This is a genomic window from Sulfurimonas limnophila, from assembly GCF_059705345.1.
Window position 1 is genome coordinate 344,032 of the sequence record NZ_AP046127.1, and the last position, 230,686, is coordinate 574,717.

226 protein-coding genes, 5 tRNA genes and 6 rRNA genes (1 of these 237 cut by a window edge) are annotated in these 230,686 nt (G+C 35.1%); 158 read left to right on the top strand and 79 right to left on the bottom strand.

What is annotated here, in order from left to right; all coding sequences use genetic code 11:
• The 3 genes from AC6H33_RS01910 to fliW form a co-directional block, all read right to left on the bottom strand.
• On the bottom strand, positions 1–116 hold the 5' end (the start) of the coding sequence (locus AC6H33_RS01910; RefSeq protein ID WP_497605289.1) for a hypothetical protein. The gene continues 3,787 nt to the left of window position 1, outside the view; 116 of the gene's 3,903 nt are visible here — the first part of the coding sequence; the start codon lies at positions 114–116; its stop codon lies beyond the left edge, outside the window.
• A 569-nt stretch (positions 117–685) separates the two neighbouring features.
• Positions 686–946: a hypothetical protein gene (locus AC6H33_RS01915; protein WP_497605290.1), complete on the bottom strand. Its 261-nt coding sequence runs from the start codon at positions 944–946 to the stop codon at positions 686–688.
• A gap of 171 nt (positions 947–1,117) precedes the next feature.
• Entirely contained in the window at positions 1,118–1,498 is a 381-nt protein-coding gene (gene fliW / locus AC6H33_RS01920) for a flagellar assembly protein FliW (protein WP_497605291.1), read from the bottom strand.
• A 122-nt stretch (positions 1,499–1,620) separates the two neighbouring features.
• Between fliW and bamD the strand changes: the two genes are divergently transcribed.
• Both bamD and lon read left to right on the top strand, forming a co-directional pair.
• Positions 1,621–2,583: an outer membrane protein assembly factor BamD gene (bamD, locus tag AC6H33_RS01925; RefSeq protein ID WP_497605292.1), complete on the top strand. Its 963-nt coding sequence runs from the start codon at positions 1,621–1,623 to the stop codon at positions 2,581–2,583.
• Entirely contained in the window at positions 2,573–4,984 is a 2,412-nt protein-coding gene (gene lon / locus AC6H33_RS01930) for an endopeptidase La (protein ID WP_497605293.1), read from the top strand. Before bamD ends, lon begins: the two co-directional genes overlap by 11 nt.
• On the opposite strand, the gene AC6H33_RS01935 is transcribed toward lon, so the two are convergent.
• From AC6H33_RS01935 to AC6H33_RS01960, 6 genes are all read right to left on the bottom strand, one after another.
• The gene (locus AC6H33_RS01935; RefSeq protein ID WP_497605294.1) at positions 4,981–5,355 is read right to left on the bottom strand and encodes a response regulator; all 375 of its coding nucleotides are present in this window, start codon (positions 5,353–5,355) and stop codon (positions 4,981–4,983) included. The genes lon and AC6H33_RS01935 overlap by 4 nt on opposite strands.
• 12 nt (positions 5,356–5,367) lie before the next feature.
• Positions 5,368–8,580, bottom strand: a complete 3,213-nt coding sequence (locus AC6H33_RS01940) for an ATP-binding protein (protein WP_497605295.1) — start codon at positions 8,578–8,580, stop codon at positions 5,368–5,370.
• On the bottom strand, positions 8,580–10,091 hold the full coding sequence (locus AC6H33_RS01945; RefSeq protein ID WP_497605296.1) for an Hpt domain-containing protein: 1,512 nt from the start codon (positions 10,089–10,091) through the stop codon (positions 8,580–8,582). Before AC6H33_RS01945 ends, AC6H33_RS01940 begins: the two co-directional genes overlap by 1 nt.
• 15 nt (positions 10,092–10,106) lie before the next feature.
• The gene (locus AC6H33_RS01950) at positions 10,107–10,505 is read right to left on the bottom strand and encodes a PAS domain-containing protein (RefSeq protein ID WP_497605297.1); all 399 of its coding nucleotides are present in this window, start codon (positions 10,503–10,505) and stop codon (positions 10,107–10,109) included.
• A gap of 72 nt (positions 10,506–10,577) precedes the next feature.
• Complete coding sequence (gene uvrC, locus AC6H33_RS01955) at positions 10,578–12,380, bottom strand: excinuclease ABC subunit UvrC (RefSeq protein ID WP_497605298.1); 1,803 nt, start codon at positions 12,378–12,380, stop codon at positions 10,578–10,580.
• On the bottom strand, positions 12,370–12,735 hold the full coding sequence (locus tag AC6H33_RS01960; RefSeq protein ID WP_497605299.1) for a hypothetical protein: 366 nt from the start codon (positions 12,733–12,735) through the stop codon (positions 12,370–12,372). Before AC6H33_RS01960 ends, uvrC begins: the two co-directional genes overlap by 11 nt.
• 248 nt (positions 12,736–12,983) lie before the next feature.
• Here AC6H33_RS01960 and nadB point away from each other — a divergent pair, with 248 nt between their 5' ends.
• The 11 genes from nadB to AC6H33_RS02015 all read left to right on the top strand — a co-directional run bounded on the left by nadB (position 12,984) and on the right by AC6H33_RS02015 (position 25,798).
• The gene (gene nadB, locus AC6H33_RS01965) at positions 12,984–14,435 is read left to right on the top strand and encodes an L-aspartate oxidase (protein ID WP_497605300.1); all 1,452 of its coding nucleotides are present in this window, start codon (positions 12,984–12,986) and stop codon (positions 14,433–14,435) included.
• On the top strand, positions 14,428–15,801 hold the full coding sequence (nhaD, locus tag AC6H33_RS01970; protein WP_497605301.1) for a sodium:proton antiporter NhaD: 1,374 nt from the start codon (positions 14,428–14,430) through the stop codon (positions 15,799–15,801). Before nadB ends, nhaD begins: the two co-directional genes overlap by 8 nt.
• 98 nt (positions 15,802–15,899) lie before the next feature.
• Entirely contained in the window at positions 15,900–17,450 is a 1,551-nt protein-coding gene (gene guaA / locus AC6H33_RS01975; RefSeq protein WP_497605302.1) for a glutamine-hydrolyzing GMP synthase, read from the top strand.
• 10 nt (positions 17,451–17,460) lie between these two features.
• Positions 17,461–18,099, top strand: coding sequence for a uroporphyrinogen-III synthase (locus AC6H33_RS01980; RefSeq protein WP_497605303.1), 639 nt, complete (start codon positions 17,461–17,463; stop codon positions 18,097–18,099).
• A 315-nt stretch (positions 18,100–18,414) separates the two neighbouring features.
• Positions 18,415–19,695, top strand: coding sequence for a phosphoribosylamine--glycine ligase (gene purD / locus AC6H33_RS01985; protein ID WP_497605304.1), 1,281 nt, complete (start codon positions 18,415–18,417; stop codon positions 19,693–19,695).
• Positions 19,692–20,141 carry an RDD family protein gene (locus AC6H33_RS01990; RefSeq protein WP_497605305.1) on the top strand — a complete coding sequence of 150 codons (450 nt, stop codon included), beginning with the start codon at positions 19,692–19,694 and terminating at the stop codon, positions 20,139–20,141. The genes purD and AC6H33_RS01990 overlap by 4 nt, the downstream gene beginning before the upstream one ends.
• Positions 20,134–22,353: an LPS-assembly protein LptD gene (locus AC6H33_RS01995; RefSeq protein ID WP_497605306.1), complete on the top strand. Its 2,220-nt coding sequence runs from the start codon at positions 20,134–20,136 to the stop codon at positions 22,351–22,353. Before AC6H33_RS01990 ends, AC6H33_RS01995 begins: the two co-directional genes overlap by 8 nt.
• Before the next feature lie 3 nt (positions 22,354–22,356).
• Complete coding sequence (locus AC6H33_RS02000; protein WP_497605307.1) at positions 22,357–23,019, top strand: phosphoribosyltransferase; 663 nt, start codon at positions 22,357–22,359, stop codon at positions 23,017–23,019.
• A complete protein-coding gene (locus AC6H33_RS02005) occupies positions 23,009–25,174 on the top strand; it encodes a polyribonucleotide nucleotidyltransferase (protein ID WP_497605308.1) in 2,166 nt (721 codons plus the stop codon). Before AC6H33_RS02000 ends, AC6H33_RS02005 begins: the two co-directional genes overlap by 11 nt.
• 175 nt (positions 25,175–25,349) lie before the next feature.
• On the top strand, positions 25,350–25,664 hold the full coding sequence (locus tag AC6H33_RS02010) for a F0F1 ATP synthase subunit C (protein WP_497605309.1): 315 nt from the start codon (positions 25,350–25,352) through the stop codon (positions 25,662–25,664).
• A gap of 49 nt (positions 25,665–25,713) precedes the next feature.
• Positions 25,714–25,798 (top strand) — tRNA-Leu (locus AC6H33_RS02015).
• 4 nt (positions 25,799–25,802) lie between these two features.
• On the opposite strand, the gene AC6H33_RS02020 is transcribed toward AC6H33_RS02015, so the two are convergent.
• Both AC6H33_RS02020 and AC6H33_RS02025 read right to left on the bottom strand, forming a co-directional pair.
• Positions 25,803–27,287 carry a SulP family inorganic anion transporter gene (locus AC6H33_RS02020; protein WP_497605310.1) on the bottom strand — a complete coding sequence of 495 codons (1,485 nt, stop codon included), beginning with the start codon at positions 27,285–27,287 and terminating at the stop codon, positions 25,803–25,805.
• 10 nt (positions 27,288–27,297) lie between these two features.
• On the bottom strand, positions 27,298–27,651 hold the full coding sequence (locus AC6H33_RS02025) for a cupin domain-containing protein (protein WP_497605311.1): 354 nt from the start codon (positions 27,649–27,651) through the stop codon (positions 27,298–27,300).
• A 59-nt stretch (positions 27,652–27,710) separates the two neighbouring features.
• Between AC6H33_RS02025 and cysK the strand changes: the two genes are divergently transcribed.
• From cysK to AC6H33_RS02040, 3 genes are read left to right on the top strand one after another with little or no spacing between them, the layout of a single operon-like run.
• Positions 27,711–28,634, top strand: coding sequence for a cysteine synthase A (cysK, locus tag AC6H33_RS02030; RefSeq protein WP_497605312.1), 924 nt, complete (start codon positions 27,711–27,713; stop codon positions 28,632–28,634).
• Positions 28,627–29,226: an aminotransferase class IV family protein gene (locus tag AC6H33_RS02035; protein WP_497605313.1), complete on the top strand. Its 600-nt coding sequence runs from the start codon at positions 28,627–28,629 to the stop codon at positions 29,224–29,226. The genes cysK and AC6H33_RS02035 overlap by 8 nt, the downstream gene beginning before the upstream one ends.
• Positions 29,220–29,678 carry a hypothetical protein gene (locus AC6H33_RS02040; RefSeq protein ID WP_497605314.1) on the top strand — a complete coding sequence of 153 codons (459 nt, stop codon included), beginning with the start codon at positions 29,220–29,222 and terminating at the stop codon, positions 29,676–29,678. The genes AC6H33_RS02035 and AC6H33_RS02040 overlap by 7 nt, the downstream gene beginning before the upstream one ends.
• Before the next feature lie 3 nt (positions 29,679–29,681).
• On the opposite strand, the gene AC6H33_RS02045 is transcribed toward AC6H33_RS02040, so the two are convergent.
• Positions 29,682–30,584: a LysR family transcriptional regulator gene (locus tag AC6H33_RS02045; protein ID WP_497605315.1), complete on the bottom strand. Its 903-nt coding sequence runs from the start codon at positions 30,582–30,584 to the stop codon at positions 29,682–29,684.
• A 129-nt stretch (positions 30,585–30,713) separates the two neighbouring features.
• On the opposite strand from AC6H33_RS02045, the gene AC6H33_RS02050 reads away from it, so the two are divergent.
• The 19 genes from AC6H33_RS02050 (at position 30,714) to rplS (ending at position 44,193) form a co-directional block, all read left to right on the top strand.
• On the top strand, positions 30,714–32,762 hold the full coding sequence (locus AC6H33_RS02050) for an ATP-dependent helicase (RefSeq protein ID WP_497605316.1): 2,049 nt from the start codon (positions 30,714–30,716) through the stop codon (positions 32,760–32,762).
• Positions 32,759–33,580, top strand: coding sequence for a tRNA pseudouridine(55) synthase TruB (truB, locus tag AC6H33_RS02055; RefSeq protein WP_497605317.1), 822 nt, complete (start codon positions 32,759–32,761; stop codon positions 33,578–33,580). Before AC6H33_RS02050 ends, truB begins: the two co-directional genes overlap by 4 nt.
• Positions 33,574–33,804, top strand: a complete 231-nt coding sequence (gene csrA / locus AC6H33_RS02060; RefSeq protein ID WP_497605318.1) for a carbon storage regulator CsrA — start codon at positions 33,574–33,576, stop codon at positions 33,802–33,804. The genes truB and csrA overlap by 7 nt, the downstream gene beginning before the upstream one ends.
• 13 nt (positions 33,805–33,817) lie before the next feature.
• Positions 33,818–34,612 (top strand): 4-(cytidine 5'-diphospho)-2-C-methyl-D-erythritol kinase, encoded by a 795-nt coding sequence (locus tag AC6H33_RS02065; RefSeq protein WP_497605319.1) that lies wholly within the window; start codon positions 33,818–33,820, stop codon positions 34,610–34,612.
• Positions 34,612–35,064 carry an SsrA-binding protein SmpB gene (gene smpB / locus AC6H33_RS02070; protein WP_497605320.1) on the top strand — a complete coding sequence of 151 codons (453 nt, stop codon included), beginning with the start codon at positions 34,612–34,614 and terminating at the stop codon, positions 35,062–35,064. The genes AC6H33_RS02065 and smpB overlap by 1 nt, the downstream gene beginning before the upstream one ends.
• Complete coding sequence (gene pgp3, locus AC6H33_RS02075) at positions 35,064–35,921, top strand: peptidoglycan metallopeptidase Pgp3 (RefSeq protein WP_497605321.1); 858 nt, start codon at positions 35,064–35,066, stop codon at positions 35,919–35,921. Before smpB ends, pgp3 begins: the two co-directional genes overlap by 1 nt.
• Before the next feature lie 10 nt (positions 35,922–35,931).
• Positions 35,932–36,510 carry a tetratricopeptide repeat protein gene (locus AC6H33_RS02080; RefSeq protein ID WP_497605322.1) on the top strand — a complete coding sequence of 193 codons (579 nt, stop codon included), beginning with the start codon at positions 35,932–35,934 and terminating at the stop codon, positions 36,508–36,510.
• Complete coding sequence (locus AC6H33_RS02085; RefSeq protein WP_497605323.1) at positions 36,507–37,229, top strand: Nif3-like dinuclear metal center hexameric protein; 723 nt, start codon at positions 36,507–36,509, stop codon at positions 37,227–37,229. Before AC6H33_RS02080 ends, AC6H33_RS02085 begins: the two co-directional genes overlap by 4 nt.
• A 37-nt stretch (positions 37,230–37,266) precedes the next feature.
• Positions 37,267–37,980, top strand: coding sequence for a zinc ribbon domain-containing protein (locus tag AC6H33_RS02090; protein ID WP_497605324.1), 714 nt, complete (start codon positions 37,267–37,269; stop codon positions 37,978–37,980).
• Positions 37,981–37,982: 2 nt separating this feature from the next.
• Positions 37,983–39,149 carry a lipid IV(A) 3-deoxy-D-manno-octulosonic acid transferase gene (gene waaA, locus AC6H33_RS02095; RefSeq protein ID WP_497605325.1) on the top strand — a complete coding sequence of 389 codons (1,167 nt, stop codon included), beginning with the start codon at positions 37,983–37,985 and terminating at the stop codon, positions 39,147–39,149.
• Positions 39,150–39,161: 12 nt separating this feature from the next.
• The gene (locus AC6H33_RS02100; protein ID WP_497605326.1) at positions 39,162–39,896 is read left to right on the top strand and encodes a pseudouridine synthase family protein; all 735 of its coding nucleotides are present in this window, start codon (positions 39,162–39,164) and stop codon (positions 39,894–39,896) included.
• Positions 39,889–40,146 (top strand): GIY-YIG nuclease family protein, encoded by a 258-nt coding sequence (locus tag AC6H33_RS02105; RefSeq protein WP_497605327.1) that lies wholly within the window; start codon positions 39,889–39,891, stop codon positions 40,144–40,146. Before AC6H33_RS02100 ends, AC6H33_RS02105 begins: the two co-directional genes overlap by 8 nt.
• A complete protein-coding gene (locus tag AC6H33_RS02110) occupies positions 40,146–40,601 on the top strand; it encodes a YaiI/YqxD family protein (RefSeq protein WP_497605328.1) in 456 nt (151 codons plus the stop codon). Before AC6H33_RS02105 ends, AC6H33_RS02110 begins: the two co-directional genes overlap by 1 nt.
• An 80-nt stretch (positions 40,602–40,681) precedes the next feature.
• Entirely contained in the window at positions 40,682–42,028 is a 1,347-nt protein-coding gene (ffh, locus tag AC6H33_RS02115; RefSeq protein ID WP_497605329.1) for a signal recognition particle protein, read from the top strand.
• Between the two features lie 119 nt (positions 42,029–42,147).
• The gene (gene rpsP / locus AC6H33_RS02120; RefSeq protein WP_497605330.1) at positions 42,148–42,378 is read left to right on the top strand and encodes a 30S ribosomal protein S16; all 231 of its coding nucleotides are present in this window, start codon (positions 42,148–42,150) and stop codon (positions 42,376–42,378) included.
• A 2-nt stretch (positions 42,379–42,380) separates the two neighbouring features.
• Positions 42,381–42,620 (top strand): KH domain-containing protein, encoded by a 240-nt coding sequence (locus AC6H33_RS02125; protein WP_497605331.1) that lies wholly within the window; start codon positions 42,381–42,383, stop codon positions 42,618–42,620.
• Complete coding sequence (rimM, locus tag AC6H33_RS02130) at positions 42,601–43,140, top strand: ribosome maturation factor RimM (RefSeq protein WP_497605332.1); 540 nt, start codon at positions 42,601–42,603, stop codon at positions 43,138–43,140. The genes AC6H33_RS02125 and rimM overlap by 20 nt, the downstream gene beginning before the upstream one ends.
• Complete coding sequence (gene trmD, locus AC6H33_RS02135) at positions 43,140–43,844, top strand: tRNA (guanosine(37)-N1)-methyltransferase TrmD (protein WP_497605333.1); 705 nt, start codon at positions 43,140–43,142, stop codon at positions 43,842–43,844. Before rimM ends, trmD begins: the two co-directional genes overlap by 1 nt.
• Positions 43,834–44,193 (top strand): 50S ribosomal protein L19, encoded by a 360-nt coding sequence (gene rplS, locus AC6H33_RS02140; RefSeq protein WP_497605334.1) that lies wholly within the window; start codon positions 43,834–43,836, stop codon positions 44,191–44,193. Before trmD ends, rplS begins: the two co-directional genes overlap by 11 nt.
• A gap of 204 nt (positions 44,194–44,397) precedes the next feature.
• On the opposite strand, the gene AC6H33_RS02145 is transcribed toward rplS, so the two are convergent.
• A complete protein-coding gene (locus AC6H33_RS02145) occupies positions 44,398–45,372 on the bottom strand; it encodes an IS30 family transposase (protein WP_497605335.1) in 975 nt (324 codons plus the stop codon).
• A gap of 515 nt (positions 45,373–45,887) precedes the next feature.
• On the opposite strand from AC6H33_RS02145, the gene AC6H33_RS02150 reads away from it, so the two are divergent.
• The 4 genes from AC6H33_RS02150 (at position 45,888) to rrf (AC6H33_RS02165) (ending at position 51,026) form a co-directional block, all read left to right on the top strand.
• Positions 45,888–47,409, top strand: a 16S ribosomal RNA gene (locus AC6H33_RS02150).
• Positions 47,410–47,530: 121 nt separating this feature from the next.
• Positions 47,531–47,606: transfer RNA gene (locus tag AC6H33_RS02155), tRNA-Ala, on the top strand.
• A gap of 236 nt (positions 47,607–47,842) precedes the next feature.
• Positions 47,843–50,730: ribosomal RNA gene (locus AC6H33_RS02160) — 23S ribosomal RNA — on the top strand.
• Between the two features lie 180 nt (positions 50,731–50,910).
• A 5S ribosomal RNA gene (gene rrf / locus AC6H33_RS02165) occupies positions 50,911–51,026 on the top strand.
• The 16S, 23S and 5S rRNA genes sit together here with 1 tRNA gene alongside, the layout of an rRNA operon.
• Positions 51,027–51,143: 117 nt before the next feature.
• On the opposite strand, the gene aat is transcribed toward rrf (AC6H33_RS02165), so the two are convergent.
• Genes aat through clpS form a run of 3 tightly spaced genes read right to left on the bottom strand, consistent with a single transcriptional unit; the run spans position 51,144 to position 54,327 of the window.
• The gene (gene aat / locus AC6H33_RS02170) at positions 51,144–51,854 is read right to left on the bottom strand and encodes a leucyl/phenylalanyl-tRNA--protein transferase (protein ID WP_497605336.1); all 711 of its coding nucleotides are present in this window, start codon (positions 51,852–51,854) and stop codon (positions 51,144–51,146) included.
• Positions 51,851–54,028 (bottom strand): ATP-dependent Clp protease ATP-binding subunit ClpA, encoded by a 2,178-nt coding sequence (gene clpA / locus AC6H33_RS02175; RefSeq protein WP_497605337.1) that lies wholly within the window; start codon positions 54,026–54,028, stop codon positions 51,851–51,853. The genes aat and clpA overlap by 4 nt, the downstream gene beginning before the upstream one ends.
• On the bottom strand, positions 54,028–54,327 hold the full coding sequence (gene clpS, locus AC6H33_RS02180; RefSeq protein ID WP_497605338.1) for an ATP-dependent Clp protease adapter ClpS: 300 nt from the start codon (positions 54,325–54,327) through the stop codon (positions 54,028–54,030). Before clpS ends, clpA begins: the two co-directional genes overlap by 1 nt.
• Positions 54,328–54,387: 60 nt before the next feature.
• Between clpS and bioD the strand changes: the two genes are divergently transcribed.
• The 18 genes from bioD to AC6H33_RS02270 all read left to right on the top strand — a co-directional run bounded on the left by bioD (position 54,388) and on the right by AC6H33_RS02270 (position 73,090).
• Positions 54,388–55,035 (top strand): dethiobiotin synthase, encoded by a 648-nt coding sequence (bioD, locus tag AC6H33_RS02185; RefSeq protein ID WP_497605339.1) that lies wholly within the window; start codon positions 54,388–54,390, stop codon positions 55,033–55,035.
• Between the two features lie 22 nt (positions 55,036–55,057).
• Entirely contained in the window at positions 55,058–55,933 is an 876-nt protein-coding gene (locus AC6H33_RS02190; RefSeq protein WP_497605340.1) for an aspartate carbamoyltransferase catalytic subunit, read from the top strand.
• A complete protein-coding gene (locus AC6H33_RS02195; RefSeq protein WP_497605341.1) occupies positions 55,923–56,861 on the top strand; it encodes an aminodeoxychorismate synthase component I in 939 nt (312 codons plus the stop codon). Before AC6H33_RS02190 ends, AC6H33_RS02195 begins: the two co-directional genes overlap by 11 nt.
• Before the next feature lie 14 nt (positions 56,862–56,875).
• Entirely contained in the window at positions 56,876–58,279 is a 1,404-nt protein-coding gene (locus AC6H33_RS02200; RefSeq protein ID WP_497605342.1) for a sensor histidine kinase, read from the top strand.
• 55 nt (positions 58,280–58,334) lie between these two features.
• On the top strand, positions 58,335–59,315 hold the full coding sequence (locus AC6H33_RS02205; RefSeq protein WP_497605343.1) for a transaldolase: 981 nt from the start codon (positions 58,335–58,337) through the stop codon (positions 59,313–59,315).
• Positions 59,312–60,508 (top strand): type IV pilus twitching motility protein PilT, encoded by a 1,197-nt coding sequence (locus tag AC6H33_RS02210; protein ID WP_497605344.1) that lies wholly within the window; start codon positions 59,312–59,314, stop codon positions 60,506–60,508. Before AC6H33_RS02205 ends, AC6H33_RS02210 begins: the two co-directional genes overlap by 4 nt.
• Before the next feature lie 66 nt (positions 60,509–60,574).
• On the top strand, positions 60,575–61,111 hold the full coding sequence (locus tag AC6H33_RS02215) for a 50S ribosomal protein L25/general stress protein Ctc (RefSeq protein WP_497605345.1): 537 nt from the start codon (positions 60,575–60,577) through the stop codon (positions 61,109–61,111).
• Positions 61,111–61,668: an aminoacyl-tRNA hydrolase gene (gene pth, locus AC6H33_RS02220; protein WP_497605972.1), complete on the top strand. Its 558-nt coding sequence runs from the start codon at positions 61,111–61,113 to the stop codon at positions 61,666–61,668. Before AC6H33_RS02215 ends, pth begins: the two co-directional genes overlap by 1 nt.
• 25 nt (positions 61,669–61,693) lie before the next feature.
• Positions 61,694–62,773 carry an LptF/LptG family permease gene (locus AC6H33_RS02225; RefSeq protein WP_497605346.1) on the top strand — a complete coding sequence of 360 codons (1,080 nt, stop codon included), beginning with the start codon at positions 61,694–61,696 and terminating at the stop codon, positions 62,771–62,773.
• A gap of 91 nt (positions 62,774–62,864) precedes the next feature.
• The gene (gene lysA / locus AC6H33_RS02230; protein ID WP_497605347.1) at positions 62,865–64,076 is read left to right on the top strand and encodes a diaminopimelate decarboxylase; all 1,212 of its coding nucleotides are present in this window, start codon (positions 62,865–62,867) and stop codon (positions 64,074–64,076) included.
• A gap of 1 nt (position 64,077) precedes the next feature.
• Complete coding sequence (locus AC6H33_RS02235) at positions 64,078–64,854, top strand: HAD-IIA family hydrolase (protein ID WP_497605348.1); 777 nt, start codon at positions 64,078–64,080, stop codon at positions 64,852–64,854.
• Positions 64,851–65,942: a prephenate dehydratase gene (gene pheA, locus AC6H33_RS02240; protein WP_497605349.1), complete on the top strand. Its 1,092-nt coding sequence runs from the start codon at positions 64,851–64,853 to the stop codon at positions 65,940–65,942. The genes AC6H33_RS02235 and pheA overlap by 4 nt, the downstream gene beginning before the upstream one ends.
• Positions 65,932–67,026 carry a histidinol-phosphate transaminase gene (hisC, locus tag AC6H33_RS02245; RefSeq protein ID WP_497605350.1) on the top strand — a complete coding sequence of 365 codons (1,095 nt, stop codon included), beginning with the start codon at positions 65,932–65,934 and terminating at the stop codon, positions 67,024–67,026. Before pheA ends, hisC begins: the two co-directional genes overlap by 11 nt.
• Positions 67,027–67,044: 18 nt before the next feature.
• Positions 67,045–68,745 carry a flagellar basal-body MS-ring/collar protein FliF gene (gene fliF / locus AC6H33_RS02250; RefSeq protein ID WP_497605351.1) on the top strand — a complete coding sequence of 567 codons (1,701 nt, stop codon included), beginning with the start codon at positions 67,045–67,047 and terminating at the stop codon, positions 68,743–68,745.
• 18 nt (positions 68,746–68,763) lie between these two features.
• Entirely contained in the window at positions 68,764–69,792 is a 1,029-nt protein-coding gene (gene fliG, locus AC6H33_RS02255; RefSeq protein WP_497605352.1) for a flagellar motor switch protein FliG, read from the top strand.
• A gap of 1 nt (position 69,793) precedes the next feature.
• A complete protein-coding gene (gene fliH / locus AC6H33_RS02260) occupies positions 69,794–70,588 on the top strand; it encodes a flagellar assembly protein FliH (RefSeq protein ID WP_497605353.1) in 795 nt (264 codons plus the stop codon).
• Positions 70,589–70,597: 9 nt separating this feature from the next.
• Positions 70,598–72,424, top strand: coding sequence for a 1-deoxy-D-xylulose-5-phosphate synthase (gene dxs / locus AC6H33_RS02265; protein ID WP_497605354.1), 1,827 nt, complete (start codon positions 70,598–70,600; stop codon positions 72,422–72,424).
• Between the two features lie 36 nt (positions 72,425–72,460).
• Positions 72,461–73,090: a hypothetical protein gene (locus AC6H33_RS02270; RefSeq protein WP_497605355.1), complete on the top strand. Its 630-nt coding sequence runs from the start codon at positions 72,461–72,463 to the stop codon at positions 73,088–73,090.
• A 14-nt stretch (positions 73,091–73,104) separates the two neighbouring features.
• Here the strand turns inward: AC6H33_RS02270 and pgeF are convergent, their stop codons facing one another.
• Positions 73,105–73,830 carry a peptidoglycan editing factor PgeF gene (gene pgeF / locus AC6H33_RS02275; RefSeq protein WP_497605356.1) on the bottom strand — a complete coding sequence of 242 codons (726 nt, stop codon included), beginning with the start codon at positions 73,828–73,830 and terminating at the stop codon, positions 73,105–73,107.
• Between the two features lie 28 nt (positions 73,831–73,858).
• Between pgeF and ovoA the strand changes: the two genes are divergently transcribed.
• From ovoA to AC6H33_RS02295, 4 genes are read left to right on the top strand one after another with little or no spacing between them, the layout of a single operon-like run.
• Positions 73,859–75,958, top strand: a complete 2,100-nt coding sequence (gene ovoA / locus AC6H33_RS02280; RefSeq protein ID WP_497605357.1) for a 5-histidylcysteine sulfoxide synthase — start codon at positions 73,859–73,861, stop codon at positions 75,956–75,958.
• Entirely contained in the window at positions 75,943–77,142 is a 1,200-nt protein-coding gene (locus AC6H33_RS02285) for a PatB family C-S lyase (protein ID WP_497605358.1), read from the top strand. Before ovoA ends, AC6H33_RS02285 begins: the two co-directional genes overlap by 16 nt.
• Positions 77,142–77,375 (top strand): hypothetical protein, encoded by a 234-nt coding sequence (locus AC6H33_RS02290; protein WP_497605973.1) that lies wholly within the window; start codon positions 77,142–77,144, stop codon positions 77,373–77,375. The genes AC6H33_RS02285 and AC6H33_RS02290 overlap by 1 nt, the downstream gene beginning before the upstream one ends.
• Entirely contained in the window at positions 77,365–77,793 is a 429-nt protein-coding gene (locus tag AC6H33_RS02295) for a hypothetical protein (protein WP_497605359.1), read from the top strand. The genes AC6H33_RS02290 and AC6H33_RS02295 overlap by 11 nt, the downstream gene beginning before the upstream one ends.
• Here AC6H33_RS02295 and AC6H33_RS02300 read toward each other — a convergent pair.
• Positions 77,765–77,953 carry a uracil-DNA glycosylase gene (locus AC6H33_RS02300; RefSeq protein ID WP_497605360.1) on the bottom strand — a complete coding sequence of 63 codons (189 nt, stop codon included), beginning with the start codon at positions 77,951–77,953 and terminating at the stop codon, positions 77,765–77,767. The genes AC6H33_RS02295 and AC6H33_RS02300 overlap by 29 nt on opposite strands.
• 116 nt (positions 77,954–78,069) lie before the next feature.
• On the opposite strand from AC6H33_RS02300, the gene AC6H33_RS02305 reads away from it, so the two are divergent.
• Complete coding sequence (locus AC6H33_RS02305) at positions 78,070–78,762, top strand: dUTP diphosphatase (RefSeq protein ID WP_497605361.1); 693 nt, start codon at positions 78,070–78,072, stop codon at positions 78,760–78,762.
• A 1-nt stretch (position 78,763) separates the two neighbouring features.
• Positions 78,764–79,333, top strand: a complete 570-nt coding sequence (locus tag AC6H33_RS02310) for an ATP-binding cassette domain-containing protein (protein ID WP_497605362.1) — start codon at positions 78,764–78,766, stop codon at positions 79,331–79,333.
• Here the strand turns inward: AC6H33_RS02310 and crcB are convergent.
• The 7 genes from crcB to AC6H33_RS02345 are packed head-to-tail and all read right to left on the bottom strand — an operon-like array spanning position 79,323 to position 84,466.
• Positions 79,323–79,712 carry a fluoride efflux transporter CrcB gene (crcB, locus tag AC6H33_RS02315; RefSeq protein WP_497605974.1) on the bottom strand — a complete coding sequence of 130 codons (390 nt, stop codon included), beginning with the start codon at positions 79,710–79,712 and terminating at the stop codon, positions 79,323–79,325. The genes AC6H33_RS02310 and crcB overlap by 11 nt on opposite strands.
• Entirely contained in the window at positions 79,681–80,379 is a 699-nt protein-coding gene (locus AC6H33_RS02320) for a lysophospholipid acyltransferase family protein (RefSeq protein ID WP_497605363.1), read from the bottom strand. Before AC6H33_RS02320 ends, crcB begins: the two co-directional genes overlap by 32 nt.
• Positions 80,357–81,490, bottom strand: a complete 1,134-nt coding sequence (locus AC6H33_RS02325; RefSeq protein WP_497605364.1) for a hypothetical protein — start codon at positions 81,488–81,490, stop codon at positions 80,357–80,359. The genes AC6H33_RS02320 and AC6H33_RS02325 overlap by 23 nt, the downstream gene beginning before the upstream one ends.
• Positions 81,490–82,164: a phosphoribosylformylglycinamidine synthase subunit PurQ gene (gene purQ / locus AC6H33_RS02330; protein WP_497605365.1), complete on the bottom strand. Its 675-nt coding sequence runs from the start codon at positions 82,162–82,164 to the stop codon at positions 81,490–81,492. The genes AC6H33_RS02325 and purQ overlap by 1 nt, the downstream gene beginning before the upstream one ends.
• Positions 82,161–82,403: a phosphoribosylformylglycinamidine synthase subunit PurS gene (gene purS / locus AC6H33_RS02335; RefSeq protein ID WP_497605366.1), complete on the bottom strand. Its 243-nt coding sequence runs from the start codon at positions 82,401–82,403 to the stop codon at positions 82,161–82,163. Before purS ends, purQ begins: the two co-directional genes overlap by 4 nt.
• Before the next feature lie 28 nt (positions 82,404–82,431).
• Positions 82,432–83,145, bottom strand: a complete 714-nt coding sequence (gene purC / locus AC6H33_RS02340) for a phosphoribosylaminoimidazolesuccinocarboxamide synthase (RefSeq protein WP_497605367.1) — start codon at positions 83,143–83,145, stop codon at positions 82,432–82,434.
• Between the two features lies 1 nt (position 83,146).
• A complete protein-coding gene (locus AC6H33_RS02345; RefSeq protein WP_497605368.1) occupies positions 83,147–84,466 on the bottom strand; it encodes a S41 family peptidase in 1,320 nt (439 codons plus the stop codon).
• Positions 84,467–84,608: 142 nt separating this feature from the next.
• On the opposite strand from AC6H33_RS02345, the gene AC6H33_RS02350 reads away from it, so the two are divergent.
• From AC6H33_RS02350 to AC6H33_RS02385, 8 genes are all read left to right on the top strand, one after another.
• Positions 84,609–85,049: a hemerythrin domain-containing protein gene (locus AC6H33_RS02350; RefSeq protein ID WP_497605369.1), complete on the top strand. Its 441-nt coding sequence runs from the start codon at positions 84,609–84,611 to the stop codon at positions 85,047–85,049.
• A gap of 12 nt (positions 85,050–85,061) precedes the next feature.
• Positions 85,062–86,360, top strand: a complete 1,299-nt coding sequence (locus tag AC6H33_RS02355) for a hypothetical protein (RefSeq protein WP_497605370.1) — start codon at positions 85,062–85,064, stop codon at positions 86,358–86,360.
• 2 nt (positions 86,361–86,362) lie between these two features.
• Positions 86,363–86,878: a shikimate kinase gene (locus AC6H33_RS02360; RefSeq protein WP_497605371.1), complete on the top strand. Its 516-nt coding sequence runs from the start codon at positions 86,363–86,365 to the stop codon at positions 86,876–86,878.
• On the top strand, positions 86,871–87,287 hold the full coding sequence (locus tag AC6H33_RS02365) for a thioredoxin family protein (protein ID WP_497605372.1): 417 nt from the start codon (positions 86,871–86,873) through the stop codon (positions 87,285–87,287). The genes AC6H33_RS02360 and AC6H33_RS02365 overlap by 8 nt, the downstream gene beginning before the upstream one ends.
• A 3-nt stretch (positions 87,288–87,290) precedes the next feature.
• The gene (gene hisD / locus AC6H33_RS02370; RefSeq protein ID WP_497605373.1) at positions 87,291–88,583 is read left to right on the top strand and encodes a histidinol dehydrogenase; all 1,293 of its coding nucleotides are present in this window, start codon (positions 87,291–87,293) and stop codon (positions 88,581–88,583) included.
• Between the two features lie 191 nt (positions 88,584–88,774).
• Positions 88,775–89,413, top strand: a complete 639-nt coding sequence (locus tag AC6H33_RS02375) for a 4Fe-4S dicluster domain-containing protein (RefSeq protein WP_497605374.1) — start codon at positions 88,775–88,777, stop codon at positions 89,411–89,413.
• Positions 89,413–90,315, top strand: a complete 903-nt coding sequence (gene nrfD, locus AC6H33_RS02380; protein ID WP_497605375.1) for an NrfD/PsrC family molybdoenzyme membrane anchor subunit — start codon at positions 89,413–89,415, stop codon at positions 90,313–90,315. Before AC6H33_RS02375 ends, nrfD begins: the two co-directional genes overlap by 1 nt.
• 12 nt (positions 90,316–90,327) lie before the next feature.
• Complete coding sequence (locus AC6H33_RS02385) at positions 90,328–93,720, top strand: molybdopterin-dependent oxidoreductase (RefSeq protein ID WP_497605376.1); 3,393 nt, start codon at positions 90,328–90,330, stop codon at positions 93,718–93,720.
• Between the two features lie 47 nt (positions 93,721–93,767).
• On the opposite strand, the gene AC6H33_RS02390 is transcribed toward AC6H33_RS02385, so the two are convergent.
• Positions 93,768–94,262, bottom strand: a complete 495-nt coding sequence (locus tag AC6H33_RS02390; RefSeq protein ID WP_497605377.1) for a redoxin family protein — start codon at positions 94,260–94,262, stop codon at positions 93,768–93,770.
• A 77-nt stretch (positions 94,263–94,339) separates the two neighbouring features.
• Here AC6H33_RS02390 and AC6H33_RS02395 point away from each other — a divergent pair, with 77 nt between their 5' ends.
• Complete coding sequence (locus tag AC6H33_RS02395) at positions 94,340–94,840, top strand: nitrous oxide reductase accessory protein NosL (RefSeq protein ID WP_497605378.1); 501 nt, start codon at positions 94,340–94,342, stop codon at positions 94,838–94,840.
• A gap of 23 nt (positions 94,841–94,863) precedes the next feature.
• Here the strand turns inward: AC6H33_RS02395 and AC6H33_RS02400 are convergent, their stop codons facing one another.
• The 7 genes from AC6H33_RS02400 to AC6H33_RS02430 form a co-directional block, all read right to left on the bottom strand.
• Complete coding sequence (locus tag AC6H33_RS02400) at positions 94,864–96,513, bottom strand: inorganic phosphate transporter (protein ID WP_497605379.1); 1,650 nt, start codon at positions 96,511–96,513, stop codon at positions 94,864–94,866.
• Positions 96,514–96,585: 72 nt separating this feature from the next.
• A complete protein-coding gene (locus tag AC6H33_RS02405) occupies positions 96,586–97,131 on the bottom strand; it encodes a peptidylprolyl isomerase (protein ID WP_497605380.1) in 546 nt (181 codons plus the stop codon).
• A 131-nt stretch (positions 97,132–97,262) separates the two neighbouring features.
• Positions 97,263–97,547: an HU family DNA-binding protein gene (locus AC6H33_RS02410; RefSeq protein WP_497605381.1), complete on the bottom strand. Its 285-nt coding sequence runs from the start codon at positions 97,545–97,547 to the stop codon at positions 97,263–97,265.
• Between the two features lie 95 nt (positions 97,548–97,642).
• Complete coding sequence (locus AC6H33_RS02415) at positions 97,643–97,876, bottom strand: hypothetical protein (protein ID WP_497605382.1); 234 nt, start codon at positions 97,874–97,876, stop codon at positions 97,643–97,645.
• Positions 97,877–97,879: 3 nt separating this feature from the next.
• Entirely contained in the window at positions 97,880–98,119 is a 240-nt protein-coding gene (locus AC6H33_RS02420; protein WP_497605383.1) for an XRE family transcriptional regulator, read from the bottom strand.
• 210 nt (positions 98,120–98,329) lie between these two features.
• Positions 98,330–100,000, bottom strand: a complete 1,671-nt coding sequence (locus AC6H33_RS02425) for a flagellar assembly protein A (RefSeq protein WP_497605384.1) — start codon at positions 99,998–100,000, stop codon at positions 98,330–98,332.
• Positions 99,981–100,655, bottom strand: a complete 675-nt coding sequence (locus AC6H33_RS02430) for a hypothetical protein (RefSeq protein WP_497605385.1) — start codon at positions 100,653–100,655, stop codon at positions 99,981–99,983. Before AC6H33_RS02430 ends, AC6H33_RS02425 begins: the two co-directional genes overlap by 20 nt.
• A gap of 114 nt (positions 100,656–100,769) precedes the next feature.
• On the opposite strand from AC6H33_RS02430, the gene fbaA reads away from it, so the two are divergent.
• A complete protein-coding gene (fbaA, locus tag AC6H33_RS02435; protein ID WP_497605386.1) occupies positions 100,770–101,843 on the top strand; it encodes a class II fructose-bisphosphate aldolase in 1,074 nt (357 codons plus the stop codon).
• 7 nt (positions 101,844–101,850) lie between these two features.
• Here the strand turns inward: fbaA and AC6H33_RS02440 are convergent, their stop codons facing one another.
• Positions 101,851–102,153 (bottom strand): hypothetical protein, encoded by a 303-nt coding sequence (locus tag AC6H33_RS02440; protein WP_497605387.1) that lies wholly within the window; start codon positions 102,151–102,153, stop codon positions 101,851–101,853.
• 84 nt (positions 102,154–102,237) lie between these two features.
• On the opposite strand from AC6H33_RS02440, the gene cmoA reads away from it, so the two are divergent.
• Positions 102,238–102,945, top strand: coding sequence for a carboxy-S-adenosyl-L-methionine synthase CmoA (gene cmoA / locus AC6H33_RS02445; protein ID WP_497605388.1), 708 nt, complete (start codon positions 102,238–102,240; stop codon positions 102,943–102,945).
• 69 nt (positions 102,946–103,014) lie between these two features.
• Here cmoA and AC6H33_RS02450 read toward each other — a convergent pair whose 3' ends face one another.
• Positions 103,015–103,185 (bottom strand): hypothetical protein, encoded by a 171-nt coding sequence (locus AC6H33_RS02450; RefSeq protein WP_497605389.1) that lies wholly within the window; start codon positions 103,183–103,185, stop codon positions 103,015–103,017.
• 106 nt (positions 103,186–103,291) lie between these two features.
• Positions 103,292–103,933: an endonuclease III gene (gene nth / locus AC6H33_RS02455; protein ID WP_497605390.1), complete on the bottom strand. Its 642-nt coding sequence runs from the start codon at positions 103,931–103,933 to the stop codon at positions 103,292–103,294.
• Positions 103,934–104,017: 84 nt separating this feature from the next.
• Here nth and AC6H33_RS02460 point away from each other — a divergent pair, with 84 nt between their 5' ends.
• Both AC6H33_RS02460 and AC6H33_RS02465 read left to right on the top strand, forming a co-directional pair.
• A complete protein-coding gene (locus AC6H33_RS02460; protein WP_497605391.1) occupies positions 104,018–104,851 on the top strand; it encodes a peptidylprolyl isomerase in 834 nt (277 codons plus the stop codon).
• A gap of 3 nt (positions 104,852–104,854) precedes the next feature.
• Entirely contained in the window at positions 104,855–105,706 is an 852-nt protein-coding gene (locus AC6H33_RS02465) for a 1-aminocyclopropane-1-carboxylate deaminase (RefSeq protein ID WP_497605392.1), read from the top strand.
• On the opposite strand, the gene AC6H33_RS02470 is transcribed toward AC6H33_RS02465, so the two are convergent.
• A complete protein-coding gene (locus AC6H33_RS02470; RefSeq protein WP_497605393.1) occupies positions 105,699–106,376 on the bottom strand; it encodes a nitroreductase in 678 nt (225 codons plus the stop codon). The two genes, AC6H33_RS02465 and AC6H33_RS02470, sit on opposite strands and share 8 nt — an antisense overlap.
• 143 nt (positions 106,377–106,519) lie before the next feature.
• Between AC6H33_RS02470 and AC6H33_RS02475 the strand changes: the two genes are divergently transcribed.
• The 8 genes from AC6H33_RS02475 (at position 106,520) to ruvX (ending at position 114,370) form a co-directional block, all read left to right on the top strand.
• Complete coding sequence (locus AC6H33_RS02475; protein ID WP_497605394.1) at positions 106,520–109,096, top strand: ATP-dependent Clp protease ATP-binding subunit; 2,577 nt, start codon at positions 106,520–106,522, stop codon at positions 109,094–109,096.
• A gap of 116 nt (positions 109,097–109,212) precedes the next feature.
• Entirely contained in the window at positions 109,213–109,347 is a 135-nt protein-coding gene (rpmH, locus tag AC6H33_RS02480) for a 50S ribosomal protein L34 (RefSeq protein WP_299853241.1), read from the top strand.
• Positions 109,335–109,703 (top strand): ribonuclease P protein component, encoded by a 369-nt coding sequence (gene rnpA, locus AC6H33_RS02485; protein WP_497605975.1) that lies wholly within the window; start codon positions 109,335–109,337, stop codon positions 109,701–109,703. The genes rpmH and rnpA overlap by 13 nt, the downstream gene beginning before the upstream one ends.
• Positions 109,681–110,025, top strand: coding sequence for a membrane protein insertion efficiency factor YidD (gene yidD, locus AC6H33_RS02490; RefSeq protein ID WP_497605395.1), 345 nt, complete (start codon positions 109,681–109,683; stop codon positions 110,023–110,025). Before rnpA ends, yidD begins: the two co-directional genes overlap by 23 nt.
• A complete protein-coding gene (gene yidC / locus AC6H33_RS02495; RefSeq protein WP_497605396.1) occupies positions 110,010–111,620 on the top strand; it encodes a membrane protein insertase YidC in 1,611 nt (536 codons plus the stop codon). The genes yidD and yidC overlap by 16 nt, the downstream gene beginning before the upstream one ends.
• Complete coding sequence (locus AC6H33_RS02500) at positions 111,613–112,593, top strand: Jag N-terminal domain-containing protein (protein WP_497605397.1); 981 nt, start codon at positions 111,613–111,615, stop codon at positions 112,591–112,593. The genes yidC and AC6H33_RS02500 overlap by 8 nt, the downstream gene beginning before the upstream one ends.
• Before the next feature lie 44 nt (positions 112,594–112,637).
• A complete protein-coding gene (mnmE, locus tag AC6H33_RS02505) occupies positions 112,638–113,978 on the top strand; it encodes a tRNA uridine-5-carboxymethylaminomethyl(34) synthesis GTPase MnmE (protein WP_497605398.1) in 1,341 nt (446 codons plus the stop codon).
• Positions 113,978–114,370, top strand: coding sequence for a Holliday junction resolvase RuvX (gene ruvX / locus AC6H33_RS02510; RefSeq protein WP_497605399.1), 393 nt, complete (start codon positions 113,978–113,980; stop codon positions 114,368–114,370). Before mnmE ends, ruvX begins: the two co-directional genes overlap by 1 nt.
• On the opposite strand, the gene AC6H33_RS02515 is transcribed toward ruvX, so the two are convergent.
• The 7 genes from AC6H33_RS02515 to AC6H33_RS02545 all read right to left on the bottom strand — a co-directional run bounded on the left by AC6H33_RS02515 (position 114,353) and on the right by AC6H33_RS02545 (position 122,461).
• Positions 114,353–116,479, bottom strand: a complete 2,127-nt coding sequence (locus AC6H33_RS02515; protein WP_497605400.1) for a bifunctional diguanylate cyclase/phosphodiesterase — start codon at positions 116,477–116,479, stop codon at positions 114,353–114,355. The two genes, ruvX and AC6H33_RS02515, sit on opposite strands and share 18 nt — an antisense overlap.
• Before the next feature lie 42 nt (positions 116,480–116,521).
• Positions 116,522–117,886: an IS4 family transposase gene (locus AC6H33_RS02520; RefSeq protein ID WP_497603908.1), complete on the bottom strand. Its 1,365-nt coding sequence runs from the start codon at positions 117,884–117,886 to the stop codon at positions 116,522–116,524.
• Positions 117,887–118,047: 161 nt separating this feature from the next.
• Complete coding sequence (locus AC6H33_RS02525; RefSeq protein ID WP_497605401.1) at positions 118,048–118,701, bottom strand: potassium channel family protein; 654 nt, start codon at positions 118,699–118,701, stop codon at positions 118,048–118,050.
• Positions 118,698–120,026, bottom strand: a complete 1,329-nt coding sequence (locus tag AC6H33_RS02530; RefSeq protein ID WP_497605402.1) for a TrkH family potassium uptake protein — start codon at positions 120,024–120,026, stop codon at positions 118,698–118,700. The genes AC6H33_RS02525 and AC6H33_RS02530 overlap by 4 nt, the downstream gene beginning before the upstream one ends.
• A gap of 11 nt (positions 120,027–120,037) precedes the next feature.
• The gene (locus AC6H33_RS02535) at positions 120,038–120,727 is read right to left on the bottom strand and encodes a response regulator (protein ID WP_497605403.1); all 690 of its coding nucleotides are present in this window, start codon (positions 120,725–120,727) and stop codon (positions 120,038–120,040) included.
• Positions 120,724–121,755 carry a sensor histidine kinase gene (locus tag AC6H33_RS02540; RefSeq protein WP_497605404.1) on the bottom strand — a complete coding sequence of 344 codons (1,032 nt, stop codon included), beginning with the start codon at positions 121,753–121,755 and terminating at the stop codon, positions 120,724–120,726. Before AC6H33_RS02540 ends, AC6H33_RS02535 begins: the two co-directional genes overlap by 4 nt.
• 208 nt (positions 121,756–121,963) lie before the next feature.
• Positions 121,964–122,461, bottom strand: a complete 498-nt coding sequence (locus tag AC6H33_RS02545; RefSeq protein WP_497605405.1) for a MarR family winged helix-turn-helix transcriptional regulator — start codon at positions 122,459–122,461, stop codon at positions 121,964–121,966.
• Positions 122,462–122,554: 93 nt separating this feature from the next.
• Here AC6H33_RS02545 and AC6H33_RS02550 point away from each other — a divergent pair, with 93 nt between their 5' ends.
• From AC6H33_RS02550 to AC6H33_RS02560, 3 genes are read left to right on the top strand one after another with little or no spacing between them, the layout of a single operon-like run.
• Positions 122,555–123,787 carry a TolC family protein gene (locus AC6H33_RS02550; protein ID WP_497605406.1) on the top strand — a complete coding sequence of 411 codons (1,233 nt, stop codon included), beginning with the start codon at positions 122,555–122,557 and terminating at the stop codon, positions 123,785–123,787.
• A complete protein-coding gene (locus AC6H33_RS02555; RefSeq protein ID WP_497605407.1) occupies positions 123,788–124,888 on the top strand; it encodes an efflux RND transporter periplasmic adaptor subunit in 1,101 nt (366 codons plus the stop codon).
• Positions 124,889–127,993, top strand: coding sequence for an efflux RND transporter permease subunit (locus tag AC6H33_RS02560; protein ID WP_497605408.1), 3,105 nt, complete (start codon positions 124,889–124,891; stop codon positions 127,991–127,993).
• Between the two features lie 4 nt (positions 127,994–127,997).
• Here AC6H33_RS02560 and AC6H33_RS02565 read toward each other — a convergent pair whose 3' ends face one another.
• Positions 127,998–128,621 carry a hypothetical protein gene (locus AC6H33_RS02565; protein ID WP_497605409.1) on the bottom strand — a complete coding sequence of 208 codons (624 nt, stop codon included), beginning with the start codon at positions 128,619–128,621 and terminating at the stop codon, positions 127,998–128,000.
• A 107-nt stretch (positions 128,622–128,728) separates the two neighbouring features.
• Between AC6H33_RS02565 and ilvC the strand changes: the two genes are divergently transcribed.
• Positions 128,729–129,751 (top strand): ketol-acid reductoisomerase, encoded by a 1,023-nt coding sequence (gene ilvC / locus AC6H33_RS02570; RefSeq protein WP_497605410.1) that lies wholly within the window; start codon positions 128,729–128,731, stop codon positions 129,749–129,751.
• A 101-nt stretch (positions 129,752–129,852) separates the two neighbouring features.
• Here the strand turns inward: ilvC and holA are convergent, their stop codons facing one another.
• The 3 genes from holA to AC6H33_RS02585 are packed head-to-tail and all read right to left on the bottom strand — an operon-like array spanning position 129,853 to position 133,570.
• On the bottom strand, positions 129,853–130,815 hold the full coding sequence (gene holA / locus AC6H33_RS02575) for a DNA polymerase III subunit delta (RefSeq protein ID WP_497605411.1): 963 nt from the start codon (positions 130,813–130,815) through the stop codon (positions 129,853–129,855).
• Positions 130,816–130,817: 2 nt separating this feature from the next.
• Complete coding sequence (locus tag AC6H33_RS02580; RefSeq protein ID WP_497605412.1) at positions 130,818–132,764, bottom strand: RNB domain-containing ribonuclease; 1,947 nt, start codon at positions 132,762–132,764, stop codon at positions 130,818–130,820.
• Between the two features lie 8 nt (positions 132,765–132,772).
• Positions 132,773–133,570: an HDOD domain-containing protein gene (locus AC6H33_RS02585; RefSeq protein ID WP_497605413.1), complete on the bottom strand. Its 798-nt coding sequence runs from the start codon at positions 133,568–133,570 to the stop codon at positions 132,773–132,775.
• Between the two features lie 126 nt (positions 133,571–133,696).
• Between AC6H33_RS02585 and AC6H33_RS02590 the strand changes: the two genes are divergently transcribed.
• From AC6H33_RS02590 to purL, 4 genes are all read left to right on the top strand, one after another.
• The gene (locus AC6H33_RS02590; protein ID WP_497605414.1) at positions 133,697–134,023 is read left to right on the top strand and encodes a hypothetical protein; all 327 of its coding nucleotides are present in this window, start codon (positions 133,697–133,699) and stop codon (positions 134,021–134,023) included.
• Between the two features lie 11 nt (positions 134,024–134,034).
• Positions 134,035–134,289 carry a hypothetical protein gene (locus tag AC6H33_RS02595; RefSeq protein ID WP_497605415.1) on the top strand — a complete coding sequence of 85 codons (255 nt, stop codon included), beginning with the start codon at positions 134,035–134,037 and terminating at the stop codon, positions 134,287–134,289.
• Complete coding sequence (locus AC6H33_RS02600) at positions 134,234–134,560, top strand: GreA/GreB family elongation factor (protein ID WP_497605416.1); 327 nt, start codon at positions 134,234–134,236, stop codon at positions 134,558–134,560. Before AC6H33_RS02595 ends, AC6H33_RS02600 begins: the two co-directional genes overlap by 56 nt.
• Positions 134,561–134,630: 70 nt before the next feature.
• Positions 134,631–136,844: a phosphoribosylformylglycinamidine synthase subunit PurL gene (gene purL, locus AC6H33_RS02605; protein WP_497605417.1), complete on the top strand. Its 2,214-nt coding sequence runs from the start codon at positions 134,631–134,633 to the stop codon at positions 136,842–136,844.
• Here purL and AC6H33_RS02610 read toward each other — a convergent pair.
• Positions 136,841–137,533: an MOSC domain-containing protein gene (locus AC6H33_RS02610; RefSeq protein WP_497605418.1), complete on the bottom strand. Its 693-nt coding sequence runs from the start codon at positions 137,531–137,533 to the stop codon at positions 136,841–136,843. The genes purL and AC6H33_RS02610 overlap by 4 nt on opposite strands.
• A 76-nt stretch (positions 137,534–137,609) precedes the next feature.
• Positions 137,610–138,569, bottom strand: coding sequence for a 6-phosphofructokinase (locus AC6H33_RS02615; protein WP_497605419.1), 960 nt, complete (start codon positions 138,567–138,569; stop codon positions 137,610–137,612).
• An 87-nt stretch (positions 138,570–138,656) separates the two neighbouring features.
• On the opposite strand from AC6H33_RS02615, the gene purH reads away from it, so the two are divergent.
• Positions 138,657–140,192: a bifunctional phosphoribosylaminoimidazolecarboxamide formyltransferase/IMP cyclohydrolase gene (gene purH, locus AC6H33_RS02620; RefSeq protein ID WP_497605420.1), complete on the top strand. Its 1,536-nt coding sequence runs from the start codon at positions 138,657–138,659 to the stop codon at positions 140,190–140,192.
• 4 nt (positions 140,193–140,196) lie between these two features.
• On the opposite strand, the gene AC6H33_RS02625 is transcribed toward purH, so the two are convergent.
• A complete protein-coding gene (locus tag AC6H33_RS02625; RefSeq protein ID WP_497605421.1) occupies positions 140,197–141,318 on the bottom strand; it encodes a metallophosphoesterase in 1,122 nt (373 codons plus the stop codon).
• Between the two features lie 114 nt (positions 141,319–141,432).
• Here AC6H33_RS02625 and AC6H33_RS02630 point away from each other — a divergent pair, with 114 nt between their 5' ends.
• Both AC6H33_RS02630 and AC6H33_RS02635 read left to right on the top strand, forming a co-directional pair.
• A complete protein-coding gene (locus AC6H33_RS02630) occupies positions 141,433–142,320 on the top strand; it encodes a DnaJ C-terminal domain-containing protein (protein WP_497605422.1) in 888 nt (295 codons plus the stop codon).
• The gene (locus AC6H33_RS02635) at positions 142,310–142,687 is read left to right on the top strand and encodes a heat shock protein transcriptional repressor HspR (RefSeq protein ID WP_497605423.1); all 378 of its coding nucleotides are present in this window, start codon (positions 142,310–142,312) and stop codon (positions 142,685–142,687) included. Before AC6H33_RS02630 ends, AC6H33_RS02635 begins: the two co-directional genes overlap by 11 nt.
• On the opposite strand, the gene murA is transcribed toward AC6H33_RS02635, so the two are convergent.
• The gene (gene murA, locus AC6H33_RS02640; RefSeq protein ID WP_497605424.1) at positions 142,688–143,956 is read right to left on the bottom strand and encodes a UDP-N-acetylglucosamine 1-carboxyvinyltransferase; all 1,269 of its coding nucleotides are present in this window, start codon (positions 143,954–143,956) and stop codon (positions 142,688–142,690) included.
• Between the two features lie 86 nt (positions 143,957–144,042).
• Between murA and AC6H33_RS02645 the strand changes: the two genes are divergently transcribed.
• From AC6H33_RS02645 to ccoS, 25 genes are all read left to right on the top strand, one after another.
• A complete protein-coding gene (locus AC6H33_RS02645) occupies positions 144,043–144,471 on the top strand; it encodes a hypothetical protein (RefSeq protein WP_497605425.1) in 429 nt (142 codons plus the stop codon).
• Entirely contained in the window at positions 144,464–145,003 is a 540-nt protein-coding gene (locus tag AC6H33_RS02650) for a hypothetical protein (RefSeq protein WP_497605426.1), read from the top strand. Before AC6H33_RS02645 ends, AC6H33_RS02650 begins: the two co-directional genes overlap by 8 nt.
• A complete protein-coding gene (locus tag AC6H33_RS02655) occupies positions 144,997–145,701 on the top strand; it encodes an exonuclease domain-containing protein (RefSeq protein ID WP_497605427.1) in 705 nt (234 codons plus the stop codon). Before AC6H33_RS02650 ends, AC6H33_RS02655 begins: the two co-directional genes overlap by 7 nt.
• Before the next feature lie 52 nt (positions 145,702–145,753).
• Positions 145,754–146,146, top strand: coding sequence for a hypothetical protein (locus AC6H33_RS02660; RefSeq protein ID WP_497605428.1), 393 nt, complete (start codon positions 145,754–145,756; stop codon positions 146,144–146,146).
• A complete protein-coding gene (rsmD, locus tag AC6H33_RS02665; protein ID WP_497605429.1) occupies positions 146,136–146,726 on the top strand; it encodes a 16S rRNA (guanine(966)-N(2))-methyltransferase RsmD in 591 nt (196 codons plus the stop codon). The genes AC6H33_RS02660 and rsmD overlap by 11 nt, the downstream gene beginning before the upstream one ends.
• Before the next feature lie 45 nt (positions 146,727–146,771).
• Positions 146,772–147,827, top strand: coding sequence for a flagellar basal body P-ring protein FlgI (locus tag AC6H33_RS02670; protein WP_497605430.1), 1,056 nt, complete (start codon positions 146,772–146,774; stop codon positions 147,825–147,827).
• Positions 147,827–148,126 carry a rod-binding protein gene (locus AC6H33_RS02675; protein ID WP_497605431.1) on the top strand — a complete coding sequence of 100 codons (300 nt, stop codon included), beginning with the start codon at positions 147,827–147,829 and terminating at the stop codon, positions 148,124–148,126. The genes AC6H33_RS02670 and AC6H33_RS02675 overlap by 1 nt, the downstream gene beginning before the upstream one ends.
• 84 nt (positions 148,127–148,210) lie before the next feature.
• Positions 148,211–148,420, top strand: a complete 210-nt coding sequence (locus AC6H33_RS02680; RefSeq protein WP_497605432.1) for a flagellar biosynthesis anti-sigma factor FlgM — start codon at positions 148,211–148,213, stop codon at positions 148,418–148,420.
• A 30-nt stretch (positions 148,421–148,450) separates the two neighbouring features.
• The gene (locus tag AC6H33_RS02685; RefSeq protein ID WP_497605433.1) at positions 148,451–148,879 is read left to right on the top strand and encodes a hypothetical protein; all 429 of its coding nucleotides are present in this window, start codon (positions 148,451–148,453) and stop codon (positions 148,877–148,879) included.
• A gap of 1 nt (position 148,880) precedes the next feature.
• Positions 148,881–150,767, top strand: a complete 1,887-nt coding sequence (gene flgK / locus AC6H33_RS02690) for a flagellar hook-associated protein FlgK (protein WP_497605434.1) — start codon at positions 148,881–148,883, stop codon at positions 150,765–150,767.
• A gap of 7 nt (positions 150,768–150,774) precedes the next feature.
• The gene (locus AC6H33_RS02695; protein ID WP_497605435.1) at positions 150,775–151,569 is read left to right on the top strand and encodes an ABC transporter permease; all 795 of its coding nucleotides are present in this window, start codon (positions 150,775–150,777) and stop codon (positions 151,567–151,569) included.
• Positions 151,570–151,654: 85 nt separating this feature from the next.
• Positions 151,655–152,224: an anthranilate synthase component II gene (locus tag AC6H33_RS02700; RefSeq protein WP_497605436.1), complete on the top strand. Its 570-nt coding sequence runs from the start codon at positions 151,655–151,657 to the stop codon at positions 152,222–152,224.
• Positions 152,221–153,414 (top strand): ArnT family glycosyltransferase, encoded by a 1,194-nt coding sequence (locus AC6H33_RS02705; protein WP_497605437.1) that lies wholly within the window; start codon positions 152,221–152,223, stop codon positions 153,412–153,414. The genes AC6H33_RS02700 and AC6H33_RS02705 overlap by 4 nt, the downstream gene beginning before the upstream one ends.
• An 87-nt stretch (positions 153,415–153,501) precedes the next feature.
• On the top strand, positions 153,502–154,836 hold the full coding sequence (locus AC6H33_RS02710; protein WP_497605438.1) for an ATP citrate lyase citrate-binding domain-containing protein: 1,335 nt from the start codon (positions 153,502–153,504) through the stop codon (positions 154,834–154,836).
• Between the two features lie 9 nt (positions 154,837–154,845).
• Entirely contained in the window at positions 154,846–156,660 is a 1,815-nt protein-coding gene (locus AC6H33_RS02715) for a citrate/2-methylcitrate synthase (RefSeq protein WP_497605439.1), read from the top strand.
• Positions 156,661–156,796: 136 nt separating this feature from the next.
• Positions 156,797–157,438, top strand: a complete 642-nt coding sequence (locus AC6H33_RS02720) for a pilus assembly FimT family protein (RefSeq protein WP_497605440.1) — start codon at positions 156,797–156,799, stop codon at positions 157,436–157,438.
• Between the two features lie 353 nt (positions 157,439–157,791).
• Positions 157,792–159,313, top strand: a 16S ribosomal RNA gene (locus AC6H33_RS02725).
• Positions 159,314–159,434: 121 nt separating this feature from the next.
• Positions 159,435–159,510 (top strand) — tRNA-Ala (locus AC6H33_RS02730).
• A gap of 236 nt (positions 159,511–159,746) precedes the next feature.
• Positions 159,747–162,634, top strand: a 23S ribosomal RNA gene (locus tag AC6H33_RS02735).
• Between the two features lie 180 nt (positions 162,635–162,814).
• Positions 162,815–162,930 (top strand): 5S ribosomal RNA (gene rrf / locus AC6H33_RS02740).
• A 241-nt stretch (positions 162,931–163,171) separates the two neighbouring features.
• A complete protein-coding gene (locus AC6H33_RS02745) occupies positions 163,172–163,759 on the top strand; it encodes a D-sedoheptulose-7-phosphate isomerase (RefSeq protein ID WP_497605441.1) in 588 nt (195 codons plus the stop codon).
• A gap of 6 nt (positions 163,760–163,765) precedes the next feature.
• On the top strand, positions 163,766–164,281 hold the full coding sequence (locus tag AC6H33_RS02750) for a D-glycero-alpha-D-manno-heptose-1,7-bisphosphate 7-phosphatase (RefSeq protein ID WP_497605442.1): 516 nt from the start codon (positions 163,766–163,768) through the stop codon (positions 164,279–164,281).
• Positions 164,275–164,760, top strand: a complete 486-nt coding sequence (locus AC6H33_RS02755; protein WP_497605443.1) for an asparaginase domain-containing protein — start codon at positions 164,275–164,277, stop codon at positions 164,758–164,760. Before AC6H33_RS02750 ends, AC6H33_RS02755 begins: the two co-directional genes overlap by 7 nt.
• A gap of 43 nt (positions 164,761–164,803) precedes the next feature.
• Entirely contained in the window at positions 164,804–167,152 is a 2,349-nt protein-coding gene (locus AC6H33_RS02760) for a heavy metal translocating P-type ATPase (protein ID WP_497605444.1), read from the top strand.
• A gap of 3 nt (positions 167,153–167,155) precedes the next feature.
• Entirely contained in the window at positions 167,156–167,371 is a 216-nt protein-coding gene (gene ccoS / locus AC6H33_RS02765) for a cbb3-type cytochrome oxidase assembly protein CcoS (RefSeq protein ID WP_497605445.1), read from the top strand.
• A gap of 35 nt (positions 167,372–167,406) precedes the next feature.
• Here the strand turns inward: ccoS and AC6H33_RS02770 are convergent, their stop codons facing one another.
• On the bottom strand, positions 167,407–167,691 hold the full coding sequence (locus AC6H33_RS02770) for a c-type cytochrome (RefSeq protein WP_497605446.1): 285 nt from the start codon (positions 167,689–167,691) through the stop codon (positions 167,407–167,409).
• A 113-nt stretch (positions 167,692–167,804) separates the two neighbouring features.
• Between AC6H33_RS02770 and rfaD the strand changes: the two genes are divergently transcribed.
• The 3 genes from rfaD to AC6H33_RS02785 are packed head-to-tail and all read left to right on the top strand — an operon-like array spanning position 167,805 to position 170,810.
• On the top strand, positions 167,805–168,815 hold the full coding sequence (gene rfaD / locus AC6H33_RS02775) for an ADP-glyceromanno-heptose 6-epimerase (protein ID WP_497605447.1): 1,011 nt from the start codon (positions 167,805–167,807) through the stop codon (positions 168,813–168,815).
• Positions 168,812–170,245 (top strand): D-glycero-beta-D-manno-heptose-7-phosphate kinase, encoded by a 1,434-nt coding sequence (gene rfaE1 / locus AC6H33_RS02780; protein ID WP_497605448.1) that lies wholly within the window; start codon positions 168,812–168,814, stop codon positions 170,243–170,245. Before rfaD ends, rfaE1 begins: the two co-directional genes overlap by 4 nt.
• Positions 170,238–170,810, top strand: coding sequence for a YfaZ family outer membrane protein (locus AC6H33_RS02785; protein ID WP_497605449.1), 573 nt, complete (start codon positions 170,238–170,240; stop codon positions 170,808–170,810). Before rfaE1 ends, AC6H33_RS02785 begins: the two co-directional genes overlap by 8 nt.
• Positions 170,811–170,820: 10 nt before the next feature.
• Here AC6H33_RS02785 and waaF read toward each other — a convergent pair whose 3' ends face one another.
• Positions 170,821–171,798 carry a lipopolysaccharide heptosyltransferase II gene (gene waaF, locus AC6H33_RS02790; protein ID WP_497605450.1) on the bottom strand — a complete coding sequence of 326 codons (978 nt, stop codon included), beginning with the start codon at positions 171,796–171,798 and terminating at the stop codon, positions 170,821–170,823.
• Complete coding sequence (locus AC6H33_RS02795) at positions 171,795–173,060, bottom strand: glycosyl hydrolase (protein WP_497605451.1); 1,266 nt, start codon at positions 173,058–173,060, stop codon at positions 171,795–171,797. The genes waaF and AC6H33_RS02795 overlap by 4 nt, the downstream gene beginning before the upstream one ends.
• A 57-nt stretch (positions 173,061–173,117) precedes the next feature.
• Here AC6H33_RS02795 and AC6H33_RS02800 point away from each other — a divergent pair, with 57 nt between their 5' ends.
• Positions 173,118–174,083, top strand: coding sequence for a glycosyltransferase family 9 protein (locus AC6H33_RS02800; protein ID WP_497605452.1), 966 nt, complete (start codon positions 173,118–173,120; stop codon positions 174,081–174,083).
• Here the strand turns inward: AC6H33_RS02800 and AC6H33_RS02805 are convergent.
• The 3 genes from AC6H33_RS02805 to AC6H33_RS02815 are packed head-to-tail and all read right to left on the bottom strand — an operon-like array spanning position 174,080 to position 176,471.
• Positions 174,080–174,634 (bottom strand): acyltransferase, encoded by a 555-nt coding sequence (locus tag AC6H33_RS02805; protein ID WP_497605453.1) that lies wholly within the window; start codon positions 174,632–174,634, stop codon positions 174,080–174,082. The two genes, AC6H33_RS02800 and AC6H33_RS02805, sit on opposite strands and share 4 nt — an antisense overlap.
• Entirely contained in the window at positions 174,634–175,386 is a 753-nt protein-coding gene (locus AC6H33_RS02810; RefSeq protein WP_497605454.1) for a glycosyltransferase family 2 protein, read from the bottom strand. Before AC6H33_RS02810 ends, AC6H33_RS02805 begins: the two co-directional genes overlap by 1 nt.
• The gene (locus AC6H33_RS02815) at positions 175,383–176,471 is read right to left on the bottom strand and encodes a hypothetical protein (RefSeq protein WP_497605455.1); all 1,089 of its coding nucleotides are present in this window, start codon (positions 176,469–176,471) and stop codon (positions 175,383–175,385) included. Before AC6H33_RS02815 ends, AC6H33_RS02810 begins: the two co-directional genes overlap by 4 nt.
• Before the next feature lie 197 nt (positions 176,472–176,668).
• Here AC6H33_RS02815 and AC6H33_RS02820 point away from each other — a divergent pair, with 197 nt between their 5' ends.
• Positions 176,669–178,033, top strand: coding sequence for an IS4 family transposase (locus AC6H33_RS02820; RefSeq protein ID WP_497603908.1), 1,365 nt, complete (start codon positions 176,669–176,671; stop codon positions 178,031–178,033).
• Here AC6H33_RS02820 and AC6H33_RS02825 read toward each other — a convergent pair.
• From AC6H33_RS02825 to waaC, 5 genes are read right to left on the bottom strand one after another with little or no spacing between them, the layout of a single operon-like run.
• A complete protein-coding gene (locus tag AC6H33_RS02825; protein ID WP_497605456.1) occupies positions 178,000–179,385 on the bottom strand; it encodes an MBOAT family O-acyltransferase in 1,386 nt (461 codons plus the stop codon). The two genes, AC6H33_RS02820 and AC6H33_RS02825, sit on opposite strands and share 34 nt — an antisense overlap.
• 2 nt (positions 179,386–179,387) lie before the next feature.
• Positions 179,388–180,122 (bottom strand): protein kinase family protein, encoded by a 735-nt coding sequence (locus tag AC6H33_RS02830; protein WP_497605457.1) that lies wholly within the window; start codon positions 180,120–180,122, stop codon positions 179,388–179,390.
• Positions 180,112–181,332 (bottom strand): O-antigen ligase family protein, encoded by a 1,221-nt coding sequence (locus AC6H33_RS02835; protein WP_497605458.1) that lies wholly within the window; start codon positions 181,330–181,332, stop codon positions 180,112–180,114. The genes AC6H33_RS02830 and AC6H33_RS02835 overlap by 11 nt, the downstream gene beginning before the upstream one ends.
• A complete protein-coding gene (locus AC6H33_RS02840; protein ID WP_497605459.1) occupies positions 181,329–182,411 on the bottom strand; it encodes a glycosyltransferase family 4 protein in 1,083 nt (360 codons plus the stop codon). Before AC6H33_RS02840 ends, AC6H33_RS02835 begins: the two co-directional genes overlap by 4 nt.
• Complete coding sequence (waaC, locus tag AC6H33_RS02845; RefSeq protein ID WP_497605460.1) at positions 182,408–183,388, bottom strand: lipopolysaccharide heptosyltransferase I; 981 nt, start codon at positions 183,386–183,388, stop codon at positions 182,408–182,410. Before waaC ends, AC6H33_RS02840 begins: the two co-directional genes overlap by 4 nt.
• A 131-nt stretch (positions 183,389–183,519) precedes the next feature.
• Between waaC and AC6H33_RS02850 the strand changes: the two genes are divergently transcribed.
• The 4 genes from AC6H33_RS02850 (at position 183,520) to lgt (ending at position 188,853) form a co-directional block, all read left to right on the top strand.
• Entirely contained in the window at positions 183,520–185,220 is a 1,701-nt protein-coding gene (locus AC6H33_RS02850) for an ABC transporter ATP-binding protein (protein WP_497605976.1), read from the top strand.
• Positions 185,221–185,367: 147 nt separating this feature from the next.
• Complete coding sequence (gene hemN, locus AC6H33_RS02855; RefSeq protein ID WP_497605461.1) at positions 185,368–186,735, top strand: oxygen-independent coproporphyrinogen III oxidase; 1,368 nt, start codon at positions 185,368–185,370, stop codon at positions 186,733–186,735.
• A 2-nt stretch (positions 186,736–186,737) separates the two neighbouring features.
• Complete coding sequence (locus AC6H33_RS02860; protein ID WP_497605462.1) at positions 186,738–188,021, top strand: (Fe-S)-binding protein; 1,284 nt, start codon at positions 186,738–186,740, stop codon at positions 188,019–188,021.
• 7 nt (positions 188,022–188,028) lie between these two features.
• The gene (gene lgt, locus AC6H33_RS02865) at positions 188,029–188,853 is read left to right on the top strand and encodes a prolipoprotein diacylglyceryl transferase (RefSeq protein ID WP_497605463.1); all 825 of its coding nucleotides are present in this window, start codon (positions 188,029–188,031) and stop codon (positions 188,851–188,853) included.
• Here the strand turns inward: lgt and AC6H33_RS02870 are convergent.
• Positions 188,850–189,341: a DUF2062 domain-containing protein gene (locus tag AC6H33_RS02870; protein WP_497605464.1), complete on the bottom strand. Its 492-nt coding sequence runs from the start codon at positions 189,339–189,341 to the stop codon at positions 188,850–188,852. The genes lgt and AC6H33_RS02870 overlap by 4 nt on opposite strands.
• Positions 189,342–189,442: 101 nt before the next feature.
• Here AC6H33_RS02870 and AC6H33_RS02875 point away from each other — a divergent pair, with 101 nt between their 5' ends.
• From AC6H33_RS02875 to AC6H33_RS02895, 5 genes are all read left to right on the top strand, one after another.
• Positions 189,443–190,741, top strand: a complete 1,299-nt coding sequence (locus tag AC6H33_RS02875) for a DEAD/DEAH box helicase (protein ID WP_497605465.1) — start codon at positions 189,443–189,445, stop codon at positions 190,739–190,741.
• 6 nt (positions 190,742–190,747) lie between these two features.
• The gene (truC, locus tag AC6H33_RS02880; protein WP_497605466.1) at positions 190,748–191,479 is read left to right on the top strand and encodes a tRNA pseudouridine(65) synthase TruC; all 732 of its coding nucleotides are present in this window, start codon (positions 190,748–190,750) and stop codon (positions 191,477–191,479) included.
• Positions 191,480–191,523: 44 nt separating this feature from the next.
• The gene (locus tag AC6H33_RS02885) at positions 191,524–191,967 is read left to right on the top strand and encodes a hypothetical protein (protein ID WP_497605467.1); all 444 of its coding nucleotides are present in this window, start codon (positions 191,524–191,526) and stop codon (positions 191,965–191,967) included.
• 27 nt (positions 191,968–191,994) lie between these two features.
• Positions 191,995–193,827: a sensor domain-containing diguanylate cyclase gene (locus tag AC6H33_RS02890; RefSeq protein WP_497605468.1), complete on the top strand. Its 1,833-nt coding sequence runs from the start codon at positions 191,995–191,997 to the stop codon at positions 193,825–193,827.
• A 125-nt stretch (positions 193,828–193,952) separates the two neighbouring features.
• Positions 193,953–194,735, top strand: coding sequence for a TrmH family RNA methyltransferase (locus AC6H33_RS02895; protein ID WP_497605469.1), 783 nt, complete (start codon positions 193,953–193,955; stop codon positions 194,733–194,735).
• Positions 194,736–194,908: 173 nt separating this feature from the next.
• Here the strand turns inward: AC6H33_RS02895 and AC6H33_RS02900 are convergent.
• Positions 194,909–194,983 (bottom strand) — tRNA-Asn (locus AC6H33_RS02900).
• A 12-nt stretch (positions 194,984–194,995) separates the two neighbouring features.
• Positions 194,996–195,072, bottom strand: a tRNA-Met gene (locus AC6H33_RS02905).
• A gap of 234 nt (positions 195,073–195,306) precedes the next feature.
• On the opposite strand from AC6H33_RS02905, the gene groES reads away from it, so the two are divergent.
• Complete coding sequence (groES, locus tag AC6H33_RS02910) at positions 195,307–195,567, top strand: co-chaperone GroES (protein ID WP_497605470.1); 261 nt, start codon at positions 195,307–195,309, stop codon at positions 195,565–195,567.
• Positions 195,568–195,601: 34 nt separating this feature from the next.
• Positions 195,602–197,230, top strand: a complete 1,629-nt coding sequence (gene groL / locus AC6H33_RS02915) for a chaperonin GroEL (protein WP_497605471.1) — start codon at positions 195,602–195,604, stop codon at positions 197,228–197,230.
• A gap of 49 nt (positions 197,231–197,279) precedes the next feature.
• Here groL and tpx read toward each other — a convergent pair whose 3' ends face one another.
• Positions 197,280–197,789 (bottom strand): thiol peroxidase, encoded by a 510-nt coding sequence (tpx, locus tag AC6H33_RS02920; protein WP_497605472.1) that lies wholly within the window; start codon positions 197,787–197,789, stop codon positions 197,280–197,282.
• A 110-nt stretch (positions 197,790–197,899) separates the two neighbouring features.
• Between tpx and AC6H33_RS02925 the strand changes: the two genes are divergently transcribed.
• The gene (locus tag AC6H33_RS02925; RefSeq protein WP_497605473.1) at positions 197,900–198,142 is read left to right on the top strand and encodes a hypothetical protein; all 243 of its coding nucleotides are present in this window, start codon (positions 197,900–197,902) and stop codon (positions 198,140–198,142) included.
• 1 nt (position 198,143) lies between these two features.
• Here AC6H33_RS02925 and exbD read toward each other — a convergent pair whose 3' ends face one another.
• From exbD to AC6H33_RS02960, 7 genes are all read right to left on the bottom strand, one after another.
• Positions 198,144–198,536, bottom strand: a complete 393-nt coding sequence (gene exbD, locus AC6H33_RS02930; RefSeq protein ID WP_497605474.1) for a TonB system transport protein ExbD — start codon at positions 198,534–198,536, stop codon at positions 198,144–198,146.
• Between the two features lie 2 nt (positions 198,537–198,538).
• Positions 198,539–198,991: a TonB-system energizer ExbB gene (gene exbB / locus AC6H33_RS02935; protein WP_497605475.1), complete on the bottom strand. Its 453-nt coding sequence runs from the start codon at positions 198,989–198,991 to the stop codon at positions 198,539–198,541.
• Entirely contained in the window at positions 198,991–199,821 is an 831-nt protein-coding gene (locus tag AC6H33_RS02940) for a sensor histidine kinase (RefSeq protein WP_497605476.1), read from the bottom strand. Before AC6H33_RS02940 ends, exbB begins: the two co-directional genes overlap by 1 nt.
• Positions 199,811–200,464, bottom strand: a complete 654-nt coding sequence (locus tag AC6H33_RS02945; RefSeq protein WP_497605477.1) for a response regulator transcription factor — start codon at positions 200,462–200,464, stop codon at positions 199,811–199,813. The genes AC6H33_RS02940 and AC6H33_RS02945 overlap by 11 nt, the downstream gene beginning before the upstream one ends.
• Entirely contained in the window at positions 200,457–201,464 is a 1,008-nt protein-coding gene (gene pyrC, locus AC6H33_RS02950; protein ID WP_497605478.1) for a dihydroorotase, read from the bottom strand. The genes AC6H33_RS02945 and pyrC overlap by 8 nt, the downstream gene beginning before the upstream one ends.
• Before the next feature lie 63 nt (positions 201,465–201,527).
• Complete coding sequence (locus tag AC6H33_RS02955; RefSeq protein ID WP_497605479.1) at positions 201,528–202,886, bottom strand: phosphomannomutase/phosphoglucomutase; 1,359 nt, start codon at positions 202,884–202,886, stop codon at positions 201,528–201,530.
• A 78-nt stretch (positions 202,887–202,964) separates the two neighbouring features.
• Positions 202,965–204,416 carry an acetyl-CoA carboxylase biotin carboxylase subunit gene (locus AC6H33_RS02960; RefSeq protein ID WP_497605480.1) on the bottom strand — a complete coding sequence of 484 codons (1,452 nt, stop codon included), beginning with the start codon at positions 204,414–204,416 and terminating at the stop codon, positions 202,965–202,967.
• 151 nt (positions 204,417–204,567) lie between these two features.
• Between AC6H33_RS02960 and AC6H33_RS02965 the strand changes: the two genes are divergently transcribed.
• A complete protein-coding gene (locus tag AC6H33_RS02965; protein ID WP_497605481.1) occupies positions 204,568–205,443 on the top strand; it encodes an AraC family transcriptional regulator in 876 nt (291 codons plus the stop codon).
• 38 nt (positions 205,444–205,481) lie between these two features.
• Positions 205,482–205,919, top strand: a complete 438-nt coding sequence (locus tag AC6H33_RS02970; RefSeq protein ID WP_497605977.1) for a KilA-N domain-containing protein — start codon at positions 205,482–205,484, stop codon at positions 205,917–205,919.
• 235 nt (positions 205,920–206,154) lie between these two features.
• Here the strand turns inward: AC6H33_RS02970 and AC6H33_RS02975 are convergent, their stop codons facing one another.
• Positions 206,155–206,520, bottom strand: coding sequence for a HepT-like ribonuclease domain-containing protein (locus AC6H33_RS02975; protein ID WP_497605482.1), 366 nt, complete (start codon positions 206,518–206,520; stop codon positions 206,155–206,157).
• The gene (locus AC6H33_RS02980) at positions 206,513–206,803 is read right to left on the bottom strand and encodes a nucleotidyltransferase family protein (protein ID WP_497605483.1); all 291 of its coding nucleotides are present in this window, start codon (positions 206,801–206,803) and stop codon (positions 206,513–206,515) included. Before AC6H33_RS02980 ends, AC6H33_RS02975 begins: the two co-directional genes overlap by 8 nt.
• A gap of 183 nt (positions 206,804–206,986) precedes the next feature.
• On the opposite strand from AC6H33_RS02980, the gene pepN reads away from it, so the two are divergent.
• From pepN to AC6H33_RS03005, 5 genes are all read left to right on the top strand, one after another.
• Positions 206,987–209,545 carry an aminopeptidase N gene (gene pepN, locus AC6H33_RS02985; RefSeq protein ID WP_497605484.1) on the top strand — a complete coding sequence of 853 codons (2,559 nt, stop codon included), beginning with the start codon at positions 206,987–206,989 and terminating at the stop codon, positions 209,543–209,545.
• 117 nt (positions 209,546–209,662) lie between these two features.
• On the top strand, positions 209,663–211,132 hold the full coding sequence (locus AC6H33_RS02990; RefSeq protein WP_497605485.1) for an NAD(P)/FAD-dependent oxidoreductase: 1,470 nt from the start codon (positions 209,663–209,665) through the stop codon (positions 211,130–211,132).
• Between the two features lie 23 nt (positions 211,133–211,155).
• Entirely contained in the window at positions 211,156–211,323 is a 168-nt protein-coding gene (locus AC6H33_RS02995) for a hypothetical protein (RefSeq protein WP_497605486.1), read from the top strand.
• 72 nt (positions 211,324–211,395) lie between these two features.
• A complete protein-coding gene (locus AC6H33_RS03000) occupies positions 211,396–212,196 on the top strand; it encodes a peptide deformylase (protein WP_497605487.1) in 801 nt (266 codons plus the stop codon).
• Between the two features lie 16 nt (positions 212,197–212,212).
• Positions 212,213–214,867 carry a hybrid sensor histidine kinase/response regulator gene (locus tag AC6H33_RS03005; RefSeq protein WP_497605488.1) on the top strand — a complete coding sequence of 885 codons (2,655 nt, stop codon included), beginning with the start codon at positions 212,213–212,215 and terminating at the stop codon, positions 214,865–214,867.
• Between the two features lie 15 nt (positions 214,868–214,882).
• On the opposite strand, the gene AC6H33_RS03010 is transcribed toward AC6H33_RS03005, so the two are convergent.
• Positions 214,883–215,632 carry a response regulator transcription factor gene (locus AC6H33_RS03010; protein ID WP_497605489.1) on the bottom strand — a complete coding sequence of 250 codons (750 nt, stop codon included), beginning with the start codon at positions 215,630–215,632 and terminating at the stop codon, positions 214,883–214,885.
• A gap of 203 nt (positions 215,633–215,835) precedes the next feature.
• On the opposite strand from AC6H33_RS03010, the gene AC6H33_RS03015 reads away from it, so the two are divergent.
• From AC6H33_RS03015 to AC6H33_RS03080, 14 genes are all read left to right on the top strand, one after another.
• Positions 215,836–217,362, top strand: coding sequence for a carbon-nitrogen hydrolase family protein (locus AC6H33_RS03015; RefSeq protein ID WP_497605490.1), 1,527 nt, complete (start codon positions 215,836–215,838; stop codon positions 217,360–217,362).
• A 92-nt stretch (positions 217,363–217,454) separates the two neighbouring features.
• Entirely contained in the window at positions 217,455–218,300 is an 846-nt protein-coding gene (locus tag AC6H33_RS03020) for a tetratricopeptide repeat protein (RefSeq protein WP_497605491.1), read from the top strand.
• Positions 218,301–218,573: 273 nt separating this feature from the next.
• A complete protein-coding gene (locus AC6H33_RS03025) occupies positions 218,574–218,942 on the top strand; it encodes a prepilin peptidase (RefSeq protein ID WP_497605492.1) in 369 nt (122 codons plus the stop codon).
• A complete protein-coding gene (locus AC6H33_RS03030; protein ID WP_497605493.1) occupies positions 218,939–219,211 on the top strand; it encodes a hypothetical protein in 273 nt (90 codons plus the stop codon). Before AC6H33_RS03025 ends, AC6H33_RS03030 begins: the two co-directional genes overlap by 4 nt.
• A gap of 10 nt (positions 219,212–219,221) precedes the next feature.
• Positions 219,222–220,874: a hypothetical protein gene (locus AC6H33_RS03035; protein WP_497605494.1), complete on the top strand. Its 1,653-nt coding sequence runs from the start codon at positions 219,222–219,224 to the stop codon at positions 220,872–220,874.
• A 9-nt stretch (positions 220,875–220,883) separates the two neighbouring features.
• Positions 220,884–222,077 carry a CpaE/TadZ family protein gene (locus tag AC6H33_RS03040; protein ID WP_497605495.1) on the top strand — a complete coding sequence of 398 codons (1,194 nt, stop codon included), beginning with the start codon at positions 220,884–220,886 and terminating at the stop codon, positions 222,075–222,077.
• The gene (locus AC6H33_RS03045; protein ID WP_497605496.1) at positions 222,068–223,630 is read left to right on the top strand and encodes a TadA family conjugal transfer-associated ATPase; all 1,563 of its coding nucleotides are present in this window, start codon (positions 222,068–222,070) and stop codon (positions 223,628–223,630) included. The genes AC6H33_RS03040 and AC6H33_RS03045 overlap by 10 nt, the downstream gene beginning before the upstream one ends.
• Complete coding sequence (locus tag AC6H33_RS03050; protein ID WP_497605497.1) at positions 223,627–224,562, top strand: type II secretion system F family protein; 936 nt, start codon at positions 223,627–223,629, stop codon at positions 224,560–224,562. The genes AC6H33_RS03045 and AC6H33_RS03050 overlap by 4 nt, the downstream gene beginning before the upstream one ends.
• Entirely contained in the window at positions 224,559–225,395 is an 837-nt protein-coding gene (locus AC6H33_RS03055; RefSeq protein WP_497605498.1) for a type II secretion system F family protein, read from the top strand. Before AC6H33_RS03050 ends, AC6H33_RS03055 begins: the two co-directional genes overlap by 4 nt.
• A gap of 13 nt (positions 225,396–225,408) precedes the next feature.
• Positions 225,409–226,302 carry an SAF domain-containing protein gene (locus AC6H33_RS03060; protein ID WP_497605499.1) on the top strand — a complete coding sequence of 298 codons (894 nt, stop codon included), beginning with the start codon at positions 225,409–225,411 and terminating at the stop codon, positions 226,300–226,302.
• Entirely contained in the window at positions 226,292–226,720 is a 429-nt protein-coding gene (locus tag AC6H33_RS03065; protein ID WP_497605500.1) for a hypothetical protein, read from the top strand. The genes AC6H33_RS03060 and AC6H33_RS03065 overlap by 11 nt, the downstream gene beginning before the upstream one ends.
• Positions 226,721–226,729: 9 nt before the next feature.
• Positions 226,730–228,388, top strand: a complete 1,659-nt coding sequence (locus AC6H33_RS03070) for a secretin GspD/PilQ domain-containing protein (RefSeq protein ID WP_497605501.1) — start codon at positions 226,730–226,732, stop codon at positions 228,386–228,388.
• Between the two features lie 94 nt (positions 228,389–228,482).
• Positions 228,483–228,683 (top strand): hypothetical protein, encoded by a 201-nt coding sequence (locus AC6H33_RS03075; RefSeq protein ID WP_497605502.1) that lies wholly within the window; start codon positions 228,483–228,485, stop codon positions 228,681–228,683.
• 275 nt (positions 228,684–228,958) lie between these two features.
• On the top strand, positions 228,959–229,207 hold the full coding sequence (locus AC6H33_RS03080; RefSeq protein ID WP_497605503.1) for an excalibur calcium-binding domain-containing protein: 249 nt from the start codon (positions 228,959–228,961) through the stop codon (positions 229,205–229,207).
• Positions 229,208–229,514: 307 nt separating this feature from the next.
• Here AC6H33_RS03080 and AC6H33_RS03085 read toward each other — a convergent pair whose 3' ends face one another.
• Complete coding sequence (locus AC6H33_RS03085) at positions 229,515–229,718, bottom strand: hypothetical protein (protein WP_497605504.1); 204 nt, start codon at positions 229,716–229,718, stop codon at positions 229,515–229,517.
• Positions 229,715–229,954, bottom strand: a complete 240-nt coding sequence (locus AC6H33_RS03090) for a BrnT family toxin (RefSeq protein WP_497605505.1) — start codon at positions 229,952–229,954, stop codon at positions 229,715–229,717. Before AC6H33_RS03090 ends, AC6H33_RS03085 begins: the two co-directional genes overlap by 4 nt.
• Between the last annotated feature and the right edge of the window lie 732 nt (positions 229,955–230,686).

A 230,686-nucleotide genomic window follows, 5' to 3' on the forward strand; every position in this document is an offset into this window, starting at 1 on the left:
ATAAAACCACTAGTTACTGGCTTTTCATAACACATATTAGCCGCACCAATTAAATAGTTAGTGCTTAAAAACAGTGCAAAGAACAATTTTAATAAAATTTTATGTAAAGATTTCATGATTCTTTCTCCATTATACTATAGCAAATTAAGCTATGTTAGCAAAGATATGATATGCGAATGCTTAAATAGAATGAAAATAATAATTTTTTTTATATTAAAAAGATTACTACAAGAGAAAGAAGTCGCCAATGTTTCACTCTTCATGATATAGTTGGCGTACGATAAATATAAAAAATTTTATAATCTACTTTTTTAAATAAGCAGAAATTTTCTCAGCGCTTATCGTCCCTCCAGTAGATGGAGCTGTTACAATAAAAAATCTTTGTTTACTGTTATTTTTATTGATAGTTCTAAAATCACATACTGCATTACTTACTGAAAGAATAGAGCTTGATCCCGACCGCATCGTCTTTAAACTCCAAACATTCCCACTCATTTTCCCCAAAAATATCAACTCTCTGATATTCTCATCGCTTGACTTTTGAGACTGTCGGCATTTTTAGGGAAAATGGATTAGGTTCATAATATGTTCACTAAGTAAATTGCTAAATTTTTCAGCTCTTATCCATGAATCTTGGGCAATAAAATCAACAATTGCTTCTAGTTCAGTAAAAAACCGATCTGTTTTATACACTTGCATATCTTGCTCTTATGCGTTGCATCATCGCATCCATTCCGTCTTGAAATGGTGTCAAGGGCATTACACCATCATCAATCTCTTTGATTCGCTTTTGAAGCTCCTGAACCATGGGGTCACTATTTACGACTAGTTTATCCTCTTTTTTTTGAACTTCAAATTTTTTAATGACATCGCTCTTTAACAAGCTTATCATCGTCATAAACTGCTCAAAGTTGCTATCTTCTATTTCTAATGTAACTGTTTTCATCTTTGGCTCCTTCTACTTGCTCATAAAATCAAGAAAATTTATACACTTAATCTTTACATTATACAAATAGATGTACTTAAAAATTACTGAATGAGTTTTTTTTGCCAAGTTTGTGGAGAAGTAGTTTGGGTTTAGACTGCACGGAGCAATCTAAAAGATATACGTAGAAGTCTATTTTTTCAAATAAGCAGAAATTTTCTCTGCAACACCATATTTTGTAGATTCAGACAATATTATTTGCGCAGCTTTTTTATTGTCTGTGTTAAATACCATTGGACCGATAAAGTTCACAAAAGAGTCTTCTACTGGAGTTTGAATGATAATAATATTTAAAATAAGTATATTTGACTTTTCATCTACTTCAAGCAGTGCTTGAGTTGCGTCTGGTATCTCAAAATCGTACTCTCTTAAAACAAAAGGATTAATAAGAGTAAAAGATATGTGCTCATCAGTAGAAGATTGCATACGCATAAAAGCGTCATCTATTTTTTCCAGAGTAACTTCTTTTATATTTTCAAAGCCTAAAATAGGTACACAGATATCAAATTTCATAAAAACCCTTATATTTAATTTTGTTGATTGTAACACTTTAAGCATAAAATGTACCTAGTTTAATGAGCGTTGTATATCTTTTGGATAAAATAACACCCTATTTAAAATGAGGATAATATTCAATGATATTAAAAAACTACACACTTATCGCTTTTGCCTCGCTTTTACTACTCTTGAGCGGTTGTTCAAAAAATATAGAAGAGTACAACAAACCTGCAATGTATTGGTATTCCAAGATAATTGAGCAAGTTTCTAGCGGAGATTTGGAGAGTGCTGATAACTATTACAGTTCACTTCAAGGAGAGCATATCGGTTCGCCGCTTCTGCCAGAAGCAACAATGATACTTGCAATCGCACATATGCAGCAAGAAGAGTATCTGCTTAGTGAGCACTTTTTAGATGAGTATACTAAAAGGTATGCAACACCAAACGAGAAAGAAGATGCTGAGTTTTTAAAAATAAAAGCAAAATACAAAGCACTTCCAAATCCAAGACGTGATCAAGTATTGATAGATGAAGCGATAGCACAGGGCGAACTTTTTAAACTTACATATCCAGAGTCTATGTATTTAGAAGTTGTTGACACCATGCTTACACGCCTTTATCTTGCGCAATTTGTTTTAAATGAAGAGATCTCAGACCTATATGAGAGACTAGATAAACCAAAAGCTGCTACTTATTATAGAGGAGTAAATCCTCAGTCGTGGATAGTTTTAGATGATATAGATAGAGCAAATGCACCTTGGTACCGCTCTTGGTTTGAAGGGGATGGAACTTCAAGCTGGTACGCTTTTATGATACCAGATACAAAAAGTGTTGTTTCAAGAAACTCTATATCTGAAGAAGATGTAGCAGAAACAGTTGAGCCAGAGGCAGAAAAAGTAGAAACAAATGTAGAACCAAAAGTTGAATCGATAGAAAAAGATAGTTCTAGTTGGTACGATATGTTTAATCCATTCTCTAGCAATGAAGTAGAACCAAAAATTGAAGTTAAAGAAGAAGATGGTTCTAGTTGGTATGATTTTCTTAATCCATTTTCATACAATAGCGATTTAAAAAAGGAAACAATAAGCCATGAAGCTTAGTGATTATAGTAATTTCCCTGCAGACATACCCGTTATAGCAGAAGATGAAATTTTCTTATACCCATTTATGATAGCACCACTTTTTTTAAGTGATGAGAGCAATATAAAAGCAGCTACAAAAGCCATAGAAGAGGGCTCTTTAGTGATAGTATGCCCAACAAAGCCTTCGCATGAGGGAGAGAGAAATTTTGAATCTCTTTATGATGCTGGTGTTGTTGGCTCTATCATGCGTAAAGTAGCTCTGCCAGATGGAAGAGTTAAAGTGCTTTTTCAAGGTCTTGCTCGTGCAAAAACTTTTGGTAAAATAGATGAAAATCCTCTAACAGCGCATGTTGACGTCATAAAATCTGAGAGTGTAAATGCTCTAAAGATTGATGCGATACTTGAGATTTTACGTGAAAAAGTTAGAAAACTTGCAGCTGTAAGTAACTACTTTCCTCCAGATTTATTAAGAACAATAGAAGAAAATCATGATTATAACCGCATAATTGATTTGATTTGCAGCACTGTAAAGTTAAAAAAAGAGCAAGCATATACGCTTTTTGTAGAGACAAATACAGAAAAAAGATTTTTAGACTTGATAGAGCATATAATTGATGAGATAGAAGCAAACAAACTTCAAAAAGAGATTCGCTCAAAAGTTCATACACATATAGAAAAAGTCAATAAAGAGTACTTTTTAAAAGAGCAGTTAAAGCAGATTCAAAAAGAGCTTGGAAGTGATACTTCAAGAGATGAAGAGCTAGAAGAGTATAGAAAAAAACTTGAAGCAAAAAAAGATAAGATGAGTGCTGAAGCGTATAAAGAGGTACATAAGCAGATAGAGAGATTTTCTCGTATGCATCCAGACTCATCAGATGCTTCTATGACACAGACATATCTCGACTGGGCGCTTGAGGTTCCTTTTGGAGAAGAGAGCAAGAAAAAGCTAAAGATTAGTGAAGTTGAAGCTCAACTTGACAAAGATCACTTCTCGCTTGAGAAACCAAAAGCGAGAATTGCAGAGTTTTTTGCAGTTAAAGAGCTTATGGAGCTAAGAGGGATAAAGAGTGGAGCAGGAGCGATTATCTGCTTTAGCGGACCTCCTGGTGTTGGTAAAACATCACTTGCAAACTCTATTGCAGAGGCGCTAAAGAGACCATTGGTTAGGATAGCTCTTGGTGGGCTAGAAGATGTAAATGAACTTCGTGGACACAGAAGAACGTATGTTGGAGCAATGCCTGGGAGAATTGTTCAAGGACTTATCGATGCCAAAAAGATGAATCCTGTTGTTGTTTTAGATGAGATAGATAAAGTTGCAAAAACTGGAAGAGGAGACCCTACCGCGGCTCTTTTAGAAGTACTTGATCCTGAACAAAACAGTGAATTTAGAGATTATTATCTCAACTTTAACATTGATTTATCTAAAGTTATTTTTATAGCAACAGCAAATGATATAGGAAATATTCCCGCACCACTTCGTGATAGAATGGAATTTATAGCAATCAGCTCGTATACTCCTCAAGAAAAGTTAGAGATAGCTTCACGTTATCTTTTACCACAAGAGCTAAAAAAACATGGACTTAAAAAGTCAGAGGTAACTATATCAAAGGCAGCTATCAAAGAGTTGATTCATAGCTACACGAGAGAAGCTGGTGTTAGAAATCTTCGTCGTCGTATTGCCAATATGACGAGAAAAGTTGCCCGTGAGATATTAGAACATCCAGAGATAACAAAAGTATCTTTGAGTGTAAAAAATCTTAAAGATTATTTTGATAAGACTGTATTTGAGATTGAAAAAACATCAAAAATACCAGTTCTAGGTGTTGTAAACGGTCTTGCATGGACCGCTGTTGGCGGAGATGTTCTAAAGATAGAGAGCATCCGTATAAAGGGTAAAGGTACCATGCAACTAACTGGAAGCCTTGGCGAGGTTATGAAAGAGTCAGCTATCATTGCTTACAGCGTAGTAAAGACTTTGATAGATACTAAAAAACTCAAAATTGATGATATAAACATACCGCTTACCCCTAAAGAGATAGAAGATAAGATAAAAATTGATTCAAGTGAAGTTTACAAGCGGTATGACTTACACATACACGTTCCAGATGGTGCAACTCCAAAAGATGGCCCAAGTGCTGGAATTGCTCTAGTTAGCGCCATTTCGTCTATATTAAGTGGCAGAAAAGTTCGCTCAGAAGTTGCTATGACGGGAGAGGTATCGCTTAGTGGTGATGTGCTTCCTATCGGTGGATTAAGAGAAAAACTTATTGCAGCGCATAAGGCAGAGATGAGTAAGGTTCTAATTCCTATAAAAAATTATGAGAGAGATTTAGAAGATATTCCGAGTGAAGTTAGAGAGTCTTTAGAGATAGTTGGAGTTAGTAGAATTGAAGAGGTTCTTAGTCACATTCTAGTTTAAACTAGAAGTGACTCCATTCTCTCAGCAAGTTCATTGCTTCTAATAGGCTTCATTAAAAAACTATTTGCTCCTAGCTCTAATGCCTCTGTTTTTTTAGTCTCATCAGTTGTAAGTACTATTATTGGGATTTGTTCTATATTTTCATCTGACCTAACTACTCTTAGAACTTCTAGCCCATTCATAATTGGCATAATAATATCTAAAAGCACTAGACTGATGTCGTTTCTTGATTTAATAAAAGCAACAGCATCTGCCCCATTTTTAGCCTCTAAAACCTCTTTAATATCTGGATTTTTCATTAACATCGATTTTAGAAGCTTGAGGTTTATCAAATCATCATCAACGGCTAATATTACTAGTTCTTTTGACATCTATTTTCCTTTTTAAACGTATTTTTTAAACAGAGATTTTAGCAGGTCTCTATTTACAACATTATTGATTATTTCATCAACATATTCTATATGCTCTTGATTATTCTTTACAATAGAATCATCAACTAGTACAACGTGAGATTCAAGTTTATTTGAATCACCTAGTTTTCTAATACTTGCAGCTATTTGTGAAACATCCAAATCACTATATTCTTTATCAAATAGAACAACTTTATAAGAGTAGTTACTAATTAGCTCTTTAAAATCAATCAAAGATGAAGCAACTTCATACGTTAAATCACCCATAGACTCAATAACTTTTGTATAAAGTTTTGTCTCAAAAGTGCTTTTCTTAGCAATAAGAATATCTGCTCTGTATTCTGTACTAAGCGTATGATGCTGTGCAGACTCATCAATCTTTTCTATTAGAGTTTCTTGTAATACAGTGACTTTAGGGCTCTGTATCGGCTCTTTTGTTAACTGATCAGCTTCAACTATAAAATCAGCTAAGAACATATTTAAAACAGAGATTATTTCTGTTCTTACAAGAGGTTTTGTTGTATATTCGTCTAATCCCGCAGATAAGAATTTCTCTCTATCGCCTTTTAGCGCATTTGCTGTAAGCGCAATGATAGGAATATGTGCTTGAGAATAATCCTCTTCCCATTCTAAAATCTCAGTAGTAGCTTCCACACCATCAAGGAATGGCATCTGAATATCCATAAATATTAGGTCAAATTTCCCATCTTTTCTTTTCTGAAAAGCATCAAGACCGTTATTTGCAATCGTTACATTAAGACCTAAATCCTCTAGTGTTCTTTGAATGAGTTTCTGATTTATTATATTGTCTTCTGCAACTAGTACATCGGCTACAAATTTTGATTTATTTAAATCAAATTTTTTGCGAGATGGTTTTTTGATAACCTGTATTGAACTGTTTGAGAGAATATAGTTCTCAAGCATCTGTTTGATTTTTGATGCGTGAATTGGTTCATATAGAATTTTAAAAATATCTAATCCTAGAGAATCTACTCTTTTCATTAGATTTGATTTGGTTAGAACAACTAGCTCTTGCGGCAATTTTGATAATTCTCGCAGTGTATCTTCATCAACATAATCATAGTCTACAAAAAGAAGATTGTAATTATTCTCTTTTGATAGAAGCTCTACTTTGCTTATCTCTTTAAATGTTGTATATCCAACACCATAATAGTCAAGGTACTCTCTTAGATATTTATCTTGCTTTTTAATTTTTATAGAGTCACTCAAGATAAGTGCTTTTAAAGTGTTAAAATTATCTTGAGAAGTTTCGTTTAAGGTCTCTACCTCTTCAAAATCAAGCGTAAAGAAGAATGTTGTGCCTTCTCCTACTTTGCTCTCTAAATCAAGTTGTCCACCCATAAGTTCAACAAAGTTACTTGAGATTGTAAGACCAAGCCCTGTTCCTCCATACTTACGAGTAATAGAAGTGTCTGCTTGAGAGAAAGCTTCAAAAATTTTAGATTTTTGTTCACTTGTTACACCGATACCGCTATCTTGAATCTCAAATTTAACTCTTGTTTTTCCAATCTCATTAGATTTTACTTTTCTGATATTTACATTGATAGAACCAGCATTATTTGTAAATTTTACAGCATTTGAAAGAAGGTTAATAATAACCTCTTTTAATTTAGTAGGGTCACCTTTTAGTGGGAACTCAAGACTAGGGTCTATGAAACATCCAAGGTTGATATGTTTTTCACTTGCACGAACTGCATAAACTTCAACAGCACTTTCAAACTCTACGATAGGATTAAATGCTATATGTTCGATTTCAAGTTTATTGCTCTCGATTTTAGAGAGGTCAAGAATATTATTGATAATTTCAAGAAGATTTTCAGAACTTTTTTCAATAATATCAACAAATTCACTCTGCTCCTCTTGAAGTCCTGAGTCTTTAAGAAGCTCAGTAAATCCAACGATACCATTTAGCGGAGTTCTAATCTCATGTGACATATTTGCCAAGAACATAGATTTTGCTTCACTTGCCTCTTGTGCTGAGATTTTATCTCTTTTTGTCTGCTCAATAATATCTTCTAAGAGCTCATAAGCAAGGTCGGTACCTTGCGCTGTATGAAGATTTATTTTTCTATCTTTAGAATCATAATCTCCAGCAACTTTTTCAAGTACGTTTTCAAGATTTTTGATATTTTTTGCAATTTCATTTGATAAGATATATCCTAAAACAGCAAGTATAATAGCTATAAACCAAACTGTAAAAGTGATAACAAGAATTTGGAGAGATTCCTCTTGTACCTTTTGAGCTCTAGTGTTCATAGCATTTAATAGCAACTCTTCTGCTTGAGAAATAGTATTTATCTTCTCAGAGAGCATTGTAAACCATACACCAGAGGTAATATCATACTCTCCACTATCAGCAACAGAGATAATAGCTGTTCTTTCGCTGTTAATCTCTTCAAAAAGTTCTAAACTGTCATCATTTTTAAGGAGAGCATCTAAGCTGCTAATAAGACCTTTGTTTTGGATACCTTCATAATTTATTGCATCAGCTTTACCAATAAGAGAAATCCACTCATTTAAGTCATCGCTTGTAAGTTCTGTTGAGCGTGATATAATATATGCCATATATCCCCTCTCGATACCAGAAGCTTCTTTAGCATTAACCATTGATATATAGAGTGAATATAGTTCGTTTATCTCTTTATCTATTTGATTTTCTGTAATTTGTTGAAGTTGCTTGATGAAGTTTACTTGAGCTTTTCCATATACATCCATAAACATCTCTTCAAACTCTATGCTATGAGCATCAACAAGAGGTCTGACTGATTTTATTTTTGCTATTGCTGCGATTACGTTATCAACATTACTACACGCAAGACATGTTGATTTGTCACTATCGCTTGTATGCGTATGAAGTCTTTTGTTACTTTGCGCATATTGGAGGTAACCATCAACTTTTTCATCAACAACTTTTCGTTGTTCAATAAGAGATTTAAGAATATTTTCTGTTTTATTTCCAAGGTACATGGCACTCATACCACGTTCACGGGCAATATTACTAATTACCTCGTTGAGATGCTTATTTTGATCCAGCCTCTCTTTAAGTTGCTCTGCAGCATTAAATCCAAGAAATGAGTTATACACATAGTAACTTGTCATTGCAAAGAGGACAACGATTGGGAGAAGACTTATGAGTCTTAATCTATTTTTTAATCCAAATTGCATTATTTACCCTCTGTTTTTGAGATAAGATTAAGTACTAAGGTTATATTTTTTACGCTTTTGCTGATTTCATTAATATTTGTTGCACCAATAATCTCATTTAAGTATAAATCAAAATCATGAATTCTCATATTTTCACTCATACCTTTTAGTTTTCTTGCGCCATTTTTACACTCAGCTAAATTGCTTTTTTCTAAAGATTCGTTTATAGCTACAGAAATTTCTTTGGCTTCTGTGAGATAGTCACTAAAGAGCTCATTGAAGCTATCTATATCTAGTCCTATATCGTGGGCTATTTTATTTTTATCATAATGTAAAATTACTTTTAATGGCTCTTCTTCGACTTCAGAATCATCATCAACGTCCAAAGAGATGTTTTGTTCTACAAAAGTATCATCTGCTAGTTCAGGAATTTCTATGAAATCTGGAACATCTGAGTCTAAAATCTCAATATGATTTTTTGTTTGTGGCTCATCTTTAAAAGATATAACAAAATCATCTTCAGGCTCTTCTTGTTTGATGGGAAGAGCTATTGGTTCAACTTTTTGAGTACCATTTTTAGATAATTTATTTATTATGTTATAAAATCTATCAATATTTTTTTGTATCTCATACTCATCATGAGATGAGTTTACAACTGTTAATGAATCGAGTGCATCTTCTATTCTAAGGTTTGCCGCAACACCTTTTAGTTTGTGAGATTGGATTTTTAGATTATCCATATTGCCTTGTGCTAAAGAGTTGTACAAATCACTTTTAAAACTGTTTGCTTGTGCTATAAAATCTTGGATGAATTCTTCTACCAAATCTATTGGTAAGCCAAGCTCCTCTGACGCTATATGTGGATCGTAAGAGTAGTTTGAAAATTTAGAATCACTATCTTCAGTATCGTCATGCATTACTTGAGCTAATGGAGTTGTAACTTTTTCTTTTACGATGATTTCTGGTTTAACGTCTATATCAGATTTTGAAACTAAATCTTCTATCTCAATTTTTAGCTCATTTGGTTTTTTTACAGGAGCATAGCTTGTCTCATCCATACTCTCTTCGTAAGGATCTTTGATAATATTTGGATTTAAGTTCGTATAACTTGTTTCTTCTTTTGGTTTACTTGAACTATTAATGATGTTTTGTTGGCTTGTTTCGGCAATAGATGAGCTAATAATGCGCTCTTCTTGTGAATGAGATAAAGATTTTAAATTTACCAACTCAACTACAAAAGCTTTTTGTGTAGGGCTCTCAAGAAGATACATGGTATTAATTTGTATAGTTGTTGAGTAGTTCTTACCTTTTATTTTAATAATTGCTTTTGAATCAGTTGCGCCATCATTACAAGTAACATAATCAATCCAGTGAACATGTTTGAAATTATGAATAAAACCAGGAGACTTGACAAAGAGATCAGCAAAATCAGTTGCTTCCTCTAGCAAGTCTGCGATACTTGATAGTGAGAGAATTTTTAAATCAGCTTCATCTATTCCTAGGAACTCTTTTTTATGGTTGTAAATTAACATAGAAACCCTTTGCTATTAATTGTTTGTGTTTTGATTTTCATTCTCTTGAATATTTTTTCTTGGTGAAGGTTTGCTAACTGAGATATAACCAGTTATATGTTCTTGCTTGTCAAAAATAGGAGCAATTTCAATGTCAACCCAGTAGTAACTACCATCTTTACGCATATTTTTTATCATACCGTTATATACTTGACCGCTTTTTAGAGTATCCCACATTTTCTCATATGTAGATGCGTGAACATCAGGATGTTTTGTTATATTTATATTGCTTTTTATTAGCTCTTCAATACTATATCCAGATACCTCACAAAATTTTCTATTTACAAAAGTTATATTCCCATTTAGGTCTGTTTGGCTTATCGCCACCTTGCCTTCAAATATATACTCTTCATCTCTTGGTATAACTTTGCTCATAAAAACCTCTGTGTAATATAGTTAAAAATTATAGACTCGGCTAAATATATCATTAATAGTTTAAAAAAAAACTTATATATAAATATTTTTTATGATATTTGCATCTTTTAAGTTTAAAATAGAGCTTATTTCTTCTACGGTGGCTTCTTTGATAGCATCAAATGTTGTAAAGTGGTTTAAGAGTTTTATAATTTTTGCTTGAGAAATACCTTTTAGTGTGAGCAGTTTGCTCTCTTGATCAATTTTTAGTTTTGTTTTTTTATGAAAATTTATAGCGCATCTGTGAGCTTCATCTCTTAACTTTTGAACAAAATGGAGTCTTTTATCGCTATCAAGTAGCTTGAAACTACTATCCTTTGAGTACATAATGTCTTTTGCTTTACCTTTTGCACGATGTGCTTTAGCATCAACTTTCTCTTTTGCAATAGCAATCACATCTAAGGCTATACCGCTTGATTCTAAGATAGACAAGGCTAGATTTAGTAGTGTGCTTCCTCCATCTAAAATCCATAAATCAGGAGGAGGGTTTTTTAGAAAACTTTCAACTCGTCTAAGGAGCATTTCTCTCATTTGGGCGTACTCATCTCTTGCTTCTAGGCGGTATATACGATAGCTTTTTTTATCAAACTTATCATTCTCGTAAACAGCCATTGCTCCAACACAAGCAACCCCAGATATATGAGAGTTATCAAAAACCTCTACTCGAGAAGGAACTCTTTGTAGAGAAAAAAGCTCTTTTATCTCATTTAAAATTCCACTCTGCTTTTCTTGAGTCTCTTTTTTAAGAAGTTCTGTGGCGTTTAGTAGTGCCAAATCTACAAGCTGTTTTCTCTTACCTGTTTTTGGAACTTTTATATCTGCTTTTTTCTCAAAAACAGTGCTTAAAAACTCCTCTATACTTTCTTTGCCCTCAAACTCAGAAGCTACTAAAATAGGCGCAACAATAGGTGGTTTACCATGAGCATAAAATCCCATAATAGCTCTTTGATAAAGCTCATCTTCATCATATCCCTCATGAAGCTGTATATAGTCATGAGATGAGGATATTATCTTTCCTTCTCTCATAAAAATCCTAACAATAACGGCTCTGCTTTGAGAGTTTTTGATGACAAAAATATCATAGTTCTCACTACTTGCAAAATCTATCTCGCTTTTAATCTCTGAACGGCTTATCCTCTCGCATCTATCACGAAGCGCAGTTGCCTCTTCAAATCTTAAGTTCTCAGCGTAAAAAAACATCTTATCTTGTAGTTTTTTAATCAATGTTTTTTTGTTTAAAATCAGCTCTTTTGCTAATTCCAGCTCTTTGTTATAATCTTCTTCACTTACAGGCAGTTCACATGGGCCTAAACATCTATTTATTTGGTAGTAAAGACATAGTTTTTTTGAGCTTAAAGAGCCTTTTTTTTGTACAAGTGCACAGAGCTCATAAATAGAGTCTAAAATATCACGCGCTCCCACTGAAAAAGGACCATAGTACTTAATATCTGATGATTTGATTATTTTTCTTGTTATCTCAAATCTAGGATATTTTTGTGAGTTGTCTATGTAAATATATGGATATGTTTTATCATCACGTAGCAAAATATTGTACTTTGGCATAAACTGTTTTATAAGAGAATTTTCTAAAATAAGTGCGTCATGTTCAGAGTTTACAACTATATATTCAAGTGTATGAGCTTGAGATATCATCTTTGCAATTCTGATAGAGAGGTTTGAATTTGGCTTAAATTCTGGAGAAAAGTTAAAGTAGCTCTTTACCCTTTTTGCTAAACTTTTTGCTTTTCCAATGTAGAGAAGATGTCCATCTTTGTCAAAATATTGATAGACCCCAGCAGAATCTGGAAGGCCCTTTATTCTATCTTTAAGACTCACGACTTCTTATCTCTTTGATGATTTTTTGAATCTCTTTAGCCAGTGAGTTGAGTTTTTCATCTTTTATGTCTATGTCAAAATTGCCATTTGAACGCTCTTTGTATGTTTGAGGTACGTCTTTTAATTCTTCTTTTAAACCCTTTGGAGTATGAGTGACGAAAGCTTTAATGTCATCAAAAAGGTTATCATCGCACTCCTTGCACTCAGTGGGCATATAAAACTTTAAAGCACTTTTAATGCTTTGTATATTATTATCAAACTCTTGTTTCCCAACTGGGTGATTAAATACAAAAAACAGTGTTCTGTTTTTGATGTAAGCGAAGTTAATCATTTTTTGTATAGGCGGAGTAAGCATAGATTGGACTATTTTTATACATTTATAATAAATTAGTTTAGAGAATTGAGGTCTGCTTTGAATAGAATTTATAATTTGACTAGCGTTTTTCATCTGGTAATTATAGCAATGTTTTTATTAAGTTTGAATGGATGTGGCTACAAGGCTGATCCATACTATTTAGAGAGTGCACCAAATGGTGATGATAATGTTAAATTCATTATAAAGCAGCCACGTAGCGACAATAATGAAAGTGATGCTATAAAAAAATGAAGTATGATGTAGTAATTGTTGGTGCTGGAGTAGCTGGGCTTTATGCTGCAATGCACATTCCAAAGAGTAAAAAAGTTCTCCTTATCAATAAAAGAGAAACTTTTAAATGCAATAGTTTTTATGCTCAAGGCGGTATTGCTTTAGCAATAGATGCTGAGGATATTCCTCTGCATATACAAGACACACTTGATGCTGGAGCTGGTCTTTGCAATGAAGAGGCTGTAAAGGTTTTAAGTGAGAGTTCACGTGTAATTATTGATGATTTGATAGCGCGTGGATTTGAATTTGATAAAGATAAAGATGGAAATCTTCTCTATACAAAAGAAGCCGCGCACTCTAAAGAGCGTATTTTGCATGCTGGAGGAGATGCTACAGGGCGACATATGCACTACTTCTTACTACAGCAAAATCCACATCCAATGCTTACTGATGCAAGAGTAGTAGATTTGCTTATAAAAGATGGTGAGTGTTATGGAGTTACCGTACTTGATCACAGAGAGAGCAGAAATATATACGCAGACAATGTAATCATTGCTAGTGGCGGTGTTGGTTCGCTTTATGAGTTTCATACCAACGCACCTTGTATTAGTGCTGATATGCAGGGGCTTTGCGTTATCAAAGGGATTGAACTCTCAGATATGGAGATGATGCAATTTCATCCAACTGTCTTTGTTAAGAGTGACTCCGCTCAAAAACTGCTTTTAACAGAAGCCCTAAGAGGTGAGGGTGCTACTGTTGAAGATGAAAAAGGGAGAAGATTTCTTTTTGATTATGATGAGAGAGGAGAACTTGCTTCTAGGGATATTGTTAGTAAGGCAATATATGATTACAATAAAAAAACAAAGATGCAGACATACCTCTCATTTAAAAACTTTGACCATGTCTATTTTACAAAACGATTTCCAAACCTATACAAAAGTCTTCAGCTCTTAGGGTATGACGTTCCTAAGCAGAGAGTGCCTATATCACCAGCCTTTCATTACGCGATAGGTGGTATTAAAACAGATGTTAATGGTGCAGTACCAAGCGTAAAATCACTTTATGCAATTGGTGAAGTCGCTTCAACAAAGGTTCATGGCGCAAATAGACTTGCTTCAAATTCTCTTTTAGAGGGACTTGTTTTTGGCAAAAGAGCGGTAGAGCATCTGCTAAAGATAAAAAGCACTAAAGAAGAGTTGCTTTTTGATGTGAGCGATGAAATTATGAGTTTAAAAGAAGATAAAGATAAAAAAAATCTTCTACGCCGTATTATGTGGGAGAACGTTTCTATTGTAAGAACAAAAAATGGTCTCAATAGCGCTTTGCATCAAATCAATGCTCTTTTAAATGAAAAAATTGGTAGACTTCTAAAATTTCGGCTACTAACAGCAAGAGAGATTGTTCTTGGGGCATTAGCTAGAGATGAGTCAATTGGGGTACATTTTATACAAAAGGATGATAATGATTAAGCTCTTGATTATTATGTTGGGTGTTAGTTTTGCATTTGCAAGTTCAGGGGAAGCTAGTAGTGAGCTTCCAGATTTGACGTTCACGTGGGTTGGTTTTGCCTCTCTTATTATATTTGTAATTGGTTACTATTTTGTTGCCGCAGAAGAGAAGTATCATATTGACAAAGCAAAACCAGCGCTCTTTACTGGTACGTTTTTGTTTATATTGGTAGCTGGTTACTATGCTGTAAATGGAATGGATATGAACCTTGTTCATACACAAGTTGAACATATTATCTTGGAGATTGCAGAAATTTTCTTCTTCTTGTTCGTTGCTATGACATATATAGAGTCTATGATTCATATGGGTGTTTTTGATAGTTTAAAATATAAGCTTGTATCAAAGGGCTATAGCTATAAAAAACTATTTTGGGCTACAGGATTTTTAGCGTTTTTTCTATCTCCAGTTGCAGACAACTTAACAACAGCTCTTATTCTCTCAACAGTTCTTATAACGATAGAGAGAAATAAAGCATCATTCTTGGTTCCAGGGGCTATAAATATAGTTGTTGCAGCAAACGCAGGTGGTGCTTGGAGTCCATTTGGAGATATTACAACCCTTATGGCATGGGCAGCAGGAAAGGCAAACTTTATTGACTTCTTGTTTCTTTTCCCAGCTTCAATCATAGGTTATATTGTAACAGCTTATCTGCTTAGTAGATTTGTACCAGATGAAGTTCCATTCTTTGATGTATCAACTGAGAAAAAACCTGAAATGATGAAGGGTGCTGAGGTTGTTATGGGTCTTGGTGTATTCACTATCTTGTGTGCAGTTTTATCGCATCAAATACTTCATCTTCCAGCTATGTGGGGTATGCTTTTTGGTCTATCTCTTCTTAAGCTATATGCTTACAGACTTAAAAAAATTCACAACTCTCACTTCAATATTTTTCACTCTATTGCAAAGATTGAAAATAATACGCTTCTTTTCTTCTTTGGAATTTTAGCGGCAGTTGGTGCTCTTTACTTTGTTGGATGGCTAGCTCTTGCTGCAGTTGTTTATGACCCCTCAGTTCTTGGTCCAACTTGGTCAAATATCGGAGTTGGTTTCCTCTCAGCCATTGTAGATAACGTTCCTGTTATGTCTGCAATTTTAAAAGCGAACCCAGATATGGGAATGGACCAGTGGCTTTTAGTCACTCTGACTGCTGGAATTGGCGGCTCACTAATCTCTTTTGGTTCTGCTGCTGGCGTAGGTGTTATGGGTAAACTACCTGGAATATATACATTTGGCTCACATATGAAGTACTCATGGACTATTCTTGTAGGATATATAGTTTCTGTATCTATCTGGTATGTTCAGTTTGAGATAATGGGCATATATTAAACATTAAACAAACTTATTGTATCCTTTTGACATCAAAAGGGTACATACCCTCTTAACGCCTACTAGGCACTTCAAAACACTTTCTTAAAGGTAATCAAATGACAAATGTTAGCATTATAGTATTGGACTTTGGCTCTCAATATACACAACTTATAGCTCGTCGCTTAAGAGAAGATAAGATTTATTGTGAAATTCTTCCATATCATACAAAAGTAGCAGATATTCAAGCAAAAAATCCTCAAGGAGTAATTTTAAGCGGAGGTCCATCTTCTGTTTACAATAAAGATGCTTATGAGGTTGACCAAGGTGTTTACACTATGGGGATTCCAGTTCTTGGAATCTGCTATGGTATGCAAAGAATAGCTGCTGACTTTGGTGGAAGTGTTATCCGCTCATCTCATCATGAGTATGGAAAAGCTGAACTAAATATTTTGAAACTAGATACAAATCCTTCACCACTTTTTAAAGATTGTGATGATGAGAGAATTGTATGGATGAGTCACAGTGACAAAGTTGATGTTCTCCCAGTTGGTTTTGAGCCAATCGCTGTTTCTGCCAACTCTCCATATGCGGCTATCGCAAATGAAGAAAAACGTATATATGCAATGCAGTATCACCCCGAGGTTCAACACTCTGAAGAGGGATATTTGATGCTTCGTAACTTTGCAAGAAATATCTGTGGCGTTACTGAGAAGTGGAAGATGGAACACTTTTTAAAAGAGCAGATTAAAAGTATCCGCGCAAGAGTTGGCAGCGGAAAAGTTTTATGTGGACTAAGTGGCGGAGTTGATAGTTCAGTTGTAGCAGCTATGCTTTATGAAGCGATAGGAAATCAGCTAGTACCTGTTTTTGTAGATAACGGACTTCTTAGAAAAGGTGAGAGAGAGCAAGTTGAAGAGATTTTTAAAATAAACCTTAAAGTGCCTCTTGTTGTGGTTGATGCAAGAGAGAGCTTTTTAAGCAAGCTTGCAGGTGTTAGTGACCCTGAGAAAAAAAGAAAGATAATCGGGCACACATTTATAGAGGAGTTTGAAAAAGAGGCTAAGAAGCATGATGGCATCAAGTTTTTAGCTCAAGGAACTCTATATCCAGACGTTATCGAATCTATTAGCGTAAATGGGCCATCTGAGGTTATAAAATCTCATCATAATGTTGGTGGATTGCCAGATTGGATGGATTTTGAACTGATAGAACCATTAAGAGAACTTTTTAAAGATGAGGTTCGTAAAATCGGGCTAGAACTAGGACTCCCTGAAGCTATGATAAATCGTCACCCATTCCCTGGACCAGGACTTGCAATTCGTATCATGGGCGATGTTAATGAAGCTGATTTAACACTGCTTCGTGAAGCCGACGTTATTTTGTTAGATGAGCTAAAAGCTAGTGGATACTATGCAAAAACTTGGCAGGCTTTTGTGGTTTTACTAAATGTAAAATCTGTTGGAGTTATGGGCGATAATCGTACTTATGATAACACTGTATGTGTTAGAGTTGTTGAAGCAGTTGATGGTATGACTGCAACATTTGCTCATCTTCCACATGACCTTCTTGAGAGAATTAGCAGAAGAATTATAAATGAGGTAGATGGAATTAATCGCGTTGTTTATGACATAAGCTCAAAACCGCCTGCTACAATAGAGTGGGAATAGAGAATAGGATATGTCAAAAAGCATCTATCTTTTTGCTACTTCAAAAAATAAGCATGCAAAAAGTATAAAATCTTTAGATGTTAGGTATTTAAAGCCTGATGTAGATTTTTCTAAATATGATTATCTTATTATTACATCAAAACAGACTGTAAAAGCGCTAGAACAGTATGATAAAGAAGAGTTTATCAATACTCCTGCTCTTTGTGTCTCTATTAAAACAGCAGATTCATACAGAGAATTTGGAGGCAATATATTAGAGACGGGTGATGGTTATGGTGATAATCTTATAGAAAAAATAAGAGAGTTACCGCTGGATATTAAATGGCTCTATCTTAGAGCCGAACTCATAGCTTCTAATTTTGTTCAAATAGCTAAAGAAGAGGGGTATAGTATTGATGAGAAGATATTATATGTAAGTGAGTGTTCTAAAGAGATATTGGACGTAAGAGTAGATGATGACTCAACTCTTATCTTTACTTCACCATCCTCAATTGAGTGTTTTTTAAAAAATAACACAATCCATCCAGATGCAAAAGTTATAGTAATTGGAACAACAACAGCTGCTTGTTTGCCAAAAGGCATAGATTATATAATAAGTCAAAATACATCTATAGAGAGCTGCATTGAACTTGCATTGGATGCGAAATAGCGATTTATAAAATAAAATCAAGAATTATTTTGTATAATAGTACTAATAGTCTGGGTGGTTCGACATATCGCTTAATGAGGGTTCTACATTTTCAACTAGCGAATTAGTAGAGCTCTTGTGTGTCGGTGCTATCGTTTGAGATATGTTAACTCTGTCGAGATAATGCCGCCGATAAAGAGCACTCTCTTCGCCCAAATACGGCTTTTAGAACCAAGCCAACTGCGAGACGGCTACTCGGGCTATTTAAAAAATATATCTACTGAAGATATTTAGATATTTTAAGTAGATATTTTTTAATTTATTTTTGGAGCGTTAATGAAGATTTTAATATTAGGCAGCGGTGGTAGAGAGTACTCTATAGCTCGTGCAATTTTAAATGAAGATGAGGCTCATGAACTCTTTTTTATGCCTGGAAATGGAGCTACTTCATCTCTAGGAAAAAATATAGACATTAAAGATTATAACAAGTTGGCGCTCTTTGCTAAAGAGAATCGTATAGAACTAACAATTGTGGGGCCTGAAGCGCCTTTAGTTGATGGTGTAGTAGATATATTTAAATCAAATGACCTTGTAATATTTGGACCGAGTAAAATGGCTGCACAGCTTGAGGGTTCAAAAGTGTATATGAAAAACTTTTTGGCAAAATACAACATTCCAACCGCACGTTATATAGAGACAGCATCAATAGAAGAAGCTTTTAAATTTACAGATAAATTACAAACACCAATAGTTGTAAAAGCAGATGGCTTATGTGGTGGAAAAGGCGTAATTATCGCACTAACACATGATGAAGCAAAAGTTGCGATATCTGAGATGTTAAGCGGAAAGAGCTTTGGAGACGCAGGAAAAAAAGTTATAGTAGAAGAGTTTTTAGACGGGTATGAACTCTCTATGTTTGCCGTTTGTGATGGAGAGGATTATATACTCCTTCCAGCTGCGCAAGACCATAAAAGAGTTATGGATGGAGACAAAGGACCAAATACTGGAGGAATGGGTGCTTACGCTCCTACTCCTTTGGTTGATGAAGAACTTTATCAAAAAGTAAGAGATAGAATTATCCGCCCGACGCTAGATGGAATGAAGAAAGAGAATGCACCTTTTGAGGGAGTTCTTTTCATAGGCGTTATGGTAGTAAATGGTGAACCAATTACTTTAGAGTTTAATGTTCGTTTTGGAGACCCTGAATGTGAGATTCTTATGCCTCTTATGACTTCAAGTGTAAGTGATATGTTCTATAAAGCTGCTACAAATAGACTCGGTGAGATAAAAGTTGAGTTTTCAAAGCAATTTGCAGTAGGTGTAGTTATGGCAAGTGCTAACTATCCATATTCAAATTCAACTCCTGCTGAGATAATATTAGATGATGTTTATCATGAAGAGATAGAAAAATATACACATATCTCTTACGCAGGTGTTAGCATGATTGATGGAAAACTTTATGCTGATGGCGGACGTGTTTTAGTTTGTGTAGGCTTGGGTGATACTATAAAAGAGGCAAGAGACAGAGCATATATGAGATGCGGACAAGTTCACTATGCTGGTAAAAAATTACGTACCGATATTGCTTATCAAGCCCTATTTAAAGAAACAAAGTGAACGAAGAGATTCAAGATAGACTTCACAAAGAAGATATGCACTTAGCATCAATTAAAAAAAGGTCAATGGCTTTTTTTGTAGATGAGATGCTGCTCTCTTTTTTGCTCATTATTGGTCTTGGAAACTCTTTTTTTGAGGCTAAAACAGTTGAAGAGATGATACTCTTAACAAATACATTTTTTTTAGAGTATATGGCTGTTAAAGTTGTATATCAAGCTTTTTTTATCATGCAGTATGGGGCTACACTTGGTAAACTACTTTTAAAAATCAGAGTTGTGGAGATTAAAACATTGCAAAAGCCAAATGTGATTGTAGCACTTAACCGCTCAGTTGTCAGAGTTATAAGTGAGATGCTGTTTTATCTCGGATTTTTGTGGGGTGTATTAGATCCATCAAGACAAGCTTGGCATGATAAAAGCGCCAATACGTTGGTTATAGATGCTTAAGTTTTTTATAATTGCATTACTTGTAGTTGCTGGTTTAGTGGCTGAGGAGATTAAGAAAAATTCTAAAGTAGAAGTATATGCAACTACAATGGATACAAAAGATAATATAGTTACGGCAAGCGGTGATGTCGTTGTAATATATCAAGATTATCACCTCAGTGCAAAGAGGGCTCGTTATGATAGAGATAGCGGTGATTTAGAACTTTTTGAAAATATTAGAGCTTCTCAGGGAGAGAATATTAAAATTCTTGGAGAGTATGCTAAGCTTAATATCGCAAATAAAGAGAGAACATTTACACCATTTTTTATGCTAGAGAAGAGTTCTGATGTTTGGCTCAGTGGAGACAAAGGGCACTCAAAAGCAAAAGATATGGATGTAACTTCTGGAGTGATGAGTGGATGTGACCCTAATAATCCTCTTTGGAAAATGGAATTTACCTCTTCAGAGTACAACACAGATACAATGTGGCTAAATTTATATAACGCAAGACTCTATCTCTATGATATTCCTGTTTTTTATACACCATATTTTGGTTACTCTCTTGATACCACAAGAAGAACTGGTGTTTTGCCTCCAATGGTTGGGTTCTCTGAAAAAGAGGGGTTTTACTATGAACAAGCACTCTTTATTGCGGAACAAAATTGGTGGGATTTGGAGCTAAAACCGCAAATTAGAACAAATAGAGGCTCTGGGCTATACTCTACATTTAGATTTGTTGATAGCAAAACTTCAAAAGGCTCTCTTACTACTGGTTACTTTAAAGAGAAAGAGGACTATTTCCTAGAGAATGAACTAGCAAATAAAAAGCATTACGGCTTTAATTTTCTATATGACAATGATGATTTTATAAACCAGTGGTTTGGGTCTAATCTTAGTGGACAATCTGGTATGTATATGGATATAGTCAACATGAATGATGTTGACTATATAAATCTATCAACAAATGATACAACTCAAAATGCAACGACAACACAGCTTCTCTCAAGAATAAATCTCTTTTATAACACAGATAACGACTATATTGGCGCTTATTTCAAGCACTATAAAGATTTGACGATAGATAGCAATGAAAAAACTCTTCAAAGTCTTCCATCCATTCATTATCACACATATTTAGACACTTTTTTTGATAACCATCTATCATACAGTACTGATATAAAAAGTGACAATTACTACAGACAAGCTGGAGTAAGTGCTGTTCAAACTGACCTAAATGTGCCAGTAACTCTTCACACTTCACTCTTTGATGAGTATCTAAATGTTTCATACACAGCAAATCTATATGCTCAACAGACATCTTTTAAAAACAAAAATGAGATTACAGTACCAACTAATGAGTACGATAATGGTCTTTTTGCTAGAAATTATCATCTAATCTCCGCTTCAACACAACTAACACGTGCCTATGATGATTTAACACATGTTATAGAGTTTGGAACGCAGTATCAAAAAGATGGATTTGATACTCAAAGCGGATATTATGATGAGCAAATGAGTCTATATAATACCGAGGAGAGAAGTGACTATTGTTCTATATCTGCCAATGAGAGTGATCCAGAATATGCAGCAAGATGCGAATTTTATAATATTGCAGATATAGAAGAGAGATTGCAACTCTATTTTGCTCACTATCTCTATGATGCTTTAGGAAATCAGATAATCTATCATCGAGTTGCACAAAACATATCTTATGAGGATGTAAATGGCGGCGCAGGTGATTTAGAAAACGAGCTTGATTATCAGATAACAAAAGATTTTAATTTCTATAACAATATGTTTTATAATTATGATGAAAATGGTTTTTCTAAAAATTTCAATAAAATTTCTTACACAGGAAAAAGCTTTAATTTAGGGCTTTCTCACATGTATAAAAATAGTTATACGGCAACAAATATAGTTACTAGCTACATGACAACAAGTGTTAAATATATCTATGACAAACACTACTCATACAGCTTTAAACATGATTATGACTTAGAGCGAAGTGAAAAAAGAGGTTTTGAGGTTGGATTTTTATATCAAAAAAGATGTTGGGATTTTGGACTCAGATATGTTGAGAACAACAGACCGATACTTAGCTTAAGCGGTATCTCTGACTCCATATATGATAGGTATATATATGTAACAATAAGATTAAAACCAATTATGGCACCTGGAAGTGAAGGGACAGGATTCTCTTATAGACTTCCTGACAAATCAGAGAATAATTAAACAATGGGCAGATACAAAAATATACTAAAAAACAGAGAAGACGCAGCAAAAAAACTATATGATGTAATACCGATGCAGAGGCTAAAGGATGAAAACTGGAAGCTAATAGCAGTTTCTCGTGGCGGCTTGGAACTAGCCTATCATATACGAGGTAAATATAAAAACAGCATTGATATTCTCTTCTCAGAAGCGATAATGGCTCCTAATAATCACGAGTGTGAAATCGCTAGAGTTTGTGAAGGCGAAGAGATAGTAATAAATGAAAATTTAGTTTCTGCATTTGGAATAAAATATGACTATATTTATGGCGAAGCACATAGAAAACATGAAGAGAAAATTTTAAGCTATATATATCAGTATAGAAAAGGTCGTCCTTTTACGTCTATGCACAACAAGATAGTTATGCTAGTTGACGAAGGAAGTGAGACAGGGTTGAAGTTTTTAACTGCCCTAAAAGCTATATTGGCAATGAAGCCAAAAGCAATTTATATAGTAGCTCCAGTAATTCCAAGTGATGTTTTAGAGTTTTTAGAACCATTTGCAGACGATACATTTTATCTGCATAAGATAGATGACTATGTAGAAACTGCTCTTTATTATGAAGAGTTAGAAAAGATAGACGAAGAGAGAATAGAAAAAATTTTAGGAGAAAAAAATGAAATATGATATAACAATAGAATTAAATGCTAGAAATGAAGAGTACTCATTTGCAGAAGTGGCAAAACAAGCTAATGGAGCAGCATGGTTAAAGAGTGGAAACACCGTTATACTTGCAACAATAGTAATTGATGAGACAGAGATTGTAAAAGATGATTTTTTACCACTAACAGTTCAGTATATTGAAAAAGCATATGCTGCTGGAAAAATTCCAGGCGGATTTTTTAAACGAGAGACAAAACCAAGTGATTTTGAAACGCTTACATCACGAATAGTAGACCGTTCTTTACGTCCACTCTTCCCAAAAGGATTTGGACATCCAACACAAATAACTATTATGGTATTTAGTGTTGATAAAGAGTCAGATCTTCAAGTTTTAGCTCTAAATGCTGCCTCAGCAGCTCTGTATGTGAGTGATATAGATATTAACAGATCAGTATCAGCTGTAAGAGTTGCTAAAATAGATGGAGAGTTAATTTTAAATCCTACATTAAGCCAACTTGATAAATCAACACTAGACCTTTATCTATCGGGAACAAAAGAGGAACTTTTGATGATAGAGATGAGAAGCAAAGGCGGAGTAAAGGTTGATACTAACCTTATGATAGATCCATTAATGGACCCAACTTTAAGCTCTGCCATTATTGCAACACATGTATCAAATGCAGTAGCTGAGGATGAGTTGATAACAATTTTAGCAAAGGCTGAGGAGCTTCTATTTGAGACAAATGCTAAATATGAACAGATGTTTACAACGTTTAAAAAAGAGACTATGCCACTTGAGTGTAAAGCACACGAGATAAATGAGGAGATGGTTGCGTATGTACGAACAAACCATTTTGAAGATATAAAATCTGCTATGAATCAGATGGCAAAATCTGAACGTTCAACTGCTCTTAGACAACTCAGAAAAAAAATAGTTATCACGAAAGAAGAGTGGAATGAAGTAGAGCTTAAAGATGCTATTGAAAAAGTGAAAAAAGAGCAAGTAAGAGGGCAGATTTTAAATGATAGAGTTAGAGCAGATGGTAGAGCGCTTAATGAAATCAGACCAATATCTATAAGCACAAATGTTCTTCCAAGTGCTCACGCATCTTGTCTTTTTACTCGTGGACAGACTCAAGCTCTTGTTGTTTTAACGATGGGTGGGCCAAAAGATGCTCAAATGTTTGAAAACCTGACTGATGAGGGAACTCAAAATGAGAATTTTATGGTTCACTATAACTTCCCAGGATTTAGCGTCGGTGAAGCATCTCCTATCATTGGAACAAAAAGAAGAGAGTTAGGACATGGAAATTTAGCAAAAAGAGCACTCGAGCCTATTGTAAATCTTCAAGGGCAGACTGTACGTTTAGTTTCTGAGATACTTGAGTCAAATGGCTCTTCTTCTATGGCAACCGTTTGTGGTGGCTACATGGCACTTCGGGCTGCTGATATAGAGACAAGCGATACGATAGCTGGAATTGCTATGGGAATGGTAAGCGAGGGAGATAAGTACGCAATCCTCTCAGATATTATGGGTTTAGAAGATCATGATGGAGATTTAGACTTTAAAGTTACTGGCTCAAAAGATGGTATCACTGCTATGCAGATGGATATAAAACTTGGCGGAATTAGTCTAAATATTTTAAAAGAGGCTCTTTATCAAGCTAAAGAGGGCAGAGCACACATCATAGATATTATGCAAGAGGCAGAAAAAAACATTTCGTTCAATGATGGTGTACTTCCAAGCACAGACTTTTTTCATATAAATCCTAGTTTCATAGGTGATATTATCGGTCAAGCAGGAAAAACAATTCGTGAGATTATAGAGAAGTTTGAAGTTGCGATAGATATAGATAAAAAAGATGGAAAAGTTAAAGTAACGGGCAAGAGCAAAAGTGGAGTTCAAGCTGCTAGAGAGCATATCGAAGGAATAGTTAACGCTCCAAAAGTACCAAAAATAGAATATAAAGTTGGTGATAAGTACAAAGGCAGTGTTAAGAAAATAGTAGATTTTGGAGCTTTTATAGAGTTGCCTGATGGAACTGACGGACTTATTCATATCTCTAAAATTTCAGATCAAAGAGTAGAAAAAGTTAGTGATGTTTTAAAAGAGGGACAAGAGATAAATGTTGAAATCTTAGAGTTTAAAGGCAATAAAATCTCGTTAGGAATAGCATAAAAGTTTATTTACTAATAAAATTTATAAAATTAAACTAAGTTTTAAAACTAATTCTGTATAATCCGCAATCGAATTTAAGTAGGGAAATCCTTGCATTTATGTTTGGGTTGCTGTATTCATGCGGATACAGTTACGTAAGCCGAAAAGATTTGTAATAAATTTAATGGAGAAACTTATGAAAAAAGTTCTATTTTTAATGTTAGCTCTTGCTACTGCAGCTCTTGCAAATGATGGTGATGTTGCTAACCAAACACTTAAAGCGTACTCAATGATCGCTGCTGGTCTTGGTCTTGGTCTTGCTGCTCTTGGTGGAGCAATCGGTATGGGTCATACTGCTGCTGCAACTATCGCTGGTACTGCAAGAAACCCAGGTTTAGGTGCTAAACTAATGACTACTATGTTCATCGCTCTTGCAATGATCGAAGCTCAAGTTATTTATGCACTAGTAATTGCTCTTATCGCACTTTACGCAAACCCTTATTTAGGTTAATAAACCTAAAAAAACCTCAGTCTAACTCTTTTGAGTTAGACTTTTTTATGCGACCGTGGTGGAACGGTAGACACACTACCTTGAGGTGGTAGCGCCCTACGGGTGTGGGAGTTCAAATCTCCCCGGTCGCACCATAATTTAATGCCCTCCCATAATTTTTTCTATCTCTTGTGGATTATCATGTATAGCAAATCTGTCTATTATTGTAGCACTTGCTTCACTTTGCCCCATAACTTTAACAGAGATTCCCTCTTTTCTAAACTTTATAACAGATTTATCAAGCGCATGGACTGCTGATATATCCCAGAAATGAGCTCTTCTTAAATCAATTATTACACTGCTAACTTTCTCTTTAAAATCGAAAAAATCTACAAATCTATCAGCACTGTTAAAAAATACTTGCCCGACTATTTTGTATGTTTTAGCATCTTCGTCTTGAGAGGTCTCGCAGTACATAAAGTGGCTAATTTTATTTGCAAAAAATAGAGATGCCAAGAGTACGCCAGTTAAAACACCAAATGCTAAGTTGTGTGTCCCAACAGTGACTCCAACTGTTGAGAGCATAACTATGTTTGTAGATAATGGTAAGGTTCTAAGTCTCTTAAACGAGCCCCAGTCAAATGTTCCAATAGAGACCATTATCATAACTGCAACAAGTGCTGCCATTGGGATGAGTTTGAGTATATCGCTTAAAAAGACTACCAAGATAAGCAGAAAAAATCCAGCTATAAATGTTGATAATCTCTTTCTTCCGCCAGAGCTTATATTTATAACGGATTGCCCAATCATTGCGCATCCTGCCATTCCACCTATACAGCCACTCGCTATATTTGCAATTCCTTGACCTCTTGCTTCTGCTCTTTTATCGCTTTTTGTGTCTGTCATATCATCAATTATAGTTGCTGTCATAAATGACTCAAGAAGGCCAACAATGCTTAGTGCAAAAGCATAAGGAGCAATGATTTGGAGTGTCTCAAATGTTAAGGGAACATTCGGCCATAAAAAGATGGGAAGAGTATCTGGAAGGTCTCCCATGTCGCCAACTGTTCTTACGTCTACACCAGCAAAAATTACAAAAATAGTTAAAACAACGATAGTAACCAAAGGAGATGGTAAAAGCTTTCCAATTTTAGGGACGTAAGGAAATAGATAAATGATGCCAAGCCCAGCGGCAGTTAGTGCATATACATGCCAAGTTACATTTGTAAGTTCAGGAAGTTGCGCCATGAAGATAAGAATAGCCAAAGCATTTACAAAGCCCACAACAACAGCTCTTGCGACAAAACTCATTAGCTTAGCAATACCAAGATAAGCAAGTATTATCTGAAATACCCCTGTTAGAAGTGTAGCAGCTAAGAGATACTCAAGACCATGCTCTTTTACTAAAGTAACCATAACTAGAGCCATTGCTCCAGTTGCGGCACTTATCATTCCAGTTCTTCCACCGACAAATGAGATAACAACGGCTATACAAAAAGAGGCATAAAGCCCAACTTTTGGATCAACTCCAGCGATAATAGAAAATGCAATAGCTTCAGGAACAAGGGCAAGAGCAACAACAAGACCAGATAAGATATCTGCTCTTACATTTCCTAGCCACTCATCTTTTTTAAAAAAGTACAAAATCTAACTTTTATATAAGCGTAATAGTGTCTTGCGCTTTTGGAACAAGACATAAAAAGCTGTAAGGTTCATCACCAATGGTTTTATAACTATGTGAAACACCAGCTGGAATAAGTAAAATATCTCCTGCTTTTGCTTCTATCGTTTTATCCCCTAGTTGAACGTTGGCACGACCAGAGATAACATACTGCTCATGCTCAACACTGTTTGTATGAAGTGGCATAAATCCACCAGCTTGAATGATAAAGTTGCGCATTGCAAAGTTTGGCGACTCATCAGGCGAGAGAAGCATCTTCATAGATACGCCCTCTCCAGCGCTTAGAGACATTGCCTCAATAGAGTTAATTTCTTTATGTAGATACATAATAACACCTTCTTATAATATTTTTGGTAGCATATCATAAAAGTGTTTGGAGACTATTTATGAAGATTGCAAAAAACATAACAGAACTTATTGGAAACACGCCATTAGTGAGACTAAATAAAGCTTCTAAGATAAGTGGTGCAAATATTATCGCAAAGTGCGAGTTTATGAATCCAACTAGTTCAGTAAAAGATAGAATCGGTTTTAATATGATAAGAAGAGCTATAGAAGATGGAACCATTAAGCAAGATACAACCATCATAGAGCCTACAAGTGGCAATACTGGCATTGCCTTAGCTGCAAATTGTGCAGCGCTTGATTTAAAGCTAATACTTACTATGCCAGAATCTATGAGTATAGAGAGAAGAAAACTCTTAAAAGCTTTTGGTGCGGAGTTAGTCTTAACACAAGCATCACTTGGCATGAGTGGTGCTATTGCTAAAGCAGAGGAGCTCTCTTGTGTGATACCAAACTCTGTTGTTTTGCAGCAGTTCAAAAACATGGCAAATCCAGAGATTCACATGCTAACAACAGCAAGAGAGATACTGCGTGACACAGATAAAAATATAGATGCGTTCGTAGCAGCAGTTGGAACAGGTGGAACGCTTAGCGGAACAGCAAAAGTCTTAAAAGAGGAGATTCCAAATATCGCCATTTTTGCGGTAGAGCCACTAAGTTCAGCTGTTTTATCTGGAGAGAGCGCAGGTGCTCATGCTATTCAAGGTATCGGAGCGGGGTTTATACCTGATACGCTAGATGTGAGTGTTTATGGTGAGGTTATAAAAGTCAGCAACGAAGATGCTATAAAAACTGCAAAGATGTTAGCAAAAGATGAAGGCTTACTTGTTGGTATATCTGCGGGTGCAAATGTATATGCAACTATGCAGATTGCTTCAAGAGAGGAGTTTAGAGGTAAAACACTTTTAACAATCCTTTGTGATACAGGCGAGAGATATTTGAGTACAGAACTATTTGATGAATAAAACTTTCTTTGAGACTATAAAAGCAGTTGATGGAGAGATTTTTCATCTCTCGTTTCATCAAGAGAGATATGAGAGTGTCTTAAAGTACTTTAATGTAAAAGAGATACAAAATTTATCACTATTTTTAAATCCACCTAAAAATGGGCTATATAGATGTCGCCTAACATATGATTTGTCTAAAAATCCACATAACATAGCTGTAACATACCATGAGTATCAAAAAAGAAAAATAGACTCACTAAAGCTAGTATATGATGATGAGATTATCTATAATTTTAAATCTACTGCACGAGATAGGCTTGATGCCTTGTATAATCAAAGAGAGAGTAGTGATGATGTTTTGATAGTAAAAAATTCTCTTATAACAGATACAACGATAGCAAATATAGCTTTTTTTGATTCAAAAAATTGGCTCACACCAGCTCAACCACTTCTTGAAGGAACTACAAGAGCAAGACTTCTTAAAGAGAAAAAAATATATATAGCAGATATAGAGGTTAAAGATTTAAAAAAATATTCACACGCAGCACTAATGAACGCAATGATAGATTTTGATATAATTACAAAAAATAACAAGGAGTTTTTTTGTTAGACAACATAATAGAAGATAGAGATTTTGCTACTTTGATGCAAAAAAATATTGAAGGTTTGATAATCTATCTTTTTGAAAAAGATGAACATTTTGGAATTCTTTGTAAGATAGAAAATATCACATTTGAACCACCTCTTCCAAAAGAGATAGCTTCAGAGTTTAGAGCCATGACGCTCTTTTTTTTGGCTGGTTATACGTTTGATACAGCAAATATAGTAGGTGAAAATTTAGTTTTTGAAGCAGGATTTGGAACTGATAATTTTGGAAGTATAGTAACCGTTCCTCTTAATACAATTGTTCAGATAATTGTAGATGAGACACCGCTTCTTATAAATTTATCAAATCATAAGAGAGAGGTAAAGAGAGCTAATGCGCCACAAGAGGGCGGAGTTGAAAACTCAATGGCATCATTTTTATCAAATCCAGAAAACTCTAAATTTTTAAAAAAGTAGAGTTTAAACTTTATTTAGAGAGAGAAGATAGTTTACGACGTTGTCAACAAAAGCGTCATGTTTTCTATCTTTTAAATAGGCTATATAGAAACTTCTCTCTATCTTATAATTCTTTAATCTTGCGTCAAATAGTCTTCCTTCTGCTAATTCAGCTGCGATAACATGTTTTGACATAACTGAAACAACAGGTCTCTCAGAGTTAGGATCAGCGTGAAGAATAGACTCTTTTATAGCAGTTGGACTTCCTAAAATACCAAGAACATGGAAGTTGTTACACTGAACACCCATCTCATCAAATGCTTCACTTGTCAGTTTGCGTGTATGAGAGTGCTCATCTCTACAAATCCAGTCAAATCCAAGCAGGTCCTCGGCTGTTAGATGTTTTTTAAGAGGTTGATTTGAAAATACAACAAGCTCATCTAAAACCCACTCTCTATAAACAATTCCATCTCTAAAAACAGGAGACTCAATGAGTGCAACATCTATCTTTTTGTCTTCAAGTTGGTCAATGATTTCACATGAAAGCCCTACGTTCATATAAACATTATTGTTTATTCTGTTTTTGATTTCGCTTAGGTAGTTTGGAAGGATATAGTTTCCAATAGCATTTGAAGAACCCATAACAAATGTAAAATCTTTATTTATAATTTTTAAGACCTCTTTTTCGCTGTTTGCTATCGCTTTTTCAAGTCTTGTAGCAATTCTAAAAAGCTCTTCACCCTCTTTTGTAAGTAAAATACCGTTCTTTTTTCTATCTACAATTTTTGTATCAAGATACTCTTCTATAAATTTTATCTGCTGAGTTACGGCAGGTTGAGAGATTCCTAGCTTTGCAGATGCCTTAGAAAAGCTTTTCTCTTTTATGACCATTAAAAAAGTTTGTAACTTGGCAAAATCTTTTAACATAATAATTCCTATAAGTTTAGATAATAAACGAAAGTATAACCCAAAATTATAATTAAAGCAATAGTTTCGTAATAATTTAACTCTTTTTAGCTATAATAAATTTAATAAATTAAGAGCAGTGGTTGTGGCATGGAAAAAATATTTGAAAAATTAAACACTTCGCAAACTGGCGCCGTAAAACAGACAGAAGGTCCTGTCTTGATTTTAGCAGGAGCAGGTAGCGGAAAAACTACTACCATTGTGTCTCGATTGGCCTATCTGATTGATGGGCTAGGCATACCAGCTTCAAGTACGCTTACACTTACATTTACAAACAAAGCAGCAAAAGAGATGCGTGAACGTGCTTCAAGTATGATGAGCAATCTTGCCTATCCTCCACTTTTATGCACTTTTCATAAGTTTGGATTACTCTTTTTAAAGTTTAATATTCATCTCTTAAATAGACAAAATAATTTTGTAGTTATAGATACCGATGATAAAAAGCGCATTATTAAAAAGATAAACAGCGAACTAGCAACTCCTTTAATTGCAAGTGAAATATCAAGATATAAAAACTCACTTCTGACTCCAGATGATGCCTATAAACAAGCAGAATTTTTTAACTATCAACAGATTGCAAAAATTTACGAAGAGTATGAGAACTATCTTTTAGAAAACAACTTAGTTGATTTTGATGATTTGATTGCTTTGACATTTAGACTATTAGAAGAAAATCCAGAACTTGCACGTGCTACTTCAGATAAATATCGCTACATCATGGTAGATGAGTATCAAGATACAAATGAACTTCAGTTAAAACTTTTACAAAAACTCTGTTCTTCTCATAATAATATCTGTGTTGTTGGAGATGATGATCAGAGCATTTATGGATGGCGTGGCGCACATATTAGAAATATTATGGAGTTTGATCAGGATTTTAAAGGTACGGCAGTTTTTAAACTTGAAGAGAACTATCGCTCTAGGGAGCCGATTCTCAAAGTCGCAAATGCGCTGATTGAGCATAACCGCTCACGCTTGGGTAAGAAACTTATCCCAACTCGTGGCAGTGGAGAAGATATTACTATCTTAAACTCTAGCGATGAAAATGAAGAGGCAAGAAAGATAGCTTCAAAAGTAACAAAACTATTAGATTCTGGGGTTAAAGCTGAAGATATAGCAGTTTTATATCGTGTAAATGTTTTAAGTAGATCTATTGAAGATGGATTAAATCGTGCGGGGATAGCATATAAGCTAGTCGGTGGACTTAGATTTTATGATAGAGCTGAGATAAAAGACCTTATCAGTTATCTTCGTGTTATAACAAACTTTCATGATGATTTCTCATTTAAACGTATTGTAAATAAGCCAAAAAGAGGGATGGGCAAAGCTAGTGTAGATAAGATAGAGTTAGCCGCACATGCAAATGAGACATCAATCTTTGAGTATATTAAAAAAACTTCTTTAGCAGATTTGGAACTGCTTGTTAAGAGTAAAAATGCAAAGACTCTGAAGAAGTTTATAAAAGATATACAAAGCGTTGCAAAAGCTGCAACTGAAGGCACATACAATTTTATAGATATTTTAGAAGAGACTTTTCATCTCAAAGATATATATAAAGGACTGCCAGACGAGGTTGAGAGAGTTTTAAATATGGATGAGTTTTATGGTCTTTTTAGAGACTTTGTAAAAAACTCTCCTTTGGCATCTCTTGATGAGTTTTTAAATGAGCTAACACTTCAGAGTGAACAAGACCAAGTTGAGGGTGATAGTATCTATATGATGAGTATTCACGCTTCAAAAGGTTTGGAATTTGACCATATATTTATTATTGGACTTGAAGAGGGGTTTTTGCCTCTTGTCGGTGATGGAAGTGATCTTGAAGAGGAGAGACGCTTAGGCTATGTCTCTTTTACAAGAGCAAAAGACACTTTGACGCTCTCGCATGTAGATAGCAGATTTTACAAAGGCAGAAGAAGCGACTTACAAAAAAGTAGATTTTTTAATGAAGCTGGGCTTTGTGAAGGCTCTTTAATAGTAGAGAAAAATACAGCTTTTAAAAAAGGTGATTTAGTTCGCCATAAAATATTTGGTACGGGGCGAGTAAATGGTGTTAGCAAGTCTGGGCGAGAGTTTAAGTTAAATATCAATTTTGCAGGTACTTCAAGAGATATTTTAGCTTCATTTGTTGAGAGACTATGAATAGACTCTTTGTCGCATATAAACCAGAGGGGATTGGCTCAAACCTTTTTCTCTCCCGCATAAAAAGAGAGTATAAAACAAAAAAAGCTGGATTTTCTGGAACACTTGACCCTTTTGCCAAGGGAGTTCTGATTATCGGGATGGGGAGCTACACAAAACTCTTTAGATTTCTTGCTAAAACACCAAAAGTATATCGTGCAACACTTTGGCTAGGGGCTAAAAGTGATAGTTTAGATACAGAGATGATAGAAAAGGTAGAGATACTTGGAGAGCTTGATAAAACAGAGGTTTTAAAAGTTGTAAAATCACTAGAGGGTTCTTTAGAGTATGAGCCACCAATCTTTAGCGCAAAGCAGATAAATGGGCAAAGAGCTTATGATTTGGCTCGTGCTGGGGTAGAATTTTCGTTAAATAAGATAAACTCAACTATATATGAGACTAAGCTAGTAAGTTACTGTCATCCATTTGTAACTTTTGAAGCAACGGTTTCAGAGGGGACATATATTCGCTCTTTGGGGCTGATAATTGCAAATCGCTTAGGTGTAAACAACGGAAGCTTGAGTGCGCTAGAGAGACTTAGTGAGGGGCGATTTAGGTATGATAACCAAAAGCCACTAGATATAAAAAAATCATTAAACATGATGCAAAACTTCTATCATGGAGATAGCGATAATCTAAAATATGGAAGAGTTCTTGCTTTAAATGATTTAGAGATTAAAGATGATGGGCTCTACTGGCTTGATAGTGGAAGTTTTATATCTATCATAAATGTAAAAGATGCAGAAGTAAATTATGAATTAGGCAGGATTGAATGTTAGTATTATCAAGAAAAGTAGATGAAGCAATTGTAATAGGGGATAATATTACTATAAAAGTTATATCCATTGATAAGGGAGTAGTAAAGTTGGGTATTGACGCACCAAAAAACCTCTCTATAGTTAGAAACGAGCTTTTAGAAGATGTAAAAGATTCAAACATAGCAGCTTCAAAAGAGATAAATCTCTTAGACATAACTTCTCTAAGCGCAATCATAAAAAAGTAAAAGAGAGTAAAATATGAAGCTTTACAAAGCTTATGCAAAAGTAAATATTTTTTTAAAGATACAGGGCACAAGAGGAAACTATCACGAGATAATATCAAGATTTATGAGAGTGGCATCACTTTATGATGAGCTATCATTTGTTCCAAAACAATCTAGCGAGGAGTTTGAAATTATTGGCTCATTCTCTTGCAAAACAGAACAAAATACAATCTACAAAGCATATAAAGCACTATTAGAGTTTTTGGATGAAGCAAACAAAGTACATGTAAAAAACTTAATGCAAAAATATGCAGTTGAGGTAAGTAAAAATATTCCTGCCTTCGCTGGACTTGGTGGAGGAAGCAGTGATGCTGCTACATTTTTAAAGATGTGTAACGAAGTTTTACACTTGGGACTTAGTCAAAACGAGTTAGCACTTATCGGGTTGCGTGTAGGCGCAGATGTACCATTTTTTATTTATGGGTATGATAGTGCAAATGTTAGTGGTATCGGAGAGGTTGTTGAAGAGTTTAAAGAAGAGCTTTTAGATATCGAGGTCTTTACTCCAGCGCTTGAAATAAGTACTCCCAAGGTTTATGATTTATATAGAGAAAACTTCTACAACCCAATAGACGGATTTGAAGTTGAGAGACTTAAAAAAATATCATCAAAAGAAGCACTAAATTCCATGGGTGCAGGAGAAGCAAACGACCTCTTTGCTCCAGCATTGGAGCTTTATAAAGGGTTAAAAAACCACTATAAACATGGAGACTATTTTAGCGGAAGCGGAAGTAGTTTTTTTAGAGTAAAAGAGAAGGAAAATATATAATGGGCGAGAATATAGCGAAAAATAAAAAAGCCTATTTTGACTATTTTTTAGAGGAAAAATTTGAGGCTGGTTTGGTCTTAAAAGGCAGTGAGATAAAAGCTATAAGAGCAGGGCGAGTAAACTTGAAGGATAGTTTTATCCGTTTTGTTCAAGGGGAAGCATTTTTATTTAACGCTCATATTGGGAGATTAGAGACGACTCATCACTTCTATGCACATGAAGAGCGTGGAAGTCGCAAACTCCTTTTGCACAAAAAACAGATAGCAAAGATGATAAAAGCAGTTGAGAAGGACGGATACACTGTTGTACCTCTTCAGCTCTATTTTAATGATAGAAATATTGTAAAAATTCAGATTGCCATTGCCAAGGGTAAACAGCTGCATGATAAGAGAAATGATTTAAAAGAAAAAGATATGAAGCGTGATGTTGAACGCGCTATAAAGGATCTTTGATGCGTTATATTTTAATTTCGCTCTTATTTGTTTTGTCTGTTTTTGGATTTGATGTTGAGTTTACAAGTGGTGTTGTCCAAAATGGGAAAGTAACTCTGCTAGAGCTAAAAAAAGAGAAAAGTATAAGTTATGAAGATGCACTCTTTAATGGTAAAAAATACAAAATTTTAGCACATCCAAAAAAGAGTGAAAAGTTTTATCTTCTGATTCCAATTGATTATGAAGAAAAAATAGCTAAAAAAAATATAGAGATTTTTTATAAAGAAAATAACAAACAAAAGAGCAAAATAGTTACATTAGACATAAAAGATGCGCTATATCACAAAGAGAGACTTCAGGTTGATGGCTCAAAAATAACACTAAATGAAAAAGATAAAGCAAGAAGTTCAAAAGAGTACGCAGAAGCCATGAAGATATATAACACTTCAACACCAAAAACTCTTATCTCATCAAAGTTTATCGTTCCGCTTGAGAGTAAAATAACAAGCGATTTTGGAGGGGCAAGAGTTTATAACAACACGCTCAAGAGTTATCATGGTGGAACTGATTTTAGAGCAGCTGTTGGTACACCGATAGTTGCTGCAAATGATGGAGAAGTTGTTTTAGCTAAAGATAGATTTTACTCTGGTATGTCTGTGCTGATAGATCATGGACATGGAATATACACATGTTATTTCCACATGAGCAAGTTTGATGTAAAAGAGGGCAAAAAGGTTAAGAAGGGCGATGTTTTAGGGCTTTCTGGAGATAGCGGAAGAGTGAGCGGACCGCATCTTCACTTCGGTATAAGAGTTAGCGGCAAGCAGGTCGATCCGCTGCATTTTATAGCACTTATAAATAAAAATTTACTACTATAAAGGAATTAAAATGACACTATTTCAACTACTTATGTTAGGCGCTTCTGCTTTTTTTGCATTTAAAGTTTATGAGCACATTCAAGGTCTAAAAGATTTACAACCACCTAGTAATGAGCCGCATGTTCCATCCTCTTTTGATCCTGAGTATTTAGTTCAAAGAGCAGATGAAGAGTTTGAAGAGGGAAATCTACAAAAAGCTTATGAACTCTTCAATGAGGCAAACTCAAAAGTTACACAGCCAAGCGAAGTACTTTTTAAAATGGGCTATATTTTGCAGCAGCTTAAAAGAGATGAAGATGCTCTTGAGTACTATAAAAAGGCTCTTGAGGAAGATAAGGAAAATGAATTTATTCATAACTCAATGGCATCTATTTATAGAGCAAAAGGCGAGTTTACCTCTGCTAAAATGCACCTAAACGCGTCTTTGGCGATAGATGCTAAAAATCCACTAACGTATTACAATTATGGAAATCTTTTAGTAGATATGAAACATATCAATGAGGCAAAAGAGATGTATAAAAGTGCTCTTGAGATAAGATCAGATTTCAATGAAGCCAAAGAAGAGTTAGAAAAGTTAGAAAAAGAATGAAACTATCTCAGATATACGCTTTTTTAGACAGCTTATCACCTTTTGAGCTTCAAGAAAAATGGGATAACTCAGGTCTTTTAGTTGGAGATTTCAATCAAGATGTAAAAAAAATAGTTCTTAGTATTGATGTTGATGAGGCGCTTATTGACTCAATAGATGAGGGAACTCTTCTTATAACTCATCATCCTATTATTTTTGGCGGACTAAAACAGCTTGAATTTAGTAAATATCCAGCAAATTTACTCCAAAAAATGATACAAAAAAATATATCAAATATATCAATGCACACAAATTTTGATCAAACACATCTAAACGACTATGTTGCATCTGAGATATTAGGCTATGAGATAGCCCAAAAAGATGGTTTTGTGGCATATATAGATATTGATGAAGATTTTGATATTTTTGCATCAAAAGTAGCATCTGCTTTTTCGCTTCCACATGCTAAATGTGTAAAAAGTTCACAACGTATAAAAAGAGTTGCTCTTACAACAGGCTCTGGATGCTCTTTGATAAAATCAATAAAAGCAGACTGTTTTTTAACAGGAGACATAAAATATCATGATGCAATGGAAGCAAAGAGCATAAATTTGTCTATGATAGATATAGGACATTTTGAGAGCGAGAGGTTTTTTGCAGATATTTTATTTAAACATTTGAAAAATTTAGGTTTAGAAGCTATAATTTCATCATCAAAAAACCCTTTTACTTATATTTAAGAAAATCGGCACAAATATTTAATCCAAAAGGAGATTAATGAACTTACATCTTAGACAGCTAATTGACCTATCACATATCGATAAAGCTATCGATGCTTTTGAACCACAAATTGAGGAAGCTAACTATAAATTTGAAGCAGCACTTGCAAAGAAAAAAAGTATCGATTCTGATATCGAGAGCTTAAGCAACGAGATTAGAGACGAAGATATAAAGAAAAAAAAGAATGAAATCCATCTCGGAGAACTTTCTCAAAAACTAGCAGATAACTCTAAAAAGAGCAATGAAGTAAAAACTGAACGCGAGATGAAATCTCTTCAACTTGAAGAAGAGATAGCTAAAGAGCAAGTTACTTTTGCAAATGAAGAGATAGAGAGACTTGAGAGAATTATTGATCTAAAAACTGAACAAATTCAATCAGCAAAAAAAGTTTTAGAAGAGTTAGATGCAAATTTAGCATCTATTAAAGCTGAAGTAGATTCTAAATTAGAGGTAATTAATAAATCTCGTCAAGACGTTTTTGTAAAAAAAGAGAAATTAATTTCTGAGATGAATCAAAAAGGACTTGCTTTTTATCAAAAAATTCGTAGATGGGCTAAAAACTCAACTGTTGTACCAGTAGAAGAGCAAGCTTGTATGGGTTGTCATATGCATATAAGTGATAAAGTTTATGCAGATGTTATAAAAGCTGAAGAGATTACAACATGCCCACATTGTGGACGTATTCTCTATGTGGAAACTGATAAAGAATAGGCTTGACGCCATTTACACTTCTCTACTTTATCTTAAGCGTGGTGCTCTATATCGCAGCACTTCCGCTTTTGGTTTATCTCTCTTTTAAGCAAAAATATAAAGAATCAATCCCTGCTCGTTTTTTTCTTTTTAATAACCCAAGATTTAAGAGTGATAACGGAGTCTGGTTTCATGTCTGTTCACTAGGCGAAGCTAGAGCTTTAAAGCCGATTTTGGAACTTTTAAAAGGTTGTGATATAAAGATAACAACCATAACTCATACAGGTCAAGCAGAAGCAAGACGATATGATGCAGAGGTTAGATATCTGCCTTATGAGATGCTTATACCGTTTTGGGGTAAAAAGCAGAAGTTTTTGATAGTTTTAGAGGCAGAATTTTGGTATATGCTCTTTAGTGTAGCAAGAGCTAGAGGTTCAAGAGTAGTACTTTTAAATGCTCGTATTTCGGAAAAGAGTGTAAAAAAATATCTTCAGTTTGCATGGTTTTATAAAAAAATACTCTCACATGTAGAGATTGTTTATGCACAAAGCGAAGCTGATAAAAATAGATTTTTAGCATTAGGTGCTAGAAATATAGAAGTTATCGGAAATATAAAATTAGCAGGAAAGATTGCAAAAACAAAAGAGTACAAAAAACCTGATGTAGAGCTGATAGCTGTAGGCAGCACACATGAGGGCGAAGAAGAGAGCATTTTAAAATCTTTTGTAGAGTATAAAAAGCAAAGCGATGCAAAGTTAGCGGTTGTTCCAAGGCATCCAGAGAGATTTGAAGCGGTATTTTTGCTTATGAAAAAGTATGCAGACAAAAACAATTTATCTATTAGCAGATTTTCGCAGGATAAAGAGTTTACGACCGATATGATTTTAGTTGATGCGATGGGCGAGTTGAATAATATTTATGCAATTAGCGATATAGCTATCTTAGGCGGTGCTTTTAGAGAGGATGTCGGTGGGCATAACCCCCTTGAACCTGCACATTTCGGATGTAAAATAATTACGGGAAAACACTTTTTTCATCAAAAAGAGCTTTTTAAGTATGTTCATCATGTTCAATATGTCGAGGGCGATGAGATACATAAAGCACTTATGACATGTAGAGATTTACCGCCGAGTATGGTTGAAGAGAAAATCAACTTAGAACCTGTAATAGACAGGATAATGAAAAATTAAGGAAATAAAAAAATGGCACTAGAAAAAGCTTATAAACTTTTAGCAGCACAAGAGGGCATCTCAAATTCGGAAGCAAAATCAATGATAGATCGCGGTTTGGTGTATGCAAGCAATAAGAAGGTAATGATTGCTCGTGGAGACATTGATGTAAAAACTCTCTTTAAGGTTGAAAAAGTAGAGAAAATAAAACCAATATTTGAAAATGATGATTTAGTAGTAGTTGATAAACCTGCGCATGTAAATTCAGATGAGATAGAAAGACAGTTTAAACCAGCAGTACTTTTACATAGACTTGATAAAGAGACAAGTGGAGTTTTAATGCTTGTTAAAAATGAAGAGTTTAGAGAAAAAGCAATTCAAGAGTTTAAAAAAGATAGAGTTTACAAGGAATATATTGCTTGGATAGAGGGAATCTTAAGTGAACCAGTAGATATCGATAGGCCAATCCTTACAACTAAAAAAAATAATCGTGCATCTTCAAATGTTTCTTCAAAAGGAAAACCTGCAAGAACAGAAGTTTTTCCAGATTTAGTAAGTGCAAACAAAACTAAAGTAAAATGTATAATTCATCATGGAAGAACACATCAGATAAGAGTTCATCTAAGATATATAGAACATCCAATTGTAGGTGATGAGCAGTATGGCGGAAGACGTGCAAAGCGTGTAATGCTTCATGCACACAAAGTAAGGCTTCTTGGAATGGAGTTTACAGCACCTGAGCCAAAGACATTTATAAGTTTTGAATAGTGCAGAAGTTTTGTGGTTTGTTTATATATTAAAATGTAGTGATGATACTCTATATACAGGGATTACTATAGATTTAAACAGAAGAGTAGATGAACACAACAACTCGCCAAAAGGTGCAAAATATACACGTATAAGAAGACCACTTGAGCTGCTATATTTTGAAGAAGTTAAAGATAAAAGCAGCGCTTCTAAAAGAGAGATTGAGATAAAGAAACTCTCAAGAGCTCAAAAATTAGAGTTAGTAAAATAGTGCGACTCTTTATAGATGGCGATGCTTTTCCAAATCTGCTAAAACCAATCATTTTTCGTTCAATAGAGAGACTGAATTTAGAGACTTTTGTTGTCTCAAACAAGACAATAACCATTGGAAAATCAAAATTAATTTCATATATTATTGTTGAACAAGGCGCAGATGAGGCAGATAATCATATAGTTGAACTCGTAAAAGATGGTGATTTAGTTATAACAGCAGATATTCCGCTTGCTGATAGAGTAGTAAGTAAATCGGCTCATGCAATTGACCATAGAGGAGAGCTTTATAGTGTAGATAATATAAAACAGTATTTAGCCATGAGAAATTTAATGGAAAAGATAAGAGAGAGCGGAGAGATAACAAAAGGTCCAAAGCCTTTTAATCAAAAGGATGCCCAACAGTTTGCAAATCAGCTAAATAAGTTCTTAACAAAAAATCTAAGAAGCTTATAATAAAAGCAAACTTAAAGTAACTTTCAGATAAAATTCGCAACTTTTTACATCCAGATAATAATTGAAGAGGAGAGGGCAAAATGTTTGATACATTAACAGATTCGTTTACAAATGCTATTAAAAAAATTCGTTTTAATGATGATGATAAAGCCTTAACCAAGGCTCTCGATGAGCTTAAAAAATCTCTATTAAAAGCTGATGTAAACCATAAAGTTGTTAAAGATTTAATAACTAGAGTTCAAATAGATACTAAAAAAAATGGTATCGGGAAAGATCAATTTTTATCTGCACTAAGAGTTGCTCTTTATGAACTATTAGAGATAGGTGGAAATAGAGGCTTCGTTTTTGCTTCAAAACCTCCAACCGTTATATTAATGACTGGACTTCAGGGTTCAGGAAAAACAACAACAACTGCAAAATTAGCTAACTACTTAAAAAATAAACAAAAAAAAGTGATGGTTGTAGCAGCTGACTTACAGCGTTTAGCAGCAGTAGAGCAACTCCGTCAACTTACAACACAAGTTGGAGTTGAGCTATATGAAGACGAAAGTACTAAAAACCCAGCAGAAGTCGTAATTGCTGCTCTAAAAAAAGCCAATAGCGGTATATACGATGTAGTTCTAATAGATACAGCAGGACGTTTAGCTATAGATAATGAGCTTATGGATGAATTAGAAGCCGTCAAATATGCAGCAAATCCTAGTGAAATCTTTTATGTCGCAGACTCTATGACAGGTCAAGATGCGATAAAAACAGCAACTGCTTTTAAAGAAAAAATCGGAATAGATGGCGTAATTCTTAGCAAGTATGATGGCGATTCAAAGGGCGGTGTAGCACTTGGACTCTCATCTCAAGTTCAAGTACCTCTACGTTTTATTGGTAGCGGTGAGAAGATACAAGATTTAGAACTATTCTTACCAGATCGTGTTGTAAATCGCTTGATGGGTTTTGGAGACATTGAAGGTCTAGCTGAGAAAACTGCTTCTATTATTGATGAAAAACAGGCAAAAAAATTTACTTCAAAGATTAAAAAAGGTGAATTTAACTTCAATGACTTTTTAGAGCAAATGGAGAGCATGAAGAAGATGGGAAGCATGAAGTCATTAATGGGTATGATTCCAGGAATGGGAAATATGTCTAAAGCCCTTAAGGATTTTGATCTTGAAAATTCTAGCGAGCTAAAAAACATAAAAGCCATGGTATCTTCTATGACAATGAAAGAGAGAGAAAATCCAGATTTGCTAAACAACTCCAGAAAGGGAAGAATTGCAAAAGGTTGCGGACTAGAGATAGTTGAGATAAATCGCATGATAAAACAGTTTAAAAATGCAGGAAAAATGGCAAAAAGATTCTCTGGCAAAAATGGGATGAAAGATCTTCAGTCTATGATGGGTCAAATGGGCGGAGCAGGGGCTTTAAGAAAGTAGTTTCTGCTATGTTGAATATAAATTTATAGATTTTTAGAAGTTTATAAATTTGCATTCAAAATGCAAAATTTAACATATACAGTAAGTTGAAATATGACTTACGCAGAGAAGGACAAAAAATGGCAACAGTAATTCGCCTAACAAGAATGGGAAGAAAAAAACAACCTTTTTACCGTATCGCGGTAACAGACTCACGTAAACGTAGAGATGGTGGTTGGATTGAATTAATTGGACATTACAATCCAATGGTAGCAGAAAAAACAATTGTTGTTGATGCTGAAAGATTAGATTACTGGTTAAGCGTTGGCGCTAAAATGAGTGATCGTGTTAAAAAGATAACAGGTCGTTAATTATGATAGCTGATTTTGTCGCACAGTTTGCAAAGCTTATAGCGTCTTATCCAGATGATGTAAGGGTTGAAGTAAAAGAGGGCGATGAAACTGCTGAGATTCTTCTCTATGCTAATCAAGCTGATATTGGTAAGCTAATTGGTAAAGAGGGTAAGATGATTGGAGCAATCAAGACCGTTATCTCTGGCTGTAAAGCTAAAGATGGTATGAGTTACCGTATAAATGTCGAAGCTATCAAATAAACTACTTCATATCGCAACAATCGGCAAAACTGTCGGTTTAGGCGGCGATATGAAACTTCATCTCAAGAGTGATTTTCCAGAACAATTTAAAAAAGGCGCATCTTTTTTTATAAATGAAAACGATAGTATCGCCATAAGTGATATAAATCATGAGCGAGGCCTTATTAGATTTTCTGGATACAACTCTCCTGAAGATGCCAAAAAACTTACAAATAAAAATCTATACACAACTATAGAGAGAACAAGAAAAGAGTGTCACTTAGATAAAGGTGAGTATTTCTGGTTTGATATCGAGGGTTGTAGTGTGGTAGAAGATGGAAAAGTTTTAGGTACAGTAGATGAGCTTGATAGAATGGGTATTACAAATTATCTCTGCATTATAACTGATGAAGCTCTTGTTAAGAGTGGTTTTGCAAAAAGTTTTTTACTACCATTTAGGGAACCTTTTACAATAAATACAGATATAAAAGAGAAAATAATAACTGTTATTGGTGCTATGGATATACTAGAGGCTTCATAATGAAATTTACTTTTGTAACGCTTTTTAAAAATATAGTAGAGGGATATTTTAACGACTCTATTTTAAAAAGAGCAATTCAAAAAGAGATTTTAAACGTAGAATACATAAATCCTAGAGACTTTAGCAGTTCAAGACATAATAAAGTAGACGATAGTGCAGTCGGTGGTGGTGCAGGAATGGTTATGAATCCACAGCCACTTTTTGACACGCTAGATGAGTTAAGAAATATGAGTAGAAATGTTCATATAATATTTTTAACTCCAGTCGCAAAGCCTTTTAGGCAAAATGATGCTAAGAGATTGGCAAAAAAATCCCATATAGCTTTTGTGAGTGGAAGATATGAGGGAATTGATGAGAGAGTTCTTGAGAAGTATGCTGATGAAATTTTTAGCATAGGTGATTATATTTTGACTGGTGGAGAACTTCCATCTTTAGTCATATGTGATGCTATCTCAAGAAACGTAGATGGAGTGCTTGGAAACAGCGACTCTTTAGAAATAGAGAGTTTTGAAACAGAACTTTTAGAAGCACCATCTTTTTCTAAGCCAGAAGTTTATAAAAACATAAGTGTTACATCAGAATACTTAAAGGGAAATCATAGTAATATTCGCTCACTAAAATTAGCTCTATCTGTATGCAAGACTAAATTCTTCAGACCAGAGCAGCTTTTAAAGCATAGAACAAGGAAATCTTATGAGAAATAAGTACATAGAAAACTTTGAAAAAGCACAAGTAGCTGAGAAAAATATTCCAGACTTTCGTGCTGGTGATACTGTACGTTTAGCTGTAACAATTAAAGAAGGTGACAAAACTCGTGTACAAAATTACGAGGGTGTTTGTATTGCAAAAAGAGGTCAAGGTACTGGTCAAACGATTACAGTTCGTAAAATTGGTGCTAATAGCATAGGTATTGAGAGAATATTCCCAATATATAGTGACTCTATAGATGAGATAACAGTTGTTCGTCGCGGTCGTGTTCGTCGTGCAAAACTATTTTATCTTCGTGATCTTGCTGGTAAAGCAGCACGTATTAAAGAACTTAGAAGAAAATAATCTTCTAAGTTTTAACCCACATTTTCAAAAAAATAAATTCTCTCATTAAAATTCTCAGAAACATCTTCTAAAAATAATTATCATAAAACCCTTGCGTAAACTTCTATATAAACCTATTTTAGTTTATATACAATGCTTAATACTACCTCTAAAAAATTCAAATTGACTCAATTCGCCAATTCAAATAGTAAGTGCAACACTTGATTAAACTGCTACATAAGATTTCGTAATTGTATCGAAAAATACTTCTGCAGGTGTTTTGTACCCAAGTATCTTTCTAGGTCTACGATTTAGTTTATTCTGAACTTCAACAATCTGTTCGTCTGTGATGTCATTAAAGGGCATATTCTTTGGAAAATATTCTCTGATTAATCCATTAGTATGCTCATTGAGTCCTCTCTGCCAGGATTGATATGGATTTGCAAAGTAGAACTCTGTATCTAGTTTCTTTGCTACTTCTTCATGATATGAAAATTCTTTGCCATTGTCACTAGTTATAGTTAGTGTATGAGCCTGTATAGGCTTTAATAAATGTATGATAGCGTCTGTTACAACTCTGGCTTGTTTAGCTTCTACTTTTCTCATCAATGTGAACTTTGAGTTTCTATCAACAAGTGTAACTATCGCTTGATGATGATTCTTTCCAATAATAGTATCTACTTCCCAATCACCAACCCTTGATTTGTCTTCGACAATGGCTGGTCTAAAGTCTATTGATATACGGTTCTTAATTTGCCCACAACTACGGTACAAAGCACTTCTCTTGGTATACTTTTTGTTTTTATGCCTAAGATACTTATATAGATTACCACCACTTCGTTTGTTGTGATAAATGTATTGATAGATTGTTTCATGGCTTACAGGTCTGAGTTGGGTTAAACTCATCCTCCCACTTATCTGTTCTGGAGAGAACCCGTCTTTGATACACATTTTTATGAAGCTTGTATGCTTCTTCGTAAGTCTTCTATTCTTTGTTTTATACTGATACCTTAGTCTTGCACTTATTGTTGCATTAACAGCATGATATTCACTATTGTTTAGTGAGTTTCTTTTTAACTCTCTACTGATGGTTGAGTGATGCACTTCAATATTTAAAGCTATTGCTCTTTGACTTAAACCCTCTTTTTTCAAAGCTTCGATTTGATATCGTTGCATCATGGTTAGTTGTTTGTATTTCATAAGTTTCCCTATCTTGGCGGATTGGAATCTTATTTTATCGCAGCTAACCTCTCTCTTCAATCCTTAATTTCTTTTACTCTCTAGTGTTGCACTTTAAACTTGAATTGGCATATACAATGCTTAATACCGCCTCTAAAAAATTCAAATTGACTCAATATGAAACTTTCTCCAAATCCCCTCCAAACTTAAGCCCCCTCTAAGCAATCCTTACCTATAATTCCCATCCACAAACACAGAGACCTAAACTTTAGGTATCTAGGCTTCAAGTAGAGGCTTATAACGGTAGTTTGAGATCATTGAAAACTAAGCAAGTAAATAGACTTTAATAACTAAAACTAGTTATTATTTAAGTCGAGTAAGTTTACTTATAAAAACTAAATAACAACAACCGTCTATTCTATTTATACCCAACTGGGTATCTATAGTAATAGATACTTTACAAAGTCCACATATATTTATATAAGTGGCAACAAAGCCAATGAATTTTAATTCTTGGGCAAAGATTAAACAAACCAATTATGGAGAGTTTGATCCTGGCTCAGAGTGAACGCTGGCGGCGTGCTTAACACATGCAAGTCGAACGGTAACAGGAACTAGCTTGCTAGTTTGCTGACGAGTGGCGCACGGGTGAGTAATATATAGTTAATGTACCCCAAAGACTGGGATAGCCACTGGAAACGGTGATTAATACTAGATACACCTCTTTAACATAAGTTAGAGAGGGAAATGTCTTTTCGCTTTGGGATCAGACTATATCCTATCAGTTAGTTGGTGAGGTAATGGCTCACCAAGGCAATGACGGGTAGCGGGTTTGAGAGGATGATCCGCCACACTGGTACTGAGACACGGACCAGACTCCTACGGGAGGCAGCAGTGAGGAATATTGCACAATGGAGGAAACTCTGATGCAGCAACGCCGCGTGGAGGATGACGCATTTCGGTGTGTAAACTCCTTTTATATGTCAAGAAAATGACGGTAGCATATGAATAAGCACCGGCTAACTCCGTGCCAGCAGCCGCGGTAATACGGAGGGTGCAAGCGTTACTCGGAATCACTGGGCGTAAAGGACGCGTAGGCGGGTTGTCAAGTCAGGTGTGAAATCCTACAGCTTAACTGTAGAACTGCACTTGAAACTGGCAACCTAGAGTATGGGAGGGGGAGATGGAATTAGTGGTGTAGGGGTAAAATCCGTAGATATCACTAGGAATACCTAAAGCGAAGGCGATCTCCTGGAACATTACTGACGCTAAGGCGTGAAAGCGTGGGGAGCAAACAGGATTAGATACCCTGGTAGTCCACGCCCTAAACGATGAACACTAGTCGTCGCCCTGCTTGTCAGGGCGGTGATGCACTTAACAGATTAAGTGTTCCGCCTGGGGAGTACGGTCGCAAGATTAAAACTCAAAGGAATAGACGGGGACCCGCACAAGTGGTGGAGCATGTGGTTTAATTCGAAGATACGCGAAAAACCTTACCTGGCCTTGACATTGATAGAATCCAGCAGAGATGCAGGAGTGCCCTTCGGGGAGCTTGAAAACAGGTGCTGCACGGCTGTCGTCAGCTCGTGTCGTGAGATGTTGGGTTAAGTCCCGCAACGAGCGCAACCCTCGTCCTTAGTTGCCAGCAGGTTAAGCTGGGCACTCTAGGGAGACTGCCTTCGCAAGAAGGAGGAAGGTGAGGACGACGTCAAGTCATCATGGCCCTTACGGCCAGGGCTACACACGTGCTACAATGGGGCGTACAGAGTGTTGCAATACCGCGAGGTGGAGCCAATCACTTAAAGCGTCTCTCAGTTCGGATTGTTCTCTGCAACTCGAGAGCATGAAGCTGGAATCACTAGTAATCGTAGATCAGCATTGCTACGGTGAATACGTTCCCGGGTCTTGTACTCACCGCCCGTCACACCATGGGAGTTGATTTCACCCGAAATTGGGAAGCTAACCTTCGGGGGGCTACCACTTACGGTGGAATTAGCGACTGGGGTGAAGTCGTAACAAGGTAACCGTAGGAGAACCTGCGGTTGGATCACCTCCTTTCTAGAGTAGAGTCAATCATTCATTTGAATTGACATACAAGAAAATCTCACAAGAGAAACAGTTATTTTAGTCTTTTACTTGCTTAGTTTTCAGTGATCATTGTTCATTTGAAATTGAAAATGGGGAATTAGCTCAGCTGGGAGAGCGCCTGCCTTGCACGCAGGAGGTCAGCGGTTCGATCCCGCTATTCTCCACCATTTCTTAAAATAAAAACTAAATCCAAGTACTCAATAGAGTATTTAGATTTGGTTTTACACCAAAAAGTTCATTAAATTATTATTGTTAAAGTCAACATATAGTTATAAGAAGATAACTAGAGATTAAAAAGAGCAATCTTTACATTTCTGCAATCAATTATAAATATATCAACTAAATAACTACAATTAAACAGGATACTGCCCTACATTAAGTAAGGTAGTGAACGCAAATTAGAAAAAAAGATATTAAGGGCCATAGGTGGATGCCTTGGCTAGTAGAGGCGATGAAAGACGTACTAGGCTGCGATAAGCCTCGGGGAGCTGCCAAGAAGCTTTGATCCGGGGATTTCTGAATGGGGCAACCCAGCATGGTGCGAATCATGTTACCCTACGGGGAGCGAACTCAGGGAAGTGAAACATCTCAGTACCTGAAGGAAAAGAAATCAAACGAGATTCCCATAGTAGCGGCGAGCGAAACGGGATTAGGGCACTTAGTGATAATATATTTGTTAGCCGAACACTTTGGAAAGAGTGAGCATAGAGGGTGATACTCCTGTAGGCGAAAACATTTATATGGTACTAGACTAAGGAACGAGTAGGTCGGGACACGTGTTATCTTGACTGAATATGGGGGGACCACCCTCCAACCCTAAATACTACTACTAGACCGATAGCGAACAAGTACCGTGAGGGAAAGGTGAAAAGAACTGCGGTGAGCAGAGTGAAATAGAACCTGAAACCTATGGCTTACAATCATTCGGAGCACTATTATTTATAAGTGTGACGGACTGCCTTTTGCATAATGAGCCTGCGAGTTGTGGTATCTGGCAAGGTTAAGCGAACGCGAAGCCGTAGCGAAAGCGAGTCTTAATAGGGCGAATTAGTCAGATGCTGCAGACCCGAAACTGAGTGATCTATCCATGAGCAGGTTGAAGCTGGTGTAAGAGCCAGTGGAGGACCGAACCCATTGACGTTGAAAAGTCTCGGGATGACTTGTGGATAGGGGTGAAAGGCCAATCAAACTCAGTGATAGCTGGTTCTCTCCGAAATATATTTAGGTATAGCCTCGAGCAGTAGCATGAAGGGGTAGAGCACTGACAGGGCTAGGGCTGCTTACCGCGGTACCAAACCCTATCAAACTCCGAATACTTCATGTGTAACCTCGGGAGTCAGGCGGTGGGTGATAAAATCCGTCGTCAAGAGGGGAACAACCCAGACTAGCAGCTAAGGTCCCAAAGTCTTGTCTAAGTGGAAAAGGATGTGGAGTTGCTGTGACAACCAGGAGGTTGGCTTAGAAGCAGCCATCTTTTAAAGAAAGCGTAACAGCTCACTGGTCTAGCGATTCTGCGCCGAAAATATAACGGGGCTAAGACAAGCACCGAAGCTCTAGATGTGAATTTATTCACGTGGTAGGAGAGCGTTCCAGTCAGCGTAGAAGCCATACCGGCAAGGAGTGGTGGAGCGGCTGGAAGTGAGCATGCAGGCATGAGTAGCGATAAAAGGGATGAGAATTCCCTTCGCCGTAAACCCAAGGTTTCCTACGCGATGCTCGTCATCGTAGGGTTAGTCGGGACCTAAGTCGAGTCCGAGAGGGGTAGACGATGGCAAATCGGTTAATATTCCGATACCGACTGTTGTTCGCTTGAGTGATGGGGGGACGCATAGAGTTAATTGAGCTCACTGATGGAATAGTGGGTCGAAGGACGTAGGTTGTAAGGTAGGCAAATCCGCCTTACATTAGACCGAGATCTTACAGGCAGAGCAATCTCTTCGGAGAGCGCTTTGAATCAATGATACTGTCGTGCCGAGAAAAGCCTCTAAACGAGAACAACAGTTGCCCGTACCGTAAACCGACACAGGTGGGTGAGATGAGTATTCTAAGGCGCGTGGATGAACCCTGGTTAAGGAACTCTGCAAACTAGCACCGTATCTTCGGTATAAGGTGTGCCCTATTTGTTAATGGACTTGCTCCATAAAGCATTGACGGGTCGCAGCAAAGTGTCCCTCCCGACTGTTTACCAAAAACACAGCACTCTGCTAACTCGTAAGAGGATGTATAGGGTGTGACGCCTGCCCGGTGCTTGAATGTTAAATGGATTTGTTAGCTCTGCGAAGCATTGAAATGAAGCACAAGTAAACGGCGGCCGTAACTATAACGGTCCTAAGGTAGCGAAATTCCTTGTCGGTTAAATACCGACCTGCATGAATGGCGTAACGAGATGGGAGCTGTCTCAACCAGGGATCCAGTGAAATTGTAGTGGAGGTGAAAATTCCTCCTACCCGCGGAAAGACGGAAAGACCCCGTGCACCTTTACTATAGCTTGACATTGCTATTGGGATATTCATGTGCAGGATAGGTGGGAGCCATTGATGATATGACGCTAGTTGTATCGGAGGCATCCTTGAGATACCACCCCTGAATATTCTGATAGCTAACTCCGTACGATTATCTCGTGCGAGGACAATGTCTGGTGGGTAGTTTGACTGGGGCGGTCGCCTCCTAAAAAGTAACGGAGGCTTACAAAGTTCGGCTCAGAGGGGTTGGAAATCCCTCGTAGAGTATAATGGCACAAGCCGGACTGACTGTAAGAGATACAACTCAAACAGAGTCGAAAGACGGTCATAGTGATCCGGTGGTTCTGTGTGGAAGGGCCATCGCTCAAAGGATAAAAGGTACGCCGGGGATAACAGGCTGATCTCCCCCAAGAGCTCACATCGACGGGGAGGTTTGGCACCTCGATGTCGGCTCATCGCATCCTGGGGCTGAAGCAGGTCCCAAGGGTATGGCTGTTCGCCATTTAAAGCGGTACGCGAGCTGGGTTCAGAACGTCGTGAGACAGTTCGGTCCCTATCTTCCGTGGGCGTAGGAACGTTGAGGAGAGCTGACCCTAGTACGAGAGGACCGGGTTGGACATGCCACTGGTGCACCAGTTGTTCTGCCAAGAGCATCGCTGGGTAGCTACGCATGGATGAGATAACCGCTGAAAGCATCTAAGCGGGAAGCCAACTCCAAGATGAACGTTCCCTGAAGTACGCTTGAAGACTACAAGCTTGATAGGCTGGATGTGTACGCAGAGTAATCTGTTTAGCTGACCAGTACTAATAGTACGTTTGTCTTTTTTTAAAGTTCTTTAAATAGAACACAATTCGTTCACTACCTTACTTAGTGTATAGGTACCTGATGTAGTTATTTAGTTGTGTTGACTTTAACAATGATACTTTATGCATTAATTGCATAAAACTCACTCTAACTCAAGAACAATCACTTTTAAGTACACAAAACAGTGTATTTAAATGTGATTGTCTAGGTGGCTATAGAGAGAGGGAAACGCCTGGTCCCATTCCGAACCCAGAAGCTAAGCCTCTCATCGCTGATAATACTGATCCTTGCAGGATTGGAAACGTAGGTCGCTGCCTAGTTGATCATTTCTAACTTCAACTTCTTAATTTCAATCAAATTCACTTTTTAATTCTACTCTAACTCTTTTATAAACTTTAATCATTTACTGCTTTAATCATTTAATACATTTCGCTAAATCACTTTGTTAATTCTAACTCTATTAAATTACTTACATGTAGTAATTCCCATTTGTGATTAATTATATTCATATTTACTTTGTGAAGTCTCTCTAAAAAATAATCTCTGCTTACCTCTTTGGCACCTAAACTTTTTAGATGCTCAGTTGGTACTTGGGCATCTATAAAATCATATCCCCATGTTTTTAGATGATTTATTAAAACTGCATAAGCACTTTTTGAAGCATCATTTACGAGGGCAAACATTGATTCTCCGCAAAAGAGACCACCAACTGCAACTCCATATAGTCCACCAACAAGTTCTCCATCAAGATAGCTCTCAACGCTATGAGCTATGCCCATATCATGAAGCACACTATAAGCTTCTATGATTTCATCTTGTATCCACGTTCCATCTTGTTTAACTCTTTTTATATTTTGGCAATTTTTCATAACGTTTATAAAATTAGTATCAAATCTATATTCAAATTTTTTCATACTTTTTCTAAGAGAGCGACTTAGTTTAAAATCATCAAGTTCCATAATAAGTCTAGGATTTGGTGACCACCAAATTATGGGGTCATTTTTGCTATACCACGGGAATATGCCATTTTGGTAGGCACGAATAAGCCTTGATGGGTTTAAATCACCTCCCCATGCAACGATTCCATCTTCGTTAGCGTCATTTGGATGAGGGAAAGTTAACTCATATTTTAGAAGTTTTGGAATCAATCTAACTCTTTAAACTTTAAGATAATTTTTTTGTTAAATGAGACATTTACGGTTCCACCATTTTTAAGTTTTCCAAAAAGAATTTCATCGCTTAGCTGCTCTGTAATATTGTTTTGGATATATCTTTTTATCGGTCTAGCACCCATCTCAGGTGAGTAAGACTCACTAGCGATGAAATCAATAGCTTTTGGTGATAATGTTATAGCTATTTTCTTTTTTTTGAGTTCTGCATTTAACTCGGCTATAAATTTCTTCACAATGTTTTTTACTATCTCTATATTTAATTGATTAAACTCTACTATCGCACTTAATCTATTTCTAAATTCTGGCGTGAAAAAGAGTTTTAACTCCTCATTTTTTGCCAAAGAAGAGTCTTTGTTAAATCCCATAACGCTTCTAGCTGTTGCGCCAATATTTGATGTCATTATTAATATAACATTTTGAAAGTTTGCTTTGTATCCATTATTGTCAGTTAGAGTGGCATTATCCATGATTTGAAGCAGTATATTTACTAAGTCTGGATGCGCTTTTTCTATCTCATCTAGTAGTAAGACACTGTATGGATGCTTCTTTATAGCCTCTGTTAAAAGTCCACCCTGTTCATACCCAACATATCCTGGAGGTGCTCCTATAAGGCGGCTCAGAGCGTGTTTTTCCATATATTCACTCATATCAAATCTCTCAAAATTTACGCCAAGAATTTCACTTAGACTTAGTGCTAATTCTGTTTTACCAACTCCTGTTGGACCTGAGAAAAGAAATGATGCTATTGGTTTGCCCTCAGGCGTTAATCCTGCTTTTGAGATTTTAATAGCTTTTGTTACCTCCTCAACAGCCTTATCTTGTCCTATGACTCTTTGTTTTAAACTCTCTTGTAGATTTATAAGAGAAAGTGTCTCATCTTTGGAAACTTTTTGGTTTGAGATGCCAACTATCTTAGAGAGAGTGTTTTGGATATCAGTTGATGAGACTACTCTTCGTTTTACTTTTTTCAGATGAAATGATGCTGCACACTCATCTATAAGGTCTATCGCTTTGTCTGGTAGAAATTTATCTGTTATGTATCTTTTTGATAATTCAACTGCTGATTTTAGGGCATTGTCTGTATATGTAACATTGTGATGAGCTTCATATTTACTCTTTAACCCTTTTAAAATTTTGTAGCTTGTCTCAAGTGAGGGTTCATTTATATCGATTTTAGAGAATCTTCTACTAAGTGCTTTGTCTTTTTCAAAACCATTTCGATACTCTGCAAATGTTGTTGCACCCATGCATTTTAACTCTCCAGAAGCAAGAGCAGGTTTTAACTGATTTGCTGCATCCATAGAGCCGCTCGTTGAACCAGCCCCTATGAGTGTGTGAATTTCATCTATAAATAAAATTGCATTAGGAATGCCTTTTAACTCATCCATAATTCCTTTTAAACGTTTTTCAAAATCGCCTCTATATTTTGTCCCAGCTAACATAGCCCCTAAGTCTAGTGCAAAAAGTTGAGAGTTTTGTATGATAAGAGGTACTTTTTTTGCAACAATATTAAGGGCTAAACCCTCTGCAATGGCAGTTTTACCAACACCAGCTTCTCCAACTAAAATTGGATTGTTTTTCTTTCTGCGACAAAGAATCTGAGTTACTCTTTGTATCTCATCATCTCTCCCAATGACAGGGTCTATTTTGCCATCTTTTGCTTTTTTAAGAAGATTAATCGCATATTTTTGCAAGTATGATTCACTTTCTATAATCGTCTCTTTCTCATCAAGAGTTGAGATAGCTTCTAAAATATCAAGTCTTGATATTTTGCACTCAGTTAAAAGAATATAGGCAAAAGAGTTTACTTCATCATAAATGGCAACTAATAAATCTGCTATATCAGCACTTTGTTGATTTGAACTTTGTATATGTTTTATCATATTGTCAATTAGTCTTGATAGTGCAACACTCTCAAAAGGCTCTTCGCTTATACTTGCTGGAAGAGTTTGGCTATTTGTGTCTATGTATTTTTTTATAACCTCTCTCATCTCTTCAACATCACCGCCACATGTAAAGATGATCTTTGCTCCCTCGGAAGAATTTAAGAGCTGATAAAAGAGATGTTCTATCGTTATATATTCATGGCGCAATCCTTTTGCATAACGAATTGCTTTTTGAAAAACTTCATTAAGTGAGTAGCTAATCATTACTCCTCCTCCATTGTTGCTCTTAGTGGAAAGCCATTATCTCTGGCTTTTTTGTGTACCTGCATAACCTTTGTCTCTGCAATTTCATAAGTATATATTCCGCAGATTCCTTTTGTTTTCTCATGTATCTCAAGCATTATTTGATGAGCCTGTTCATAATTTTTATGAAATATAGTTATTAAAATATCTATAACAAACTCCATAGATGTATAGTCATCATTTAAAAGAAGCACTTTGTACTTTTTTGGGTACTTTATCTTTATCTTCTCTTTAGTTTCTAAATCGATATTTGTTGCCATATTTTTCCTATAATAGTTTATATTTTAGAATTTATAAATTATAACGAAATTGGGATAACTATGACAAAGCGAATTTTTGTTACCGCTACAAATACAGATATTGGTAAGACATATACAACTAAGTTACTGCTAAGAGAGTTTGCATCACGTGGTATGAAAGTTGGAGTTCTAAAGCCTATAGAGAGCGGTGTTGTCAATGGGTATGCAGGTGACGCTGAGGAGCTTTTAGAACTTGTAAAAGAGTTAAATCCAAAGTTATGGCACCTAGAAGTTGATGATATTGCTCCTATCACTTATGAGATGGCAGCTGCTCCATTTGTTGCGTCAAATAATACACCTCTGGATATAAAAATAGTTCAAAAAAAGATACAAGAGCTAGAAGCTTTTTGTGATATTGTAATCATTGAGGGTGCTGGCGGGCTTTATGTTCCAATTGATGAAGAGTATATGATGATAGATTTGATTGAAAAACTTGATGCCGTAGCGCTATTGGTTACGCACTGCTCACTTGGTTGTATAAATGACACACTACTTAGTAAAGGGGCGTTGGAGGCAAAAGAGATACCACATGTAGTTGCTTTTAACTGTAAAGATGAGGATAATAATTTTGGCAAAATTTCAGAGCCCTATTTTTTGAAATCAGATTTTAAGGTGCTTAAAGTCGGTAGAGATATTGAAAAAATATGTGATGTCTTGTATAATTTATAAATTATTTTAAAAAAAGAGCAGTATGAAACATTTAATCCGTACAGATGATTTTACAACCCAAGAGATAGAATCTATTTTAGCAGATGCAGAACTTTTTAGTGATGGTAGATTTGATAGAATTCTAAGAGATAAAATTATAATAACGCTTTTTTTTGAAAACTCAACAAGAACAAGAAGCTCTTTTGAGATAGCAGCAAAAAGACTTGGAGCTGAGATAGTCCATCTTGATGTTGCAAACAGCTCCACTAAGAAGGGAGAAACACTTGTAGATACAGCTATGAATCTTGATGCGATGGGTCCTCATGCCATTATTGTCAGACATCAAAACTCAGGTGTTCCAAAAATTCTCTCAAACCATACAAAAGCCTCAATCATAAATGCAGGAGATGGCGCTCATGCACACCCAACACAAGCCCTCCTAGACCTTTTTACACTAAAAAAACATTTTAAAAACCTTGAGGGAAAAAAGATAGCAATTGTGGGTGATATTAAAAACTCAAGAGTTGCAAACTCAAACATAGAGCTTCTTAGCAGATTTAAAATGGAGGTTATTTTAGTTGCCCCGCCTCAGTTTTTGCCTCAGAGTGATTTGAGAACAACACACTATTTAGAAGATATTATTGATGAAGTAGATGCTATCATGAGCCTTAGAACACAAACAGAGAGACACTCTTCCCAAACTTATGCTTCACTAAAAGATTATGCGAGTGATTTTTGTATAACAAGTGAAGTTGTTGGCGATAGAGATATAATCATTCTTCATCCAGGTCCTGTTCATAGAAATATAGATATTTGTGACGCGCTCTTAGCGGATAAAAGATGTAAGGTTTTAGAGCAGGTAGCAAATGGTGTTGCAATAAGAATGGCAGTACTAAAAAAATTAATTTATGACGTTTGAGGATATAAACTCTCTTGGGGCTAAAAGAGAACCTTTTCTATTTATAGTTGATTTTAAAGCTCAAAATATAGCTCTTTTGCCTCTAGATAAACTTAAACAAAACGATGTAGAGTTTGAGATAAATGAAGAGTATAAACTAAAAGTTCACGAAGATTTTTTACAAAAAGATGGTGTATCTTTTGAGACATACAAAGAGAAGTTTGATTTTGTAATAGAGAAGATAAAAGATGGAGAGACATATCTTTTAAACCTCACCCAGCCTACATATATAAAAACACCATTAACACTACAAGAGATATATAGTTCAGCAAATGCTCCCTATAAATTAAGATACAAAGATGAGTTTGTCTGCTTTTCTCCTGAAAAATTTATCTCTATACAAGACTCTAAAATCTCAACATTTCCTATGAAAGGCACAATTGACGCTTCAATCTTAAATGCAAAAGAGATAATTTTAGAAGATAAAAAAGAGATGGCGGAGCATGTTATGGTTGTTGATTTGCTTAGAAACGACCTCTCTATGGTTGCCAAAAATGTAAAAGTTGAAAAGTTTAGATATATAACAAAGATAGAAGCTGGAGAGAAAAAACTTCTACATGTAAGCTCACATATAAGCGGTAATGTTGGGGATGATTGGCATAGCAAAATAGGGGATATTTTAAAATCACTTCTTCCAGCGGGAAGCATAAGCGGAGCACCAAAGAAGAGCACTCTTGAGATAATCCAGCTAGTTGAAGGGTATGAGAGAGGTTATTTTAGCGGTGTTTTTGGAGTATATGATGGAGAGGCGCTTAATAGCGCTGTTATGATTCGTTTTGTGCAAAAAACCAAAGATGGCTATATCTATAAAAGTGGTGGCGGAATTACGCTTGATAGTAATGCAAAGAGCGAGTACGCTGAATTGCTAGACAAAGTTTATTTGCCATAAAAAAGGAGCTGTAAATGTTTAAAATCGATGGATTTTTTACAAGCGGATGGGTGTTTGATGAGTATGAGCATGAATTAAAAAACAGATACCAGATGATAAACATCGGTATTTTGCTCTCAACAGCAGGATTGGTTTATGGAATCATAGGAAACTATCTACGTGGTCTTCATATATTAATACCTTTAGAGTTAGTAATCTTATGTATGAATTTTATAATGTTTTTTGCCCTTAGAAAATACCGTAATTTTTTTGAATTTTTTGCTATTATAATTACTATTCAATATACATTTTTATTTTTGTTTCTTATTTATGTGAGTGATCCTCATGATTTAAAACATCTTTGGATATTTACATATCCTATCATACTTCTATATTTTCAAAAGACATTGAAGGCCCTATATTGGCTATTGTTTATTCTTCTTATGCTTATAATCGCGCCATTTCAGGCATTTATAGAAATACAGTATTCAATATTTCAAATCTCGTATCTCTCTTTTGTTTTAATAATAATTAGCATCATTATCTATTTTTATAAGAAGAAGATAGATGAAGCAAAGGTTACGATACTTGAGCAACAAAATATGCTTAAAAACTTTAATTCAGAACTTGAGAGACAAGTAAAAGATAAAACAACACAGCTAATAAAGCTAAATGAATCACTGGAAATTAAAGTTGAGCAAAAGCTAGAAGAACTTAGAAAAAAAGACCAGATACTAGAGATGCAGTCAAAACAAGCTGTTATGGGCGAGATGATAAGTATGATAGCACATCAGTGGAGGCAACCACTCTCTACAATAACGCTTCAAATTGCAAATTTACAGCTAAAACATATGCTTGAGAAAGAGAGAAGATGTAGGGATGTTGATGAAGCATTAACCAATATCAGCAATACGATAATTTATCTCTCTGATACTGTTGATGATTTTCAAACATATTTTCGTCCAAATAAAGAGATGGTCAGTATTGAGATTCATGAGCTATTTCAAAGGGCACTTAATTTTGCGCAATCAAGACTGCAAGACAGTAAAATAAAAATATCAATAAAAAGAGATAAAGATATAGTTCTTAAAATTTATATCAATGAACTTATTCAGGTTATTCTTAATATTTTAAATAACGCAATAGATGCTCACAATGAAGTAAAGCCAAGTAATCCTACAATTGTTATGGATGTGACTGATGATGATGATGATGAGTATGTTTTTATCTCTATAACGGATAATGCTGGAGGTATAAGTGATGAGCATCTACTACATCTTTTTACGCCATACTACAGCACTAAGGGCAAAAACGGAACAGGGCTAGGGCTTTATATGAGTAAAATGATTATTGAAAAGCAGTTTGGAGGGGAGATAGAAGTTAGAACATCAACTCTTGGCTCGACGTTTATTATCAAAATCAAAAAAAACAGTAACTGATAAAAAAATTGAGAAATTTTGAGATATAATTTACCGAAATAAGAAAGGTTTGCATATGTATTTAAAAGATTTAAAGTTCTCGCTGTGGGCGGATTTTATAGAAAGAGACTATTTAGATAATGAGTTTAAAGAGTTAATAGATAAAAAAATAATCAATGGAGCTACTTCAAATCCTGCAATATTTAAAAATGCGATACTTAGTTCAAATGCTTATAAAGAGCAACTTCTTACTCTTAAGTCGCTTAGCCCAAAAGAAAAATATGAAGCAGTTGCTATCTATGATATACAAAAAGCAGCAGATATATTAAAACCTCTTTATGATGTAGGCGATGATGGTTATGTAAGTATAGAAGTAGACCCTTTTCTTTGTGATGACGCTGATGCAACGATAAAAGAGGGAGAGAGACTCTATAAAAGCATAGGCAGAGCAAACGTGATGATAAAAATTCCAGCGACTAAGGCTGGATATATTGCGATGCAAACTCTTACATCAAAAGGCATACCAGTAAATGCAACGCTTATCTTTAAGAAAGAACAAGCTATTTTATGTGCAAAAGCTTTTAGAGATGGAACAAAAGAGTTTGGAGCAACCGTTGATACAGTAATAAGCGTGTTTGTAAGCAGAATCGACAGAGCTTTAGATGATATGCTTGAAAAAGCTAAAATCAAAAAAGCTCTAAGTGGCATATATAACAGTGCAAGTATATATGAAGCTGTTGAGAGCATGAGAGTTGATAGATGCCGAGTTCTTTTTGCAAGTACAGGAGTAAAAGATGATTCACTGCCTCCTCACTACTACATTGAGGGACTTTTAGCGTATAACAGCGTAAATACAGCGCCAGTAGATACTATAAAAGCGTATGATGCAAATGGATCTAAAACAGCTTCGCTTCCAATTTCACAAGAGAAAATAAGAGAACATTTCGAAGCGATAAAATTTTTAGGTATCGATTTTGATATGATTTTAGACAAGCAGATAGAAGATGGATTACAATCTTTTAAAGATGCATTTAAAGATATATTGGAGTCATTATGATTAAACATAACAATGAAATAGATATAAGTCTTTTAACGTTTGAACAGATAAAAAAAATTAGAGGGTATCTTAAAAAACTTATTGAAAATGGTGGAAGCGACTTACATGTAAAGTCAAACGGGGCAATAAGAGCTAGAATAAATGGGGCGATAATCCCTTTTTCTGGAAGCATCTTCTCTTATGAAGATGGAATGACTTTGGCAAAAGAGATACTTAGAGGAAGATTCTCAGAGTTGATAGAGCATAAAGAGGTGGATTTAGTTTATCAATTTGATGAACGCAACCGCTTTCGTGTAAACATTTTTTTTCAAACTGACGGACCATCTTTTGTTTTTCGTGTAATTCCTATGAAAATTCCAACAATTGATGAGATGAAATATCCTGAGATGATAAGAACATTTACAAAAGAGTCACGCGGATTGATACTAGTAACTGGAACAACAGGAAGTGGAAAATCAACAACTCTAGCAGCAATGATTCATGAGATAAATATGTGTGATAAAAAACACATCATAACGATAGAAGATCCAATTGAATTTGTTCATAAAGATAGAGGATGTATCATAAATCAACGCTCAGTTGGGCAAGATACACTCTCATTTGATAGAGCGCTTAGAGCTGCTCTTCGTGAAGACCCAGATATTATATTAGTTGGAGAGATGAGAGATAGAGAGACGATAGAGTTGGCACTGCATGCGGCAGATACAGGGCATTTGGTTTTTTCAACACTGCATACGGTTGATGCAAAAGAGACTATAAATCGTATAATTGCTATTTTTCCAAATGAAGAGCAAAATCGTGTTAGGCTCTCTCTTGCTGGAGTATTAAAGGGTGTTATATCTCAAAGACTGATTCCAACAAAAGATGATAAACGTGTAGCGGCTATGGAGATACTTGTAAAGACTCCTATGGTTGAGAAGTTAATTTTAGAAAATAGAGATTATGAAATTCGCGAAACAATCGAAAAAGGTAGAGAACACTACAAATCACAAAGTTTTGACCAACATATCTTGGATATATACAATAACGGAATTATCACAAAACAAAAAGCAAAAGATTACGCTACAAGCGCATCCGATTTAGAGCTAAAAATGAGTGGCTTAAACAGTGGCAAGGCTTCAGAGAGTATACACAAAGCTGAAAGTGTTGATAAGAACGGTTTTGACGAAGATGATATCTTTAATTTAAAATAGACCTGTTTAACTGCAATTAAAGCTTAAAGAGATATAATTGCGGACATTTTTTATTAAGGATTTAATATGTTAGAAGGCATAATTAGAGAGAGTATTGGCAAAATAGGCACGAAAGCGCTTCGCCGCGATGGATATCTAATTGCAAACATTTATGGAAAAGGGTTAGAAAACCTACATGCTGCATTCAAAGAGAATGAGTATATCCGTACTGTTCGTAATAAAGAGACTCTGGCATTTCCTATCAAAGTAGCATCAAAAGAGATGAATGTTGTTGTTCAATCTTATGAGGCACACCCAGTTACGGGTAAGCTATTACACGTAGATTTAATGGTAGCACAACCAAATGTTGTGACACACTATAATGTACCTGTTGTTACAGTTGGTGATGCAATTGGTCTTAAAAATAAAGGTCTTGTGCATATTTCAAAACCTCGTTTAAGAGTAAAAGCTACTATTGAAAATACTCCAAACGCTATCATTGTAGATGTTGCTAAAATGGATGTAGGTGACGCAAAAATGGTACGTGACATTGCAAAAATAGCTAATGTGACGTTCACAGATTCTGATCGTGTATCTGTACTAAGCGTAATCAAAGCGAAATAATTATGTTAATAGTCGGTCTGGGTAACCCTGGCCCGAACTATGAGCATACCCGCCATAATATAGGCTTTATGGTTATAAATGAGCTAGTCAAACGAAAAAATGCTCAAAAACTATCTTCATCATTTGACTCTATCCTTTTTAAGTTTTCAAATCATTTTTTATTAAAACCACTTACTTTTATGAACTTGTCAGGCTTAGCGATTGGCGCTGTAAAGAAGTTTTATAAAATTGATGAAGTTGTTGTAATACATGATGATTTAGACCTTCCATTTGGCGCACTTCGCTTTAAAAAAGGCGGTGGACATGGTGGACACAATGGACTTAAATCAACAGATGAACATATTTCAAAAGAGTATATAAGAGTACGAATGGGTATAGGCAAACCAGAGCATAAAGGTGAAGTAGCTTCTTATGTTTTAAGTAATTTTACTAAAGATGAGCAAGAACATTTAGCGGAGTTTATTGCTTCTGCTTCTGATGCACTCGAGTGTCTCTTAAGTAACTCTCTTGAAGATGTTAGCACTAAATATACAATTAAAAAAATTCCGCTAAAATAGCACTAAACTTCTCTATTGGACCTAAATGCTGGCTTTTAAATATATCTCTTTTCATTACATTAGATACTTTATTGTTATATTATTGGCTTTAGTACTTTTTTTAGTCGGTTTTGACTATATGGGAAGCTCTGAAAAACTTGATATTTCTGCCAATTTACTTCTTATTTATATTGTTTATAAAACATTTTATGCCATCGATATGCTTCTTCCTCTTTCGCTTATATTTGCAATGATAAGCACAAAGATTTTTTTAATCCGATCAAATGCACTAGTCTCGTTCTACTCTCTTGGATATTCTAGAATAGATATATTAAAACCTTTTGTAGTTGTTTCTACTGTTGTAATTACTCTTTTTATCTCTCTTCATTCAATTTCAAATTTTGCAAGAGCGGATGAGTTTGCAAAAAATATCCGTAAAAATGCACAATACTTAAGCCCAACAAGAGACCTTTTTTTTACATATAAAGATAAATTTGTATATTTTTCAAGATTATTGCCTCTTCAAGAGAGCGCAGAGAATATACGTGTATTTAGCTTTGTAGATAACTCTTTAAAAGAGGTTTTAGTAGCCAAAAAAGCTAGTTATAGAAATGATGCATGGCTTATCAACAAGGCTGATATTATTACAAAGCCAGACAACATTAGCTTTGACTCTTTGGGGATAAAAGTAAGAGAGAAGCAAAACTTAGAGATTCTTCAAGGGTTTCGCCCAAAAATGCTTGATCAAGTTTATGAGGGCAAAGTTAATTTTTCAATCAAAGATGCAATTGACGCTTATTTGCTCTTACGTGATCAAAATATCAATACAAATACAGTAAAGAGTGCTCTTTATAAGATATTTGTATATCCATTTTTTGTTCCCTCTTTAGTTGTTATCATATTCTTTTTTGTTCCAATTAGTGTTAGATTTTTAAATGTTTCTCTATTTAGTTTTGTGGCAATTATCTCTTCTTTGATGATTTGGGCATTTTTATTTTCATTAGTAGAGTTATCAAACCATAAAACGATACCAAGTGAACTTGGAATAATTTTGCCAAATTTCTTGCTTTTATTGTTTGCAATAAGACAGTGGATAAAATATCGTACATCCAGAGTTAGCAACTAAAGTCGCATAATTTTTTACTCCTCATACTTTTTCATAACAAAAATATAAGTACTTTTTAGATAGAATCCACTTAAAAATATTTGGGATTTTTATGATAAATTTTAAAGAACTAGCAGCTACTTATAAAACACCGTTATATATATATGATTTAGACTACATGAGCGCACAATATGAGGAGTTGAAAGCCGCTTTTAAAGGCAGAAAATCTATTATGGCATTTGCTATAAAATCAAACTCAAATCTTAGTGTTATTAAACATTTTGCTACTTTAGGAAGTGGAGCTGATTGTGTCTCTATTGGTGAGGTACATCGTGCAGTTTTAGCGGGAGTACCTAACTACAAAATCATTTTCTCTGGAGTTGGAAAGAGTGATGATGAGATTACTCAAGCTATTAAGTTAGATATTTTATATATTAACGTAGAGAGCGAAGCAGAGCTTGGTCGTGTAGAGCTCATAGCAAAAGAACTTGGTGCAAAATGTAGAATAAGCATCAGAGTAAATCCAAACATAGACCCACAAACTCACCCTTACATATCAACAGGGCTTCACGACAACAAGTTTGGAGTAGAGATAGATGCTGCTAAGAGAATGTACATAAAGGCAAACAACTCTGAGTATTTAGACCCTGTAGGTATCCACTTTCATATAGGTTCACAACTTACAGAACTAAAGCCTATATATGAGTCAGCAGAGATTGTGGCTGATTTGGTAAGAACACTTCAAAATATAAAAATAGAGCTAAAGTTTTTTGATATAGGTGGAGGTCTTGGAGTAAAATACAAAGATGAGACAACGATAACCCCATATGATTATGCACAAGCTATTTTATCAACTCTAAAAGGTTTAGATTTAACAGTTATTTGTGAACCAGGAAGATTTTTAACTGCAAATGGCGGTTATTTTTTAACTAAAGTTCTTTATGAAAAAAGAAATGGCGATAAAAGATTTGTTGTGGTTGATGGCGGGATGAATGATTTGCTCAGACCAAGCTTATATAAGGCATATCATAGAATAGAAGCATTAACAGATAGCTCAAGTGAACTTAGCGAAGCAGATGTTGTCGGGCCAGTTTGTGAAAGTGGAGATTTCTTTGCAAAGGGATATATGCTTCCAGCTTTAGAGCATAACGACCTTTTGGTTATTCATAGTGCTGGAGCATATGGCTTTGGTATGGGCAGTAACTACAATACAAGAGGTAGAAGCGCTGAGGTTGCTATAAGCGGTAATGAGGTAAAACTTATCCGTAAGCGTGAAGAGTTTGAGGACCTTATAGCTTTAGAGAAAGAGTATTTGGAGAACTAAGATGTATTTTATTGATGTGCAAGGCACACTAATTAGCGATAGCGATAAATCCCCAATACGGGGAAGCAGAGAATTTATTGATGCGCTAAATGAAAAAAAAATACCCTATATGATTATCACAAACAGCACAAAAAAAGCTTCTATTGATTTTTTTGATTTTTTGAAATCTAAAGGTTTTAATATAGAGTTTTCTTCATATCTTGACCCACTTATGCTTTTAGAATCACATGTAGAAAAAAGCTCTGTTGCTCCTTATGGCGCAGATGAGTTCTTGGTTGTACTAAAAAAAATGGGATATATATTTAATTATAAAAATCCAAAAACAGTACTAATATCAATAAAAGAGAATTACACATCTGAAGAGTTTGCTCAAATCATCGATTTTTTATTGGCAGGTGCTTCTTTGGTGGGTATGCATGAGACATCTATATATGCAAAAAACTCTAAAAGATACCCTGGGGTTGGCGCAATTTTAAAACTGCTAGAGTTTGCAACGTCATGCTCATATGAAGTTGTAGGAAAACCGAGTCGAGCATTTTATAATGAGGCTTTGATAATGCTTCGTAAGCAAAAAAATGATGCAAAATTTAGTGATGTGACAATTATTAGTGATGATGTTAAGGGAGATTTAGGAGGCGCGAAAGAGCTTGGTATGAAGACTCTCTTCGTAACAAGTGGAAAATATAAAAGTGCAGATGAGATAGTCCCTTTTTTAAAACCTGAATTAAAACCTGATTACGTCTATGCTGATATGCAAGAGATTTTGGAGAAAATATGAAAACTTTAGAAGATTGTAGAGATAGAATTGATACGATTGATGACAAAATATTAGAGCTTTTAAATGAGAGAATGGTTGTTGTTAAACGTGTTGGAGAGATAAAAAAAGGCACCGACGCTGCTATATACAGACCAGAGAGAGAAAAAGCTATAATCGAGCGTTTAGCACAACATAGCACAAAAGAGAATGGACTTTTAAATCAAGATGCGATAGAGGCTATATTTTTAGAGATATTTGCAGTTTCTAGAAACTTAGAACTACCAGAACGCATAGCATACCTAGGGCCAGAAGGTAGTTTTACGCATCAAGCAGCAGAGAGCCGTTTTGGGGCAATGAGTGACTATATGTCTATGAGATCTATCTCAAATGTTTTTAAAGAGCTAGAGACTAAAAGAGCAAAATTTGGAGTAGTTCCAATTGAGAACTCAAGAGATGGAGTTGTCGGTGAGACACTTGACCTTTTGGCAAAGAGCTCCGTAAAAATAGTAGCAGAGCTGTATATGCCGATTCACATGTCGTTTGTAACAAAAGCAAAAAAAATATCAGATATTAATAAAATCTACTCAAGAGACAAGGGGTTTGGGCAGTGTAGAGAATTTTTGCAAGAACATAACCTCTCCAATGTTGAACTTATCCCCGTTGAATCTACCGCAAAAGCAGCAATACTAGCTTCAAAAGATGAGAGCGCGGCTGCTATATGTAGTCATATAGCAGCAAAGCTATATAGTGTTCCAACAATGTTTGACCATGTTGAAGATAGCATAGGCTCTCAAACAAGATTTGTGATACTAAGTGACTTTAAAAATGCAAAGAGTCAAGATGATAAAACTTCTATATTGGTAAGATTAAAAGACTCTGTAAAGGCTGGCTCACTTGTGCATTTCTTGCAAGATTTTGAGCACGAGAGTATAAATCTCTCTAAAATAGAGTCTCGCCCATCAAAAGAGAAGGGCGGGTTTGAGTACTGGTTTTTTATAGATTTTTATGGCCATGTTGATGATGAGAAGTTCCAAAAAGTGTTACAAAAACATAAAGAAGAGGTTACATGGCTTGGAAGCTATGTAAAAGGAGAAGAGATTGAAATTTAATAAACATTTAGAAGATATAAAAACGTATGAAGCAGGAAAGCCCATAGAGCTTGTTGTAAGAGAACATGGGATTGAGCCAAAAGATATAGTAAAACTAGCATCTAATGAGAATCCGCTTGGATGTTCGCCTAAAGTAATTGATGCAGTTGGCAAAATCTTAACAAAGATGTCGTTATATCCAGATGACTCTATGATAAACCTAAAAAATGCACTTGCTAAGAGATATGATGTTAATAGTGAAAATATAATCATTGGCTCAGGAAGCGATCAAGTAATAGAGTTCTTAATCCACGCAAAAGCACATAGTGGTTCAAAGATTTTGATGAATAGTATCACGTTTGCTATGTATGAAATTTACGCTAAGCATGTAGGTGCAAATGTTATAAGAACATCTTCACAAGAGCATGATTTAGATGAGTTTTATAAACTATACAAGCAAGAAAAGCCAGAGATTATATTTATTTGTACGCCAAACAACCCAACGGGCGATGCTCTTGATGCGCAAAAAATATATGATTTCTTAGAAAAAATAGACAAGGATACTTTAGTTGTGGTAGATGCAGCCTACATGGAGTATGCAATTATAAAAGATGCAAAAAAAGAGATAAAAGTTAAAGAACTTATAGAAAAACACTCAAATGTTATCTATCTTGGAACATTTTCAAAAGCGTATGGACTTGGCGGAATGAGAGTTGGTTATGGTATAGCAGATACTAAAATAATCAAAGAGCTTTATAAACTAAGACCACCATTTAACATAACTACATTATCACTAGAAGCAGCAACAGTAGCCCTTAGCGATAATGATTTTGTACAAAAAAGTATAGCTCTTAATTTAGAGCAGATGAAACGCTATGAGCAGTTTGCAAAAGAGCAAAAAATAGATATAATAAACAGTTATACAAATTTTGTTACATTGTCGCTTGGTGCTGAGAGAAATTCTACAAAAATAGCAAATCAGCTCCTACAAAAGGGTATGATAGTAAGAGATTTAAGCAGTTATAACATGAATGCTATCAGAGTTACAATTGGTACTGATGAGCAAAATAGTCGTTTTTTTAAATTAGTAATACAATTTTTATAATGTTAAAATGGGAAGTCAATGGATTTTAAGGTACTTTTTTCACAACTAGTTACTCTCTACGATAAGCTTACAAAACAGCAGAAGTTTATCATAGGTGTGGCTATTGTTGGTATTGTTGCATTTGTGATTTTTCTCGTAGTGTATACAGAAAAAAAAGATGCTCTAAGTAAATATGAGACTCTTTTTGATTCCCTAAGTTCGGAAGATGCTGCAAAAGTTGTAGAGCAACTAGAAAAAGACAATATCCCTTATGAAATACTAGATAAAAATGTTATAAAAGTACCAAAAAATGTAGTATATAAAGAGCGTATTGCAATTGCTTCACTTGGAATTCCAAAAAATAACGGTGTTGGATTTGAACTTTTTGATAAACAAGAATTTGGAGCAACAAGTTTTGACCAAAATGTAAAATATCTTCGTGCTATTGAGGGTGAACTCTCAAGAACAATCAACTCTCTTGCTCCAATAGAAAATGCGAGTGTAAGTTTAGCCCTCCCAAAAGAGACGCTTTTTGTTGAGAAAAAAGGTGAACCAACCGCTTCCGTTATGGTTACATTGGTTGAGGGAAGAAAGCTGTCTTCTAAGCAGATTAGGGGCATTAAAAATCTTGTTTCCGCAGCAGTGCCACATCTGACATCTGCAAATGTAATGCTTATAGATAATGATGGCGAAACATTAGGCGATGATGATGAGATGGCTCAAATGGGTGAGCTCTCTACGGTTCAGCAGAATTTTAAGACAAAAGAAGAAAAGAAAAAACAGAGAAAAATTATAGAAGTAGTTTCTCCTTTTGTTGGTGGAGAGCAAAAAGTTGTTGCACAAGTAACAATTGAATTTGATTTTTCTATAAAAAATTCAACTTCAGAGAGTTATGACCCAGAAAACGTTGTAAGAAGTGAACAAGTTAGTGAAGAAAAAAGAGATGGCTCTACCCCTGCTGAAGTCGGTGGAGTTCCTGGTACTGTTAGTAATATAGGCCCAGTTGAGGGTCTAGCTAGTAACAAAACAAGTGAAAAATATGAAAAAAATACAGGAACTACAAACTATGAAGTTGGTAAAACTGTCTCAACAACAAAGAGTGAATTTGCACGTATAAAGAGAGTGACAGCGGCTGTTGTTGTTGATGGAAAATATAATTATAAAAATGATGCAGATGGAAAAGCAACAGAAGAGTTGGTATATGAAGCACTCTCAGAGAGTGACTTAGAGGCTCTTAGCGCACTTGTTAGCCGTTCAATTGGAATCAGCGAAGAGCGAGGAGACCAAATTAGCGTTCAAAACTTACAGTTTAAAAGAGCGCAGCTTGATCCTTCAAAAGAGAGAGTTAGTCAAGTTGTTTTATTTTCACAAACATATTTGGCACCATTTTCTGAACTGTTTAAGTATATGTTTGTGCTTATTCTGCTTCTTGTTCTTTATAAAAAAGTTATCTCTCCATTTGCACAAAGAATGCTTGAAATATCTAAAGAAGAAGATGAAATTGGCAGACCTGTTTTAGACATCAAAGATGATGAAGATGAAGATTTGGTAGAAAAAGTTCAATCAATGCGTAAAAAAGTTGAAGAACAGCTAGGTGTTGGAAATTCGTTTAATGAGGATGAACTAAAATATGATGTTCTTCTTGAGAAGATAAAAAATATGGCTGATGAGTCTCCTGAAGCAGTTGCGCTAGTTTTACAAGCACTTCTTACCGAAGAGACTGAGTCACCAACAAGATAAAGCAGAAGGAGAATCTATATGACTTTAAGTCCTACGCAACAAGCAAAATTTGATGAGATGAGCATGGGGCAAAAGATTGCAATATTGCTTATGCAGATGGGCGAAGATGTAACGGCCGCTATATTTTCCAATATGAGTGTTGATGCTATTACAGAAGTTTCAAAACATATTGCAACAAACAAGAGTGTAGAGAAGAGTGTTGCAACTGCGATTTTGGAAGAGTTTTATGCGATATTTCAGTCTGGGCAGTTTATTACTTCTGGTGGTTTAGAGTATGCGCGCGAGCTTTTATACAGAACATTAGGACCAGAAGAGGCTAAAAAAGTTCTTGAGAAACTATCAAAAAGTATGCAAGAAACTCAAAACTTCTCTTATCTATCTAAAATTAAACCACAGCAGTTATCAGACTTTATCATCAATGAGCACCCTCAAACAATTGCGCTTATTTTGGCTCATATGGACGCAACCGAAGCTGCTGATACGCTTCAGTATTTTCCTGATGACCTTAGAAGTGAAGTCTCGATGAGAATGGCAAAGCTAGGAGATATTTCTCCTTCAGTTATCAAAAGAGTATCTGCTGTTCTTGAGTCTAAGCTTGAATCTCTTGCTTCATATAAAGTTGAAGTCGGTGGTCCTCGTGCTGTTGCGGATATATTTAACAGACTTGGTGCAAAAGCTTCAAAAGAGACACTTGCTAAGATTGAAGAGCGTGATGAAGAGATGTCAAATCTAATCAAAGAGATGATGTTTACATTTGAAGATATTGCAAAACTAGATAAAAATGCAATTGCTGAGATATTAAAATCTATTGATAAACCAGACTTGATGTTAGGTTTAAAAAGTGCTCCTGAAGATCTAAAACAGAAATTCTTTAGCGCAATGAGTGAGAGAGCAAAAGAGGCATTTGAAGAAGAGATGCAGTTTATGGGCGCTGTAAAAATGAAAGATGTTGAGGGTGCTCAAAGAAGAATTGTTGAGATAGTAAATGGCCTTGCAGAAACGGGAACAATTCAGTTAGGAACTTCATCTGAAGAGATGGTGGAATAGAGTGGCAAGTATAATTAGTAACGATAAAATTAATCGACATAAAGTTGATAAATATAACTTTAAATTTCTCTCAATAGAAGATGAGATAAGTGAAGATGTTGCTGAGAATTCTTTTTTTGCAAATAACTCTTTGATTGAGAGCCAAGAGCCCATTAAAGAGCGTGAAGTTGATTCAAGCGCTATAAGTCAAAGCTCTAAAGACTCATTAATAGAGTCTCTTTTAAACAAAACAGACGAAATGTCCTCAAACTTTATAAAACTTCAGATGAAACTCGAGAGCATGGTAGCAGAGCACAAAGAGGAGCTTCAAAAGGTTAAAGATGATTCATTTGAGCTAGGCGTAGAGAGTGGCCGTGAGAAAGCTTTAAAAGAAGATAAAAACAATATCTCTAGTGTAATTTCTCAATATAACGCTTCTATACAAAAATTAGAAAAAAATGCAACAGAATTTGAGAGCGCATTAGAGAAGATAAAAGATGAGTTGATAGGTGCTGCTATTGATATTTCAAAAGAAGTTATCAAAATAGAGTTGGGCGAAAACTCAAATAAAGTGGCAATACTCTTAGCAAAAGAGTTGATAAAAGAGTTACAAGGCTCGTCAAAGATAACATTAAAGGTAAATCCAAAAGACCATGGAGAAATATCGCAGGTGCTTGGTACACTAGCACATGTAGAAATTATCTCAGATAGCGCGGTTAACTTAGGCGGTGTAATAGCTATAAGTGAAGCTGGAAACATAGATGCGCAGATTAGTAAAAGATTTGAACGTGTAAAAAGAGCAGCATTAAGTGAGTAAGCAGTATAGATGAATATAAAGCCAAGTAGAATAAAAGAGTTAGAGATTGTTTGTAAAAATATAAGAGAAGAGATACTTAGAGTTGTTAGTAAAAATGGTGGACATTTAAGTTCAACACTAGGCGCAACAGAGATTATTGTTGCGATGCATGAGGTTTTTGACTCAAAGAAAGACCCTTTTATATTTGATGTATCGCACCAATCTTATGCACATAAGCTCTTAACTGGAAGATGGAATGAGTTTGATACATTAAGACAGTTTAATGGTTTATGCGGTTACACAAAGCCAAGCGAGAGCGAGCACGACTATTTTGTTGCAGGACATAGTTCTACTTCTATATCTTTAGGTGTTGGCGCTGCAAAGGCGATAGCTCTAAAGGGTGAGCAAGATAGCAGAATCCCTGTTGTTATGATTGGCGATGGTTCTATGACCGCTGGAATGGTCTATGAAGCACTTAATGAGCTTGGCGAGAGAAAATACCCAATGGTAATCATTTTAAATGACAACGAGATGAGTATATCTAAGCCAATAGGTGCAATTAGTAGAATTTTAAGCTCAGCTATGGCATCTCCTTTTTATCAAAATTTTAAAAAACATACAGAAAGTTTTGTAGATAATTTTGGAGAGGGTGCTAGATATATAGCAAAAAGAATGGAAGAGTCGCTAAAACTCATAACTCCAGGAATTATGTTTGAAGAGATGGGCATAGACTATATCGGCCCAGTTGATGGACATAATTTAGTCTCATTGATAGAGATACTTCAAAAAGCAAAAGAGCTAAAAAAACCAGTTATCGTTCATGCACAAACACTAAAGGGTAAAGGTTATCAGATAGCTGAAGGGCATGAAGAGAAATGGCATGGTGTTGGACCTTTTGATTTGGATAGCGGAGCTGCATCTAAAAAAAGTTCTGCAAAAAGTGCTACTCAAATTTATGCAGAGGCTCTTCTTCATCTTGCAAAACATAACGATAAGATAGTAGGCGCAACTGCTGCAATGCCGAGTGGAACAGGTTTAAGTGATCTTATAGAGTTATATCCAAATAGATTTTGGGATGTTGCAATTGCAGAACAGCATGCAGTTACATCTATGTCAGCGTTAGCAAAAGAGGGATTTAAACCGTTTTGTACAATTTACTCGACGTTTTTACAGCGTGGATATGATCAAGTGATTCATGATACATGTTTGATGAACTTGCCTGTTGTTTTTGCGCTTGATCGTGCTGGAATAGTTGGAGAAGATGGAGAGACGCATCAGGGTGTTTTTGATATAAGTTTTTTAAGAGCGATACCAAATATGACTCTTTTTGCTCCAAGAGATGAGAAGAGTTTTCATCAGGCCATGGCGTTTGCTGCACAGTATCCTTCTCCATGTTCACTGCGCTATCCAAGAGGCTCATTTACAGAGACCTCTTTGCCAGAGTCTAAATATTTTGAGCTTGCAAAATCGCAACTTCTTCGCTCAAGCAATAGTGATACTCTTTTTATCGGTTATGGTAATGGTGTTGGACGTGCTTATGAGACATCGAAATTTTTAGAAGATGAGGTTAGTATTTTAGACCTTAGATTTGTCAAGCCACTTGATGAAGATATGCTTCGTGAAATGGCAAAAACACATAACAAATGGTTTGTATTTAGTGACAGTGCAAAGATGGGCGGAGTAGGCTCTGCAATCTTAGAATTTTTTGCACGGGAAAAAATCTTACATGTTGAGTTAGAGAGTTTTGAGTATGAAGATGAGTTTATAACTCACGGTAAAACAAAAGATGTTGAAGAGTCACTTAGACTTTTACCTGTACAACTTGCCCTTAGAGTTAAAGAGTTTATTCTACGCTAGAATGATGCATAAATTATATAGCAAGGAAGATGTAAAATGAAAATAAGTGTAGCAGGTATTTTTTTAACACTCTCAATAAGCTCTTCAATGTTTGCGGCAGATTTTGATATAGGTCTCTCTGGAACAGAAAAAGGAGTTGATTCATTCTCTTTTTCTATAGGAGATTATTACAGAGTTCCTCAAAGAGAAATTGTAATCGCCACAGAAGAGTTGTCTGCGAGTGATATTAGTGTTGCTTACTTCTTGGCAGAAAAAGTAAGAAGAAGCCCAAAATATATAGCAAAACTTCGTATGGCTGGCAGTAGTTGGTGGGATATAAGTATCAATCTTGGACTTAATCCAGAAGTTATATATGTTGTAGAGACAGATAGAAGATATGGTCCTCCATATGGCAGAGCTTACGGGCATAAAAAAAGTAGAAAAAAATTATATTTAGATGATGATGCTATAGCTGAGCTTGTAAATGTACGTTTTTTATCCTCATACCACAGAGTTAGCATAGATGAGGTAATAGAACGAAGACGTGCAGGGGAAGATTTTAGAAACATTGATAGAGGTTATCATGAGACAAAATCAAAAAACAAGCACAAAGCTGAGTATCGTGAAGATAAGAAAAAGAATAAAAGTGAAAAAAGAGAAGATGGCAGAGGTAAAAATAGGGATTAACAGTTTTTATAATGCTACTTTTGTAGCATTATAATTGCCCCAAATCTTCCAGTTTTTTGCTCGGCTCTATATGAAAAATAGTCTTTAGTGTTACAGCATGTACATTCATTTGAAAATTCTATATTTTCCTCTTTGATGCCACACACTAGAAGTTGAGATTTTAGGATTTTATTTACATTAAGATAATATTTTTCATCTTTTATATCAATAGCGTACTCTAAGTCTAATGCTTTTGCTTCATCGTAAATTTCCACTCCAACTTCATAACAACAAACTCCAATACTAGCACCAATAGCCACATATAAATCTTTTGCTTCACTTTGAAAATTGTCTATAAAGCTATCAACTGTCTTTTTTATTATGTTTTTAAATGCTCCAGCTCTTCCAGCATGAACGGCTGCTATTGCTTTTTTCTCACAATCATAAAAGAGTATCGGCGAGCAGTCCGCTACCATAACCATAAGTGGAGTGTTTGACTTGTTTGTTATAAGAGCGTCACATGTTGGAGGTGAGTTAAAATCTTCATCAGTTACCAGATGTACTAAACTAGAGTGAACCTGTTTCATATGAATAAGAGATTTTTTTTCATATCCTAACTCTTTGGCTAGTTTAAGGTGGTTGCTTTGCACATTTGCTTCATTGTCATCTACGTGAAATGCAAGATTACCGCTAGACTTTGTGGTAAAAGCGTGAGTCAGATTTAGCGATTGTGCTAATTTTTTACTATAATAAAATTTCATAGAAAAATTATATCCTAAAGGTACTATTTTGAGTAGATTAAGTCTATATCCAGTCACGTTAGAGGGCGCAAATGAGCAGAAGAAGCGCCAAGAGATACGAGAGTATTTTCACAATACATTTTCACTTTTTGAGAAGATTTTTGAGCTACTAAAAGATGATGATGTTTTTTACAACAAATCGGAGATTACAAGACATCCGATGATATTTTATTTTGGACATACCGCTACTTTTTTTATAAATAAACTTATAAATATGAAGATAATAAAAGAGAGAGTAAATCCAGAGTTTGAGTCAATATTTGCAGTTGGTGTTGATGAGATGGATTGGGATGATATGAATAGTGGCAACTATAAGTGGCCAATAGTTAGCGAGGTTAGGGAGTATAGAAACATTGTAAGAGAGATAGTTGATGGGCTTATAACTACACTTCCTATGCCTTTGCCAATAGATGATAAATCTCCTATGTGGATAATCCTTATGGCAATTGAGCATGAGCGGATACATATAGAGACTTCACTTGTTCTTCATCGTCAAATGCCAATAGAGCTTGTAAAAGAGGTAAAAGAGTTTAATATCTGCACACATACTTCACTAGCTCCACAAAATAGCATGATTGATATAAATGGCAAAAATATTAAACTTGGCAAAGATAAAGGACATAATCTTTACGGTTGGGACAATGAATATGGAAAATACGAAGAGAGAGTAGAGGATTTTAAAGTTTCAAAGTTTCTTGTGAGTAACGGTGAATTTATGGAGTTTGTACAAGATGGTGGCTACACAAATAAGGAGTTTTGGGATGAAGAGGGATGGAAATTTTTAGAGATAAGCGGTGCAAAATATCCTACTTTTTGGGTTAGAGAGAGTGATGTTTATAAGTATAGAACTCTGAGCAAAATCATAGATATGCCCCTTGATTGGCCAGTTGATGTAAATGCTCTCGAAGCAGAAGCGTTTTGTCGATATAAGAGCAAAAAAGATGGAGTGACTTACTCGCTGCCTAGCGAGGCGGAGTATAGAGTGATTTATGAGTATGTAAAGCTTGAAGATATTCCAGATTTTCATGAGAGTAGGGCAAATTTGAATTTTTATCACTACTCTAGTTCATGTCCTGTAAATGAGTTTAGTTTTAACGGGATTTATGATGTCGTTGGAAATGTTTGGCAGTGGAGCAGAACCCCAATATTTGGCTTTGATGGTTTTGAGGTACATCCTGCGTATGATGACTTTTCAACTCCTACATTTGATAATAAACATGCGCTCATACTTGGCTCATCATGGGCTAGTAGCGGAAATCTTATAATGAAGCACTCTCGTTACGCTTTTCGCAGACACTTCTTTCAAAATGCTGGATTTAGATATGTAATCTCTAGCTCAGATATAGAAAAACAGAGCGATATTTATGAAAGTGATGAACTGGTTTCGCAGTACTGTGAGTTTCAGTACGGAGATAGCTTTTTTGGAGTAAAAAACTTTGCACTAGAGTGTGTAAAGATAGCAACTAAATTTGTTAAAAACAGGACAAAAGCGCTTGATTTGGGTTGTGCGACTGGACGAGCTACATTTGAGTTGGCGCATAGTTTTGATGAGGTTGATGGGATTGATTTTTCTGCAAGATTTATCGGTGTTGGAGTAAAGCTTAAAAATGATGGCTATGTAGCGTATAGAACCAAAACAGAGGGCGATTTAAGCGAGGAGAGAAGAGCCTCCATTGAAGAGTTAGGATATGAGAAGATAAAAGATAAAGTCTCTTTTTGGCAAGGCGATGCATGTAATCTAAAGCAAAATTTCAACTCATATAATTTGATTTTAGCAAAAAATATAATAGACAGACTATATAACCCAAGACTTTTTTTAGATAGCGTTCATGAGCGGCTAGAGCGTGATGGTATTTTAGTTCTAACTTCTCCCTACACATGGCAAGAGAGCTCAACAAAAAAAGAGTTTTGGCTTGGTGGGTACAAAGATGAGAATAACAAAGAAGTTAAAACCATAGATACACTAAAAGAGATTCTAGGTAAACATTTTGAGCTTATACATGTAGAAAATGTTGAGTTTGTTATAAAAGAGACACAGAGAAAATATCAACATAGCGTTGCTGAGGTTAGTGTGTGGAGGAAAATATGACTTATGACTTCTCAACCTCCGCATCAAGAGAAGATACAAACGCTGAGAAATACGCACTAAGAGAGAAGCTTTTTGGTACAAAAAATGTAGAACCTCTTTGGGTGGCGGATATGGATATAGATACACCTAAATTTGTGCTTGAAGCCGTAAAAAAGCGCCTTGAGCATCCTATCGTTGGATATGAAGAGGTGCCTCATAGCGCTTTTTTGGCTCAGATAAAGTGGATGAAGGATGTGCATGGGGTAGAATTTGAGCTAGAAGATATGTTCTACTCGCACTCTGTGGTTGCGAGTATGAACGCTGCAATAGAAGCATTTAGCAACAAAGGCGATAAAGTCATAGTTCAAACACCCGTCTATCCACCATTTTTTCATAGTGTGAGAGAGCACGATAGAGAGCTTTTAAAAAATCCTCTTAAACAAGAAGATGATGGAAGTTACATATTTGATGTAGAAGATTTACTCTCAAAAATAGATGAAAAAACTAAACTTCTGCTTCTTTGTTCTCCGCATAATCCAGTAGGGCGTGTTTGGAGGAGGGAAGAGCTAGAACGTATTTTAGAGGTTTGCCTAAAATATAACATAGTAGTTTTTAGCGATGAAATCCACTCTGATTTGGTTTATGCACCAAATACTCATACAGCATTTGCATCTCTAAGCCAAGCTGCTAGAGATATTACTATCACTGCAATTGGGGTTGGAAAAACTTTTAATATGGCTGGATTTTCGATGAGTAGTGTTGCTATACCAAATATTGAATTAAGAGAGAAGTTTTTAAAAGTATATAATCGTATTCATTTTGCTGCTGGAAATGCTCTCTCACATGTAGCTTTTGAATCGGCATATGTAGAGGGCAGAGAGTGGCTTGAAGAGCTAAAGACACATCTTTTTAAAAATTACAGTATGCTAAAAGAGTTATGTGCAAACTATCCTTATCTAATAAAAGTAACCCCAATTGAGGGAACTTACCTCGCGTGGCTTGATTGTAGGGGGCTGACTCTTAGGGATAAGGAGTTAAGAGAGTTTTTTATAAAAGAGGCAGGTCTTGGACTTAGTGCAGGGATAAGTTTTGGTAGAGAGGGAAGCGGTTTTATGAGGTTGAATTTTGCAATCTCATCTGCTAAAATGTCTCAAGTAGTAAATAAACTTCAAATAGCACTTGAAAAACATAGGAGTAGAGATTGATGGGGATAAATTGGGATGAGTTTAAATTTTTTAAGCAGTATAGTGATAAAAAAAATGACAACTTTGAAATCTTGCTAGATTTTCTAAAAAGCCACTATAAAATGACCTCTCCAAAAGAGATGTATGAAATAATGGTAAATGATGATACAGCACAATTGATGTTAAAAAAGAGAGAGATGCATACGTTAGAGGATTTAGAACGACATCTTTATAAAGATTTTAATGCAGAATAATCTCTTAAAAATAGACTCTTTTTTACAAAAACATCATGTATTATCACTATGTACAACAGACGGACTAGATGTAAGTGCTTGTAACCTTTTCTATGCTTTTGATTCAGCATACAACTCTTTTGTAGTAGCAAGCAGTGAAGAGACAACACATATAAAAAATATTTTCAAAAATAAAAAAGTTGCAGGAACTGTTGTTTTAGAGACAAAGGTAGTTGGTAAAATAGAGGGAGTTCAGTTTAGAGGAGAGTTTTTACAACTACAAGACGAAGGGCTTAAAAAGCTCTATTTTAGGCACTTTCCTTATGCCTTTGCCATGAGTCCAAAACTTTGGCAGATAAAAATCAACTATTTTAAATTAACTGACAATAAGCTTGGTTTTGGAAAAAAGATTATTTGGATGACGAACTCTGCTGAGTAGATTTTTCTCTAAACATAGTACAATCACTCCCACTGCTTTGAAATACTACTAATGATGGTATTTGAGGTGATTTAAAACCATAGGCTCTACACCCATGAGGTCTCTGCGCCTCCCATGTAACAAAATAGTATTCACATCTTCTACAATTAATTCTCTTCATTTGGCTCTCTTTTAAGTGTGCTATTTTAGCATATTTGGTACAATGCTTAGATAAAAAATATCTCTAAAATGCTTAAGCGTTTGTTTGCATTGCAGGAAATAATTAAAGGAAATTAAGTGGATAAAATACTACTTATGCTACAGCTTCAATCTAGTCTAAATGAGGCAACCAACGGAGAAGAGTGGACAAAGGGAGTTACAAAAAACAATAAGATTATCAATTGGAAGCGTTGTGTATACATGGAATGCGCTGAGATGATTGACAGCTTTTCTTGGAAACACTGGAAAAATATAGATAAAGAAGCTGACTGGGCTAATTTGCAGATAGAGGTAGTTGATGTCTGGCACTTTATCATGAGTTTGGCAATACAGAACTATGCAAATGCTTATAAAGGTGGTGTTGATGAACTGGCACTTGATATATCAGCACTCTCAAACTTTAACAAGATAGATACTAAAAATGAACTTTTTTCCACTCAGGACATAATCATAGAGACGATTGAGTCTATAATGTTTGATGTTTTAAATAGAGATAATCTTGAATTAGAAAAATTGATAAGCGAGTTTTTTGATTTGGTTGTTATGAGCGGACTTGATTTAGATACTCTTTACAAACTTTATGTTGGTAAAAATATTTTAAATCAATTTAGACAAGACAATGGATACAAAGATGGCTCATATATAAAAGTTTGGGCAGGTGAAGAGGATAATGTTGTTATGAAAAGAGTTTTAGATAAGGGCAGTGACATATCTCCTAGTGAATTATACAAAGAGCTTACAAAGCTTTATATATCGCTAAATAAGAGCTAAATTGGGTAGTGTATTGGAGGTTGAGAATCTCTCTTTTGGATACCAGAGAGATTTTTTACTTTTTGAAAATCTCTCATTTAGTTTAAAAAAGGGGGAGATTAAAGCAATAGTTGGAGCAAGTGGAGCTGGAAAAAGCACACTTTTTGAGCTTATATTAAAAAATCTTCGTCCACAAAGTGGAACCATAAAAAGTTCTTTTTGCTCAGAAGTTTTCCAAGATCCATATAGCTCTTTTCATCCAAGCTATACACTTTTAAATCAGATAAGTGAAGTTGCAAAAACAGATGAGCTTGAGATACATATCAAAAAGTTAAATCTTGATTATGAGCTTCTTTTAAAACTACCACATGAACTCTCAGGTGGACAGCTCCAACGTGCTTCTATCCTTCGTGCGATGCTTATGAAACCAGATTTGCTTCTTTTAGATGAGCCGACATCAGCGCTTGATAATGTTATTCAGTTAGAAGTTATGAGAATGTTTTTAGATAACCTAGAAAATATGGGGATGCTTCTTATAACGCATGATTTGGATTTGGCTAAATGGTGCGCAGATGAGATTATTATGCTCTAAGATAGAGCTTTGCGATATAAAACCCGCCACCTGCCATAAAGATAGAACCAAAAGCATTTAGAGATATATTTGCAAGTGCCATGGCAACTTGACCACTGTTTAGAAGTAAAAAACTCTCAATGGCAAATGTTGAATAAGTTGTTAGAGCACCTAAAATACCAGTGCTTAAAAATGATTTCATATGAAGTGAGAAAATTGTGCTGTACATAAAATAGGCTATAAGTAGTCCCATAATAAAACTGCCCGCAAGATTTACACCAAGAGTTCCAAAAGGAATATCATGAGGCATTTTATGTGATATAACACCGTTTAGATAGGCTCTAAGAACCGCTCCTATAAAGCCTCCGCTACCTATTGCTAGAATTGTTTGCCAACTCATCATCATAAACCTTTTGCATCTTTATTCGTAAATCACTCAACCATTCACTGTCATTTTTATCAGCAACAAATGAGTCTAAATATATAACTTTTATAGAACCAGATTTATAAAAAAACTCTTTTATATTGTAATGTTTTGCAGTCTCTATAAATACAACAGGCTGAACAACAAGAGAGTTTGAATCCGCTAAAAGCTTTGCACCTGATTTAAAAGGCAACATAATACCTTTTGCGGAGCGCGTACCTTCTGGAAACATTGCAATAGCTCTGTTCGTGCTTAATACTTTTTTCGCATCTTTTAAAAGTTTTATAAGAGATGTCTTACTCTCTCTATGAACTGCTATATCTTTTGGAAGTCTAAGCGCCAAACCAAAAAATGGAATGTCAAAAAGCTCTTTTTTTGCAACCCACGCAATGTCTCTTTTTGAGATAGTTTCCATAACTACAATATCTAAATCGCTTTGATGATTTATCAAAAAAAGTTGAGCATTTGGATCCTCTTTTCCAGTGATAGAAGTTCTAAGAAAGATACTTAGCCTAATTAGCCAAGCAGCTAATTTTCGGCTATACGGTTTTGGTAAAATATAAAAGGTTATTATCATTATGGAAAGAGAAGATAGAATTATTATTGTTGCAAAAAGCCAACTAACGTGAGCAAATATCTTCATTTTTTACCCAACCTATTTTTTCGTTACTTAATTGTACTTTTACCCAGCCTTCTACTTCTGCTTCTTTTTGTAGGTTGTACTGAGTTGTTGCCTTTTCAAAAATCGTTCCATTGCTCATTGGAAGAAGATATATTTCTGCTCCCTCTATTATACAAACTTCTTTAGAAGGAAGAGCGATAGATAGGATATAAGCAAGAGGAGCAAAAATAAAAATTAGATATATGTATCTTTTTCTCCATAAAACTACTAAAAAAGCCAAGAAAGCAACTATGGCAGCAACTCCCATTTTAATTATCTCGTTTGATTGATCAGTTGGTTTTAAATCACTCTGCGTGGTAACACTGTCATCACTGACAATAAGTGGAATATTGACAAAAATAAATCTATTTTTTAAAATATTAAAGTATGAAAAAGATAGATTGCTCATGCTTTTACCAACAATAGCATAGTATGTAATTTTATAGTCATTATTTGAGTGCGTTACAGATTCTATACCTTGCTTGAAGACACCATTTAATTTAAGTGCAGAAAGGTCTGAATTTGTAGCAGCAGCTACAAAAACTACTATATTATGCGTTGTGTCATAAGTAGTTGTTTTGTATTCTAAAATATCAAAAGAGTTTGCAATAATATTTGAAAAATCATTTTTAGGATTTAGGGCGATTACGTTTAGCTTCTCTCCCTCTAAAAAAGTTGTTTGATACGCTTTTTCATTAGCATCAATTAGCGATGCTTCAAAGTCAGGAAGTCTTGAGTTTTGAGATGTTGCTATAAAGTGAAATGTATCATAGAAGTATTTTGAATCTTTATCTCTTAAAGGAACAGGATTTAGTATTTTCAACCCCTCTTCATTTGACAATTTATAAGAAATATCTACAAAATCTTTAACTACGCACAGAGCTTTTATCGTTACTGAAAATATCTCTCCATTTAATACTCTTTGAGGGATTTTCTCGTAGTTTAAATATATGACTTTGGAAAGAGTATCTATGTTCTCTTCATAAGGAACATCGACACCGCTAAGTTCTTGTTTTTCTTGCGTAGAGCTAGCATCATCTGGATTAGCAAATAGAGCAGCACAAAAAAAGAGCAATGCCAATAAAAATTTCATCACGCGTTCAAAAATCCTTGAAGCATTTTTATACCATCGTCACTACCTAAAATAGCCTCCATAGCACGTTCAGGATGAGGCATGAGACCAAAAACATTTCTCTCTTTATTGCATACTCCAGCAATTGAGTCGATACTGCCATTTGGGTTTTTCTCATTCCCTTCTTCATCACAATATTTTAAAAGAACTTGGTTGTTTTCATAGAGCTCTTTTAAGCCATTCTCATCAATGTAGTAGTTTCCATCATGATGGGCAATAGGAATATTTACAATATCACCATTGTTGAGTTTTTCTAAAAATATATTCTCATTGTTGATAACTTTTAGATGATGGTGTTTTGAGATAAAGTGCAAAGTCTCGTTTCTCTTTAATGCACCTGGAAGAAGACCAGACTCTGTTAGAACTTGAAAACCATTACAGATTCCTAAAACTTTTCCACCATCCTTGGCATATTTTTTAACAGCAAGCATAACAGGACTAAATTTTGCAATAGCACCGCTTCTTAAGTAGTCGCCATAACTAAAACCACCAGCAACAACCAATAAGTCGGTATCAGATGGAACAGTCTCAGATTTGTGCCAAAGTATTTCAGTATCGGCACCTAGAGATTTAAATGCATGTTGTGCATCATACTCACAATTTGTACCTGGAAACTGTAGTATTGTTACTTTCATTTCACTATCTCGATTGTGTAGTCTTCAATAACAGTATTTGCTAAAAGGTCTTCACACATTCTAGTAGCATCTTCCATTGCTTTTTTCTCATCACTCTCATTTAGATTAAGAATAATCTGTTTTCCAACTCTAACATCGCTAACATTGTCAAAGTGTATAGACTTTAATGCGTGATGAACAGCCTTTCCTTGAGAATCAAGTACACCAGCTTTTAAAAAAACATTTACAACTACTTTCATTACTATTCCTTGAATTTATTTTAATTAACTATTTAGCCAAAATACGGCTTAAAACTTGCTCGTAAGCCACTTTAAGACCGCCTAAACCTTGACGAAATCTATCTTTATCCATCTTCTCGCCACTATCCATATCCCAAAAACGACAATTATCAGGGCTAATCTCATCTATCAGAATAATATTTCCACTGCTGTCTTTACCAAACTCAAGTTTAAAATCAACTAGATTTAGCCCCTTTTGAGCAAAATAAGGCTTTAGTATATCATTTATCTGTCTAGCCATTCTACGAAGTTTATCAAGCTCATCTTGATACTCAACAAGCCCTAAAATAAGTGCATGTTGATCATTTAGTTTTGGGTCTCCAAGCGCATCATCTTTATAATCAAACTCAACTAAGGTAAAAGGAAGAACTGTTCCGTCTTTTATCCCAAGGTTGCGAGTTAGACTTCCAGTTGCAATATTTCTAACGATTACTTCAATAAGGATAACTTTTGTTTTTTTGTGAAGCAGATGATTGTCATCTAGCATCTTTACAAAGTGAGTTTGTATACCATGATTTTCTAGGAGTTTAAAAAGTTCCGTAGATATTTTGTTATTTAGTGCACCTTTTCCAGCTTCACTAGATTTTTTCTCTCCGTTGAATGCAGTCAAATCATCTTTAAACTCTGAAATAAGCAAATTTGCATCATCAGTACTAAATAACTTCTTTGCTTTACCCTCATAAATCAGTTCTCTTTTTTCCATACTATTCTCCTTTTGTGATTATTAATGCTTTTAAGATGTCTATTGCAGTTTTGAGTTGAAGGTCTTTGTTCATCATCTCGTTACTTATAACTAACTTTGAGTCTGGCTCTGGCAGTTGTGTCTCTTGTTCGCCATCAACTTTTTCAAGCTCTTCTTCTAGGTGCTTCTTTAAATCAGCCTCTTTTAGTGCAAACTCATTTTTAGTTGTTTTTACTTCTCCTGGAAAAACTTCAACATCTGGTTTTACTCCAACTGCCTGAATGGTTCTTCCACTTGGAAGGTAGTATCTTGCGATTGTAAGTTTGATTGCTTCTTCATCGGTTATAGGAAGTACAACTTGAACGCTTCCTTTTCCAAAACTGTTTTGACCAACTATAATTCCGCGTTTATGATCTTGAAGCGCTCCACTTACAATCTCGCTAGCACTAGCACTTCCGCCATTTACAAGAACAACAAGAGGCACTTTTGTAAGAGTATTGCTTGATTTTGCACTGTAGCTCTCATCGTCTGCTTTGTTTCTGCCTTTTTGTGAAACTATATCTCCACTGTCAACAAAAATATCTACAAGTCCAACAGCTTGATCAAGTAGTCCGCCAGGGTTATTTCTCAAATCAAGAACAATTCCCTTTGTTGTAGCTTTTTTCTCTTTTATCGCTTTTGCAACATCGCTTACAACTTTTTTATCAAAACTTGTAACTCTTATATACTGGATGTCAGTTCCAACTGATTTTGCATAAACAGACTCAATTGTGATTATTCCTCTTGTTATAGAGATTGCAAGAGGTTTTGTCTCGCTCTCTCTAACAATTGTAAGTTCGATTTTTGTTCCAACTTTGCCACGCATAATTGATACAGCTTCATCAATAGTCATGCTAAGAGTTGATTTTTCATTAATTTTTAAAATAATATCACCAGCTTTTATGCCAGCTTTGTCCGCAGGAGTTCCCTCGATAGGAGCGATTACTGTAAGTGCCCCATCTTTTACGCCGACAGTGATTCCAAGTCCGCCAAACTCGCCGTTTGTTTGAACTTTTAAGTTTTTATAATCTTTTTGTGTTAGATAGTTTGAGTGCGCATCTAGGTTGCTCATCATACCTTCAAGAGCCTTGTCCATTAGCTCCTCAATTGTTACGTTATCAACATTGTATTGTTCAACTATACTTATGACTTTTGTAAACTTAGCCAGAGCTTCGAGTCTTGAAGCCTCTTTACTCTTCTCTTTTTTATCTGTACTTGAAGCAAAAAGATTTGTAGAAAATAAAAGGGCAAGAGCAACTGTTACTGAGGCAAAACCAAGAGTAATTAGTTTTTTGTTTTTCATTATTTATCCTGTGAAATTTAAAAGAGATATTATAGTAAAAAGCTGTTTAAATAACAATTAGAATTGAGTATTGATACGTGGTAATTTCTATTTAAATTATTTTTAATATAATACGAAAATATTAATTATTAGGGGTATATAAATGAGTTCTATAAAAGAATTTTTAGCTGAAGATCATGGTCGTTGTGATGAGCTTTTTGCAAATATGGAAGATGCTGTTGCAAACTCAATTGAGAGCGCAAAAGATGCTTATGAAGAGTTTGCTAAAAATACAGAGAAGCACTTTCAGATGGAAGAGCGTGTAATGTTTTTAGAGTTTGAGAATAAAACTGGTATGACACAAGGGCCAACGGCGATTATGAGACATGAGCATACACAAATGAGAGGCTTGCTTGAAGAGATGCGCAAAGCGATTGAGGCTAAAGATAAAGATAAATTTTTTGGAAACAGTGAAACTTTGATGATTTTAATGCAACAGCACAACATGAAAGAGGAGCAGATGCTATATCCAATGGCACAGCAACACTTAAGTGCTGATGCAGAGCGCATTATAGATATGATGAACTCAATGGTTATTGAGTAGAGAAGAGAAGATATGGATTTTGATGGATTGTCAGTAGACCAAGCACCGCCTATATCTGCGCCACTTAGGTTTTTTCTAACTGCGCCGTTATTCGCTATTTTAGCAGGGATATTGATTCTATTTAGCGATGCAGTAACTCTCTCTAGCAGGTACTCTGTTGAAACGATTGTCATTACACATGCCATAACCATAGGCTTTTTAGGCTTTGTGATGCTTGGTGCGCTTGTTCAAATGTTGCCAGTATTAGCAGGTGTTAGAATAGCAAAAGTGGGTATTGTCTCTAAAATCTCATACGTATTTTTGCTTTTTGGAACTCTTTTTATGATTTTTGGCTTATGGTTTGATATTTCAAAAATCACACTCTTGGCATCATTTTTTCTCCTATGCGGGTTTCTTATACTAATCATCTCAATGCTTCTTGCTTTTAGAGGAGTTGTTCATGTGACTGCTAGTATAAGAGCTATGATAACTGGCCTCTTTTTTGCTCTTATCATAACGCTTATGGGTGCACATCTGTTGGCATCTTATGGAGTTGGAAAATTTTCTGCACTGCACCATGTTTTTGCAAATGTTCATAGCGTATGGGCTATTTTTGGCTTTGCTGGGATTTTAATTATTGGAGTTGCCTTCCATATTTTACCTATGTTTTATGTAGCTCCACGGTTTAAGAGATTTTGTAAAAAAAGTGTTGTTATGCTTATAACAACTGGACTTATTCTTTGGCTATTTTTAAATCTTTTCTTTGACTTTTATTCAACTATCGCCAAAATATGGATAGCGCTCTTTTTTTGGGCATTTGCAACAACTGTGTATCTGAAGTTAAATGCTAGAAGACGAAAAGTCAGTGATGTGACTGTTTGGTACTGGAGAAGTGCTGCTATATTTATGACACTTGGAACCTTTGCGTGGAGCATAAACGATTTTTTAGATGAAAAATATATTGTAATAGTCTCTATCTTAATAGGAGGCGGATTTATATTTTCTATAATGTCTGGGATGCTATATAAAATAGTTCCATTTTTAGTATGGTTCCATCTTAACGCTAAAGGATATATGAGTATACCTACAATGAATGATATGATTGATAAGAGGCTCTCAAAGAGTCAATTTATACTCTTTATACTCTCTTTAATTGGTTTTATTTTATCATTTTTTATACCCTCACTTCTGAGTGTTTTTGCCATTACCTTTATTTTAAGTATGGCTGTTTTAGAGTACAATATCGTATCTGCAGTGCTGATATATTATAAAACACTAAAGAGAAAACCAGACTTTGATATGAGTATGTTTACAATGAAAGCAGAGAATTAAAAGTGAAAAATATAATACTTATAGGTTTTATGGGTGTAGGCAAGGGAAGTATTGCAAGGGAAGTTATAAAACTCTCTGATTATATATCAATAGATACTGATGATTTGATAGAGAGTATGGAAAACAGAGTTGTTAAAAAGATTTTTGAGCAGAGCGGAGAGGCATATTTTCGTAATTTAGAAAAGAAGCTATCTGTATGGCTTGAGAAAAATGTAACAAATACTCTAATCTCAACAGGTGGCGGATTTTTTAAACAAGAGAACCTAAAAGACATAGGTTTAGTTGTTTTTTTAAATTCCCCCTTTGATAAGATAATAAAAAGAATAAAAAATCATCCAAATGCGGTCAAGAAACTTAAAAAAAGACCTCTCTTAAATGATATAAAAAAGGCAAAAGAGCTATATAATGAGCGTTTGCCACAATACGCGGCAGTTGCAGACATAACCATCGATGTGACAGATAAAAGTGCGCTTGATTGCGCAAAAGAACTTCTACAAAAGGTAAAACAGTATGCATAAATTTTTTATTTTTCTTCTGATGGGATTTTTAGTAAATCTTATGGGCTCTGAAATAAAGTGGGCAAAAGATTATAATGAGGGCATAAAAAGCGCACAAGCAGCTTCAAAGCCAGTACTTTTTGTATCATCAAGACACACATGCAAATATTGTGTCGTTTTAGATGAAACAACATTTAAAGATAAGAGAGTTATAGAAGAGCTTAACAAGAACTTTGTCTCAATAATATCTTATAGTGATGAGAATGATTATATGCCTAAAGAGTTATGGCAACCAGGAACACCTGCTATTTGGTTTTTGTACTCAGACTCTGAGCCTATATTTCAGCCACTTATGGGTGCAGTTGATCCAGAAAACTTTTTAAAAGCGTTGGCAATAGTTAGAGAAGAGTTTGCAAAAGGGAAAAAATAAAGCATGATTTTTACAACCTCAAAAAGCAATAGTTTTAAAGCAGAGTTCCAAGAGCTTCTAGGGCGTGGAAAAATGGATATAGCACATGTAAGTGCTACTGTTGGCTCAATTATTGATGATATTAAAAAAAATAAAAACCAAGCATTAAAAGAGCATATTGCTAAGTTTGATAAGTGGACGCCAAAGAGTGATGATGATCTTAAAATATCAACAGACTCAATGAGTAAGGCTTATGATAATCTTGATAAAAATCTAAAGGCTGCTCTGCATCTTTCATACGATAGAATAAAAATTTACCACGAAAAACAAAAACCAAGATCTTGGTTTGATGATGAGCCAAATGGAACAATCCTTGGACAAAGAGTAACCCCAGTTGATAGCGCTGGTTTATATATTCCTGGTGGAAAAGCTGCTTACCCATCTTCTTTGCTTATGAACGTTATCCCCGCTCAAGTAGCTGGTGTAGAAAATATAGTTATCTGTACACCAACGCCAAACAACGAGCCAAATGAGCTTCTTCTTGCTGCTTGTCATCTATGTGGAGTAAGTGAAGTTTATAAAGTTGGTGGGGCTAGTGCGATAGCAGCAATGGCATATGGAACAGAGACTATACCAAAAGTTGATGTTATAACAGGTCCCGGAAATATCTTTGTTGCAACAGCAAAAAAGATGGTTTTTGGTGATGTAAATATAGACATGATAGCAGGACCTAGCGAGATAGGAATTTTAGCAGATGACAGTGCAAATCCTTCGCATATGGCAATTGATATGCTCTCTCAGGCAGAACATGACGAGATGGCAAGTTCTATACTTATAACTCCTTCGCAAAAGTTGGCAGATGCGGTAAAAATAGAACTTGAAAATTGGCTTAAAAAACTCCCTAGAGAAGAGATAGCAAGAGAATCTATAGAAAAGAGAGGGGCAATTATAGTAACATCAGATATGCAAGAAGCTATTGATCTTATGAATGAGATAGCGCCAGAACATCTAGAAGTTGCGACATCTTCCCCTTTTGAATTACTGCCACTTATAAAACATGCAGGAGCAATATTTTTAGGACATAACACACCAGAAGCGATAGGTGATTATATGGCAGGACCAAACCATACACTTCCAACTGGAGGTACAGCTAAGTTTTATTCTCCTCTTGGAGTTGAAAATTTTATGAAAAAAACTTCCATAATCTCATTTAGTGCAAAAGCTATAAAAGAGATTGGAGAAGAGTGCGCATTGATAGCAAATATTGAGGGTTTAAGCGCACATGAACAATCAGTTAGAGTTAGGCTTGGAAAATAAAATTTTCAAAAATTCACAAAAGAGAAAATTATTATAAAATTATCACATTTTTATAACTAATTTAAGCTTTTTATAGATAGTATTCTTACAATAAGAGTTCTTGTGTGTGTAAGAAATAGGGACTTTTTTTTAAAAGATGGGCTATAACAAAATCTTAAAATCTGCCTGCAAATAGGCTATAAGGAGAATATATGCAATTAGGCTTCCTAGTTGATTTACATCTGTGTATGGGATGTAAAGGGTGTGAAATCGCATGTAAAGTGGAAAATGAAGTTCCACTAAGTACATGGAGACTTCGTGTTAAATATGTAGATGTTGGGACTTTTCCAGAGACGAAAAGAACATTTACACCATTAAGATGTAACCATTGTGAGAATGCACCATGTGAGAGAATCTGCCCAGTAAGTGCGCTTCATTATCTTGAAAATGGCATTGTAAATATTGATAAAGAGCGCTGTATTGGTTGTGCAGGTTGTGTAATGGCATGTCCTTATGGAGCTATATATATAGATCCTCAAACACAAACTGCAGATAAGTGTACATATTGTGCTCACCGTGTTGCTTCAAGTATGATGCCTGCATGTGTTGTTGCTTGTCCTGTTCAAGCAAATATTTTTGGAGACTTAGAAGATCCTACTTCAAATATTTCAAAATATATTCAAGTTCACCAAGGTGGAGTTCAAGTTCGTAAACCTGAAAAAGGTACCAACCCTCACCATTACTATGTAGGTGGCGGAAATGTTACACTTAATCCTCTTGCTTCTCATAGAGTTGATGGACATTCACTATTTAATAATATTACAACACTTCCAGTAGGAGGACACCACTAATGGCGGCGCATGAAATCTTAGCAGCAACTAATGCTGTAGTTACATTAGACGTAGCATTACCAGGTATTGTTTGGCCTTGGCTAGTAACAGTAAATATGTGGGCAAAAAGTATAGGTACTGGTGTTATTTTTATGCTATTTATGCTTCTTAGAATGCATCCAGAGTCAGCTAAAAATTTAAGACTTACAACTGCATTGGTTGCTTTTGTATTTATTAATATTTTCTTACTCTTTACGTTGGCTGACTTGCATCAACCATTTAGAATGTGGCATATTTTTGTATACCCACACTGGAGTTCTGCTATAGCGGTTGGTTCATTTATGGCTTCAATGTTCCTTGGTCTTTTAACTCTTCTTTCATTCTTGGCTTTCAAGAAAAATGATGTTTTATTTGACAAAGTTCTTCTTTGGACAACAGTTCTTGCTATTCCAGTTACGCTTTATACAGCATCTTTAATGGCTCAATCTACAGCACGTGAATTATGGCAAATGCCAGCTGAATCTGCTCAGATGATTTTAGCTGCACTTCTTGCAGGTTCTGCAGCCATGATTCTTCTTGGCGGTAATAAGCTCTCAAGTGAAGCTAGAAACACTCTAGGAGTAGTTTTGGGACTTAGTGCTTTAATGGCATTCATAATCTATATGTCAGAGTATATTTTTGGACCAATGAAAGCAGAAGAAATAGCCGCTACAATCGCTTACATTAAAGGTGATGGACCGTACGCTGTTATGTTCTGGATAGGTCAATGGATGACTTTTATCTTACCGATGCTCTTTATTGTGTTAAGTAGAGTTAGTAAGTCTGATGCTATTTTAAAATTAGCAGCAATTTTGGCATTAGTTGGTTTAGCAATTGTTAAACATGTATGGCTAATGATTCCACAATTATTACCAATGAGTTAGGGAGAATATTGAATGTATTTAGAAAGTAGAAGAACATTTTTAAAAGGCGCTGCATTTACTGTAGCGGGTGCAACAATAGCAAAGGGTGTATTTACAACTGATGTTCTTGCTGAATCGGTCAGTAACAGTAAGTTTACAAATACTCCAGACACAATATCATTTTATCCTCCAATGAGTGAATGGAATGATTTTAAAGAGTTAGATGGCGACGACTGGAAAAGAGGCGGTATTGACCGTCATGGTGTAAGAAGTGAGTCAAACCCTGAAGGTATAGAAGTTAATGATTACATGATAATACCTACTGCATGTTCAAACTGTGAGGCTTCTTGTGGTTTGACTGCATGGATTGACAAAAAAACATTTACTGTTAAAAAGTATATGGGTAATCCTTTACATCCAGCTTCACGTGGCCGTAACTGTGCAAAAGGTTATGCTGCCCAGTCACAAATGTATGATCCAGATCGTATAGCATTCCCATTGAAACGTGCTCCAGGTTCTGCACGTGGTGAAGGTAAATGGATTCGTACTACTTGGGACGAAGCTATGACTACTATCGGTAAAAAAATGAGCGATACTATCAAAATAGGCGATGAAGTATCTAAAAAATCTGTAATGTACCATGTTGGTCGTCCAAATGAGAATGGATTTGTTCCAGCTATTTGGCATACACTAGGTTTAGATTCTTACAACTCACATACAAATATATGTTCAGCGAATGGTCGTACACCAACTATTCAATGGGCTAATGATGATAGAACATCGCCAGATTGGGCAAATGCTAAGTTAATTTTTCTAAACTCTTCACATGCTGCTGATGCAGGACACTATTTTCAACAATCTGCATCTTTTATAGCAGATGCAAGACAAAAGGGAGCTAAGCTTGTAGTTATGGATCCTCGTATGTCAAACTCTGCTGGTATGGCAGACCTTTGGATTGCTGCATGGCCAGGAACAGAGCCAGCTGTTTATCTATACCTTACACAGAGAATTCTAAATGAAAATAAAGTCGATAAAGAATTTGTAAAGAAATGGATTAACTGGGAAGTATTTTTAGATAATAAAAAATATTTAGACTTTATGGTTAGCAAAGGATATATCTCTAAGCTTCCAAAAGGCGATCAATTTGAAGACTTTATTGAGGTGTTAAAAGAGTTATACTCTCCATATACGCTTGATTTTGCAGTTAAAGAGACACACGTTCCTGGATATAAACTTGAAGCGCTTTATGATATGTTTATATGGGCTGGTACAGCAATATCTTCATATTTCTGGAGAGCTGCTGCTGCTGGAAATCGTGGTGGATGGATGAGCGGTCGTACAGGTTATTTACCACTTGCTCTTCGTGGTGCTATTGGGCCAGAAGGTGGTACATTCTTCCATCACTGGCACGTAATTTCTGTTGCAGGTAAAGGCGGAAGCTCAACTATAGGACAAGGAAAACGTGGAGTAGATATTCCTAAGATAGATGTATATAATGAGTTGACATGGCCGCCAGAATGGCCAATATCTTCATATGAGTTATCATTCTTATTGCCACATCTTTTAACAGATACAAAATGGCAAAAAAAATGGATAGACAGAGGCTTTAGTGTACCTCAAAAACTATCAGTATATATTCCTCGTATGTATAATCCAGTATGGATTAATCCAGATGGTTTCAGATGGATAGAAGTTCTTAAAGATGAATCTAAAATGGAACTTACAATGAATCTTTCTCCTGTATGGTCTGAGACTAACTGGTATATGGATTACATCCTACCAGTTGGACTAGCAGGTGAGAGACATGACCAACATTCAGAGGCAACAATGCCGGCTCGTTGGACATCTTTCCGTCAGCCAGTTATGAGAGTAGCTTTAGAGAAAATGGGATGGAAGCCTAAAAATCCAAACCGTGCTACACTTGAAGCACATATCAAAGCTGGTCTTGGAGAAGTTTGGGAAGAGAATGAGTTCTGGTTTGATTTATGTGTGAATTATATAGATCCAACTGGTGAGCTTGGCATTAAAAAGATGTGGGAATCAAAGAAAAATCCTGGTAAGCCTGTAACTATATCTGAGTGGTATGATGCAGCATTTGGAGATAACCTACCAAATCTTAAATCAACTGCAATGTCAGATGATAGATATAAAAATGCAGAATACCCTGTGTATGAGTACATGAGAGACCATGGTGCATGGATGGAAGAGAATAATATCTACTCTCCACAAGAGAGAGTGATAAAAGATGACGGTGAAAATTATATTTCACATGGTCATAAGTATGACAAAAAACATGTTCATATAGACAAGAGAACAGGCGTTATGACAGTTGAACATGATGGTAAAAAAACATCAATGGGAATTGAAACTGACGGTGTAAAAATGGAAGGTTTCGCTACAATGGATAAGAAGCTTGACTTCTTCTGTGAGTGGTTGGCAGATGATTGGAAATGGCCAGAATATGCTATTCCATTCTATCCAAGAAATGATCAAGAGAAAAAAGATATGCTTCATATCGTATCGCATGTAAATCACTCTTATATGACTGAGAAAAACTCGTATGCACTAAATACAGTTTTCCGTCTGCCGTATAATATCCATACACGTTCTGCTAACTCAAAGCACCTTATGGAAATTTCTCAAAATCACGATCCAATATGGATTTCAACAGGAGATGCTGCACGTCAAGGATTTAAGCGTGGAGATGCTATCCGTGTTAGAATTGTAGATAGTGTAACTGGATTAGAATCTGGATATTTTGTTGCAATGGCGGTACCGACAGAGGGTGTTCTTCCTGGTACATTAGCGTGTTCACACCATGGTGGTCGATGGAAGTTAATTAACTCAGTAACTATTCCAAATGGTGTAACAGATGGAAAAGTTGATTCTCAGCCAGTATTAAGAAATATGAATGATCCTAAATTTATGGCACACTCTCCTGAAAATGTAGGTAGAGATGGCGCTCAAATTAAAATTGAAGATTACAGCGGAAAGGGTGGTATAAATAGTTTTGGTGTACCAACTGCTGAACTTCAAATGGATGGAAAAGAGGGCAAATTAAAGTATATTGAGGGCATTAAGCCATTTAAAGCTGAAAGATTTGCTGAGTACAATAAAGATAGTGGAAATATCTGGTGGGATGGGCTTAGTGGTTCATGGCAAAATGCTGTTGCTGCTCCACATCCAGACCCTATTTCAGGTATGCATTGTTGGCACCAAAAAGTTATTTTAGAGCCATCACAAGCAGGCGATAAGATAGGCGATATCTATGTTAATTATGATAACAACTTCAAGATATACGAAGGCTGGAGAGATCAACTAACACGTGGGTTAGATGAAAATTCTACACTTCGTCGTCCAGAGCATATTAAGCGTCCTTGGGTACCTTTATCTCATAAAGCATACGTTGTTAAAATAAATAAATAACATCTAGTAGTTATAAAATAGGAGTTCCTATTTTATAACATATTGGTTTATTTAGCTAACCACATCCTAATCCATAATCCAAAAGTACTTGTATATCCTACATCACTATAAAATATCGCTCTATCTTTATCATAAATAATTGTTGTTGGAAAAATTGATATATTAAACATTTTTGCCAAAGAGCCTTCCTCATCACTTACAACTTTAAATGTCAAATTACGATTATCTAGATATTTTTTAATATCTTTATTATCCCCAGAATTAGTAGCAATAGTGATTACATTAAAGTATTTAGAAATAGTTTCTATATTAGCAGCTTCTGCCTTGCAAGTAGGGCACCATGTAGCCCAAAAATGCACTAAAATAGGCTTGTTGTTCTCTGGTACATAAGTAGTCCCGTCTATTAAATGAAAGCTGCTTACACTCATTGGCTCTTGATTTAAGTTATTGCTTCTATATAAACTCAAAGCATTAGCAAAAATAGTGATAAATATTAAAAAAATAAAAATTTCTTTCATGTAATGCGCTATCTTTTTTTTCATAGTAAACCAACTTTTTATTTATTTTAACACTAAAGTAACCATTAATTGATAATATTTTAAAAATAGAGGAGTTTAAAATGAGTAAAATAATTTTTTCAATAGTATTTGGAGTGTTATTAATTGGATGTAGTTCTCAAAAAGAGGTGGTGTCTAAATCTAGTATGTTTCAAAGTGTTTCAAGCGATGAAGTAGTTCATCTTAGTAAAGAAAAAGATAAGAATTCTTGCCCACGTTGTGGGATGGATTTAACAAAATACTATAAAACAAGTCATGCAGCATATCTTGACGACAAAGTGTATCAATATTGTTCAATTCACTGTTTACAGGATCACTTACATGAGGGTATATCATTAAAAAATCCTCAGGTTGTAGATATAAAAAGTTTAAAATTTATTGGTGTTGACAAGGCTTATTATGTTGTAGGTAGCAGCGTTAAGGGAACAATGAGCAGAGTTAGTAAATATGCTTTCTCAAATAAGGAAGATGCAGAAAATTTTCAAAAAAAATATGGTGGAGAGATTATGGATTTTTATAAAGCTTTAGAAGTAGCAGCAAAAGATTTTAAAGAGCGAAGATAAAAAACTCTTCTCTCTTGTATGCTTTAAATCATAATACCTTTAATTGTAAAAAATAACATACCAGCTAAAATAGCAGCAACAGGAACTGTAATTAGCCAAGCCGCAACAATTTTTTTGATTGCGTCTCTGCGAACATATTGAACTTTCTTAGCTTTTTTAATATTTTTCTTTGTTGATTTTATAATCTTTTTTTCATTCTCGATAAGTTTATAAAGATCTACTATTCTTGTATAGTCAGACTGCGCTTTATCATCTTTGTCTTGTAATACTTTGAGCTCATGCTTGTATGCATTTTTATTCAGTTCTTCATCTTTAATTATTAGTGTATCTTCTTCTATTGTATGATTATTTTCATCTTTTATATGTAACCACTCTCTTAAAAATCCGACACCAAATATCCCACCTATTGCAATGTGTGTTGAGCTAACAGGAAGCCCTAATTGGGAAGCTAAAATAACAGTCAGTGAAGCAGACATTGCTATTGAAAATGCTCTTATTTGATCTAGGTCCGTTATCTCACTACCAACTGTTTTAATCAGCTTAGGACCATAAAGCGCAAGGCCAATTGCTATACCAAACGCACCAACACCCATAACCCAAAGAGGAATTGAAGCGCTAGAAGATACACCACCGTTTACTACAGCATCATTAATAGCAGCTAATGGACCAATTGCATTTGCTACATCATTAGCGCCATGAGCAAAACTAAGTAGAGCTGCAGCAAAAATAAGTGGTATTGTAAATAAGGTATTTACAGACGCTTTTGTATTTTCTAAAGCTGTTACACCAGAATATAGCCTTTTTTTAACAAAAATATATACAAATATTGCAATAATAAAACCGATAACTAGTGCAGTTGAAAAAGCTGGTTTCTTTGTAACCTCTAAAGAAATAAAAGGAAGAATATTTAAGAGCTCAATTATTTTAGGCCATATATGCTTTACTCCTTTGAGTATTATATATGTAACAAATGCTAATGACATGATTGATACAAATAGTGGAACATATTTTTTAGCAGCTTCAACTTTGTCATCTTTAAAAACAATTGATTTTTTTATTGCAAAAAGAAAAGCAGCTGCAATAATTCCACCAAGAACTGGTGAAACGATCCATGAAGCAACGATGCTGAGCATGGTTGTCCAATTTACTACATCAAAGCCTGCTGCAGCAATTCCAGCGCCCATTACGCCACCAACAATTGAGTGTGTTGTTGAGACGGGGGCTCTCATCATTGTTGCAAAGTTAAGCCAAAGGGCTGCTGCTAGAAGAGCTGCCATCATAGCCCAAATAAATTGATCAGGATTTCCATTAAAAGCAGATATATCTATAATTCCATTTTTAATTGTTTTAACAACTTCTCCACCAGCAATTAACGCACCAGAAGCTTCAAAAACTGCAGCAATAATAATTGCTGCAGTAAGTGTTAACGCTTTAGAGCCAACTGCTGGTCCTACATTGTTGGCAACATCATTGGCTCCTATATTCATAGCCATATAGGCACCAATTAGCGCTGCAACTGCAAGAAACATACTGTTTGAAATTCCACCGTTGCTTAAAAACGTAAATGTCAAAACACCAATCATAAAAAATATAGCAAACCCAAGTCTTGTAAAATCAGTTGCACTTCTTTTTAACGCTTTTTTTTGAAGCCTATCGATAGTCTTAAATTCCATTTAACGCCTTTAGTTGTATTGGCATGATTGTATTCAAATAATAATTATAGATTGATTATAGGTTTTATATTCTCAATCTTTTTTTATGTAAGCTTTTATAATTTTTTGAGTTTCTATTGGTCTGTCAGCACCCATTTGACCAAGTGTTGCTACGTTTTCAAGCTTTTTTACAACAAGAAGGCTCTGTTGTGTCACTTGCCCAAATATAGTATGTCTGCCATTTAGAAAAGGAGTTGGTACTGTGGTTATAAAAAATTGGCTACCATTAGTATGAGGACCAGCATTTGCCATCGCAAGAATTCCACTTTTATCAAAGAGTTTACCTTTATACTCATCTTTAAAAGGTTTTCCCCATATACTTTCTCCGCCTCTTCCAGTTCCAGTTGGGTCTCCACCTTGAATCATAAAGTTTTTTATAATTCTATGAAAGGTAATTCCATCATAATAGCCATTTTTTACATGGGTTATGAAATTCTCAACAGCTAGAGGAGCAACATCTTGAAATAATTCAATTTCGATAATACCTTGGGTAGTCTCTAGTATAATATGAGTATTTTTCTCATTAGCAAATATATTTATTGAAAGTATCATCAATAAAGCTATAACTATTTTTCTCATTTTCTCTCCGATAAGTAAGTTTATTTGCAGTATTGTATCTGTATTTTATAAAAAATTAAAATTAGGAAAAAATAAATGAAGAGCTATCTATGCAAGATTTGTCGCAAAGAAAATTGCGACAAATAGAGGAATTATTTACCTGCTGCTACGCGGTCTTTTAGACCTTTACCAGCTTTAAATTTTGGAACCATTTTATCTTTAGTAGTATAAGTTTTGCTAGTTCCAGGAACTTTACCACTTTTACCTTTTTGTAATGAAGCACTAAAGCTTCCAAATCCTACAAGAGAAACATCTTCTTTTTTTACTAGAGCAGATGCAACTGCTTCTGTAAAAGCTTTGATAGCTGCTTCAGCTTCAACTTTAGTTTTGTAATTACCACTTGCTTGCACTAGTTCAACGAATTGAGCTTTATTCATAAATCGACCCTTGAATTTATAAAGATTTTCCGAAACTACAAAACTTTAAAATAGAATTTAATAGTTAAGTAATTCAGCTACAGACACTTTATAGTTTATTTGCTTAAAGATTTCTTCTTTTTATTAAAAAAAGAGAAAAAATAGAAAGATTTCTTCTTTTTTAGTCCGATTTTAGCTTGTTTGAGTAGTTTTGCTGCAACACTACTTATATTAGTATCTATTATTAAAGAGGTAAGTCCTCTTATTTTATTATATTTATTTTTATTTGTATGTATGGATAAAAATACATCTTCTAAACCATCTCTTTCTTGTTGCGTAAGTGCATTCATAAATTAATCCTTGAGCTTATTTATTTTTCTTACAGTTCTAATGATTTCTTCATCTTCAAGTCTTCCAAGCATCTGCATTACGGTAATTGCTGCTTGAGGCTTTGCGCGTGCAAGTTTCCAATCTTGATAAGTTCTCATTGGTATTCCCAGTGAATAAGCCATATCTTTTAGGGAAATCTTTTTCCCATTATTTTTTGCCTCTATGGAGTTATGAAGAATATTGAAGAGATCATTAATTTGCATAAGATATTATACGTAATAAATACTTAAACATACATTTTAAATATTTATTTATATGTTAAAACATATATTAGATACTTAAAGTATTATGTAAATGTATATAATAATATCATATTATACGGTATTACGTATTTTAAATACAAAAAAAGTTAATAAAAATAAGAAAATTTTAGGTAGATGATATTTTGAGGTTAATTTATGTTTGTGATGTGGTTAGCTTTTTGCTATTTTTTTATTTGTTGGATGCAGGGTTAAGTACTCTTGTGATTCAATGATATAAAATGGTTCATAAGCAGTAGCTTCTGTTTTAAATATAAATTCTTCACCGTTATTTAGCGTAAATACAATTGTATTTAAACCTCTAAAAGGGTTTTGAATTGTAATTCTAGCACTCATCGTACTATTTATGATTTTTTCTTGCGCTGAATTTAGCTCATCTAACTTTTCTTTTAAAATTGGTATTTGCGATAAAGTATGTTTTTTAGCCCCTTCAAGCTTATATTTAATATCTTCTATTTCCTGTGTTAAGTAGTTGTATTTGCTCTTTAGAGTAGCTACATCTTTATAATTAATTTTAAATAGGTTGTCTTCGCCACTAACAAGTTTTATTGTTATGGAGTTTGACGCATAAATTTTAAGGTTATTTTTTACTTGACCAATAGTTACATTTTCTGCATAAATTGTGCCACTAAGTGAGTTTTCTATATCCACATTTGTAGCATGAACTTCACCGCCCTCTAAGAGTTTTATATTTGCATTATGACATCTTAGGTGGCCTTTATGTCTATTTATATGAGCAAATTTAGCTTCCTGATAAGAGTCTTGATGTGTTGCACCGTCTATTGTGAGATTTACTGCTCTTAGAGTTGATTTTGCTCCTACATGTCCATTGATATGTATTGTTTCAGATGTAAGCTCAACACCCTCTCCAAGGCTATCTAACGAAGTGTCGTGTTGAGAGATAATTACTTCAATATTGTTGCTCTCTTCTTTTGCTATCTTGCTTTGAACGCGGGAGAGAGATTGTATTTTTATTTTATTATCAATATAAAAATTATTTTCATCTAAATGGACATACCCTTTTACTTTGCTTTTATAAATTTTTCGATCACTATTTTCTAAAATTTCAATACTAATCGCATCTATACTACATTTTAAATCGTCGTTGTTTTTTAAATAAGTGTTATCGATTATTTCACCGAGTGCATTGAAGCCATTTTTTCCAAAAATAGGCTTTATATATTCAACCAAAATTTCTGCTTTATCAACTTCTATCACTTGATGATTTGACTCTTTTTCTAAAAAGTGAAATAGAAGTTTGCTCTCTCTTGTAATCTCTGGCTCAATACCAATAAAAAGAGGTATCTTTATTTTTTTAATAAATTTTCCAGCATATAGATATTTGACAAACTGCTTTAGCTTCTCTTTCATCTCTTTGTCAAAAATATTAATCAAAACATTATTTAGAGCTTTTATGTTGTTAAACTCTTTTAGAAGAAGAAGGTAAATCTCTTTAGGCTGATATGTTTTATAAGGAATTTGAGACTCTGGATGTAAAATGATATTGACCATAGATTTTGTAGGCGAAAACTCTATACTGTAATCAAGTTTTATAATATGCTTTTGCATTTGTTTTAGGGTTATTAAGAATAGTTGCTTTATTTCTACATGCTTATTGACCATTTTTTGATTATTGTCGTAATACTTAAATATATCCTCTTCATATGGTAAAAACTCTTTTTGAGAGATTGTTTTCATATAAGTTTCAATGCCATTGATATTAAAAGTAAACTCAAGTGGAGAACAGTCGTTTTCAATAGCAAATTTATTTATGGTAGCGCTAATATTTTTAGTTTTAAATCTTTTAGTAAGCAAGCAAATCACTATAATCGTATTTTGAAAAGTCTAGATAAAGTTTTCCATCTCTATGGATGACTCTTGAGTCATTATCGTATGCATCTAAGAAGTGTTTTTTTATTATTTTTCTTTGAGATGATTTTATATTTAATGATTTAAGATACTCTTTGAGTTCAACAAGCTTTAAATCATGAATCAGCTCAGCTTCGCCATGGTGTTTAAAGTCTTCAAGGTCGTTTGCACTATCTAAAGAATCTTTTTCCCTTTCAAAGCGCATCTTTTTATTTACAAGAGTTAATATATTTTTTAGTTGTTCATCTTTTGAGCTATAAATTTGCTCTATCTTATCTCTCTCGTCACGTAACATCTTCTCTTTATCATCTATAAGTTTATCTATTTTATTTTCTAGTTTGGTGATTTTGTTTTTTAGAAACGTATTTTCTTTTTGAAAGAGTGTAAGAACAGTTGCAATAGTTATCTTAGGTTTTGATATTTGAGTTGTGCTATTTTTTTCTTCTAAGTTTTTTTCACTTTTTTCAATGATAGCAGGAGTATTTGTTACAATAATATATGTTTTTGAATCTTCAATGATGTAATTTAATTTTTTCGCTCTAATCTTGGAGTTAAGCATCTCTTTTGACATCTTAAAGTGTTTGCAATATTCATCTATCGTTAATCTCATGTAAAATCCAGAATATTTTTTTTGTTATTCTAGCATAATTATGATTTTTCAAAAGTTATTTTAAATGAAGCCTATAATATAATTCGGGATAAAATTTATAAAAAGAGTTTAATAATGGGTATTTTGGATATTGTAAAAGCTGGTGTGTTGTTTGGTGATGATGTTAGAAAAGTTTATCAACATGCCAAAGAGAATGGATTTGCTATACCAGCAATAAATGTTGTTGGAACAGACTCTATAAATGCAATACTTGAAGCTGCCGCAAAGGTTAAATCGCCAGTTATTATACAATTTAGTAACGGCGGAGCATCGTTTTATGCAGGAAAAGGCTTAAGTAATGAGAATGAAAAAGCAGCAATTGCTGGAGCTGTCAGTGGTGCTATACATGTACATATGATGGCCGTTAGTTATGGTGTAGCAGTTATTCTTCATACAGACCATGCTGCTAAAAAACTTCTTCCATGGATAGATGCTCTTCTTGATGAGAGCGAGAAGTACTACAAAACTAACGCAAGACCTCTCTACTCATCACATATGCTTGACTTATCTGAAGAGAGCTTGGAAGAAAATATTGCTATATCTAAAAAATATCTACAAAGAATGAGTAAAATTGGCATAAGTATAGAGATAGAGTTAGGTGTAACGGGCGGAGAAGAGGATGGCGTTGATAATTCAAGCGTTGATAATTCACTGTTGTATACTCAACCAGAAGATGTTGCTTATGCTTACAAAGAGTTAAGTGAAGTATCTCCAAATTTTACAATCGCTGCATCTTTTGGAAACGTACATGGTGTTTACAAACCTGGCAATGTTGTTCTTACTCCAAAAATTTTAGATAACTCTCAAAAATATATACAAGAGAAATTATCTACAACAGATAAACCAGTCAACTTTGTGTTTCATGGTGGATCTGGTTCATCATTACAAGAGATTCGTGAAGCAATTGGCTATGGTGTGGTAAAGATGAATATCGACACAGACACTCAGTGGGCGACATGGATTGGTGTAAAAGATTACTATGAGAAAAATAGAGACTATCTTCAAGGTCAAATCGGAAATCCTGAGGGTGAAGATAAGCCAAACAAGAACTATTACGATCCAAGAAAATGGCTTAGAGATGGGCAAAAAACACTTATCAAAAGGGTAGAAGAGGCATTTAATGACTTAAATGCAATAGATAGAAATTAACTTTTTTCTATCTTTGAGTCTCTTGTCGATAGTTTGACAAGAGATGATTTAATTTATTTTGATTAAATCTCCAAAATCTTTCTTTATTAAATTCTGCATCATTTATCATTAATTTAAAAAGCTCTCTGTTTTCAACATGGTTACCATTCTCTTTCATAACTTTTATCATAAGAGCTCTAAGAGTCTCTTGTGACTCTTTTGTTGTGTCATCATCTTCAAGTTGCCTGTTTGGTAAAAAAGCATATATTTTCCAGATACTTACAATAAGAAGTAAAATAAAAAATATCACCATTACGGTTGAAGTCTGCATTGTTAATCTTTTAGTTTAAGTTTTGTAAATTATATGGATTCTATCATAAGATTTTGGTTAAAATTCTGCCAATAGGAAAACAAGATGAATGATAAAGTATTTACAAAAGCGATAAAAAAACAGTTTGAATTTGATGAAGAGGTAGCAGCAGTTTTTGATGATATGCTACAAAGAAGCGTACCTTTTTATAAAGAGTCATTAAAAATAAGTGAGTTTTTTGCACTTAAAGCTTTAATTGATGGTGGAAGAGCGTATGATTTGGGCTGCTCTACAGCAACACTTCTGATAAATATAAGCAGAAAATTACAGACAAAAGCAACGCTTATAGGGCTCGATAACTCAGAAGCTATGCTGGAGAGAGCCAGAAAGAAGTGTGAAGCTTTTAAAGCGGATATAGAGCTTGAGAATGCCGATATACTTGAATATGATTATAAAGAAGCAAATCTTTTTATAAGTAATTACACACTTCAGTTTGTGCGTCCCCTTATAAGAGAAGAACTTGTAAAAAAGATAGCTTCTTCACTAAAAAAAGATGGTATGTTTATATTTAGTGAAAAAGTGATTAGCCATCACTCAAAGCTTCATAAAGATTTAATTGAGTGCTACTATGACTTTAAAAAAGAGCAGGGCTATTCAGAGTATGAGATAGTTCAAAAAAGAGAAGCGTTAGAGAATGTTTTGATTCCATATAGCGAAGAGGAAAATATAAAGATGGCAAAAAATTGCGGTTTTTCCCACTGTGAAGTAGTTTTTAGATGGGCAAACTTCGCTACTTTTATAGCTATAAAATAGAGCTTTATTATATAAATAAAAATAGTAAAAACTAGATTTTTTACTATTTAAAATTTGGAATCCCAAATTTTACCAAACATTTCCTTTGGGTTTTTCTTCCTCTGCTCCTACTACATAATCATAAGCTTCTTCTGCTTTTTGGCGTATCTCTTTGTGTGAGACAATATCATCCTCTCCACACTCTTTATGGTAATACCCCTGAAGGTCATAATACTCTTTGCATTCACTATAGTATTGCAACGATATTCCATGTTTGTTTACACAAGCTGAGAATAAAAATAGAGTGGATATAAGAAGTAAATATTTTATCATAAAATTCTTCAAGCAAATACTAATCCAGTTTTACTCAAACTTTAAAACTCTCTTTTGTTTTACAGTAAGATGTTAAAAAGCACTCATCACATTTAGGATTTTTTGCTTTGCAGATGTAGCGTCCAAAGAGTACCATTCCTTGATGAAGTGTGCGGAGGTTGTTTTTAAATTTTTTAACAAGTGTTGCTTCAGTTTTTGATGCAGTTGCATCACTGCTAAGACCTAATCTGTGAGAGACTCTAAAGACATGAGTATCAACAGCCATCAAATTTGCCCCAGTGTACTCTATCATAACAACGTTAGCTGTCTTTTGTCCAACACCGCCAAGAGTAATTAGCTCTTTTTCATTCATTGGAATGTTGCCACCATAGACATCTTCTACGCGTTTTGCCATATCAATTATATTTTTTGCTTTATTGTTAAAAAATGAACAACTATTAATTAGATTTTTTACATCGTCTATATCTGCATTTGCTAATGATTTTGTATCAGGATACGCTTTAAACAGATGGGGAGTTATAAGGTTTACTCTTTTATCTGTACATTGTGCCGATAGTGAAACGGCTACAACTAATTCGTAAGCGTTTTTATAATCAAGCTCTGTTACAGCGTCACTATAATTATCGATAAAGAGTTGATGAATCTCTTTAATTTCTTCTTTTGTAGCTTTTTTCATAAAAGAATTATATATAAAATAGACTTGTTTAATAATCATTAGTATTAACAAACTAAAATTTTTCCAATTTATCAAGGAAGTGCAATGAAATCAGTAACAAAATTAGTATCGTCTTTAGCTCTTTTATCAACAATGTCGTTTGCAGCGCAAACACTAGTAAGCGTAAATGGCACAGTAATCACGCAACAAGATGTCGATAGAGAGCTTATGGCAGCAACACAAGGGAGATTCAACCAAGTTCCAGCAGAGAAGCAGGCTGAATTTAGAAAACAGGTATTAGAGCAGTTAGTAGCTAAAGAGTTAGTTTATGATGATGCAAAAAAAACAGGTGTATTAACATCTCCAGAATATAAAGAGAAGTACGAAGAGGTAACAAAAAGAATCCAAAAAGAGATAGCTATTCAAGTTTGGCAAAAAAGAGAGATTGATAAAATCGCTATTTCAAATGATGAGTTGAAAAAATATTATGATGCAAACAAAGAAGAGTTTGTTGAGAATGAAAGTGTTAATGCACGTCATATTCTTGTTGAAAAAGAAGCAGACGCAAAAGCTGTTATTGCTGAATTGAAGCCACTAAAGGATGATGCTCTAAAAAACAAATTTATTGAACTTGCAAAATCAAAATCAACATGTGCTAGTGCTTCTGAGGGTGGTGATTTAGGTTATTTTACAGCAGGGCAAATGGTACCTGAGTTTAATGATAAAGCGTTTTCTATGAAAGCTAAAGAGATGACAATGGAACCAGTAAAAACACAATTTGGTTATCATGTAATCTATATAGAAGATAAAAAAGCAAAAGCAACAAAGAATTTTGCTGAAGTAAAACCTTTTATAGAACAAAGATTAAAAATGGAAAAAGCTAAAACTATAATGCTTGCAAAAATGAAAGAGTTAGAGAAAAAAGCTACTATAAAATAGTCCATGAACTCTCCTATCTCTAAAATAATTGTAGATGGGAGAGATTTTTATGTTAAAAGGGACGATTTAATAGATCCTTATTTAGCAGGAAATAAATACCGCAAACTATATACACTTCTTAAAACACCATCAAATGAATTAAAAACTATCATCTCTTATGGCGGAACGCAATCAAATGCGATGCTTGCAATTTCTGCAATGTGCCAAAAAAAGGGATGGGAGTTTATCTACTATACTAAAACTCTAAGTATCGCTATGCAACAAGAGAAATCTGGCAATTTTTATCACGCCACAAGGCTTGGAATGAAACATATCGAGATTGAAAATGAGTATTACAGAGATTTTATAGCTTCACTGCGCTTAAACTTAGACAAAGAGACTTTTATAATAGACCAAGGCGGTGCAGTAGAAGAAGCAAGACTTGGGTTAAAAGTTTTAGCGGATGAGATAAGAGAGAGTTCTTTAGATGTAAAGTCTTTAGCAACTCCTTCAGGCACAGGTACAACTGCCCTTTTTTTGGCTCTTTGTTTGCCTGAGTATAAAGTCTATACTACACCTTGTGTTGGAGACACTGAGTACCTTAAGTGTCAAATGAGAGCGTTATGTGAACTTCCATCAAACCTTATTATATTAGAGCCAAATAGAAAATATCACTTCGCTAAACCATACAAAGAGTTTTTAGAAATATGGCAAAAACTGTTAGCTGCTAAAGTAGAGTTTGATTTAATTTATGCGCCATCTATGTGGATGACGCTTTTAGAACATACTAAAGAAGATGTGTTATATGTTCACAGTGGAGGCGTAAGTGGAAATGAGAGTATGTTGGAGCGATATAAGCAAAAAGGCTTTATATAAAGATAACGGTTTCACTAATATCTGCTCTTTGTGGTCTATAACTGTTTATTTTTGCTTCTTTGTCCTCATAGCCGATAACAACGCTATAAAGAAGTGCTAGATTGTCTGGTGCGTCTAATACTTTAGCTACAACTCTTCCAAACTCGGTAGTTGAGCCTTGAGGACAACTCTCTAATCCAAAATCTCTTGCACAAAGCATGATACTTTGCATATATGCACCACAATCTATAAGTGCTCCAACTGCACCATCAATCATCGCTTTATCTGTAAAGACAAAAAACACACACTGAGCATTAAACCATCGAAAGTTGTCATGCCACATTTTTGTTCTTGTTTCAACGTCTTTTCTATCTACTCCCATGTGTGCATACAGACCTATGCCAGTTTCAAATCTTCTCTTTTTATATATAGGTTTCCACTCTAGAGGATAGTATTGGATAAATTGGTCATGTTCTGCGCCGCTGTTCATCTTTTGGATGATAGCGTCACCTATATTTTTTAAAACTTCTTTGTCGCTGATTGCATACGTAATCCATGGTTGCATATTTGCTCCACTTGGCGTCATGGCAGCTGCTTTTAAAATTTCTTCTTGTATCTCCCTTGTTACAGGCTTTTGTAAAAAGGCTCTTTTTGAAGAGCGCTCTATTATAGCATTAGTGATAGTAGGCATTTGTTCCCCTATAAAACTTTTTTTGAAATTATATTACAAATTAAATTAAAAGAAAGTTTTACAGATAAAGACTAAAAAGACTTGACAAGAAGTCACTCAACTAGATATAATTATTTTCATAAATTTAAAGTTTGGAGATAAGTATGAATAATATATTTGAGAAATTAACAAACAACATGACAGAGTCTATTGAATCGGCTGTATCGTTGGCTCTATACAATAAAAACCAAGAGGTTGAACCTATCCACTTCTTATGGTCGCAACTAACTAACTCAAACTCTGTACTAAACCAGATGTTCAATAAAATGAGCATAGATAAAGTGGCGATAGAGCTTGATGTAAAGAGTTTTAGCGAGAAGTTGCCAAAGTCATCGAGTGTAACAAAAGAGAGTATTAAATTATCAAGAAACTTTGTTCAGTCATTAGAAAATGGTGTCGGAGTTATGACGAAAAATGGAGACTCTTTTTTAGCTGTTGATACGTATCTATTGGCAAATATGAAAAATGAGCCCTTCTTTAGCATACTTAAAAAATATATAGATATATCAGAACTAATCAAAAATATTGAATCCTCAAGAGGCACTTCAAAGATTGATTCGCAAAGCTCAGATGAGACGATGGAGTCGCTTAAAAAGTATGGTATAGATTTAACAAAAGAGGCAAAAGATGGCAAACTTGCTCCTGTTATAGGGCGAGATGAAGAGATTACTAGGATGATGCAGATACTCATCCGTAAAACAAAAAACAACCCAATGCTTCTTGGTGAACCAGGGGTTGGTAAAACAGCCCTAGTTGAAGGACTCGCACAAAGAATTAGCGATAATAACGTCCCAACTTCACTTCAAAACAAAAAGTTAATTGCTCTTGATATGAGTGCCCTAATCGCTGGTGCAAAGTACAGAGGAGAGTTTGAAGACAGATTAAAGGCCGTCATTGATGAGGTAAAGAAGAGTGGAAATATCATCTTATTTATAGATGAGATTCATACAATTGTTGGAGCGGGTGCCAGTGAGGGAAGTATGGACGCTGCAAACATCTTAAAACCTGCTCTTGCTCGTGGAGAGCTCCACACAATAGGTGCAACAACTTTAAAAGAGTATAGAAAGTATTTTGAAAAAGATATGGCTCTTCAGAGACGTTTTTTACCTATAAACCTTGATGAACCAAGTGTTAATCAAACTCTTCAAATACTTCGCGGTATAAAAGAGAGACTTGAGACGCATCATAATGTAACGATTACAGATAGTGCCCTAGTCGCTGCTGCAAAACTATCAGATAGATATATAGCAGATAGATTTTTACCAGATAAGGCAATCGACCTTATAGATGAGGCTGCGGCTGAGCTTAAGATGCAGATAGAGACAGAGCCAAACGTCCTAAAGAGTGCAAAGATTAAAATATCAGAGCTTAGTGTAGAGCAAGAAGCACTAAAGATGGAAGAGTCGCCATCAAATACTAAGCGCCTCGTTGATATACAAAAAGAGTTAGCTGATGAGCAAGAGAGAGTTAGAACGCTTGAAGCTCAGTTTAGCAATGAAAAAGAGGTCTTTGGAAAAATATCTAGTATTAAAAATGAGATTGAAGCAAAAAGAAGAGAAGCTCATGTGGCTAAGAGCACATCTGAATTTAATCGTGCTGCTGAAATAGAGTATGGAGAAATCCCAGCATTAATAGCTAGAGAAAAAGAGATTGCACAAAATTGGGAAAATCTCCAAAAAGAGGGAACTCTTCTAAAAAACAGTGTAGATGAAGAGGCTATTGCTTCTATAATTTCAAGATGGACTGGAATTCCAGTTAAAAAAATGCTTCAAGCTGATAAAGATAAAATACTTAATGTTGAAGAAGAATTAAATAGAGAGGTAGTTGGACAGAGTAAAGCTACACATGCAGTTGCGCGTGCTATTAAAAGAAACAAAGCTGGGCTCTCAAGCGGTAATTCGCCAATTGGTAGCTTCTTATTTTTAGGTCCAACTGGTGTTGGTAAAACGCAAACTGCTAAGACATTGGCTAAGTTTTTGTTTGATTCGCAAGATGCAATGATAAGAATAGATATGAGTGAATATATGGAAAAACACTCAGTATCTCGCCTTGTTGGGGCTGCTCCAGGGTATGTTGGCTATGAAGAGGGCGGACAGTTGACTGAAGCCGTTAGAAGAAAACCATATAGTGTAATCTTATTTGATGAGGTAGAAAAAGCTCATCCTGATGTATTTAATATATTGCTTCAAGTCTTGGATGATGGAAGATTGACAGATAATAAAGGGGTGACAGTTGATTTTACAAACACAATAATCATCCTTACTTCAAATATAGCAAGTGATAAAATCATCAATAACCCAAACTCTGAGGCACTTCAAGAGATGGTAATGAGTGAACTAAAGAGTGCATTTAAACCAGAATTTTTAAATCGCTTGGATGATATTGTAATATTTAACGCACTTGGGCGTGAACAGATTGTCGGAATTGTAGATATATTCTTTAGTGAAATTGCTAAAAAAGTTGCTTCAAGAGATATAACACTCACACTAAGCAAAGAGGCAAAAGCTTATATTGCAGAGGCTGGATTTGATCCAGTTTATGGAGCAAGACCTCTAAAACGTGCGTTATACGAGATTGTTGAAGATAGATTGGCAGAGTTGATACTTGAGGGTAAAGTAGTCGAAGGCTCTCATGTTGAATTTGATTTTATAGATGATGAAATAAGCGTAAAAATATCCTAAGGGTAAGTCGAAGAAGTTACAAAAGTGCCTCTTGTTGCCTAGAGGCACAAATCTTAACCGCACTTTAAGTAACTTTCATATATGATTTCGGACTTAATTTTAAAGAAGGATATGTCATGAAAAGAACATACCAGCCTCACGGTAAACCGAGAAAATCAACTCACGGTTTTAGAGCAAGAATGGCAACGAAAAACGGTCGTAATGTAATTAACCGTCGTCGTGCAAAAGGTCGTAAAAAATTGTCAGTTTAGGAAATTTCTATACACTAAAACTCCATAAAGAGTTTCAGTATGTTTATAGAAAAGGGAAAGATTCGCACTCAAATAGTGTTGTGCTATTTTTTCTACCCGCGAACAACGTTAAAAAAGTGGGATTTACGGCTACTAAAAAAATTGGTAATGCTGTAAAGAGAAACAGAGCAAAAAGAAGACTTAGAGCTCTGTTTGTTACTTACTCATCGCTTCTTAAGCATGGCACATATATTTTTGTAGCCAAGCAAACAATCTCAGAAACATCACATCAAAAACTACAAAATGACTTTGAAAAAGTTTTAAGTCGTTTAGGCACACTTGAAAAAAAAACAGATGATCAAAACATTACTGCTTAAGCTTTTATGGCTTTATCAGAAGTTTTTTACACTTATTGGATATGGTAGTTGCAGATATTACCCATCTTGTAGCGAATATGCAAGAATTCACTTTGAAAATAACTCCATTTCAAGTGCTTTTTACCACACTTTTACTAGAATACTGCGTTGTAATCAATTATTTGAGGGCGGTATAGAGTATCCACTTCTTGATAAACTCTCATTAAAACCCAAAAAAATAGGGGTTGATTCTATAAAATATTGGTTGGTTCCAAATAAAAAAAACCGTTTTTATATCATAAAAAATTTTTTATACAAAGGGCGAACGTGTTCGACAAAATGACACCAAATCAGAGACTTATAATAGCGGTATTGTTATCGTTTGTATTTTTCATAGCATATACAGCAATTTATCCAGCGGAACAGCCAGCAGAAGTGGCACAAAAAGAGAGTAGCAAAGAGCAAAAAGTAGAGCTAAAAAAAGCTCCAAAAGTAGAAGATATTGTTGGACATGAAATATCTGCACAAGAGGCAGTTGCCGCAAATGATTTAAGCATACTAACAACAGTAAAAAATAGTGATTTTATACTAAAAATAGACACTCTAGGACGTATCTCTTCAAAAGTACTTTTACAAGAGATGTATAACACAAATGAAGATGCACATGCACAGCTTATTCCTCAAAGCGGAACAAAACCTCTCTTTATTAGATTTTTAGATCCATCTATAAATGAAGAAGCTGCGAAAACTCCTTATAGTGCAGATGTTTCAGAGATTAACCTTCAAGATAACGCTAGTAAAGTTGTTTTAACTCAAAAATTATCTAACCTAACAATCACAAAAGTGGTAACTTTTTATGCTGATGGGCATTATGATGTTGATATTTCACTCTCTGATGATAAAAGATACTTCATTTACCTAGGACAAAGACCAAGAGTTAATGAAAAAGAGCAGATGATGGCTGCTGTTGGTGCTCTTATTTATAATGATGAAGAGCTTCTTACGATTATCGAAGATGGTGATTCTAAAGAGAGAAAAAGTTTTAGCCATATCGAACTAGCTGCAGCGTTTGATCAATACTCAGCATCAATTATGTATGGTTTTGGCAAAGATACAAATATTATTATAGACAGAGACAGAGATAACAATCCGATAGTCTATTTTGAAGCACTACAAAATATGAAATTTAGTGGTTATATCGGTCAAAAAAGATATAAAACACTAGATGCAATAAATCCAATTTTGACAAATGCTGTTGAGTATGGCTGGTTTACTTTTGCTTCAAAGCCTCTGTTTCAGCTTCTTATGTGGTTGCATGGTTTGATTGGAAATTGGGGTTGGTCGATTGTTGCACTTACAATTCTTATAAGAGTAATTCTTTATCCTTTGACATACAAAGGTATGGTTTCTATGCAAAAGATGAAAGATATTGCGCCTCAAGTTAAAGCACTTCAGGCAAAATACAAGGGTGATCCACAACGAATGAATGCTGCTGTTATGGATATGTATAAAAAACATGGAGCAAACCCTCTTGGCGGATGTCTTCCTATGTTGCTTCAAATACCAGTATTTTTTGCAATTTATCGTGTACTTTTAAATGCTGTTGAGCTTCAAGGTGCACCTTGGATGTTATGGGTAAATGACCTCTCAAGAATGGACTCAACTTTTGTTCTTCCAATTCTTATGGGTGCTTCGATGTACTATCAGCAAAAACTTACACCTAGTAATTTTACTGATCCACTTCAAGAGAAGATATTTAAGTTCTTACCTATAATATTTACATTCTTCTTTATAACATTCCCTTCAGGTCTAGTTCTTTACTGGTTCATAAACAATATGTTCTCAATCGGGCAACAATTTATCGTTAATCAGCAGTTTAAAAATGCAAAAGATGCTCAAATAGCTGCACACAAACATGTGGAGAACAAAGATGATTAAGATTGAGTCGGCAACTTTAGAGCAAGCATGTAAAGATGCCGCTTCGGCGCTAGGGTGCTCTGCTAGTGAGTTGGCAATAGAGATCGTCCAATCTCCAAGCAATGGCTTTATGGGACTTTTTAAAAAAAGTGCCATTATAGTAGCGGCAAAAAAGACAAAAGAGAAAAGTTATCAAGAGGATAAAGATGTTCAAAAAACTCCAACAGAGACAAAGCCAACTCCAGTAGTTCAAAAAGAGAGATACACTGAAGAGAAAGTTGAATTAAAACCAGAAGTAAGAAAAGAGCTCAAGCAAGAGCGAAAAAAAGAGTTTAAGCCAGAACCTAAACCAGAACCAAAGCCTAAAAAAGAGCTTCCAAAACACAATCACAACATTGTAAATGACACCATTATGCCACAATCTTTTGTGAGTATGCAAGATGATGATGACTATGATATGGAAGATATTAATTATACTGCAGATTATGATGATGAAAATGAAGATCTTCCTGAAAAAGTAAAAATAAAAATAAGTGCATATCAAGTTTCTAAAAGTGTTGAAAAAGATATAAATGAACTCTTTAAATCAATATGCTTTAATATTGAGAAAATTGAAGTAACACCGTATGATGAAAATACTCTTCTTGTTGAGTTCAAAGGTGAAGATGCTGCCCTGCTTATCGGTAAAGAGGGTTATAGATATAAAGCATTGTCATATATGATTTTTAACTGGATAAACACAAAATACCAGCTTCAACTTCGCCTAGAAATAGCAGAGTTTTTAAAAAATCAAGAAGAGTCAGTTACAAGATATTTAGTTACTGTTTGTGAAAATATTGACAGAGACGGTCGTGCGCAAACAAAAATTCTTGATGGTGTTTTAATTCAAATTGCACTAAAAGAGCTTAGAGAGAAATATCCAAATAAATATGTAGCAGTTCGTTCTACAAGAGATGGACTAAAGTTTATAATCATAAACGATTACCACAACTAATGAATTTCTTTGGAAACTCGTTTTCAAAGAGAGGAGATTGATTAATGAGTCAAGATACAATAAGTGCCATTGCAACAGCCAATGGCATAGGTTCAATAGCGATAATTCGTATAAGCGGAGATAGCGCTTTAGAGATTGCTTCAAAACTTACCCACAAAGAAAATTTCACTCCTAGATATGCTTCACTCTCAAATATATATAATTTTAATGGCGAATTAATTGATGAAGCTATAGTTATCTATTTTAGGGCTCCTTTTTCTTTTACTGCTGAAGATGTTGTAGAGATTCAGTGTCATGGCGGTTTTATCGTTGCGCAAAGCATCCTAAAGGCTACACTCGCTTATGGTGCAAGGTTGGCAACTGCTGGAGAGTTTTCAAAACGTGCTTTTTTTAACGGTCGCATTGATCTAAGTAAAGCCGAGGCGATAGCACAACTAATCGAAGCAAAAAGCGAAGATGCAGCAAAAATATTAGCACAGCAGATGAAGGGTTCACTTCAAGGCTATATAGAAAAAATCAGAGATGATCTTATCCATATACTCGCTTATTCTGAGGTGAGCATAGATTATGCAGAAGAGGATTTGCCAGAGGATTTGGTTATGCAAATAGAAGCAAATCTCAAAGAACTCAAAGCTTCACTTCTAAAAACCCTCAAAGCAAGTAAGGCTAGAGAAGGCCTAATGCAGGGCTTTAAAGTGGCAATTATAGGAAAACCAAATGTTGGAAAAAGCTCACTGTTAAACGCTCTTCTTAATTACAACAGAGCTATTGTAAGCGACATAGCAGGCACTACAAGAGACACGATAGAAGAGCAGGTTAAAATCGGCACACATCTTATACGCATAGTTGATACTGCTGGAATAAGAGAAGCTAGTGATGAGATAGAAAAGATAGGGATACAACGCTCACTTGAGGCGATAAATGAGAGCGATATAGTTGTAGCACTCTTTGATGCTTCAAGAGCAGCGGATGATGAAGATGAACAGATTATATCTCTTATAAAATCTAAAGCTGTTGGCAAGAGCGTTTTTTATGTAAAAAATAAGATAGATTTAGAGCAAAAATTTTATAGAGCAGAGTTAAATTTTGATATGGAGATAAACTCTAAAGATAGTGTTGAAGAGCTGATTTTAGCACTTGAAAATATAATGAACATAGCAAACTCTTCAGATGAGATGATGCTAATCTCACAAAGACAAATCGGTGCAGTTCAAAACGCTCTTAACTATATAGATGAGGCATTTGAGCCACTTCACGATCAAGAGCTTGAGATATTTTCATTTAATCTAAATGAAGCTATAAAAGAGATGGCATCTATCACTAGGCCATTTGAAAACGATGAGATGCTAGATAAGATGTTTGGCTCTTTTTGTCTAGGAAAATAGTGAAATACATTGCAATAGATTTAGGACTCAAGCGCATAGGACTTGCATACTCTGCGCATAAAGATTTGGTAACCCCACTCAAAGCGGTAGAGAGAAAAAACAGAGACCAAGCAGCAAGAGATGTTAAAAAAGTACTTATTGAGTGGGAAGTTGATGCTGTTGTAGTTGGTATTCCTCTTGGCGGTAGCAGTGAAGATGAGATGAGACGCAGAGTCGCTCATTTTATGAATCTAGTTGCATTTGAGGGTGATGTTTTCTACCAAGATGAGAGTAACTCATCAATAGAAGCAGAGTCAATGATGAGAGGCGAGATAAAATATATCAGAGATGGTCGTATAGACTCTATCTCTGCTATGATAATTTTGCAGAGATACCTAAGACAAAAACGCTAACAAATCATCTAGCGATAGAGGTCTGCTATATAGATAGCCCTGTGTCATATCGCAATTTAGCCCATCTAATATAAGCTTTTGCTCCTCATTTTCAACGCCCTCAGCTACTGTAGTTAGTTTAAAAGATTTGGCGAGTGCGATAATTGCGTTAACGATACTTTTTGAATCTTCATCAATCTCTAGCTCTTTGACAAATTCTCTATCTATCTTTAATGTGTCAATTGGAAGTTTTTTTAGATACGACATAGAGGAGTAGCCAGTACCAAAATCATCTATTGATATTTTTACACCTAATTTTTTTATCTTCTTAAGTATATCTACGACACTCTCGATATTTTGCATGATAGAGGTCTCTGTTACCTCAAACTCTACTAAAGATGGCTCAACTCCACTCTCTAGTAAAAGTGATTTTGCTTCATTATAAAAAGAAGCTTCATCTAGCTGTTTTCCAGAAACATTTATGGAGATGCTAATAGGAGTTGCAAGTTTTGAGTTGATGATTTTTAAGTCACTTAGAGCTTGTTTTATAACCCATCTTCCTATTTCGTTTATATAGTTTGACTCTTCTGCTATGGGTATAAATTTATCTGGTGGGATAAAGCCTAAATCTTTATCTATCCATCTGATTAAAGCCTCTACTCCGATAGTTCTTCTCTCTACAAATGAGTACTTTGGTTGATAGTTTAAGAAAAAGCTCTTGTTTGCTATGGCATGTCTTAATTTTGTATCTAATTCTAGGCGATACAAGGCATCTTTATTCATCATATCATTGAAGTATCTAAAACTGTTTTTACCACTATTTTTTGCTTCATACATAGCCGTATCTGCATTTTTTAGCAAATCGCTATGATTGTCCCCATTTTGAGGATAGAGGCTTATCCCGATACTCCACCCAACATTTACTTCCCTGTTTTGTATAGTTATTGGCTCTTTTACGCTGGATAAAATAGTGTCTGCTAATTGAGAGATACTAAGGAGATTTTCATACGGAGTTAAGATGACAAACTCATCTCCTCCAAGTCTTGATAGTATGCCATCTTCTGAGATGATATTTTGTAGTTTGGCTGCTATCTCAATAAGTAAAAGGTCTCCAGCATGGTGTCCTAGTGAGTCGTTTATCCATTTGAAATTATCTAAATCCAAAAATAAAATAGCAAAAGTTTCACTGTTATAGTGAGCAGATTTTATATAGGTTTCTACCTCTTGTTTAAATAGTTTTGCGTTTGGGAGTTTTGTCAAAAAGTCATAAAATGCCAGTTGATGAATTTTTTCTTGAGAGTTTTTTTCTTCAGTTATATCACGAGACATCCCAATATAGTTTAGGACCTCTTGGTTTTTATCTCTTACGCAGATAACAGTCTGCTCAACAGCATAAAGTGAACCATCTTTTTTTCTGTCCCAAAGCTCATCGTTCCATAAATCATAGTTAGCTAAACTACTCCACATTTTTTTGTAAAATTCTTCATTTCCCCAACCAGAGCTTAGAAATTTTGGGTCTTTACCTAGAACTTCTTCTTTAGAGTATCCTGTAAGTTTCTCAAACGAGCTATTTACAGAGACAATATGGTTGTTTTTATCTGTTATGACAATGCCATCTGAGGCGTATTTAAAAACATTTGACGCAATCTCTAGCTCTTTTTCGCGCTCTATCCTCTCTGTTATATCGTGAACAGTTCCAATAGATTTTATAACATTGCCATCGACATCGAGCTTGTGAATACATCTCTCTTCGACATATTTTAGTTTTTTGTCTTTTGTTGTTATGCGATGTACAATGCAGTATGATTTTTTATCTTCAAGTGACTTCATATAAGCATCATGCACAGTGGCACGGTCTTCTTCATGTACAAAGCTAAAAAACTTTTCATAAGATGGTTCAATCTCATTAGGAATTAAACCAAATATTCTATAAGTCTCATCTGACCAAAAAAGTTCATTTGTGCTTATAACTAACTTCCAATGCCCTGTTTTTGCTATCTCTTGAGCTTCGTTTAGATTTCTTATGAGACTTTTTATAGTTGCCATGTCCATATCAGCACCACTATATTCCATTAACACGTCATTGTTGTTGTAAAGTGGAAAGTTACTGTTATTGTGATTGTTTGACAAAAAAATGCCTTAGAATAAATTTGTGGAATTTTACAAGATAACTCAGCTTTCGCACATAAAACCCAACTCTTTTTGAGTATAAGCGTTGAGTACAGCGAGAATAGTCAGTAAATCTTTATTATCCTTGACAACATTTTCAATTTCAGAGATTTTTGTCAGTATTTGAATGAAGAGTTGCATTGATATTGCAAGAGTTTCAAGCTCACACTCTAAGTCTCTAAATAATTCTCCTAGAGTTTGTGGCTCATGTTTTATGCGATTGATATAGCTTACAATGTTGTAGGCAAACATTGAGAGAGTTATTTTTGCAATTAGTGATTCATAGATACGATTCTCTTCTTTGCCAAACCCAAACAGGTTTCGCAAATCTTTGTAACCTTGCTCAATATTCCATCTCTTTTTATAAGTTGCTAGAATCTCTTTGCCTATAATGATAATATCAGTTGAGATAAAAACCAACAAGTCTTTACCTGTGTGCAAAAATACGAGCTTGACTTTGCCTAGAACAGCATGTTCTACAATTGCATCGAAATATTTATAAGATATTTTTCCATGTTTGCCACTCTGTTTATGACGAGAGTTTTTCATACTATCATAGATTGCATTCATAGTTTTATGTTTGCCCTTAAAGTTCCAAATGAGTTTATTATTTGGAAGTCTTGCTATTACTGGCATGCCAAGCTCATTAGCTTGATGTATGAAGTCTGGTTTAGCGTACCAACTGTCTATAAGTAGGTAGTCTGCATCTACCCCTTGCTCTAACGCTCTCTCAAGCATCTCAATAGCTAAAATGTTTTTACCTTTGAGAGATTCAACTTTACGCTTATGAGAATTACTACGATGATGAACAGTTGAAGTGAATTCAGATATATCTTTTCGACGACTATCATTCATCTTGATGGAAAAATCAAGTTGAAATGTTGAATGTGAATCTGCATAATTTAGAGATACGATATTGAGCGCATTTATGCTTCTGTGCTCTTTATTGCTCCAAATATATTTACAGCTTCCTTCAATATGTTTACCACTTTTAGCTTCGACTGTGTCATCAATAATGAGCAAGCGATGTTCACCGTTTTTATGTAGAGGTTTTATTCTTTGCAAAAGCGCAGTAGTGCTTAGTATTAAAAACTTTCGCCAGTTGTAACGACTCTCTTTGATAAATCGGTAATAAGCGTCTTTGCCAAATGCACTATCGCTCTTTTTTATGAATGTAGACTGTCTTTTATTCATGATAAGCATATACACGAAGTGTAAGATTATTTGAAATGGTGGATAGCCGACATTTCGTTTAATGAAGTTGCTCTGCTTGAGTATTTTTGTGATTTTTATCTCTATTAGCACTTCAAGGATTGGATTCTTTAATATGCTTTTCATAGCAGTTTCTATATAATTTGCAAGTTCCATAAAATAGACCTTTATAATGATGTTAGTGGTAACATAATTATACTAAAAAGCGCCTATTTATGGGCTTTCGTAGATAAATTAAACATCAAAATCTATGTGCGAAAGTTGAGAAGATAACTCATAATAAGGAAATTAATAAATAGTTGTAAAAATTATCAAAACTACATTAAAACTCTTTTGCTTAATGCTTCTATGTTGTTGCTGTTGCCAAGAACTACTAAAATGTCACCTGCTTCGAGAATATCGTTCTTATCAAATGAAGTACGCCACTCCCCTTGATGTTTATATGCGATAGGCTTAACTTCAAACTCATCTTGAAATCTTGGCGACAAGATGGAAGTTCCAACCCACAAAGAGCTAACAGCCATTTTAGCAATTTTCATGGTTATGGATAAATCAATAGTTTCATAATTCATATTTTCAACTATTGTTTTTACTAGTTTTTTTGCTGATTCCATCTCTGGATATATAACTTTAGCAGCACCTAGTTTTGATAATATTTGACCATGAACCTGTGTGATAGCCTTTGCCACTACTGTTTTAATGCCGAGTTCTTTGAGCGCCATCACTGTGAGAATACTCGCTTCAATATTTTCTCCTATGCTGACGATTGCAACCTCTGCATCAGCTATTCCAGCTTCATAAAGTGCTTTTGGGTCTGATGAATCAAGCGCGATTGCATCTTGAACAAACTCGCTTATATCTCTAGCTTTCTCTTCATCGTTATCTATGGCGATAACTGCTTCTCCTTGTTGTGCCAACCCTTTGGCTACGTGGTATCCAAATCTTCCTAGTCCAATAACAACGTATGTCATATAATCACCTTTGCTTCTGCGAATTTGATACGGGTTTTAACCGCTTTTCCTACGATTACCACAGTAAATGCAAAAACACCGATTCTGCCCATTAACATAAGCAGTATTATGTTGAGTTTGCCAATATCACTAAAGAGTGCACTATAACTAAGTGACCCACCATCTCCAGTTGATACGCCTACTGTCGCGAATGCTGAGCATGTTTCAAAAAGTGTTCTAACAAAGTGCAGATTTTCACTCTCATTTAAAATAACGGTTGAAACTAAGATATAAAAAGAGGCTATAAAAATAATCGCATAAGCTTTGTTTATCTGATATGGAGCTAAACTTCTGTTGAAGATGTGCGGATTGTTTTGACCACGCAAAGTAAACCATACACCAATAACAGAGAGTGCTAAAACTGTGGTTTTGATACCACCTGCTGTTCCTCCAGGACTACCGCCAGTAATCATAAAAAAAGTTCCAAAAAAGAGATCAGAATCGTTTAGTGTAGAAAAATCAATAGTGTTAAAACCAGCAGTACGGTAGTTCACAGAAGCAAACCATGCAGCAACAATTTTTTCCAAAATTGGTAAGTTTCCAAGTGAGTTTGGATTGTTCCACTCTAAAGAGAGGATGATTGCCATTCCAGCAAAAATCAAAATAGCTGATGTCCATAAAACTAGTTTAGTGTGTGTTGATAGGCGGGTTAGGGATTTTTTACGGTAGTTGTATAGCTCTAAGAGTACAAGGTAGCCAAGTCCGCCTATGATTATAAGCAGAGGGATTGTGATATTTATGATTAAATCATCTCTAAAGCCCATCATATTATCGCTAAAGAGAGAAAATCCAGCATTGTTAAAAGCTGAGATTGAGTGAAAAATACCAAACCATAATGCATCTGCAAATGACATGTTTGTAAAAAATCTAAGAGTGAGTATAGCTGCACCGCTTAGTTCTATTACAACTATTGAGGTAAATACTATTTTTAAAAAACGAAAAACTCCGCTCATACCTGGGTAGTTTAGAGACTCTCTTAAGATAAGTCTATCTCTGTATCCAAGTTTTTTTCCACGCATAATAGCCAAAAATGTGACTGCTGTCATATATCCCAATCCGCCGATTTGAATAAGAAGAAGAATGATAGTGTGACCAAAAGTAGTAAAATCAACAGGAGTGTCCTTGACAATAAGCCCCGTCACACAAATCGCAGATGTTGAAGTAAATAGAGCGTCAATGATAGTAAGCTCTCCGTTATGTGCAAAAGGAAGCATTAGTAAAAAAGCACCTATCCCAATAAGAATAACAAAGCTCATAAAGATTATCTTAACATCGTGCGTTTGCATAAATATCTCTTTTAGTTATTGCAACAAAATCTATAACCGATACCAGACTCTGTTTTTATGTATTTTGGTCTTGTACTGTTTTGTTCTATCTTTTTTCTAAGTGTGTTAACGTATGTTCTAAGGTACTGCATCTCATTTTGATACCCGACTCCCCAAACCTCTTTGAGTATCTGTTTATGAGTAAGTGTTTTGTTTGCGTTTAGTAAAAAATACTTAAGAAGTTCAAACTCAATTGGTGTGAGTTTAAGTTGTTCATTTCTAAAAAATATATCTCTTGAGGCTATATCCAGCTCTAATTCAGCACAAGTGATTTTGCTAGATATATTTTCTCCACTAATACTGCGTCTAAGATTTGCTCTGATTCTAGCTAAGAGTTCATTGACTGAAAATGGTTTTGTTATGTAGTCATCCGCTCCTGCATCAAGAGCCGCAACAATCTCTTTTTCATCATCTCTTGCGCTAAGAACGACTATTGTAACTTTTGAAATCTCTCTTACTTCTCTTATAAACTCTTTTCCATCACCATCGGGCAACCCCAAATCTACTAGAAGCAGGTCGGGAGAGTGTGTTAAAAAAAGCATCATGGCATTTTTTTTGTTATCACAAGAGATATGGTTTAGATTATGTTCTCTAAATGTAATCTCTAAGAGTTTTTTTACAGATGAATCATCTTCTATAATTTGGATAAGATAGTTTTTCATACTAAATTTGCCTTTTTTAAAATAGGTAATTTTGCCTCAATAAGTACGCCATTGTTGATGGCACTAGCTTTTATCTCTCCGCCATGAAGAGTGACTATGCTTTTACAGATTGCCAGACCTATGCCACTTCCTGAGATGTCGTTTGAGTCTTCAAGACGATAAAATTTATCAAATATATTTTTTAGTTTTTTCTCTTCAATATAACTGCTTTGGTTAAAAACCTCTATTTTGAGGCTATTTTTAGAGTCTATGATATGTAAAGAAACTTTTGTGTTATTTACAGAGTATTTAAAAGCATTGTCGAGTAAGTTTACAAGGAGCTGTTTTAGTAAAATATTGTCACCCCAAAAAAGTCTAAAATCTTCAATCTTTATATCTAAAAGGTCATCTTGAAGTTTATCTGCAAACTCTTCTAAAGCAACGCCTACAATATCTTCAAAATCACACCAATCAAATTTTAAATCTATATTTAGGCTTGAGAGTCTTGTACTGTCCAATATGTTTGTGATTAATCTTTTCATTCTTATTGAGGCATAGTTTATATCCTCAAGAAGATTTTTTCTCCCTTTCTCATCTAGGCTTGAGTTAGATAAGAGAAGATTTGTAGTGCCTATGATGGTTGAGAGCGGTGTACGTAAATCATGTGAGATGATGTTTAAGAGGTTCTCTCTCATCTCATTTTGTTTTGTCTGTGTAGAGAGATTTTTTGCTTGAATCGTGATAATCAATCCAACTATTGCAAAGATGATAAAACTCCAGATATAGAGTTCATTGTGTACGCTAAAGCTGTATAGAGGCGGAATATAGAGAAAATTTAAAAAAATAACGCTTAAGACAGTGATGATAATAGTCGCTTTTATGTTGCCATGAATCGCAACTGTAACCACAGGGATGATATGAATAAGCGCGATATTTATAATATCAAGAGGTTGATGAAACATGTGACTTATAAGCGTTATGACTAGTAAAATGCCAAACGCTTTGAGCAGATAAGTGTATATACTGTTTTTAAGAGGAGTTTTTTTCATTAAGCGTTTGGTAGTTTTAGCAGGACTGCTAAACTTAAGATGATTAGCACACCAATCATCGCTATATCTTGTATTGCCATAGTATCTTCTTCATTTTAATTTTTAGAGTTGCTTTTATATAAGCGCTTTGTCATCAAATTATAATTAAGAAGGTATTAATAAGTTGTCAATAAAGTTTTAAAAATATAAAGATTTTATAAAGATAGCATTAGACCTTGTTTATGTTTAAGAGTATTTTTTTTAAAAGTGTTGAAAATATTTTCATCTCATCTTCGCTAAATGCTTCAAAATATTTACTGCACTCTTTTGAGATGTCATTTAGAGCTTTTACAACAAGCTCTTCACCGCTTTTTGTTAAACAGACAAGCATACATCTTTTGTCTGTTTGGTCTTCTTTTCTTGAGACTAGGTCTCTTTCTTGGAGTCTTTTTAAAACTTTTGTCATTCCACCTGATGAGAATATTGTCATATCATAGAGCTGGGTAGGGGAGAGAACTTTACCGTTAGTGTAGAGTGAAGCCAATACATCCACCTCTGAGTTAAGCAGGTCAAAACGCTCTTTTAAAAAACTATCAGAGTGAGATATGATAGTTTTTTGGATAAGTGCTATTGGAAAAGTCATTAAAAAAATCTCTGGAAGCTCTTTTGCATCAACTTTGTCATAAAAGTTACTAATGAGATTACTGTTTACTCTGTTTTTCTTCATGGCAGAATTATAGCTAAAAATATATCTTTCTAGCAAGACATAATTAAGAGTTCTTGTGGTACTATTTTGCTAAATTACCAACAAGGAGAGCAGTTGAGACTTTTTTTACCGATACTTTGCTTACCTCTTTTTCTCTACTCTTATACTTTAGATGAGCTTTTAGAACTATCCCATAAAAATAGAGTTGTAGAGTCAAAAACACATACGCTAATCTCTAAAGAGCGTTTATATGAGAGCGCTAAAAGCTCATATCTGCCTAGTGTAGATATAGGCGGAAGCTATCAAAATGCATATAAAGAGACTGCTGCTACTGCACAAAATTCACTGAAATTTCAAGCTTCTCTGAAATACACTCTTTATGATGGTGGCAAAAAAGATAGCTTGTACAATCAGCTTGAATCCTCAATTGATGCTAGTAAAAGCACAATTACTGCAACTAAAAACTCTATCTCACTAGATATTGCAAGACTATATTTTGAATATTTTGCACTTGAGGCTGATAAAACTGCTACAACACAAGAGATAGAGCAGTTAAAAGAGGAGCTAAAGAGAGTTGAGTTTTTTTATGAAGCTGGGTCTGTTACAAAAGATGAGGTTGTAAAGATTGACTCAAGGCTAAAAAAAGCCCAAGTTTCACTTCAAGAGATAGAGCTAGAGAACCAAAAAATCACACACACCCTTGAGTACTATACATCTCTAAGAGTTGAAAATATTGATGGAAGCGGTACTATAAAACTGCCTAAAGAAGAAGATGAGACTATAAGAGCAGATATAAAAGCACTTGAGCATGAAGCTACTTCACTGCTGCATGAAGCAAATATCAAAAAAAGCCAAAATATGCCTGTTGTATATCTGGATGATACATGGAGTCACAGCGACTACTATTTTGACGATAAAGCCCTAGATGGCGGTTTTTTAGTAGAAAATCAAAATATAGCTATGGTAAACGTTTCATGGAATATTTTTGATTTTGGCTCAAGAACTAAAGCGTATGAGTCTAAGCTTGAAGAGTATTTGAGTAAAAAATCTACGATAGAGTATGAAAAGAGCAGAGCGGACGTTGAGTATCGTCTTGCAAAAAAAGCACTTATCCTCTCCAAGGCAAAAGTAGAAGCAACAAAAGCAGCTGCAGATGCCGCATCTTTGGCATATGAGCTTATAAAGTTTAAGTATCAAAATCAAACTATCGATAATGTGGCTTACCTAATGGCTCTTAGCGAGAAGTATGATGCGCAAAGAGATGCACAAAGAGCTTTGTATGAGCAAGAGATTAAAAAAGCAGAGCTGATTTACTACAGCGGAAAAGATATTAAGGAGTTTTTATAGATGAAAAATTTTACAGTTTTAGCAGTGGTTTTATCTCTGTTTTTAGTTGGTTGTAGTGATGAGAAAAAAAGTGCCCCAGTTGCCCCAAATACTGCGGCTATGCCACCATTACCAGTAGAAGCATATAGTGTAAAGTTTGATAGAGCACCTCTAATTAAGAGCTACTCCGCACTTCTTAAACCATTTAATGAAGTTGAAATAGTAGCGCGAGTAAGCGGAGTTCTTCTTAGTGAAAATTTTAAAGAGGGCTCGTATGTAAAAAAAGGCGACACTCTTTATGAGATTCAAAAAGATGAGTATCGTGCATCTTTAAATGAAGCAAAAGCAGCTCTTTTAAAAGCAGAGGCAAATTTTAACAAAGCCCATAAAGATTGGGAGCGTAATGATTATCTATTTAAAAACAGTGCTATTTCTGCAACTCAGCGTGATGAACTCCTTTATGGTTATGAAGATGCAAAAGCAGAGGTAACAAAAGCAAAAGCCGTAGTGCAAAATGCTCAAATCAAATTTGACTATACAACTATAAAAGCCCCAATTAGCGGCACAATCGGGATGAGTAGCAGTGATGTAGGCGCTTATATAGATGCAGGTGAGCAGAGCTCAAAGTTAGTAACTATCACAGCGCTAGAGCCTGTATATGCGGAGTTTTCTCTACCGAGTAGTGATGTGACAAAGTATCTCTCTCAAATCAAAAATGGCACAAAAGTAATACTTAGTGTCGGAACAAAAAGCTATAACGGAGATATTGATTTTATCTCGCCTAAAATAGATGCACAAACGGATACTCTAAAACTAAGGGCAAAGTTTAAAAACAGCGACAAAGAGCTAGTAGTAGGTGCTTATGCCCAGATAAAAATTGATGGGCTTGAGTATGAGAGAGTTGCACAAATCCCTCAAGTAGCTCTTGTTAAAACACAAGATGCGACAATTGTTTATGTTATAAAAGATGGTGCAATCTCGATGAGACCGATAAAAAGTGCACAAGTACAAGATGGTATCGCTTATGTTGAAGAGGGCTTGGATGATGGAGAAAATATAGTAATAAGCAATATCGCAAAACTAAGACCAAGCTCAAAAGTTACCATTGTGGAAGGTAAGTAAATGTTTTCCACTTTTTTTATAAAAAGACCTGTATTTGCATCTGTTATTTCGATACTTATCGTTTTAGCTGGTGTGATAGCAATGCGTTCTTTGCCTATTGGAGAGTATCCAAGAGTTATTCCTCCGCAGATTGTAGTTAGTGCCTCTTATCAGGGTGCTAGTGCGCAAACTATCTCAAAAACAGTAGCAGCTCCTCTTGAAGAGCAGATAAACGGAGCTAAAGATATGCTCTATATGAGCTCAATCTCAGCTGATAACGGCTCACTTAGTATAAGTATATTTTTTAAAGTAGGAACAAATCCTGATGATGCAAAGATAGATGTAAACAACCGCGTTCAAGCGGCTCTCTCAAGACTTCCAGAGCAGGTTCAAAGACAAGGCGTTAGAGTAAATGAGAAGTCGCCTGATATGCTTCAAGTTATCATCTTAAACTCGCCAAAACAGAGCAGAGATGTCAGTTTCTTGTCAAATTATGCTCTTATAAACATAGTAGATGATTTAAAGAGGGTTAAGGGTGTTGGAGATGTAACTATCTTTGGCGCAAAAGATTACTCTATGAGAGTCTGGATAGACCCATCAAAACTAAAAAAATACTCCCTTACAGTAAATGACTTAGTTACCTCTATCAGAGAGCAAAATGAGCAGTACGCTGCTGGAAAACTCGCAGCTGATCCAATCTCAAGCAAAGAGATGTTCACATATACGATAGAGACACCACAAAGATTTGATGACCCTTCACAATTTTCAGAGATTATAGTAAGAGCAAACGAAGACGGAAGCTCTCTAAAACTAAAAGATGTCGCAACGATTGAGCTTGGCTCTCAAAGCTACAACATGAAAAACAAGCTAAATAATGTTCCAGCTGTACCAATTTTGATATTTTTACAAAGTGGCGCAAATGCGATAGAGACAGCAAAAGAGGTTCGTCAAACTATCGCTTCTATAAGCGAGAACTTTGTTGATGATGTTGAGTATGTTATCCCTTATGATATTACCGACTTTGTTCAAATCTCTATCAATGAAGTTATTAAAACTTTCATAGAAGCTATCATCTTGGTTATTCTTATCATATTTCTGTTTTTACAAAATTTTAGAGCAACGCTTATACCTGTTTTAGCCGTTCCTGTATCTATAATCGGTGCATTTGCAGGTATGTATATACTTGGTTTTAGTATCAACTTGCTTACACTCTTTGGGCTTGTTCTTGCCATTGGGATAGTTGTTGATGATGCGATTATCGTTATAGAAAACGTTGAGAGACACATAAAAGAGGGACTTACCCCAAAAGATGCCTCTATAAAAGCGATGCAAGAGGTCTCAGGTGCTCTGATTGCTATCGTTTTAGTACTCTCAGCTGTTTTTCTTCCAGTTGCCTTCTTGGGTGGACTTAGTGGAGAGATGTATAGACAGTTTGCTGTTACCATAGTTATATCGTTGGCTATTTCAGGGCTTGTGGCCCTTACACTTACACCTTCACTTTGTGCTCTGATGCTAAAGCCGACACACAAAGAGCCAAAATATTTCTTCAAATGGTTCAATAGCTTTTTTGATAGCGCGACAAGAGGTTACTCAAAAGCGCTAAAGTTAACAATACGTTACACTTTTTTAAGTATGTTGCTCTTTGGCGGACTTATATATGTCACATACGATATGTTTACAACACTAAAAACAGGGCTTGTCCCAACAGAAGATAAAGGAACTGTTTTTGTATTTAGCTATAACCCTCCTTCTGCTTCACTTAGCAGAACAGATGCTCTTACTTCAGAGATATATGAGATAGCTTCAAAAGAGAAAGATAGTATAAAAAATATAGTGCAGTTTGCAGGAATGGATTTTGTTACATTTTCACAAAGAACAAATGCAGCCGCTACGATTTTGAAACTTCAGCCTTGGGATGAGAGAAAAGACCCAACTCAACATGCAAGTTATATCGCAGCAGATATGAGTAAAAAACTCTCCCGTACAAGTGATGGATTCTCTTTTGGTGTTGTTCCTCCGCCGATTATGGGTATGGGAATCGCTGGCGGGTTTGAGATGTATGTTCAAAACAGAACAGGCGCGGATTTAAAAGAGCTTCAAAAATATGTAAATGAGATTATACAAAAAGCAAACAAAAGACCAGAGTTAGCAGGAGTTAGGACTACACTAAATACCTCAGTTCCAAAATATAAGATAGAAGTAGATACACCAAAAGCAAAAGCAAAAGGTGTAAATATTGATGAGGTCTATCAGACTCTAAATGCAACTTTTGGAACTTTTTATGTAAATGATTTTAACTTGCTTGGCAGAACTTACATGGTAAATATGCAAGCAGAGGAGTCTTTTAGAAAAACGCCACAAGATTTAGAGAAGATATTTGTCAGAAGTGCGCAGGGCGAGATGATTCCTCTTAGCTCATTTGTAACGCTTAAGCAGAGCGTTGGCGCTGACTTGGTTGAGCGATTTAACCTATTTAGCGCTGCAAAAGTCGCAGGACAAGCCTCTTTAGGATATAGCTCAGGAGACGCACTAAAGGCGATAGAAGAGGTTTCAAATGAGGTTCTGCCTGAGGGATATAGTATTAGTTGGATAGGAACGGCATATCAAGAGAAGCAGATATCTAGTGCTGGAAATTTAGCGTTTATTTTTGGAATAATATTTTTATATCTGATTTTAGCCGCTCAGTATGAAAAGTGGCTTATGCCAATAGCTGTTATTTTGGCTGTTCCTTTTGGTGTGTTTGGAGCTGTTGTCGCCAACCATCTAAGAGGGCTCGATAATGATATTTACTTCCAGATAGGGATACTGGTTCTGGCTGGACTTAGTGCTAAAAACGCCATCTTGATAGTTGAGTTTGCTATACAAAAAAGAGAGCAGGGTATGGAGCTTGTTGAAGCCGTATTAGAGGCCGCAAAAATTCGTCTGCGCCCAATCATCATGACCTCTTTAGCCTTTACGCTAGGGGTTATTCCTCTAGCCATCAGCAGCGGTGCAGGAGCAGCGAGTAGACACTCCATAGGAACAGGAGTGGTAGGCGGAATGTTAGCAGCTACATTTTTAGCGATACTATTTATCCCTCTATTTTATATCTTAGTTTCAAAAATAAGAAACAAAGAGCAGAAGTAAAAAACTACTCCGCTAGGTTGAAAAATCTAGCGGCTTCCAGTTCGTCATCAGTTAAATTTTCTAGTGCAAAATCTTCATCTTCTGATAACAATCTTTTTATCTCTTTTTGACAATACTCAAACATTATATCTTTTGCACTCTCTAAGTTTGCCACAAAACCTAAACCGCTAAATTGGTAAGGCTCAACTTGCTCTATACAGATTAGTGTTCCCTCACACTCGCTCTCAAGCATATCTACAATAGCTCTGTATGAGATGTTAAACTCCGTCGCATGCCAACCGATATCTTCCATCTCTTTTGTGCCAAACTCATCAACACCATCTGCTGTTGTGTCATCATATGTTGCTCTGAGGGAGTTAAAACCTATAATCTCTTGCCAATTTGAAAAAGCTTTTATAAGAACCCTCTCATCATCTTCAACTATTTGATAGTTTTTTCCAAGAACGCTCTCAATTGAGCTGTTTGCAACAGCCACTCCGCTATAAATAAGAATGTCTGCTGTGGTAAAAGGTTCATAGCATATCTCTCCATCAACTCTTACGCCAAAATGTTTTTGAGACTCTATAGCTTCTAAAAGTTTACTTCTCTTTACTACTATAATTTCTTTAAAAAGATTGAATTTTTTCATAAATATTCCTCTATTTTTAATGGGCATTATAGGAGTTTTTGCTTTATTTTAGTATAATGCCAAAAATTTTTTAAGCGCTTAAGCTTAATAAAAACTAAGGAAAAATAATGGCATTAACTGTTTACTACGACAAAGATTGTAATATCGATCTAATTAAAAGCAAAAAAGTTGCAATGATTGGATTTGGCTCTCAAGGCCACGCACACGCAGAAAATCTAAGAGATAGCGGTGTTGAAGTTGTTGTTGGTTTAAGAAAAGATGGCTCAAGTTGGGCTAAAGCTGAAGCTAAAGGCTTTAAGGTAATGACTGTTGCAGAAGCATCTGCATACGCTGATCTAGTTATGATTTTACTTCCAGATGAAAATCAAGCTGAAATTTACAAAGATGAGATTGAGCCAAACCTAAAAAATGGCGCAACTATTGCATTTGGACACGGTTTTAACATCCACTACGGAAGAATTCACCCAAGAGCAGATGTAAACGTTACTATGATTGCTCCAAAAGCTCCAGGACACACTGTTCGTTCAGAGTTTGTAAGAGGCGGCGGTATTCCAGATTTAATCGCAGTTGGACAAAATCCAAGTGGAAATACAAGAGAGTTAGCGCTTTCATACGCATCAGCTATCGGTGGCGGTAGAACTGCTATCATCGAGACAACTTTCAAAGATGAGACAGAGACTGACCTTTTTGGAGAACAAGCTGTTCTTTGTGGTGGTGCTGTTTCTTTGGTTCAAGCTGGATTTGAAACTTTAACTGAAGCTGGTTACGCTCCAGAACTTGCGTACTTTGAGTGTCTTCATGAGCTAAAACTTATCGTTGACTTGATGTTCCAAGGTGGAATCGCAGATATGAGATATAGTATCTCTAACACTGCTGAGTATGGTGACTACGTTTCAGGTAAACGTGTTATCAACGCAGAATCAAAAGCTGCAATGAAAGAGATTTTAAAAGAGATTCAAGATGGTAGATTTGCAAAAGATTTCATCCTTGAAGGTCAAGCAGGATACCCAAGAATGAACGCTGAGAGAGCAAATGCAAAAGCTTCTTTAATCGAGCAAACAGGTGTTAAACTTCGTACAATGATGCCATGGATTGCAGCAAACAAAATAGTAGATACTTCTAAAAACTAAAATAGCGACGCATTTTCTGCGTTGCTACACTCGTCACGTGCTTTAGCACGCTTCCTCGCTATGCGCCTTGAAACTCCATCACTCTTTTAGTTTTTACATTTTTACAATAGCTGTTGAACTCTTATAAAAGTAGAGAGCAAAATAGCACTTTTATCTACATGTGAGCTTTTCATCTTTAGTTCACTCTCTAAGAGTAGCTCGTGAAGTTTATAGTATTGTCTAGGTTTGATTTTTATAGCTTGAGTTGCTTTTTCTTCAACTACTTGAGGCGGAGGTTTGTATCCTAAGATTTCTATCGGGTTTGGTGCGCCATTTACTCTTATGTAGATATTAAACATATAGAGCTGTGTAAGATAAGAGGTTAAAGCCGTTAAGAGGCGTATCTCATCCTCTCCATGCTCAAGAAGATTCATCAAATCACTCTTAAAATCTCTCTTGTTGATAACTTTTTTTATAAAATCATCTATGCTAATCTCAGCAAGTCCAAAAATAAGTAAATCGATCTCTTTTGCAGTTATCGCTCTATCATAAACCCTAAGCTTTTCTATCTCATTTGAAGCAAGAGCAATATCAGAGTTATGTATGTTTAGTAGATGATTTATAGTTTGTGTGTCTATGTTTACATTTTTCTCACGAGCAATTTGTGCAATACTAGAGAGTGCTTCAGCATGGCTTGGATGAAAAAACCTAACACACATAGTTTTAGTCTTTGTAGAAGGCTTTGCATAAGAGGCATAATCAGTTCCAAAATAGGCATAAACAAAACTATTCTCAGAGCTTTTTTCACACTGTTCTATCAATATATCCAGCTCTTTTTTTGGAATTTTTTTTTCACTTTTTATGATTAGAATATTTTGATCACCAAATAGTGAAGCTTGAGATAAGTGGGCTTTTGCAGAGTTAAAGTTATACTCATCATGATATAACTTTAAAACAGAGGCATTTTCTATATGTGTAAGAAACTCTGTATATCTATCTATTAAAAAGCTACTCTCGCCAAAAAGTATAAAGCTATTTGAGAGTGAGCGGTTTTTTATATGTTTATCTAGTTCGTTTTTGTACACACTTAAATCTCTTTTTCTAGTATCTCAACTATTGATGCATAGATTTTTGCTTTAGCTATATCTACTTTGTCTATTCTTACTTTTACATCATCAAAAAGAGCAGCGTCAAGATTATGTGTGATGTAAAATCTTGCACCAGAGATTGTGTCATGAAGCTCAGCTTTGAAGAATGGATCAGTTGAAGTAACTCTTGCATTAAACACATTGTCAATGTTTTCTGATGCCCAACGAGCAAATTTTCTAGCCATAAATTCAACCTCTATAGTTGAGGCTTCTCTCTCTTTTTCGCTAACACTCATACAGAGTGACTCTATATTTCTTAAAACATAAGAGCCTTCTGTTGTATCATGATTACTGATAGCTTTTAGAAGCCTGTGAACGATTAGGTCGGAGTATCTTCTAATTGGCGAAGTAAAGTGTGTATACTCATCAAATCCAAGCCCAAAGTGCCCAGCATTTATAGGAGCATATCTAGCTTGCATTTGTGACTGGATAATTAGTGTATCTACCTCAGAGACAAGATTCATCTCGGCGGCTTGTTTTTGTATCTCTGTTATTGTCTCTTTTATAGATTTTTTGATATTTATAAACATACCAATTCCAGCTAACTCTTGATAAAGATTTTGAAGTTTCATCTGGTTTGGAGGCTCATGGATACGAAAAACTCCTCTTGTAAATCTCTTTGCAGCCTCTTTATTTGCTAAGAGCATACAATCTTCAATCAGAGCGTGAGATGGGGTCTCCTCAGCATAAGAGGTACTTAATATATTTGAGTTTTTATCAATGAACATCTCAAGTTCATTTGAACGGAAGTTGTAACCTATCTTTAGTCTCTTAGCCTTTAGCGCATCAGTAATAACTCTCAATTTATGAATATACTCAAAAATCTCAATTTCTGATGGATTTTGAGGCTCTAAGTTGCCTTTAAAAAGTTCATCAACCTCTTCATAGTTAAATCTTCTTTGTGAATGAATAATGGCTTCATAAACTTTTGAACTGCTTACTTCTAGGGTTTCTAAGTCAAGCTTCATCTCAAAAACATAAGCTAGTCTATCTACATGTGGCTGTAGTGAGCAGAGTGTTTCACTCAGTTCACGAGGAAGCATTGGGATAGAGCGATGAGGAAGATAGATAGAGAAACTTCTGTAAATTGCTTCATTGTCAATTGCCCCAAAAGGCTCTACATAGTGGCTTACATCAGCAATTGCAACATAAAGAGTAGTAGTATCTTCATCATAGTAGATTGCATCATCAAAATCTTTTGCAGTAACTGGATCTATCGTACAAAAAGCCAGTTTTCTTAAATCTACTCTTGAAGGGTGTTTTGTGGCATCAACCTCTTTAAATGAGGATGCAATCTCTAGCACTTCAGGTTCAAAAGCATCATGTTTGTTATAGTGTGCTAAAACAATCTTCTCATCAACTAGTGGGTCTTTGATATTTCCTAAGCGTTCCATAATAGTAAAGTCTTGATTGTTTATTTTAAAGACATCGCCATCTTCGTAACTATCCAGTTCGTCTTTAGAAATCTCTACACCTACTGGAAAGTCTGTTTTTAAATCAACTAATGATTTATGAGCATCTTTTGTGAGTATGTATGCAACACTGTATGTAAGTGCGCGTCCTAAAATTTCAACTATTTTTGCACTAGGAGAGCCTCTTTTGCCAAGAAGTCTTTGGGCAATTATCAAATCACCCTCTTTGGCTTTTGTTGTTTCAATATTATCTATAAAGAGGTCACGAACATATTCGCCTATAACATTAAGATATGCAGTGCCGTTTTGGATAAGTCCAAGAGTTCCAGCGCGATATTTTGAGTTAAATTTATAAAGAGTACCTGTTTTTGTTATGTACTCTTTTGCTAAAAAATCATTAACAAATTTGAGTTCATTTGCAGATACATCTTGCTCATCGAGTCCATGAGTGAGTCTAATAAGAAGAGATTTCATAGAGATGATTAAATGTTTTCTAAAGCTTTGTCAAAACTTTCCATATCTAGGTTGTATTTGATTATAAGCTCTTTAGCTGCGGCAATACTATCATCTGTAATAGAGCCGTTAATTTTTACAGTTGTACGAACTACTTGTAAAATTTGTACTGCTTTTTTAATATTATCATTTGCATTTTCTGGATTTTGGCAGTTTCTTATAGTTTCAACAAGTCCAGCTTCAAATCTCCAATGCTCAAAAATAGAAGCACTTACTTCTGGAGTGTCAACACCAGCAATTTCTCTCTCTGCTGCTTCAACATCATCAAGAGATATTAGCGCCTCTTTGAATTTTTCTTGGCTCATATCAAGCATGATTTGTTGTGCAATGAGAACTTTTCCAATCTCAACTAAAAATGCGGCAGGTGATAAAATACCTAGAAGTTTTGCCTCTTTTCTTAGACACCATGAAGTAACAAGAGCATGCTGTTTTTTAGATAGCGCAGAGAACATATCGTTATCGATACCGTATACAGATAAATCAAGAGTAAAACTTTTTTTAACAATAGAAGCTAGAGCAAATCCTCTAACGGTACCCATGCCAAATAGACCAACTGCTTGATTTATAGTGTTTATTTCGCGGCTAAAGCCGTAAAGTGGAGAGTTTGCAGCTTTTAATATGTCTGCTGTTAAAAGAGGATCTTTTTCTAAAATCTTTACCATGTCATTAAAAGTGCTATCTGGATCTTGATAAACAGCTTCTATCTGCATTGCAGACTCAGGAAGAGGCGGGAGTTGTTTGATTTTTTTTAGGATTTCGTCAGTCATTTACTTCTCTCTTTTGTGAGTAATTATAATTTACAAAGATAATACATATATGTTCATAAAAAAGCACTGAATATTTACAAATTGTTGATACTATTGACTCTTAATTTTAAAAAAAAGGAAAATAATATGCACAAAGAAGCGATGCTAACGCAACTTGGATATGTACCAAATGATGCCTTGCTAAACCAACTAGAAAGAATAGAATCAAATACACAAGGGTATGAGAAAATACAAAAACATATTATGGATTTAAATGACCATTTGCGAGTAGACGACTCTTATGTTGCTATGTCAAATTCAAACGACTATTTTAAGATAAAGATTGACTCATCTTCACCAGAAGCGGTAGAACAAGCACATGAAAAAGTAAAGCGCTTTAGCGAAAAATATAAAGTTAAAGTTGATAAATTAGAAAATAAAAACACCTACTACATAGTAGGCTTTAACCATTAATAAGCACTAAATTGCAAGAGCCAATGAGCATAGAGGGATACGACATCCTAATAGAAGAGTTTAAGTTTTTGCTAGAGATAGAAAAGCCCAAAGTTGCGCAAGAAAAGCTCATTGCTGCGGCCTTGGGAGATAGAAGTGAAAACGCAGATTATCAAGCTGCTAAAGAGAAATTGCGTCATATCGATAAGAGGCTTTTTTTATCTAAACTCTATGATACAAAAAGCATCTATTATAGACCCATCAGTGCTATCGCATACAAAAGTTAGTTTTGGAAGCAGTGTTAGGATTTTAGATTTAGAGAGTGATGAAGAAGAGATTTACACAATCTGTGGTGTTTTAGAGTCAGAACCAGAAAATGCCCTTATAAGTGTACACTCTCCACTAGCTCGTGCTATGCTTGGAAAGAGTGTAAGTGAAGAGTTTAAAATCCAGCTTCCACTTGTAAAAAAAGAGTATGAAATCTTAGAAATTTACTATAAAAACATCTTTTCACTTAAGAAAAATATCCGTAAAAAGTCCGATTTTGCCTTCCATTAAATTTCTTTGCCAACTATTTTAAGATATAATCCCACTTTAAAAACCAAAAATTAAATTTTTAGGATTCCACGTGAGCCAACAACTACAAGACATTGAAAAAGTACTATCTTCACACAAGCTTTCAGGCGATGATTATGCGCATATTAAACAGATTTTAGGTCGTGAACCAAATCTTGTTGAAATCGGAATTTTTTCTGCAATGTGGAGTGAACACTGTAGCTATAAATCTTCAAAAGTACATTTAAATGGCTTTCCTACAAAAGCGCCATGGGTAATTCAAGGACCTGGGGAAAATGCTGGTGTTATAGATATTGGTGGCGGTTATGCTGCTGTTTTTAAGATGGAATCACACAATCACCCTAGCTTCATAGAGCCGTATCAAGGTGCTGCAACAGGTGTCGGCGGAATTATGCGCGATGTCTTTACTATGGGTGCTCGTCCTATTGCAAACTTAAATGCGCTTAGATTCGGAGATGTTTTAAAAGATAACAAAACTTCAGCGCACCAGCGTTATCTGGTTCGTGGAGTTGTGGCTGGAATCGGTGGATATGGTAACTGTATGGGAGTTCCTACAATCGGTGGAGAGACAAGTTTTGACGAGTGTTATAATGGAAATATCCTAGTAAATGCTTTTACTCTTGGACTTGCAAAAAGTGATGAGATATTTTACGGAAGAGCCGATGGAATAGGCAATCCTGTTATATATGTTGGTGCAAAAACTGGACGTGATGGTTTAGGTGGAGCTGTTATGAGTAGTGACAGCTTTACAGAGGAGTCAAAATCTCTTCGTCCAACTGTTCAAGTTGGAGACCCATTTACTGAGAAACTTCTGCTTGAGGCTTGTTTAGAGCTTTTCAAAACAGATCATGTTGTAGGTATTCAAGATATGGGTGCAGCAGGTCTTACTTCTAGCTCATTTGAGATGGCAGGACGTTCAGGCTCTGGAATGATTATGCACCTTGACCGTGTTCCTGCTCGTGAAGAGGGGATGACTCCTTATGACTTCATGCTTAGTGAATCTCAAGAGCGTATGCTTCTTTGTGCAAAAAAAGGTTCTGAAGCAGAGATTATAAAAATCTTTGAAAAATGGGACCTTGATGCTGCTGTAATTGGTGAAGTTACTGCTACTGGAAATATGGAGCTATTCTGGCATGGAGATAAAGTTGCAGAGGTTCCAGTTAATCCTGTAAGTGAGGAAGCGCCAGTTCTAAACCGTCCAATGAGCAGACCTGCTTACTTGGATAAAATTGCTTCTGTAACGATAGATGATTTTGCAAGAGTATCAAATCAAGAGGCATTTGAGAGACTTACAAAATCTATGGAAGTTGTAGATAAATCTTGGATTTATACACAATATGACTCAATGGTACAAACTAACACTATTAAAAATGGTGGAATGCTTGACGCTTCTGTTGTTCGTGTAAAAGAGAATGGAAAAGCTCTTGCAATGAGCGCTGATTGTAATGTTCGTTACTGCTATATAGACCCAAAAGGCGGCGCTGCAGCGGCTGTAATTGAGTCTGGAAGAAACGTTGCTATGAGTGGAGCTAGACCTCTTGCTATAACGGATTGTCTAAATTTTGGAAATCCTGAAAACCCTGAAGTTATGTGGCAGTTTGGACAAAGTTGTTTAGGTATAAAAGAGGCTTGTAGTGCTCTTACAACACCTGTAATTGGCGGAAATGTATCTTTATACAATGAGACAAATGGTGTATCTGTATTTCCAACTCCATCAATCGCAACCGTTGGTGTAAATGATGACCAAAACAAGGTTTTGATGTCAAGCTTTCAAGGCGAAGGAAACACTCTTTATCTAGTAGGAGAATCAAACTCTGAATTTGGTGGCTCTTTATATATGAAAGAGGTTTGTGGAGTTGTTGCTGGAGTGCTTCCTGAGATTGATTATGAAAAAGAGCTTACTCTTTGGGATTTGGTAATTGAGGCAAACAAAAAAGGCATCTTAGAGTGCGCAAAAGATGCAAGTAGTGGCGGTGTTGCTATCGCTCTTGCTAAGATGGCAGCCGTAAGTGGGCTTGGATGTAGTGCTAGAATGCTTGTGAATGATGAGAGAGACATTTTTGCAGAGAGCATGAGCCGTGCAATTATAGAAGTAAAACAAGAAAACTCTGCTTCATTTGAATCAATGGCTGGAGTACTACAGTGTCAAAAACTTGGAACAGTTGGTGGAGATATAGTAAAAATCAACAATGTTTCAATGAGTATGAAAGAGCTTCAAGACAACTACTTTAACACATTTAAAAGAGTAATTGAGAGAGATATCTAATCTACTCTCATATACTCAAGCGCAAACTCTCCTAAGATTCTCTTCTCAATACTGCTTCTGTAATTAGGGGCGATTGAGTCAATTGAGAGAATCTTCTCCAAAATATCTCTATGCTGTATAGGATTTGCAAACGCCATATTTGCGTCAAGTATTGATACTTGGTTTTCATCTCTGCCTTGTAAAACTACTTCATCCCCAGCAACTATCTCTCCCTCTTCAAGTACTCTATAGTACCATCCCGTTAGACCTGTTATATAAATCTCATTTGTAAATTTTTTGTTGTTCCATCTTTTAGCGATTTTAAAACAGGGCTTTCTTGGCTGAGACACCTGCAAAAGAGTTGAGCCGATTTTATGAATATCGCCTAGATATACACTGCTCTCATGTAACCCAGAGATGGTAAGATTTTCAGCAAGTGCACCAAAGGGAAGATTATCTACATCTAAGAACTCTGCCCACTCTTTGTAGTTCTCATAACTGTTTGCAAAAACTGCTTTTTCCAATCCGCCATGATGAACTTTATCTGCTACTTCATCGCCAACTATGCCATATCTGCTAACAAAAACTTTTGACTTAACTACCTCTTTAAATGAGGCACTCTCCCAATACTTTTGTAAAAATTCACTACTCTCTTTATCGCCATAACCATTTACTTTGCCTATTTGAATAGATACAACACTGTTTTTCATAGATACAACCTTATCAAAAAAGATTATTGTAACAAAAAAGCAGAAAAAAATTATTTCATATAGCTAAAAAATATCTCTAAAACTTTTTTATATAACTAAGAAGCTCTGGGTCTAGCATATACTTTTTACTAGTGACTTCATCAATGTTTTTGTAAACAAAGCCGTTTTTACTGTAGCAGATAACGCTTGAGTTAATGTTCTCAAGTAGCGCGTCAATAGCATGATTTATAAACTTGTAAGCCATAAGCCTGTCATATATGCTAGGGCTCCCGCCTCTTTGAGTATGGCCTAAAACAGTTACTCTTGCCTCTATGCCTACTTTTTGCTCAAGCCACTCTGCAACATCTTTTGAACTATCTTTAATACCCTCTGATACTATAACGATAAAATATTTTCTTCCGTTTTTTATCTGCTCTTTAAAGCTCTCTTCATAACTTCTCAAATCATATTTTACTTCTGGTATAAGACAGAGTTCCGCTCCGCTACATAAAGATGACACAAGAGCCAAATAACCGCAGTCTCGCCCCATTGTCTCTATCACAAATGCTCTTGAAAATGAGGAGGCGGTATCTCTGATGTTGTCAATTGACTCTTTGATTACGTTTAGAGCTGTGTCCACTCCAAGACAGTAGGTAGTGCCGTTGATGTCGTTATCTATGGTTGAGGGGATACCGCAAAACTTCACGCCATGCTCTTTATAAAATATATCCATTCCTCTAAAAGAGCCATCTCCGCCCAATACAACTAACATCTCAATATGTAGAGCGTCAAGATTTTTCTTTGCCACTTCTCTGTAGCTCTTATCCATAAACCTTTTGCTTCTTGAAGAGCCCAAAATTGTACCGCCACGATTTATAATCCCAGCAACATCGTTATGAGATGCTTTGGTTATTTTATTATCAATGAGTCCCTCAAATCCGTTATAAATAAAATAAGGAGTTAGCCCTTTTTCAAATGCATACTCAACAAACTCTTTAATTGCAGGATTCATTCCGCTTACGTCACCGCCAGAGGATAAAATAGCTATATTTTTCATCAAATCTCTCAACTTAATTTCTTATAGTTTACCATTATCTAAAGTCGAGTTAGATAAAATTAGAGAATTTATTTTTAGGAAATTTTAATGAAAAGAGCGTTGGTAAGTGTAAGCGATAAGAGTGGTGTAGTTGATTTTTGTAAATCGCTTGTAAAAAATGGTTTTGAGATTATCTCAACTGGTGGAACATATAAGATACTGGTAGAAAATGGCATCAAAGCTATTGAGATAGATGAGGTAACAAAGTTTCCTGAGTGTTTTGAAGGACGTGTTAAGACTCTAAACCCTTTTGTTCACGGCGGAATTTTACATAGACGCGACAAACAATCACACTTAGACCAAGCAAAAGAGCTGGGCGTTGAAGCTATTGATTTGGTTTGTGTAAATCTTTACCCTTTTAAAGCGACTATTGAAAAGACCGATGATTTTGAAGAGATTATAGAAAATATAGATATTGGCGGACCTGCTATGGTTCGTTCAGCTGCAAAAAACTTTGATAGCGTTATGATAGTAACTGATGTTAGCGACTATGCAAGAGTGATAGACGCACTAGAAAATGAGAAAAATACATTAGAGTTTAGAAGAAATCTAATGATAAAAGCTTACGAGCATACTGCATCGTATGATAGTATGATAGCAAACTATATGAACACTCGTTTTAACGGTGGTTTTGGAGCAAAACAGTTTATAGTAGGAAGCAAAGTAATGGATACTCGCTATGGCGAAAATCCTCATCAAAAGGGTGCTTTGTATGAGTTTGATAAACACTACTCAGATAACTTCAAAACATTAAAAGGTGAAGCGAGTTTTAACAACCTAAATGACTTAAGCGGTGCTGTAAAAATTGCTTCTGCTTTTGGAGATGAGAATGCTGTTTGTATAACAAAGCATGGAAATCCATGTGGTTTTGCTATAAAAGATACCCTATTAGAGGCTTATGAAGAAGCCCTTAAGTGTGACCCAGTTTCTGCTTTTGGCGGTGTTGTTGCAGTTAATGGCGTTGTGAACAAAGAGTTGGCTCTAAAAATGAATGAGATATTTTTAGAAGTAATTATTGCAGGTCGTATTACCCAAGAAGCACAAGAAGTTTTTGCTTCTAAGAAGCGTATCAAGCTATTTGAGATGGGAAGTGAGAAGTTACTCTTAGCTAATGACGCTAAAGACTTCAAGCATATAGACGGCGGTTTTGTCTATCAGGATGCCGATAAGGTAAATGATGATGAAGTAAAAAACGCAAAACTAATGACGACTAGAGACGCAACAAGCCAAGAGAAAAAAGATATGGAGATAGCTTATAAAGTAGCATCTCTTACTAAATCAAACTGTGTTGTTTATGTCAAAAACTCTGCGATGGTAGCCGTTGGTATGGGCATGACAAGCCGTGTTGATGCAAGTCAGTGCGCACTAAAAAAGGCTAAAGAGATGGGGCTTGATGTAACAGGAGCAGCACTTGCAAGTGAAGCGTTTTTTCCATTCCGTGACAGCATTGACGCAGCCGCTGCAGCGGGTGTTAAGAGCGTAATAGAACCAGGTGGAAGCATAAGAGATGAAGAAATCATAGAAGCGGCAAATGAGTATGGTATGAGCCTATACTTCTCAGAAGTAAGACACTTTTTACACTAAGCGTTTAAAGAGCAGGGATAAGAGTTATCTCTGTTATCTCACTACATGCACCAAGTCGCATGGGTGGACCCCAAAATCCAGTGCCTTTGTTTACGTAGATTTGCAACTCTTTGTTGTGTTGGTGTAAACCGCTAATATATGGTTGTTGAAGTTTTACTAAAAATCTAAATGGAAATAGCTGTCCTCCGTGGGTATGACCACTTAGCATCAAATCAACGCTATCATTTACCTCTTCTATATATTTTGGTTGATGCGCTAAGAGGAGCGTTGGAGAGTTTTTTAAATTTTTTAATGCTTTGTTTATATCTGGGGCATACTCGTTTGTTCTATACCCAAATAAGTCATAAACCCCAGCTAAATTAAAGCCCTTACCCTCATCGCCAATATATATATTTTCATTCTCTAAAACCCTTATGCCTAGCTTTTTTAAGCTCTCTAGGATTTTGGCTATATCATGAAAATACTCATGATTTCCAGCTACAAAAAAGGTCCCATATTTTGAATTGAGATGAGCAAGTTCAGCTACGATATCTCCTCCTCGTTCCATATCTATATCTATCAAATCTCCAGTTATAACTACTAAATCTACATTTAGAGCATTTACTCTTTGAACAATATCTTTTATAAAAGTTTTGTTTATTAGTCCGCCTATATGAATGTCACTGAGTTGAGCAATTTTATAGTTTTTTTTGAGGTTTTTTATAGCTACTTCCACTTTTTCAAGTTTAATATCTCTTGCGTTATAGATAGATTTTGCACTAAGTGTTGATGCAAAGGCAAGTGAAGATATATCAAGAGAGCGCTTGAAAAAATCTCTTCTTCTTTTTGAAAGAGTGGCTCTTTTAAGTATAACTATTGATATATCATAGATAATAGCTGTACAAAATAGTAGAAAAAGTATACCAATCGGGAGTGAGAAGAGAAAGTAGAGCCAGTTAGGAAAATCTACATAATAGCGTCCCAGCATATAACCGATAATGCCAAAAAAGTTCACAAATAAAAAAATACGAAAGTAAAATTTATTTATTGACTTTATATCAAGATGAGCTATAAATCTTCTTGATATATAGAAGTTAATAAGAGCAAATACGCCTAAAAAAGCTGTGAAAAATAGTATTGGATTCATGTTTGAAGTATAGCAAATAATACTAAACTGATAGCTCAACCTTGATTGACATCCGCTCAACTCTTGTGATATAATCTCACTTAATAATCAAATAATATATATTAGGAAACAAATATGGCAAAATCTTTATATGACACACTTGAAGTTTCAGAGAGTGCAACTGAAGCAGAGATAAAAAAAGCGTATAGAAAACTAGCAAGACAATACCATCCAGATGTAAACAAAGAGAAGGGTGCGGAAGATAAATTTAAAGAGATAAATTCAGCGTATGAGATACTAAGCGATAAAAAGAAAAAAGCACAATATGACGCTCACGGCGATAATATGTTCGGTGGACAAAATTTTCATGACTTCTCGCGTTCACACGGTGGCGGAAGTGGCGATTTGGATGAGATATTAAGAAGTATGTTTTCAGGGGGAGGCGGTTTTGGAGGGTTTGGTGGCTCTTCATTCGGCGGCGGCGGTTTTGGCGGACATCAACAACCAAATCTTGATATAGAAACAAGCGTTACGATTCCATTTGTTGTTTCAATCCTTGGCGGCTCTCACTCTGTGGCAGTAAATGGAGAGCGATTTGATATAAAGATTCCAGCGGGTGTAAATAGTGGAGAGAAGATGCGCGTTAAGGGCAAAGGACATGCTCAAAGCGGACGCGCTGGAGACCTGTTTTTAAAGATAAATGTTGCCTCAAATCCTGAGTACACAAGAGATGGCGATGATTTAATCAAAAAATTTGATGTTCCGCTTTATGCAGCACTCTTTGGAGAGAAGGTAACTATCCAGACGTTAGAAAAAGAGATAAAGTTAAAAATCCCTCAAAATACAAAAAATAACCAAAGATTTCGTGTAAAAGAGATGGGTGCAATGAACCGTAAAACAAAAGAGCGCGGAAATCTATATCTTGAGGCAAATATAGTTTTACCTAAAATTGAAGAACTTGATGAAAAGTTAGTAGAGTTAATGAGAGAAAAACTACCAAAAGGAGAGAGAGATGATTCATGATTATGATGAACCAGTATATCTGATAAGTATTGTTGCAAAAGTTTTAGAGATACATCCACAAACCCTTAGGCAGTATGAGAGAGAAAATCTTGTAACTCCATCAAGGTCTAACGGAAAGATAAGACTCTATTCGCAAAGAGATATAGATAGAATAAAACTTATTCTTAGACTTACTCGTGAACTTGGGGTAAACCTTGCTGGAGTTGATATTATCTTGAGATTAAAAGAGAATGTTGATGGGATGGAGCAGGATATTTTAACACTTAGACAAGAGGTTATGAGAGCAAAAAACTCTCAAACTGTCTCTCACGATAAAGCGCTTGTTACTAAAAAAAGTATCTATGAGATGATAATTTTTAAGAAGTAACTACTCTTTAAGTCTTGAAATATCTGCGCCAACATTTTGCAGTTTTTTCTCTAAAGAGTCGTAACCTCTATCTAGGTGATAAATACGGTGAACATTAGTTATACCATCTGCTACCAACCCAGCTAAAACCAAAGCACTTGAAGCTCTTAAATCTGTTGCCATAACATCAGTTCCGCTTAGTTTAGAGTGCCCATTTACTGTCGCTACATTTCCATTTAAAGATATGTCTGCACCCATTCTTTGAAGCTCACTAACATGCATAAATCTGTTCTCAAACAATCTCTCTTCAATGATAGAAGTCCCATCCGCTTGAGTAGCAAGTGCTAAAAATTGGGCTTGCATATCTGTAGGAAATGCTGGGTACTCTTGTGTTACAATCTTTACATGTTTGATAACTTCTGATGGATGAATAGTAATAGAGTCATCTGTTATAGTAAATTTGCTTCCCATCTCTTGAAGTTTTGATAAGACAGCGCCTAAATGTTTTGCGTTAGCACCCTTTAGCGTAAGCTCTGACCTTGTAATAGCCGCAGCACATAGATAAGTTCCAGCTTCAATACGATCTGGTATAACACTAAAAGGCTCAATATCTAGAAGTTCACCAGCTGTACCGTGGATAGTTAAAACAGCAGTTGCAATGCCATCAATCTTTACCCCACTCGCATTTAATATCTCGCATAATTGAACTACTTCAGGCTCTCTTGCCGCATTAGTAATAGTTGTGACGCCACTTGCCAAAGCTGCCGCCATAACGATATTTGCAGTTCCTGTTACTGTAATCTTGTCAAAAATTATATTACAACCCTTTAGCCCATTGGGTGCGATAGCGTGAATATAACCAGCTTCTATGTTTATCACAGCACCCATCTGCTCTAACGCTTTTAGGTGTAAGTCAACTGGACGCTGTCCGATAGCGCATCCGCCAGGAAGAGATACCTCACAATGCCCAAATCTAGCTAATATTGGACCAAGCACTAAAATAGAGGCGCGCATAGTTTTTACAATGTCATAAGTCGCTTTTGTCTGATTTAGAGTTGATGTGTCGATTGTTGTTGTATCATTTTCCCATGAAGATGAGCACTCCGCGCCCAAATTTGATAAGAGCTTTAAAAGAGTTTTTATATCTGCTACATGAGGCAAGTTTTTTATAGTTACTATATTTTTAGCAAGTATACTCATGGCAATAAGAGGAAGAGCTGCGTTTTTTGCGCCAGAAATTTTTATTTCGCCATGTAGTTTTTGGGCTTTTTGTATCTGTAAGTAATCCATGGTTATCTTTTTGTTGAGGTTTGAAATTATATCAAAAATAGTTTGCGTTTTTGGTATAATCACTTAAGTTAATATAGGAAGAAGCTATGAGTTCAGCCTTAGATAGATTAAAGAATCTAACAAATAAAATATCGAGTTATGAGCGTACAAGAAAAGATAATTTAGTTCTTCTTGAAGAGCTTTATAACAGTTTGGGAATAAATCAAAAAGTTGAAGAGTTCAGTGAACTGTTTAATTTTAAAGCCATAAATCTATCAGGTGCATCACTTTTAAATGAGACTCTGGGAGAGGTAAAAAAAGATAAATATCTTCAAATACTAGCAATTGGCTATGACAAAGAAGCTGTTGTAAAGAGTAAAAATATCTCGCTTGGTTATTTTGGAAAAGCTCAAAATGTTGATGAGGAGCTCAAAAACAGAGTGGTAGAATTTATCATTCGTTTTAGGTTTGAGAAGAGTTTTATGACTCTTGAACACTACTATACAATGCTAGAATCTTTTAAGAGTGATGAGTAGATTTTTTCTCCTTCTTTGGCTTAGATGGGCAACTCGTTTAACTCTTTGTAGCACATTTCTCGCACTATTCTTCTCATCACTGCTAACACTCTTTGTCTATTTTTCTCAAGGCGCACCAGAATTAATTTCTGAGGTAAATATAGCTCTCTTTGATATTTTAAAATTTTGGTTTATGATATTTTGGCCACTAACTATATTAATCGCACTCTTTAGAAGTTTAAAGTATCTCTTTAACAGTTGTATAAATGGCTTTGAGTTAAAACTTTTAAGTTGTGATACAAAGAGCTATATAGAACAAATCGGATATGGAGATTTGGTAAGGGTATGGAGAAAGTGGCTTATGCTTCTTATATGGCTTGTAAGTGCATTTGTGATTTTTGCTCTTGTTTATACATATGCGCTTTCATCGTATAGTGGGCTCTTTGAGTGGTTTGACATCTATACTCTTTATATTTTTATACTGATATCTGGCTATATATCTTTTGTGCTTATGAGCACAAGATGTAAAAAAATAGAGATACGCCCATGTTAATTTTTTTGGATTTAGAGACTACGGGACTAGAGAGCAGTGATAAAATCTGCTCTATCGGAATGATTTGTCTGGATAAAGAGGTGGTTTTTTCATTTTACGAGCTTATCAATGAAGATAAAAAAATATCTTCAAAAGCTTCAAGTATAAACCATATAACAAATGAGATGCTAAAAGATAAACCAAAACTCAAAGATAGCCAAGCATGGAAAATTTTACATGAGAACAATAATCAAGACTCAACCATAATCGCACACAACGTAAATTTTGACCTCAAAATGTTAATGCAGAGCGGGTTTTTGTGGCAAGGTAAAATAGTTGATACGCTTAGAGTCACAAAACATCTTATTCCAGAGTGCGAGGAGTTCTCTTTGCAGTTTTTAAGATATGAGTTAAAACTATATAAAGATGAGCAAAAAGAGGCACTAAAGTACAACGCAGATATATCTCCTCATAATGCCCTAAGTGACGCTTTACACGTAAAACTTCTGTATGAATATCTCTTAGAGATAAAGGCACATGATGAGTTAATCTCTTTGAGTTTAAAAAATGTTTTGATTGAAAAATTCAGTTTTGGAAAATATAGCGGTCGTTATTTAGAAGAGATAAGTATGTGCGACAGAGGTTATTTGGAGTGGATGCTCTTGCAGATGAGGGATATAGACGATGATTTGAGATATAGTATAAGCAGGTTTTTATAAAGTTGCTATGCTATACTTTTGTCCAAAAATAGAATTATTATAAGGATAATATTTGAGAGTAGCTGTTGAGTGTAAGTCCCCGCTTTTACAAAAATCACTTGAAGTTTTTTTATCAAAGCATCTTAGCTCTCTAAAAAATTGTGATATTGTTGTTCGAGATGTACGAGTTCTTGATGACGAGAAATCTTTTTTTATAGCTAGTTCAGGGGAGTGTAACCTTATAAAACCTTTTTCAAAATCTCAGCTAATACTCGCTCTTGAGAGACGATATAAAGAGATGAACAAAGGAAATCTTCACTATCTGAATAAAATATATCAAGAGGATGAAGATGATGATGAAGTTCAAAGTATGGGCTTTGATATCTTAGAGAAACGAATAGAGGCTCTAACAAAAGAGTATCAAGACAATATTTTAAGAGCTGTGAGAGCGTTTTATGAAAAGTAACTTTATAACAAAGAAAATTATTGCTGGAAAGTTTAAAAATAAAACTATAAAATTACCTCCTAAAACAACAACAAGAAGCTCAAAAGCGATAGTTTTAGAATCTTTCTTTAATACAATTCAATTTGAAATCATAGATTCAACTTTTGTTGAGCTATTCTCAGGAAGCGGTTCAATTGGGCTTGAGGCACTTAGTCGTGGTGCTGCTAAGATAATCTTTATGGAGAAAAACAGTGAAGCTCTTAAGGTGCTGCGAGAAAATATAGCTCAAATGGATCCATCTTCATGTGAAGTTTACAGCGGAGATACATTTTCAAATATCTCAACTGTTGTAAAAAATCTTCAGAAGAGAAATCTAAAAGCATATTTTTATATTGACCCGCCTTTTAGCACTAGAGAAGGGATGGAAGAGATATACGATAAAACAGTCTCACTTATCGCAACTTTGCCAAAAGAGTGTGTAAAACTTATCATCATAGAACATATGAGCACGCTTGTCATACCAGATGAAATAGGCTCTTTTAGTGTACAAAAAGTCAAAAAATTTGGAAACACTACTCTCTCATATCTACAAAGTGAGTAAAGTGGAATAACATTTGCTGTATATCCCCATATTTAAGGATATACGATGAAAAAAATTCTATTTTTATTTACGCTTTTACTACTTACGCATACAACGTTGTTTGGTGCTAAGATTAGTGACGTAGCTAGTATTGTCGGAGTAAGAGATAATCACCTCATAGGCTACTCTTTAGTTGTAGGTCTTCAAAAAACTGGGGATGGAACAACTTCAAAATTTACACTTCAGTCAATCGCAAACATGCTAAAAGCTATGAATATTGACATGGAATCAGCTGATATAAAATCAAAAAATGTTGCAGCTGTTGTTGTAACCGCAGAACTTGCACCATTTGCAAGACAAGGCGATAAGATAAATATCACAGTATCTTCAATCGGTGATGCAAAATCACTTGAGGGCGGAACACTCCTTATGACTCCCCTAAAAGGTGTTGATGGAAAAATCTACGCACTTGCACAAGGTGCCGTAAGTATCGGCGGAAGAAATGCAAAAGGTGCTGGAGATTCTCATCCTACTGCTGGACTTATTTATGATGGCGGGTTGGTTGAGAGAGAAATTAGTATAGACCTTTACAATCAAGAGTATGTAACACTCTCGCTCAAAGATGCAAACTTTCAAAATAGTGTATCAATTCAAAAAACTCTAAATAGCCACTACTCAACAGAGGTTGCAGTAGCTATGGACTCTAGAACGGTTAAGCTAAAAAAACCATCAAACAAAACTATGATAGAGTTTTTAGCAGAAGTTCAAGAAGTTGATATGGACTATAGTATCAAAGATAGAATAGTTATAAACGAGAGAACAGGAACAATTGTCTCTGGCGTTGGTATACATATAAAACCTATAATAATGACTCATGGCGATATAACAATCAAAATCACAGAACAAAATAGCCCAAGCAAACCAGCAGGTTCAATGGTTGTAGATGAAAATATGGTAATAGGGCTTAATGAAAATGAGCTATATACAAAAGAGGGTACTACAACCGTTGCAAATCTTGTTCGCTCTCTTCAGAAGCTTGGAGCTACGCCAAAAGATATTATCTCAATCTTAGAAGCTATGAAGAGTGCTGGTAGCATCTCTGCTGAGCTAAAGTTGATATGATGCAAGGAATAAACTCTATAGATATGCAATCGGTGTTGGTATCACAACAGCATCAGATTCCAAAAATTGATCCAAAAGCTGAAAATAAAGAGTTAAGAGAGCAGACTGACGCGTTTGAGTCTGTTATATTGAAGATGATGATGGATAATGCGATGCAAGATGAAAAAAACATCTTCTCAGATGAAAATGATCCAGGTGATAAAATATACAAATCTATGTATAGAGAAGAGTTAGCAAAAGCAAGTGCTGGTGGATTTGGGTTTTCTCAAATGCTATACGATTTTTTAAGCCAAAAGTAGTAAATACATTAAATTTTTTCTTTATTATGTCGATATAGTTGAACATAATTATCGCGAAAAGCGAAAGAAAAAGGAGGATAAAAAATGATTTCACAGTTAAATAGTGCAAACATCCGCACTGCTTATGCTAACAATTTCGGTGAGGCTAAAGAAACTTCACAAAAAGGTGCTCTAAGTGTCTCAAAGCAAGGAGATACTAGCAAAGTAGAAGAGATAAAAGAAGCTATCGCTTCTGGTGAATATAAAATAAATCTACAAACTCTCTCAGAGAAGATTGCTCAAGAGTTGTTGTAGGTTTTTTAAACATACAAAAAGGATTAGACTATGCTTTCTTATCATTTACAAAGTGCTCTGAGCGACCTCAGAGATTTAATTAAAATTACTGAATCAGATGTAGAAGATATAAAAGTCGCAAACCATAATCCACAGTTTGATAGATTAAAATTAAAAGAGGAGAAGCTTAAGAGCTTTGAGTCAAAAAAAGCTATGATTGACCATGAGATAGCTTCTCTTATAAGTACAAATCCAGCTACTGAATTAACACAACTTTTAAATGAAGAGCAACATGCGCATCTTGCAGAGCTAAAAGTAGAGCTTCAAAATCTTAGAGAAGCAAACAAGCGTTATGCGAAGCTTGTTTTAGCAGTTAGCAATCTTTATAATACTTTTTTAGAAAGACTTGTCCCAACAGAGATGCAAGGCTACAACAGAGTTGCTTCAAAAGATTCAACAATTTTAAAAGTGAGAGTGTAAGATGGGTGCTTCTATATTTAACACATTAAATATCGGATATAGTGGACTTAGTGCCGCTCAAGCAGGAGTAAATACCACAAGCCATAATATAACAAATGCAGAGAGCGAAGGATACACAAGACAAAGAGTAGTTACTGCGGCATCAACTCCTATGTATATGGCTCCTGGCAATATTGGCAATGGCACTGACATCGTAGACATTGCTAGAATATTTGATAATTTTGTATATGATAGATATACAGGCATTTCAGCGGATAAAGAGTATTCAGATTTTACAAAAACTACATTAGAGACGCTTTCAACATATTTTCCAGAGATTGATGGTGTTGGTATAAAGTCTGACTTGCAAGAGTACTATAACATGTGGCAGACATTTGCAGATAACCCAGATAATGATGCTATAAAATTATCTTTAGCTAAACAGGCTGAAGCCCTCTCTGGTAGTATAGTATCTACTCAAGATAAAATTTATGATCTTCAGTCAAATCTAAATACACAGCTCAAAGTAAATGTAGATGAAGTAAATCTACTTGCAAAAGAGTTAGCACAAATAAATATTTCAATAGAAGTTGCTGAAGCTGGAGATACATTTACTGCAAACGATTTAAGAGATAAAAGAAATTCTATAGAGCTTAGTCTTGCAAAACTTATAGGAGCTGATTCGATAAGTGGGCAAATAAACTCAAATATCTCAATTGATAGCTCGTCAAATGAAAAGAGCGGAAGTTATACTTTAAATGTAAATGGATTCAATATTGTTGATGGCGGGACTTATCATCCGATTCATGTCTCAAGTGATCAAAATTCAAATGGCTTTTATGAGCTCTCATACGAGAGACAAGATGGCGTGTTGATTCCAATGGATGAGAAGATTCCAGGGGGCAGAATAGGCGCTATCCTTGACCTTAGAGGCGATAAAATTGAAACAAACTCATCAGGTACACCATCAAACGGAACTTTGCAAAAGGTTATAGATGAGCTTAATGCTTTTGCCACAACGCTAATTGAATCTACAAACAATCTTTATGCTTCTAGTGCTACAACAAGCATGAACTCAAATGATTTAAGTATAAACCCGACTTTAGCTCTTGTAGACTCATCTCTAAATATAAATGATGGGTCGTTTGATATTGTAATTTATGATATAGATGGAAATGAGAGCGCAAGAAAAACAATTACAATAAATAATATGACAACTATGACAGGTGCCTCAGGTTCAAACTCAATAGAGGCACAGATAGCAGCACAAAGCGATGATAACGCAGACTCAAATGCAACTAATGATATAGATGATTATATACAGTTTAACTGGGCGAATTATGCAGGAGGAGGAAGTGCTTTAGAGTTGATAATGGGTTCTAATTATGCAGCAAAAGGGTACACATTCTCAATAGAAGACAATCTTAAGACAGAGCAATTTGATTCTGGTTCAAATTTTGCAGGAGCTCTTGGACTTAGTAGATTTTTTGATGGGGAGAGTGCCAAAAATATAGATTTAAATAACGATCTAAAAAATAATCCAACAAAAATAACAGCTGGAAAAACACCATCATCTGGAGATAACGCACTCGCTTTAAATATGATTCAACAACAATTTGAAGTTTACTCTTTTGAAGTTGGAAATATGAGTTATGAATCAACAATTTATGGGATGTTTGATGTAGTTGCGACAGAAGTCGGGGTGAGAACTAACGAAGCAATTTTAAATAATCAGACAATAATAGCGCAGTTTAACGCAACTGAACTAGAGTACTCTTCTATCTCAAAAGTAAGCATAGATGAGGAGTTGACAAATCTTATCAAGTATCAAACTTCATACGGTGCTGCTTCAAAAATTATAACAACAATAGATCAGATGATGCAAACGCTTCTTGGAATTAAGCAGTAACTCTAAGATGCCAAGGTTTAGTATTTTTATACTTCTGTCTGTTTTTGTATTCTCTTTTTTTGGTTCATTTTTTTATGGAGTAGATGCTTATGTACTTGATAGCAACGCTATTTTAGTTCCTCCATCTTTTGAGCATATATTAGGTACAGATAGGCTCGGTAGAGATATCTTAGCAAGATTGATGCAAGGTGGACAAACATCTCTTAGCATAGGAGTTGGAAGTGCCTTTATAGCCTCACTTATAGGGCTTTTGCTCGGTTCTATGGCTGGATATTTTAGAGGGGGCGTTGATAAAGGTTTTATCATTTTAGTTGACCTCTTTTTAACATTTCCTACTTTTTTTCTTCTTCTCGCACTTGTGAGTTATGTAAACGCATCATCATGGGTTTTAATTGTGATTATTTCCATTACTGGATGGATGACAACAGCAAGACTTATCCGCTCAGAGAGCTTCGGGATAACTTCACAGCCATACATTAAGATACTAAATATCGCAAAAGTTGGAAGATTAAAAATACTCTTTAAATATTATGCACCGCTTTTAGCTCCAATATATTTTGTCAGTTTTACTTTTGGCGTAGGAGGAGCGATACTTGCAGAGTCAGGACTAAGTTTTTTAGGACTTGGCATAGTAGCCCCTCAAATGAGTTGGGGAACAATTTTAAGTAGCGGAAAAGATGTTGTGGAGATTGCATGGTGGGTTAGTTTTTTCCCTGGTCTTATGATATTTTTGGTTACGTTTTCTCTTATAAATATCTCGAATTATCTACAACAACTAACAAATAAAAAAGAGATAAAATAGTTTTAAAAATAGCAAAATATCCTTTATTTAAAACCAATTTAATAAAGGATATAATTCTTTTAATTAAAGCAAGTGGATAAATAATATGATATTAATGATTGATAATTATGATAGTTTTACGTACAACATCGTTCAATACTGCAGAGAGTTAGGTGCTGATTTGAAGATAATACGAAACGACGAGATGAGTGTTGAAGAGATAGAAGCGCTAAAGCCAGAAAAAATCATCATCTCCCCTGGACCTGCAACACCAGATGATGCTGGGGTTACTCTGAAAGTTATAGAGCATTTTAAAGATAAAGTGCCTATTTTAGGTATATGTCTAGGGCATCAAAGTATTGCTCAAGTTTTTGGTGCAAAAGTTGTACGTGCTAAAAATATGATGCATGGTAAAACTTCCAAGATAATAAGAACACAAGAGTGTGCTATATTTAAAGATATTCCTCAGGAGTTTATAGCAACTAGGTATCACTCTTTGATTGTGGACAAAGAGTCTATCCCAAATAGTGTTGAACCTACCGCATACAGCCAAGACGATAATGAAGTAATGGCTCTAAAAATAAAAGATAAAGAGATATACGGTGTTCAATTTCACCCAGAGTCTATTATGAGCGAGTACGGGCATGAGATGATAGGAAATTTTTTAAAGTTATGAGCATAAGGCTTGCCCTATTCCTAATTTTAACGCTAGACACGTTATTATTGATTTTTCAAATAGGCGAGTTATCCATATCTTATAACGAAACGCTTCTTTTAAATGGTAATTTCTCATTTTTACAATCTCTTATAAAAACTTCATTTTATTTTTTTGGACAAAATGATTTTGCTCTTAGATTGCCTATGATTGCCCTTCATATTTTAAGTGCTATATTGGTTTATATAATCTCAAAAAAATATTTAAAACTTCAGAGAAATAGGCTTTGGCTAGTTCTTGTTTTTATTTTTCTACCAGGTGTTATGAGTGCTGGAATCATAGTAAACGATGCTGGATTTATACTATTTGCGCTTCTTCTTTTCGTATATTTTTATGAAAGATTATCTCCTCGTTATATTTATATACTTTTGATTTTTTATATGCTTATTGATGGCAATTTTGTTTACCTTTTTATCGCGCTTACTGCTTTTGCAATATATATAAAAAATAGAAACTTTTTTATTTTAAACCTATTTCTTGTCATAGGCTCATTATTGATCTATGGAATTGATATGCATGGTTCTCCAAGAGGTTATTTTCTAGAGTCTCTGGGTATTTATGCTGCGATTTTTACCCCGATAATTTTTGTATATCTTTTTTATATTTTATATAGAAGATATTTAACGAAAGATATTGACATTTTGTGGTTTATAGCTACTGTGACACTTGTTTTTTCACTTATTTTATCTTTTAGACAACGTATAGCAATAGAGTATTTTGCACCTTATATTATTTTAGCCCTTCCTCTTGTAGCACAGACGTTTGAACACTCATATAGAGTGCGATTAAACATCTTCAGAAAAAACTATAAGTTAATATTTTTAGTATCATTGACATTGCTATTTATTAACAGTTCAGTAGTTTTTTTCAATAAATATCTATATCTTCTAATAGAAGAACCAAGAAAACATTTTTCATATAATATGCATGTAGCTAAAGAGCTCTCAAAAGAGCTTAAAGAAAGAGAAATTTATTGTGTTGACACAAGCACAAAAATGGCTAAAAGATTAGAGTTCTATGGTGTAACTAAATGCAACAACAATATACTTCAAGAAAATTATCTTGGAGAATCGTTATCAGACAATGTAACAATTAGTTACAAAAATAGAGTGGTTTATTCTGCAAACGTTACAAAAATCAACACAAATTAAATCTATAAAGCAGTTATTCCTCTTAAATGGCATGAGATTAATCAACATGTGATACTATTTTGGAAATATTAAAAACAGGGAGTTGCAATGGCTCAAAAGGCGATTAGAGAATTTGACGCAAAGTCAATTTTGGCTAAGCATTGGGATAAATATTTTCCAAATTTTTCTTATGCATATGAAACAATTATGGTTCAAAATGGATCAGAACTTAAAAAAGCTGCAAAAGAGAAGACATGGTTAAAAGATAAAGCATTAGTTGCTAAACCAGATATGCTATTTGGTAAAAGAGGAAAAAATGGTTTAGTTCTTTTTAGAGATTCTAAACCAGGAGATGTATCTTTACCTAAAGCATCATCATGGATAGATGAAAAATCAGGCGAAAAACAGTCGGTATATTTTTCATTTAACGGTGACACTCCTAGTGGCGAAGCAAAAAATGATATGTTGACTCACTTTATCGTTGAGCCTTTTACTCCACACTCTCAAGAAGAAGAGTACTATATCTCTGCTACATGTGTTGGCGATGATGATGTTTTATACATGTCAGCTGAAGGTGGAATGGAAGTTGAAGAAAATTGGGACAAAGTAACAGAAGTAGCATTCCCAATTACTGCAACAGAAGAGGAGATTGAGAAAAAAATCAAATCTAGCATACCAAAAGATGTAGCTGCTAAAGATAAAGAAGCTTTTGCAGAGTTTGCAATAGGTTTTTTCAAAGCATATAGAGAGTTAAATTTTGCATACTTAGAGATTAATCCGTTTGTTCTTCAAGGTAAAAAAGTTGAGTTGCTTGATATGGTTGCAAAACTTGATGATACTGCTGGATTTATGATGAGAGAAGAGTGGGGCGATGTAGATTTCCCAACTTCTTTTGGTATGGAAGAGAAATCTCCTGAAGTTTTAGCTATTGAAGATGCTGATAGTAAATCAGGCGCTTCACTAAAGCTTACTATCTTAAAACCAGAAGCAAGAGTTTGGACTATGGTTGCGGGTGGTGGTGCTTCAGTTGTTTATGCTGATACTATTGCTGATTTGGCTGGTATTGAAGACCTTGCTAACTATGGTGAGTACTCTGGTGGACCAACAACTAGTGAGACAAAATTTTATGCTGAGACTATTTTAGATCTTATGACAAGAACTAAAGATGTTAAAGGTAGAGATAAAGTTTTAATTATTGGTGGTGCTATCGCAAACTTTACTGATGTTGCTAAAACATTTACAGGTATTATTCAAGCATTTGAGATATATGCTGATAAAATGAAAGAAGTTGGCATTAAAATTTACGTTAGACGCGGTGGGCCTAATTTTGAAAAAGGTTTAAAAGATATTAAAGCAGCAGCAGACAGATTAGGTCTTTATATAGAAGTTTATGGTCCTGAGACGCATGTGACAGATATCGTGCGTATGGCACTAACAAAGTAAGGAAAAGAGATGGCACAATTATACACTAGAGATACACAAGCAATTTTTTGGAATAACAACGCAAGTGCTATTCAAAGAATGCTAGATTATGACTATACAATTAAAAGAACTAAGCCTTCAGTAGCAGCGATAGTGGCTCCAACAAGTGGCTCAAAATTTGAGAAGTTTTTTTATGGTCCAGATGAGATTATGATTCCACTTTATAGAAATACAACAGAAGCAAAAGCTGCACAGCCTCAGGCTGATGTTCTTTTAAATTTTGCCTCTTTTAGAACAGCTTATGATGTAACTATGGAAGCACTTGAAATCGGTGGTTTTACATCTATTATGGTTACTGCTGAAGGTATTCCAGAGAGACTAGCTCGTAAAATGAATGCAACTGCAAGAGAGAAAAATGTAACTATTATTGGACCAGCAACAGTTGGTGCTATAGCTCCTGGTGCATTTAAAATTGCAAATATTGGCGGAACTATTGAAAATATTGTTCAGTCAAAACTTCACCGTGCTGGTTCATGTGGACTTGTAACTCGTTCTGGCGGATTATTTAATGAGCTTTCAAACATCATCGCAATTAATGCTGATGGTATTGCTGAGGGTGTTGCAATCGGTGGAGATAGATTTGTAGGATCTGTTTTTATAGATAATCTTCTTAGAATGGAAGCTAATCCTGAAGTAAAATATATGTTACTTTTAGGCGAAGTTGGTGGAACTGAAGAGTACAAAGTTATCGAAGCTGTAAAAAGTGGAAAAATTAAAAAGCCAATTATTGCTTGGTGTATAGGTACAATCGCTAAGTATTATGACAGCGGTGTTCAGTTTGGTCATGCTGGTGCATCTGCAAACGGAGATATGGAAACAGCTGAATTCAAAAACAAAGCAATGAAAGAAGTCGGTATTCATGTTCCAGCGTCTTTTAATGATTTACCAGAAATTATAAGTGCTGTTTATCATGAGCTTCATGCAGAAGGAATCGTAAAAGACATCCAAGAGCCTGCTATGAATGTATGTCCAAGCGTTAGAAAATCAAAACAATTTATCTGTACGATTTCAGATGACAGAGGCGATGAGGCTCACTACTGTGGCTATCCAATCAGTTCTGTTGCAACTCCTGATACAGGATTTACTATCGGTGACGTTATGAGTATTCTTTGGTTTAAAAAACGTTATCCAAGATGGGCAGTTGACTTTTTAGAAACAGTTCTGAAAACAGTTGCAGATCATGGTCCAGCAGTTTCAGGAGCTCATAATGCTAAGGTTACAGCAAGAGCAGGAAAAGATGTTATCAGTTCACTGATTTCAGGACTTCTTACAATTGGACCTCGTTTTGGCGGTGCAATTGACGATGCTGCTAAATACTTTAAGTATGCAAAAGATAACGACATGACTCCAACTGACTTCTTAAATCATATGAAAAAAGAGGGAATCCCTATTCCAGGTATCGGACATAGAATTAAATCTCTTAAAAATCCAGATTTACGCGTAGAGGGATTGAAGAAATATGCAAAAGCAAATTTCCCTTCAACTCCGCTTCTTGATTATGCTTTAACAGTTGAACAATTAACAACATCTAAGAAAGAGAATCTTATCTTAAACGTTGATGGAACAATCGGTATCCTAATGGTAGATATGTGGAGAGCACTTGGATATCAAGATGATGAGATTGATGTATTTATCAACGCAGGCGCACTAAACGCATTCTTTATCTTAGGTAGAAGTATCGGCTTTATCGGACATATTTTAGATGAAAAACGTCTTGGAATGCCAATGTATAGACACCCAATGGATGATATCTTATATGATGTTAAAAAAGCGGAAAACCTATAGTCATATAATTTTATACCCAAAGAGCCTTCTCTTTGGGCATAGCTCCCACAGCTTTAATAAAGCCTCCTTATAACTCTTTACTCTTTTTACATCTTTTTTGCTATACTTACCTACAAATATATTTATTGGATTATCTATGAAAAAAGCTTTTACTATGATGGAGTTGATTTTTGTCATTATTGTAATTGGTATATTAGCTGCAGTTGCTATTCCAAGAACGGGCTCAAATAAGCTTCAAGAAGCTGCGACGCAAGTGCTCTCTCATATAAGATATACACAGCACTTAGCGATGGTGGATGATAAGTTTGATAGTAATGATCCTACATGGTATAGAGAAAGATGGCAAATAAGATTTAGACGCAATGGTGGGACAAGCGGATACGTAATTTTCTCTGATTCTGTCAACACGCAAGGAAATGTAAATAATGGCGAAAGGGCAATCGATCCTTTGACTAAAGAAGGAATAGATGGATTCTTAGACTATAAAGAAGCAGATTTAACAAGAAGCTATAGTGTTGTCGGAGATAACACTGGAATAGTTCAGAGTTGCTTTAGTGCTGATGGCAGTTTAGTTACAGCAAATAGAGGTGTATTTTCATTTGACCATCTTGGACGACCTTACTCTGGCGTTAGTAATTCTGCATCAGTAACACAGTATTTAATTCTCGGAAATTGTGATTTAACGCTTAGAGACACTAGTGGTGCAACAGTTGTTATAAGAGTCCATCCAGAGACAGGCTATGCTTGTATATTGGATGCTGGTGGTAATTGTCTATAAGTTTGCACAAATCCCCTCCAAACTTAAGCCCCCTCTAAGCAATCCTTACCTATAATTCCCATCCACAAACACAGAGACCTAAAGTTTAGGTATCTAGGCTTCAAGTAGAGGCTTATAACGGTAGTTTGAGATCATTGAAAACTAAGCAAGTAAATAGACTTTAATAACTAAAACTAGTTATTATTTAAGTCGAGTAAGTTTACTTATAAAAACTAAATAACAACAACCGTCTATTCTATTTATACCCAACTGGGTATCTATAGTAATAGATACTTTACAAAGTCCACATATATTTATATAAGTGGCAACAAAGCCAATGAATTTTAATTCTTGGGCAAAGATTAAACAAACCAATTATGGAGAGTTTGATCCTGGCTCAGAGTGAACGCTGGCGGCGTGCTTAACACATGCAAGTCGAACGGTAACAGGAACTAGCTTGCTAGTTTGCTGACGAGTGGCGCACGGGTGAGTAATATATAGTTAATGTACCCCAAAGACTGGGATAGCCACTGGAAACGGTGATTAATACTAGATACACCTCTTTAACATAAGTTAGAGAGGGAAATGTCTTTTCGCTTTGGGATCAGACTATATCCTATCAGTTAGTTGGTGAGGTAATGGCTCACCAAGGCAATGACGGGTAGCGGGTTTGAGAGGATGATCCGCCACACTGGTACTGAGACACGGACCAGACTCCTACGGGAGGCAGCAGTGAGGAATATTGCACAATGGAGGAAACTCTGATGCAGCAACGCCGCGTGGAGGATGACGCATTTCGGTGTGTAAACTCCTTTTATATGTCAAGAAAATGACGGTAGCATATGAATAAGCACCGGCTAACTCCGTGCCAGCAGCCGCGGTAATACGGAGGGTGCAAGCGTTACTCGGAATCACTGGGCGTAAAGGACGCGTAGGCGGGTTGTCAAGTCAGGTGTGAAATCCTACAGCTTAACTGTAGAACTGCACTTGAAACTGGCAACCTAGAGTATGGGAGGGGGAGATGGAATTAGTGGTGTAGGGGTAAAATCCGTAGATATCACTAGGAATACCTAAAGCGAAGGCGATCTCCTGGAACATTACTGACGCTAAGGCGTGAAAGCGTGGGGAGCAAACAGGATTAGATACCCTGGTAGTCCACGCCCTAAACGATGAACACTAGTCGTCGCCCTGCTTGTCAGGGCGGTGATGCACTTAACAGATTAAGTGTTCCGCCTGGGGAGTACGGTCGCAAGATTAAAACTCAAAGGAATAGACGGGGACCCGCACAAGTGGTGGAGCATGTGGTTTAATTCGAAGATACGCGAAAAACCTTACCTGGCCTTGACATTGATAGAATCCAGCAGAGATGCAGGAGTGCCCTTCGGGGAGCTTGAAAACAGGTGCTGCACGGCTGTCGTCAGCTCGTGTCGTGAGATGTTGGGTTAAGTCCCGCAACGAGCGCAACCCTCGTCCTTAGTTGCCAGCAGGTTAAGCTGGGCACTCTAGGGAGACTGCCTTCGCAAGAAGGAGGAAGGTGAGGACGACGTCAAGTCATCATGGCCCTTACGGCCAGGGCTACACACGTGCTACAATGGGGCGTACAGAGTGTTGCAATACCGCGAGGTGGAGCCAATCACTTAAAGCGTCTCTCAGTTCGGATTGTTCTCTGCAACTCGAGAGCATGAAGCTGGAATCACTAGTAATCGTAGATCAGCATTGCTACGGTGAATACGTTCCCGGGTCTTGTACTCACCGCCCGTCACACCATGGGAGTTGATTTCACCCGAAATTGGGAAGCTAACCTTCGGGGGGCTACCACTTACGGTGGAATTAGCGACTGGGGTGAAGTCGTAACAAGGTAACCGTAGGAGAACCTGCGGTTGGATCACCTCCTTTCTAGAGTAGAGTCAATCATTCATTTGAATTGACATACAAGAAAATCTCACAAGAGAAACAGTTATTTTAGTCTTTTACTTGCTTAGTTTTCAGTGATCATTGTTCATTTGAAATTGAAAATGGGGAATTAGCTCAGCTGGGAGAGCGCCTGCCTTGCACGCAGGAGGTCAGCGGTTCGATCCCGCTATTCTCCACCATTTCTTAAAATAAAAACTAAATCCAAGTACTCAATAGAGTATTTAGATTTGGTTTTACACCAAAAAGTTCATTAAATTATTATTGTTAAAGTCAACATATAGTTATAAGAAGATAACTAGAGATTAAAAAGAGCAATCTTTACATTTCTGCAATCAATTATAAATATATCAACTAAATAACTACAATTAAACAGGATACTGCCCTACATTAAGTAAGGTAGTGAACGCAAATTAGAAAAAAAGATATTAAGGGCCATAGGTGGATGCCTTGGCTAGTAGAGGCGATGAAAGACGTACTAGGCTGCGATAAGCCTCGGGGAGCTGCCAAGAAGCTTTGATCCGGGGATTTCTGAATGGGGCAACCCAGCATGGTGCGAATCATGTTACCCTACGGGGAGCGAACTCAGGGAAGTGAAACATCTCAGTACCTGAAGGAAAAGAAATCAAACGAGATTCCCATAGTAGCGGCGAGCGAAACGGGATTAGGGCACTTAGTGATAATATATTTGTTAGCCGAACACTTTGGAAAGAGTGAGCATAGAGGGTGATACTCCTGTAGGCGAAAACATTTATATGGTACTAGACTAAGGAACGAGTAGGTCGGGACACGTGTTATCTTGACTGAATATGGGGGGACCACCCTCCAACCCTAAATACTACTACTAGACCGATAGCGAACAAGTACCGTGAGGGAAAGGTGAAAAGAACTGCGGTGAGCAGAGTGAAATAGAACCTGAAACCTATGGCTTACAATCATTCGGAGCACTATTATTTATAAGTGTGACGGACTGCCTTTTGCATAATGAGCCTGCGAGTTGTGGTATCTGGCAAGGTTAAGCGAACGCGAAGCCGTAGCGAAAGCGAGTCTTAATAGGGCGAATTAGTCAGATGCTGCAGACCCGAAACTGAGTGATCTATCCATGAGCAGGTTGAAGCTGGTGTAAGAGCCAGTGGAGGACCGAACCCATTGACGTTGAAAAGTCTCGGGATGACTTGTGGATAGGGGTGAAAGGCCAATCAAACTCAGTGATAGCTGGTTCTCTCCGAAATATATTTAGGTATAGCCTCGAGCAGTAGCATGAAGGGGTAGAGCACTGACAGGGCTAGGGCTGCTTACCGCGGTACCAAACCCTATCAAACTCCGAATACTTCATGTGTAACCTCGGGAGTCAGGCGGTGGGTGATAAAATCCGTCGTCAAGAGGGGAACAACCCAGACTAGCAGCTAAGGTCCCAAAGTCTTGTCTAAGTGGAAAAGGATGTGGAGTTGCTGTGACAACCAGGAGGTTGGCTTAGAAGCAGCCATCTTTTAAAGAAAGCGTAACAGCTCACTGGTCTAGCGATTCTGCGCCGAAAATATAACGGGGCTAAGACAAGCACCGAAGCTCTAGATGTGAATTTATTCACGTGGTAGGAGAGCGTTCCAGTCAGCGTAGAAGCCATACCGGCAAGGAGTGGTGGAGCGGCTGGAAGTGAGCATGCAGGCATGAGTAGCGATAAAAGGGATGAGAATTCCCTTCGCCGTAAACCCAAGGTTTCCTACGCGATGCTCGTCATCGTAGGGTTAGTCGGGACCTAAGTCGAGTCCGAGAGGGGTAGACGATGGCAAATCGGTTAATATTCCGATACCGACTGTTGTTCGCTTGAGTGATGGGGGGACGCATAGAGTTAATTGAGCTCACTGATGGAATAGTGGGTCGAAGGACGTAGGTTGTAAGGTAGGCAAATCCGCCTTACATTAGACCGAGATCTTACAGGCAGAGCAATCTCTTCGGAGAGCGCTTTGAATCAATGATACTGTCGTGCCGAGAAAAGCCTCTAAACGAGAACAACAGTTGCCCGTACCGTAAACCGACACAGGTGGGTGAGATGAGTATTCTAAGGCGCGTGGATGAACCCTGGTTAAGGAACTCTGCAAACTAGCACCGTATCTTCGGTATAAGGTGTGCCCTATTTGTTAATGGACTTGCTCCATAAAGCATTGACGGGTCGCAGCAAAGTGTCCCTCCCGACTGTTTACCAAAAACACAGCACTCTGCTAACTCGTAAGAGGATGTATAGGGTGTGACGCCTGCCCGGTGCTTGAATGTTAAATGGATTTGTTAGCTCTGCGAAGCATTGAAATGAAGCACAAGTAAACGGCGGCCGTAACTATAACGGTCCTAAGGTAGCGAAATTCCTTGTCGGTTAAATACCGACCTGCATGAATGGCGTAACGAGATGGGAGCTGTCTCAACCAGGGATCCAGTGAAATTGTAGTGGAGGTGAAAATTCCTCCTACCCGCGGAAAGACGGAAAGACCCCGTGCACCTTTACTATAGCTTGACATTGCTATTGGGATATTCATGTGCAGGATAGGTGGGAGCCATTGATGATATGACGCTAGTTGTATCGGAGGCATCCTTGAGATACCACCCCTGAATATTCTGATAGCTAACTCCGTACGATTATCTCGTGCGAGGACAATGTCTGGTGGGTAGTTTGACTGGGGCGGTCGCCTCCTAAAAAGTAACGGAGGCTTACAAAGTTCGGCTCAGAGGGGTTGGAAATCCCTCGTAGAGTATAATGGCACAAGCCGGACTGACTGTAAGAGATACAACTCAAACAGAGTCGAAAGACGGTCATAGTGATCCGGTGGTTCTGTGTGGAAGGGCCATCGCTCAAAGGATAAAAGGTACGCCGGGGATAACAGGCTGATCTCCCCCAAGAGCTCACATCGACGGGGAGGTTTGGCACCTCGATGTCGGCTCATCGCATCCTGGGGCTGAAGCAGGTCCCAAGGGTATGGCTGTTCGCCATTTAAAGCGGTACGCGAGCTGGGTTCAGAACGTCGTGAGACAGTTCGGTCCCTATCTTCCGTGGGCGTAGGAACGTTGAGGAGAGCTGACCCTAGTACGAGAGGACCGGGTTGGACATGCCACTGGTGCACCAGTTGTTCTGCCAAGAGCATCGCTGGGTAGCTACGCATGGATGAGATAACCGCTGAAAGCATCTAAGCGGGAAGCCAACTCCAAGATGAACGTTCCCTGAAGTACGCTTGAAGACTACAAGCTTGATAGGCTGGATGTGTACGCAGAGTAATCTGTTTAGCTGACCAGTACTAATAGTACGTTTGTCTTTTTTTAAAGTTCTTTAAATAGAACACAATTCGTTCACTACCTTACTTAGTGTATAGGTACCTGATGTAGTTATTTAGTTGTGTTGACTTTAACAATGATACTTTATGCATTAATTGCATAAAACTCACTCTAACTCAAGAACAATTACTTTTAAGTACACAAAACAGTGTATTTAAATGTGATTGTCTAGGTGGCTATAGAGAGAGGGAAACGCCTGGTCCCATTCCGAACCCAGAAGCTAAGCCTCTCATCGCTGATAATACTGATCCTTGCAGGATTGGAAACGTAGGTCGCTGCCTAGTTGATCATTTCTAACTTTAACTTCTTAACTTCAATCTTTTTATTAATTAACTTCAATTTCTAGCTTTACGCTAACTTTAACAACAAATGTAATTTCTACCTGAGCTCACTTACTTATTTTTAATAATCTTTTATTGTTTTTATAATTGTAATTATAAAAAAATATGTTTTCAAGATGGATATTCTTGAGACTTTAACAATTGATAATATGGTATTATTTTGCATACTATTTTAGGATGTTATGTGAAAAAATATATTAAAGATCAGATAAAAAAATCATTTGAAACTAAACAAGCTATTTATGAAAATATTGATTTAATTGATAAAATAGAAGAGGTTTCTAAGCTTTGTGTTGCCTTGTATAGAGTTGATAAAAAAACTATTCTTGCTGGAAATGGCGGAAGCGCTGCTGATGCTCAGCATATTGCTGCAGAGTTAGTTGGTAGATATGGCTTTGATAGACCTTCAATTCCATCATTGGCATTAACAACTGATACCTCATGCTTAACTGCAATTGGAAATGATTATGGGTATGACAACGTATTTTCTCGTCAATTAGAAGGGATGGGACAAGAAGGTGATTTATTCATTGGTATATCAACTTCTGGCAACTCGAAGAACATTATTAATGCATTTTTAAGTGCAAAGAAAAAAGGGATAACAACTGTTGCATTAGTTGGGCGAGATGGCGGAGAGATGGCTAAAATGGCAGATATTGCTTTAGTTGTTCCATCTGATTCAACTCCTAGAATTCAGGAGTCGCATATACTTATTGGTCACATAATTTGTGATATTATAGAAAAAGAGATTTTTGGAGAAGGTGTTAATTAATATTTTATGAATAGAGCACTTTTTTTAGATAGAGATGGCGTTATAAATGTTGAAGTTAACTATCTTTATAAAATTGAAGATTTTATATTTATTGATGGCATATTTGAGCTTTGTAAAAAATATCAAAATGAAGGATATTTTATATTTGTAGTTACAAATCAATCTGGAATTGCTAGAAGTTTTTATACTCAAGAAGATTTTGATGTTTTAACTTTATGGATGATAGAGGAGTTCTTAAAAAGAGGTGTAACGATTAACAAAGTCTATCTTTGTCCTCATCACCCAGAAATTTCAGGAGAGTGTAACTGTAGAAAACCTAAAGCTGGAATGATATTTGAAGCAAAGCAAGAGTTTGATATTGATTTAGAAAATTCTATTTTGGTTGGAGATAAGGAACGTGATATTGAAGCGGCTATTCTTGCTGGAATAAAAGAGAGTTATCTTTTTGATGAAAAAGGTGTTTGCAAAAAATCTAAAGCAACCAAAATTATTTCTAGATTAGAGGAGATATATAAGTGTTAATATTAAACAGCGGCGGAACATTTAATAAAAAATATAATCCTCTTAATGGGGAACTTGAGGTTCCTTACAATAATAGTGCAATTGAAGAAATTTTAAAAAGCGTTGAATCTAAATATGATTTAGCAGGTGTTGTTTACAAAGATAGTTTAGATATGAATATGGATGATAGAAAAAGAATAGCACATATTATAATGGAGTCAAGTGATGACATATTTATAATTGTTCATGGGACTGATACTATGCATACAAGCGCAGAGTTCTTGGCAGAGATATTTGATGATAGGAAAATAGTATTTGTTGGTGCTATGAAGCCATTTGAGATTGATAATATAGAAGCTAGTTTAAATTTAGGTATGGCTATTGGATTTGCAAAAGCGACTAAAGATAATGGTGTATATATATGCATGAGTGGACATATAGAACCTTGGCAAAAAATTTATAAAAACAAAAAATTTGGAAAATTTGAAGTTGTCCTCTAAAGTTCCTTGCTCTCACTGTCATATAAAATTTGATACATCTGTTATGATTAAAGATAAAGAACATTTTTTTTGTTGTAATGGCTGTCAAGCTGTTTTTCATCTGCTTCAAGACCAAGGGCTTGGGAATTTTTATGAAAAAAGTAAAGATATAGAGCTTTGTGCACAAAATCAAAACCTTGAAGACTCTTCTAATTTTGATAGCAAATCTTTTTACGATAAATTTGTAAAGATAAACAGTGATGGCTTTTGTGAAGTCTCTTTAGTTATAGAAGGAATTCACTGCTCAGCTTGTGTTTGGTTAAATGAAAAAGTATTGCATAAAATGGATGGTGTAATAGAAGCAAATATAAATTTTACAAACAATAAGGCAACGATAGTATGGGTAGATGATATTGTAAAGCTATCAACTATAATTGATACTATTCGCTCAATCGGTTACAACGCATTTGCTTATGACTCCTTGGCTCAAGAACTACATGTTAATAAAGAAAGAAAATCATACTATTTAAAAATGGCAGTTGCTATTTTTGCTTCTATGAATACTATGTGGATTGCAGTTGCACAATATGCTGGCTATTTTAGTGGAATAACACAAGATGTAAAAACAATACTAAATATTGCAGAGGGGATACTTGCAACTCCTGTACTTTTTTATAGTGGTTGGGTTTTTTTTAGAGGTGCTTATTATGGTTTTAAAAATAGAGTAGTAAATATGGATATGCTAGTAGCAACTGGAGCTACTTTAACTTATGTATACTCTTTGTTTATCACAATAAATCAAAAAGGTGAAGCTTATTTTGACTCTGTAAGTATGATTATTACATTTGTATTGATTGGTAAATTTTTAGAAGTGTTGAGTAAAAAAAATGCAGCTGATACGCTTGATAAAATTGCAAACAGTATTCCTAGTGAAGTTAAAATTTTAAAAGAAGACAGGATAGTTACTGCAAAGCTTGATGATGTTGTTGTTGGCGATATAGTAGTTGTTTCTAGTGGAGAGAGGGTTTTACTAGATGGCGAGATTGTTAAAGGAAGAGGATCTTTTGATGAATCAAATCTTACGGGCGAGAGTGAGCCTATATATAAAAGCATAGGTATGAGTGTTATTAGCGGTACTATGAGTATCGATGCTGATATACATTTTAGAGCTAGTAAAGATTTTAAGCACTCTACTTTATCTAATATCGTAAAACTTTTAGAATCTGCTATAAATAAAAAACCAAAAATTCAACAGATGGCTAATAGATTGTCTGAGCATTTTTCATCAGTTATTTTAGGGCTATCAGTGCTTACTTTTTTTGGATGGTGGTTTTGGACTAATAATTTTGAAACATCTCTGATGGTTGCTATATCTGTGATAATTATTGCATGTCCTTGTGCATTGGCATTAGCCACTCCAGTTGCAACTCTTGTAGGATTGGGACTTGGTGCTTCAAGAGGAATCCTATTTAAAGAGGCAGCAGGCCTAGAGGTAATGGCAAAAACTGATACTCTTGTTTTGGATAAAACAGGGACTATTACAGCAGGAAAGCCAGAGGTTGTAAAAGAGCATATAATAGAAGAATTTGATAAGAAACTACTCTACTCTCTTGTCTCATCTTCAAAACATCCTGTTGCTAAAGGCGTAGCAAATTATATAAAAGATTGTTGTGAAAATCTTTACGACACTATATTTGATGAGTTTGCTCAACTTCCAGCGCTAGGAATAAAAGCTAAGAGTGGTAAGAGAGAACTTTTAGGCGGAAACAAAAAATTAATGGATGAGAACAAAATAGAGATAGATGTTTTAACACAAGGAACACTGTTTTATTTTGCTATCGATAAGAGAGTAGTGGCTATTTACGAGCTAGAAGACAGAGTTAAAGATGGCGTTAAAGAGTTTGTACAAAGTATGGAGAAGATGAAGATAGATGTTGTCATGTTAACAGGTGATAATGAAAGTATTGCAAAGAGAGTGGCTTCAAGCGTAGGTATAAAAAATATTTTTCATGAGCAAACGCCACAAAGCAAGGCAGATTATATCAATAGTCTTACCTCTGCAAAAAAAAGTGTAGTAATGGTTGGAGATGGCATAAATGATATACTAGCACTTGCTTCTGCTGATATCGGCATAGTTATGGGAAGCGGAAGCGATATAGCTGTTGAAATAGGAGATATTGTCCTTTTAAATAGCTCTATAAAATCATTAGAGGATGCTTTGAAAATAAGTCGTACAACTTTTGGGCTCATAAAGCAAAATCTTGGTATCTCGCTGGTTTACAACGCATTAACAATCCCTCTTGCGATGGCAGGATATGTTATCCCTCTTATCGCTGCTATCTCTATGTCGGCTAGTTCACTCTTAGTTGTAGGCAACTCTATGAGAATTCGATATAAATGGAATAGGGAGTAGATTATGGATAGTTGGGTAATAGCCATGATGCTTGGAGCTTCTCTATTTTTAGGGGCAATTGCACTTTTTGCGTTTTTGTGGGCTGTAAAAAATGGTCAATTTGATGATGAAGAGAAGTTTTTAAATGCTGCTAAATTTGATGGTGAAGATGAACTAAATGATGCTTTAATGAGGGAGCAAAAAAAAGAAGAGTTAAAAAAAAGTTATAAACCAGAGTAGAAGATTGAATCACCTCAAGAGGTGATTCTGGTAAATTATTTACCGATAGTTTGTGAAAATGCATCCAAGTCAGCATCAGAATATTTAGCTACTTGACCTTTCATAAGACCTTTCATTGGTCCGCCGTAACTACCATCTTTGTAACCTTTAAGTGCAGCAGCGATATCTGCATGAGTCATCTCAGCAACATTTTTAGATTTTCCTAAAGCAGGTTTAGCCCAATCTGCACCGTGGCAGCCTTGACATGCACCAGCGTTAACGCCAGCCATTAGAGCAGTTGTTGCAGTTAAAGCAACGATTGATAATACAATTTTTTTCATTTTAATCCCTTTGATTTTTAATTTCGGGCAAATTATAGTAACTTTACTCTTAAATACATGTTAATAGATTATCTGTTATTATTTTGTTAAACTTTAAAGGCTATGGGGCGTAAATGAGATATATTGACGATGATTTAAAAGAGAAAACAATCCTTATTACTGGGGGTGCTGGGTTTATTGGTTCAAACTTGGCATTTTACTTTCAGGACAATCATCCAGATGCAAAAGTTGTCATTTTAGATAGTTTTAGAAGCAAAGAGACACTGTCAAACGGAAATCTTAAAAGCTTTGGACATTTTAAAAATTTGATAGGTTTTTTGGGCGAGATAATAAGCGGTGATATAAACGACAAAGAGCTTCTTAAAGATTTAGAAAAAAATTATAAATTTGATTATATTTTTCATGAAGCCGCTATCTCTGATACAACTGCGTTAGAGCAAGATTTGATGATAAGAACAAATGTTAATGCTTACCATGATCTGCTTCTTCTTGCTCAAAAGCATGGTGCAAACATGATATATGCCTCATCAGCTGCAACCTATGGAAACGCGCCATCACCTCAAAGGGTAGGGCGAGAAGCGCCACAAAATGTTTACGGCTTTTCTAAACTTTGCATGGATAATTTAAGTAGTAAATATGTTAAAAATAGCAATATCTCAATAGTCGGGCTTAGATATTTTAACGTTTATGGTGCAAGAGAATTTTTTAAAAATTCTACTGCGTCTATGGTTTTGCAGTTTGGACATCAGATACTCTCTGGAAAAAATCCGCGTCTTTTTGAAGATAGTGACAAAATACTTCGTGATTTTGTCTATATAGAGGATGTTATCGCTGCCAATATAAAAGCTATGAATCCAAAAGAGAGTGGCGTATTTAATGTAGGGACGGGCAAGGCAAGGAGTTTTCAAGATATTGTAGATATTTTACAACGCGAACTTGGCACAAATTTAGAGTGTGAGTATATTGCCAATCCCTTTATTGGTAGCTATCAGTTCCATACAGAGGCAGATATCGCCTCAACTAAAGAAACTCTTGGCTACGAACCACGCTTTGAGATGGAAGATGGAATCAAAGAGTATGTTAATGAAATAAAAAGAATCTATAATCAAGAAGTGAAAAAATGAAAAAACTAAAAGATTTTGTTCCTAATATTTTAGTTATTGGTGATTTGATGATTGATCACTATTTATGGGGAAGTTGCGAGAGAATCTCACCTGAGGCTCCTGTTCAGATAGTTGATATTTCTAAAGAGACCACAGTTCTTGGGGGCGGAGGTAATGTAGTAAATAATCTTGTAGCACTTGGTGCAAAGGTTAGCGTTAGTGCGGTTATTGGTAATGATGCTAATGGCGTGGAGTTAATTGAGCTACTACAAAAAATCAATGTTGATGTTAAAAACATAGTAATTCAAGAGGGAAGAAAAACATCTAAGAAAAGCCGTATAATAGCCTCTTCACAGCAGATACTAAGATATGATAAAGAGAGCAAAGAAGAGATAACTAAATCTTCTGTAGAGCTAGTTTTAAACTCACTGTTTGATGATGTTTCTAGTTACGATGCTGTAATATTGTCTGATTATGGAAAAGGTGTTTTAACTAAAGAACTTTGCCACGGAATCATCTCTTTATGCAATGAAAATGGCATAAAGGTCCTAGTCGATCCAAAAGGAAGTGACTATAGCAAATATAGCGGGGCTTATCTGTTAACACCAAACAAAAAAGAGGCTATACAGGCTACAAAGATAGAGATAAAAGATAAAGAAAGTCTAAAAAAAGCTCTTATAAAGATGAAACAAGATGCTAATTTAGCAATTTCGCTTATCACTCTATCAGAAGACGGTATAGCTACTTATGACGAAGAGATGAGAGTTTTTCCAACAGTGGCAAAAGAGGTCTTTGACGTAACAGGAGCAGGAGATACAGTTATCGCTTCAATAGCCTTTGCAATAAGTGCAGGAAAGAGCATAGAAGAGAGTGCAAAATTTGCAAATCTTGCAGCTGGTGTAGTTGTTGGCAAAATTGGCTCTGCTACTGTTACGCTAGATGAGATAGAAGAGTATGAAGCAACGCTACATAAGAGCACTTCTGATGCTCATATTAAGAGCTTTGAAGAGATAGAAGCGATAGTTTTGCGTTATAAAAATAGCGGTAAAAAGGTTGTTTTTACAAACGGTTGTTTTGATATCTTGCACGTTGGTCACGTAAAGTATCTACAAATTGCTAAGAGCTTTGGAGATATTTTGATAGTTGGTTTAAACTCTGATGCTTCTGTTTCGAGATTAAAAGGTCCAAGCAGACCTGTAAACATTGCAGAAGATAGAGCCTATCTTTTGGCAGCACTTGAAGCAGTCGATTTTGTTGTGCCTTTTGAAGATGACACGCCTTTTGAGCTTATAAAGATGATAAAGCCAGACACGCTTGTAAAAGGCGGTGATTATGAGGGCAAAAGCGTTGTCGGAACAGAGTTTGCTCATGAACTAAAGCTTGTTGATTTTGTAGACGGCAAGAGTACTACAAAAACAATTCAAAAGATAAAAGGAAGTTTAGATGCTTAAAAAAATATCACTCAGTGCACTTTGTGCCATATCTGCATTTGCTATGCACAGCGCTGAAGTAAATGTAAATAATTCAGATTTAGAGCTCTCGGCAAAATTGGATATGGGACAATTCAACGATAGTATTGAACCAGATACAATTTTGCTAGGAGCGAAATATCTAAAGGCTGATGAGAAACACAGCGATGTAAACAGTATAGATGATTATCAAGAGCTAAACTTTTTAATGCAAAGAGGCGTTAGCACTAATTTGAAAGTAGGATTGGGTTTAAAGATAAACCATACCAAAGATTTTGCATCAGCTCCGTTTGGCGCAGAAGCTACTTATAAGTTACCAATAACTTCAAGTGTTCCATTTTATGTAGGCGGTGCAGTTTATGCTGCACCAGAAGTACTCTCTTTTGATAGAGCGGATAGCTTTTTGGAGTACAGAGTGACAATAGAAGCCGAAGCCATAAAAAATGGGTTTTTAACGGTTGGATATAGACATATAGATACAAATTACGATAACGTTGATGTCGAGTATAATGACTCAGTCTATTTTGGATTGAAGTTTCTTTTTTAGAACTAAATCTTTATAGATTTAGCTCTTTTACGGCTTGTATAACTTCAGCAGAAGTTATACCTTTCATACAGTCATGATGTTTTAAGGGGCACTCTCTTTTAACACAGGGAGAACACTCCAAATCATGTCTTACTATTTTACCTTTTTCATTCATCCATGGATATGTCTGCTTGTACTCCGTCGGGCCTATGATAGCAACTGTTGGAATCTGATAGGCAGCTGCAATATGCATAGGACCGCTGTCATTTGTGAGCATAAGAGAACAGGCACCAATGTTCGCACAAAGCTCTTTAATTGTTGTTTTTCCCGCTAAATTTGTATAGTTCTTAATGCCAAGAGATATCAATTCCTCTTCTATTTTATTTGCAATCTCTATCTCATTTGGAGCGCCTAAAATAATTATGTCATAAACATTACTATAGTTTGCAGCAACTTGAGCAAAACGCTCAGGATACCACTGTTTTGCACTTCCAAAGGCTGCTCCGCCATTTATGCCAAGTGTTGGTTTGTCAAACTTTAGGGCATCTATATAAAGTTTGCTTGGAGGAGTTATTTCATCCCAATTGTCTACGTTTATCATGGCAAGTTGTGCATACTGCTGGGCTAAATGTTTTGTATATTTAGGGATGTTTGGAGTGTGTGAGAGCAGAAACTTAGAGTGCCAAGCTTCTCTTGCTATTGTTAAAACTGTGCCAGTAAATTTTAGAAGTAGCGATGAGTGTAGCTGTTTTCTAAAAGTAATTGCTAAATCAAACTTTCCTAACTCACGAGCTAGTTTATATGTAGCAAGAACTCTAGATTGAGCTTTTTTTGTCTCATCTATGACTATTTTTTCGCAAAGCGGATGGTATTTCATCACTTCTACTGAAGCAAAGGCTCCAACAAAAGTAAATTTAACATCTCTGTAGTGTGAAGCTAAAAGCTCTATTGCTGAAGTAGCCATAACAGTATCACCTAACCAGTTTGGTAAAACTACAAGTATTCTCACGATAATGAATCCTTAATATAGATATATAGAGGTGATGAGCCGATATGAAGCGTTTCATTTTTTAGCTCTTGTCCAGCAAGAGAGCATACTTTTTCAAAAAAATCTTCTCTCTTGAGAGTTGTTGGCTTTAGTGACCAATGAATCTGAAGAAGTTGATTGTTTATTAAAAATTGAAGTATATAGTATCCACGTTTTATGTCAAGTCTTAAGAATTGTGCATCTTTTAGACTCTTTAACATGTACTTATAAACTTCAAAGGCTTCCCTTTTTCTAAGTCCATCTCTTGCATCTACGAGTCCATAGCCTGAAGCTATAAGTTGGTGCCATGAGAGAGTGTCAACTTGTTGGGAAGCTAGAGCTAAGAGATGATAACGAAGCATAAAATCCGCATATAGTTTTTCGCTCACACACTCATGCTCACTGGTAGGTGCGTAAGGTGCTGTGTTAGATATAGGCCAATTTGTCTCTGTAATATGAAGCTTATGCTTACTTTTTGGGCTAAGCCAAATCATGGTACTAAGAAGTGCTATCTTGTCTTGCAAGGTAAAACCCATCTGCATATTTTCAGGTGCGCCTCGTCTATCGACATATAAAAGTGAAGAAATGCCATCGTAGCGATATTTAAAGAAGTTAAAGAGAGTGTGAGCAGTAAAGTGGTACTCAAAGTCAATAACTCCGCTTCCAATCAGCTTAATATTTTGAAATTTTGAAATTTTTAAATCATAAGCAACCTGATAAAAACGGTTATATTCATCAACACCAAAAAAGCCCCATTTTGTTCTGTTTATAGTTGAACCTATCTCAAAAATATCTACGTATTTACCTAGCTTTGCAAAGATAGTGTGTAGATCAGTCTCAAGGAGTTTTAAATCTTCTACATGTTCCCTATCTTGAATGATTTTTAGTGTTATTTTTCTCTCTTTTAGTTTTGAGATAAAGCTCTCAAGCTCATTAAGAGTTTGCATCTCCCAGAGTTTAAAACGCAGAAGAACTCTCTTTAATGCTAACTCTTCTATAAGCTCAAGCGTGGTTTGTTCTTCTCGTTGGTAATCAATACCCATACAAAAAAACTCACTTGAATCTACCTTTTTTCTTTTAACAAAAGGTGTCATTATAATTGAGAAAGGCAAGACAAAAAGCGAGATAAAAAAGGTTTTTACAAGTGAGCCAATTTGGCCTTTTCTCATCTCTTTTTTATAAGTTTTGTCTTTTAGCGGATATGGCTGGTCGGAATAGTTATCCCAGTTAAATGGCTGTTTCATAAGGCGGATTATAACGTTTTTAAGATAAAATAAGCTATTAAAATATTAGGAACTCTTTTGAATATTCTTGTTGTTCGTACCGATAAATTGGGCGATTTTATAACCGCACTTCCTGCTGTGTATGTTTTAAAACAGCATAATATAAAAAATAGAATTATAGTTTGTGTTGCACCACTAAATAGGGCTTTAGCAGAGTCTTGTGAGTTTATAGATGAGGTTATTGTTGATGATGGCAAAAGTTTTTGGGAGCTGGTCGCAAAACTAAAAAAGGCAAAGATAGATGCCTCCATAACTCTTTTTTCAAATACACGTGTTGCCCTTGCGCAGTTTGTTGCAGGAATTTCAAAGAGAATTGCACCAGCTACAAAAATAGCTCAGATTTTTTACACTAAAAGAGTAGTTCAAAGAAGAAGTGAAGTTAAAATGGCGGAGTTTGAGTACAATCTAGAACTTACTAGAGCCCTCTTTAGTGATATAAATTTGGAGTATAAAAAACCGCTCTTGAGCTTTGAAGACAAGGAAGAAATATATAGGGTTTTTCGTGCAAACCACGATATACAAAAAGATGAAATAGTCGCTTTTCATGTAGGCTTTGGTGGCTCAAGTGATGCAAATTGGACTCTTAATGAGTATGAAATGTTCATACGCGAAGTTATAAAAAAAGATAAATATCAAGTGGTTTTAACATTTGGGCCCGATGAAAAAGAGCTCTATGAGGAGATGCAAACAAGGCTTTATGATGTAGATGTTGTTTTTTACCTCTCTCTTGAGGGACTTGTTTACTTTGCAAAACTTATAAGTAACTTCAAACTTTTTGTTTCAACATCAACTGGAACATACCACGTAGCTTCGTTAGTAGGAACTCCAACTATGACATTTTTTGCGGATAATCTCTTCTCAAGTGCTAAGAGGTGGAAGAGTGTTGGGGATATAAAAATTCAAAAACATTTTACTATATCTATTGAAAAAGAGAGAAGAGAGGCTTTACTTAAAGATATACAAGAAGAGTTGCTTCTGCTTTAATGTTCCCAGGTTATATTTTCTTTTACAACTTTGGCAGGATTTCCTACTGCTATTGAGTTTGATGGGATTGATTTTGTAAGAACCGATCCTATGCCAACAACAGAACTTGAACCTACTTCTACACCTTTTAAGATAACTACGTCATCTGCTATCCAGACTTTATCTCCAAGCGTAATATTTTTTGCATTATTTATGATTTTTCCGTCTTTTAATATAGGATGTCCATCTGAAGTCATAAGCTTTGCATTTCTGCTTAACATACATCCATCGCCAATAATTAACTTTATATTCTCTTCTTTTGCACTAAGATAGCAACCATCCCCTATTATTGAGTTTTTGCCTATGACTATCTGGCAGTTGTTGCCAACTATTTCAAAAAAAGAGCCGTTGATTTTTGCTCCACTTTTTATGGAAAGAGTATTGTTTAAACCTTTAATTACTATCTTTGTTTTAGATATTTTTATAGATTTATCTTGGATTAATATTTGATTATTAATACCATTTATTTTGATTTTATTTTTTATTTTTTGCATAAAAGTTGGGTGATTCATCATCTCTCTTTATTTAGCTCATAAAGCTTAATATATTTATAAAAATTTGTTGCCATGTGTGAAAATGCTATAACAAGCCCAGCATAGCCGTCTAAAAAGCCTCTTTTTATAAAATATGTCTTGAAAAAAGAAAACATGGCATTAAAAAAAGCTTTTGATGGAGATGATCTCTTTTTACCAACATTATCTTGTGCAAAAATAGTAGAATATCTGTCAAGCTTGATTATAAAATCAGTGATTGTAGAGTATGGATAGTGCAGAACAAAGCCACTTATTTGGACAATGTTAAAATCCTTTTGCATAACTTTTTCATGTACTTTTTCATCTGTAAATTTTGTAAATTTTCTATTGAATAATCTAGTAATTGTATCATTTCCCCAGCAATGTTTTATACAAGCATCTTTGTAATAGTTTTGTCTAAGAATCATATATATATTTTTATCATTTAGTTTAAGGTTTGAGATGTTTTTTATAAACTCATCTGATAAAACTTCATCTGCATCAAGAGAGAACACCCATTCATTTTTGGCAAAACTACATGCAAGGTTCTTTGTTGGCCCAAATCCTAAGAATGCACCTTGAACTAGATTTACATTTGTATATTTTTTTGCAATCTCTACGGTACCATCAGTCGAACCGTTATCGTATAAAACAACATCATCAAATGTAATTAAAGACTTTAAAGTTCTATCTAGAGTTGAGAAGGCATCCTTAACTATGATAACGCATGAGATATTTGAAATTTTATTCACTGTGTATGCCTTGCAATATGCTGTTCGTTTAGCAATATTTCATCTATGTTTTTTTTGTTTAAAACAATACCAAAATCAGATGGAGTAGATACTAAGTCGTCATTAAACATTTTTGCAAATAGATATTTTGCTACTTCAGTTTGATAATGGCTTCCATCTATATAATTAGAGATGTTAGTTGTGATACTATTGTATCCACTAAAATCATAAATATTTTCATATTTTGATAACTCTTTTTTCCAGTAGTTGTAAGACTTTTGATAGCCTCTATTATAAATTATATCAACTATTTTTGAATATATTGGAGATATAAAAATATATAATTCAACTTGATTATCTTTACATAATTTAACAATATAATCTAATTCCTTAAGTGCTTCATAGATTGAAGATGGTTCTTTAAAGGGCTCATAATTAAAATGTTTATCTTGTGTAGCTAATGTTTTCAACTCTTTGCTAGTCTTTTTTTCTATATACGAGTTTCCATCTTTTTTTATATTTAAATAATCATCTTCATAGGTCTCCCATCCAATCTCATAATCTAGATGTTCATATCTTTTTTTTATGTTATCCTGAAGAGTTTTAATACTTTTTCTAAGTGTTCTAATACTTAAGAGTGAATTCATATAATCATATAAATTATTATCAGTATATCTACTATTCTCTTTCTCACTAACCGCATTATTTACAGGATTAAAAGCAAAAAAATCAACTCCATATATAATGGCTTTTACTTTTTTATGCTTTACAAAATATTCAATATTATTTTTTTGAGAAATTACACCAGAACCTGGAATTGCTAAATTATATATTTTTTCATCTAAAAAATATTTTTTTAGGTATTTTGGATGAATATGTGCTGTTCTTGAGGTTCCAATTAGTAAAACAGTAGCATTTGAGCGTTTTGCAGCATAAAATTTTGACATATTATGGCTAATTGTATTATTTTTAATACTATTTATTTTCTCAAATTTTGGAGAATTAAAAACATAGTAAGGGTCAATTATAAGATTAAAAAGCATAATTGAAACAAATGTTAATAAAATTAAAGATATTGCTTTTTTATTGAATGTTTTATATTTCATCAAGGTGCCTTAAAAATTAAAATATAGAAATTCTGTTACTTTATGCATCTCTAATATTGAAATAATAGAGATAACCAAAATAATTATCTCAACTTTCGCACATAGATTTTGATGTTTAATTTATCTACGAAAGCCCATAAATAGGCGCTTTTTAGTATAATTATGTTACCACTAACATCATTATAAAGGTCTATTTTATGGAACTTGCAAATTATATAGAAACTGCTATGAAAAGCATATTAAAGAATCCAATCCTTGAAGTGCTAATAGAGATAAAAATCACAAAAATACTCAAGCAGAGCAACTTCATTAAACGAAATGTCGGCTATCCACCATTTCAAATAATCTTACACTTCGTGTATATGCTTATCATGAATAAAAGACAGTCTACATTCATAAAAAAGAGCGATAGTGCATTTGGCAAAGACGCTTATTACCGATTTATCAAAGAGAGTCGTTACAACTGGCGAAAGTTTTTAATACTAAGCACTACTGCGCTTTTGCAAAGAATAAAACCTCTACATAAAAACGGTGAACATCGCTTGCTCATTATTGATGACACAGTCGAAGCTAAAAGTGGTAAACATATTGAAGGAAGCTGTAAATATATTTGGAGCAATAAAGAGCACAGAAGCATAAATGCGCTCAATATCGTATCTCTAAATTATGCAGATTCACATTCAACATTTCAACTTGATTTTTCCATCAAGATGAATGATAGTCGTCGAAAAGATATATCTGAATTCACTTCAACTGTTCATCATCGTAGTAATTCTCATAAGCGTAAAGTTGAATCTCTCAAAGGTAAAAACATTTTAGCTATTGAGATGCTTGAGAGAGCGTTAGAGCAAGGGGTAGATGCAGACTACCTACTTATAGACAGTTGGTACGCTAAACCAGACTTCATACATCAAGCTAATGAGCTTGGCATGCCAGTAATAGCAAGACTTCCAAATAATAAACTCATTTGGAACTTTAAGGGCAAACATAAAACTATGAATGCAATCTATGATAGTATGAAAAACTCTCGTCATAAACAGAGTGGCAAACATGGAAAAATATCTTATAAATATTTCGATGCAATTGTAGAACATGCTGTTCTAGGCAAAGTCAAGCTCGTATTTTTGCACACAGGTAAAGACTTGTTGGTTTTTATCTCAACTGATATTATCATTATAGGCAAAGAGATTCTAGCAACTTATAAAAAGAGATGGAATATTGAGCAAGGTTACAAAGATTTGCGAAACCTGTTTGGGTTTGGCAAAGAAGAGAATCGTATCTATGAATCACTAATTGCAAAAATAACTCTCTCAATGTTTGCCTACAACATTGTAAGCTATATCAATCGCATAAAACATGAGCCACAAACTCTAGGAGAATTATTTAGAGACTTAGAGTGTGAGCTTGAAACTCTTGCAATATCAATGCAACTCTTCATTCAAATACTGACAAAAATCTCTGAAATTGAAAATGTTGTCAAGGATAATAAAGATTTACTGACTATTCTCGCTGTACTCAACGCTTATACTCAAAAAGAGTTGGGTTTTATGTGCGAAAGCTGAGTAATTATAATATATTTTTTAGTTGGTTTGAAATCATGTAGTAGCTGAGTGCTATTATTAAAAAATATAGCAAGAGGAAGAGCGAGTATAAATATGGCTATAAGTTTATCATCCGCTCCTATTTGTGGTAGCATATTGTCAATTTTGTGACTTATTAAAAGCAACTCTTTATAAGTAAACATGGCTTTTAAAATATTTAGAGCCTCTTGAAAATCTTTGGCTCTAAAAAATACCCAGCTTATATTTATAAAGTTAAATGTAATAAACCATGCAAAAAAAGTATTTATTTTTATATCTGTTTTTTGCCATAGTCTATGAATAACAAGAGCACTGCCATGTAGAAATCCCCAAAAAACAAATGTTAATCCAGCTCCGTGCCATAGTCCACCTAAAATAAATGTTATCATTAAATTTGTATATATTTTAAAAGAAGAGACTCTACTTCCACCAAGAGGAATATAAATATAGTCTCTTAGAAAACGTGAAAGAGTTATATGCCATCTTCTCCAAAAATCTTGAATATTTACTGCCTTATATGGAGCGTTGAAGTTGATTGGCAGTTTTATATTAAAGAGCAAAGCAGCGCCTATCGCCATATCTGCATAGCCGCTAAAGTCGAAATAGAGCTGTAATGTGTAAGAGAGAGATGTAATCCAAGCTTCGATACTTGATAAGGAAGCCGAAGCGCTAAATCCATTGTTTGCTATGATTGATAAATTATCTGCGATATATACCTTTTTAAATAAACCGATGAAGAATATAAACAGACCAAGCGCAATATTTTTGTGTCTTTTAATCAAATTGTAGGTTGAGCTAAATTGTGGCATCATCTCTTTATGATGGACAATAGGCCCAGCTATAAGTTGTGGAAAAAAGGTCACAAACAAAGCATAGTTTAAAAAATCATACTCTTTTGTTTCTCCCCTGTAACTATCCACAAGGTATGCGATTTGTTGAAATGTAAAAAAACTAATAGCTAAAGGTAGCACGAGATGTAATAGTTCAATATTTGAGCTAAAAATATTATTAACACCAGTTATAAAAAAATCATAATATTTAAAGTAGCCAAGCAAAAGTAGATTTGAGGCAATTGCTACAATTAAAATACTTTTTTTTGAAACTTTTATTTTTGAAAAATTTTCATTTAATGTGTTTCCCATAACATAGTTAAAAAGCATTGAGGCTAAAATTAGCGGTAAATATGTGATATTCCACCAGCTATAAAAAAATAGTGAGCTAAATACTAAAAATCCTTTGCTCGCAGTTATTAGTCTTTTGCTAAGTAGAAAAAAGTATATAAAAAATGTTATCGGTAAAAAAAGAAAAATAAATTCATAAGAGTTAAATAACATCTTTAGTCAACCACTTTTTGTCCACGCAATCTTTTTTTTGAATTTTTTCTATCTTTATGAGCTTGAGAATATTTGAGTGCTATTTTAACACAATCAGGTTCATTGGCTTTTGATAGCTGTGCATACTCTTTTATTATAATCTTCAAATCCTCATCTTTCGCCCAGAGTTTAGAGAAGTTTTTAAGGCGCTCATCTAAGCTTAAAGGTTTAAACTCCATTCTGTTAATATCTACTATTTTAAATATATAGTTCGCACTCTCTTTTTTTATAAGTATATTTCCTGGTGAATAATCAAGATGAAAAATGCCATCTTCATGTAGTTGAAATGTAAACTCTGCAAATTCTTTAAAAATAAGTTCTCTGTTTAAAAAATCTATATTTTTTAAAACTTCTCTTATTGTAAAATCATACTTAAAATTTTCACTGACAAAGTAGCTCTCGTTAAGTAGAGCAAATTTTCTAAACTCAATATATCCAATTGGTTTTGGCACAAATTTAGCTATTTTTACGCTGTTTTCGTAAGATTTTTTTGCTTTTGAATCTCTAAAAAAAGTATAAACTACTCTATTTATAAGATGAGGAACTTTAAAAGATTTTATAACCAGACTCTCATCTTCAAAATCTATAACTTTTATCTCATTTCTTGCTTTGTGAATTGAGTTTTTAGAACTTTTAAAATAACTTTGTATATTTTTTAAAAGCTCACTGTACTTATTTTGTATAACTTCAAACTTCATTTTTCATCCTGCTTAATCCAATAAATATACCTACAAAAAGAGCAAAAAGAGCCATAGAAAACTGCTCATGAAACATAGTCTCTACTAGGCTAGAGACACAAAAAACAGATACAAATATAATCATCAAATTATGATACTCTCTATTTTTTATCTTTAGTTTTAAAACAGTGTAAAAAATCATCAAATATAAAAATAGTCCTACGATGCCCAAATGTACGGCGCTTTGCACAAACATATTGTGATAGCTTGGTAGATGTATAATACACATTTTATCAGGATGGCTCTCTTTTACTCGTGCAACCATTTCATCTATCTCTTTTATAACACCAACTCCTAGTATAGGATTTTCAAGAAAAATTTCACTACCAACAATCCACATTCCAAGTCTTGAACCAAAAGAACCGCAAAATGAACCCTTCTCGACTATATTTTTTGTCTCAGTTACTGAAGCGTCAAATCTGTTTTTAAAAACTGGACTAACGTGATAGGCTGTATAAAAAATAGATGAAGCTAAAAGCAGCATTGCAAAAAGAGCTAGAAATTTATTTTTGATATTTAAAAATCCAACAGCAAAAATAGAGAGAACAAAGGCTAATTGCCCAGTTCTGCCTCCATTTAAAAAAAGATTTGAAGTAACAACTAAAAAATACAGAAAGTAAAAGATTTTTATCTTTATCTCTTTTTCAAAGAAAAATCTGTTCAAGAGCAGAAGAGAAGCAAAAGCTAAAAACATAGAGTATTGTAAGTGGTTCATAAAAGGAGTGGGGTCATTTGGACTTCCATGCTTCCACTTTATGAGCTCAAAAAATATACTATATGAGAGTGCTTCACTAATGAGCATACCTGCCAAAAATGCTGAGATTGCATAAACTAAGTATCTTTTATCAACGCTAGAGGCGATAACTGGAATGACTAGAAAATACCAGTATTTTCTGATATACGCAAAACCGCCAAGAGGGTCGTTAGACCATAGAAGTGAGAGCAGACTAAAGCCGATAAAAGCCAAAATATACATGGTTGTTTTGTCTGATTTTATAAACGCTAGTTTGCTCTTAAAGTTATCACTAAACAGCCATAGAACAAACAGTAGAGCAGTGAGTATTGAGATGCCGCCTCTGGAGATAGGAAGCAAAAAAGCATACAAAACAAATAGATAATTTATATAGTTATCGATAGATATATTTTGGAGTTTAGAAATTTTTACATTCATATTATCTCTTTAAAGAACTTATTAAATTGTTCTACGGTGGTATTGTGCGACATTTTGTTCTCAATAGTATAGACAGCGTTTGTAGAAAGTTCTTGAAGTTTTTGTGGTGAAGTGCTTAGTTCTATAATTTTTTGTGCGATTGCATCGGCATCTTTGATTGGGACTATGTAACCGTTAAATCCATCTTCAATAATTTCTGCATTTCCCTCTATGGCAGAGGCGATTACTGGAGTATTTCCTGCAAGTGCTTCTAAAATAACTCTAGAGAGTCCCTCTTTTCTTGTTGATGCTTGAACTAAAACAGAACACGATGCTATGATTTGCGGTGCATCGTTTCTGTACCCTGTCATATGAATTCGCTCCTCCATACCGCTGTTTTTAATCGCAGATAGATATGGCTCTTGAGAGATATTTTGACCGATTAAAATAATGTGTATATTTTTATATGAAGCTAGTTTGTGAGCCGCTTTGAGCAGATATATAAGCCCTTTATGTGGTCTTACATTTGCAACAAAGGCAACGTTGAAGTTCTCCTGATTTGTTCCAAACTCTTCTAGAGAGATTTTTGAGGTCTCATACCATGAGAGCTTATGCCCCTTGTAGATAGCTTCAACTTTTTTGGATTTGTCAAATATCTGCTCTTTTACATGTCGTGCAACAGCCTTAGATACGCAAATAACGCCATCTACTCTAGGACTTAACGCATTTAAGTATGAGCTTGGGTCATGTCTGTAAAGTCCTCCTGTTGTTCCTCTATATGTTACAAGTTTTACGTTTGTGCCGATTGAAGCGATAGTCGCATTTGAGATAGATTTTGAGTGTGTCGCATAGAGTATATCTATGTCATACTCTTTTATCACCTCTTTGATTTTTTTAATAGTTGATGGAGAAATCTTCTTTTTGTAGTGCGCATCAATAACTCTTATGCCACTTTCTTCAAATCTCTTTGCGTATGCACTATCTTTTTCAGTCATAACAGTTATGTTATACCCAAATTTGAGAAGTGAGATATATATCTCAGCCTCTGGTCTTATGCTGTTGTATGAGCCATTTGTGGCTGTAAGGATTAAAAGATTCAAGATAAGAGTTCCTTTGCTATTTTTATAATTTCATCCGAGTTGATATCGCAAATAGAGAAGTCATTTTTATCAAGTTTGTAGTGATTTACTTTGCTTGAAGATTTTATAGCTCTATTTATCGGCGTTACATATATACGGTTTAGTGGAGTTGGTCCAAAGATAGTGATTGATGGCACATTTAATCCCCACGCCATGTGGGTTGGTCCCGTATCGTTTCCTATAAGTAGCGAACATTTTGAGATAGCATATTTTAGTTCATCAAGCGAACCGCGAGGAAGTATATGTAAAAACTCGGATTGTTCTTGCATCCAAAGAGCCTTTTTGTGCTCCTCTTCGCTTCCCCAAACTATATAAGTTTTAATCTTTAGTGCCTCCGCAATACTTACAAACTTCTCTTTTGGGTAGTTTCTGCTCTCCCATGTAGAGCCTATAACAAAGATGTTAAAACATTCTGATAGATTTGCTACATGTGAAGAGGTGTATAAAAATGCCTCTTTAGCGATTATCTGCTCTTTTGATACTTTTATGCCAAGAGGCGCACAGATTACTGCTACATTTCTATCTATCGTATTTGCGTCATAAGGTATATGGGTTTTTTTATTGTAAAAAATTGAAGCTATGCCCTCACGAATAGACTCTTTATCAAAACCTGCTATGACTTTTGCGCCTATAATCTTTGAAACTATCGCTGACTTTAAAAGTCCTTGAGCGTCTATAACGAGGTCATAACTGTTTTTTGAGTATTTTTTAAGTATTTTTAGCTGAGTAAAAATCTTACCTTTTTGTTTTTTTATAGATTTTAAATCTACTTCTAAGATATTATCAATGTGAGGACTGTTTTTTAACACATCTGCAAAACTGCGCTCAACTACCCAATCTATCTGAGCATCTGGCAACTCTTTTTTTATAAACTGCAATGCAACCATAGCGTGAATAATATCCCCCATAGCTGAGAGTTTTACTATACATATTTTCATTAAAACCTAAATAGTTATTTGTATGTAGGATTTTACATAAAACATAATGAAAATAAGATAATTTAACATTAATCTTAATTTTTTAGATAAAATTCATCAAAAAAAGAGTTTTGGAACTATTATTGAAAAAAGTGTTTAAACGATATTTGCCATATATAAAAGAGTATAAAAAAGAGTATTTTTTAGTTGTGGTTGGTATGCTCTTTACAGTCGCTGCAACGACGGCAACGGCTCATATTATGAAGCCTCTTATGGATGAAATGTTTATAGAAAAAAAAGAGGAGATGCTATATCTTATCCCTCTTGGACTCATTGGAATCTACTTTTTTAAATCTATTGGAAGATATATACAGTCTGTTTACATGACATATATCGGACAACATATAGTTACAAGGTTCAGAGAGATGATGCTTGAGAAAATCATAAACTTTGATATGATGTATCTCTACCAAAACCGCAGTGGTGAGCTTATCTCACGAGTAACAAACGATATAGACAGAATCAGATACTTTGTGTCAAATATGTTGCCAGAGCTTCTTCGTGAGAGTTTGACTGTGATAGCCCTTGTTGCTTATGTTATATACCTAAACCATATGCTCTCATTTTACGCTTTGGTTCTGCTTCCCCTAGCCGTCTATCCGATTATCCAAATAGGCAAAAAACTTAAAAAATATTCTCGCCGTTCTCAAGAGAAAAATGCGGATGTTATAAGCAGACTAACAGAGGTTTTTAACAATAGTGAAATCATAAAAGCAAATGCAACGCAGAAGTTTGAGTTAGAGCGTTTTGGTGTGCAAAACTGGCAATTTTTTAAGATAAATATGAAATCTGTTTATGTTGGCGACATAGTCTCTCCTCTTATGGAGTTAGTAGGAGCAGCTGGACTTGCGGCTGTTATATATATTGGTGGCAGAGAAGTATATAGCGGCAATATGAGTGTTGGAGAGTTTAGTGCTTTTTTAACCGCAGTTGGGCTTGTTTTTCAACCAATTAGGCGAATCGGGTCAATCTATTCAAAAATTCAAGATGCCCTCTCTGCGAGTGAGAGAGTTTTTGAGCTCCTCGATAGAGAGAACAAAATAAAAGATGGCAAAAAAGTTTTAAAAGAGGATATAACGCATATAGAGTTTAGGGATGTAAGGCTAAGATATGAGGAAAAATATATCTTAGATGGAGTAAATATAGAGATAAAACAGGGTCAAAATATAGCACTTGTTGGCGATAGCGGTGGTGGTAAGAGTACATTTATAAATATGCTTCTTAGATTTTATGATCCACAAGATGGCTCTGTTCTTGTGAATGGTATAGATATAAAAGAGTTGACACAGGACTCTTTGAAGCATCATATAGCGCTTGTTACACAGAGAATTTACATATTTCAAGATACTTTAGCGGCAAATGTTGCTTATGGACAAGAGATAGACGAAAAAAGGGTAAAAGATGCCCTTGAGTTGGCTGATGCTTTGAGTTTTGTCGAGTCGCTTGAAGATGGCATAGAGACAAAAATGGAGGAGTTCGGCTCAAACCTCTCAGGAGGACAGAGACAGCGCATAGCAATAGCTAGAGCTATATATAAACATGCTTCACTTATACTCTTTGATGAAGCCACTTCCGCACTTGATAATGAGAGCGAAAAGAGAATCCAAGAAGCTCTTCATAACTATACAAAAGATAAAATAACCATCACAATCGCTCACAGACTAGGAACAATACAAAATGCAGATAAGATTTTGGTAGTTCAAAAAGGCAAGATAATAGCAACTGGAAGACATGGAGAACTTTTAGAGAGTTGTGATGTTTACCAGAAGTTGGCTGGCGGACTTAAAAAATAGAGAAGAATTTTATAAAAATTCAGATAAAAATAGAGTGATTACATTTAAAGATTTGGGAATTATAAAATAAAGTTTATCAACCTTTCAACACTTTTTAGAGATAATCGCCCTCATTATAAAATATAAACAACTTTTACAAGGATACACATGCTAGATTTTGCAAAATTTACAAAATACTCAAAGCCGGGGCCTCGTTATACTAGCTATCCAACTGCGCTGGAGTTTAGTGACTCTTTTGGATATGATGAGTATACAAAAATGCTAAAATCGCAAGATTCATCTCGACCTTTGAGTCTATATTTTCATCTCCCTTTTTGTAAAAATGCCTGTTATTTTTGTGGTTGTAATGTTGTTTTTACTTCTAAAGAGGATAAGATGCTTCGTTATTTGGAGTATCTAAAGAGAGAGTTAAAGATACTCTCTTCTTTTGTTGATTGTAATCGCTCTGTTATTCAGATGCATTTTGGTGGCGGAACACCTACATTTTTTAGTGCGCCACAACTAGAAGAGGTTATAAAAGAGATAAAATCTTTTTTTCCAAATTTTGTAAAAGATGCAGAGGTTAGCTGTGAGATAGACCCTCGTCATATTGATGAAGACCAGATGAGAGTTTTAAGTCAAAATGGGTTTAATCGTGTAAGCTTTGGTATCCAAGATTTTAATGAAAAAGTACAGATTGCAGTCCATAGAGTTCAGCCTTACGAGATAACGAAAAATGCAATGGATTTGGCAAGAAAGTACAATATGCACTCTGTTAATGTTGACCTTATTTATGGACTTCCGTATCAAACTCTAGAAACTTTTAAAGAGACACTAGCCTTGTCTCTTACGCTAAATGCCGATAGGTATGCAGTATTTAATTATGCTCATGTGCCGTGGATGAAAAAAACTATGCGAAAAATTGATGAAACAACGCTTCCTCTTCCTGATGAAAAACTCCAAATCATGCAATATACGATAGACTTTTTGACATCAAACGGTTACAGAATGATAGGAATGGATCACTTTGCAAAACCAGAAGATGAACTTTTTAAAGCCATAGAGAAGGGCGAATTGCATAGAAATTTTCAAGGCTATACAACAAAAGGTGGAGCGGATTTGATAGGTGTTGGACTCACTTCCATAGGCGAGGGTGTCTCACACTATGCACAAAATTTTAAAGAGATGAGAGAGTATGAAGCAGCCATCGAGGAGGGCAAACTGCCTTTTGAGAGAGGTGTCTCTTTAAATGAGGATGATATGATTCGCCAATACGTAATCATGGAGCTTATGAGTAACTTCAAACTTGATATAAAAAGATTTGAGAAACTCTTTAGCATCGATTTTAAAACCTACTTTGCAGATGCTATAGATGAGCTAAAACCTTTTGTTAATGATGAGCTTTTAACGATAGATGACAACTTTATAGAGTGCTCCCAAACAGGAACACTACTTATCAGAAACATTGCTATGCCTTTTGATGCTTACATGAAGCGCCACTCAGCAAATGCAAAAACCTTCTCTAAAACGGTGTAGTTATGAGCAAGTCTGCGCAAGAAATCTTTGACTTCGGTGCTACAACTGATGAGTGTATAAAATGTGGAAAGTGTATCCCCGTTTGTACTATTCACAATGTAAATGCCGATGAAGTAACCTCTCCTCGTGGTTTTTTAGACCTCCTTGGTGCCTATCAAAGAGGAAATTTAGAGCTAGATAAAAATGCAAAAGCTATTTTTGAGAGCTGTTTTTTATGTACAGCATGTGTTGAAGTCTGCCCAAAATCACTTCCAACAGATATGGTAATAGAACAAGTCAGAGCTGATATTGGTAAAAAATTTGGTATCGCTTGGTATAAAAGAGCGTTTTTCTTGCTTCTTCGCCATCGCTGGTTAAATGATATTGCTTTTAAATTAGGCTGGGTATTTCAGACTTGCGGATTTAAGATAAAAGCAGATGTTGATTCTATGAGTGGAAGATTTAACCTGCCAATGTTAAAGGCTGATAGACTTCTTCCAAGCCTTAAAAAAACATCATTTTTAAATTCACATCCTGAAAATATAAGCAATGGGGGCAAGAGAAAAGTAGCTATTTTTATAGGCTGTTTAGGCAATTATAACTACGTAAATGTTGGAAATTCGCTCCTAGAGATACTAGAGCATCTGGAAATTGACGCATTTTTGGCAAAAGATCAGAAGTGTTGTTCCGCTCCAGCCTATTTTACGGGGGATTTTTATACAGTTGATAATAATGCAAAGTTTAACATAGAGTATTTTGAGAGCTTTAGCAAAGATGTAGAAGCTATCATTATTCCAGAGGCTACGTGTAGCGCAATGCTAAAGATAGACTATGAGCATTATTTCCATGATCAGCCAGAGTGGAAGGCTAGAGCAGTTGCTATAAAAGATAAAATTTTCATGGCAACTGAGTGGCTAGAGCAAAAAACAAACCTATCAGAAGTTTTGGCGTCAAAGAAAAAAGATACAAAAATAGTTACTTATCACGACCCATGTCATGCAAAAAAAATGCAGGGTATCCATAAGGAACCTAGAGCTCTTATAAGTAAAAACTATGATATAGTTGAGATGAGTGACTCAAATACATGTTGTGGTTTTGGCGGTGTAACTATGCAGAGCGAGAAGTACCATTTTGCAAAAGCCGCTGGTATCCCAAAGGCTGATATGATTAAAAAAACTGGAGCAGATGTTGTAAGCTCAGAGTGCAGTGCTTGTCGTATGCAAATTAACGCTTCAATGGGATATGTAGATGCTCCTCAAATCTTTAAAAATCCTATCGAGCTTATTGCTGATGCTCTTAGAGAATAACGCCTAGATGTACTTAAATCAATGGAATAATATATACGAAAGATTTGACCCAATAGCCTTTCATATCTTCTCTTTGCCAGTTCATTGGTATGGAATTATGTATGTTTTGGCGCTTGTTAGCGCTTTGTATATCGGGAAATATTTTATTAGAAAAGATAATCTTGATTTTAAGGGCAAAGAGATTGATGCATATTTTATATATGTAGAAATCGGTGTTATTTTAGGTGCCAGACTAGGGTATGTTCTCTTTTATGATACTCAAACTCTCTACTATCTCTCTCATCCATGGCAAATTTTCAACCCTTTTGTAAATGGCGAGTTTGTAGGTATTCGAGGTATGAGCTATCATGGTGCAGTGCTTGGTTTTTTGATAAGCACATATATATATTCAAAAAAATATAAAACTGAGTTCGGCAAGATTATGGATTTAGTAGCCATAAGTGTACCTCTTGCTTTTGTTTTTGGACGTATTGGTAACTTTTTAAACAAAGAGCTTATCGGACGAGAAACAGATGTTTCTTGGGGGATTGTAGTTGATGGTGTTCTTAGACATCCTTCACAGTTGTACGAAGCGCTACTTGAGGGCTTTGGTGTTTTTTTAGTTGTTTTTATATATAGAAAATACAAAAGTTTTAGTGGAGAGTTGATTTTGGTTTATGGAATCAGTTACGGACTGTTTCGTGCAATCGCCGAGATTTGGCGTGCTCCAGATGTTCAAATAGGCTATGTTTGTTGTAATGCCATTACCCAAGGCCAAGTTATGAGTTTAGCTATGAGTGTAGTTGGAGTTGTTGCGTGGATTTATTATAAAAAAAGAGCTATAAAAATTTAACTTCTTGAGTTTTTACGTGTATGGTTGTCTTTTTTAACCGAGCTTCTCCAGAAATGATTTACAAGAAAATATCCAAGTAAAGAGCCAAAAATAGAGTAAAAAGCCGTTCCTACATATAGAGGAACAAAAATATTTCCAATATTTTGACTAAACCACTCTAGCGTCATCTCAACGGGCGTTGTCTCCATACCAAGCATAAAGCTCCCAGTTAGATACTCCATATAGTACATCGCAGGCATAGTAAAAGGGTTGCTAAGCCAACACATAGAAATAGCTATGGGTACATTAAATCTTGTAAATGGGATAACTGCTACAACTGCTAACATCTGCATAGGCATTGGAATAAAAGCTATAAAAAGCCCTATAAATACCCCTTTTGAGACCATCTTTCTATTTGCAGAGAGATACTCTATTGGAATTTTATATTTCTCCGTAAAAGCTTTTAGTTTTTCACTCGCGTTTAAATTTTTAAAAAATTTTCTTATCATGATTTGGGCCATTTTGAAAGATTCGTGATTATAACCATCAAAAGCTTATTTTTTTAATAATATGTTAAAATTGCGCTATTAATGTAGAAAGTAGGTACGGTATGTCATTTGAAAAATTAGGAGTTATAAAACCACTTCTTAGCGCTATAAAAGATTTAGGCTATGAAAAACCTACAATTATACAAACAAGAGCAATTCCTCTTATTTTGGCAAAAAGTGATGTTTTTGCAACAGCTCAAACAGGGACTGGTAAAACTGCCGCTTTTGGTCTAGGGATGCTTCAAAGACTTAGAAAAACATCTGCTGATAAAGAAAGAGCACTAAGAGGCTTGGTAATCGCACCAACTCGTGAACTCTCAATTCAAATATATGAAGATTTGCAAAGTTATGCAAAAAATATGGGTTTAAATATAGCGGTTTTAGTTGGTGGAAAAGATTTAGAGAGTCAACAAAAAATTCTAAAAGAGGGCGTTGATATAGTCATAGCTACTCCAGGGCGAGTGCTGGAGCATGTAGATAAGGGTTTAAGTCTTGCAAGTATAGAGATTTTCGTCCTTGATGAAGCCGATAGAATGTTAGATATGGGTTTTATGAAAGAGATTAGACGTATTCATCCGATTTTGCCAAAGAGACATCAAACACTTCTTTTCTCGGCGACATTTAGTGACAAGGTAAGAAAACTCTCGAAACTCATTCTTACAAAACCTGCTTTTATGGAGACATCTAAAAAAAATTCGACTGTTGATACAATAAATCAAGTTGCTTACCTCGTAGATACAGATAAAAAAGCACCGCTTCTGGCGTATATAATAGGTTCTAGAAACTTTAGACAAGTTTTAGTTTTTACAAGAACAAAGGCAAGTGCAGACCTTTTAGTAGTTGAGCTTAAAAAAGATGGACTAAAGTGTGGAATAATTCATGGAGACAAAACTCAAGCAAACCGCTTAAAAACTCTAAATGAGTTTAAAGAGGGAAAAACTAAAGTTCTAGTTGCAACAGATATCGCTTCAAGAGGTTTGGATATAGAGGAGTTACCGTTTGTCATAAACTATGAACTCCCATCAATTCCAGAAGATTATGTCCATAGAGTAGGGCGTACTGGACGTGCAGGGCGTGATGGAATGGCGATAAGTTTGATAGATATTTATGAAAAACATGACATTAGAGATATAGAAAGATTGATAGGGATGAAAATTCCACAAGAAGTTATCGCTGGATTTGAGCCAGACCCAACTATTCGCAGACTTGACCAAGATGAGATTAAACTAAAGAGTGAGCATAAAAAAGTTGAGGTAAAACGTGATAGAAAACCTCATAAAAAAGAGCAGAGCTCTAAAAAAGACGCTACATATAAAAAACCAGTTACGACAAAAAAAAGAAAAACAACAAAACGTGATTAAGATAAATTGCTAGAGATTTTATATCAAGATGAATATTTAGTAGCTATAAATAAGCCAAGCGGACTTTTGGTTCATCGCTCTCCCATAGATAAAAATGAGACAGAGTTTGCAGTGCAAATTTTGCGTGATCAACTAGGACGCTTTGTCTATCCAATCCACCGTTTAGACAAGCCAACTTCTGGAGTTTTGCTTTTTGCTCTTGATAAAGAGAGTGCAAAAATCATGGGGGAGACGTTTATGTCTCATGAGGCGAAAAAGAGCTACATAGCCGTTGTTCGTGGCTATATTCCTGAGAGTGGAGAGATTGATTATGCTCTTAGCATCAAGCTTGATAAGATAGCAGATAAAGATAGCTCTGCAGATAAAGAGCCTCAAGAGGCGATAACGCACTATGAGAGATTAGCAACAGTTGAGCTTGATTTTCAAGTTGGAAAGTATGATAAGACTCGCTACTCACTTGTAAAACTAAAGCCACTCACAGGCAGAAAACATCAACTCCGCCGCCATATGAAACACATTTCTCATCATATACTTGGAGATACAAAGTATGGCAGAGGCGAGCACAACATACTAATCCGCCATGAGTTTGGTTGTCATAGAATGTTACTTCATGCAAGGGAGCTTTGTATCGCTCACCCATATACCAAAGAGCAACTTTGTATAAAAGCACCAATTGACGCTACATTTAGGGCTATGTTTAGCTATTTTGGATGGAACGAGAGCCTTGTGTGGGGTTAATGCTATTTATGTATAATCATATCAAATTTTAAACAGGAGCTTTCATGGAAGCAATCTATCCATACGCACATATAATTCACTTGATGTTGGCAATCATATTTTTAGGTTATGTATTTACAGATTTAGCGATGATTGAGTCACTAAAAGGTAAATTTAGCAAAGATGTAAATGAAAAAATCAATAAAACATTAGGGGCAAAGAGCTTTAAAATATTTCCACTCTCACTTTTAGTTATAGTTTTAACTGGAGGTATGATGATGTCAAGATATATAAACTCAAGCGCTGGTTTTTTTGAGACAGATTTGCAGAAACTTCTTGTCATTAAGATAACTCTAGCTCTAATTATCGTGCTTGGAGTTTTGTACAATCTTTATACAAAATTTACAAAAAAACCAAAACACCCTTTTATGCAAAATCATTTTCATAAAGTTGTAATCGTTTTGGGATTTTTTATCGTAGTTCTTGCGAAGATGATGTTTGAGCTATAAAATTATAAATTATCTTTAAAGGGTTTAGTGTTGTCAAAATATAATTTTTATAGATTTTTTACATTTTATTTTATACTTTTTGGTATTGCCATATCTATTCTTGGCTCTTTTGTAAGTTATGCCCTACAAGTAAAAGATATACACTCTGCGATGGATCAAAAAGCCACCGAAATTTTTAAAATAAAAACCGACACTATTTTAAAACCATTTATAGAAAATATGGACAACACAGTTATTTCTCTAAGCTCAAATAAAACTATAAAAGAGTTTCTGCAAACAAGAGAGCAGCATACAAAAAATGAGTTAGAGCAGATTTTTTTAGCAGTTGCTTCTTCTCAAAGTGCAATTATGCAAGCTAGATTGATATGCAAAGATGGGCATGAGTTAATTAGAGTTGAAAAAGATAATGATAAAAATTTTATAGTTGATGAATTAAAACTTCAAGACAAAAGCAGTAGCTACTATTTTAAAACAGTATCTAAAATGAAAGATGAGACTGTATGGCACTCAAAGATAGACTTAAATGAAGAGTATGGAAAGGTAGAGATTCCATACAAACCAACTATGAGATTTGCTATGCCTGTTTTTCAAAATGGTAACTTTGATGGCATGGTAGTTATCAATGTGCTTGTTGAAAATCTTTTTTTGGCAATTGGCAAATCTTCAGCATTTGAGCATTATATACTAGACAAAGATAAGAACTATATACTTCACACAAATAGTAATTTCTCATTTAATAAGTATAAAAATATCCAAATAAATTTGAATAAAGATTTGGAAAATAGAGTTGATGAAAATGGAGTTTATACCTTTGCATTAGGTGATATTTTAAAAAATGAAGACGATGCAATTTTTGTTTTTAAAACAAAAAAAAGTTATGAAGAAGAGCTGTTTAACAAAGAGTTAAACACTATCATTATCATACTTATGGCAAATATTATTTTGAGTTTTATAGTTGCATTATATATCTCAAAAATACCTACAAATCTTCAAGCAGATCTTTTAAAGGCGCATGAAAAGCTAAATGAGTTTGCTTCTATAATAGACAAATACATCATAACTGCCACAACAAAAATAGATAGTACTATCTTAAGTGTGAGCTCTGCCTTTGTCTCCTCTAGTGGTTATACAAAAGATGAGTTAATTGGGAAAAAGATGAGTATTGTAAATCATCCACAACAGGAAAAAGAGACATTTTCTGAACTGTGGAGTAATATTTTAGCAGCAAAATCATGGTCTGGAATCATCAAAAACAGAACAAAAAAAGGTGAAATTTATTGGCTTGAGCAAAATGTAGTGCCAACACTAGATAAAGATAAAAATATAGAGACTTTTGTGTCTGTGGGTATCGATATTACCGCTAAAGTAGAGCTAGAGAGACTTGCCTCCATCGATAAACTTACGGGTGCATATAACAGACGCATGATAGATGAGTTTATGAAGCAAGAGCTTGAATCACACAAAAGAGATTCTAAAAACTTCTCATTGATTATGGCAGATATTGACCACTTTAAATCTGTAAATGATACGTACGGACATCAAGTTGGTGATGCAGTTTTAAGAGAAGTTGGACAAATAATCTCTTCTGCAATTAGAAAATCAGATATTTTTGGAAGATATGGCGGAGAAGAGTTTATAATCATCTGCCCTAAAACATCAAGCGAACAAGCTTTAATCTTAGCAGAGAAAATAAGACAAGAGATAGAGAATTTTGATTTTACAGAAGTAGGACACAAAACAATAAGCTTAGGAATATCTAGCCTAATTGACAATGATGAGGTTGAAGATATGATAAAAAGAGCAGATGACGCACTATACAAAGCAAAAAATGATGGTAGAAATAAAACGGTTATTGGGTAGAAAAACTGCTATCTTCTTTACATGTAAGTAGTCGTTTAAGGCAAATTTTTGTAAAAAATATCACTTTATTCACGTAGATAGTATCTCAATCTAACTTTATAATTTGAACAAATAAAAGAGTATAAATGAAACTAACATACATAGATAACATCCATTCTCCAGAGCTTGAGATTTATAATAAATTTAAAAAACACGCATTTCTTAGTGATAATAGCTTTTTGGCAGATAGCCCAAAGGTTGTTAATTTTCTTTTAAAAACAGACTTGCAGATAAAAAGCATCCTCGCTACAAAAGAGTATTATGAACAAAATAAAGCTCTTATAGAGAGTAAAGATATTCAAACACTCTATGTTACAGAGAAAAAAGAGATGGAGAAAATCGTTGGACACTCTTTACATCACAACTGTATGATGCACGGAATACGCCCAGATGAAACCCCGCTTATGGAGTTAGACAATCATATTCTCATGCTTGATGCCATCTCATCCACGGAGAATGTAGGTTCACTCTCAAGAAGTGCAGCAGCTCTAGGAGTAAACTCTCTTCTTGTGCCATCCAACGGCCCACATCCATATGGTAGACGCTCACTCAGAGTCTCTATGGGCTATGTAAGCCGTCTTAAATTGAATGTATATGATGACATCATGATGACGATACAAAACTTAAAAGATATGGGCTATAAAGTTTTTGCCGCAGAGATAACAGAGAGCTCAACATCGCTTATGAATGTAGAAGTACCAGAAAAATGGGTACTTCTAATGGGGCATGAAGGCGACGGAATATCTAAAGAGATTTTGGCTATCTGTGATGAAGTCGTACACATAGAGATGCAAGATGGTATAAAAAGCTTCAATGTAGGAGTAGCTGCTTCTTTGTTGATGTATCAGTTTAAGCATAAAAATCAGTGATTTAATTTAGGTGGAAATTGCACTTGTTGCTAGAATTTGCGTGTAGCAGTTTAATCAAGTGTTGCACTTACTATTTGAATTGGCGTTTTTTAGGTAATATCTAAAGGCACATTTGGACACACCGAGTAAATTTATTGTTTTGGAAGACCGTATTTATGGGGTTATAGAAGATATGGCTCCGAATACTGGATTCGAACCAGTGGCCAAGTGATTAACAGTCACCTACTCTACCGCTGAGCTAATTCGGAATCTTAAAAAAATGGTGTCAGAGGGGGGACTTGAACCCCCGACCCCCGGCTTATGAGACCAGTGCTCTAACCAGCTGAGCTACCCTGACATCTTTTAAGAGGCAGAATTATACTTACTTGAAACTTTAAATAACCTAAGATTACGAAATATATGGTGTTAAAAAAATAAATATATCAAATACCCAGATAAATGTAGTTAATATCAATAATCTTTAGTAAGTTGTATTAGATTACTTGAGTCTATAAGACTAAATATAGATTGACTTTGTTACCTTTTTTCTGTAATATTGCGCTCATAAACAATATTATTTAAGGAGTTTTATATGAATTTTCAACCATTAGGCAAAAGAGTCCTAGTAAAAAGAGTAGAAGAGGCAAATACTACGGCAAGTGGTATCATTATTCCTGATAATGCTCAAGAGAAGCCTTCTCGTGGCGAGGTTGTAGCGGTTAGTTCAGAAGTAAAAGAGTTGTTGTGTGGAGACAAAGTTCTTTTTGGAAAATTTTCAGGTAGTGAAGTTTCGCTAAATGGAGAAAAATTTTTAGTGATAGATATGGAAGATATTTTTGGAATTATTAAATAACAAATAGAGTAAAACAAAATCAAAGGAATATAAAATGGCAAAAGAGATAATTTTTTCAGATAACGCAAGAAATGCACTGGCTCGTGGTGTTGCAAAACTTACAGATGCGGTAAAGGTTACAATGGGGCCTCGTGGTCGTAATGTTTTGATACAAAAAAGTTATGGTAACCCAGTAATTACAAAAGATGGTGTATCTGTTGCTAGAGAGATAGAACTATCTGACAAACTAGAAAATATGGGTGCTACTCTTGTAAAAGATGTTGCTTCAAGAACTGCTGATGAAGCAGGAGATGGCACAACAACAGCAACTGTTTTAGCAAATGCAATTTTTTCTGAGGGTCTTAGAAACATCACAGCTGGAGCAAATCCTATCGAAGTAAAAAGAGGGATGGATAAGGCTTGTGAAGAGATTTTAAAACACTTAAAAGCATCAAGCAAAGTAATTAACGGTAAAAAAGATATAGCACAGGTTGCAACTATCTCTGCAAACTCTGACACTGCTATTGGTGATATGATTGCTGAAGCTATGGAAAAGGTTGGCCAAGATGGTGTTATAACTGTTGAAGAGGCTAAGGGAATCGTAGATGAACTTGACGTTGTTGAGGGTATGCAATTTGACCGTGGTTACTTAAGCCCATACTTTATTACAAACACAGAGAAGATGACTGCTGAGATTGAAAATCCTTGGATTTTACTAGCTGATAGCAAAATCGCATCACTGAAGGACTTGCTTCCTGTTTTAGAGCAAGTTCAAAAAACTTCTCGCCCACTTCTTATCATCGCTGAAGATGTAGAGGGAGAGGCGCTTTCAACTTTAGTTGTAAACAAGCTTCGTGGTGTTTTAAATATCTCTGCTGTTAAGGCTCCAGGATTTGGTGATAGAAGAAAAGCAATGTTGCAAGATATCGCAGTGCTTACCGCTGGAACTGTTATCTCTGAGGAGACTGGACATACGTTAAGTGCAGCGACTATTCAACATCTAGGACAAGCTTCTCGCATTGTAATAGATAAAGACAATACTGTAATAGTAAACGGTGCAGGAAAGTCAGAAGCTGTACAAGCTAGAGTGGCTGAGATAAAAGTTCAGATGAACACAACAACTAGTGAATACGACAAAGAGAAGCTTCAAGAGCGTTTAGCAAAACTAAGCGGTGGGGTTGCTGTTATCAAAGTTGGAGCTGCTAGTGAGACTGAGATGAAAGAGAAGAAAGACCGTGTTGATGATGCACTCTCTGCTACAAAAGCTGCTGTTGAAGAGGGTATCGTTATCGGTGGAGGCGCTGCTCTTGTTCGTGCTGGTGCAAAAGTAAAGCTTGAACTTAGTGGCGATCAAAAAATAGGTTGTGAAATAATCCTTCGTGCTATAAAAGCACCACTAAAGCAGATAGCAACAAATGCTGGATATGACGCTGGTGTAGTTGTAAATGCTGTAGAGAGTGCAACTAATGAAAACATAGGCTTTAACGCGGCAACTGGTGAGTATGTAGATATGTTTGAAGCTGGAATTATAGATCCATTTAAAGTTGGTCGTGTGGCACTTACAAATGCTACTTCAATTTCTAGCCTGCTTCTTACAACAGAAGCTGCTATCTATGAACTTCCTGAAGAAAAATCTTCAATGCCAGATATGAGCGGTATGGGTGGAATGCCAGGGATGATGTAAGAATCATCCACTGCTTAGGGAAATAAGCCACCTTGTTGGTGGTTTATTCTCATCTAGCTAGTTTTATAGCCTCAAGCGCTGCTTCATAGTTTGGTTCAGCAGTAACTTCTTCTACTATCTCTTTATAAACGATAACTCCGCTTCTATCAACAACAAAAACAGCTCTAGCACTTAGTCCTATCAATTTATTGTCATCCATTAAAACACCGTATGCTTTACTTACGCTCTTGTCTAAATAGTCACTTACAACAGTTAGATTTTCAATGCCAGAAGTTGTACAAAAACGTTCAGAGGCGAATGGTAAATCCATAGAGACGACAGTTGTCTCACAAATATCAAGATTATTTACATCTTCGTTAAATCTTCTCGTCTCAGCAGCACATGTATCAGTGTCAAGAGAAGGAAGCGTGACTATCAGCTGTACCTTGTCTCTAGCACCACCGATAGATACACTACTTAAATCTGTACCAATAGCAGTGACTAGTGGCGCGCTATCACCTACGCCTATCTCATCGCCAATAAGTGTAACTTTTGTTCCATGAAATTTTGTTGATTGCATAAATTTCCCTTAAATTTTTTTTAATTATATTATCATAAAAAAATTGTAATTAATCTTTTATTACTTGCTTTTTAACTATAATTTCAAAAAAATATGACTAAGTGAGTGAAATGAAAAACCAAAATCCCTTTGAAGATGGTCATATAAAAAATTATATTTTACTCTACGCTAGTGTTGTAGTAATAATGGTACTCTTTTTTATAGCAACTACTCTCTTTCATGATGTATCAAGTATTGATAAAAAGGTTTTTAAAGAAGATAAAAATAGTAGTACAAATGTTGATAAGAAAGAGGATAACTTAGAGCAAAACTCTTCAAAGAAGAGATTTAAACTCCTAGAGAGAGGCTACTGAGCTACTCTTTTGTGATGATAAATAGTTGTTCGTGGTTTAGGCGTTTTAAAATATCCATAACGCTAACAAAGTCTTGAAACTTTGACTCTTTATCACTTCTTAGAAGAACAGCTTGTTCTTTTGGTATAGATGAGAGTTTTTCTTCAAGAGTTTTTAGGTCAACTTTCTCTTTTTCAAAAAAGATACTACCTTTTTCATCTATATAGATAGTTGTCTCTTTTTTATTATCCTCTTTTTTAGCCGCTTTTGCTTCTGGAAGCTCAACGGGGATAATTCCTTGATTTACAAATGTGGCAGTTGTTAAAACCATAACCAAAAGAACAAGCATAATATCGATAAAAGGTATAACATTTATCTCATCAAAACGCTTTCTTGCTTTTTTAAATTTCGCCATATTTAGTTACTTGTTTTTTTGTCTTGTGCAACATCAAAGAGCGTCAATAATTTTTCTACTTTGCGTAGAAGCATAGTGTAAAATAAAATAGCTGGCATAGCAACGATTAGTCCCATCGCAGTTGCTTTTAGCGCAAGAGCAAGTCCGACCATAATTTTTTTTGCGTCGATAGTTCCAACTTCACCCATCGTGTAAAATGTAAGCATAATTCCTATAACTGTACCTAAAAGCCCAACATATGGGGCATTTGAACCGATAACGCTGATAATGCTTAAGTTGTCTGTTAAATCAATCTCTAACTCATCTCTATTGTTATAATCACTTAAGCGCAGTGAACTGTAAAACATCATTCTCTCTATAAAGAGCCAAAGTGTAATAACACTCATAAGTATAAGAAGTCCCATAACTCCATAGTCTAACGTTGCTTCTGCGTATGCTAAGATACTTTTTTCCACTAATTTTCCTTGAATTTTAAAATAACTGTCGTACCGATATTTGGAGTGGATTTGAAATTTAAGGCGATGTTGTTAGCATCGCAAAAACGTTTAACCATACTAAGCCCAATTCCAAAGCCTCGCATGTTCTCATTGCTTTGATAATATCTATCAAAAATTTTTAAAAGTTCTACTTCATCCATACCACGACCATAATCTTTTATATAAAGAGTCTGTTCTTGCAATCTTATATCTACTTTGTGAATATTTAGTGAATATTTTACAGCATTGTCCAAAAGATTGTCAATGACTTTGGATAAGCCGATGGTATCGTTTGTTATCGGTGTTGGCTCAAGCGACAAAGTAAACTTGGTATCTGGGTATATATGTTTTAAAAAATCAACCCTTTTTTGTAGCAGTTCATCGAGTAAAATAGCTTCATGTTTAATGTTTGAGCTTTGAAGCTTTATCATGTAGTCAAGTTCATTATAACGCTCTTGAAGCATATCACATGCACTCTCTATTCGCGATACTCTTTTTAAATCCTTTTCGCTTAAGAGAGCTTTTTTTAACATACTAATATTTGTTTTTATAGTGCTTATTGGGAGATTTAGCTCATGTAGCGTCTCAGTTGAGAGGTTTTGAAGATTTTTTACATGTTCAAGTAGTGGGTCAATTGAGAGTTTTGAGATGATGATTGCAGTAAAAACAGTAAGTAAGAACAGGATAGAAAATAATAGATATATATTTTGTGTTCCAATAATAGAGATAAAATAGTACAAAATCCCCATAAGAGAGAGCGCTGTTAATATATAGTAGATAAAAATGGTGATGCGTAGATTACGAAACAAGCCTATATCCAATGCCTCTGATATTTTCTATATTTATCTCTGGAACAAGATGTTTTATGCGGTTTACATAAACTCTCAGTGCTCCATCGCTTCCACCTTCACTGCTAGTCCATAGTGTGTCTAAAATCATCTCTTTTGGTACGGTACTATTTGCATGTCTCACAAGAAGAAGAAGTAGTTGATACTCTTTTTTTGAGAGTTCTATCTCTTTGTTATCGTATAAAAAGCGTTTGTGAGTATCATCGTTACAAAGAAGTCCTATGCACGATACATCCTCTTTTTTTACTCTCTTTAGCAGAGCTGATATGCGTAAAATTAGTTCATCTGTATCAAATGGCTTTGTTATAAAATCATCTGCACCACAAAGAAAGCCTTTTTTTAGTATCTCTTTTTCTTTGTGAGAAGTTAAAAAAATAGCTGGAGTTTCATCGCTAGAGTCTCTAAGCTCTTTAAGTAGAGTCACTCCATCAATGATAGGTACATTTACGTCAAGAAGATAGAGGTCAAATTTTTGTTTGAATGTTTTATCAAGTGCGGCTTGACCATTTGGGGCATGTATAACTTCCATGCCATTTTCTTCAAGTAAGTCGATAAGAGTCTCCGCTAAGAGCAGATCATCTTCTAAAAGAAGGATTTTACTCAACGCTTCTTATCGCCCAGTTTATTGCTCTGTTGGCATACATAGGAACTACATTGCTATAGTTTGCAGGAACAATGAATGGACGTTTTTCTAAGATTATCTCTTTGAATTCAGGGCAGAGCTTATAGATGCTTTGTGCATTGTCGCTTACAAATGCTTGGAGGTTATCAAGCTTATCATACTGTTCAAATATTTCACATAGAAGCTGAAGAGCAATTGGTGCGCTAAATACACCAGCAGCGCAACCAGAACACTCTTTTTTCTCTTTTGAGTGAGGTGCTGAATCTGAACCGAACATAACTTTTGGATGAGCCTCAAGTGCAACGCTAAGAAGTGCGTCAAGGTCTTCAGGACGCTTTGCAATTGGCTTACAGAAGTTATGAGGCATCATCATACCGCCAACAACATCATCTAGGGTAAAGAGAAGATGATGAACTGTTATGGTTGCGTAGAGATTTTTATGCTTATCTAACATATCAACCGCTGCTTTTGTTGTGATATGCTCCATAACTATCTTTAAATCTGGAAAGTTTGTAGCCAATAGCTCATAGATGCTCATAAATTCTTCTTCTCTATCCATCACAAAACCATCAGTTTCTCCATGAACACAAAGAGGAATTCCAAGAATACTCATAGCATCGAGCGTTTCACGCATATCTTCAATGTTAAATGATGAAACACCGCCCTCGGAGTTAGTAGTAATCCCAGCAGGATAGAGTTTTATAGCTGTTACATGATCAACGATACTTGCTAAAAACTTTTTATCATAGTTTTTGTAAAATAGTGTCATATATGGCTCAAAGAAGTCATTTGGAACTGCTGCCATGATTCGTTCTTTATAAGCTTTTATATCCTCTAGTGTTTCAACTGGAGGAACAAGATTTGGCATGATAAGCGCACCGCTAAAGCTGTAAGCACTAAGCGGAGCGATGTTCTCAAGCATAACTCCATCACGAAGATGAAGATGCATATCTAGAGGCATTAAAAGTGTATGAGTTTTCATTAGTATCCTTAAAGTGCGTAAAAATTGTCAAAATTATAGCAAAATATATTTTACCTCTCTCTTTTAAAGAGAGTTTTTTGCCTCTAAGATAAGCTTGTTCATAGAGTCTTCATAGAGTTTTGCTTCTGTTTGTGAGGTAGATTCAAAGCGAGTCACCAAAACAGGAGTTGTGTTTGAAGCACGTACTAAACCCCATCCGTGCTCAAAGTTTATGCGAACGCCGTCCACATCTATGATATTTTTAATTTTTGGAAAATCAGCTGGAGGACTCTTTAATAGCTCTTTTACTCTATCTATGATTTTAAATTTTTCACTCTCTGTGGTTTTTACTTTTATCTCCTCAGTTGAGAAAACTTGAGGAAGTTTTGCAAGTTCTGCATCCAAGTCAATTCCATCATGAACAAGCTCCAACATACGAAGAGTTGCGTAGATAGCATCATCATAACCAAAGTAGCGATTTTTGAAAAATACATGTCCGCTCACTTCACACGCTAAATCAGCGTTTACCTCTTGCATCTTTACTTTGAGGTTTGAGTGACCTGTTTTGTACATGATAGCAGTTGCCCCGCGACGCTCAAGTTCATCATACATAACTTGAGAGCATTTGACCTCTCCAACAACTGTCGGTTTGTCCATCTTCATAGAGTATAAAAGAGCCATCATATCGCCCTTGATGTTGTTTTTGTGGGTAAGAACTGCAATGCGGTCTGCATCTCCGTCATAAGCAAAAGCGATATCGCCATCAGATGCAAGAAGTTTTTTAATATCCTCTAAGTTATGCTCATCTGATGGGTCTGGATGGTGGTTTGGGAAAGTTCCATCAGGGTCTACATAAAGCCCTTTTGTGTGTAGCTTTAATGCTGAGAAGATTCGCTCTGTAACGATTCCAGCAACGCCGTTTCCGCAATCATAAACAATGCGAGTCGGCATATCTTTTAGATGTTGAAACTCACCAACTAAAAAGTCAACATAACGTGAGAGCGCATCTATCTTTTTAACTTCTCTTTTTGCCTCTGGCACACTTTTAATAGTTTCGCACTCACGTCCTAGTGCATAAATATCTTCCCCAAAAAATGGAGCTTTGTCGATTGTTATTTTAAAGCCATTATATTCGCTTGGATTGTGTGAACCTGTAATCATGACAGAAGCAGAAACTAAGATGCCATCAAATTCGTTGTAGTTGCAGAAGTAGTTAACTGGAGTCGGAACCATTCCCATATCGAGAACTTTTTTGCCTCCAGCGTTTAGCCCGTGAACAAGGTACTCAAAGAGGATAGGAGAGTGACTTCTTGCGTCATAACCCACAGCGACATATTCGCCCTTGATTTTTGAAGCAAGTGCGTAACCTATGCGCGTAACGCTTTGCTCATTTAACTCTTTCTCGTATATACCTCTAATGTCGTACTCTCTGTAAATGCTCACTGTTTTGCCTTTTATGGTTTTATGAGCGCAATTTTACAATAACTCCCTTTTTATTTAGCAACAAAAAGGGAATTTTTTTTAATGTCTAACAATTAGCTTATGTTCTTTAATTTTTTTAATTAGACCTGCTATAAATGATGTTTTTTTCTCTTCATCTGCTATTGATTTTGTAGCTTTTAGGTTGAAGAGTTCCATCTTTTTATCTAGGTAGCTTGTATCTATATTTCCAGCCATGAAATCTGCATCTTTTACTATCTCTCTGTGAAGTGAGAGGTTTGTGATGACGCCATCTATATAGAACTCATCTAACGCTCTTGATGCTTTTTTAACAGCACCTTCCCAGTCAAGTGCCCAAACTATGAGCTTTCCTACCATTGAGTCATAGTTTGGCGGGATTGTGTAGCCTGTATAAACGCTTGAATCAAGCCTAACACCAGGACCTCCAGGGGTCATGTAGTTTGTAATCGTGCCGATTGAGGGCATAAAGTTGTTTTGAGGATTTTCAGCATTTATTCTAAACTCTATCGCATATCCTCTGAAGTTAATCTCCTCTTGAAGATATTTTAGTTTATCGCCCTCTGCAATCTCTATCATTCTCTGAATAATGTCAATTCCCGAGATAATTTCAGTTACGGGATGCTCAACTTGAACCCTTGTGTTCATCTCTATAAAGTAGATATTGTCGTCCTTATCGAGAAGATACTCAACAGTTCCAACGCTCTCATAGCCCAGTTTTAGCATCGCTTTTGTAGAGATTCTGTAAAGCTCTTTTCTCGCTTCAGGGTTTAGTCTAGGTGATGGTGCTATCTCTATCACTTTTTGATGACGTCTCTGAATCGAGCAGTCTCTCTCGCCCAAATGCACGACATTTCCGTATTTGTCAGCAACGATTTGAATCTCGATATGGCGAGGATTTTCAACATATTTTTCAATAAAAACATCGCCTTTTCCAAAATATTTTTTAGCTTCGTTTGTAGCAGAGTCAAACATCTCATCAAAGAGTTTTGCACTCTTAACTATTCTCATACCACGTCCGCCGCCGCCAAATGCAGCTTTGATGATAATCGGAAAACCGATTTTTGCAGCGATTTTTCCGCCTTCTGCTTTATCTACTATCGGCTCATCTGTTCCTTCTAAAACTGGAACGCCAATCTCTCTCATAGCTACTTTTGAAGCCATTTTATCGCCAAAAAGTGCGATGTGAGCAGGTTTTGGACCTATGAAAATAATCCCTCTGTCTTCACATGATTGTGCAAACTCTGCGTTCTCAGATAAGAAACCATATCCTGGATGGATTGCGTCACAACCAGCTTTTAGGGCAAGTGTGATGATGCGGTCGTAGTCAAGATATGCTTGAAGAGCATCGCCAGTTATCGGATAGCACTCATCCGCTTTTTTAACCCAAATACCCTCAACATCTACCTCTGAGAAGATAGCTACACTTTTAATGTCAAGCTCTTTACATGCTCTAATGATTCTTAGAGCTATCTCGCCTCTGTTTGCAACTAATATTTTAGAAATTTTTTTCATCTTCATTGCCTTGTAAATAAATTTTGACGAAATTCTATAACTTTAAAAAAATAAATTCTTCACTATTACTGCTTATAAAACTATCTGTTATTGCTAAATATATAGTTAATTTGTGTTTTAAAAATATTTATTTTTTGCTACAATTACAACCATGAAAAAAGAGACATTACAAAAAAGAGTACAAATTGCAAATGCTATAATGTACTATATATACACCCATATAGAGACAAATATAGCGATGGATGAGCTAAGCGAGGACTTAAAAATCAGTAAGTTTCATATGCACAGAATCTTTAAAGATGTGTTTGGAAAAAATATATATGAGAGCATAAAATCTATCAGACTTCAAAAAGCCTCAAATCTTCTTTTAACAAACAAATACTCAACAATCAGCGATGTAGCAAATATCTGCGGGTATAGCTCTCAAACATCATTTTTGCGTGTATTTAAAGAGCGTTTTAGTATGACTCCAAAAGAGTGGAAAATTGGCGGATATAAGAAGTTTTCACAGCGTATAATTGAACAATCTCCAAAAGCAAAAAAATCGACTGCAAAGTTTGACCACCTAGAGCCAACAATAGTAAAAATGCCACAAATGGAGAGTTACTACATAAGACACAGCGGTTATAACGCGTTGATTAAGAGTACATGGCAAAAGCTTCAAACATGGGTTTTTAGCAACAATATAACAGAGTATAAACAGATAGCTCTTTTTCATGACAACCCAACTATAACGCCTCTTAATGAGTGTCAATATGTTGCATGTATAGTTGTTGAGAAGGGTATAAAGGTTAAGAGTGACAGATTGCCTAAGTTTAATATCGCCGAGGGAATTTACGCAAAGTTTGATTTAGTTGGGGAGCAGGGCGATATGCTAAAGTTTATCCAGTGGCTCTATCACGATTGGCTACCAAAGAGCGAGTACGAAACCACCACAAAACCACCCTATGTTATATATAAAAAAAATAACTACCTCTCAGAAGACAGCAGGTTTGATATAAGTTTTTATCTCTCGATAAAGTTTTAGGTATATGGGAAAAAATCAATAATGATAATTTTAATTCCATCGAATTCGATGGAATTAAAATGCAAGCAGGAGTAAATAGTTTTATTCTTACACCAAAAAGATGGATAGAAAAAACATCTGCCATAGGCATAATCTCCAAAGCAGTCAGATATGGCGGTACTTATGCTCACAAAGATATAGCATTTGAGTTTGCATCTTGGATAAGTGCCGAGTTTAAACTATTTCTCATCAAAGAGTTTCAAAGATTAAAAGAAGATGAGATACAAAACAAATCGCTTGAATGGGATTTGAGCAGAAGTTTGTCAAAGATAAACTACAAAATTCATACGGATGCTATAAAAGAGCATTTGTTACCACGGACAATAAACAAACCAAAAGAGAGCTTTATTTATGCAAATGAAGCAGATTTGCTAAATGTAGCTCTGTTTGGGATGACTGCAAAAGAGTGGCGAGAAAAGACTTTACTAAAACCGTAACCGATGCTAAAAGTGGTTGTTGACTGCTCATCCATCAAATACGTTTTTGATGCACCGACATAGACATAACTCTCTGCCATAAGGCTTGACGCCAACGATAGAGCTAAGAGGCTTGAGAGTAGAGATTTTTTTAACATGTAGAACCTCTTTTGTAATTTTAAAGATGCAGATTAAGTATGCATTCCCACTTGAAAAGTGGGAACGAGGAAAGAGGCTATTTTACTGGGAGATTTTTTTAAATAACAGTTTTTGCCTTATTGATTGATTCTTCAAGTTCAGTTAATTCATTCTCGCAAATATCAAATATTATTTCTGAATCGATGTCGATATAGTGGTGTGAAATTATCTCACGCAGTTTTATGATTTGGCTCCAGTAGGATGCACTTTTTACTTTTTCCAAGAGCGCTTTGTCTGCTTTATAAATATTTTTCAAAGCTTCGCCAATAGATTGCAAACGCATAGAAATAGCATCCAGCCTATCTATTCCATCATCAGAATTTATAAAATCATCGCAAGACTTAATATTTTCAAACCTGCGTCTGATTATAGAAATGCTCTCTAAAATATAGTCTAAAAGTTCTATGATTGACAACTTATCCATAAATAATACTGCTTTGTATCTCTCTGCGAAGGGAAGGTCTCATGTTTTTATGTTCAGTAATTATGTCGATTTTTTTGCCAAATGCTTTTTCAAAATAATCATAGAGTCTTGTAAGATTACGATATGATTTTTGAGAGAATTTTACAAAAAAATCTATATCGCTACTCTCTTTTTCTTGATGTTTTGCATAACTGCCAAAAATACCGATTTCTTCAACATGATAATCCCGATGAAGTTCATCTTTATGTTCATGTAAAAAATTTATTATCGAATCAAGCGTCATCTAAAATCTCTTTTTTTACCCGATTATAACCTAGATATATTTTATGTATACTTGTATAAAAAAAATTATATAGCGGTACTTGATGATTTTCCAAAAGAACTCTTAAGTAACCTTTGGTAAATGCACTATAAGCCTCAAATAACTCTCTTATGCTATTATTATAAAAAAATTAAAGAGATTATTATGAGCAAAGTAGAGACTATTTACCTAAAAGATTATAAAGCGCCAGAGTTTACTATTAAGACGTGTGATTTGGTTTTTGAGTTGTTTGAAGAGCATACGCAAGTTACAAACTTGATGCAGATAACAAAAGAGGACAAAAATACTAAAGATTTGACTCTTAATGCTGTTGATTTGGAACTTCTTGAGATATATCTTGATGATGAAAAACTCGATGAGAGTAGATATGTTATGGAAAAAGAGAGTTTAAAAATTCTGGATGTTGGAGATATCTTCAAAGTTATAATTATCAATAAAATATATCCACACTTAAACTCTGAGCTTGAAGGGCTTTATAAATCAGGAAACATTTTTTGTACGCAAAACGAGCCAGAGGGTTTTAGACGCATAACCCCATACCTTGACCGTTCTGATGTTATGGCTGTTTTTAAAGTAACGTTAGTAGCAGACAAAGAGCGTTATCCAGTTTTACTTAGCAATGGAAACAGAGAGTCAAACTTCAAGCTTGATGATGGCAGACATGGGATAACTTGGTTTGACCCACATCCAAAACCATCTTATCTTTTTGCCCTTGTTGCTGGAGATTTGGGCGTTATAGAGGATAAGTTCATAACAAAAAGCAACAAATATGTAAGACTATATATCTACACAGACAGAGGAAATGAGTCTAAGTGCAAACATGCTATGAAATCGCTCAAAGATGCGATGAAATGGGATGAGGATGTTTATGGCAGAGAGTATGATTTAAGTATTTACAGTATTGTGGCAGTTGATAGTTTTAACATGGGTGCGATGGAGAACAAAGGTTTAAACATCTTTAACTCCGCTTATGTTTTAGCCGATGAAGATAGTGCGACTGATGCCAACTTTATGGGGATACAGAGTGTTATCGCACATGAGTATTTTCACAACTGGACTGGAAATCGCATCACATGTAGAGATTGGTTTCAGCTTACACTAAAAGAGGGGCTTACGGTTTTTCGTGATCAGTGCTTCTCTGCAGATATGAACTCAAAAGAGGTTGGACGCATAGAAGATGTAAAAGCGCTTCGTGAGAGACAGTTTGTAGAGGATGCTTCTCCAACAGCGCACCCAATTCAGCCAGATTCTTACATGGCTATCAACAACTTCTACACAGCCACAGTGTATGAAAAGGGCGCTGAAGTTATCCGTATGCTTCATACTATTTTGGGGGAGAAGAAGTACCGCAAGGCTATGGACCTGTACTTCGAGACGTTTGATGGACAAGCGGTAAGAACAGATGACTTTTTATGGGCTATGAGTAAGGCTGGTGGCGTTGACTTGGAGCAGTTTAAGAGATGGTATCATCAATCAGGAACTCCGAAATTGAAAATAGATGAGAGATTTGAGAGTGGCAAATTTATAGTGACTCTAACTCAAATAGTTCCAGATGGAGTTGATGGCAGCGCACAAAAACCTTACTACTATCCTCTTAAAATTGCTCTTTTAGAGAGTAGCGGCAAAGAGATTTTAGAAAAAGTTTTAATAGTCTCAAAAGAGAGCCAAGAGTTTGTATTTGAAGCAAAATCAAAACCAACACTCTCTATAAACAGAGATTTTTCAGCTCCGATAATCATAGAACATAAAGATAGCAATTACGCCTTTTTAATGAAATATGATAAAAACAGTTTTGTAAAGTATGAGTCAGCGCAGTCATTTGCCCTAGAGACGATTGAAGCTCTAATGAGAGGCGAGGGGGTTGATGAAGAGTATGTTAAAGCGTATGGACATATATTGGAAGAAAAACTTGATATGTCATACAAAGCCCTACTTTTAGAGCTTCCAAGTGTATCTGCGATTATGCAAAGAGCTAAGGTAATTGATTTTGAGATAATTTATGAGGCAAAAGAGAAACTTCAAAAACATCTTGCTTCTTTATATAAAGAGAAGCTTTTAGAGCTTTATGAACAAAACCATAAACCAAAGTCTAAAGAGCTTGATGCAAAAAGCATAGGAGAGCGAAGCCTCAAAAACCGCGTCTTAAAACTTCTCTCATCTTTAGAAAATGATGAGATTGCAACTTTAGCAAATGAGCAGTATAACAGCTCTGTGACCATGACAGATAGAATTATTGCTCTTGATATTTTAGAAAATATCTCAGCAGAGCTCTCAGCAGTGAGCTTAGAGAACTTTTATAACAGATATAAAAAAGATACTTTAGTGATGCAAAAATATTTCTCTATCCTAGCTTCTTCACATAGAGAGGGCACACTCGATCGTGTTATGGCTCTTCAAAACGATGAGGTATATAATGAGCTTGTACCAAATTTGGTTCGTTCACTTATCGGTGTTTTTGCTAGAAACTATAAATATTTTCACTCAAAAAATGGACTTGGATACAAATTTATAGCAGATAAGATTATAGATATCGATAAGATAAATCCACAAATGGCTTCAGGCTTAGCGGGTGCGTTTAAGATATACGAGAGGCTAAATGAGAAAAACAGAGATGCCATGAAAGCAGAGCTACAAAGAGTCCTAAATGAGCAATCCCTCTCTAAAAATGTTTATGAAATTATTAGTAAAATATTGAAAGTTTAATTTTGTTGTTTATAAGCAATCATAATGCGTAAATAATTTTACAAAGTTTTTTTTTAAATTTTTAAGATACTATTGTAGTGAGTTTTTTTTAGACTTAATTAACAATAAGGATGTTTAATGGCTAGATTAGTTGTTCTTGGTGGAGGTGTCTCAGGTCATACTACTGCGACATTTGCTGCAAAATGGTTAGGTTCAGGTCACGAGGTTGTAGTGGTGACTCCAAATGCTAAATGGAATTGGATTCCGTCAAATATTTGGGTAGGTGTTGGTCAAATGACAAAAGAGAATGTTACATTTGATTTAGCTCCTGTATATGCAAAAGCTGGTATTAATTATAAACAAGCAAAAGCAGTTTCTATTAATCCAGAGGGATCTGAGTCAAGTGCTAAGCCTTTCGTTAGTATTGAGTATACAGAAGCTGGTAAAGAAGGCGTTACAGAAAATATCGAGTATGATTATCTTGTAAATGCAACTGGACCAAAACTTAACTTTGGTGCAACTCCTGGTCTTGGAGAAGGTTCGCAACTCGGTGAGCACACAGTGTCAGTTTGTACGGCAGATCATGCAGTTCACGCTTCACATGAGCTTTTTAAGTGTATCGAGAAGATGAAAAAAGGTGAGCGTCAAAAGTTCCTAATCGGTACTGGTCATGGTATGTGTACATGTCAAGGTGCTGCATTTGAGTATATCTTTAATATTGAACATGAGCTAAACAAAGCTGGTGTTCGTGATATGGCAGATTTACAATGGATATCTAATGAGGCTGCATTAGGTGACTTCGGTATGGGTTCTCTTCATATGTCAGCAATGGGTTATGTTGTAAATTCTAGAATATTTACAGAGTCTCTATTTACTGAGAGAAATGTAAAATGGATAATTGGTGCGCACGTAAACAGAGTTGAATCTAAAAAAGTTCATTACGAGCTTCTTGATGGCAGTTATGGCGAAGAATCATTTGACTTTGCGATGCTTATCCCACCATTTGCTGGTGTAGGAATTAAAGCTTACTCTAAAGATGGTTCAGACATAACTGATACAGTATTTGCTCCAAATGGCTTTATGAAAGTTGATGCAAACTATGCTGCTGGTGATTATGCAAACTGGAAAGCATCTGACTGGCCATCTACTTACCAAAACCCAAAATATGGCAATTTATTTGCTGCTGGTATCGCATTTGCACCGCCACACCCTATATCTAAGCCAAGAGTAACTCCAAATGGGACACCAATTACGCCTACTCCTCCACGTACAGGTATGCCATCAGGTATCATAGGAAAAGCAGTAGCTCACTCTATTTGTGATTTAATCACTAAAGGTGAAAACGCTCCTCTGCATCACGCTTCAATGGCACATATGGGCGCGGCTTGTGTAGCTTCAACAGGTAAGGGCTTTGCTGATGGTACTGCTGCTGCTATGACTGTATATCCAGTTGTCCCAGACTTTGATAAGTATCCAGGAACTGGACGTGATACGGATTATACGTTTGGTGAGATAGGTCTTGCTGGTCACTGGATTAAACATATCCTTCACCATCTCTTTATTTGGAAAGCTAAACTTAAGTTTGGTTGGACTCTGATTCCAGAATAAAAAATAAAACAAAGGAAAATATTATGGCAGTAAAAGAAAGCGAAAAAGTATTTGAACAAGAGGGTCAAAATTTTAACTCAATGGTTCCTGGCTCAACAGCTAAAAAACTAAGAACATGTATTATTTGGCAATTTATAAGATTTGTTGCAATAAATATCAAAATGATAATTGTAGTTAGCAAAAGCCACTAGCCAATACTTCTACTTAAGACCTCAATCTGAGGTCTTAACCACAAATAATCTTCCTAGAAATCAAGGTATAAGATGGTAAAAAATATTAGTAAATACCCAGAGCAAACAAGCTCATCATCAGCTGCACCTGTTCGCGCTGTAAATGAAGAGATATTAACAATTATACAAAACTTAAAAGATACGATAGAAGCAAATTCTATAGAGGCTTTGAGTGCTTACCAAATAGGCTCTCCATATAGCATTATTGTAATCAAACAAAAAGATGGAAGTTTTTTAGAGTTGTTAAATCCGCTTGTTGTTTCAAGGAGCGGAGAACAGATAAATGAGGAAAAAACCGCATATTTCCAAGATTTAAGTGCACGAGTTAAACGAGCAAACTCAATTAGTGTTATGTATGAAGATATAGAGCTAAATGATCAACATATAAAAGCGGATGGTGAGTTGGCTGTTTTACTTCAAAGAAAGATAGATTACACTTATGGCTCTAGTTTTATACATAAACTAGATAAAGAAGAGAGAAAACTTTTTGAATCAAAGTTAGAGTTTGGAGCTGGGGCAGCGCTTGTTGGAGCGTGCCCAGTTGTTTATAAAAGAGAGTATATAGCTAAAGCAACAGACTATGTAATCATTTCAATGGCGGTTCTTCTTGGCGCCTCGTTTTTCATCTCACAAAGTGAATCAATGTTTATCTACCAAGTTTATTTAATACTAGTTACTGTTTTGCTTGGTATATCATACTTTTTTTATGCGCAGTACGAATCTAAACAATACAGCTCTTGCACAAATTGCCAGATAGGTGATATACTAGGAACCATCGGCATATTATGGACAAGATCATTTGCGATATTATTTATATCATATTTTATTATGTAGGGAAATTTAAAAGTTTATGAAAAAGAAGATACCAAATTTAGTAAATAACTTAGATATTTTAAGAGCTTCAAAAGATATTATTTTAAAGCAATGGGTCTCTTACGACTCTCCACAGAGAATTCTTACTCTACACGACATAGATACAAAAAAGTTTGTAGATGATTACGCTAGTGGCGTTTTTGACTACTTTATGGGTGTAGTAGCGGGTGTAGTAAATATAGGGGATTGCCCTATTATGAGGGAGTTTCTTATCTACTTAAAAGGCAAAGAGATAAAAGCTGAAGAACTTTTTGATATTTGTAGCCATTTTCGCCGCTCAATGATTGATTTTACATATGATGCAAATCTTAATTCAAAAAATATTTTTGAAGAGATATCTTTTATGTTTGATCAAAATTTTCAAGGTATTTTGAGATACTACACAGATACTATTTATCAAAAAGAACAAGAGATAGATAGACATGTAAAACTTCTCAGCGAGTATCAAAAAGCCCTTGATGAGAGTGCTATTATCTCAAAAACTGATAAAAATGGAAAGATTACTTACGTAAATGATAAATATGTAAAGATAAGCGGATACAGCGCAGATGAGTTGATAGGAAGCTATCATAGCATCGTAAAACATCAAGATATGCCTGAAGATTACTTTAAAGATTTATGGTTTCAGCTAGAAAATCTTGGTATTTTTAGAGGTACAATTAAAAATAACAAAAAAAATGGAGACTATTTTTATGTTGATGTAACCATTGTTAAAATAATGGACCCTTATGACAATACGACAGAATATATCTCTATCGCAAATGATGTTACAACGCTTATAGATGCAAGACTTGAAGCGCAAAAGGCTTCACAAGCAAAAGAGTATTTTTTATCAAATATGTCGCATGAGATTAGAACTCCGCTAAATGCAATTTTAGGATTTGTAAATCTTTTGATAGATCAAGACCTCTCAAAACAACATAGAAAGTATCTAGAAATTATTTTAAATAGCGGAGAAAATTTATTAAGTATTATTAACGATATTTTAGACTTCTCAAAACTAAGAAGTGGCGAGTTTACAATTGAGCCGAGGATTTTCTCAATTCATAACGAGATAAGCCATACATTGGAACTTTTTGTAGCCTCTGCTAATTTAAAAGAGATAACAATTACATCATTTTTAGACCCTTCAATACCAAAAGAGCTCTATGCAGATTCTCTTAGAATCAAGCAGATATTATCAAATTTTTTAAGTAATGCTATTAAGTTTACAAGAGCTGGCGGACACATACATGTGGAGGCAACTTGTAATAACAGAACCCTAAAAGTAAGTGTTCGCGATAATGGAATAGGAATAGCAAAAGGAGATATTTCAAATATCTTCACTGCTTTTACACAAGCAGGCGGTGCAGAAGTTGAGCATATGGTTGGAACTGGACTTGGTCTTTCTATCTGCAACCAACTATCTGAGCACATGGGCGGAAGTGTGCATGTAATCTCTGAACTTGGGCAAGGGAGTACATTTTGGGTTCAACTTCCAGTAGAGATTCATGATAACTCTTGCCATATTTTTAACGATTTAGAAGATATAAAAAGATTTAAAAAGGTTTTTTATGTAAAAGATAAAAACCACGATTATAGAGCAGACTCATTTTTTCAATATGCCAATATTTTTGATATGGAGATAGAGGTTGTAGATAGCATCAAGAGCGAGGATGAAATAGTTATATTTTTAGAAGAAGATGTTGATGATGATTTTAAAGAAAAAATCATTAACTCAGACAAAAAGTACATCGCACTTACAAGTAGACCAAGTGATATTTATGAAATGTCCCCTCATATATCAACGATATGCTTCCCTCTTTACTGCTCAAAAATAAAAACAGCCTTTGAAGAGTTAATGCATCCAGATGAGACTCCTTTGCAAAAACAAAAAAAAGAAAAAAGTTTTAAAGGGCATATCTTAATAGCAGAAGACAATGAAGCAAATCAAGAACTCATCAAGATTTTAGTTACAAAATATGGATTAACTTATGACCTTGCAGCAAATGGATTAGAAGCGGTAAATCTTTATAAAGCAAACAGATATGATTTGATTTTGATGGATGAGCAGATGCCAATTATGGATGGTAATGAGGCTATTAGCGCAATTTTGGCATATGAGCAAGAGAACGATTTAAGACATACACCAATCTCTGCACTAACAGCAAATGTTATCAAAGGCGTAAAAGAGAGAGGATTGATGAGCGGATTTGACTCATTTTTAGGCAAGCCAATAGTTATAAAAGAGTTAGAGAGAGTTTTTTCAAACTATCTAAGATCTTCAAAAGTAGTTACTTCAAATAAAAAAACAGTAGTTCAAAACAGCAACATAAAAGGGCTAGACTCATATAAACTTACTCAAGAGTTGATGTTAAGTGATAGCGAACTATTAATGCTTGCTAATCTGTTTATAAAGAAAATGTCAAAACAGATACCAGAACTCGAAGAAGCTATATTAGTAAGAGACTATTCAAAAATAGCACTTATTGCGCACAGCATAAAAGGCTCAAGTGGTAATTTTAGACTAGAAGATGTTCAAGATGATAGTGCGGAACTTGAAAAAATGGCTAAAAAAAGAGATAGCGAGTATAGCTATGAAGAAGTATTTGAAAAGATAAAAAATAGACTTCTTGAGATAAAAATTGTATAAAATATATTTAACTCTCTATTTTTCTATATAGTAACCGATTCCTGAAGCATTTTTTATAATGTCTGTCGGGAGTTTACTTCTTAGTCTCCAAACAAGCGTTCTTATGCTGTTTTCCGTTGCTCCATTTTCTTTCCATACATAAGTAATTGCTTGATTGAAGTTAATAACGCTTCCTAATTTTGCAACAAGAAGACGAAGAATAGCATTCTCTTTTTTTGTAAGTTTTAATTTTTGAGCATTGTAGCAAATCTCATTTTTTGCTATATCAATTGAGTAAGAAGCACCAAAGAGAACAGTTCCTTTGTTTGGTTCACTTCTCTCGTAAAGAAGCTTTTCAACGCCTTTTTCATCAATTTTAGAAGCGTTAATCTCCTCAAATCTTTTGCACTCCATATCAAATTTAAAAACTGCCATTTGAATAGTAGCGTGAAGTGAAGATGGGTCAAAAGGTTTTACTATATAGCCATAAGGCTCTGTTTTTATAGCCTCTGAGATAATGTCATCATCGCTATAAGAAGTAAGATATATAAATGGAATCGTATAGTTTTGTCTGATTTTTCTACCTAAAGTAATTCCGTCACTTCCTTCCTGAAGTGATATGTCAATGATAACAACATGAGGTTTGTGCATTTCAATTTTTTGTAGTGCATCGATAGCATTATCACAAGTTGCTAAAATTTTATAACCGTGTTTTTGTAAAGATAGTTTTAGATTTAATGCAGTGATTTCATCGTCTTCAACAATGATAATTGTGTGTTTTTCCATGATTTTCTCTGATTTTCTAGTATGGTTTTATAATGAAATAATGTCGAGATTTTAGCATAATAATATAAGTTTTATTTATCTAAAAATAACAAATGTGATAATTGTGATAATATTGTTACAATATTACACGTGAATTTAGTTTTTTTATCATATCTTTATTAGTTAGCTATAATTTTGCATTTAAAATGATTAGTTGGAATAAGATGAACACACAAGAAGTAGAAAATATAGAGTTAGCATTTTTAACAATGCAAGATTATGGTGAGCTTAAAGAGATAATGGCTGTTGTTTATGAAGCTATGCCAGAATCATACTGGAAAGAGCATCAAATTAGAGCCTTAATTGAGAAGTTCTCAGAAGGTCAAGTTGTTATTAAAGTTGATGGCGAGATAGCAGCTTGTGCTTTGTCTATCATTGTGAATTATGATGAATTCTCAGATAAACATACTTATATCGAAGTGACACATAACTATACCTTTAATTCTCACACAGATAGCGGAGATATGCTTTATGGGATAGATGTATTTGTAAAACCTAAGTTTCGTGGATTAAGACTTGGGAGACGTTTGTATGACTATAGAAAAGAGTTATGCGAAAGATTGAACTTAAAAGGAATTGCGTTTGGAGGAAGAATACCAAATTACTATAAATATTCTCACGAAATGTCACCAAAAGAGTATATAGAAAAAGTAAAGAGAAAAGAGATTAATGACCCTGTATTAAATTTTCAGATTTCGAATGATTTTCATCCATCTAAGATAATAAAAGGCTATCTTGAGGGAGACGCAGCATCTGGAGAGTTTGCTGTTTTGCTTGAATGGGACAACATATATTATGAGAAGCCAAATAAAAAGGCAGCAACAAAGAAAAAGATTGTTCGCTTGGGTCTTATTCAGTGGCAGATGCGACCATATAAAAACTTAGGTGAGCTTCTTCAACAAGCAGAGTATTTTATAGATGCAGTTTCTGGGTATAGATCTGATTTTGCTCTATTTCCTGAGTTTTTTAATGCTCCGTTGATGGCTGAGAATAACCATCTCTCAGAAGCAGCCGCTATTAGAGAACTCGCAAAGCATACAAAGAGCATAGTTGAGAAATTTTCTGAGTTTTCTATCTCATACAATATTAACATTATCACAGGGAGTATGCCTGAACTTAGAGATGGAAATCTTTACAATGTTGGATACTTATGTAGACGAGATGGAACAGTTGAGAGATATGAAAAAATCCATGTTACACCAGATGAAGTAAGAGTTTGGGGAATGCAAGGCGGAACTAAAATAGAGACTTTTGATACCGACTGCGGAAAGATAGGAGTTCTAATCTGTTATGACTCAGAGTTTCCAGAGCTTAGCAGACTTCTTGCTGATGATGGAATGGATATACTTTTTGTTCCTTTTTTAACGGATACTCAAAACGGTTACTCAAGAGTAAGACACTGCTCACAAGCAAGAGCAATCGAGAACGAGTGCTATGTAGCGATAGCTGGAAGTGTTGGGAATCTGCCTAATGTCCACAATATGGATATTCAATTTGCTCAATCAGTAGTATTTACTCCATGTGATTTTGCATTTCCTACAAACGGAATTAAAGCAGAAGCCATAGCAAACAGCGAAATGACACTGATTGCTGATGTTGATATAGACTTACTCAGAGAGTTAAATCAATTTGGAAGTGTGAAAAATCTAAGAGATAGAAGAAAAGATCTATTTGATTTAAAGAAAAAGTAAGATTTTAATCGAGCGAATAAGTAGATATATTTAAATTCTATTGAAGTCGCCTTTGTTATAATGAAAGTTAATTTTAATAATAAAGGCTATATATGAATATTTTTTTCAAACTACTTGCTATCATCATGCTCTTTTTCTTTACTACTATGTTATCTGGAGCACAAGATGCTTCAGCAGAAGTAAAACAGATGCTTAATAAGCCGCTAGTTGAGAGATATATTTTAGACGAATTAAAAGATTTGCGCGTTGAAAATATGAAACTTAAAAATGAAGTGGAGAGACGCATCTCAAGAACTGAAGTAGAACAAACAGACCGTGCGGCACGCTATATGACAGATACAATCGCCAATGTCTTTTATCTAATCGCCGCTGCAACATCTATACTAATTTTTGCTGGTTGGAACTCCCTTAGAGATATCCGTAGCAAAACTGAGACAATGGTAGAAGAGCGTTTAAATACAATCACACAAAAATACAACACACAGATGCAAAGTATTCAAGATGCAATGACACTACAATCCAAAAAAATACTTGATAATCAAAATAAAATTTATAATACCCAGTATATTCACTCTCTTTGGATGCGTTCAAATCTTGAGACAAATACCCAATCAAGAATAGATATTTATGATGAAATAATAAAAGTAAACGCTAATGATGCCGAAGTTTACGCATACAAAGCAGATGCAGTTCTTGATATGGATGAGTATGAATGGGCGCTAAACCTTAGTAATAAAGCGATAGAAATTGACCCAGAGTATGGATACGCATACTGGCAACGCTCTTGTGCAAATGCTGTTCTTGGAAATAAGAGTGAAGCAATCAAAGACTTAGAGACAGCGATAGAAAAATCTCCTAATTTAAAAAATGAGATTGATGGCGAAGAGCTGTTTGAAAATTTAAAAGAGAGCGAAGATTTTCAGAAGTTTTTAGTTTGATATAATAAATATATACCCCGCTTCACATTCGACACAATATCTCCTTTGTCTTTAAATATTATCTTTGATATATAAATTTTTTTAATATTAAAACAATTTTTAGTAAATTTTTTTAAAAATGTGAAAAAACGGAGCACATGGTTAAATAAATTATGAAAATTTATTTAATTAATTTTATAAAAAAGGAAATTATATACTATAATGTTTTTCCAATATAATTTTTTATCATAAAAGGTGTTCAGCATAATATTTGTTTTTTTTATATTAGTGGCTTTGAGTATCTCTTATATAGATACGGTAAATGGCATTATACCAGATAAAATCATGGCTCCTGCCATTACTATTTTGTTGCTTATGAAATTTTATTTTGATGCATTAACTATTTATGATTTTATAGCAGTTGCAATAGTATTAATAATATTTGTAGCTCCTATTTTTTTAAATATGAATTTTGGCGGAGGAGATTTGAGATTTGGGGCTTTTTGTGCTCTATTTTTAGGTCTACCGTCTATTGGTTGGTTTGTATTGTTCTCAGGTGTTTTTCACCTTTTGTTGCTTTTTGCTCTTAGAAAAGAGAGCTTTGGTTTTGCTCCTGCTATGAGTGTGGCAGCGGTTGCTAGTTATATAGTGGGAAATATATGAGAAGAGGTTCTGTTGCAATCGTTCCATTGATTTTGGCAATATTTGCACTTTTTTGGTTCATACTCTTTATGGGCGGAGAGAATGATAATTTGCATAAAATAAATAATCTTCAAAACCTTCAGCATCTTCAGGAGAGGCTTTTGTTAGCAGCCATGAAGAGAAGATATGAACTTGAAAAAGCAAATCCAGATTGGACTGATACAGAAATTGATGATGCTGTGAATCTCTACATTCATAACATTATGATTATAAATAAAATAGATGAATAAAGGCTAAAAAATGAATAAATTAAAACTCATTGCTTTGGGTACTCTCTTGATAACACAGCTCCAAGGAGCTACTACTAACACTATGACAACATTTGCAGAGCAATCTGAAGCTTCTTCTGATAAATATGGAAATAGTGTGTATGAAAGAGATGTGACTATAAAAACAGATAATTTTAAAGTAGATAATTTTTGGAGTAAGTTTTCCAATGCTAACAATGGAGCATCTGAATATACAAATATCTCAAAAACAGGAACAATGCGTATAGTTGCAGAATCTACATCCGCTTGTGTCTTGGATGCTACATTGCCAAAAGAGGGGTGCTCGGGACAAAAACCTTTTCTTTTGAATGATGAGGTGTTGGCTAATCCGATTGTCGGTACTACAGATGAATTTGAAGTTGCTTTTGGTTTGGCAGCAGATTTTAAAAACACAGAAAAGCAAAGTTTTTATCCATTAGATATTCTTAGAACTCCAAAATATTATCAAGATCCTGCACCTTCTGATTCAAGTAGCAGTACAAATCGTGGTTTTTTTGGATTTTTTACCTCTATATTTGATTTTATGTTTGATAAAGTAGTTGGAATGGATTTTTTTGGAATTCAGGCAATCGCTGATGTTGAGTATACAAATAGGAGTGCTGCTGCACAAGATAGAAGAGAGAGATATTTAGCCAATATCATTGCAGGAATTGAAAAAGAGCAAAGGATAGTTAAAGAGTTTGATGGAGAACCTGCTACACAGATTGAAGCGGGAACAAAGTTAAATGAACCTGCATCGCTATTGCATTATGCAGAGGCGAAGAAGACGACAAGCGCTGAACAATGTAAATTTATGTTTCTTAATCTTTCCAATGAAGGATTTATGTGTAGAGTGATGAGTGGTTTTGGAATGGATGCATGGATGCCATTTTTTAATCAAAGCAAAAGTACTAAAATAGAGGTCAATACAATTATGGCAGACACCGAAAACGCACTCTTAGCAATGACAGGAACAATTGATAATGTGCCATATATGCAAGATGTTGGTGGCACAGATAATCAAAAATTGACCTTTTTGCAAAATATATTGAAGCCAATGACAACAATGGTAGATTTTATGAAAAACATGCTTTTTGGTTCAAGCAAAAAGAGTACGGTCGCAACGCCTGTGGAGAGAATATATGAGTTTGATAAGCCAATGACAATAAGTATGGCTATTACAAATGATGGAACACAAGTGGATGATTTTGCAAGTTTTGAATTGCTAAAAATCCGCTCTGTTTATGGAGATATGATTAACTCATGCAAAGTAAAAAAATCATTTGCTATGTTTAGTCCTGGCTGGACAAAAACTTTTGTTGAAGATGGAACACAATCTGTTAAAAGCCCAATTTCTAATGAGATGTGGAATGATAATCAGTGGATATCTTGGTGCCAAAGTGCAGCTGGAAACAAAGGGGTATTTGATGCTCTGTTTAACTGGTCAACAGGAGGCGTGTTTAATCCCATGAACTGGATGAAGACCTTTTTTAATATATTCTCATCGTTTTTTTCATCATCATACAGCATCGAAGATTTTACAAGTTCTTTAAAAAGAGGACTAATCCTTGATATAAAAAAAGTTGAGCTTGATCCTTTGTCTGATTTAAATCAACAAACTATAGAAATTATTAAAATACAATAAGGAGCAGGGATGATTATATCTTATGTATCAACCGTAGATAAAGAGTGTTACCTTCAACTCAAAAATGATTTTACAGATGTAAAGAATTTTGACTCCATTGAAGCATTTATAAGCTTTTATGCAACAAGTAAAAATCGTGATGTTATTCTTTTGTACAGAGTAAACTCTGTTCAAGAGATTCAAAATCTCTCAAAGATACATTTTGGCAATAATATCTATATGATAGTAATAGGCCAAAACAATATAGAATATTCGCTACTTGCTGGAAAAATAGGGGTAGATTCGTATGTTAATTATGAAGATTCAAATATTGAGAAGATGAGGGAACTTATTGCGCTCTCTAAGGTTGTTATTAAAAAACGTAAAGGAAAGAGTAACGTTTCAGTTTTTACAGGTATTAGTGGAGGAGTTGGAACCACGACAATTGTTATGAATCTGGCAAAAAATATTGCTCAAAATCATCCTGAGAAAAACATACTTTTTTTAGATTTTGCCTATACAAAAGCTATATCAAACCTCTTTTTTGAACATGTTAAACCGCAGAAAACTATTATAGATATAGCTATGGTACAAAGTTATGAGCTAGAGGAACTATTTGAAAATGGCTTAGAAAAATACAGCAACAATCTCTATTTTATTCCAGGAATTCAAAAACATACAGATAGGGAGTTTTTTGATAAAGTAGAAAATATACAAAGATTTTTAAATCTAATTGACAATGCAAAAAATTACTTTGACATTGTTTTGATTGATGTTGGGATGTTTGAAGATGTGGAGCTTGAAATTGACATACAAGAACTCGCAGACAATATTTTTGTTGTAGCAGAGTTTAGTATACCTTCCATGTCTATTCTTAAAACATATATAGATATTATTGACAAAAGTGGCTGGTATAACAAAACGCATATCATTGCTAATCGCTCTGACTCTTATGGAAATCTTACAGAAGATGAAGCAGAGAAAATACTCTCAAAAGGCTTAAAAAACAACTTTAAAATAGATTTTTCACTGCCAAATGATGCAAAGAATTTAAGAGAGTGCTGGAATGAAGCTACTTTGGTTAATGATGTTTATCCTGATTCTAAATTTGTAAAAAAGCTTCATGAAATGGGAGAGAAATTTTTTCTTGAATCAGAAGCTCATGTTCCAATTCGCACTGATAATGCTAAAAGCTTTATGCAAAGGCTTAAGAAATGGCTCTAAAAGATACAATAAAGCGCCATCAAAAAATTGAAGATACTCAAGAGTACAAAAGCGAAAGTAAAATAGAAACAAATGAGCATTTGTGCAGTGAATTGTGTTTTCCAATGCTTTATAGAAATGATGAATATTTTAATTTAGCATACAAAATTTATGATGATTTTTTAGAGAAATTAAATATTCAAACTAAATTGACAGAAAAAATGGTTAGAGAAGTTGTTATTAAACATATCTCAATGTATGCTATGCCAAAACTACAGCTCAAAAATGAAATAGCTGATTTTATTATAGATAATCTTTTATATTATGGTGCAATCTCGACAGTAACTCGCATAGCGGGAGCTGATTTAAATGATATTTTAGTCAATACAAAAGACTATGTAGATGTTATTTATGCGGGGCAAACTATCACAACCCCTTTTCGTTTTAGAAGTGAAGAAGAGTTACGTCACATCATCAATAGAATGTTGTCCGAATCAAATAGAAAAATAGACGAGGCACATCCAATTGCTTCTGCCAAGCTTAATGACGGTTCTCGTATAGAGGTTCAAATTCCGCCTATTGCGGCAAATCTTGATAGAGATTCAAAACCTGGTTCATATATTACTATTAGAAAATTTCGTGAAATTCCTCTGCTTTTTGAAACGCTTATAGATGCGCAGATGATAGATATGAAAATGGCCTATTTTCTGCTAATGTCTATACGAGGAAAGCTAAATATTGTTGTATCTGGCGGAACTTCTAGCGGAAAAACAACCTTTTTAAATTCTATAACGCGTTTTATAGATGAGGGTGACCAACTCTTAACAATAGAGGATACAAAGGAGATGAAGCCACAGTTACCTTGTCACTCTATTCGTGCCTTTGAAGCGCGACCTGAAAATGAAGAGGGTGCTGGAGCTATTACAATTGATATGCTTTTAAAAACTGCCCTGCGTTCAAGTCCTAGGCGTATTGTTGTTGGCGAGTGCAGAGGTATAGAGATTGTAACTATGTTAAATGCTATGAATACAGGGCATCCTGGCTCTATGACAACAATTCACGCAGATGATACAAAAGAAGCAATAGTAAGAATAGAAAATATGTTTTTAGAGGCAAGACCAACCGCAAATATGTCTTTTGTCAGAACACAGATAATTTCTGCTGTTGATTTAGTTGTACAGCTTGTTCGTTTTCCTGATGGGCGTCGTCGTCTTGTAAAAATTTCTGAGCCAGAAAGAAGAGTTGAAGATGGCGGAATTGTCTCTATGCTTGACCTTTTTGAATTTCAACGCTTAAGCACAAATGATAGCCCTATGGATTCTACAGGTAAGTTTAGAGCGATATCTTCATCAACAAGAGCCGTAGCAAAGATGTTGCAAAATGGAATTGTTTTAGATAAAAGAATTTTTGACAATGATTTTGTTGTTACAAAAGATATGTTGCTAGAAGAGTTGAAAGCTTTTCATCCAGATCGCATGTGCGGATGGAAGGAAAATTATCTATCTGAGATTATTCAAAACTCATATATAGATGGAAAAAATATTATTGAAAGATGGCCAAATTTACAAAAATGAATCAGTTAACTATTGAATTTACTCTATTGGCTATTGTAAGCATAAGCGGAACATTTTTGCTATTTGGTCTCTTTTTGGAGTATACAAAAGAGAAGCATATAAGTCGTATTAAAAATATGATTTCTCAAAGTAGCAGTGAAGAAGTTGACCTGCTTAGAGTGAAAAAAAGAGTGCAAACAATCTCTTTGATTGCAAAAATAGAAGCAATTATGCTCTTAGCTGGACTAAATCTTTCTGCTTATTATTTTATTGTTACGTTTGTTTTATTTACTACCTTTATTGGCTTCTTATTTGCCCTTTTTGTGCAACATTGGACAGGATACCTAATCGGTGTTCCTTTTGGTATATTGATTTTTTATATGATTTTTAACTCAAGAATTGTTAGTAGAAAAAAAGAGTTTAACAGAGCTTTTGCCATAGCTATTTCTGTGTTGGTTAAGATGATGAAAACAGGAGTAGGGTTTGAACAGGCCATGAGCAGATCTATTGCTGTTTCAAACTCTCATATGTTTAAGGTGATATTTGAGAGTTTTTTTAAAGAAAAAAATACAATTGGAGAAGAGGAAGCGTTTAAAAATCTTACAAAATATGTGGATTCAAAGGAACTGCGTATCTTTGCATTGGCAGTAAAAATAGGCCGTGCTAGTGGAGGAAGATTTTCAAATACTTTAGAAAAAGTAGAACAAACACTGATTTTTAGAAGACGTATGCAAGAAAAAGTTGATGTTGTTACAAGAGAAGGGTCTTTTGGTTCTTATGTTGTAGCGGGTATTGCTGTCTTCTTATATTTTGCTCTTGATGGAAATTTTGATGGGAAATTAAACCATTATTATATGAATTCAGAGTATGGAAGATTTCAGTTAGTGGGCATATTTTTATGGATTTTTCTTGGATTGATAGCCAACAAAATGCTTACAAGGATTAAGCAATGATGCAAACTGTAGCAATCACAACTATGATAAGTTCTTTCTTTGCGTTCCTCTTTTTCTCTGCGTGGTATCTCTATATTGGGCACCTACAAGCATCGTGGATGAGACGTGTTTTTTATGGGAATGACTCAGGTCTTATCTCTCAAAGCCAGAGTAAAAGGGTAAATGATTTTAAACTCAAACTTTTACAGGCAGGTTTAACCAAAAAGCAGTTTAATGAAGTTGTGTTTGCTAGTGTTATTGGTGGTATTACACTCTTTAGTCTTATATTTATTTTAAAATTGACATTTATGAGCGAGATTGCAATAGCTTTTTTTTCTATCTTAATAGCTCTATTTACGCCTTATTTATATCTTTTAGAGCAGATAAAAGCAAGAGTAAAGCGTATTGAGAATGATTTGTCTGTTTTTATTGATCTTTTGATTATTATCTTAGAAGGCGGTGGTGGTTTAAATAATGCGATTGATGAAGTTACAATACAGGCAAAGAACGTCATTGGGGACGATTTGCTTGAGGAGAGTAAACGTTTTAAGTATGAGCTTATCTCTTATGGGAGTGAAACTGCTTTTAACAACTTAGTAAAAAGAACTGGCTCTGAGTCAGTAGGCACGATTGTGGGATATATGAAACTCTCAGAAGAGACTGGAATAGGGGTTAAAACAATCTTTGAAAACCTTTCTCAAGAGATTAGAATGGCACAAACACTAGAGATAGAAAAAAGTGCAGCAACGATTAATATTTCATTGACATTTACAATGTTTATATTTATTTTACCTGCAATTATTGCAATGATAGCCTTTGCTATTGCATCAGGCGAACTTATAAAAATAGTTTAAAAAAGGATAGGGTATGCGAGATAAAAAAACCAAAATTTTAGTAGGAATTCTGCTCTCTTTGATAGTGTTTACGTCATCAATAGCATTTTTGATGTATACAAAGCAGAGCAGAATCAGTAAAAACCAAGAAGAGAATGTTGCTGTATATGTAAGCGTTAAAGATATTAAAAAAGGAGAGATGTTGAATGCTGAAAATATGCTCTTAGCAAATCTTCCTAAGAGTTATATAGGTGCTCAAGCACTCACACAAGAGGAGATAATGGGCCGATATGCAGCGACAGATATACTTAAAAATGAGCCTTTTCGTATAGAGAAGCTCACTTTACAAAAACCTCAGGATGATAAGCTTACCTCTTCTGCATTAGATACTAACTCTTCAGGACAAAAAGAGACAGAAGTACAAATGCTAGGGAGCGACACACTATCAATGGCTATGGACCTGTTTCAAAATATTGATAACTCTTTGAAAAAAGGTGATTATATAGATATTGTTTCGGTTATGCCAACAAGAGGGGCGGATAATGAGTATGAATTTTCTACCAAATATATCGCTCTTCATGTTCAGATTGGTTCTATTACTTTTCCTTTTACAGAGGTTCAGGATGAAAAAAGTAAGCTTAAGCCAGTAAGTGTTCCAGGAAGCCTTGTTCTGCAAATGGAGCCAAAAGAGATTAAAAACTTTTTGAAGCTTTACTATACAGTTCAAAATATTAATAATAACCGTGTCTATAATGAACAAAATAAAGGGCATTTATGGATGATAAAATGTGCAGATAATAGTAATAAAGAGATTCAAAATTATAAAAAAGAGCTCACATTAGATGCGCAAAGAAATACTAAAGCAGTGCATACACCTCAAGTAAAACACCTTGTTAATAACCATGTGAGCATTGTCTATGAACAATAGAAGAGATTGGAGAGGTGGCTTTGGTCTTGCTCAAATAATGGCAGTTTTGTTGGTTGTTTTACCAACGATTGCTTTTATTGTAACTCTGCTTATCGACTACTGGGCTGTTATGAGAATAGATAACAACCTAAAGTTAATGACATCTCTTGCTACGGCTAAGATGAATAATATTACGGATTTATCAAGCAGTCCAAGCGACTCAAGTTTGCAAACACTCCTCTCTTCATACTGTCCAAAAGATACGGCAGTTACTCTGAGCGGTAGCAGAGTGGGTGATGGAACAGCAAAGGATATTATAATTGTTAATGCAAGTTATACATACAACGGGGTCTATTTAAAAGACAAAACCATGAATGCGACTATGGTGACATACTCTTATCATGAACAAAACGCAACTATAAACTTAGTGTGCAATTAAGGAGAAAAAATGAAAAAAATTATTTTACTGCTGAGTATATGTTTATCGCTTTTAGCAGATGATATTGTAGTGTTTGAAAATGAGTATAAAGTTTTAGAACTTGAGAAAAAAGTCAAAAAAATCATAGTTGGGAATCAAGAACTTCTTAATATATCTCTTTTAAATGAATCAACTTCTTCGCAAACAATACTGAAACTTTTCGGTAAAAAAAGTGGCAATACCTCAATGTTGGTTCTTTATAGAGATGGAAGCATTGATGATTTTCATATTTATGTAAATCAAAATCTTGGGTATTTGCAAAAGATGATTAATGCTATTGAGCCAAATCTCAGACTTAGTAAGGTTGGAAACTCTTCAACAGTAATCTCAGGAACATTTAATGATCCTCATCAAAAAATGAAGATTATGAATCTTTTGGTGAGTGGTGGCATAGATGAAACGACACTTATGGATTTAACACAAACAACTAAAGTAAATAAGATGATTCGTACAAAACTTTATCTTGTAGAGGTAAACAACAACAAAGCTAAAGAGCTCGGAGGTGTGACAGGTATTGGTATTTTTAACAAATATGCAAATCTCTCAATAAATCCAGATGCCATTACTGGTGCTACATTTAGTGGATTTTTACTCGATCATACGGCAGAGTATACAGCTAAGACAGGAAACTCTGTGGTAGGAACATTGAAGTTTCTAGAAGAAAAAGGTGTCGCAACTATACTTGATGACACAGTGTTAATTACTACAGAAGAGAATAATGCAAGTTTTCATGTGGGTGGCGAGGTGTATGTACCTATTGGCTTGACACAAAACTCAACAGGACTTCCAACGATTCAACTTGAAGAAAAAGAGTATGGACTTAGACTTACACTAAAAACAGCGTTTATGGAAAAAGAAGATTTTATGCATATGGATATTCAGATAAAAGATAGTGAATTTGACACTAACCATGAACATGATGTGCAACTAGGAGAAAATACTTTCGTTCCATCTTTTGTAAGTAAGAATATAGACACGGACATAGTGGCAAAATCAAAACAGGTGATTGTTCTGGGTGGAAGATTGCACACAGAAGAGTTGAAATATGAAGATAAAATTCCTCTCTTAGGAGATATTCCTCTTTTTGGAGAGCTATTTAAAACTAAGAGAACTATGAAAAAGAATAATGATCTTCTATTTTTTCTTGTTCCAGAAATTGTTGATGCAAATGAAGATATTAACGATACAAACTTTTACAGTGATTTTAAAAATGAAACTTTAAAATTTCATGAGAATATGATAGATACAAATAGTATAAAAGCTCAAAAGAGTGTAGGAGTACAAACTAAAACAGTTGAGATAAATGAACCCTTGGTAATTATAGAGGCCGAAGAAGATAGCTCTCAGGTGGTTGTAGACAAGCCTCAAGTACAGGTTCGAGATGAAGTTAAAGTAGAAGTTAATGAAGAAAAAAAATACGAGGTTATAAGTGACAAGATTTTTCTAAGAGATAAGCCTATGAATGGAGCTAAATCTTCTATCTGGGCAAAAGGGCATAGCTTTACAGTAAGCACGCAAGAAGAACACGATGGAATTACGTGGCTAAGGGTAAAAGATGACTGTTTGAATGAGTGTGTAGCATCAAGTAAAGAACTATGGATATCTAAAAAATACACAAAAGAGTTATAATAAATACAAATAGTTAAATCTCGTATATTTACTTGCATTTTATAAGAAAAGTTGATATACTTATAACATAAAAATAACAAAAAGGTTGAAAAACATGTTCAAAAGTTTCAAAAATCGTCTTAAGTCTCAAAAAGGTATGAGTGGTGTTTTAGTTGCTCTTTTGTTGGTTATAGTTGGTGTTGGTTTGGTTGCGGGAGTGCAAACATTTATGACAAAATCTTCTAATGATATTCAAGATTCTGCTGCTACTGCAATTACGAGTGCTACAACGGCAGCTACAACACCAACACCATAATTAAACGCTATTTTTACAATGGATTTAACTTCCATTGTAAAATTTTATTTTCCTAAATTTTTTATAATAGCTCTATTCTTAGTTTTAACATACACTCTTCATACTAAAATAACTTAAACTGCTCTTGAATATCTTTTGATAGTTTGTAAAAGCACTCTTTTAATGTTAGACATGTTAGCTATTCAGACTAAGCAATGACTTTAGCATATACACCAAAGTGTATCAAAACTGAACATTCAGTATAATAATGTAGATTTATAATCGTTGGAGGCAATATGAAACAAGTTGCATTTTTGTTAATTGTATTTGCTATAAGCTTAAATGCATCAAATAGTAAATATAGATGTGATGGTAGAGAACACTGCTCTCAAATGAAATCATGTGATGAAGCTAAATTCTTTTTAAAAAACTGTCCAAATACTAAAATGGATGGTGATAATGACGGCATCCCATGTGAAAATCAATTCTGTACGTCTAAAAAGAAAAAAGATACTAAACTATATAGAAACGATACAGATTTATAAATATATTAGGTCATACAGACTCATCTATGACTTTGCAGATGTATGCTAAATATCGAAAAAGAGAAGATATTAAAAGAGCTTCTTTTTTAGGTAATATCTAAAGGCACATTTGGGCACACCGAGTAAATTTATTGTTTTGGAAGACCGTATTTATGGGGTTATAGAAGATATGGCTCCGAATACTGGAGCTAACTTTTAAGGCTAGATAATACCACAAATTACCGCATTTACGGAGTTTTCAAAATATAAATTTATTACATAACTTAGCTTTGATATTAATATCTGGCACCGAGACAGCACCGAAAAGCTAAGCTAGTTTTTTAGAAATCTCAATATCTTGTTTTAATAATGAGTTGATAATAGTGTTTAACGAAAAATCTTTTGTACTTTTTATTTTGTCCATAAAAAATCTTTTTACATCATCATCTAAATATATTGGAATATCTAATTCATTTAACGGTCTATAGAATTTACCTTGTTCTGCATTTGTAAAATCATACTCTTTTTTCATAACGGACACCTTTCATCATAAATTTTTTGCTCTTTTTTTGTAGCATTCCTAGCAGATATAATTCTAACTATTTCAATGCCATCTTTATCTCTAAATGTATGAATTACCACAAGCACTATATCATTTAAAGACTTCCCCAACAATATCCATCTCTCTTCATCTTCTGAGTGTTCATTATCAAAAAGAGTTAGTGAATATTTATCGCTAAAAACATAAGCAGCTTCTTCAAACGTCACTTTATGTTTTTTTATATTAGATTTTTCTTTTTTGGGATCCCATTCAAACTTCATAATGTTATTGTATCGTAAAATAGTATTAACTTGCGTCTACAATAAATCAGACAAAATGAAGAGAAAGTTATTTTATTTAATTATATAATGGCCTGAAAAATCAAGACAACTTTTCAGCTTAATTAATTTCCACCTCTAGTTGCTACTTTATACTACACTTTTTAAATATTCAAGATAGAGATTCATTGGTTTTTTATAACCTATGCTTGAATGAAATCTCTTAAAATTATATTTGTACATGTAAGCGTTTACACCTTCTTTCGCAACCATAATGATAGAAAATAACGAAGACATATTATGGGTGTCAAATATGTTAGGTCATACAGACTCATCTATGACTTTGCAGATGTATGCTAAATATCGAAAAAGAGAAGATATTAAAAGAGCTTCTTTTTTAGGTAATATCTAAAGGCACATTTGGGCACACCGAGTAAATTTATTGTTTTGGAAGACCGTATTTATGGGGTTATAGAAGATATGGCTCCGAATACTGGAAAATCTTAAAATAAACTAAAAAGCCCAAAATAGCCACTTTTGAAACTCTAATCTATCAAAATAAGACATTAAAAGACATTACTTTAGCTACCGAGTAGCTAGTCTAGAATATATAATTTAAGAGCATTGCTATAAGCTAAAAAAACAAAGTGTGTATTTTTGGTTTCTAAAACCTCGTGATTT

Coding starts and splice junctions, on each gene's coding strand:
- AC6H33_RS02520 (WP_497603908.1), bottom strand. CDS start 117,886: ATGGAACTTGCAAATTATATAGAAACTGCTATGAAAAGCATATTAAAG.
- AC6H33_RS02715 (WP_497605439.1), top strand. CDS start 154,846: ATGGCACAATTATACACTAGAGATACACAAGCAATTTTTTGGAATAAC.
- AC6H33_RS02750 (WP_497605442.1), top strand. CDS start 163,766: ATGAATAGAGCACTTTTTTTAGATAGAGATGGCGTTATAAATGTTGAA.
- trmD (WP_497605333.1), top strand. CDS start 43,140: ATGAAATTTACTTTTGTAACGCTTTTTAAAAATATAGTAGAGGGATAT.
- flgK (WP_497605434.1), top strand. CDS start 148,881: ATGGGTGCTTCTATATTTAACACATTAAATATCGGATATAGTGGACTT.
- AC6H33_RS02050 (WP_497605316.1), top strand. CDS start 30,714: ATGGAAAAAATATTTGAAAAATTAAACACTTCGCAAACTGGCGCCGTA.
- groES (WP_497605470.1), top strand. CDS start 195,307: ATGAATTTTCAACCATTAGGCAAAAGAGTCCTAGTAAAAAGAGTAGAA.
- AC6H33_RS03030 (WP_497605493.1), top strand. CDS start 218,939: ATGAGAAGAGGTTCTGTTGCAATCGTTCCATTGATTTTGGCAATATTT.
- AC6H33_RS02835 (WP_497605458.1), bottom strand. CDS start 181,332: ATGAATGTAAAAATTTCTAAACTCCAAAATATATCTATCGATAACTAT.
- AC6H33_RS03080 (WP_497605503.1), top strand. CDS start 228,959: ATGAAACAAGTTGCATTTTTGTTAATTGTATTTGCTATAAGCTTAAAT.
- purD (WP_497605304.1), top strand. CDS start 18,415: ATGAAGATTTTAATATTAGGCAGCGGTGGTAGAGAGTACTCTATAGCT.
- csrA (WP_497605318.1), top strand. CDS start 33,574: ATGTTAGTATTATCAAGAAAAGTAGATGAAGCAATTGTAATAGGGGAT.
- AC6H33_RS02320 (WP_497605363.1), bottom strand. CDS start 80,379: ATGAAGATATTTGCTCACGTTAGTTGGCTTTTTGCAACAATAATAATT.
- AC6H33_RS02685 (WP_497605433.1), top strand. CDS start 148,451: ATGCTTTCTTATCATTTACAAAGTGCTCTGAGCGACCTCAGAGATTTA.
- purH (WP_497605420.1), top strand. CDS start 138,657: ATGAAAAGAGCGTTGGTAAGTGTAAGCGATAAGAGTGGTGTAGTTGAT.
- AC6H33_RS02540 (WP_497605404.1), bottom strand. CDS start 121,755: ATGAAAAAAACTCCTCTTAAAAACAGTATATACACTTATCTGCTCAAA.
- AC6H33_RS02035 (WP_497605313.1), top strand. CDS start 28,627: ATGAATAAAACTTTCTTTGAGACTATAAAAGCAGTTGATGGAGAGATT.
- AC6H33_RS01945 (WP_497605296.1), bottom strand. CDS start 10,091: ATGTTAATTTACAACCATAAAAAAGAGTTCCTAGGAATAGATGAAGCT.
- yidD (WP_497605395.1), top strand. CDS start 109,681: ATGATCAAAACATTACTGCTTAAGCTTTTATGGCTTTATCAGAAGTTT.
- AC6H33_RS02795 (WP_497605451.1), bottom strand. CDS start 173,060: ATGAAACAGCCATTTAACTGGGATAACTATTCCGACCAGCCATATCCG.
- AC6H33_RS02420 (WP_497605383.1), bottom strand. CDS start 98,119: ATGCAAATTAATGATCTCTTCAATATTCTTCATAACTCCATAGAGGCA.
- AC6H33_RS02205 (WP_497605343.1), top strand. CDS start 58,335: ATGTATTTAAAAGATTTAAAGTTCTCGCTGTGGGCGGATTTTATAGAA.
- murA (WP_497605424.1), bottom strand. CDS start 143,956: ATGGATTACTTACAGATACAAAAAGCCCAAAAACTACATGGCGAAATA.
- AC6H33_RS03050 (WP_497605497.1), top strand. CDS start 223,627: ATGAATCAGTTAACTATTGAATTTACTCTATTGGCTATTGTAAGCATA.
- AC6H33_RS02635 (WP_497605423.1), top strand. CDS start 142,310: ATGATTCATGATTATGATGAACCAGTATATCTGATAAGTATTGTTGCA.
- fliW (WP_497605291.1), bottom strand. CDS start 1,498: ATGAAATTTGATATCTGTGTACCTATTTTAGGCTTTGAAAATATAAAA.
- AC6H33_RS02500 (WP_497605397.1), top strand. CDS start 111,613: ATGATTAAGATTGAGTCGGCAACTTTAGAGCAAGCATGTAAAGATGCC.
- AC6H33_RS02645 (WP_497605425.1), top strand. CDS start 144,043: ATGAGTTCAGCCTTAGATAGATTAAAGAATCTAACAAATAAAATATCG.
- AC6H33_RS02345 (WP_497605368.1), bottom strand. CDS start 84,466: ATGAAAAACAAAAAACTAATTACTCTTGGTTTTGCCTCAGTAACAGTT.
- AC6H33_RS02975 (WP_497605482.1), bottom strand. CDS start 206,520: ATGGATAAGTTGTCAATCATAGAACTTTTAGACTATATTTTAGAGAGC.
- AC6H33_RS02600 (WP_497605416.1), top strand. CDS start 134,234: ATGATACAAAAAGCATCTATTATAGACCCATCAGTGCTATCGCATACA.
- AC6H33_RS02760 (WP_497605444.1), top strand. CDS start 164,804: ATGATTAAAGATAAAGAACATTTTTTTTGTTGTAATGGCTGTCAAGCT.
- AC6H33_RS02720 (WP_497605440.1), top strand. CDS start 156,797: ATGAAAAAAGCTTTTACTATGATGGAGTTGATTTTTGTCATTATTGTA.
- purQ (WP_497605365.1), bottom strand. CDS start 82,164: ATGAAAGTAACAATACTACAGTTTCCAGGTACAAATTGTGAGTATGAT.
- AC6H33_RS02625 (WP_497605421.1), bottom strand. CDS start 141,318: ATGAATCCAATACTATTTTTCACAGCTTTTTTAGGCGTATTTGCTCTT.
- AC6H33_RS01940 (WP_497605295.1), bottom strand. CDS start 8,580: ATGCAATTTGGATTAAAAAATAGATTAAGACTCATAAGTCTTCTCCCA.
- AC6H33_RS02390 (WP_497605377.1), bottom strand. CDS start 94,262: ATGAAAAAAAAGATAGCGCATTACATGAAAGAAATTTTTATTTTTTTA.
- rpmH (WP_299853241.1), top strand. CDS start 109,213: ATGAAAAGAACATACCAGCCTCACGGTAAACCGAGAAAATCAACTCAC.
- AC6H33_RS02300 (WP_497605360.1), bottom strand. CDS start 77,953: ATGAAGAGAATTAATTGTAGAAGATGTGAATACTATTTTGTTACATGG.
- AC6H33_RS02630 (WP_497605422.1), top strand. CDS start 141,433: ATGGCAAAATCTTTATATGACACACTTGAAGTTTCAGAGAGTGCAACT.
- AC6H33_RS02325 (WP_497605364.1), bottom strand. CDS start 81,490: ATGAAATTTTTATTGGCATTGCTCTTTTTTTGTGCTGCTCTATTTGCT.
- AC6H33_RS02825 (WP_497605456.1), bottom strand. CDS start 179,385: ATGTTATTTAACTCTTATGAATTTATTTTTCTTTTTTTACCGATAACA.
- AC6H33_RS02290 (WP_497605973.1), top strand. CDS start 77,142: ATGGGGATAAATTGGGATGAGTTTAAATTTTTTAAGCAGTATAGTGAT.
- AC6H33_RS02085 (WP_497605323.1), top strand. CDS start 36,507: ATGAAACTATCTCAGATATACGCTTTTTTAGACAGCTTATCACCTTTT.
- AC6H33_RS03020 (WP_497605491.1), top strand. CDS start 217,455: ATGAATATTTTTTTCAAACTACTTGCTATCATCATGCTCTTTTTCTTT.
- AC6H33_RS02565 (WP_497605409.1), bottom strand. CDS start 128,621: ATGAAAAAATTCAATCTTTTTAAAGAAATTATAGTAGTAAAGAGAAGT.
- AC6H33_RS02700 (WP_497605436.1), top strand. CDS start 151,655: ATGATATTAATGATTGATAATTATGATAGTTTTACGTACAACATCGTT.
- AC6H33_RS02610 (WP_497605418.1), bottom strand. CDS start 137,533: ATGAAAAACAGTGTTGTATCTATTCAAATAGGCAAAGTAAATGGTTAT.
- AC6H33_RS02460 (WP_497605391.1), top strand. CDS start 104,018: ATGAAATCAGTAACAAAATTAGTATCGTCTTTAGCTCTTTTATCAACA.
- AC6H33_RS02375 (WP_497605374.1), top strand. CDS start 88,775: ATGCAATTAGGCTTCCTAGTTGATTTACATCTGTGTATGGGATGTAAA.
- guaA (WP_497605302.1), top strand. CDS start 15,900: ATGACAAATGTTAGCATTATAGTATTGGACTTTGGCTCTCAATATACA.
- AC6H33_RS02405 (WP_497605380.1), bottom strand. CDS start 97,131: ATGAGAAAAATAGTTATAGCTTTATTGATGATACTTTCAATAAATATA.
- AC6H33_RS02385 (WP_497605376.1), top strand. CDS start 90,328: ATGTATTTAGAAAGTAGAAGAACATTTTTAAAAGGCGCTGCATTTACT.
- AC6H33_RS02655 (WP_497605427.1), top strand. CDS start 144,997: ATGTTAATTTTTTTGGATTTAGAGACTACGGGACTAGAGAGCAGTGAT.
- AC6H33_RS02215 (WP_497605345.1), top strand. CDS start 60,575: ATGTTAGAAGGCATAATTAGAGAGAGTATTGGCAAAATAGGCACGAAA.
- AC6H33_RS02475 (WP_497605394.1), top strand. CDS start 106,520: ATGAATAATATATTTGAGAAATTAACAAACAACATGACAGAGTCTATT.
- AC6H33_RS02770 (WP_497605446.1), bottom strand. CDS start 167,691: ATGAAAAAAATTGTATTATCAATCGTTGCTTTAACTGCAACAACTGCT.
- rplS (WP_497605334.1), top strand. CDS start 43,834: ATGAGAAATAAGTACATAGAAAACTTTGAAAAAGCACAAGTAGCTGAG.
- AC6H33_RS01995 (WP_497605306.1), top strand. CDS start 20,134: ATGCTTAAGTTTTTTATAATTGCATTACTTGTAGTTGCTGGTTTAGTG.
- hemN (WP_497605461.1), top strand. CDS start 185,368: ATGCTAGATTTTGCAAAATTTACAAAATACTCAAAGCCGGGGCCTCGT.
- dxs (WP_497605354.1), top strand. CDS start 70,598: ATGAATATAAAGCCAAGTAGAATAAAAGAGTTAGAGATTGTTTGTAAA.
- AC6H33_RS02270 (WP_497605355.1), top strand. CDS start 72,461: ATGAAAATAAGTGTAGCAGGTATTTTTTTAACACTCTCAATAAGCTCT.
- AC6H33_RS02820 (WP_497603908.1), top strand. CDS start 176,669: ATGGAACTTGCAAATTATATAGAAACTGCTATGAAAAGCATATTAAAG.
- AC6H33_RS02225 (WP_497605346.1), top strand. CDS start 61,694: ATGCTGGCTTTTAAATATATCTCTTTTCATTACATTAGATACTTTATT.
- groL (WP_497605471.1), top strand. CDS start 195,602: ATGGCAAAAGAGATAATTTTTTCAGATAACGCAAGAAATGCACTGGCT.
- fbaA (WP_497605386.1), top strand. CDS start 100,770: ATGGGTATTTTGGATATTGTAAAAGCTGGTGTGTTGTTTGGTGATGAT.
- AC6H33_RS02555 (WP_497605407.1), top strand. CDS start 123,788: ATGAAAAATTTTACAGTTTTAGCAGTGGTTTTATCTCTGTTTTTAGTT.
- AC6H33_RS02830 (WP_497605457.1), bottom strand. CDS start 180,122: ATGAAGTTTGAAGTTATACAAAATAAGTACAGTGAGCTTTTAAAAAAT.
- AC6H33_RS02100 (WP_497605326.1), top strand. CDS start 39,162: ATGGCACTAGAAAAAGCTTATAAACTTTTAGCAGCACAAGAGGGCATC.
- AC6H33_RS02535 (WP_497605403.1), bottom strand. CDS start 120,727: ATGAAAAACTATCTTATCCAAATTATAGAAGATGATTCATCTGTAAAA.
- purS (WP_497605366.1), bottom strand. CDS start 82,403: ATGAAAGTAGTTGTAAATGTTTTTTTAAAAGCTGGTGTACTTGATTCT.
- AC6H33_RS03060 (WP_497605499.1), top strand. CDS start 225,409: ATGCGAGATAAAAAAACCAAAATTTTAGTAGGAATTCTGCTCTCTTTG.
- purC (WP_497605367.1), bottom strand. CDS start 83,145: ATGGAAAAAAGAGAACTGATTTATGAGGGTAAAGCAAAGAAGTTATTT.
- AC6H33_RS02590 (WP_497605414.1), top strand. CDS start 133,697: ATGCACAAAGAAGCGATGCTAACGCAACTTGGATATGTACCAAATGAT.
- AC6H33_RS01960 (WP_497605299.1), bottom strand. CDS start 12,735: ATGCTTACTCCGCCTATACAAAAAATGATTAACTTCGCTTACATCAAA.
- AC6H33_RS01950 (WP_497605297.1), bottom strand. CDS start 10,505: ATGAGCAAAGTTATACCAAGAGATGAAGAGTATATATTTGAAGGCAAG.
- AC6H33_RS02400 (WP_497605379.1), bottom strand. CDS start 96,513: ATGGAATTTAAGACTATCGATAGGCTTCAAAAAAAAGCGTTAAAAAGA.
- AC6H33_RS02350 (WP_497605369.1), top strand. CDS start 84,609: ATGAGTTCTATAAAAGAATTTTTAGCTGAAGATCATGGTCGTTGTGAT.
- waaC (WP_497605460.1), bottom strand. CDS start 183,388: ATGAAAATATGTATAGTAAAACTCTCAGCTATGGGGGATATTATTCAC.
- AC6H33_RS02395 (WP_497605378.1), top strand. CDS start 94,340: ATGAGTAAAATAATTTTTTCAATAGTATTTGGAGTGTTATTAATTGGA.
- cysK (WP_497605312.1), top strand. CDS start 27,711: ATGAAGATTGCAAAAAACATAACAGAACTTATTGGAAACACGCCATTA.
- lgt (WP_497605463.1), top strand. CDS start 188,029: ATGTACTTAAATCAATGGAATAATATATACGAAAGATTTGACCCAATA.
- pepN (WP_497605484.1), top strand. CDS start 206,987: ATGAGCAAAGTAGAGACTATTTACCTAAAAGATTATAAAGCGCCAGAG.
- nadB (WP_497605300.1), top strand. CDS start 12,984: ATGAAGTATGATGTAGTAATTGTTGGTGCTGGAGTAGCTGGGCTTTAT.
- AC6H33_RS02675 (WP_497605431.1), top strand. CDS start 147,827: ATGCAAGGAATAAACTCTATAGATATGCAATCGGTGTTGGTATCACAA.
- AC6H33_RS02065 (WP_497605319.1), top strand. CDS start 33,818: ATGAAGCTTTACAAAGCTTATGCAAAAGTAAATATTTTTTTAAAGATA.
- rimM (WP_497605332.1), top strand. CDS start 42,601: ATGTCGAAGCTATCAAATAAACTACTTCATATCGCAACAATCGGCAAA.
- AC6H33_RS02440 (WP_497605387.1), bottom strand. CDS start 102,153: ATGCAGACTTCAACCGTAATGGTGATATTTTTTATTTTACTTCTTATT.
- AC6H33_RS03035 (WP_497605494.1), top strand. CDS start 219,222: ATGAATAAATTAAAACTCATTGCTTTGGGTACTCTCTTGATAACACAG.
- crcB (WP_497605974.1), bottom strand. CDS start 79,712: ATGAGTTGGCAAACAATTCTAGCAATAGGTAGCGGAGGCTTTATAGGA.
- AC6H33_RS02210 (WP_497605344.1), top strand. CDS start 59,312: ATGATTAAACATAACAATGAAATAGATATAAGTCTTTTAACGTTTGAA.
- ffh (WP_497605329.1), top strand. CDS start 40,682: ATGTTTGATACATTAACAGATTCGTTTACAAATGCTATTAAAAAAATT.
- AC6H33_RS02670 (WP_497605430.1), top strand. CDS start 146,772: ATGAAAAAAATTCTATTTTTATTTACGCTTTTACTACTTACGCATACA.
- AC6H33_RS03055 (WP_497605498.1), top strand. CDS start 224,559: ATGATGCAAACTGTAGCAATCACAACTATGATAAGTTCTTTCTTTGCG.
- AC6H33_RS02190 (WP_497605340.1), top strand. CDS start 55,058: ATGAAACATTTAATCCGTACAGATGATTTTACAACCCAAGAGATAGAA.
- AC6H33_RS03000 (WP_497605487.1), top strand. CDS start 211,396: ATGGTAAAAAATATTAGTAAATACCCAGAGCAAACAAGCTCATCATCA.
- AC6H33_RS02145 (WP_497605335.1), bottom strand. CDS start 45,372: ATGAAATACAAACAACTAACCATGATGCAACGATATCAAATCGAAGCT.
- AC6H33_RS02875 (WP_497605465.1), top strand. CDS start 189,443: ATGTCATTTGAAAAATTAGGAGTTATAAAACCACTTCTTAGCGCTATA.
- pyrC (WP_497605478.1), bottom strand. CDS start 201,464: ATGAAAACTCATACACTTTTAATGCCTCTAGATATGCATCTTCATCTT.
- nth (WP_497605390.1), bottom strand. CDS start 103,933: ATGAAAAAAGCTACAAAAGAAGAAATTAAAGAGATTCATCAACTCTTT.
- AC6H33_RS02615 (WP_497605419.1), bottom strand. CDS start 138,569: ATGAAAAATATAGCTATTTTATCCTCTGGCGGTGACGTAAGCGGAATG.
- AC6H33_RS03065 (WP_497605500.1), top strand. CDS start 226,292: ATGAACAATAGAAGAGATTGGAGAGGTGGCTTTGGTCTTGCTCAAATA.
- AC6H33_RS02995 (WP_497605486.1), top strand. CDS start 211,156: ATGGCAGTAAAAGAAAGCGAAAAAGTATTTGAACAAGAGGGTCAAAAT.
- exbD (WP_497605474.1), bottom strand. CDS start 198,536: ATGGCGAAATTTAAAAAAGCAAGAAAGCGTTTTGATGAGATAAATGTT.
- ccoS (WP_497605445.1), top strand. CDS start 167,156: ATGGATAGTTGGGTAATAGCCATGATGCTTGGAGCTTCTCTATTTTTA.
- AC6H33_RS02960 (WP_497605480.1), bottom strand. CDS start 204,416: ATGAAAAAAATTTCTAAAATATTAGTTGCAAACAGAGGCGAGATAGCT.
- AC6H33_RS02430 (WP_497605385.1), bottom strand. CDS start 100,655: ATGAGATTAACGATAGATGAATATTGCAAACACTTTAAGATGTCAAAA.
- AC6H33_RS02000 (WP_497605307.1), top strand. CDS start 22,357: ATGGGCAGATACAAAAATATACTAAAAAACAGAGAAGACGCAGCAAAA.
- AC6H33_RS02580 (WP_497605412.1), bottom strand. CDS start 132,764: ATGAAATCTCTTCTTATTAGACTCACTCATGGACTCGATGAGCAAGAT.
- AC6H33_RS02200 (WP_497605342.1), top strand. CDS start 56,876: ATGTTTAAAATCGATGGATTTTTTACAAGCGGATGGGTGTTTGATGAG.
- AC6H33_RS02235 (WP_497605348.1), top strand. CDS start 64,078: ATGTATTTTATTGATGTGCAAGGCACACTAATTAGCGATAGCGATAAA.
- AC6H33_RS01915 (WP_497605290.1), bottom strand. CDS start 946: ATGAAAACAGTTACATTAGAAATAGAAGATAGCAACTTTGAGCAGTTT.
- AC6H33_RS03040 (WP_497605495.1), top strand. CDS start 220,884: ATGATTATATCTTATGTATCAACCGTAGATAAAGAGTGTTACCTTCAA.
- AC6H33_RS02695 (WP_497605435.1), top strand. CDS start 150,775: ATGCCAAGGTTTAGTATTTTTATACTTCTGTCTGTTTTTGTATTCTCT.
- rsmD (WP_497605429.1), top strand. CDS start 146,136: ATGAAAAGTAACTTTATAACAAAGAAAATTATTGCTGGAAAGTTTAAA.
- fliG (WP_497605352.1), top strand. CDS start 68,764: ATGACTTTAAGTCCTACGCAACAAGCAAAATTTGATGAGATGAGCATG.
- AC6H33_RS02410 (WP_497605381.1), bottom strand. CDS start 97,547: ATGAATAAAGCTCAATTCGTTGAACTAGTGCAAGCAAGTGGTAATTAC.
- AC6H33_RS02465 (WP_497605392.1), top strand. CDS start 104,855: ATGAACTCTCCTATCTCTAAAATAATTGTAGATGGGAGAGATTTTTAT.
- AC6H33_RS02295 (WP_497605359.1), top strand. CDS start 77,365: ATGCAGAATAATCTCTTAAAAATAGACTCTTTTTTACAAAAACATCAT.
- AC6H33_RS02965 (WP_497605481.1), top strand. CDS start 204,568: ATGAAAAAAGAGACATTACAAAAAAGAGTACAAATTGCAAATGCTATA.
- AC6H33_RS02870 (WP_497605464.1), bottom strand. CDS start 189,341: ATGATAAGAAAATTTTTTAAAAATTTAAACGCGAGTGAAAAACTAAAA.
- cmoA (WP_497605388.1), top strand. CDS start 102,238: ATGAATGATAAAGTATTTACAAAAGCGATAAAAAAACAGTTTGAATTT.
- rfaD (WP_497605447.1), top strand. CDS start 167,805: ATGAGATATATTGACGATGATTTAAAAGAGAAAACAATCCTTATTACT.
- AC6H33_RS02815 (WP_497605455.1), bottom strand. CDS start 176,471: ATGAAATATAAAACATTCAATAAAAAAGCAATATCTTTAATTTTATTA.
- AC6H33_RS02355 (WP_497605370.1), top strand. CDS start 85,062: ATGGATTTTGATGGATTGTCAGTAGACCAAGCACCGCCTATATCTGCG.
- AC6H33_RS02785 (WP_497605449.1), top strand. CDS start 170,238: ATGCTTAAAAAAATATCACTCAGTGCACTTTGTGCCATATCTGCATTT.
- AC6H33_RS03045 (WP_497605496.1), top strand. CDS start 222,068: ATGGCTCTAAAAGATACAATAAAGCGCCATCAAAAAATTGAAGATACT.
- AC6H33_RS02585 (WP_497605413.1), bottom strand. CDS start 133,570: ATGACTGACGAAATCCTAAAAAAAATCAAACAACTCCCGCCTCTTCCT.
- AC6H33_RS02195 (WP_497605341.1), top strand. CDS start 55,923: ATGACGTTTGAGGATATAAACTCTCTTGGGGCTAAAAGAGAACCTTTT.
- clpA (WP_497605337.1), bottom strand. CDS start 54,028: ATGATTAGCTACTCACTTAATGAAGTTTTTCAAAAAGCAATTCGTTAT.
- AC6H33_RS03015 (WP_497605490.1), top strand. CDS start 215,836: ATGAACACACAAGAAGTAGAAAATATAGAGTTAGCATTTTTAACAATG.
- tpx (WP_497605472.1), bottom strand. CDS start 197,789: ATGCAATCAACAAAATTTCATGGAACAAAAGTTACACTTATTGGCGAT.
- bioD (WP_497605339.1), top strand. CDS start 54,388: ATGACAAAGCGAATTTTTGTTACCGCTACAAATACAGATATTGGTAAG.
- AC6H33_RS02980 (WP_497605483.1), bottom strand. CDS start 206,803: ATGACGCTTGATTCGATAATAAATTTTTTACATGAACATAAAGATGAA.
- AC6H33_RS02125 (WP_497605331.1), top strand. CDS start 42,381: ATGATAGCTGATTTTGTCGCACAGTTTGCAAAGCTTATAGCGTCTTAT.
- AC6H33_RS02925 (WP_497605473.1), top strand. CDS start 197,900: ATGAAAAACCAAAATCCCTTTGAAGATGGTCATATAAAAAATTATATT.
- lon (WP_497605293.1), top strand. CDS start 2,573: ATGAAGCTTAGTGATTATAGTAATTTCCCTGCAGACATACCCGTTATA.
- AC6H33_RS02680 (WP_497605432.1), top strand. CDS start 148,211: ATGATTTCACAGTTAAATAGTGCAAACATCCGCACTGCTTATGCTAAC.
- AC6H33_RS02885 (WP_497605467.1), top strand. CDS start 191,524: ATGGAAGCAATCTATCCATACGCACATATAATTCACTTGATGTTGGCA.
- AC6H33_RS01935 (WP_497605294.1), bottom strand. CDS start 5,355: ATGTCAAAAGAACTAGTAATATTAGCCGTTGATGATGATTTGATAAAC.
- truB (WP_497605317.1), top strand. CDS start 32,759: ATGAATAGACTCTTTGTCGCATATAAACCAGAGGGGATTGGCTCAAAC.
- AC6H33_RS02470 (WP_497605393.1), bottom strand. CDS start 106,376: ATGCCTACTATCACTAATGCTATAATAGAGCGCTCTTCAAAAAGAGCC.
- AC6H33_RS02705 (WP_497605437.1), top strand. CDS start 152,221: ATGAGCATAAGGCTTGCCCTATTCCTAATTTTAACGCTAGACACGTTA.
- smpB (WP_497605320.1), top strand. CDS start 34,612: ATGGGCGAGAATATAGCGAAAAATAAAAAAGCCTATTTTGACTATTTT.
- AC6H33_RS02650 (WP_497605426.1), top strand. CDS start 144,464: ATGAGTAGATTTTTTCTCCTTCTTTGGCTTAGATGGGCAACTCGTTTA.
- AC6H33_RS02365 (WP_497605372.1), top strand. CDS start 86,871: ATGCATAAATTTTTTATTTTTCTTCTGATGGGATTTTTAGTAAATCTT.
- rfaE1 (WP_497605448.1), top strand. CDS start 168,812: ATGAAAAAACTAAAAGATTTTGTTCCTAATATTTTAGTTATTGGTGAT.
- AC6H33_RS02045 (WP_497605315.1), bottom strand. CDS start 30,584: ATGTTAAAAGATTTTGCCAAGTTACAAACTTTTTTAATGGTCATAAAA.
- AC6H33_RS02895 (WP_497605469.1), top strand. CDS start 193,953: ATGAAACTAACATACATAGATAACATCCATTCTCCAGAGCTTGAGATT.
- mnmE (WP_497605398.1), top strand. CDS start 112,638: ATGAGTCAAGATACAATAAGTGCCATTGCAACAGCCAATGGCATAGGT.
- AC6H33_RS02530 (WP_497605402.1), bottom strand. CDS start 120,026: ATGCAAACGCACGATGTTAAGATAATCTTTATGAGCTTTGTTATTCTT.
- AC6H33_RS02860 (WP_497605462.1), top strand. CDS start 186,738: ATGAGCAAGTCTGCGCAAGAAATCTTTGACTTCGGTGCTACAACTGAT.
- AC6H33_RS02710 (WP_497605438.1), top strand. CDS start 153,502: ATGGCTCAAAAGGCGATTAGAGAATTTGACGCAAAGTCAATTTTGGCT.
- ilvC (WP_497605410.1), top strand. CDS start 128,729: ATGGCATTAACTGTTTACTACGACAAAGATTGTAATATCGATCTAATT.
- pheA (WP_497605349.1), top strand. CDS start 64,851: ATGAAAACTTTAGAAGATTGTAGAGATAGAATTGATACGATTGATGAC.
- AC6H33_RS02005 (WP_497605308.1), top strand. CDS start 23,009: ATGAAATATGATATAACAATAGAATTAAATGCTAGAAATGAAGAGTAC.
- fliF (WP_497605351.1), top strand. CDS start 67,045: ATGGATTTTAAGGTACTTTTTTCACAACTAGTTACTCTCTACGATAAG.
- AC6H33_RS02805 (WP_497605453.1), bottom strand. CDS start 174,634: ATGAATCACCCAACTTTTATGCAAAAAATAAAAAATAAAATCAAAATA.
- AC6H33_RS02090 (WP_497605324.1), top strand. CDS start 37,267: ATGAACTTACATCTTAGACAGCTAATTGACCTATCACATATCGATAAA.
- nrfD (WP_497605375.1), top strand. CDS start 89,413: ATGGCGGCGCATGAAATCTTAGCAGCAACTAATGCTGTAGTTACATTA.
- bamD (WP_497605292.1), top strand. CDS start 1,621: ATGATATTAAAAAACTACACACTTATCGCTTTTGCCTCGCTTTTACTA.
- AC6H33_RS03085 (WP_497605504.1), bottom strand. CDS start 229,718: ATGAAAAAAGAGTATGATTTTACAAATGCAGAACAAGGTAAATTCTAT.
- AC6H33_RS03010 (WP_497605489.1), bottom strand. CDS start 215,632: ATGGAAAAACACACAATTATCATTGTTGAAGACGATGAAATCACTGCA.
- AC6H33_RS02525 (WP_497605401.1), bottom strand. CDS start 118,701: ATGACATACGTTGTTATTGGACTAGGAAGATTTGGATACCACGTAGCC.
- AC6H33_RS02080 (WP_497605322.1), top strand. CDS start 35,932: ATGACACTATTTCAACTACTTATGTTAGGCGCTTCTGCTTTTTTTGCA.
- AC6H33_RS02560 (WP_497605408.1), top strand. CDS start 124,889: ATGTTTTCCACTTTTTTTATAAAAAGACCTGTATTTGCATCTGTTATT.
- rpsP (WP_497605330.1), top strand. CDS start 42,148: ATGGCAACAGTAATTCGCCTAACAAGAATGGGAAGAAAAAAACAACCT.
- AC6H33_RS02990 (WP_497605485.1), top strand. CDS start 209,663: ATGGCTAGATTAGTTGTTCTTGGTGGAGGTGTCTCAGGTCATACTACT.
- AC6H33_RS03005 (WP_497605488.1), top strand. CDS start 212,213: ATGAAAAAGAAGATACCAAATTTAGTAAATAACTTAGATATTTTAAGA.
- AC6H33_RS02545 (WP_497605405.1), bottom strand. CDS start 122,461: ATGAAGAAAAACAGAGTAAACAGTAATCTCATTAGTAACTTTTATGAC.
- AC6H33_RS03070 (WP_497605501.1), top strand. CDS start 226,730: ATGAAAAAAATTATTTTACTGCTGAGTATATGTTTATCGCTTTTAGCA.
- nhaD (WP_497605301.1), top strand. CDS start 14,428: ATGATTAAGCTCTTGATTATTATGTTGGGTGTTAGTTTTGCATTTGCA.
- AC6H33_RS02415 (WP_497605382.1), bottom strand. CDS start 97,876: ATGAATGCACTTACGCAACAAGAAAGAGATGGTTTAGAAGATGTATTT.
- hisD (WP_497605373.1), top strand. CDS start 87,291: ATGATTTTTACAACCTCAAAAAGCAATAGTTTTAAAGCAGAGTTCCAA.
- clpS (WP_497605338.1), bottom strand. CDS start 54,327: ATGGCAACAAATATCGATTTAGAAACTAAAGAGAAGATAAAGATAAAG.
- lysA (WP_497605347.1), top strand. CDS start 62,865: ATGATAAATTTTAAAGAACTAGCAGCTACTTATAAAACACCGTTATAT.
- AC6H33_RS01980 (WP_497605303.1), top strand. CDS start 17,461: ATGTCAAAAAGCATCTATCTTTTTGCTACTTCAAAAAATAAGCATGCA.
- AC6H33_RS03075 (WP_497605502.1), top strand. CDS start 228,483: ATGTTCAAAAGTTTCAAAAATCGTCTTAAGTCTCAAAAAGGTATGAGT.
- pgp3 (WP_497605321.1), top strand. CDS start 35,064: ATGCGTTATATTTTAATTTCGCTCTTATTTGTTTTGTCTGTTTTTGGA.
- AC6H33_RS02025 (WP_497605311.1), bottom strand. CDS start 27,651: ATGTATCTACATAAAGAAATTAACTCTATTGAGGCAATGTCTCTAAGC.
- pgeF (WP_497605356.1), bottom strand. CDS start 73,830: ATGAAATTTTATTATAGTAAAAAATTAGCACAATCGCTAAATCTGACT.
- AC6H33_RS02010 (WP_497605309.1), top strand. CDS start 25,350: ATGAAAAAAGTTCTATTTTTAATGTTAGCTCTTGCTACTGCAGCTCTT.